Annotated in this window: 200 protein-coding genes, 24 pseudogenes and 2 riboswitches (2 of these 226 only partly in view); of the genes and pseudogenes, 99 read left to right on the forward strand and 125 right to left on the reverse strand. The window is 67.3% G+C overall.

The genetic code is table 11. The features are described from left to right. From L6444_RS30625 to L6444_RS13625, 4 genes are all read right to left on the reverse strand, one after another. Window positions 1–188 carry the 5' portion of an IS110 family transposase gene (locus tag L6444_RS30625; protein WP_373877335.1) on the reverse strand. It extends 127 nt beyond the left edge of the window, so 188 of the gene's 315 nt are visible here — the first part of the coding sequence; the start codon lies at window positions 186–188; its stop codon lies beyond the left edge, outside the window. A 51-nt stretch (window positions 189–239) separates the two neighbouring features. Then, on the reverse strand, window positions 240–620 hold the full coding sequence (locus tag L6444_RS13615) for a type II toxin-antitoxin system VapC family toxin (protein ID WP_236983335.1): 381 nt from the start codon (window positions 618–620) through the stop codon (window positions 240–242). After that, entirely contained in the window at window positions 617–874 is a 258-nt protein-coding gene (locus L6444_RS13620; protein ID WP_236983337.1) for a ribbon-helix-helix domain-containing protein, read from the reverse strand. The genes L6444_RS13615 and L6444_RS13620 overlap by 4 nt, the downstream gene beginning before the upstream one ends. Window positions 875–1,684: 810 nt before the next feature. Beyond that, window positions 1,685–2,218, reverse strand: a complete 534-nt coding sequence (locus L6444_RS13625; RefSeq protein WP_459551928.1) for an FHA domain-containing protein — start codon at window positions 2,216–2,218, stop codon at window positions 1,685–1,687. A gap of 68 nt (window positions 2,219–2,286) precedes the next feature. Here L6444_RS13625 and L6444_RS13630 point away from each other — a divergent pair, with 68 nt between their 5' ends. Then, window positions 2,287–2,625: a hypothetical protein gene (locus tag L6444_RS13630; RefSeq protein ID WP_236983339.1), complete on the forward strand. Its 339-nt coding sequence runs from the start codon at window positions 2,287–2,289 to the stop codon at window positions 2,623–2,625. Window positions 2,626–2,789: 164 nt separating this feature from the next. Here the strand turns inward: L6444_RS13630 and L6444_RS13635 are convergent, their stop codons facing one another. After that, window positions 2,790–3,413 carry a TetR/AcrR family transcriptional regulator gene (locus L6444_RS13635; protein WP_236983341.1) on the reverse strand — a complete coding sequence of 208 codons (624 nt, stop codon included), beginning with the start codon at window positions 3,411–3,413 and terminating at the stop codon, window positions 2,790–2,792. Between the two features lie 75 nt (window positions 3,414–3,488). Here L6444_RS13635 and L6444_RS13640 point away from each other — a divergent pair, with 75 nt between their 5' ends. Next, window positions 3,489–4,238 (forward strand): hypothetical protein, encoded by a 750-nt coding sequence (locus L6444_RS13640; protein ID WP_236983343.1) that lies wholly within the window; start codon window positions 3,489–3,491, stop codon window positions 4,236–4,238. A 137-nt stretch (window positions 4,239–4,375) separates the two neighbouring features. Then, window positions 4,376–4,666 (forward strand): hypothetical protein, encoded by a 291-nt coding sequence (locus L6444_RS13645; protein ID WP_236983345.1) that lies wholly within the window; start codon window positions 4,376–4,378, stop codon window positions 4,664–4,666. Window positions 4,667–4,786: 120 nt separating this feature from the next. On the opposite strand, the gene L6444_RS13650 is transcribed toward L6444_RS13645, so the two are convergent. Beyond that, window positions 4,787–5,455, reverse strand: a complete 669-nt coding sequence (locus L6444_RS13650) for a ZIP family metal transporter (protein ID WP_459551936.1) — start codon at window positions 5,453–5,455, stop codon at window positions 4,787–4,789. 255 nt (window positions 5,456–5,710) lie between these two features. On the opposite strand from L6444_RS13650, the gene L6444_RS13655 reads away from it, so the two are divergent. The 5 genes from L6444_RS13655 to L6444_RS13675 all read left to right on the forward strand — a co-directional run bounded on the left by L6444_RS13655 (window position 5,711) and on the right by L6444_RS13675 (window position 11,124). After that, window positions 5,711–7,186, forward strand: a complete 1,476-nt coding sequence (locus L6444_RS13655; protein WP_236984117.1) for a biotin carboxylase — start codon at window positions 5,711–5,713, stop codon at window positions 7,184–7,186. Between the two features lie 11 nt (window positions 7,187–7,197). After that, window positions 7,198–8,379, forward strand: a complete 1,182-nt coding sequence (locus tag L6444_RS13660; RefSeq protein ID WP_236983346.1) for a serine hydrolase domain-containing protein — start codon at window positions 7,198–7,200, stop codon at window positions 8,377–8,379. Between the two features lie 45 nt (window positions 8,380–8,424). Beyond that, window positions 8,425–8,985 (forward strand): FKBP-type peptidyl-prolyl cis-trans isomerase, encoded by a 561-nt coding sequence (locus L6444_RS13665; RefSeq protein ID WP_373877336.1) that lies wholly within the window; start codon window positions 8,425–8,427, stop codon window positions 8,983–8,985. A 118-nt stretch (window positions 8,986–9,103) separates the two neighbouring features. After that, window positions 9,104–10,006 carry an alpha/beta fold hydrolase gene (locus L6444_RS13670; protein ID WP_255731304.1) on the forward strand — a complete coding sequence of 301 codons (903 nt, stop codon included), beginning with the start codon at window positions 9,104–9,106 and terminating at the stop codon, window positions 10,004–10,006. Window positions 10,007–10,170: 164 nt separating this feature from the next. Beyond that, on the forward strand, window positions 10,171–11,124 hold the full coding sequence (locus L6444_RS13675) for a GGDEF domain-containing protein (protein WP_236983349.1): 954 nt from the start codon (window positions 10,171–10,173) through the stop codon (window positions 11,122–11,124). On the opposite strand, the gene L6444_RS13680 is transcribed toward L6444_RS13675, so the two are convergent. After that, window positions 11,121–11,351: a DUF167 domain-containing protein gene (locus L6444_RS13680; protein ID WP_236983351.1), complete on the reverse strand. Its 231-nt coding sequence runs from the start codon at window positions 11,349–11,351 to the stop codon at window positions 11,121–11,123. The two genes, L6444_RS13675 and L6444_RS13680, sit on opposite strands and share 4 nt — an antisense overlap. 79 nt (window positions 11,352–11,430) lie before the next feature. Between L6444_RS13680 and L6444_RS13685 the strand changes: the two genes are divergently transcribed. After that, complete coding sequence (locus tag L6444_RS13685; protein WP_236983353.1) at window positions 11,431–12,354, forward strand: class I SAM-dependent methyltransferase; 924 nt, start codon at window positions 11,431–11,433, stop codon at window positions 12,352–12,354. Window positions 12,355–12,408: 54 nt separating this feature from the next. After that, the gene (locus L6444_RS13690) at window positions 12,409–13,257 is read left to right on the forward strand and encodes an aldo/keto reductase (RefSeq protein ID WP_236983355.1); all 849 of its coding nucleotides are present in this window, start codon (window positions 12,409–12,411) and stop codon (window positions 13,255–13,257) included. A 19-nt stretch (window positions 13,258–13,276) separates the two neighbouring features. Here the strand turns inward: L6444_RS13690 and L6444_RS13695 are convergent, their stop codons facing one another. The 4 genes from L6444_RS13695 to L6444_RS13710 form a co-directional block, all read right to left on the reverse strand. Then, window positions 13,277–14,521 (reverse strand): osmoprotectant NAGGN system M42 family peptidase, encoded by a 1,245-nt coding sequence (locus L6444_RS13695; protein WP_236983357.1) that lies wholly within the window; start codon window positions 14,519–14,521, stop codon window positions 13,277–13,279. 82 nt (window positions 14,522–14,603) lie between these two features. Next, window positions 14,604–16,121 carry a glucose-6-phosphate dehydrogenase gene (gene zwf / locus L6444_RS13700; protein ID WP_236983366.1) on the reverse strand — a complete coding sequence of 506 codons (1,518 nt, stop codon included), beginning with the start codon at window positions 16,119–16,121 and terminating at the stop codon, window positions 14,604–14,606. Window positions 16,122–16,165: 44 nt separating this feature from the next. Next, window positions 16,166–20,065 carry an ATP-dependent RNA helicase HrpA gene (gene hrpA, locus L6444_RS13705; protein WP_236983368.1) on the reverse strand — a complete coding sequence of 1,300 codons (3,900 nt, stop codon included), beginning with the start codon at window positions 20,063–20,065 and terminating at the stop codon, window positions 16,166–16,168. Between the two features lie 32 nt (window positions 20,066–20,097). Beyond that, complete coding sequence (locus L6444_RS13710) at window positions 20,098–20,418, reverse strand: hypothetical protein (RefSeq protein WP_236983370.1); 321 nt, start codon at window positions 20,416–20,418, stop codon at window positions 20,098–20,100. A gap of 242 nt (window positions 20,419–20,660) precedes the next feature. On the opposite strand from L6444_RS13710, the gene L6444_RS13715 reads away from it, so the two are divergent. After that, a complete protein-coding gene (locus tag L6444_RS13715) occupies window positions 20,661–21,305 on the forward strand; it encodes a cutinase family protein (protein WP_236983371.1) in 645 nt (214 codons plus the stop codon). 55 nt (window positions 21,306–21,360) lie between these two features. Here the strand turns inward: L6444_RS13715 and L6444_RS13720 are convergent, their stop codons facing one another. From L6444_RS13720 to L6444_RS13730, 3 genes are all read right to left on the reverse strand, one after another. Further along, window positions 21,361–22,773 (reverse strand): PPE family protein, SVP subgroup, encoded by a 1,413-nt coding sequence (locus tag L6444_RS13720; RefSeq protein WP_236983372.1) that lies wholly within the window; start codon window positions 22,771–22,773, stop codon window positions 21,361–21,363. A gap of 287 nt (window positions 22,774–23,060) precedes the next feature. Next, window positions 23,061–23,495: a hypothetical protein gene (locus L6444_RS13725; protein ID WP_236983373.1), complete on the reverse strand. Its 435-nt coding sequence runs from the start codon at window positions 23,493–23,495 to the stop codon at window positions 23,061–23,063. Window position 23,496: 1 nt separating this feature from the next. Beyond that, window positions 23,497–24,306 carry a 1-acyl-sn-glycerol-3-phosphate acyltransferase gene (locus L6444_RS13730; RefSeq protein ID WP_236983374.1) on the reverse strand — a complete coding sequence of 270 codons (810 nt, stop codon included), beginning with the start codon at window positions 24,304–24,306 and terminating at the stop codon, window positions 23,497–23,499. A 397-nt stretch (window positions 24,307–24,703) separates the two neighbouring features. Here L6444_RS13730 and L6444_RS13735 point away from each other — a divergent pair, with 397 nt between their 5' ends. From L6444_RS13735 to L6444_RS13745, 3 genes and pseudogenes are all read left to right on the forward strand, one after another. Beyond that, on the forward strand, window positions 24,704–25,960 hold the full coding sequence (locus L6444_RS13735) for a glycosyltransferase family 4 protein (protein ID WP_236983375.1): 1,257 nt from the start codon (window positions 24,704–24,706) through the stop codon (window positions 25,958–25,960). Next, window positions 25,954–26,712, forward strand: coding sequence for a class I SAM-dependent methyltransferase (locus tag L6444_RS13740; RefSeq protein WP_236983376.1), 759 nt, complete (start codon window positions 25,954–25,956; stop codon window positions 26,710–26,712). Before L6444_RS13735 ends, L6444_RS13740 begins: the two co-directional genes overlap by 7 nt. Continuing rightward, window positions 26,699–27,777: pseudogene (locus tag L6444_RS13745) on the forward strand (prenyltransferase). Before L6444_RS13740 ends, L6444_RS13745 begins: the two are co-directional and overlap by 14 nt. A gap of 13 nt (window positions 27,778–27,790) precedes the next feature. On the opposite strand, the gene L6444_RS13750 reads toward L6444_RS13745, so the two are convergent. Together L6444_RS13750 and L6444_RS13755 are read right to left on the reverse strand one after the other, a co-directional pair. Further along, window positions 27,791–28,447 (reverse strand): class I SAM-dependent methyltransferase, encoded by a 657-nt coding sequence (locus tag L6444_RS13750; RefSeq protein WP_236983377.1) that lies wholly within the window; start codon window positions 28,445–28,447, stop codon window positions 27,791–27,793. A gap of 117 nt (window positions 28,448–28,564) precedes the next feature. Continuing rightward, window positions 28,565–28,843, reverse strand: coding sequence for a hypothetical protein (locus L6444_RS13755; protein ID WP_236983378.1), 279 nt, complete (start codon window positions 28,841–28,843; stop codon window positions 28,565–28,567). 287 nt (window positions 28,844–29,130) lie between these two features. On the opposite strand from L6444_RS13755, the gene L6444_RS13760 reads away from it, so the two are divergent. Continuing rightward, complete coding sequence (locus L6444_RS13760; RefSeq protein ID WP_236983379.1) at window positions 29,131–29,571, forward strand: Fur family transcriptional regulator; 441 nt, start codon at window positions 29,131–29,133, stop codon at window positions 29,569–29,571. Window positions 29,572–29,618: 47 nt separating this feature from the next. Further along, window positions 29,619–31,835: a catalase/peroxidase HPI gene (katG, locus tag L6444_RS13765; RefSeq protein WP_236983381.1), complete on the forward strand. Its 2,217-nt coding sequence runs from the start codon at window positions 29,619–29,621 to the stop codon at window positions 31,833–31,835. 117 nt (window positions 31,836–31,952) lie between these two features. On the opposite strand, the gene L6444_RS13770 is transcribed toward katG, so the two are convergent. Beyond that, window positions 31,953–32,753 (reverse strand): DUF1906 domain-containing protein, encoded by an 801-nt coding sequence (locus L6444_RS13770; protein ID WP_370652826.1) that lies wholly within the window; start codon window positions 32,751–32,753, stop codon window positions 31,953–31,955. Window positions 32,754–32,923: 170 nt separating this feature from the next. Between L6444_RS13770 and L6444_RS13775 the strand changes: the two genes are divergently transcribed. The 6 genes from L6444_RS13775 (at window position 32,924) to L6444_RS13805 (ending at window position 40,085) form a co-directional block, all read left to right on the forward strand. After that, on the forward strand, window positions 32,924–33,574 hold the full coding sequence (locus tag L6444_RS13775; RefSeq protein ID WP_236984121.1) for a cutinase family protein: 651 nt from the start codon (window positions 32,924–32,926) through the stop codon (window positions 33,572–33,574). A gap of 1,096 nt (window positions 33,575–34,670) precedes the next feature. After that, a complete protein-coding gene (locus L6444_RS13780) occupies window positions 34,671–34,970 on the forward strand; it encodes a PE family protein (RefSeq protein ID WP_236983383.1) in 300 nt (99 codons plus the stop codon). 42 nt (window positions 34,971–35,012) lie between these two features. Further along, a complete protein-coding gene (locus L6444_RS13785) occupies window positions 35,013–36,200 on the forward strand; it encodes a PPE family protein (protein WP_236983385.1) in 1,188 nt (395 codons plus the stop codon). 66 nt (window positions 36,201–36,266) lie between these two features. Further along, entirely contained in the window at window positions 36,267–37,466 is a 1,200-nt protein-coding gene (locus L6444_RS13790; RefSeq protein ID WP_236983386.1) for a PPE family protein, read from the forward strand. Window positions 37,467–37,529: 63 nt separating this feature from the next. Then, entirely contained in the window at window positions 37,530–38,348 is an 819-nt protein-coding gene (locus L6444_RS13795; protein ID WP_236983388.1) for a glycoside hydrolase family 16 protein, read from the forward strand. A 723-nt stretch (window positions 38,349–39,071) separates the two neighbouring features. Further along, window positions 39,072–40,085, forward strand: a complete 1,014-nt coding sequence (locus tag L6444_RS13805) for an NADP-dependent oxidoreductase (protein ID WP_236983390.1) — start codon at window positions 39,072–39,074, stop codon at window positions 40,083–40,085. On the opposite strand, the gene L6444_RS13810 is transcribed toward L6444_RS13805, so the two are convergent. Beyond that, a complete protein-coding gene (locus L6444_RS13810; protein WP_236983391.1) occupies window positions 40,082–40,681 on the reverse strand; it encodes a TetR/AcrR family transcriptional regulator in 600 nt (199 codons plus the stop codon). The genes L6444_RS13805 and L6444_RS13810 overlap by 4 nt on opposite strands. Before the next feature lie 86 nt (window positions 40,682–40,767). On the opposite strand from L6444_RS13810, the gene L6444_RS13815 reads away from it, so the two are divergent. Both L6444_RS13815 and L6444_RS13820 read left to right on the forward strand, forming a co-directional pair. Further along, on the forward strand, window positions 40,768–41,682 hold the full coding sequence (locus tag L6444_RS13815; protein ID WP_236983393.1) for a haloalkane dehalogenase: 915 nt from the start codon (window positions 40,768–40,770) through the stop codon (window positions 41,680–41,682). Between the two features lie 76 nt (window positions 41,683–41,758). Then, window positions 41,759–42,946: a sensor histidine kinase gene (locus L6444_RS13820; protein ID WP_236983394.1), complete on the forward strand. Its 1,188-nt coding sequence runs from the start codon at window positions 41,759–41,761 to the stop codon at window positions 42,944–42,946. A gap of 11 nt (window positions 42,947–42,957) precedes the next feature. On the opposite strand, the gene L6444_RS13825 is transcribed toward L6444_RS13820, so the two are convergent. Further along, a complete protein-coding gene (locus tag L6444_RS13825) occupies window positions 42,958–43,605 on the reverse strand; it encodes a response regulator transcription factor (protein WP_236983396.1) in 648 nt (215 codons plus the stop codon). A 243-nt stretch (window positions 43,606–43,848) separates the two neighbouring features. On the opposite strand from L6444_RS13825, the gene L6444_RS13830 reads away from it, so the two are divergent. Together L6444_RS13830 and L6444_RS13835 are read left to right on the forward strand one after the other, a co-directional pair. Then, on the forward strand, window positions 43,849–44,175 hold the full coding sequence (locus L6444_RS13830; protein WP_236983398.1) for a hypothetical protein: 327 nt from the start codon (window positions 43,849–43,851) through the stop codon (window positions 44,173–44,175). A gap of 47 nt (window positions 44,176–44,222) precedes the next feature. Further along, complete coding sequence (locus L6444_RS13835) at window positions 44,223–45,035, forward strand: hypothetical protein (protein ID WP_236983401.1); 813 nt, start codon at window positions 44,223–44,225, stop codon at window positions 45,033–45,035. 30 nt (window positions 45,036–45,065) lie between these two features. On the opposite strand, the gene L6444_RS13840 is transcribed toward L6444_RS13835, so the two are convergent. Both L6444_RS13840 and L6444_RS13845 read right to left on the reverse strand, forming a co-directional pair. Beyond that, window positions 45,066–45,971: an NAD-dependent epimerase/dehydratase family protein gene (locus L6444_RS13840; RefSeq protein ID WP_236983403.1), complete on the reverse strand. Its 906-nt coding sequence runs from the start codon at window positions 45,969–45,971 to the stop codon at window positions 45,066–45,068. Beyond that, a complete protein-coding gene (locus L6444_RS13845; RefSeq protein ID WP_236983405.1) occupies window positions 45,964–46,587 on the reverse strand; it encodes a TetR/AcrR family transcriptional regulator in 624 nt (207 codons plus the stop codon). The genes L6444_RS13840 and L6444_RS13845 overlap by 8 nt, the downstream gene beginning before the upstream one ends. A 107-nt stretch (window positions 46,588–46,694) precedes the next feature. Between L6444_RS13845 and L6444_RS13850 the strand changes: the two genes are divergently transcribed. From L6444_RS13850 to L6444_RS13875, 8 genes and pseudogenes are all read left to right on the forward strand, one after another. Then, window positions 46,695–47,177 carry a YybH family protein gene (locus tag L6444_RS13850; protein ID WP_236983414.1) on the forward strand — a complete coding sequence of 161 codons (483 nt, stop codon included), beginning with the start codon at window positions 46,695–46,697 and terminating at the stop codon, window positions 47,175–47,177. A 38-nt stretch (window positions 47,178–47,215) separates the two neighbouring features. Next, entirely contained in the window at window positions 47,216–47,680 is a 465-nt protein-coding gene (locus L6444_RS13855) for a DUF6790 family protein (RefSeq protein WP_236983417.1), read from the forward strand. A 249-nt stretch (window positions 47,681–47,929) separates the two neighbouring features. Further along, window positions 47,930–48,133 (forward strand): annotated as a pseudogene (locus tag L6444_RS13860) (PE domain-containing protein); the annotation flags it as partial. Between the two features lie 356 nt (window positions 48,134–48,489). Then, complete coding sequence (locus L6444_RS30125; RefSeq protein ID WP_255731215.1) at window positions 48,490–48,930, forward strand: LLM class oxidoreductase; 441 nt, start codon at window positions 48,490–48,492, stop codon at window positions 48,928–48,930. Further along, complete coding sequence (locus tag L6444_RS30130) at window positions 48,887–49,015, forward strand: LLM class oxidoreductase (protein ID WP_255731305.1); 129 nt, start codon at window positions 48,887–48,889, stop codon at window positions 49,013–49,015. The genes L6444_RS30125 and L6444_RS30130 overlap by 44 nt, the downstream gene beginning before the upstream one ends. Next, window positions 48,982–49,863 (forward strand): annotated as a pseudogene (locus L6444_RS30135) (NtaA/DmoA family FMN-dependent monooxygenase); the annotation flags it as partial. The gene L6444_RS30130 and the pseudogene L6444_RS30135, both read left to right, overlap by 34 nt. 21 nt (window positions 49,864–49,884) lie before the next feature. Further along, a complete protein-coding gene (locus L6444_RS13870; RefSeq protein WP_236983424.1) occupies window positions 49,885–50,265 on the forward strand; it encodes a type 2 periplasmic-binding domain-containing protein in 381 nt (126 codons plus the stop codon). Window positions 50,266–51,586: 1,321 nt separating this feature from the next. Then, window positions 51,587–52,153 (forward strand): acyl-CoA dehydrogenase family protein, encoded by a 567-nt coding sequence (locus L6444_RS13875; protein WP_236983426.1) that lies wholly within the window; start codon window positions 51,587–51,589, stop codon window positions 52,151–52,153. 67 nt (window positions 52,154–52,220) lie between these two features. On the opposite strand, the pseudogene L6444_RS31125 reads toward L6444_RS13875, so the two are convergent. Beyond that, window positions 52,221–53,547 (reverse strand): annotated as a pseudogene (locus L6444_RS31125) (IS256 family transposase). A gap of 114 nt (window positions 53,548–53,661) precedes the next feature. On the opposite strand from L6444_RS31125, the gene L6444_RS13885 reads away from it, so the two are divergent. The 4 genes from L6444_RS13885 to L6444_RS13900 are packed head-to-tail and all read left to right on the forward strand — an operon-like array spanning window position 53,662 to window position 55,735. Further along, entirely contained in the window at window positions 53,662–54,063 is a 402-nt protein-coding gene (locus L6444_RS13885) for a hypothetical protein (protein ID WP_236983429.1), read from the forward strand. Continuing rightward, window positions 54,060–54,320, forward strand: coding sequence for a hypothetical protein (locus L6444_RS13890; protein ID WP_236983431.1), 261 nt, complete (start codon window positions 54,060–54,062; stop codon window positions 54,318–54,320). The genes L6444_RS13885 and L6444_RS13890 overlap by 4 nt, the downstream gene beginning before the upstream one ends. 46 nt (window positions 54,321–54,366) lie before the next feature. Beyond that, window positions 54,367–54,780: an NYN domain-containing protein gene (locus tag L6444_RS13895; RefSeq protein ID WP_236983433.1), complete on the forward strand. Its 414-nt coding sequence runs from the start codon at window positions 54,367–54,369 to the stop codon at window positions 54,778–54,780. Then, complete coding sequence (locus L6444_RS13900) at window positions 54,773–55,735, forward strand: NAD(P)H-dependent flavin oxidoreductase (RefSeq protein ID WP_255731218.1); 963 nt, start codon at window positions 54,773–54,775, stop codon at window positions 55,733–55,735. The genes L6444_RS13895 and L6444_RS13900 overlap by 8 nt, the downstream gene beginning before the upstream one ends. A gap of 38 nt (window positions 55,736–55,773) precedes the next feature. Here L6444_RS13900 and tpx read toward each other — a convergent pair whose 3' ends face one another. Further along, entirely contained in the window at window positions 55,774–56,271 is a 498-nt protein-coding gene (tpx, locus tag L6444_RS13905; RefSeq protein ID WP_236983435.1) for a thiol peroxidase, read from the reverse strand. A 130-nt stretch (window positions 56,272–56,401) separates the two neighbouring features. On the opposite strand from tpx, the gene L6444_RS13910 reads away from it, so the two are divergent. Next, window positions 56,402–57,352: a GlxA family transcriptional regulator gene (locus L6444_RS13910; protein WP_236983437.1), complete on the forward strand. Its 951-nt coding sequence runs from the start codon at window positions 56,402–56,404 to the stop codon at window positions 57,350–57,352. Window positions 57,353–57,365: 13 nt separating this feature from the next. Continuing rightward, complete coding sequence (locus L6444_RS13915; RefSeq protein ID WP_236983439.1) at window positions 57,366–58,097, forward strand: DJ-1/PfpI family protein; 732 nt, start codon at window positions 57,366–57,368, stop codon at window positions 58,095–58,097. A gap of 47 nt (window positions 58,098–58,144) precedes the next feature. Here L6444_RS13915 and L6444_RS13920 read toward each other — a convergent pair whose 3' ends face one another. After that, complete coding sequence (locus L6444_RS13920) at window positions 58,145–58,621, reverse strand: nuclear transport factor 2 family protein (RefSeq protein ID WP_236983441.1); 477 nt, start codon at window positions 58,619–58,621, stop codon at window positions 58,145–58,147. 19 nt (window positions 58,622–58,640) lie between these two features. Here L6444_RS13920 and L6444_RS13925 point away from each other — a divergent pair, with 19 nt between their 5' ends. Further along, entirely contained in the window at window positions 58,641–59,408 is a 768-nt protein-coding gene (locus L6444_RS13925; protein WP_236983443.1) for an SDR family oxidoreductase, read from the forward strand. Here L6444_RS13925 and L6444_RS13930 read toward each other — a convergent pair. The 3 genes from L6444_RS13930 to lipD form a co-directional block, all read right to left on the reverse strand. Then, entirely contained in the window at window positions 59,393–60,169 is a 777-nt protein-coding gene (locus L6444_RS13930) for a YqjF family protein (RefSeq protein ID WP_236983445.1), read from the reverse strand. The genes L6444_RS13925 and L6444_RS13930 overlap by 16 nt on opposite strands. Next, complete coding sequence (locus tag L6444_RS13935) at window positions 60,169–61,995, reverse strand: fatty acyl-AMP ligase (protein ID WP_236983447.1); 1,827 nt, start codon at window positions 61,993–61,995, stop codon at window positions 60,169–60,171. Before L6444_RS13935 ends, L6444_RS13930 begins: the two co-directional genes overlap by 1 nt. Before the next feature lie 173 nt (window positions 61,996–62,168). After that, window positions 62,169–63,443: a lipase LipD gene (gene lipD / locus L6444_RS13940; protein ID WP_236983449.1), complete on the reverse strand. Its 1,275-nt coding sequence runs from the start codon at window positions 63,441–63,443 to the stop codon at window positions 62,169–62,171. Window positions 63,444–63,582: 139 nt separating this feature from the next. Here lipD and L6444_RS13945 point away from each other — a divergent pair, with 139 nt between their 5' ends. Next, window positions 63,583–64,047, forward strand: coding sequence for an SRPBCC family protein (locus L6444_RS13945; protein WP_236983450.1), 465 nt, complete (start codon window positions 63,583–63,585; stop codon window positions 64,045–64,047). Window positions 64,048–64,065: 18 nt separating this feature from the next. Here the strand turns inward: L6444_RS13945 and L6444_RS13950 are convergent, their stop codons facing one another. Continuing rightward, window positions 64,066–65,229, reverse strand: a complete 1,164-nt coding sequence (locus tag L6444_RS13950) for an LLM class flavin-dependent oxidoreductase (protein ID WP_236983452.1) — start codon at window positions 65,227–65,229, stop codon at window positions 64,066–64,068. Between the two features lie 109 nt (window positions 65,230–65,338). Further along, window positions 65,339–65,743: a hypothetical protein gene (locus L6444_RS13955; RefSeq protein ID WP_236983454.1), complete on the reverse strand. Its 405-nt coding sequence runs from the start codon at window positions 65,741–65,743 to the stop codon at window positions 65,339–65,341. Between the two features lie 740 nt (window positions 65,744–66,483). Between L6444_RS13955 and L6444_RS13960 the strand changes: the two genes are divergently transcribed. Continuing rightward, window positions 66,484–70,611, forward strand: coding sequence for a PPE family protein (locus L6444_RS13960; RefSeq protein ID WP_236983462.1), 4,128 nt, complete (start codon window positions 66,484–66,486; stop codon window positions 70,609–70,611). A 75-nt stretch (window positions 70,612–70,686) separates the two neighbouring features. On the opposite strand, the gene aceA is transcribed toward L6444_RS13960, so the two are convergent. From aceA to L6444_RS13975, 3 genes are all read right to left on the reverse strand, one after another. Further along, window positions 70,687–72,975 carry an isocitrate lyase ICL2 gene (gene aceA, locus L6444_RS13965; protein ID WP_236983464.1) on the reverse strand — a complete coding sequence of 763 codons (2,289 nt, stop codon included), beginning with the start codon at window positions 72,973–72,975 and terminating at the stop codon, window positions 70,687–70,689. A 204-nt stretch (window positions 72,976–73,179) separates the two neighbouring features. Continuing rightward, window positions 73,180–73,896 (reverse strand): MBL fold metallo-hydrolase, encoded by a 717-nt coding sequence (locus L6444_RS13970; protein WP_236983466.1) that lies wholly within the window; start codon window positions 73,894–73,896, stop codon window positions 73,180–73,182. A 3-nt stretch (window positions 73,897–73,899) separates the two neighbouring features. After that, window positions 73,900–75,201: a helix-turn-helix domain-containing protein gene (locus tag L6444_RS13975; protein ID WP_236983468.1), complete on the reverse strand. Its 1,302-nt coding sequence runs from the start codon at window positions 75,199–75,201 to the stop codon at window positions 73,900–73,902. A gap of 80 nt (window positions 75,202–75,281) precedes the next feature. Here L6444_RS13975 and L6444_RS13980 point away from each other — a divergent pair. Further along, a pseudogene (locus L6444_RS13980) lies at window positions 75,282–75,515 on the forward strand (zinc-binding dehydrogenase); the annotation flags it as partial. Window positions 75,516–75,546: 31 nt separating this feature from the next. Here L6444_RS13980 and L6444_RS13985 read toward each other — a convergent pair. After that, window positions 75,547–76,992: a class I adenylate-forming enzyme family protein gene (locus tag L6444_RS13985; RefSeq protein WP_236983470.1), complete on the reverse strand. Its 1,446-nt coding sequence runs from the start codon at window positions 76,990–76,992 to the stop codon at window positions 75,547–75,549. Between the two features lie 6 nt (window positions 76,993–76,998). Further along, window positions 76,999–77,670 carry a hypothetical protein gene (locus tag L6444_RS13990; RefSeq protein WP_236983472.1) on the reverse strand — a complete coding sequence of 224 codons (672 nt, stop codon included), beginning with the start codon at window positions 77,668–77,670 and terminating at the stop codon, window positions 76,999–77,001. A 447-nt stretch (window positions 77,671–78,117) separates the two neighbouring features. On the opposite strand from L6444_RS13990, the gene L6444_RS13995 reads away from it, so the two are divergent. The 3 genes from L6444_RS13995 (at window position 78,118) to L6444_RS14005 (ending at window position 79,993) form a co-directional block, all read left to right on the forward strand. After that, the gene (locus L6444_RS13995; RefSeq protein WP_236983474.1) at window positions 78,118–78,909 is read left to right on the forward strand and encodes a hypothetical protein; all 792 of its coding nucleotides are present in this window, start codon (window positions 78,118–78,120) and stop codon (window positions 78,907–78,909) included. Next, entirely contained in the window at window positions 78,906–79,310 is a 405-nt protein-coding gene (locus tag L6444_RS14000) for a hypothetical protein (protein ID WP_236983476.1), read from the forward strand. The genes L6444_RS13995 and L6444_RS14000 overlap by 4 nt, the downstream gene beginning before the upstream one ends. A 170-nt stretch (window positions 79,311–79,480) precedes the next feature. Continuing rightward, the gene (locus tag L6444_RS14005) at window positions 79,481–79,993 is read left to right on the forward strand and encodes a hypothetical protein (protein ID WP_236983478.1); all 513 of its coding nucleotides are present in this window, start codon (window positions 79,481–79,483) and stop codon (window positions 79,991–79,993) included. A 21-nt stretch (window positions 79,994–80,014) separates the two neighbouring features. Here the strand turns inward: L6444_RS14005 and L6444_RS14010 are convergent, their stop codons facing one another. The 3 genes from L6444_RS14010 to L6444_RS14020 all read right to left on the reverse strand — a co-directional run bounded on the left by L6444_RS14010 (window position 80,015) and on the right by L6444_RS14020 (window position 82,142). Continuing rightward, window positions 80,015–80,437 carry an anti-sigma factor antagonist gene (locus L6444_RS14010; RefSeq protein WP_236983480.1) on the reverse strand — a complete coding sequence of 141 codons (423 nt, stop codon included), beginning with the start codon at window positions 80,435–80,437 and terminating at the stop codon, window positions 80,015–80,017. A gap of 222 nt (window positions 80,438–80,659) precedes the next feature. After that, the gene (locus L6444_RS14015) at window positions 80,660–81,058 is read right to left on the reverse strand and encodes a phage holin family protein (RefSeq protein WP_236983482.1); all 399 of its coding nucleotides are present in this window, start codon (window positions 81,056–81,058) and stop codon (window positions 80,660–80,662) included. 16 nt (window positions 81,059–81,074) lie between these two features. After that, window positions 81,075–82,142, reverse strand: coding sequence for an amidohydrolase family protein (locus tag L6444_RS14020; RefSeq protein WP_236983484.1), 1,068 nt, complete (start codon window positions 82,140–82,142; stop codon window positions 81,075–81,077). A gap of 65 nt (window positions 82,143–82,207) precedes the next feature. Here L6444_RS14020 and L6444_RS14025 point away from each other — a divergent pair, with 65 nt between their 5' ends. Then, the gene (locus L6444_RS14025) at window positions 82,208–83,470 is read left to right on the forward strand and encodes an MFS transporter (protein WP_236983487.1); all 1,263 of its coding nucleotides are present in this window, start codon (window positions 82,208–82,210) and stop codon (window positions 83,468–83,470) included. Window position 83,471: 1 nt separating this feature from the next. Here the strand turns inward: L6444_RS14025 and L6444_RS14030 are convergent, their stop codons facing one another. Beyond that, window positions 83,472–84,758, reverse strand: coding sequence for a competence/damage-inducible protein A (locus tag L6444_RS14030; RefSeq protein ID WP_236983489.1), 1,287 nt, complete (start codon window positions 84,756–84,758; stop codon window positions 83,472–83,474). Window positions 84,759–84,925: 167 nt separating this feature from the next. Between L6444_RS14030 and L6444_RS14035 the strand changes: the two genes are divergently transcribed. Next, on the forward strand, window positions 84,926–85,192 hold the full coding sequence (locus L6444_RS14035) for a hypothetical protein (protein ID WP_236983491.1): 267 nt from the start codon (window positions 84,926–84,928) through the stop codon (window positions 85,190–85,192). 79 nt (window positions 85,193–85,271) lie between these two features. Here L6444_RS14035 and L6444_RS14040 read toward each other — a convergent pair whose 3' ends face one another. Continuing rightward, on the reverse strand, window positions 85,272–85,577 hold the full coding sequence (locus tag L6444_RS14040) for an MTH1187 family thiamine-binding protein (protein WP_236983493.1): 306 nt from the start codon (window positions 85,575–85,577) through the stop codon (window positions 85,272–85,274). 55 nt (window positions 85,578–85,632) lie between these two features. Between L6444_RS14040 and dtd the strand changes: the two genes are divergently transcribed. Then, window positions 85,633–86,064, forward strand: coding sequence for a D-aminoacyl-tRNA deacylase (gene dtd / locus L6444_RS14045; protein WP_236983495.1), 432 nt, complete (start codon window positions 85,633–85,635; stop codon window positions 86,062–86,064). A 17-nt stretch (window positions 86,065–86,081) separates the two neighbouring features. Continuing rightward, a pseudogene (locus L6444_RS14050) lies at window positions 86,082–86,987 on the forward strand (class I SAM-dependent methyltransferase); the annotation flags it as partial. Here the strand turns inward: L6444_RS14050 and L6444_RS14055 are convergent. From L6444_RS14055 to L6444_RS14065, 3 genes and pseudogenes are all read right to left on the reverse strand, one after another. After that, window positions 86,919–88,015, reverse strand: a pseudogene (locus L6444_RS14055) (alcohol dehydrogenase catalytic domain-containing protein). The pseudogenes L6444_RS14050 and L6444_RS14055 sit on opposite strands and share 69 nt — an antisense overlap. A 7-nt stretch (window positions 88,016–88,022) precedes the next feature. Continuing rightward, the gene (locus L6444_RS14060) at window positions 88,023–89,966 is read right to left on the reverse strand and encodes a flavin-containing monooxygenase (RefSeq protein ID WP_236983497.1); all 1,944 of its coding nucleotides are present in this window, start codon (window positions 89,964–89,966) and stop codon (window positions 88,023–88,025) included. A 105-nt stretch (window positions 89,967–90,071) separates the two neighbouring features. Then, entirely contained in the window at window positions 90,072–90,806 is a 735-nt protein-coding gene (locus L6444_RS14065; protein WP_236983499.1) for a glucose 1-dehydrogenase, read from the reverse strand. 143 nt (window positions 90,807–90,949) lie between these two features. On the opposite strand from L6444_RS14065, the gene L6444_RS14070 reads away from it, so the two are divergent. After that, window positions 90,950–92,080: a nitronate monooxygenase gene (locus tag L6444_RS14070; protein ID WP_236983501.1), complete on the forward strand. Its 1,131-nt coding sequence runs from the start codon at window positions 90,950–90,952 to the stop codon at window positions 92,078–92,080. A 42-nt stretch (window positions 92,081–92,122) separates the two neighbouring features. Here L6444_RS14070 and L6444_RS14075 read toward each other — a convergent pair whose 3' ends face one another. From L6444_RS14075 to L6444_RS14085, 3 genes and pseudogenes are all read right to left on the reverse strand, one after another. Beyond that, window positions 92,123–92,341, reverse strand: a complete 219-nt coding sequence (locus tag L6444_RS14075) for an Rv1893 family protein (RefSeq protein WP_236983503.1) — start codon at window positions 92,339–92,341, stop codon at window positions 92,123–92,125. A gap of 71 nt (window positions 92,342–92,412) precedes the next feature. Next, on the reverse strand, window positions 92,413–92,700 hold the full coding sequence (locus L6444_RS14080) for a hypothetical protein (RefSeq protein WP_236984123.1): 288 nt from the start codon (window positions 92,698–92,700) through the stop codon (window positions 92,413–92,415). 33 nt (window positions 92,701–92,733) lie between these two features. Next, window positions 92,734–93,129: pseudogene (locus L6444_RS14085) on the reverse strand (hypothetical protein); the annotation flags it as partial. A 363-nt stretch (window positions 93,130–93,492) separates the two neighbouring features. On the opposite strand from L6444_RS14085, the gene L6444_RS14090 reads away from it, so the two are divergent. Genes L6444_RS14090 through L6444_RS14100 form a run of 3 tightly spaced genes read left to right on the forward strand, consistent with a single transcriptional unit; the run spans window position 93,493 to window position 96,402 of the window. After that, window positions 93,493–94,785, forward strand: coding sequence for a cytochrome P450 (locus tag L6444_RS14090; RefSeq protein WP_236983505.1), 1,293 nt, complete (start codon window positions 93,493–93,495; stop codon window positions 94,783–94,785). Between the two features lie 17 nt (window positions 94,786–94,802). After that, window positions 94,803–95,816, forward strand: coding sequence for an alcohol dehydrogenase catalytic domain-containing protein (locus L6444_RS14095; protein ID WP_236983507.1), 1,014 nt, complete (start codon window positions 94,803–94,805; stop codon window positions 95,814–95,816). Between the two features lie 25 nt (window positions 95,817–95,841). After that, a complete protein-coding gene (locus L6444_RS14100; protein WP_236983509.1) occupies window positions 95,842–96,402 on the forward strand; it encodes a YceI family protein in 561 nt (186 codons plus the stop codon). A gap of 20 nt (window positions 96,403–96,422) precedes the next feature. Here L6444_RS14100 and L6444_RS14105 read toward each other — a convergent pair whose 3' ends face one another. Next, window positions 96,423–97,544, reverse strand: coding sequence for a DUF7159 family protein (locus tag L6444_RS14105; RefSeq protein WP_236983511.1), 1,122 nt, complete (start codon window positions 97,542–97,544; stop codon window positions 96,423–96,425). A gap of 581 nt (window positions 97,545–98,125) precedes the next feature. On the opposite strand from L6444_RS14105, the gene ag85B reads away from it, so the two are divergent. Next, entirely contained in the window at window positions 98,126–99,103 is a 978-nt protein-coding gene (gene ag85B, locus L6444_RS14110; RefSeq protein WP_236983513.1) for an esterase family protein, read from the forward strand. Between the two features lie 71 nt (window positions 99,104–99,174). Here the strand turns inward: ag85B and L6444_RS14115 are convergent, their stop codons facing one another. Further along, complete coding sequence (locus L6444_RS14115; RefSeq protein ID WP_236983515.1) at window positions 99,175–99,741, reverse strand: hypothetical protein; 567 nt, start codon at window positions 99,739–99,741, stop codon at window positions 99,175–99,177. Window positions 99,742–99,808: 67 nt separating this feature from the next. Here L6444_RS14115 and L6444_RS14120 point away from each other — a divergent pair, with 67 nt between their 5' ends. From L6444_RS14120 to L6444_RS14155, 8 genes are all read left to right on the forward strand, one after another. Continuing rightward, window positions 99,809–100,267, forward strand: coding sequence for a DUF2834 domain-containing protein (locus L6444_RS14120; RefSeq protein ID WP_255731221.1), 459 nt, complete (start codon window positions 99,809–99,811; stop codon window positions 100,265–100,267). Between the two features lie 4 nt (window positions 100,268–100,271). Then, window positions 100,272–100,838 carry a chorismate mutase gene (locus tag L6444_RS14125; protein WP_255731222.1) on the forward strand — a complete coding sequence of 189 codons (567 nt, stop codon included), beginning with the start codon at window positions 100,272–100,274 and terminating at the stop codon, window positions 100,836–100,838. Window positions 100,839–100,945: 107 nt separating this feature from the next. Next, a complete protein-coding gene (locus L6444_RS14130) occupies window positions 100,946–101,359 on the forward strand; it encodes a transglycosylase family protein (RefSeq protein ID WP_289624832.1) in 414 nt (137 codons plus the stop codon). A 54-nt stretch (window positions 101,360–101,413) separates the two neighbouring features. Then, window positions 101,414–101,869: an SRPBCC family protein gene (locus tag L6444_RS14135; protein WP_236983521.1), complete on the forward strand. Its 456-nt coding sequence runs from the start codon at window positions 101,414–101,416 to the stop codon at window positions 101,867–101,869. 21 nt (window positions 101,870–101,890) lie between these two features. Beyond that, window positions 101,891–102,745, forward strand: a complete 855-nt coding sequence (locus L6444_RS14140; RefSeq protein ID WP_236983523.1) for an SDR family oxidoreductase — start codon at window positions 101,891–101,893, stop codon at window positions 102,743–102,745. Between the two features lie 47 nt (window positions 102,746–102,792). Beyond that, complete coding sequence (locus L6444_RS14145) at window positions 102,793–103,215, forward strand: lipoprotein LpqH (protein ID WP_236983524.1); 423 nt, start codon at window positions 102,793–102,795, stop codon at window positions 103,213–103,215. A gap of 48 nt (window positions 103,216–103,263) precedes the next feature. Then, on the forward strand, window positions 103,264–104,580 hold the full coding sequence (locus L6444_RS14150) for a cytochrome P450 (protein ID WP_236983525.1): 1,317 nt from the start codon (window positions 103,264–103,266) through the stop codon (window positions 104,578–104,580). 100 nt (window positions 104,581–104,680) lie between these two features. Further along, a complete protein-coding gene (locus L6444_RS14155) occupies window positions 104,681–105,151 on the forward strand; it encodes a nuclear transport factor 2 family protein (RefSeq protein WP_236983526.1) in 471 nt (156 codons plus the stop codon). A gap of 36 nt (window positions 105,152–105,187) precedes the next feature. Here the strand turns inward: L6444_RS14155 and L6444_RS14160 are convergent, their stop codons facing one another. From L6444_RS14160 to bfr, 16 genes and pseudogenes are all read right to left on the reverse strand, one after another. Beyond that, complete coding sequence (locus L6444_RS14160) at window positions 105,188–105,655, reverse strand: type II toxin-antitoxin system prevent-host-death family antitoxin (protein WP_236983527.1); 468 nt, start codon at window positions 105,653–105,655, stop codon at window positions 105,188–105,190. 303 nt (window positions 105,656–105,958) lie between these two features. Next, window positions 105,959–107,511 (reverse strand): annotated as a pseudogene (locus tag L6444_RS14165) (MCE family protein). Then, entirely contained in the window at window positions 107,505–108,614 is a 1,110-nt protein-coding gene (locus L6444_RS14170) for a virulence factor Mce family protein (protein ID WP_236984125.1), read from the reverse strand. The pseudogene L6444_RS14165 and the gene L6444_RS14170 overlap by 7 nt, the downstream one beginning before the upstream one ends. 38 nt (window positions 108,615–108,652) lie before the next feature. Then, window positions 108,653–110,234 (reverse strand): annotated as a pseudogene (locus L6444_RS14175) (virulence factor Mce family protein). After that, a pseudogene (locus tag L6444_RS14180) lies at window positions 110,231–111,672 on the reverse strand (virulence factor Mce family protein). Before L6444_RS14180 ends, L6444_RS14175 begins: the two co-directional pseudogenes overlap by 4 nt. Next, a complete protein-coding gene (locus L6444_RS14185) occupies window positions 111,669–112,709 on the reverse strand; it encodes a virulence factor Mce family protein (protein WP_236983528.1) in 1,041 nt (346 codons plus the stop codon). The pseudogene L6444_RS14180 and the gene L6444_RS14185 overlap by 4 nt, the downstream one beginning before the upstream one ends. After that, on the reverse strand, window positions 112,706–114,013 hold the full coding sequence (locus L6444_RS14190) for an MCE family protein (RefSeq protein WP_236983529.1): 1,308 nt from the start codon (window positions 114,011–114,013) through the stop codon (window positions 112,706–112,708). The genes L6444_RS14185 and L6444_RS14190 overlap by 4 nt, the downstream gene beginning before the upstream one ends. 4 nt (window positions 114,014–114,017) lie before the next feature. Continuing rightward, complete coding sequence (locus L6444_RS14195) at window positions 114,018–114,890, reverse strand: ABC transporter permease (RefSeq protein ID WP_236983530.1); 873 nt, start codon at window positions 114,888–114,890, stop codon at window positions 114,018–114,020. Window position 114,891: 1 nt separating this feature from the next. Continuing rightward, window positions 114,892–115,605, reverse strand: a complete 714-nt coding sequence (locus tag L6444_RS14200) for an MlaE family ABC transporter permease (protein WP_370653177.1) — start codon at window positions 115,603–115,605, stop codon at window positions 114,892–114,894. Between the two features lie 624 nt (window positions 115,606–116,229). Next, entirely contained in the window at window positions 116,230–116,979 is a 750-nt protein-coding gene (locus tag L6444_RS14205) for a TetR/AcrR family transcriptional regulator (protein WP_236983532.1), read from the reverse strand. A gap of 248 nt (window positions 116,980–117,227) precedes the next feature. After that, complete coding sequence (locus L6444_RS14210) at window positions 117,228–117,545, reverse strand: hypothetical protein (RefSeq protein WP_236983533.1); 318 nt, start codon at window positions 117,543–117,545, stop codon at window positions 117,228–117,230. 106 nt (window positions 117,546–117,651) lie between these two features. After that, window positions 117,652–118,824: pseudogene (locus tag L6444_RS14215) on the reverse strand (amidohydrolase family protein). A 23-nt stretch (window positions 118,825–118,847) separates the two neighbouring features. Continuing rightward, the gene (locus L6444_RS14220) at window positions 118,848–120,200 is read right to left on the reverse strand and encodes a type I glutamate--ammonia ligase (RefSeq protein ID WP_236983534.1); all 1,353 of its coding nucleotides are present in this window, start codon (window positions 120,198–120,200) and stop codon (window positions 118,848–118,850) included. A 19-nt stretch (window positions 120,201–120,219) separates the two neighbouring features. Next, window positions 120,220–120,714: a carboxymuconolactone decarboxylase family protein gene (locus tag L6444_RS14225; RefSeq protein ID WP_236983536.1), complete on the reverse strand. Its 495-nt coding sequence runs from the start codon at window positions 120,712–120,714 to the stop codon at window positions 120,220–120,222. Between the two features lie 31 nt (window positions 120,715–120,745). Continuing rightward, entirely contained in the window at window positions 120,746–122,812 is a 2,067-nt protein-coding gene (locus L6444_RS14230) for an MDR family MFS transporter (RefSeq protein ID WP_236983538.1), read from the reverse strand. Between the two features lie 47 nt (window positions 122,813–122,859). After that, entirely contained in the window at window positions 122,860–123,339 is a 480-nt protein-coding gene (gene bfr, locus L6444_RS14235; RefSeq protein ID WP_236983540.1) for a bacterioferritin, read from the reverse strand. 317 nt (window positions 123,340–123,656) lie between these two features. Between bfr and L6444_RS14240 the strand changes: the two genes are divergently transcribed. Then, on the forward strand, window positions 123,657–123,845 hold the full coding sequence (locus L6444_RS14240; protein WP_236983542.1) for a (2Fe-2S)-binding protein: 189 nt from the start codon (window positions 123,657–123,659) through the stop codon (window positions 123,843–123,845). On the opposite strand, the gene L6444_RS14245 is transcribed toward L6444_RS14240, so the two are convergent. The 4 genes from L6444_RS14245 to L6444_RS14260 are packed head-to-tail and all read right to left on the reverse strand — an operon-like array spanning window position 123,842 to window position 126,729. Further along, window positions 123,842–124,600, reverse strand: a complete 759-nt coding sequence (locus L6444_RS14245; RefSeq protein WP_236983544.1) for an enoyl-CoA hydratase/isomerase family protein — start codon at window positions 124,598–124,600, stop codon at window positions 123,842–123,844. The genes L6444_RS14240 and L6444_RS14245 overlap by 4 nt on opposite strands. Window positions 124,601–124,610: 10 nt before the next feature. Further along, entirely contained in the window at window positions 124,611–125,051 is a 441-nt protein-coding gene (locus L6444_RS14250) for a TIGR03618 family F420-dependent PPOX class oxidoreductase (protein WP_236983546.1), read from the reverse strand. Beyond that, a complete protein-coding gene (locus tag L6444_RS14255) occupies window positions 125,048–125,761 on the reverse strand; it encodes an EthD domain-containing protein (protein ID WP_236983549.1) in 714 nt (237 codons plus the stop codon). The genes L6444_RS14250 and L6444_RS14255 overlap by 4 nt, the downstream gene beginning before the upstream one ends. Before the next feature lie 11 nt (window positions 125,762–125,772). Next, complete coding sequence (locus L6444_RS14260; RefSeq protein WP_236983551.1) at window positions 125,773–126,729, reverse strand: hydrogen peroxide-inducible genes activator; 957 nt, start codon at window positions 126,727–126,729, stop codon at window positions 125,773–125,775. 102 nt (window positions 126,730–126,831) lie between these two features. On the opposite strand from L6444_RS14260, the gene L6444_RS14265 reads away from it, so the two are divergent. The 3 genes from L6444_RS14265 to L6444_RS14275 are packed head-to-tail and all read left to right on the forward strand — an operon-like array spanning window position 126,832 to window position 129,234. After that, a complete protein-coding gene (locus L6444_RS14265) occupies window positions 126,832–127,419 on the forward strand; it encodes a peroxiredoxin (protein WP_236983554.1) in 588 nt (195 codons plus the stop codon). Continuing rightward, window positions 127,416–127,952 carry an alkyl hydroperoxide reductase gene (locus L6444_RS14270; protein WP_236983556.1) on the forward strand — a complete coding sequence of 179 codons (537 nt, stop codon included), beginning with the start codon at window positions 127,416–127,418 and terminating at the stop codon, window positions 127,950–127,952. Before L6444_RS14265 ends, L6444_RS14270 begins: the two co-directional genes overlap by 4 nt. A 16-nt stretch (window positions 127,953–127,968) precedes the next feature. Continuing rightward, window positions 127,969–129,234 (forward strand): alpha-amylase family glycosyl hydrolase, encoded by a 1,266-nt coding sequence (locus tag L6444_RS14275; RefSeq protein ID WP_236983558.1) that lies wholly within the window; start codon window positions 127,969–127,971, stop codon window positions 129,232–129,234. Here the strand turns inward: L6444_RS14275 and L6444_RS14280 are convergent. Beyond that, entirely contained in the window at window positions 129,227–129,652 is a 426-nt protein-coding gene (locus L6444_RS14280; protein ID WP_236983560.1) for a DUF1810 domain-containing protein, read from the reverse strand. The two genes, L6444_RS14275 and L6444_RS14280, sit on opposite strands and share 8 nt — an antisense overlap. Window positions 129,653–129,686: 34 nt before the next feature. On the opposite strand from L6444_RS14280, the gene L6444_RS14285 reads away from it, so the two are divergent. Then, entirely contained in the window at window positions 129,687–130,919 is a 1,233-nt protein-coding gene (locus L6444_RS14285; RefSeq protein WP_236983562.1) for an alpha-hydroxy acid oxidase, read from the forward strand. Here L6444_RS14285 and L6444_RS14290 read toward each other — a convergent pair. After that, window positions 130,916–131,143 carry a hypothetical protein gene (locus L6444_RS14290; RefSeq protein ID WP_236983564.1) on the reverse strand — a complete coding sequence of 76 codons (228 nt, stop codon included), beginning with the start codon at window positions 131,141–131,143 and terminating at the stop codon, window positions 130,916–130,918. The genes L6444_RS14285 and L6444_RS14290 overlap by 4 nt on opposite strands. Before the next feature lie 180 nt (window positions 131,144–131,323). Between L6444_RS14290 and lon the strand changes: the two genes are divergently transcribed. The 5 genes and pseudogenes from lon to L6444_RS14315 all read left to right on the forward strand — a co-directional run bounded on the left by lon (window position 131,324) and on the right by L6444_RS14315 (window position 135,822). Continuing rightward, entirely contained in the window at window positions 131,324–133,645 is a 2,322-nt protein-coding gene (lon, locus tag L6444_RS14295; protein WP_236983566.1) for an endopeptidase La, read from the forward strand. Window positions 133,646–133,688: 43 nt separating this feature from the next. Next, complete coding sequence (locus tag L6444_RS14300; RefSeq protein ID WP_236983568.1) at window positions 133,689–134,072, forward strand: nitroreductase family deazaflavin-dependent oxidoreductase; 384 nt, start codon at window positions 133,689–133,691, stop codon at window positions 134,070–134,072. A gap of 9 nt (window positions 134,073–134,081) precedes the next feature. Further along, window positions 134,082–134,414 carry a TfoX/Sxy family protein gene (locus L6444_RS14305; protein ID WP_236983571.1) on the forward strand — a complete coding sequence of 111 codons (333 nt, stop codon included), beginning with the start codon at window positions 134,082–134,084 and terminating at the stop codon, window positions 134,412–134,414. A 39-nt stretch (window positions 134,415–134,453) separates the two neighbouring features. Then, window positions 134,454–135,092 (forward strand): annotated as a pseudogene (locus L6444_RS14310) (endonuclease). 4 nt (window positions 135,093–135,096) lie between these two features. Then, a complete protein-coding gene (locus tag L6444_RS14315) occupies window positions 135,097–135,822 on the forward strand; it encodes a DUF72 domain-containing protein (protein WP_236983572.1) in 726 nt (241 codons plus the stop codon). Between the two features lie 3 nt (window positions 135,823–135,825). Here L6444_RS14315 and L6444_RS14320 read toward each other — a convergent pair whose 3' ends face one another. The 3 genes and pseudogenes from L6444_RS14320 to L6444_RS14330 form a co-directional block, all read right to left on the reverse strand. Next, a complete protein-coding gene (locus tag L6444_RS14320; RefSeq protein ID WP_236983573.1) occupies window positions 135,826–137,925 on the reverse strand; it encodes a Rossmann-fold NAD(P)-binding domain-containing protein in 2,100 nt (699 codons plus the stop codon). Between the two features lie 137 nt (window positions 137,926–138,062). Next, window positions 138,063–139,548: pseudogene (locus tag L6444_RS14325) on the reverse strand (acetyl-CoA acetyltransferase). Window positions 139,549–139,579: 31 nt separating this feature from the next. Then, window positions 139,580–140,020 (reverse strand): GNAT family N-acetyltransferase, encoded by a 441-nt coding sequence (locus L6444_RS14330; protein ID WP_236983574.1) that lies wholly within the window; start codon window positions 140,018–140,020, stop codon window positions 139,580–139,582. 32 nt (window positions 140,021–140,052) lie between these two features. Here L6444_RS14330 and L6444_RS14335 point away from each other — a divergent pair. Next, a pseudogene (locus tag L6444_RS14335) lies at window positions 140,053–140,969 on the forward strand (SDR family oxidoreductase). 35 nt (window positions 140,970–141,004) lie between these two features. Beyond that, window positions 141,005–143,401: a phosphoketolase family protein gene (locus tag L6444_RS14340; protein WP_236983575.1), complete on the forward strand. Its 2,397-nt coding sequence runs from the start codon at window positions 141,005–141,007 to the stop codon at window positions 143,399–143,401. 5 nt (window positions 143,402–143,406) lie between these two features. Here L6444_RS14340 and L6444_RS14345 read toward each other — a convergent pair whose 3' ends face one another. Then, window positions 143,407–144,933, reverse strand: coding sequence for an HNH endonuclease signature motif containing protein (locus L6444_RS14345; RefSeq protein ID WP_236983576.1), 1,527 nt, complete (start codon window positions 144,931–144,933; stop codon window positions 143,407–143,409). A gap of 83 nt (window positions 144,934–145,016) precedes the next feature. Between L6444_RS14345 and L6444_RS14350 the strand changes: the two genes are divergently transcribed. Both L6444_RS14350 and L6444_RS14355 read left to right on the forward strand, forming a co-directional pair. Then, complete coding sequence (locus L6444_RS14350) at window positions 145,017–145,688, forward strand: MOSC domain-containing protein (protein ID WP_236983577.1); 672 nt, start codon at window positions 145,017–145,019, stop codon at window positions 145,686–145,688. Window positions 145,689–145,724: 36 nt separating this feature from the next. Then, window positions 145,725–146,486 (forward strand): CPBP family intramembrane glutamic endopeptidase, encoded by a 762-nt coding sequence (locus tag L6444_RS14355; RefSeq protein ID WP_370652822.1) that lies wholly within the window; start codon window positions 145,725–145,727, stop codon window positions 146,484–146,486. 3 nt (window positions 146,487–146,489) lie between these two features. Here the strand turns inward: L6444_RS14355 and L6444_RS14360 are convergent, their stop codons facing one another. The 6 genes and pseudogenes from L6444_RS14360 to modA form a co-directional block, all read right to left on the reverse strand. Further along, entirely contained in the window at window positions 146,490–147,515 is a 1,026-nt protein-coding gene (locus L6444_RS14360) for a zinc-binding alcohol dehydrogenase family protein (protein WP_236983578.1), read from the reverse strand. Window positions 147,516–147,546: 31 nt separating this feature from the next. Beyond that, window positions 147,547–147,846, reverse strand: coding sequence for a GlsB/YeaQ/YmgE family stress response membrane protein (locus tag L6444_RS14365; protein ID WP_236983580.1), 300 nt, complete (start codon window positions 147,844–147,846; stop codon window positions 147,547–147,549). A gap of 119 nt (window positions 147,847–147,965) precedes the next feature. Beyond that, window positions 147,966–149,197 (reverse strand): annotated as a pseudogene (locus tag L6444_RS14370) (alanine and proline-rich secreted protein Apa). An 88-nt stretch (window positions 149,198–149,285) separates the two neighbouring features. After that, window positions 149,286–150,379: pseudogene (locus tag L6444_RS14375) on the reverse strand (sulfate/molybdate ABC transporter ATP-binding protein). A 6-nt stretch (window positions 150,380–150,385) separates the two neighbouring features. After that, a pseudogene (locus L6444_RS14380) lies at window positions 150,386–151,183 on the reverse strand (ABC transporter permease). 9 nt (window positions 151,184–151,192) lie between these two features. Continuing rightward, window positions 151,193–151,949 (reverse strand): annotated as a pseudogene (gene modA, locus L6444_RS14385) (molybdate ABC transporter substrate-binding protein). Between the two features lie 131 nt (window positions 151,950–152,080). Here modA and L6444_RS14390 point away from each other — a divergent pair. The 3 genes from L6444_RS14390 to L6444_RS14400 all read left to right on the forward strand — a co-directional run bounded on the left by L6444_RS14390 (window position 152,081) and on the right by L6444_RS14400 (window position 155,270). Then, window positions 152,081–152,758, forward strand: a complete 678-nt coding sequence (locus tag L6444_RS14390) for an SDR family oxidoreductase (protein WP_236983584.1) — start codon at window positions 152,081–152,083, stop codon at window positions 152,756–152,758. A gap of 41 nt (window positions 152,759–152,799) precedes the next feature. Further along, a complete protein-coding gene (locus tag L6444_RS14395) occupies window positions 152,800–153,720 on the forward strand; it encodes an LLM class F420-dependent oxidoreductase (protein ID WP_236983585.1) in 921 nt (306 codons plus the stop codon). A gap of 149 nt (window positions 153,721–153,869) precedes the next feature. Then, entirely contained in the window at window positions 153,870–155,270 is a 1,401-nt protein-coding gene (locus L6444_RS14400; protein ID WP_236983587.1) for an NAD(P)/FAD-dependent oxidoreductase, read from the forward strand. Between the two features lie 10 nt (window positions 155,271–155,280). Here the strand turns inward: L6444_RS14400 and L6444_RS14405 are convergent, their stop codons facing one another. Next, window positions 155,281–155,703, reverse strand: a complete 423-nt coding sequence (locus L6444_RS14405) for a PaaI family thioesterase (RefSeq protein ID WP_236983589.1) — start codon at window positions 155,701–155,703, stop codon at window positions 155,281–155,283. Window positions 155,704–156,080: 377 nt separating this feature from the next. Here L6444_RS14405 and L6444_RS14410 point away from each other — a divergent pair, with 377 nt between their 5' ends. From L6444_RS14410 to L6444_RS14445, 8 genes are all read left to right on the forward strand, one after another. Then, window positions 156,081–156,497, forward strand: a complete 417-nt coding sequence (locus L6444_RS14410) for a BlaI/MecI/CopY family transcriptional regulator (protein ID WP_236983591.1) — start codon at window positions 156,081–156,083, stop codon at window positions 156,495–156,497. A gap of 14 nt (window positions 156,498–156,511) precedes the next feature. After that, window positions 156,512–157,462 carry a M56 family metallopeptidase gene (locus tag L6444_RS14415; protein ID WP_236983593.1) on the forward strand — a complete coding sequence of 317 codons (951 nt, stop codon included), beginning with the start codon at window positions 156,512–156,514 and terminating at the stop codon, window positions 157,460–157,462. A 107-nt stretch (window positions 157,463–157,569) separates the two neighbouring features. Next, window positions 157,570–159,027 carry an NADP-dependent phosphogluconate dehydrogenase gene (gene gndA / locus L6444_RS14420; protein WP_236983596.1) on the forward strand — a complete coding sequence of 486 codons (1,458 nt, stop codon included), beginning with the start codon at window positions 157,570–157,572 and terminating at the stop codon, window positions 159,025–159,027. A 12-nt stretch (window positions 159,028–159,039) separates the two neighbouring features. Beyond that, window positions 159,040–160,476 (forward strand): GuaB1 family IMP dehydrogenase-related protein, encoded by a 1,437-nt coding sequence (locus L6444_RS14425; RefSeq protein WP_236983597.1) that lies wholly within the window; start codon window positions 159,040–159,042, stop codon window positions 160,474–160,476. Between the two features lie 19 nt (window positions 160,477–160,495). Next, window positions 160,496–161,851, forward strand: a complete 1,356-nt coding sequence (locus L6444_RS14430; RefSeq protein ID WP_236983599.1) for a hemolysin family protein — start codon at window positions 160,496–160,498, stop codon at window positions 161,849–161,851. Next, the gene (locus tag L6444_RS14435; RefSeq protein ID WP_236983602.1) at window positions 161,848–162,945 is read left to right on the forward strand and encodes a hemolysin family protein; all 1,098 of its coding nucleotides are present in this window, start codon (window positions 161,848–161,850) and stop codon (window positions 162,943–162,945) included. The genes L6444_RS14430 and L6444_RS14435 overlap by 4 nt, the downstream gene beginning before the upstream one ends. A 262-nt stretch (window positions 162,946–163,207) precedes the next feature. Next, a complete protein-coding gene (locus L6444_RS14440) occupies window positions 163,208–165,397 on the forward strand; it encodes a malate synthase G (RefSeq protein ID WP_236983603.1) in 2,190 nt (729 codons plus the stop codon). Window positions 165,398–165,457: 60 nt separating this feature from the next. Continuing rightward, complete coding sequence (locus L6444_RS14445; protein WP_236983605.1) at window positions 165,458–167,593, forward strand: substrate-binding domain-containing protein; 2,136 nt, start codon at window positions 165,458–165,460, stop codon at window positions 167,591–167,593. Here L6444_RS14445 and L6444_RS14450 read toward each other — a convergent pair. The 13 genes and pseudogenes from L6444_RS14450 to L6444_RS14510 form a co-directional block, all read right to left on the reverse strand. Then, window positions 167,590–168,429, reverse strand: a complete 840-nt coding sequence (locus L6444_RS14450; protein WP_236983607.1) for a DMT family transporter — start codon at window positions 168,427–168,429, stop codon at window positions 167,590–167,592. The genes L6444_RS14445 and L6444_RS14450 overlap by 4 nt on opposite strands. Window positions 168,430–168,489: 60 nt before the next feature. Next, window positions 168,490–171,315, reverse strand: coding sequence for an aminomethyl-transferring glycine dehydrogenase (gcvP, locus tag L6444_RS14455; RefSeq protein WP_236983609.1), 2,826 nt, complete (start codon window positions 171,313–171,315; stop codon window positions 168,490–168,492). A gap of 31 nt (window positions 171,316–171,346) precedes the next feature. After that, window positions 171,347–171,467, reverse strand: a riboswitch (glycine riboswitch). Then, a riboswitch (glycine riboswitch) is annotated at window positions 171,468–171,565 on the reverse strand. Between the two features lie 30 nt (window positions 171,566–171,595). Further along, window positions 171,596–172,228 (reverse strand): MerR family transcriptional regulator, encoded by a 633-nt coding sequence (locus tag L6444_RS14460; protein ID WP_236983611.1) that lies wholly within the window; start codon window positions 172,226–172,228, stop codon window positions 171,596–171,598. 267 nt (window positions 172,229–172,495) lie between these two features. After that, a complete protein-coding gene (locus tag L6444_RS14465; RefSeq protein WP_180913558.1) occupies window positions 172,496–172,990 on the reverse strand; it encodes a bifunctional nuclease family protein in 495 nt (164 codons plus the stop codon). Window positions 172,991–173,143: 153 nt separating this feature from the next. Then, the gene (gene ftsR / locus L6444_RS14470; protein WP_236983613.1) at window positions 173,144–173,890 is read right to left on the reverse strand and encodes a transcriptional regulator FtsR; all 747 of its coding nucleotides are present in this window, start codon (window positions 173,888–173,890) and stop codon (window positions 173,144–173,146) included. Further along, window positions 173,890–174,360 carry a glycogen accumulation regulator GarA gene (gene garA / locus L6444_RS14475; protein ID WP_370653176.1) on the reverse strand — a complete coding sequence of 157 codons (471 nt, stop codon included), beginning with the start codon at window positions 174,358–174,360 and terminating at the stop codon, window positions 173,890–173,892. Before garA ends, ftsR begins: the two co-directional genes overlap by 1 nt. A gap of 271 nt (window positions 174,361–174,631) precedes the next feature. Then, the gene (gene gcvH / locus L6444_RS14480) at window positions 174,632–175,036 is read right to left on the reverse strand and encodes a glycine cleavage system protein GcvH (RefSeq protein ID WP_236983615.1); all 405 of its coding nucleotides are present in this window, start codon (window positions 175,034–175,036) and stop codon (window positions 174,632–174,634) included. 28 nt (window positions 175,037–175,064) lie between these two features. Then, window positions 175,065–175,836 (reverse strand): annotated as a pseudogene (locus L6444_RS14485) (DUF881 domain-containing protein). Window positions 175,837–175,901: 65 nt separating this feature from the next. Next, the gene (locus tag L6444_RS14490; protein WP_036360283.1) at window positions 175,902–176,234 is read right to left on the reverse strand and encodes a small basic family protein; all 333 of its coding nucleotides are present in this window, start codon (window positions 176,232–176,234) and stop codon (window positions 175,902–175,904) included. 61 nt (window positions 176,235–176,295) lie between these two features. Further along, window positions 176,296–177,222: a DUF881 domain-containing protein gene (locus L6444_RS14495; RefSeq protein WP_236983616.1), complete on the reverse strand. Its 927-nt coding sequence runs from the start codon at window positions 177,220–177,222 to the stop codon at window positions 176,296–176,298. Next, window positions 177,215–177,838: a CDP-alcohol phosphatidyltransferase family protein gene (locus tag L6444_RS14500; RefSeq protein ID WP_236983617.1), complete on the reverse strand. Its 624-nt coding sequence runs from the start codon at window positions 177,836–177,838 to the stop codon at window positions 177,215–177,217. The genes L6444_RS14495 and L6444_RS14500 overlap by 8 nt, the downstream gene beginning before the upstream one ends. A gap of 88 nt (window positions 177,839–177,926) precedes the next feature. Continuing rightward, on the reverse strand, window positions 177,927–180,251 hold the full coding sequence (gene secA2 / locus L6444_RS14505) for an accessory Sec system translocase SecA2 (protein WP_236983618.1): 2,325 nt from the start codon (window positions 180,249–180,251) through the stop codon (window positions 177,927–177,929). 23 nt (window positions 180,252–180,274) lie between these two features. After that, window positions 180,275–181,918: an acetolactate synthase gene (locus L6444_RS14510; protein WP_236983620.1), complete on the reverse strand. Its 1,644-nt coding sequence runs from the start codon at window positions 181,916–181,918 to the stop codon at window positions 180,275–180,277. Between the two features lie 93 nt (window positions 181,919–182,011). Here L6444_RS14510 and L6444_RS14515 point away from each other — a divergent pair, with 93 nt between their 5' ends. Further along, on the forward strand, window positions 182,012–183,934 hold the full coding sequence (locus L6444_RS14515) for an ABC transporter ATP-binding protein/permease (RefSeq protein ID WP_236983622.1): 1,923 nt from the start codon (window positions 182,012–182,014) through the stop codon (window positions 183,932–183,934). A 97-nt stretch (window positions 183,935–184,031) separates the two neighbouring features. Here L6444_RS14515 and L6444_RS14520 read toward each other — a convergent pair whose 3' ends face one another. The 3 genes from L6444_RS14520 to L6444_RS14530 all read right to left on the reverse strand — a co-directional run bounded on the left by L6444_RS14520 (window position 184,032) and on the right by L6444_RS14530 (window position 186,866). Further along, on the reverse strand, window positions 184,032–185,525 hold the full coding sequence (locus L6444_RS14520; protein ID WP_236983624.1) for an FAD-binding protein: 1,494 nt from the start codon (window positions 185,523–185,525) through the stop codon (window positions 184,032–184,034). After that, window positions 185,522–186,076, reverse strand: a complete 555-nt coding sequence (locus tag L6444_RS14525) for a VOC family protein (protein WP_236983626.1) — start codon at window positions 186,074–186,076, stop codon at window positions 185,522–185,524. Before L6444_RS14525 ends, L6444_RS14520 begins: the two co-directional genes overlap by 4 nt. Before the next feature lie 100 nt (window positions 186,077–186,176). Then, window positions 186,177–186,866, reverse strand: coding sequence for a TetR/AcrR family transcriptional regulator (locus L6444_RS14530; RefSeq protein ID WP_236984129.1), 690 nt, complete (start codon window positions 186,864–186,866; stop codon window positions 186,177–186,179). A 107-nt stretch (window positions 186,867–186,973) separates the two neighbouring features. Here L6444_RS14530 and L6444_RS14535 point away from each other — a divergent pair, with 107 nt between their 5' ends. Then, window positions 186,974–187,414: a nitroreductase/quinone reductase family protein gene (locus L6444_RS14535; protein ID WP_236983628.1), complete on the forward strand. Its 441-nt coding sequence runs from the start codon at window positions 186,974–186,976 to the stop codon at window positions 187,412–187,414. 1 nt (window position 187,415) lies between these two features. Here the strand turns inward: L6444_RS14535 and L6444_RS14540 are convergent, their stop codons facing one another. Together L6444_RS14540 and L6444_RS14545 are read right to left on the reverse strand one after the other, a co-directional pair. Then, complete coding sequence (locus L6444_RS14540) at window positions 187,416–188,078, reverse strand: Rv1815 family serine proteinase (protein WP_370652820.1); 663 nt, start codon at window positions 188,076–188,078, stop codon at window positions 187,416–187,418. A 102-nt stretch (window positions 188,079–188,180) separates the two neighbouring features. Next, window positions 188,181–189,137 carry a sterol desaturase family protein gene (locus L6444_RS14545; RefSeq protein WP_236983631.1) on the reverse strand — a complete coding sequence of 319 codons (957 nt, stop codon included), beginning with the start codon at window positions 189,135–189,137 and terminating at the stop codon, window positions 188,181–188,183. Window positions 189,138–189,198: 61 nt separating this feature from the next. Here L6444_RS14545 and L6444_RS14550 point away from each other — a divergent pair, with 61 nt between their 5' ends. Next, complete coding sequence (locus tag L6444_RS14550) at window positions 189,199–190,137, forward strand: alpha/beta hydrolase fold domain-containing protein (protein ID WP_236983633.1); 939 nt, start codon at window positions 189,199–189,201, stop codon at window positions 190,135–190,137. A gap of 160 nt (window positions 190,138–190,297) precedes the next feature. Here L6444_RS14550 and L6444_RS14555 read toward each other — a convergent pair whose 3' ends face one another. From L6444_RS14555 to L6444_RS14645, 19 genes and pseudogenes are all read right to left on the reverse strand, one after another. Next, on the reverse strand, window positions 190,298–191,026 hold the full coding sequence (locus L6444_RS14555; protein WP_236984133.1) for an MgtC/SapB family protein: 729 nt from the start codon (window positions 191,024–191,026) through the stop codon (window positions 190,298–190,300). A gap of 104 nt (window positions 191,027–191,130) precedes the next feature. After that, window positions 191,131–191,487, reverse strand: coding sequence for a DUF732 domain-containing protein (locus tag L6444_RS14560; RefSeq protein WP_236983636.1), 357 nt, complete (start codon window positions 191,485–191,487; stop codon window positions 191,131–191,133). Between the two features lie 2 nt (window positions 191,488–191,489). Beyond that, window positions 191,490–192,887 (reverse strand): PPE family protein, encoded by a 1,398-nt coding sequence (locus L6444_RS14565; RefSeq protein WP_236983638.1) that lies wholly within the window; start codon window positions 192,885–192,887, stop codon window positions 191,490–191,492. A 16-nt stretch (window positions 192,888–192,903) separates the two neighbouring features. Continuing rightward, a complete protein-coding gene (locus tag L6444_RS14570; RefSeq protein ID WP_236983640.1) occupies window positions 192,904–194,154 on the reverse strand; it encodes a PPE family protein in 1,251 nt (416 codons plus the stop codon). Between the two features lie 459 nt (window positions 194,155–194,613). Next, window positions 194,614–194,955 carry a DUF732 domain-containing protein gene (locus L6444_RS14575; protein WP_236983642.1) on the reverse strand — a complete coding sequence of 114 codons (342 nt, stop codon included), beginning with the start codon at window positions 194,953–194,955 and terminating at the stop codon, window positions 194,614–194,616. A gap of 58 nt (window positions 194,956–195,013) precedes the next feature. Continuing rightward, window positions 195,014–196,411, reverse strand: a complete 1,398-nt coding sequence (locus tag L6444_RS14580; RefSeq protein ID WP_236983644.1) for a PPE family protein — start codon at window positions 196,409–196,411, stop codon at window positions 195,014–195,016. 35 nt (window positions 196,412–196,446) lie between these two features. After that, window positions 196,447–197,754 carry a PPE family protein gene (locus L6444_RS14585; protein ID WP_236984135.1) on the reverse strand — a complete coding sequence of 436 codons (1,308 nt, stop codon included), beginning with the start codon at window positions 197,752–197,754 and terminating at the stop codon, window positions 196,447–196,449. Between the two features lie 852 nt (window positions 197,755–198,606). Continuing rightward, window positions 198,607–199,837: pseudogene (locus L6444_RS14590) on the reverse strand (PPE family protein). Window positions 199,838–199,883: 46 nt separating this feature from the next. After that, the gene (locus tag L6444_RS31130) at window positions 199,884–200,114 is read right to left on the reverse strand and encodes a PE/PPE C-terminal domain-containing protein (protein ID WP_236983646.1); all 231 of its coding nucleotides are present in this window, start codon (window positions 200,112–200,114) and stop codon (window positions 199,884–199,886) included. Next, window positions 200,012–201,157 carry a PPE family protein gene (locus L6444_RS30635; RefSeq protein ID WP_459561282.1) on the reverse strand — a complete coding sequence of 382 codons (1,146 nt, stop codon included), beginning with the start codon at window positions 201,155–201,157 and terminating at the stop codon, window positions 200,012–200,014. The genes L6444_RS31130 and L6444_RS30635 overlap by 103 nt, the downstream gene beginning before the upstream one ends. A gap of 476 nt (window positions 201,158–201,633) precedes the next feature. Beyond that, window positions 201,634–203,466, reverse strand: a complete 1,833-nt coding sequence (gene eccA / locus L6444_RS14605) for a type VII secretion AAA-ATPase EccA (protein WP_236983648.1) — start codon at window positions 203,464–203,466, stop codon at window positions 201,634–201,636. After that, complete coding sequence (gene eccE, locus L6444_RS14610; RefSeq protein WP_236983650.1) at window positions 203,463–204,683, reverse strand: type VII secretion protein EccE; 1,221 nt, start codon at window positions 204,681–204,683, stop codon at window positions 203,463–203,465. The genes eccA and eccE overlap by 4 nt, the downstream gene beginning before the upstream one ends. Then, window positions 204,680–206,525: pseudogene (gene mycP / locus L6444_RS14615) on the reverse strand (type VII secretion-associated serine protease mycosin). The gene eccE and the pseudogene mycP overlap by 4 nt, the downstream one beginning before the upstream one ends. Next, entirely contained in the window at window positions 206,503–208,014 is a 1,512-nt protein-coding gene (gene eccD, locus L6444_RS14620; RefSeq protein ID WP_236983652.1) for a type VII secretion integral membrane protein EccD, read from the reverse strand. Before eccD ends, mycP begins: the two are co-directional and overlap by 23 nt. Before the next feature lie 251 nt (window positions 208,015–208,265). Beyond that, window positions 208,266–209,168 carry an ESX secretion-associated protein EspG gene (locus tag L6444_RS14625; protein ID WP_236983653.1) on the reverse strand — a complete coding sequence of 301 codons (903 nt, stop codon included), beginning with the start codon at window positions 209,166–209,168 and terminating at the stop codon, window positions 208,266–208,268. Between the two features lie 143 nt (window positions 209,169–209,311). Further along, window positions 209,312–209,596, reverse strand: a complete 285-nt coding sequence (locus L6444_RS14630) for a WXG100 family type VII secretion target (RefSeq protein ID WP_083111340.1) — start codon at window positions 209,594–209,596, stop codon at window positions 209,312–209,314. A 50-nt stretch (window positions 209,597–209,646) separates the two neighbouring features. After that, the gene (locus L6444_RS14635) at window positions 209,647–209,943 is read right to left on the reverse strand and encodes a WXG100 family type VII secretion target (protein WP_180913534.1); all 297 of its coding nucleotides are present in this window, start codon (window positions 209,941–209,943) and stop codon (window positions 209,647–209,649) included. Between the two features lie 316 nt (window positions 209,944–210,259). Beyond that, window positions 210,260–210,559, reverse strand: coding sequence for a PE family protein (locus tag L6444_RS14640; protein WP_236983655.1), 300 nt, complete (start codon window positions 210,557–210,559; stop codon window positions 210,260–210,262). A 302-nt stretch (window positions 210,560–210,861) separates the two neighbouring features. Then, window positions 210,862–211,158 carry a DUF732 domain-containing protein gene (locus L6444_RS14645; RefSeq protein WP_236983657.1) on the reverse strand — a complete coding sequence of 99 codons (297 nt, stop codon included), beginning with the start codon at window positions 211,156–211,158 and terminating at the stop codon, window positions 210,862–210,864. Between the two features lie 361 nt (window positions 211,159–211,519). On the opposite strand from L6444_RS14645, the gene pstS reads away from it, so the two are divergent. Both pstS and L6444_RS14655 read left to right on the forward strand, forming a co-directional pair. Next, complete coding sequence (gene pstS, locus L6444_RS14650; RefSeq protein ID WP_236983659.1) at window positions 211,520–212,629, forward strand: phosphate ABC transporter substrate-binding protein PstS; 1,110 nt, start codon at window positions 211,520–211,522, stop codon at window positions 212,627–212,629. Window positions 212,630–212,680: 51 nt separating this feature from the next. After that, window positions 212,681–213,724, forward strand: a complete 1,044-nt coding sequence (locus L6444_RS14655) for a class I SAM-dependent methyltransferase (RefSeq protein WP_236983661.1) — start codon at window positions 212,681–212,683, stop codon at window positions 213,722–213,724. On the opposite strand, the gene L6444_RS14660 is transcribed toward L6444_RS14655, so the two are convergent. The 4 genes and pseudogenes from L6444_RS14660 to L6444_RS14675 all read right to left on the reverse strand — a co-directional run bounded on the left by L6444_RS14660 (window position 213,721) and on the right by L6444_RS14675 (window position 216,869). Continuing rightward, on the reverse strand, window positions 213,721–214,041 hold the full coding sequence (locus L6444_RS14660; RefSeq protein ID WP_236983663.1) for a DUF732 domain-containing protein: 321 nt from the start codon (window positions 214,039–214,041) through the stop codon (window positions 213,721–213,723). The two genes, L6444_RS14655 and L6444_RS14660, sit on opposite strands and share 4 nt — an antisense overlap. Window positions 214,042–214,090: 49 nt before the next feature. Then, window positions 214,091–215,279: pseudogene (locus tag L6444_RS14665) on the reverse strand (PPE family protein). A 10-nt stretch (window positions 215,280–215,289) separates the two neighbouring features. Beyond that, window positions 215,290–215,589: a PE family protein gene (locus L6444_RS14670; protein WP_236983665.1), complete on the reverse strand. Its 300-nt coding sequence runs from the start codon at window positions 215,587–215,589 to the stop codon at window positions 215,290–215,292. Between the two features lie 50 nt (window positions 215,590–215,639). Continuing rightward, window positions 215,640–216,869: a PPE family protein gene (locus L6444_RS14675; protein WP_289624806.1), complete on the reverse strand. Its 1,230-nt coding sequence runs from the start codon at window positions 216,867–216,869 to the stop codon at window positions 215,640–215,642. A 544-nt stretch (window positions 216,870–217,413) separates the two neighbouring features. On the opposite strand from L6444_RS14675, the gene L6444_RS14680 reads away from it, so the two are divergent. Beyond that, complete coding sequence (locus L6444_RS14680) at window positions 217,414–218,589, forward strand: cytochrome P450 (RefSeq protein WP_236983667.1); 1,176 nt, start codon at window positions 217,414–217,416, stop codon at window positions 218,587–218,589. Between the two features lie 34 nt (window positions 218,590–218,623). Here L6444_RS14680 and eccCa read toward each other — a convergent pair. Then, window positions 218,624–222,795, reverse strand: a pseudogene (gene eccCa / locus L6444_RS14685) (type VII secretion protein EccCa). Continuing rightward, window positions 222,792–224,318 (reverse strand): type VII secretion protein EccB, encoded by a 1,527-nt coding sequence (gene eccB, locus L6444_RS14690; protein WP_236983669.1) that lies wholly within the window; start codon window positions 224,316–224,318, stop codon window positions 222,792–222,794. Before eccB ends, eccCa begins: the two are co-directional and overlap by 4 nt. 320 nt (window positions 224,319–224,638) lie before the next feature. Between eccB and malQ the strand changes: the two genes are divergently transcribed. From malQ to L6444_RS14705, 3 genes are all read left to right on the forward strand, one after another. Beyond that, window positions 224,639–226,786, forward strand: a complete 2,148-nt coding sequence (malQ, locus tag L6444_RS14695) for a 4-alpha-glucanotransferase (protein ID WP_236983671.1) — start codon at window positions 224,639–224,641, stop codon at window positions 226,784–226,786. After that, window positions 226,783–227,244 carry a nuclear transport factor 2 family protein gene (locus tag L6444_RS14700; RefSeq protein ID WP_236983673.1) on the forward strand — a complete coding sequence of 154 codons (462 nt, stop codon included), beginning with the start codon at window positions 226,783–226,785 and terminating at the stop codon, window positions 227,242–227,244. Before malQ ends, L6444_RS14700 begins: the two co-directional genes overlap by 4 nt. Before the next feature lie 135 nt (window positions 227,245–227,379). Next, a complete protein-coding gene (locus L6444_RS14705) occupies window positions 227,380–227,670 on the forward strand; it encodes a LapA family protein (protein ID WP_236983675.1) in 291 nt (96 codons plus the stop codon). On the opposite strand, the gene L6444_RS14710 is transcribed toward L6444_RS14705, so the two are convergent. Together L6444_RS14710 and L6444_RS14715 are read right to left on the reverse strand one after the other, a co-directional pair. After that, window positions 227,667–228,095, reverse strand: coding sequence for a type II toxin-antitoxin system Rv0910 family toxin (locus tag L6444_RS14710; RefSeq protein WP_236983677.1), 429 nt, complete (start codon window positions 228,093–228,095; stop codon window positions 227,667–227,669). The genes L6444_RS14705 and L6444_RS14710 overlap by 4 nt on opposite strands. Before the next feature lie 108 nt (window positions 228,096–228,203). Then, entirely contained in the window at window positions 228,204–228,767 is a 564-nt protein-coding gene (locus L6444_RS14715; RefSeq protein ID WP_236983679.1) for a hypothetical protein, read from the reverse strand. Between the two features lie 222 nt (window positions 228,768–228,989). Between L6444_RS14715 and L6444_RS14720 the strand changes: the two genes are divergently transcribed. Beyond that, window positions 228,990–230,686, forward strand: partial view of a DUF4407 domain-containing protein gene (locus L6444_RS14720; RefSeq protein ID WP_236983680.1) — the 5' portion only. It continues 190 nt past the right edge of the window; 1,697 of the gene's 1,887 nt are visible here — the first part of the coding sequence; its start codon is at window positions 228,990–228,992; the stop codon falls past the right edge of the window.

The raw sequence follows: 230,686 nt of genomic DNA on the forward strand, positions 1-230,686 counted from the left end.
GATTTCGGCACGTCAGCCCGATCAGAGGCCGCCGCTTGGGCTGCCACGTAGGCGTCGACGGAATCAGACTTGCCGTTGCCGCGCCGTGTTGCGCGGTCGGGACGGTTGACCTCAAGCGCCGCCAGTCCCGTGAACGTGTCGTGTCGCGTGCCCTGCCTCAATCTGGTTGCCGGTCTTGGCTGAAGCAACCTGGCGGTCGCGGAATCTCGCGCTTCGTCTCACTGTATTTGGCGGCCCATTCAGAGTCTGAATGGCGGCCGCAGGTTCTTGAACATCGGGAAATGCTTCACGTTCAGCGTCGCCGGCTCATAACCCTTGACGTCGGCGGCCGCAGCAACCAGATAGTCACCCAAACCGATACCGCTATGACTCCGTTGATACCGGCGCATGAAGTCACCGGCCCGCCGCGCGATGATCTCGGTGGTCGGTTCGGCACGAAACGACGCGAGCAGCTGCCATACCTCGCGCCGCTCCGCGCTGCGCATCCCGCCGACCAGTTCGCTAATCGACACCACGCTGATCGCTAACGGCCCCTCCCCCCGAGCATCACGGAGCCAATCACGCGCCGCGGCCCTGCCACGGAGGTGGGCGATGAGGATGTCTGAGTCGACCAGCATCATGAGGTGTGGCGCCACATCCGCTCGAGATGCTGCTCGCGGCTGCCGGGTCGACGATCGGGTGCCTCGATATCGCGCAGAACGCCGAACGAATCGTCAATCGCTTTGAGGTCGGCAGCAAGGTTGTCGTCTGCGTTGTTGAGAGCGCGATCCAACAGCTGGCGAATGAGCTCGGCGCGGGAAATGCCTTGTTGCTCGGCCAACTTGTCGAGGCTGATTGTCTGGGCCTCGTCGAGATAGATATTGGTGCGCTTCATACACCATAATATACACCGTGCCTGCGGAAGGGCCCCTCCGACGGGCGCTCATAGCGCTTCTTTTGAATTCTGAAATATGTTGTGCGGCAGCTAGTTTGATCGCTAAGGCACTCGCCGATCGAGGCGCGCGCCTAGGAATGTGAGGTCCAGGTCGCCGGCGGCGGTACGCAGGTCTAGCAGCTGCGTGCCGCGCAGGGACTCCTCGTGCGGAATTCTTATCCGCTGCTACCCGACGGTCAATATCGCGCCCGCGGCGACGCCCGATCACCGCCACCAGCGCCACCAAAATCACCGAGATCGCCGCGCGCACGATCTCTTCTTCCGTCAGTCGCCAGCGCGGCTTCGATTCGACAGGGCCGGTCTCCCCCCGGCAGCCGAATGCGTTCACCGTTGCTACCGCCAAGAGGACGTCGTCGTGCCCATAGGGGGCGTCTGTCTCGACTGGGTCGTGCGCGGCGATTGCGGTCGTCATATCAGCCCCCCTAGCTTGCGGACACCGAAAGGCGTTCCTGTGGAATGTCGAAAGCTTCTGCCTTCTCGTAGTTCAAAGATAAGAGTCCGGGATCACGATTGCGGTAACGATCCTTAACGGTCGCAGCACACCGTCGTGCTCCGCACTGACCGGCGAGCCGTGCGAGCCCCCGCCGAGCTGCCAACGGAAGAAAAGACCTCCCCCGCTCGGAGGGACGAACAAATCGAAACAAACGTGGAGCGTTGCCGCTCAAGTGCGCTGGTTCCCTTACACCCCAACCACTTTCATCCGACGCAAGTGGCCTCCGTGACCCGGAGCGCCCCCAAAAAAACCTGCGGTCATCTAGCCCGCAGGAACATGAGTCGGAACTGGCCGATCGTGATCTCGTCACCGTTATGGAGCTCGGCAGAGTGCACCAGTTCACGATTGAGATACGTACCGCCGCGACTGTCGGCGTCGATCAGTCGAAATTGACCGCCATCGCTACGGAATTCGGCGTGATGGCTGTCGACGGTCACATCGTCGAGCATGACGTCGCTGGCGGGATGGCTGCCGACGGACGTGGCAGGTCGGTCGAGCAGGAATCGCGACCCCACGTTGGGTCCACGTTTGACGATCAGCATCGCCGCTCCGCTCGGCAGGCCTGCCACGTTGCGCATATGCGCCATGCTGCGCCTTCTGGCAGCCACCCGCCAGCCATCGCCCGGCATCTCGCCGCCGACCGCCACGAAGACCGACCCGTCGACGAGAGCAATTGCCCAACCGGGCCCGCCGGCGCGGCGCCGAAAAATAGGGAAAACGCCTGATGGAACGACGCCGGCGACCGCCGCACACTGCTGGGTACCGACTTGAGTCGCACACCGCGCATCCATCCGGAGCCAGTGAAACGCAGGTCGCACGAATCCAAGAAAGGCGCAAGGCCATGCGGCATCGCTATCGAATGAGGACGCTTATCGTCCGCGCGCTGGTCTCAGGTGGCATCGCGGCGGCCGGCGTCGGTCTGAGCACAGGCCCTGCTCAGGCCGCACCGCTCGGTGGCGGGCCGTGGACGTGGTGCCCGGGAGATCCGCTGGACGGTGCCATTCACACAGCCACCGGGCGCGGCTCGCCTCCCCCGGGCACCGATTGGGATACGAGTCGCTGCCATACCTGGTGGAGCGTCTTGTGGGGGCACGGCAACGTCGGCCCCTCGGTGTGGGACGGGCCCGATCCCCCACCGGCCGAGGCGACGAACAAGCCACCGTGCGGGTTTCCCTTCATGTGCTCGGGAACTCCGTGACGGTTGGTACCTGGTGCGTGGCGCACTTGAACTCGGGCGTGCCACAACCTCCGGCGAGCGTCCTCGTATGTACGGTGAAAAGGCTGATTGACCGCGCATTTGGGGTCTTTCGCGATCGGACGACTGTCGGGCGTCCTCGTGTGTAAAGGCTTTGCTCTTCGGGCCTAATCGCCAGACGCCTGCTGCGCCAGCTGGCCCATGATGACGATGCCGCGCACGACCTGTGCCGCAAGGGCAGCGGCGTCGGTTTCGAGATGTTCGGACAGATTGGCAGTCAGCGCCAGGGTTGCAAAGCCGTGCGAGGCGGACCACCCCGCCAATACCAGCCCGCGCACATCCTCTTCGGTGACGGCACCCGGCCGGTACGCCTCGAGGCTGGCTCTGGCGGTGCCGTAGAGCACTTCGAATGCGGCGGTGCGCGCCGCCGCCAGAGCTTCGTCGTCGCCCCGGTAGAGCTTGGGCCGAAACATCACCTCGAAGTAGCCGCGGTGGGTGAGCGCGAACTCGATGTAGGTTTGTCCGCCGCGTACGAACCCGTCGGGGCCTGAGGCGACGGCCCCGATCTTCTCTGCCGCAATTCGGAATCCCTCGGCGGCCACCGCGGTGAAAATTCCCGCTTTGTCACCGAACTTGTAGGCCAGTGCGGCGTGTGAGACACCAGCCCGACGTGCGATGCGTCGCATGCTCACTGCCGCCACCCCGACGGTCTCCACTTCCTCCACCGCACCGTCGATGCCGGCCCGCTCGAGCTGTCCGTGGTGGTAGTTCCTCGGTGGGTCGGCCGGCATGACGACGGAGTCTATCGGACAATCTGACCATTGATAAGTTGCTTGATGTGGTGCAGTCTTACCATTGGAAGGAAATTGACCAGCGGTAAGACGTCGGACCGGGGGTTCCTGATGTGCAGCACAAACGGGGCGGGGCAAACGCAACTGGCGCGCTGGGCCGGGACGCTGCGGGTCGCCATACCGGCGGCCGCCATCCCCGTCTATCCGATCTGGTCATTTCCGCCGACGCACGCGTCAGGTGCCGACATCGCGCTCTGGGCGTCCGCACATCACGACCGATTGGTCATCGCGCAGGCGCTCTACACCGTGGGCGTCGGATGCTGGTTCGTCTTCGGCGCCGGTGTATGGAGTCGGCTGCGCAATCGACTTCCGGCTGGATCGCAACTGGCCGCGGCTTTCGGCACGGGATTCGTCGGGCTGGTCACACTCATCCTCGCCGGATTCGCCGCATTCGACATTCTGCTCTACCGACCGCGCAGCCCTGAGCTGTCGGCGCTGCTCTACGACCTCAGCTTCGGGCTGCTGGCGATGTCCGGCATCCCCACCGTGGTGGCGTTGGGTGCGTTCGCGATCGCGGTGTACCGCCACCGGGTACTGCGGCTTTCGACCGCTCACCTGGCGGTCATCGCCGCAGCCGGGCACATACTGCTTCTCGTCGCGTTCATCGCGCCGAGCGGACCGCTCTCGCTGGAGGGGGTTTCTCGTCGTCTGGGGGGATCCCAATTCTGCTGTTCGTCTGGATCGGCCACACCGCGCTGGCGATCAACGCGAAGGCCACCTCCTGACCCAGGCTATCTCTGTGTGCCGCAGGGATTTCCGAGGTGAGCTCGCCGGGCCCCCAGAGCAGACCAACGACACTCGACCGTGGGACTTTCGACCGTACCGGCCCGCCGCAGCGAGCACTAACGTCGTTGGTGTCCAAAGAAAATATCGACACAGAAGAACAGAGAAGAAGGCGAAAAATGACGCAGACACTAAAGCCCAAGACAGTCGAACGCCAAGAGACTGATCTGGTCGACGAGCTGCGCGAAACGGCCAAAGCCGGTCAGCATGCCGCAGGTGAGGCATTGCGTAAGTTCCGTCAGACAGTTGACGAGGTCATCCCCGAGGCCGTCCAACCGCTACGGACGAAGCTCGTCGACGCGGCGATCGAACTCGCCGACAAGCTCGTCACCGCGCAATACGACTTCCACCGCAGTCTCGTCCGCAGCGCGGACCGCGTGTTGAGCAAGTCGGACGACGAACACCAGTAGGCGTTCCTTGGTAGCCGGCCGGCGACATGCCGGCCCGGCTCATCAGCCAGTAACAATCGGAGCGCGACGCGAACCAAAGCCGTTGCACGGCAATAACTGCCGACACCAATTGCCGGCCACCTAGCTCGCCAGTCCGACGATCAACAGCATGAACAGGACACCCCCGATCGTGCACGCCAGCGTGACGCCGGCGCGACGCCCGGTCTGTGTCCTGGGCAGGATGTCCGCGCTGGCCAGGTACATCAGGAAACCCGCGAAGAACCCCAGGTAAGTGTCGAGCACACGATGCGGGATGGTCACCACAAGTGTCAGGGCCGCACCGATCACCGGTGCGGCGGCATCAGCCGCCAATAACGCCAACGCCTTTCGCCGGTCGTTCCCGTAGAGCCGCGTGACGGTGTAGGTGTTGAAGCCGTCCGCGAAATCATGGCCGATCACGGCTACGGCGACGACGGCGCCGATCCCGGTCCCCACCTGAAACGCCGCCCCGATGGCGAACCCGTCCATGACGCTGTGACCCACCAGACCCGACGCCGCCAACAGTCCGACGCTGGGAGCATCCGAAACCTCGGCACCGTTCTGGGATCGTCCGCGATGGATGCCTACTGTGCTCTCGACGACGTGCAGAACGAGAAACCCGAGGACGAAGGCCATGAGCGGCACCGGAATTCCGAACCGGCGCCATTCGGGATCGCTCATCGCCTCCGGAAGCAGGTCGAACGTGACCGCTCCGAGCATCAATCCGGCCGCAAGTCCGAGGACGAGTTGGCGATAGGAGCCAATCCGCATCGCGCCCCAGCCGCCCAACCAGGTGGTGATGAAAGACCCGAACGCGATGAGAATGACCACCGTAAAATCCCCTTCCTCGTCGGGTTGACCGACACACGAATTTGCGGTGTCCACTTCGACACGGTGACGGGCAGTGGCGCACACTTGTCGAATGCCGATAAGTCATCTCAACACTGCAGCGCTGATTGCAGCATGCCCGCCCAGGCCGCGCGCAGCGCGCCGGAATCCGCTGTCGACGTCACCGCTTGCAGCGTGATGGGTAGCGACACCGCGCCGGAGCCGCAGCGCCCGCTGAGTGGCCTTTCGGACGTACGCGCGTTCTTTCACACGAACAAGGTGCCGCTGTATTTCATCTCGCCGACCCCGTTCAACCTGCTCGGCGTGGATCGGTGGATACGAAACTTCTTTTACCTCACCTACTTTGACTCGTTTGAGGGCAATCACTCGCGCGTGTTCGTACCGCGGCGACGTGACCGGCGTGATTTCGACTCCATGGACGACGTGTGCAGCCACCTGCTGTCCGATCCCGAAACGCTTGAGTTCATCGCGGGCAAAGGTCCGGGTGGCAAAGCCTGCTTCGTCATGATGAACGAGGAAATTCAGGCCCTCGCGCGGCAGGCGGGGCTTGAGGTCATGCACCCGCCGATCGAGCTGCGCCAACGGCTGAGCTCCAAGATCGTCATGACGCGCCTGGCCAACGAGGCGGGCATTCCGAGCGTGCCCCACGCGATCGGTCGGGCCGGCTCCTACGACGAACTGCTGGCGCTCGCGCAAAACGCCGGACTAGGAGACGATCTCGTCATCTCCGTCGCTTACGGAAACGCCGGCAGCGGGACATTCTTCGTGCACGGTCAACACGACTGGGACCAGCACGCCGGTGACCTGACCGCGCAGCCAGAAGTCAAAGTCATGAAGCGCATCCGCAACGTCGAGGTGTGTCTCGAGGGCGCCGTGACCCGGCACGGCACCGTGATCGGGCCGGCCATGACGAGTCTCGTCGGTTATTCCGAGCTGACTCCGCACCGGGGCAGCTGGTGCGGCAACGACGTCTGGCGCGAGGTGCTGCCGCCCGCACAGACGCACACCGCACGCGAAATCGTCGGAAAGCTGGGCGACGTCATGCGCCGCGAGGGCTATCGCGGCTACTTCGAAGTGGACCTCCTGCACGACCTCGACTCCGATGAGCTATACCTCGGCGAGGTGAACCCGCGCCTCAGTGGCGCCAGCCCGATGACGAACCTGACCACCGAGGCCTACGCCGACATGCCGCTATTTCTCTTTCACCTGCTCGAGTACATGGACGTGGACTACGAGCTCGACATCGACGCCATCAACGCGCGCTGGGAGCGCGGCTACGGCGAGGACGAGGTCTGGGGCCAGGTGATCATCACCGAGACATCCCCGGAAATCGAGCTCTTCACCGCGACGCCACGCACCGGTGTATGGCGCATCGACGACGATGGCCGGGTCTCCTTCGCGCGCACCGCCAACGACTGGGCCACCCTGCTCGACGGGTCCGAGGCTTTCTACATGCGGGTCGCGGCTCCCGGCGACTTACGTTCCGAGGGCGCCCAACTCGGCGTGCTCGTCACCCGCGGACACCTGCAGACCGACGACTATCAGCTCAGCGAGCGCTGCCGGCGCTGGGTCAAAGGCATGAGGGCCAAGTTCGTCTCGACGCCCCTGACGCCGGCCGCACCGATCATCTCGCGGCTCGTCGCCCGAGCCTGAGCAGCCGCTCAATGAGTTCCATACCGGCTGGTATCTCCTTGGACAACTGGCTGTCGGGGCCCTATGCACGCTGGTCGTTGCAGCACGTCGAAGACTTTGTTCCGACCGCGGTGATCTCCCGCGGGACCGGGCCGGTCGCCACGCTGCCCACCGCCGGCGCGCCAGTGGCCGAGCTCGAGGTGACCAGCAGCCAGGGCGTGGCCACCACCGTCGGCGCAGTGATGGCCGCCACCGCCACCGACGGGTGGGCCGTGGCCCACCACGGATCGCTGATGGCCGAGGAGTACCTGCACGGGATGGGGAACCGGACACGGCACTTGCTGTTCTCGGTCAGCAAATCCCTGGTGGCAGCCGTCGTGGGCACGCTGCACGGCGCCGGTGGGATCGACCTGGACGCCCCGGTCACGGCGTTCGTTCCGGCGTTGGGCGGCTGCGGTTACGCCGGCGCGACGGTGCGACATCTGTTGGATATGAGGTCGGGCATCGCCTTCTCCGAGGATTACCGCGACCCCGCGGCGGAAATTCACCTGCTCGACCAGGCGATGGGCTGGGCGACCCGGCGCAGTCCGCACGCCCCCGCCACGCTGCGCGACTTCTTGTTGACCCTGCGGCGAAAAACCGCGCACGGCGGGCCGTTCGACTATCGGTCGTGCGAAACCGACGTGTTGGGCTGGGTCTGCGAGGCGGCCGCCGGCCAACCGATGCCTGAGCTGATGACCGAACTGCTGTGGAGCCGCCTCGGCGCGCAATGCGACGCCACCATCGGGCTCGACCCCGCGGGTACCGGATTCTTCGACGGTGGCATCAGCGCCTGCCTGACCGACATGATCCGCTTCGGGTCGTTGTTCTTGCGCGACGGGGTCTCGCTGACCGATCAGCAGGTGTTGCCCGAAGCCTGGATCGCCGACACCCTCGACGGCGGCCCCGACTCACGGCAGGCGTTCGCCGCCAGCCCCGACGACACCGGCATGCCCGGTGGCATGTACCGCAACCAGATGTGGTTCCCCTACCCGGGCAGCAACGTGGTGCTGTGCGTGGGCATGTGCGGTCAGCTGATCTACGTCAACCGGGCTGCCGACCTGGTCGCGGCCAAGGTCTCATCGCAGCCGCACTCCGAGGACCCGCGCCCGCTTGCGGACACGTTGTGCGCATTCAATGCGGTGGCACACGAGCTGGCCGGCATCAGCAGCTAACCGGTCCGCAGGGTTGCGGTAAGGGACGGCAGGCCTGGCTGTAGCGTGGCGGCCGTGAATCCCTTACGCGTGTATTCCGCCGTCGCGCTGGCAGCGACAGCGCTGCTCCTGCCGTTCGTCGGGCCGGGAACGGCGAATGCCGCCGCCACCTGCCCCACCGCCGCGCCGCCGAGCGGCGGAACGCCCGACTGGACCCTGGCCGGGACCACCGGCAGCGTCGCGGTCACCGGATCGACCGATACGGCCGCTCCGCGGGTGACCGTGACCGCACCGTTCAGCGTGAGCCAGACCCAGGTGCAGACGCTGCACGCCGGAGACGGACCCGTCGTCCCGGCTACGGCCAGGGTCAACGTCTGCTACATGGGCGTCAACGGACGCGACGGCTCGGTGTTCGACAGCAGCTATGAACGGGGCGCACCGGTCGCCTTCCCACTCAACGGGGTGGTGCCCGGCTTCCAGAAGGCCATCGCCGGACAGAAGGTCGGATCCACCGTGGGTGTCGCGATGACCTCCGCCGACGGCTACCCGAACGGTCAGCCCAGCGCCGGGATCCAGCCGGGCGACTCGCTCATCTTCGCGATCAAGATTCTCGACTCGTCCGGCTGAGCTGCGGCAACGAGTCGGCGCCGGACCCATGCTCCGGGTCGTCGCGCGCGCCGACCCGTGGCACGCACGGGTTGCGGCGGCCGGTTTCCGACAGCGGACCACGCGGGTCGGCGAGGTGATGTGGAGTTACGCCGAAGGCCCACCCAGCGGTCCTCCCCTGGTGCTACTGCATGCCCAGCACATGGACTGGTTCAGCTATAGCCGGGTGCTACCCGCGCTGGCCCCCAACTTCCATGTGTTCGCGGTCGACTACCCGGGACACGGTAAAACCGTTGTCCCCGAAGGCTATTCGATGAGCGCCAACCAGATCGGGGCCGATCTGAGCGCCTTCGTCGAAACCGTCGTGACGGCGCCCAGCTACCTCAGCGGTAATTCCTCGGGCGGCCTGCTCGCCGCCTGGCTGGCGGCGCACCGCCCCGAGTGGGTCCGTGCCGTCATACTCGAGGACCCGCCGCTGTTCTCGGCCGAATATCCGCGCATCCGGACGACGATCGCCGACCGATCCTTTGCCACCTGCGCCAATGCGGTCCGCGACGGCGTCGACGACTTCCTGCTGTACTGGATCCACGCCAACCGGTCCTTCTTCACCCGAAACGTCGCGCCCGGATCAGCCGTCCTGCTCACGCAGCTGGTCAAGCTCAACCGGCGAGCGCATCCTGGTCAACCGGTGGACATCGGGCTGCTGCCGAACGACACCGTGCGGCTATTCCTGCGCGGCATGGACCAATACGACCCCCGTTTCGGCGCCGCCTTCCACGATGGCAGCTGGAACGCCGGCTTCGACCATGCCGAGGCGCTCGCCCGGATCCGCTGCCCCGCCCTGCTGGTTCAGGCCGACTTCGCCGTCCTCGCCGACGGCACCCTCGACGGCGCAATGACCCGTGACGACGCGAACCGGGCCCTTTCCCTGCTCGCTGCCGGGGAATATCGCAAGGTCGACACTGGCCACGTGGTGCACCTGGCGGCTCCGAAGACCTACCTGGCAATGGCCGGCAACTTCTTCCGGCGTCTCACCGAATGAGGCCACCTCGGGTCGAGGACCGATACGTTCCCACCTCCTCCCGCCGTCGCAACCACAGCCTGAGAAGGGCATTGGCCGAAAACCGTACCAATCGGGCGCACAATGAAGCCGGCGAACTGCGCAGAACGAGTTCAGGGAGCCCCCGGCGACCTTATCCTTACCTCGTGTCCTGGCATGTGGACCCGCGGCCGTCTGCGCGGCAATGGCATCTGATCGGTTTGATCGGATACCTCAGCATGCTCGGTATCTACGCGCTGGGTGCAGCGCACTACGAGGTCGCCAAACACGACACCCGGCTGCATTGGTTGCTGGGGAGCGCGGCGGTCCTCGCCGTGCTCGGCGCGTCGATCGGGTGGCTACGCGGTTTCCAGGACCGCCGTGCCCTGCTCATCGTGTGGCCGTGGGTAGCGCTTGTCACCACGCTCGTCGTCGGATTGGTGCAGCCTTACGCCACCCGGGACTACCCCGGCACCATCACGATCAACTTCGCCTTCCTGGGCCTGACGCGGCCACGCTGGCGTTCCCTGGCCCTGCTGCCAATCGCCGTTCCGGCGTTGGTGATAGGCGGCGCCAGGCAACTACCCGGTGCATGGCCCAATGTGATCTTGACCGCGATCATGTGGGTTCTGGTCGCCGAAGTACCTGCCTGGCTCATTTCCCAGCTGGAACAGCAGAGCGCCCTGCTGCGCAAGGTCGCCCAGACCGATGCGCTCACCCAACTCCTGGACCGCAGCACGCTGGGGCCCCAGCTTTCGATGCATGCCGGCGAATCGACCGTGGTGCTGCTCGATCTCGACAACTTCAAGCGCTACAACGACCGTTACGGCCACGAGGCCGGCGACGAACTTCTGGTGGCGTTCGCCGACGCACTGCGCTGGTCGGTCCGCAAAGACGACGTGGTGTTCCGCATCGGCGGTGACGAGTTCCTGCTGATGCTCGTCAACGCCGATCGGGCGCAGGCCGAGCACGTCGTCGCACGGCTTCGCGATCATTGGGACGAAGTGAGTGGCAGCGTGGGCTTCAGTGCCGGGATCGCCGCGGGTGAGCGGGACCTGTTGCGGCTCGCCGACGAGCACATGTATGCGGCCAAGCGATCCCGCACGCTGAGTGCCGACTAGCGGCTGACCCGGAAGCGCTTCACCCGCGATGTCGTCCCCGACGCCAATTCGATTTGGCTCCTTGGCAATTGGAGGTGCGCGGCCAGCACCCTGAGCACCGCGTCGTTGGCCTTTCCGTCGATCGCCCGTTCGCGGACGTAGATGGTCAGCTCCCCGTCGGCATCGACCTCGACCAGCGGGCCCTTGCGGCTGCCGGGCTTGACCTTGACGACGACCGTGTCCGTCATACCGGAAGGCTAGCCGCCGCCCAGCGACCCGGGGCCCACGCGGTTAGGCTTGCGCTGTATCGAGGGACGGGAGCAGTCGGTGACATCTGCAGGTTCAGCGCGATCCGAGGGTGACAGTTGGGATCTCGCCTCCAGCGTCGGAGCGACCGCGACGATGGTGGCGGCATCTCGGGCGCTGGCGTCCAGCGAACCGGATCCCCTGCTCGACGATCCATTCGCCGACCCGCTGGTGCGTGCCGTGGGGCATCCGTTCTTCGTTCGCATGCTCGACGGCGAGATACCGCTCGAAGACTCCGAGATGCCTTTCACCTACCAGCAGCGACGTGAGCAGATCACCGTCCGCACCCGGTTCTTCGACGATTTCTTCCGCGCCGCGACCGATGCCGGCATCCGCCAGGCCGTCATCTTGGCCGCCGGGCTCGACGCCCGCGCGTACCGCCTGAACTGGCCCGCGGGCACGGTGGTGTTCGAGGTCGACCAGCCCGACGTCATCAACTTCAAGAGCGTCACGCTGGCCCAGATCGGTGCCGAACCGACCGCCGAGCGCCGTCCGGTCGGCGTCGACCTGCGCGATGACTGGCCGGAGGCGTTGCGGGACAACATGTTCGACGCATCCGAACCGACCGCCTGGATCGCCGAGGGGTTGCTGCCCTACCTGCCGCCGGAAGCCCAGGACCGGCTGCTCGACCACATCACCGCACTCAGCGCGCCGGGCAGCCGGATGGCAACGGAGAACATCACCGACATGAGTGTGTTCACCGACGAGCGGGCGCGCGCTATGCGCAGCGGCTGGCGCAAGCACGGACTGGACATAGACGTCGCCGAACTCGTGTGGCTCGGTCCCCGGCGGCCGGCCGGCGAGCACCTGGAGGCCAGCGGCTGGACGGTGACCCGCTACCCCACCGAGCAGGTCTACGACCGGTACGGCTTCGCGATGCCGGACAACGAGATCCTTGCCGCGTTCCGCAATGCGGTCGGTTACCTCAGCGCCGAATTGGGTTGATCGCGGGAAGTGGGTATCCCCGTCCACAGCCGTAACGGACGAGGAGGAATGAACATGAGTAATGTCCCGTCAATCACCCTGAACGACGGGAACGCCATCCCGCAGCTGGGCTTCGGCGTCTTCCAGATCAAACCGGCCGAGACGGCGGCCGCAGTGCGGTCCGCGCTCGAGGTGGGTTACCGGCACATCGACACCGCGCAGATGTACGGAAACGAAAAGGACGTCGGGCAAGGGATCCGCGACGCAGGCCTCGACCGCGCCGAGGTGTTCGTGACCAGCAAGCTCAACAACGGCTTCCACCGCCCCGACGATGCACGTCGCGCGTTCGAGGACACGCTGAGCGCGCTGGGTTCGGACTACGTCGACCTGTTCTTGATCCACTGGCCGCTGCCGACGCTCTACGACGGCGATTTCGTCTCCACCTGGATCACGCTGGAGGAATTCGCCAAGGAAGGACGCGCCCGCAGCATCGGCGTCTCGAACTTCCAGCCGGCACATCTGGACCAACTGGCCGCCCGATCGCAGACGGTCCCCGCCGTCAACCAGATCGAGGCGCACCCGTACTTCGCCAACGACGAGGTCCGCGCCTACGACATCGAACACGGCATCGCGACCGAAGCGTGGTCCCCGATCGCCCAAGGCAAGGTCCTCGACGATCAAGTGATCGCCGGCATCGCCAAGGCGACCGGCAAAACGGCAGCGCAGGTGGTGTTGCGCTGGCACATCCAGCGCGGCGACATCGTGTTCCCGAAATCGGTGAGCCCCGAACGCATGAGAGAGAATTTCGAGATCTTCGACTTCGAGCTGTCCGGGGACGACATGGCCGCCATCAGCGGCCTGGACCGCGGCGAGGACGGACGCAACGGGCCGCACCCGGACACGTTCGACTACATCCCCGACTGAGCCCGCGGGGTTCAGCGGCTTAGGCCTGCGGACCCGCCGGCGGCGTCGACGGCGGCCAGGTCGTCCCCGGCAGGGCATCCCCGGGATCGCCGTGTTCACCACGCGACAACGGCACCCACTGTTCGGAGGGCGCCGGCTGCTTCGACGACGGGAAGTCGCGCAGTTTGCCCGACGGCTTGGCGTCCCATTGGGCGAACGTCAGCGGAGTCTGCAGCCATGCGTGCAGCAGGTTGTACACGGCCTCCAGAGAATCCATGTGGGTGCGCTCCCAGCCGTGGCTGCCGTCGAGGCCGAAGCCGACCAGCGCAGCCCGGGTTTCCGCGCCGGCCTCGATGGCGGCGGCGGCGTCGGACCGGTAGTAGCGGAACACATCCCGGGCGAACGGGATACCACGTTCGGCGGCGAGCCGGCACAACTTGCGGGTCAGGTGGTAGTCGAACGGGCCGTGCATGTCGGCCATCGGAATGGTCACCCCGTCTTCCCGGGAGAGCTGGCCGGGAGCGCACACCGCGTTGTCCACCGAGACCAGCTCGGCGACGTCGTCGGGCAGCCCGTGACTGGCGCCGTGGCCAACCTCCTCGGTGATGGTGACCATGATGGTGGTCCGGTGCGGCAGCACCACCTTGTTCTCGGAGAAGTTCTTGGCCAGGGTCAGTGCGACCGCCACCCCCGCCTTCCCGTCCAGGTGGCGGGACACGATGAAGCCGTCCGCGGTGAGTTCGGGGCTGGTGATCAACGCGACGAAGTCGCCGACGTTCAGTCCCAGCCGGACCAGATCGTCCCGCGAGCTCACCCGCCGGTCCACCCGAACCTCGACGTGGTCCCAGTCGGTGGGCTGGGTGTCGATCTCGTCGCCGAACGCGTGCCCGCTGGCCTTGAGCGGCAGCACCGTGCCCGTGATGAACTCCTCGGGGTCGTCGATGAAGATCCGCACCCGGGCGCCGGCGGCGAACCGGGCCGAGAAGGTGCCCACCGGCACCAGTTCGAGGCGCCCGTTGTCCTTGAGCCGGCGCACCATGCAGCCGATGGTGTCCGCGTGCACCACCAGCGCACGATCCGTCGTCTTGGACTTCCCGGCCAGCTCGGCGGTCAACGCACCGCGGCGGGTCAGCGAGAAGGGCACGCCGAAGTCGTCCAGGGTGTCGCCGATCAGCTGCATCACCGCGTCGGTGCGCCCCGACGGGCTCGGTGTCTGCAGCAACGCGAGCAGCGTGTCGATCATCCACGCGCGATCGGCTTCGGCCATGGCCGCTTCTTGGCCCACAGAGCTCCCTTTCAACCCAATGTTCGAACGTGTTCCGGCCTCGCCCGGAATCGCGTTCAACCTACTCAGTCGCCCTGGACGGTTACTGTCGGCCCCGGTTGGAGTTGGGCGCCTGGCGCCACTCCCGCTCGAACGGCAACCGCCACGCATTGGGCGCGATCAACTGGTGGATGGCGTTGGGCCCCCAGGTTCCCGGCTGGTACATCTTGGCCGGCGGCGGGTCGTCGAGCAGGTCCTGCGAACGCTCCCATAGCGATTCGATGCCCTCGGCAGTGGTGAACAGTGTGTGGTCGCCGCGCATCGCATCCAGGATCAGCCGCTCATAGGCCTCCAGCACGTCGACGACGGTGTCCACTTCCTGCGAGGAGAACTGCATCGACAGTTTGTCCAGCTTCATCCCCGGCCCGGGCCGCTTGCCGTAGAACGACAGCGAGACCTTCGAGTTGTCGGCGAGGTCGAACGTGAGGTGGTCGGGGCCCTGCGTACCGACCCCCGATCCGGGCGGGAACATGGTGCGAGGCGCCTCTTTGAACGCGATCGAGATGATGCGGATACCTTCGGCCATTTTCTTGCCGGTGCGCAGATAGATCGGGACGCCGGCCCACCGCCAGTTGTCGATGCCGACCTTGAGCGCGATGAACGTTTCGGTGTCGGAGTCCTTGGCCACGCCCTTCTCCTTGCGGTAACCGGCGTACTGGCCGCGCACCACGTTGGACGTTTTCACCGGCAGCATCGAGCGGAACACCTTGTTCTTCTCTTCGCTGATGGCGTACGGCTCGAGCGCCGTCGGCGGTTCCATCACCACGAACGCCATCACCTGAAACAGGTGGGTCACCACCATGTCCTTGTAGGCGCCGGTGTTCTCGTAGAAGTTGGCCCGTTCGTCGAGCCCGAGGGTCTCCGGGATGTCGATCTGGATGTGGTCGATGAAGTTGCGGTTCCAGATGGGTTCGAACAAACCGTTGGCGAAACGGAACGCCAGGATGTTCTGCGCCGCCTCCTTGCCCAGGAAATGGTCGATGCGGAAGATCTGGGATTCCTCGAAGGTTTCGTGCACGAAATCGTTGAGCGCGACGGCGCTTTCCAAGTCGGTGCCGAACGGCTTTTCCATCACCACTCGCGAGCGTTCCACCAGATTGGCCTCGCGCAGCATGGTGATCACGTCACGCGCCGCCTTCGGCGGCACGGAAAGGTAATGCAGGCGGCGCACATTGGGTCCGAGGTTCTTTTCGGCCTGCGCAACCGCCTCGGCCAGTGCCTGCGACCCGGCGCCCTGCGGAACGTAATGGACGATTCTGGCGAAATCCTCCCACTGGTCGGCGTTGAGCTTGTGGGTGCCGAACGACTCGATCGCGTGCTTGGCGATCTTGCGGAACTCGTCGTCGGTGAGATCCTCCAGCGACGTCGCGATGATCTGGATATCGGGTGCGAGCTCGGACTGGTCCAGGTAAGCCAGCCCGGGAATCAGCTTGCGTTTCGCCAGATCCCCTGTCGCGCCGAACAACACGATGACGTGCGGGTCCAGTGCGGCGGTGTCGTGGCGGTGCGGGCGTGCGTCGGTCGCCGGGTAGGAGATTGTCTGGGGTTGTTTGGTGGCCACCCCGCGATACTTCCATCGCCGCGCGGTGTCCGCAGCCCTCCGGGTCAGATTCGCCCGTGCAGGGCGTCGATGGCCCGCATGACCCGCTGCTCGCTGACCGGTCGAGGAGTGCCGAGTTGCTGGGCCCACAAGCTCACCCGCAGCTCTTCGATCTGTCGGGCGATGTCCGTTACCTGGTCCGCACCGGCCCAGGCCGGCGGGAGCGCCTGCACCAGTCGGTCGTAGGCCTCCTGGACGGCGTGTACCCGCTGCATGCGGTCCCGGTCGGCCTGGATCGCCTGGGGCAGCCGGTCGAGGCGGCGGCTGATCGCGGTCAGATAGCGGGTGAGGTCGCCGAGGTGAGCACGCCCGGTGGCGGTGACGAATCCGGGCGGCAACAACCGGTGGAGCTGGGCGCGGATATCGGCGATCGCCTCCGCTTGGGCGGCGGTTGGTTCGGCGGGCAGTCGCAGTTCTACCTCCCGCGCGGCGGACAGCACCTTCTCGACGCGGACCACCATGTCGACGGTGGTGGCGGCCAGATCCTGCGCGACGCGGTCACGCAGCGACGCGAACTCGTCGCGGGTCCACACCGGCCGCGGGACCAGCGCGTCCGTCGCGGCGTCGGCGCAATCCTCGAGCAACGCGGCTACCGACCCGTCGCGGTTGCTGCCCAGCGTCAGCCGGGCACGTGGATCAAGTTGCCGCTCAACGGCTTTCACTGGCGACGGGATGCTGAGTCGCAGCAGCCGGCGCAGGCCGGGATGGATGGCGCCGCGTTGCTCGACCTCGGTGGCGAAAACGCGCACGTCGACCTCGTTGCCCGCGTCGACGAAGGCGGGAAACCCCCGCACCGAGCGGCCGGCGACGACGCGCTCGACGACGCGAGGCAACTCCGTCAAGTCGTCGGGCCACTGCCGCAACCCGGAGCGCTCCACGCCGGCAACCGCGTGGGCGACCGCCGCCCGTGCCGGCGCCGCGAGTTGCTCCTGCAGTGCCCGCAGGTTCTTGCCGCGGGCGACCTCGCTGCCGTCGGCGGACTCGACGGCGAACGTGACCCGCAGATGCGGCGGCAGCTTGTCCAATGCGAAAGCGTCGATCGGAACCAGAATGCCAGTGCGGCGGCGCAATTCGCGCTGCACCGACTCCAGCAGCGACGCGCCGGAAGGCTCGATTCCGGCCAGTACCGCGCGCGCCGTGTCGGGTGCGGGAACGAAGTTGCGCCGCAACTCTTTTGGCAGGGATCGGATCAGGGCGGTAATCAGTTCCTCACGCAGCGCCGGTACCTGCCAGGCGAATTCGTCGCCGCCGAGGCGGGCCAGCACATCGATCGGTACGTGGACGGTGACGCCGTCGTCGTCGGCACCGGGCTCGAAGCGGTAGGTCAGTGGCAGCGCGGCATCACCGGTGCGCCAGGTGTCGGGGCGATCGTCATCACCGGTATCGCTGCTGTGCAGCAGATCTTCGCGGGTGAAGGTCAACAGATCCGGGGTCCGGTGCCGCTGCTTCTTCCACCACCCGTCGAAGTGCCGGGCCGAGACGACTTCGGCGGGGATGCGGGCGTCGTAGAGCGCGTAGATGTCGTCGTCGCCGACGAGCAGGTCGCGGCGCCGCGCCCGCTCCTCCAGCTCCTCGAGTTCGGCTCGCAGCCGGGCGTTGTCGGCGAAGAAGTGGTGGCGAGTGTGCCAGTCGCCCTCGACCAGTGCATGGCGGATGAATAATTCGCGCGCGACCGCCGGCTCCACGCCCCCGTAACCCACCCGGCGACGCGCGATCAGCGGCAACCCGTACAACGTCACCCGCTCATAGGCCAGCACCTCGCCGCGCTTGGCATCCCAGTGCGGCTCGCTGTAGGTGCGCTGCACCAGATCGCCGGCGATCCGTTCGACCATCTCCGGTTGGATACGGGCCGCGGTGCGCCCGTATAGGCGGCTGGTCTCCACCAGCTCCGCTACCACCACCCAGCGCGGTGGCCGCTTGCCGAGCGCTGACCCGGGCGCAAGGACGAACCGGGCATTACGTGCGCCCAGATACTCGCGCGCATCCTCGCGGCGCAATCCCACGTGAGACAGCAATCCGGCCAGCAGCGCCGCGTGGATCTCGGCCTGGCCGGCCGGCTCGTCGGATTCGTGGATGCCGAGGTCGCGGGCGATCCCGCGCAGCTGCCCGACCAGGTCCTGCCACTCCCGGATACGCAGGTAGTGCAGGAAATCGTTGCGGCACATCCGTCGAAAAGCGCTGCCGGACAGCTCTTTACGTTGCTCGCGTAGGTGTTGCCAGAGATTGAGGTAGGCGACGAAGTCGGAGTGCTCGTCGGCGAACCGGGCGTGCTTCTGGCGGGCCGTCTCCTCCCGGTCGACCGGGCGCTCCCGCGGATCCGGGATGGTCAGGGCCGCGGCCAGCACCAGCACCTCGCGCACGCATCCCTCGGTCTGGGCCTGCAGGATCATCCGGCCCAACCGTGGGTCCACCGGCAGCCGCGCCAGGCGGCGGCCCAGATCGGTGATCGCGCCCTGCCGGTCGAAGGCGCCGAGTTCCTGCAGCAGCTGCACACCGTCGCGGACGCTGCGCCGGTCCGGGGGGTCCAGAAACGGGAAGTTCTCGATGTCGCCGAGTTGCAGCGCCGCCATCTGCAGCAGCACCGCGGCGAGGTTGGTGCGCAGGATCTCCGGTTCGGTGTAGCGCGCCCGGGTGCTGAAATCCTGCTCGGAGTAGAGCCGGATGCACACCCCGGGCGCCACCCGACCGCACCGGCCGGCCCGCTGCGCCGCGGATGCCTGCGAGATCGGTTCGATCGGCAACCGCTGCACCTTCAGCCTGCGGCTGTAGCGCGAGATGCGGGCGTTGCCGGGGTCGACGACGTAGCGGATCCCGGGCACCGTCAGCGACGTCTCGGCGACATTGGTGGCCAGCACCACCCGGCGCCCGGTATGGGACGCGAACACCTTCTGCTGGTCGGCGGTTGGCAACCGGGCGTAGAGCGGAAGCACTTCAGTGTTTTCCAGATCGGCCAAAGCCTCTGCGGTGTCCCGGATTTCGCGTTCTCCGGACAGGAACACCAATACGTCGCCGGGCGGTTCGGCCTGCAACTCGCCGATCGCGTCGACGATCGCCTCGATCTCGTCGCGGGTCTCGGTGCGCACGATCTCGTGGTCGGGGTCGTCGGGTTCATCCTCGAGTGGCCCGGTGTGGATCGGAACTTCCAACGGCCGGTAGCGAATCTCGACCGGGTACGTCCGCCCGGATACCTCGACGATCGGTGCGTTGCCGAAGTGCGCGGCGAAGCGCTGCGGCTCGATGGTCGCCGAGGTGACGATCAGCTTCAAGTCCGGCCGGCGCGGCAACAGCTCGCGCAGGTAGCCCAGCAGGAAGTCGATGTTCAGGCTGCGTTCGTGGGCCTCGTCGAGGATCAGGGTGTCGTAGCGCAGCAGCCGGCGGTCGCGCTGGATCTCGGCCAGCAGGATCCCGTCCGTCATCAGCTTGACCAGCGTGCGGTCGCTGACCTGGTCGGTGAAGCGAACGGTGTAGCCGACCACGTCGCCCAGCGGACTGCCCAGCTCGTCGGCGATGCGCTGCGCCACCGTGCGGGCGGCCAGCCGCCGCGGCTGAGTGTGCCCGATCACGCCGCGGACGCCCCGGCCGACCTCGAGGCAGATCTTGGGTAGCTGGGTCGTCTTGCCCGAACCGGTTTCCCCGGCCACGATCACCACCTGGTTACCCGCGATGGCCTCGGCGATGTCCTGTCGCCGCTCGCTGATCGGCAGGTCGGGATAGCCGATCACCGGGACCGCGGCCCGCCGCGCCGCCACCAGCGCCTCCGCGTCGGCAATCTGCTCGCCGAGCTGACGCAGCTTCTCCGGCCCGGCGCCGCGCACGTTGCGCAACCGCCGCCGCAGCCGGTCCGCATCGCGAACGGTCAGCTCGTCCAGGCGTCTGCGCAATTCCGCGACGGACGATTCGGGCACTCGCGACAGGATAGGCGTCCGGCGCGGTGCCGCTACTGCGGCGGGGGCACCAGCGGAGGCTGGCAGGTATTGGTCCCCGGGTCCCACCACCAGCCGTTATCGCAGGCCAGCGGCTGCGGGCCGACCCCCAGCGGGCGGCACACGTTCGCGGTGGGATCCCACCACTGGCCGTCTCCGCACGCCAGCGGTTGTGGCCCCACCCCCAGCGGTCGGCACACCTTGCCGGTCGGATCCCACCATTCACCGGCACCGCAATCCGCCGAGCTCACTGCCGGGTTCACCATCGTGACGACCGCCATCGGTGCCACCACCATCGCGGCCACGGTCAACAGCCGGCAAACCATCGACCACATTGCGCACCTCATCTCGTGATGTTCCAGTCTGTCATCGGTGATTCGATGACGAGCGTATTTGCCCGCTTTTCCCGCCGCGAGCGGTTGCCAAACTCAGCGGCCGTAGGAAGCCCGGACGGTTCGGCAAACCCCTCAGCCGCGACCCTCTCCCGCGGGATCGGCGGCTCCCGATTTGCGAGCGTTCTGGTGCAGCCGGCCGACCGCCGCCAGCACCCTGCGGGGCGGTATGCCAGGATCGGGGCATGACTGCCCGCAGCCTTGCCCCTATCCTCGGTGTCTTCGTTACGGCGACGTGGGCGCTGCTGAGCGTGCCCTTGGCCATCCCGTCCGCCGGTGCCGACCCTTGTGCGGATGTCTCGATAGTGTTCGCGCGCGGCACCCACCAGGAACCGGGACTCGGTAACATCGGCCAGGCGTTCGTCGACTCCCTGACCTCGCAGATCGCCGGCAAGTCCGTCGAGGTCTACGCGGTCAACTACCCGGCCAACGACGACTACCACAACAGCGCGTCGGCCGGCGCCGACGACGCCAGCGCACACGTCCAGGGCACCGTGGCCAGCTGCCCCAACACCAAGATCGTGCTGGGCGGCTACTCCCAGGGGGCCACCGTGATCAATCTGGCCAGCAACCAGATGCCGCCGGCGACCGCCAGCCACGTTGCCGCAGTCGCGTACTTCGGGGAGCCGTCCAGCGGCTTCTCCAGCGCGCTGTGGGGCGGCGGTCCGCTGCCGACGCTGAACCCGGCCTACGGCGGCAAGCTGATCAGCCAATGCGCCTCTGATGATCCGATCTGCACCGGCGGCGGCAACATCATCGCCCACGTCACCTACATCGAGAACGGCATGGTCGAGCAGGCCGCCACCTTCGCAGCCAACCGGCTCAAGTAGCTGCACTCCCGGAGCGGTGGGCAGCGCCGAATTTCGCGGAAGTTCGGCGGCAGGGTCAGCGCGGCAGCAGGCGCCGCTTCTGCTCGGTGAATTCTTCGTCGGTGAGGATGCCCGCATCGCGCAGCGACGCCAGCTCCCGTAGCTCGGCGGCAATGCTGGTGATCGGGCCGCCGAGGGGGGCCGCTGGGACGGCCTCGTCGGTGCCGTGCCCGCTCGCCTCGGTTTTCGCGTCGGCGTCTCCCTTGACGTCGCCCTTGCCCTCCGCCGGCCGCTTGGTCACGCCGCCGAGCCGCTCGCGGGTGCGCGTCCCGGCGCCACCGGATCCGGTGGTGCCGGCCATCGCACGACCAGCCATGCCGGCCAGCGCCATCTGGCTGAACACGCTCCCGGCGCCGGAGGCCTCGGCGGCCGCGGCAGCGCTGCTAGCCGGCAAGGCCATCGCGGCGAGCCGCACGTTCGGGGCCGCCGTCGTCCAGCCGGCGGGCACCGACAACGCGCCAACCGAACTGGCCTCCCCCAGTCCGGCCGAGACGCCGGGGTTGATGACCGGGAACGACGTCGGCGTGGCCGGTCCGGTCCCGGGCCACGTCTCGACACCTGCCCAGCCGCTGACGATGTCATCGGTGTGTTCACCGATGTAGTAGCCGTTGATGTCGTAGGGCAACGCGGTACCGGCCAGGATTCCGTCCAGGGTCAGTCCCGATGCACCGAGCTCCGGATCGAGGAAGATGCCGCTGAGGTCGCCCAACAAGTCCAGGATTTGCAGGAGCGACAGGCCGGACACGAGAGGGTCGGTCACCGCGGCCGGGGCGGCCATACTGGTCAAGGTGTCGGGGACCGCCGAGAACGCCTGAGTCGCCGTGGTGACGGCGCTCTGCACCTGTCCGGCAGAGGTGCCGCTCGCTTGTGCCACGGCGGCGGCCTGGGCCGGCAACCCGCCGGAATTGGTGGTGGACTCGGGCTCGGTGAACGGGGTCAGCGTGGTCGCCGCCGCCGACGCCGCGGCGTAGCTGAGCATGGCGGCCGAGTCCTGGGCCCACATCTCCGCGTACTGGGTTTCGGTCAGCGCGATCGCCGGAGTGTTCTGCCCGAAGAAGTTGGTGGCTACCAGCGTCGCCAGCAGGGAGCGGTTGGCCGCGACGACCGGAGGCGGCACCGTTTCGGCGAAAGCGGTCTCGTAAGCGACGGCCGCCGCTTTCGCCTGGCCGGCGGTCTGTTCGGCCTGCACGGCGGTGGCCTGCAGCCACGCCACGTAAGGGGCGGCGGCTGCGGACATCGACGCCGACGCCGGGCCCACCCAAGGGGCGGCGGTCAGCGTAGAGACCACCGACTGATATGCACTCGCCGTCGAGTACAAGTCGGCGGACAGCGCGTCCCACGCGGCGGCCGCACCCAGCATCGAGCCCGAGCCGGGACCCGCGTACATCAGCGCCGAGTTGATCTCCGGCGGCAGCATTCCGAAGTCCATGGCGTTCCCTCCGATCGATGTGGTCGGACGCGAGCCCGTACGCTCCCATGCCTGTGGCCGCCCGCCGACGGATGAATTTCCGTCGCGGGCCGGCCACCGTGGCACCCCCCTGTCGCTGCAGCGTCGAGCTGTAAGCACGTTGCTGTGTTACGGCAGGTTCGACTATATGTTGCCCGCCGTTCGCACAGCCTTCACCAATAAATCACACAATTGCCTCGCGGCTTAAATTTCGGCGCCGGGTAAAGGGCGTGCTCATGGTCACAAATCGAGCCGCGTTCGAGTTCCGTCTACCGCTCGAACTCCAGGTGATGGCGTATCTCTTCGGCCGCGGCTTCCAGATTGCGGGTGACCAACCCGCGCCCGAGCCATTCGCTGAGCCGGGCGACGCCGAGTCCGGTGGTGGTGAAAGTCAGCGTCAGAGTGAGCCGGCTGAACTCGCGGTGCGGTTCGGCCAGGGCTGAGAAGGAATGGCGGGTCCCCTGCACCGACCGCCACTTCAGCAGGCTGCCGGTGGGCGTCGCAATGAGCACCCGCCCGCCCAGTTGGATGGTGCCGCTGTCCAGATAGACGTCCCACAGCTCGCCGTCGTCGCGGGCCTGGATGAACTTGCACCGGCTGAAGATCGAGACCTGAGGGAACAGGCTGTGCGGGTCGGTGACGAACCGGCCGCTCTCGGGAAACGGACACTTGATATCGCGGGTGACGCTGACTGTCTGGGTCATGTCAGCGAACCAGCGGGACGATGGTCTTGCTGGCCAGCTTCGACAGCCCGACCTGCATGACGCTGGTGACGTAGGCCGCCGCGTGATCCCAATCCGGTTCGTCCCCGAACCGGGCCCGTACGTCGATGGGATCGAGCACCTGCATGCGGATTTTGGCCGGCAACGGAAAGTGCGGCAACGGCAGCGGCGACAGTCCCCAGGGGATGCTCAGGGTCATCGGCATGCTCTTGACGCGGGCCAGCTTGTCCAGCCGGAGCAATTGTGCGGTGCGCCGGCCGTCGTTGAGCACGATCAGGGTGTCGTGACCACCGGTGGCGACCACCGGCACGATCTTGACGTTGCACTCATGCGCCAGCCGCAGGTATCCCTTGCGGCCGGAGAACACGATCTTGTTCCGGTCGCGCCATGGCCGCAGTGCCTCGACGTCGCCGCCCGGGTACACCAGAGCCGAGCCGTCACATGCGAAGACGCGTTCGGCGAAGGAGTGCGCGGCGGGAACTACACCGAGCTTGCGGGTCAGCCCGCCGATGAACGGCGCGGCCGCGATGGTGTCGTGTGCCAGCGCGTAGAGCGGCCGGCCTTCGACGGTGAAATAGGTGTTGTAGGCGAGCAAGAAGATGAAAGTGTCCGGGGTGGCGCCCCCACCACTGTGGTTGCCCACGAACAGCACCGGCTCATCCGGCACCTTCTCGAAACCGTTGACCTCGGCCCGGAACCACACTGTCGAGGCCAGCCACAGGGGCGGCAGGATGGCGCGAATGAACTCTGGATCGCGGTGGCGGAGTTCCTTCGGGAGGCGTGGCCGGGTCATCACGATGAGACTAAACCGATTCGACGGGTTTTTAGCCCGATCGACCTCGGCACGGCGCGGCCAAGGTCTCCGCTCGCGCCGGCCGACGGGCCGTGTCGTAGCTTGGGACCAACGGGTTGGGGTGCTCCCCCGGCGAGCAACGTGGGGGAAGCGAACATGCGACAAGTCCGAGACAGTCTGCGAGACAGGCTTGGTGGTCGCCCAAGTGCGGCGCGAACGCCGCACGCGGGCGGCCCGCTTGGCGTGATCGTCTCGGGAATGCGTTTGCGCTGTTTAGCCGACCGAACTATCATCTGGACACATGTCCAGTTTGCTGCCGCACCGTTCTCGGGTTCGTTGACCGCAATGGGATTGGTGCCCTTCCCTCCATTCGGTCGTTGGCGGTAAAGGGTTGACTATGCGAATTGCTCTGCTGTCCTACCGGAGTAAGGATCACTGCGGCGGGCAGGGTGTCTATGTGCGTCATCTGAGCCGTGGTCTGGTAGATCTCGGCCACGACGTCGAGGTGTTCTCCGGTCAGCCATACCCCGAGTTGCTCGACCCTCGGGTGCGCCTGACCAAGGTGCCGAGCCTGGATCTGTACCGCGAACCGGACCCCTTCCGGGTGCCGCGGCCGAGCGAGATCCGTGACTCGATCGACCTGCTCGAACTCGCCACCATGTGGACCGCGGGGTTCCCGGAGCCGCGGACCTTCACCTTGCGGGTGGCCCGGATACTGGCCGAACGGGCCGCCGACTTCGACGTCGTCCACGACAACCAAAGCCTGGGCACCGGGCTGTTGACCATCGCCGACACCGGCATGCCGGTCGTGGCCACCGTGCACCACCCCATCACCCGGGACCGGGTGCTCGATCTCGCGGCCGCGAAGTGGTGGCGCAAACCGTTGGTGCACCGCTGGTATGGGTTCTCCAACATGCAAAAGCAGGTGGCCGCCCAGATTCCCGACCTGCTGACGGTGTCGTCGTCGTCCGCGCAGGACATCGTCACCGATTTCGGTGTGTCGCCGGACCAGCTGCACGTGGTGCCGCTGGGCGTGAATACCGATCTGTTCCAACCGGTTTCGCTGCCCCGGCAACCGGGCCGGGTGATGGCGATCGCGAGCGCCGACACGCCCCTGAAAGGCGTCAGTACGCTGCTGCACGCAATCGCCAAGTTACGGATGAACAGAGATCTGGAGCTGCGACTGGTCGCACGGGTGGAACCACACGGGCCCACCCACAAACTCATCGCCGAGCTCGGCATCTCCGACATCGTCCACATCGCCAGCGGGTTGTCCGATGCCGACCTTGCCGCATTGTTCGCCTCAGCGGAGGTTGCCTGCATTCCCTCTCTCTACGAAGGGTTTTCGCTGCCGGCCGTGGAGGCCATGGCGAGCGGAACCCCGATCGTGGCCAGCCGGGTGGGTGCGCTACCCGAAGTCCTGGGGACCGACGGCGCCTGCGCGGAATTGGTGGCCCCCGCCGACGTCGACGCGCTGACCAACGCCCTGGGCCGGCTGCTCGACTCGCCGGAGACGCGGCGCAGGATGGGCAAGGCGGGCCGAGAACGCGCGGTGAGCGTGTTCAGCTGGGAGGCGGTGGCCGCCCAGACTGTTCGGGTGTACGAGCGGGCCATCGCCCGCGTCGGCAACGCCGAAGGTGCGGCACCGTGCTGACGGTCGACTTTGATCGCCTGGCTGTCGGGCCGGCCACCACCGTTATCGACGTGGGTTGCGGGGCCGGTCGGCACGCGTTCGAAGCGTACCGGCGCGGCGCGGACGTGGTCGCGTTCGACCAGAACGAAGACGACCTACGTTCGGTGGACGCCATTCTGCGCGCGATGGCCAACAACGGCGAGGCGCCTGAGGGTGCTGCCGCGAAAGTCGTTCGCGGCGACGCACTCAACCTGCCGTACGCCGACGAGACATTCGATTGCGTGATCGCCTCGGAGATCCTGGAGCACATTCCCGAGGACGACGCCGCCATCGCCGAGTTGATCCGGGTCCTCAAAGTCGGTGGCAGGTTGGCGGTCAGCGTGCCGCGCTGGCTCCCCGAGCAGGTCTGTTGGCTGCTGTCCGAGGAGTACCACAGCAACGACGGTGGCCATGTGCGTATCTACCGGGCCAGTGCGCTGCGGGACAAGATCCTGGGCAGCGGACTGGAATTGACCCACACGCACCATGCGCACGCATTGCACTCTCCGTTCTGGTGGCTCAAATGTGCTGTGGGCGTGGGCAATACCGACCATCCCGCTGTCACCGCCTACCACAAACTGCTGGTGTGGGACCTGATGCAACGGCCCAAAGTCACCCAGCTGGCGGAGAAGGTGCTCAATCCGCTGGTGGGTAAGAGCGTGGCACTGTATTTCGCCAAGCCCCGGCCTACCGGAAGTCAAACGGAACAAGGGTATTCAGTTGCATCGGGATAACCCGCCGGCGGTGCCCGGTGTCCTCACGCCAGAGCAGTGCCGGCAAACTGCTGCATCCATTGCCGCGGCGCAGGAACCCTCGGGTGCGATCCCCCTGGTTCGCCGGTGGCCATACCGATCCCTGGGATCACGTGGAAAACGCGATGGCGCTCACCGCGGCCGGACTGCTGGAGCCGGCCCGCGCTGCGTTCGACTGGTGTCGTCGCACGCAGCGCGCAAGACGGTTCCTGGCCGCTGCAGATCCGTTCCGGTGTCGTCGAAGATGCCAACAGCGACAGCAACTTCTGCGCCTACATCGCCACCGGCGTCTGGCACCACGTATTGATCACCGGTGACGAGGACTTCGCCACCGAGATGTGGCCGGTGGTGCAGAAGGCCATCGACTTCGTCATCGATCTTCAGGTCGGTTACGGTGAGATCTGTTGGGCCAGAAGCGAAGCCGGGCCGGTGCCGGAGGCGCTGCTGACCGGCTGCTCGAGCATCTTCCACAGCATCCGGTGTGCCCTGGCGCTGGCCGCGTTCATCGGGGAACCACAGCCGGAATGGGAACTGGCGGTAGGACGTCTGGGTCATGCGCTGATTGCGCACCCCGAGGTGTTCACCGAGAAAGACCGTTACTCCATGGACTGGTACTACCCCATCCTGGGCAGCGCGCTGCGGGGTCCGCAGGCCGCAGCCCGCATCAAAGGGCGTTGGGACGAATTCGTGGTGGGCGGTCTGGGTATCCGGTGTGTGCTGGATCGGCCCTGGGTCACCGGTGCCGAAACCTGTGAGCTGGTGCTGGCTCTCGACGCGATCGGTCACCGGACCGCCGCGCATCGGCAGTTCGGCGCGATGCAACATCTGCGCGAAGCCGACGGCTCCTACTGGACGGGTCTGGTGTTCGCCGACGGGAAGCGGTGGCCCGAAGAGCGCACCACCTGGACCGGGGCGGCGATGATCCTGGCCGCCGATGCGCTGTCCGGCACCACGCCGGGCAGCGGAATCTTCCGCGGGGATGCGTTACCGCTGGGCCTGCAGACCGACTTCGACTGTGAGTGCGTGCCGGCCGGGCCCGGCCGCTAGCTGCTCGTTCAGCTCAGACCGGGGCGCCGACTTCGCCGCCGGTGCGTTCCAGCACCCGCAGTGAGCCCACCGCGCGGATCTCGGTGAACTGACCGGAATCCAGTGCGCGGCAATAGATTTGGTAGGGAGCCCGGCCGCCGTCGGCGGGGTCGGGGAACACATCGTGGATGACCAGCGCCCCGCCGACGGACACCCACTTCGCCCAGCCGTCGAAATCGCGGTCCGCCGCTGCCTCGGTGTGGCCTCCGTCGATGAACAGCAACTGCAGCGGCGCGCGCCACCCCCGCGCGACGACCGGGGATTTGCCGACCACCGCGACGACGTGTTCGTCGAGCCCGGCGGCGTCCAGTGCCCGGCGAAAGGAGGGCAGCGTGTCGAACAGTCCGGTGACCTCGTCGACCAGGGAGGCGTCGTGGTACTCCCAGCCCGCCTGGTGCTCTTCCGATCCGTGGTGATGGTCGATCGTGTAGAGCACACTGGCGGTCTGCATCGCCGCGGCGCCCAGCATCAGGGCGGACTTGCCGCAGTAGGTGCCGATCTCAACACCGACGCCGCCGTCGAGGTAGCGCAGCGCAGCTTCGTAGAGTGCGCGGCCCTCGTGTTCGGGCATGAAACCGGGCACCCGCTCGGCGAGGGCGAACAACCGCCGGCTCGCATCGTCATCGCTCATCAGCTGAACTTAACGGCCGCGCCGACGGCGCTGGTAACCCGGTGGCGTTCTGTCTCGAAACCTTGCTGGGTCTAGGCAGCGGCAACCGAACTGGACAGCCGTCCGGTCGCCTCGAGATCAGAGGTGCGGGGCTTCGGAGATTTTGCTGTCGGGCTTGCCCAGCGTCTGGCACCACGTCTGCGTCGACGCACGGGTCGCGGTGACCTTGATGGACTCGGGCTCGGCGCCGCTGGCGTCCTTGAGCATCTTGGTGACTTCTTCGGTCTGCTTCTTCTCGTCTTGCGTCACGAAATCCTTGCACTTGGTGTCGCCACCGGTGTTGATGACCTGGGAGGGCGAACAGCCGGTGAACATCAGCGTCGCGATGACGATCACGGCCGGTGCAATGCGCTTCATCGGTGGCCCTTCTGCAGTCGGGATAGTAGCTACCTAGTACACCCGGGTCGGGATTTCCAAACGCTGCCGGGTCCGGCGATGAGTATTAGCTCCGCGGCCGGTGGCATGCCGCCCTTCTCCGGCGGACTATCTCCGGCGCGTCGCCGGGGTCGATGGACCGGGCGGTCACCGGCTGATCGAGGCGTTGCGGCTCGCGGTTCCGTCGCCCGATGTCCGTGGACCACACGGCGAAATCCAGAGTTGGCAGACTCTTGACTGATTCCAGATGAGCGCGAAATATGGGCCGTGTGTCCTCAGCTCAGGATTACGCCGAGCAATTGCGATTGGCGGATCTGCGGGTGACGCGACCACGAATCGCGGTGCTGGAGGCGGTGCAGGTTCATCCGCACGCCGACACCGACACGATCTTCTCCGCAGTCCGACTCCGCCTGCCTGACGTCTCCCGGCAAGCGGTGTACGACGTCTTGGGCGCTTTGACGTCCGCGGGACTGGTCCGGCGGATTCAGCCGTCCGGGTTGGTGGCGCGCTACGAGTCGCGGGTGGGAGACAACCATCATCACGTGGTGTGCCGCTCGTGCGGAGTGATCGCCGATATCGATTGTGCGGTGGGCGATGCCCCGTGCCTGACGCCGTCGGACGACAACAACGTCTTGGATGGCTTCGTTCTCGACGAGGCCGAAGTCATCTATTGGGGCCTGTGCCCCGACTGTTCGAGTGTTGATTCCTGATCACAACCGTGATCGCAGCCCGTTTCACCTAACCCGGAAGGAATGTTGTGTCATCCGAGACAGCCGAGAACACGGCCAGCGCCAGTGAGAGTGAAAATCCGGCGATCCCGTCGCCCAAACCGAAGTCGCATGCGCCGCGGACCAATCGGGACTGGTGGCCGGACCAGATCGACGTGTCGAGGTTGCATCCGCACTCTCCGCAGGCCAACCCGTTGGGCGACGACTTCGACTACGCCGCGGAGTTCGCCAAGCTCGACGTCGAAGCGCTCAAAGCCGACCTGGTGTCGGTGATGACCACCTCGCAGGACTGGTGGCCCGCCGACTACGGGCACTATGGCGGCTTTTTCATCCGGATGAGCTGGCACGCCGCTGGTACCTACCGGATTTTCGACGGGCGTGGCGGCGGCGGCCAGGGCCTGCAACGGTTCGCCCCGCTCAACAGCTGGCCGGACAACGCCAGCCTGGACAAGGCACGCAGGCTGCTGTGGCCGGTCAAGAAGAAGCACGGCAACAAGATCTCCTGGGCCGACCTGCTGGTGTTCGCCGGCAACGTGGCCCTGGAGTCGATGGGTTTCAAGACCTTCGGTTTCGGCTTCGGCCGCGAAGACGTGTGGGAGCCCGAGGAGGTCCTGTTCGGCGAAGAGGACGAGTGGTTGGGCACCAACAAGCGCTACTCCGGTGAGCGCGACCTCGCGCAGCCCTATGGCGCGACCACCATGGGCTTGATCTATGTCAATCCCGAAGGGCCCGAAGGCAAGCCGGACCCGGTGGCGGCAGCGCACGACATCCGCGAGACGTTCGGCCGGATGGCCATGAACGACGAGGAGACCGCAGCGCTCATCGTCGGGGGCCACAGCTTCGGCAAGACCCATGGCGCCGGCGATGCCACCCTCGTCGGGCCCGAGCCCGAGGCTGCCCCGATCGAGCAGCAGGGGCTGGGGTGGAAGAGTTCCTACGGCACCGGCGTGGGCAAGGACGCCATCACCAGCGGCCTGGAAGTGGTGTGGACACCTACCCCGACCAAGTGGGACAACAGTTTCCTGGAGACCTTGTACGGCTACGAATGGGAGCTGACGAAGAGTCCCGCGGGAGCCTGGCAGTACACCGCCAAGGACGGTGCCGGCGCGGGCACCATCCCGGATCCGTTCGGTGGGCCGGGCCGTGCCCCGACGATGCTGGTCACCGACGTGTCGCTGCGTGAGGACCCGATCTACCGCGAGATCACCTCGCGGTGGTTGAAGAACCCCGACGAGCTGTCGGAGGCTTTCGCCAAGGCGTGGTACAAGCTGTTGCACCGCGACCTGGGTCCGATCACGCGCTATCTGGGCCCGTGGGTCGCCGAACCGCAGCTCTGGCAGGACCCGGTTCCGGCCGTCGACCACGAACTGGTCGACGAGAACGACGTCGCCGCGCTGAAGAGCAAGGTGCTCGACGCCGGCCTGTCGGTTCCGCAACTGGTGAAAACGGCTTGGTCGGCGGCGGGAAGCTACCGCAACACCGACAAGCGCGGCGGAGCCAACGGCGCCCGGATTCGGCTGGAACCGCAGCGCAGTTGGGAGGGCAACGAGCCGGCTGAGCTGGACAAGGTGCTGTCCGCTCTGGAGCAGATTCAGCAGGACTTCAACGCCTCCGCCGCCGGCGGCAAGAAGATCTCGCTGGCCGATCTGATCGTGCTGGCTGGCTCCGCCGCGGTGGAGAAGGCGGCCAAGGACGCGGGCCACGAGATCACCGTGCCGTTCACGCCGGGCCGGACCGATGCCACGCAGGAGAGCACCGACGTGGAATCCTTCGCCGTGCTCGAACCGCGCGCCGACGGCTTCCGCAACTATTTCCGTCCCGGAGAGAAGGCCGCACTCGAGCAGTTGCTGCTGGAGCGGGCCTACTTGTTGGGCGTCACCGGGCCGGAACTGACGGTGCTGCTGGGCGGCTTGCGGGTCCTGGGCGCCAATCACGGCGGCAGCAAGCATGGTGTGTTCACCGACCGCACCGGCGTGTTGAGCAACGACTTCTTCGTCAACTTGCTCGACATGGGCACGGAGTGGAAGCCGTCGGAGTCCGCGGAGAACGTCTACGAGGGACGCGACCGCAGCACCGGCGACCTCAAGTGGACCGCGACGGCGAATGACCTGGTGTTCGGCTCCAACTCGGTGCTGCGCGCCCTCGTCGAGGTGTACGCACAGGACGACAACCACGGCAAGTTCGTCGAGGACTTCGTCGCGGCCTGGGTCAAGGTGATGAACAGCGACCGGTTCGACATCAAGTAGCGATTGATTGCAGTGCGGCACCCCGCGAGCGAGGGCTCGCGGGGTGCCGTGCGTTCAGCGACACGCGCCCGTCGGCGTTGATCGTTGCAGCGATTGGCCGTGCCGGCGATCGACGATTCAGCGATTCAAGTCCCATTGCCCGTAGTCGGACGCCAGGATGTCGTCCACATCCACCCGGATGCCGCCCATGACCGGACCGTCCAGCACTCGTTGATACAGCACCGCGGCGGGTTCGCGCTGCCCGTGTGACCAGCCGATCGTCTGCCATGCCCAGCGGTGGCCCGGGGTGGACGAGTTGCCGATGACGCCGTCTCTGATCGCCCACCCGCACACCTGGTAGCTCCCGTAGATACCGGAGCGGCCGACCCCCAAAACCGAGTTGATGCCTCGAAACCACGGCAGCGCAACAGAATTCCAGGTATCGGCGTCAATGTCCTCGTCGACGCTGAAGAAGATGGGCGCGGACGGCGGCCCACCGGCGGCAGCGTGCAGACTTTGCGCGGTCTGCGCGTCGGCGACACCGCCGTCGTACCCGCGGGTGTAATCCGAGGGCGAGTCAGGCCAGCCCGGCTTGCCGTACTGGAAGTTACTGACGATGTGCAGACCGGCGGCCCGCAGTGAGTCGGCGTACGCGCGGGTAATGGGCTTCGCCTCGAAGTGTGCGCCCGGACGCTCAGTGGATACGTAATTCACCACGCCGTCATATCCGGCCGCTTTGATCTCCTCGGGCGGGACCCTGCGCTCTGCGAAATCGATCAGCTGGCCGTTGGCGGCCGACGCCTTCGGGGCGCCGCCCGTCGCCGCGAACGTCCCCAGGCCCAGCGCGACCGGAACGGCGGAATATCGCAGGGCGGATTTCAGGGCTGCCCGCCGGGTGATCGGGCGCATTTCGCGTTGACCTGGTGATTCAGCCGGCATCGCGCGATGGTAACAAAGCGGCCTCGGCGCCCGGCGTCTTCCTCGGCCGCGACCCCGGTGACCGCCGGCCAGGCCGCCGGATTATTCCGCGAGCCACAACGGGGCGGTGTCGTTACGATCGTGCTGTGCCCGCTCTGAACGTCCGCAAATCGGTTGATCTCGGCTTCGCGGTGATCGCTTCCGTGGTCGCGTCGTGGTGTGCCGCCGTGTTGCTACCCGCCGGAACGCCCGGTGCGCCGCCCCCGGCCGGCGCGGCGAACTGTCCGGATGTAGAGGTCGTCTTTGCCCGCGGTCGGCTGGAATCGCCGGGGACCGGGGTGCTGGGCAATGCGTTCATCAATTCATTGAGCTCGAAGGTCGGTGGCCGCAGCATGGGCACCTACGCCGTCAAGTACCCCGCCGACACCGAGATCGACGTCGGTGCCAACGACATGAGCCGTCACATCCAGTACATGGTCAATAGCTGCCCCAACACCCGTCTGGTCCTCGGCGGGTATTCGCTGGGCGCCGCGGTCACCGATGTGGTGCTCGCGGTGCCGATGAGCGCGTTCGGATTCGACAGTCCACTGCCCGAAGGCACCGACCAGCACATCGCCGCGGTCGCCTTGTTCGGTAACGGCAGTCAGTGGGTGGGGCCGATCACGAACTTCAACCCGATCTACAACGACCGGACCATCGAGTTGTGCCACGGTGCTGATCCGATCTGCAATCCCGCCGATCCCAACACCTGGAAAGAGAACTGGCCGCAACACTTGGCCAGCGCTTATGTGAAGGACGGAATGGCCAATCAGGCCGCCGACTTCGTCGCGGGCAAGCTGTAGCGGCAGGCAGTCTTAGCTGCGTCGCGCCGACCGGCGGGCGGCGCTGCGGCCTGCGAAGGCGGGTGGCGTCCGCCGGCCCGCGAGACCGCCCTGGATCCGCCGGGCAATCACCAGCACAGCCAGGCTGGCGGCGGCCCTGCCCACGGCTACTCGACTGGTGCGTCTGCGCCACGACGTCGGTCGGAGCCGGGGTGCCGACCGACTGCTTGCGTGTCGGCCGACTTGATAACCGGTGCCTAGAGCCGTCACCAGTGCGAACGCGACCAGAAGCGCCGTCATGAGGATCAAGCGTCCTTGGTCGGGGTTGCGGCACGGTCACACCGCAGCTACGCCTCGGCCACCGATGCCGCAACGCTCGTGCCCCGGGAGGTCGCCCAGCAAACCTTTCGTCGGCGTCGGCCGACCGGGAATAAAATCACCGCGAGAATAACGCGGCAGCCGTCGGGGCCGAAAAAGCAAAGCGAACGCAAAATAATCACGGTGAGTGAAATTATTGCTGGCGAGATAGATAATTTCACCATGCGGCGTTCTCTTCGCTGGAATGCCGACTGTGTGCTAAGGGCCGCTCCGGCGGCGGTGATTTCCTGACGTCGGACACGGCGCCGGGGCGGGTGATCGCGGAGTTGCGGCGGGAGCGTCGGGAGTCAACGTCGGCAGGCCATGTCGGGCGCGCAGTGCCGGCCTGCGTAACCCACTCCCCGGCCGGCCCGGAAAAGCAAAGCAGGAAACCGGAATTCACCGGTTATGCGCGTGTACTTCGAGGTCGCACGCCGTGCGGCGGCCGAGGCCGCGCGGCTGAGAATGCGTGGGGTGATCGGCCGCCGGCCGTGCCCCCGCCGCTACCCGCAGGCTGCCGTCCGCGGGCCGCGGCGAAACCAATTCATCATGCCATCGCATCCTGCGTTGAAACTGCGTGAAATCTATGAGGTTCATGTGACTAAAAATCAACGGGATTATTGCCAAAACATCAAGATCAGGGTGTTCTGGCCCCGCGGCGGCGTTGAGCCGATCGGTGCCGAGTCAATAGCGTGTCGAAATAACGGCGACACACAGACGTGCCGTGTCGAACTTTCCCAATCATCACTGGAGGAATTCCATGTCTTTCGTGCGGACTTATCCGGAACACTTGGCGGCCGCCGCCAGCAACCTGCAGTCGCTGGGCGCGGCACTGAACGTCGGGAGTGCTGCCGCGGCGGGTCCGATCACCGGCGTGGTGCCGGCCGCCGTCGACGAGGTGTCCATCCTGACCGCGGCGCAGTTCGCCACGCACGGTCAGCGGTTCCAGGAGTTGAGCGCCCAGGCCGCCAGGATCCAGGCGACGCTGGCCGCGACCCTGGCCACCAGTGGTGGTTCGTACGCCGCGACCGAGGCGGCCAACGCCGCCTCGGCGGGCTGAGTCCAGGCATTAGTCGAAATCAGCTAGGGAGTCGGTGCAGTGGTGGATTACGGGTTGTTGCCGCCTGAAGTGAACTCAGCGCGGATCTACGCCGGGCCGGGTGCGGCCTCGTTGGTGACGGCGGCCACGGCGTGGAGCAATTTGGCGGCCGATTTTCAGGCCGCGGCGACGGGGCATCGTTCGGTGATCGAGGCGTTGACGACGGGGCAGTGGCTGGGTCCGGCCTCAGCCCAGTTGGTCTCGGCGGTCTCGCCGTTTATCACCTGGTTGTCCAACAGTGCCGACCAGGCCGCGGAGGCGGCGAGTCAGGCGGGTGCGGCGGCCAGTGCGTACGAGCAGGCGTTCGCGGCCAGTGTGCCACCGGCGTTGATCGCGGCTAATCGGGCGGAGGTGGCTCAGCTCACCGCGGCCAACATCCTGGGGCAGTACAGTTCGGCGATCTCGGCGCTCGAGGCGCAGTACGCGGAGTTCTGGGCCCAGGATTCGCAGGCCATGTACACCTATGCGAGCAGTTCCGCGCAGGCGACGCGGGTCTCGGAGCTGTCGGCCCCCGCGGAGGTGGCCCAACCCGCCGGGTTGGTCGACCAGGCGCTGGCAGTGTTCAAGGCCGAGGGGCAGGCGGTACAGACCCAGCTCAACAACGCGGGCGCGCAGATCGTGCCGCGGTTCAGCGACGTCATCAAGACGCTGTCCGCGCCGCTCAACGGCCAGGGCACCGCGATCGACCAGTGGATCGTGGCCAATACGCCGTTCGACGACATCGTCCCGCTGTACAGCAAGTACCTGTCGCCTTACGTGAACTCGCTCGCGGCCATGTTGCAGGTGACGCAATCCTTCGGACAGAACAGCAGTGGTATATCCGCGCTCGCCAACCTGGCCAAGCCGGCCGCGTCGGCGGCAAAGGCGGCGGAGGGTGCGGCGTCGGCGGCCGGTGCGGCGGCATCCGGTGCCGGGCAGGCCGCTGCCGGTGCGGCGGCCAACCTCGGCGGTGTGGCGGCGGGTCTGGGCAAGGCCATTCCGATCGGCGGGTTGTCCGCCCCGGCTGGCTGGGTGCCGTGGCACGCCACCACCAGCCCGGGCGTGGCTTCGGCGATTCCGGCTGCGGCCGAAGCCAACAGTTTCCCGATGGCACCCCCGTTCGGGCAGTTCGTCAACGGCGGTTACGGCCGTAATCAGCCGACGTACGGATTCAAGCCCTCGGTCATGGCCAAGCCGCCGGCCGCCGGGTAACCGACCGAATCATCGCAGTGGTCGCGGATCCGACGCGACCCATCAGGCATGAGGGGATAGCGAGCGATGGTCGATTACGGCCTGCTGCCGCCCGAGGTCAATTCCGGGCGCATCTACACCGGTCCGGGGGCCGGTCCGTTGCTGGCCGCAGCAGCGGCGTGGAGTGGGCTGTCCGGCGATCTGCTTGCCGCGGCGGCCGGACATCGGTCGGTGATCACCGAGTTGACGGGGGGCCCCTGGCTCGGGCCGGCCTCCAAGGCGCTGGTCTCTGCGGTGACTCCGTTCATCGCCTGGCTGGAAAGCACCGGGAACGAGGCCGCTGCGGCCGCCAGTCAGTCCTACGCGGCCGCGGCCGCCTACGAGACGGCCTTTGCCAGCAGTGTGCCGCCACCGGTGATCGCGGCTAACCGGGCACTGCTGGCGGCGCTGGTCGCGACCAACTTCCTGGGGCAGAACACTCCCGCGATCGCCGCGACCGAGGCCCTCTATGCCGAATTCTGGGCCCAGGACGCGGCCGCCATGTACAACTACGCCGGCAGCGCGGCGGCCGCCACCCAACTCAACGAGTTGCCCGAACCGGCCGAGGTCACCAACCCCGCCGGAGTGCTGGACCAAGCCAACGCGACGGTGCAGAGCGCGGGTCAGGCGGTACAGGCGCAACTCAACAACGTGGGCTCGCAGGTGGTCCCCCGCATCGGCGAAATACTGCAGACGCTGTCCTCGCCGCTCAACGGTCAGGGCACCGCGATCGACCAGTGGATTGTGGCCAACACCCCGCTCGACGACATCGTCCCGCTCTACTCCAAATACATTTCCCCGTACATCAACTCGGTCGCCGCCTTCGAAACCGCGACGCTGGCCTTCTCCAATGACGCCGCCGGCATCCCGGCCATCATCAACGTCGTCGGCGGTATCATTCCGGCGGCAGAGGCGGCAAAGGGTGCGGCTCAGGCCGCGGGGGCGGCTGCGGCCGGCGCCGCGACCAAGGTCGGCAGCGTGGCAGCCGGCCTGGGCAGGGCCGTTCCACTCGGCGGACTGTCGGTGCCGGCGAGCTGGACCACCTTGTCCGGTGCGACCGGTCCCGCGGGAGTGGCGTCGGTATCCAACAGCACTGCGCTGCCGGCCGCCGTCGAAACCGTTGCCGCGACCGGCAACACCCCGGTCGCCCCACCGTTCGGCCGGTTCATCAACGCGGGTAATGGGCGCAAGACGCCGTCCTACGGTTTCCGGCTCACCTTTATGACGAGGCCGCCGGCGGCCGGCTGAGCGGTCAGGGTGGCGCTCGAAGATATGCACCGGCCCGGGCTCGGCTGCTAGGGTGCGTTGCTAATGCCCGAAATGGATCGCCGCCGCATGCTGCTGATGACGGGCCTTCTGACCGGCTCCGCAGCGCTGGCAGCCCTGCCCTCCCGCGAGGCTCCGGTGGCGCAGGCCGCGCCCAATGGGGCGTCGGGTTCCTACATCTTTCACGACGAGTTCGACGGCCCGGCCGGGTCCGCGCCGGACCCGGCGAAGTGGACCGTGTCGAAAGCCCGCGAAGCGATCAAGGATCCCACGTATTGGGAATTGCCGGAGCATGTCGGGCAATATCGCGACGATCGGCGAAATGTCTTCCTCGACGGCAACTCGAACCTGGTGATCAAAGCGGCCAAGGACGGCGACACCTACTACGGCGGCAAGGTCTTCAGTCCGTGGCAGGGCGGTATCGGCCACACCTGGGAAGCCCGCATCAAATTCGACTGCCTCACTCCGGGCGCCTGGCCGGCGTTCTGGCTGTCCAGCGACGCGCAAGGCGAGATCGACATCGTGGAGTGGTACGGCAACGGTAAGTGGCCGTCGGCGACCACTGTGCATGCCAAAGCCAACGGTTCGGAATGGCAGACTCACAACATCGCGCTGGACAGCGCCTGGCACACCTGGCGAGTTCAGTGGGATGACGCCGGAATGCGGTTCTGGCAGGACTACACCGACGGTGCCCAGCCGTATTTCACCGTCGCGGCCCACTCGCTGCCGGACTGGCCCTTCAACAACCCCGGTTATCAGGTGTTTCCGATCCTCAACCTCGCCGTCGCCGGTTCGGGCGGTGGCGATCCCGGACCGGGCACCTATCCGGCGCAGATGCTGGTCGACTACGTACGGGTCTGGTAGAGGTACCGAAAAATAGCGCAGGTCGCGGGAGTAGTTCGGGGCCGGCAATCACCCGCAATTTGCGGTTTCGCAATCCAGGCAGCGACGTACTTTCGGTAGCAAATCTGTGCGCGTCCGACTACTGGCGGCGGGGGCCGGCGACGAAGGAGTTGGTCGTCAGTCGGCCGGTGCCTGGTCGACTGCCTGCGCAGACATCAGGCAGGCGCGTCGGCAGTGCGGTAGACGCGGGCGCGGTGACCGCCGATAGAGGTTTGACCCGATGCGAGAGCACGCTGCCGGCCGATAAATGCCGGGTGGCGGCGCATCGCCTCGTCGAGTTTGCGTTCGCGGCGCTGAGCTGCAGTCCAAAGCGGGTGCGATTGGAGATCGATTACCTTCGCCCCAGATGCATTCGCCACGATTGTCAACTCCTTTCCGACTTGGATGCGGACCCCCATACCAGGTGGTTTAACCCCTCCGCTACGCAAGGATGCCCAGCAAAGCTGTGACCTAACCGTGTCTGAAGATGAGAATTTGCCGTGAAAACGAGATCGGCCAGTTATCTGCATCACAATTTCCGCGGGGCCAGCCGTTGCGGGCGGTCCGGGAACGAGGCAGACGACGGGCGACGATGTCGCCGCAGCTTGGACATAGGTGGGTTATAACACCGGGCTGCGACACGTCCCTCGGGTCGCATCCGAGGGAGTACCGCCTCCCTTTGAGGCAACGGAGTACGGTTCGCTCATGGCCGATCGGAACCGACGCTTCCTCCTCCACGAACGCCCCACCGGGCGGATCGGCCCGAATACCTTCAAGCTCAGTGAAGAACCGATTCCCGACATCGGTCCGGGCCAGGCGCTGGTCCGTGTCGACTGGATTTCGCTGGACCCGACGAATCGCATGTGGATCACCGACGTGCCGACCTACCTGCCCCCGGTGGGAATCGGTGAGGTCATGCGTGCCGGCGGTATCGGCGAGGTCATCGCCTCGAACAATCCGAACTACCCGGTGGGCAAGACCGTGCAGGGGCTGGTGGGCTGGCAAGAGTACGTCGTCGCCTCCGACGCGATGCCGTTGATGCCGGTCGACGTCGCCGATGGTGTGTCGCCGAGTGCCTACATGGGCGCGCTCGGAATGACCGGGCTTACGGCGTGGATCGGTATCCGTGACATCGGAAAGCCGAAGCCGGGCGAGACGGTGGTGGTATCGGCCGCTGCCGGAGCGGTCGGCTCGGTGGCCGGCCAGCTCGCCAAGGCCGACGGCGCCCGGGTGGTCGGGATCGCCGGTGGGCCGGATAAGTGCGCGCTGCTGACCGACCAGCTCGGATTCGACGCCGCCGTCGACCACAAGGCCGACGATTGGCACGCCCAACTGGTCGCGGCGACACCCAACGGCATCGACGTCGACTTCGAAAACGTCGGCGGCGTCATCATGGACGCCATCTTCGCGCGACTGAATATCGGAGCGCGGGTGGCGCTGTGCGGGCTGATCTCGGGGTACAACGAGGCCGACCCGCCACCGGGGCCGCGCGCCTTCGGCAACCTGCTCATCCAGCGCGCGACCGTACAGGGCTTCATCGTGTTGGACCACTTCGGCCGTACCCCCGAGGCGATCAGCGAGATCTCCGGATTGATCGCGGAGGGCAGACTTACCCCGTTGGAGACCGTCGTCGAAGGCTTCGATCAACTACCTACGGCGATCAACATGCTGTTCGACGGCAAGAACGTCGGCAAGCTGATGGTGAAGATCACCGACTAGCTTTGCGGGGCCAGGTGCCCGTCGAGGAACTCGTGCAGCGCGGGCGCCAGGTCGGCAACGGTTGAACCGTGCAACTTGGCGAGCAGGATCAGGCCCTGGTAGTGCGCGAGTAGTGCATGCGCCAGGCGATCGGGGTCGACGTCGTCGCGCAGCATGTCGGCTGCCGCGGCGTCGCGGCAAATCTGCGCCAGGCCGCGTTCCAGGTCGGCCAATCGCATGGCCAGATGCGAGCGCACTTCCTCGTCCGTAGTCGACAGTTCGGCAGCCAGGTTTCCGAACGGGCAGCCGACAAACCGGCCGAACTGCCCGCGCAGCGCCGACTGGATATCGCCGATCGCCTCGGGGACCCCCGACAGCCGCTGCGCCGGTGTCGCGCTCGGCGGGCCGGCCAGCCGTGTTTGGAAGACCTGCATATGTAGGTCGACGACCGCTTTCGCTACGTCGGACTTCGACGAAAAGTAGTGATAGAAGCTGCCTTTGCGGACATTGGCCGCGGCGCACAGTTCCTCGACGCCGACGTCGTGATAGCTGCGTTGCAGGAACAGCCGGGCCGCGGTCCGCACGATCCGATCGCGCGCATCCGAGGTTCGGGGCATCACCGCAGTCTATTAATAGTTGACTGGTCGGTCAACTATTCGCTAGGTTGTGCCTCGACCGGCCCCCATGAACGGAGATCACAGCAATGAGCCCTGCCGCCCCAGAGGTTTTCCGCACACCCGACACTCGCTTCGACAATCTGCCGGGGTACGACTTCGCGCCGAACTACCTCGACGTCGAAGGGTTGCGCATGCACTACCTCGACGAGGGACCTCGTGACGCGGCGCCCATCGTCTGCTTTCACGGCGAGCCGAGCTGGGCTTTTCTGTACCGCAAGATGCTGCCGCCGCTCGTCGCGGCCGGGCACCGGGTGATCGTCCCTGACCTCGTCGGGTTCGGGCGCTCGGACAAGCCGACCGACCGCCGTTGGTATTCGTTCGATCGGCACAGCGCGTACGTGGCCAAAGTTCTTGGCTCCCTTGGTCTGCAGCACGTGACAGTGGTGGTACAGGACTGGGGTGGTCCGATCGGGCTGCGCTGGGCGGTGGAAAATGCCGATCGCGTGGACGCGCTGATGGTGATGAACACCGGGCTGTTCACCGGCAGCGTCTCCAAAGGCTTCATGGCCTGGCGCGACTTCGCCGAAAAGACACCCGATCTGCCGGTGGGGTTCGTCGTGCAGAGCGGGACCGCCACCGAACTGTCAGACGATGTCGTCGCCGCCTACGACGCGCCTTTCCCCACCGCCGAATCCAAGGCGGGCGCCGCCCAATTCCCGCTGCTGGTCCCGATCACCGAGGATGCGCCCGGTGCCGCGCAGATGCAGGCCGTCACCGACGAACTGTCCCGGTGGAACAAGCCGGCGCTGGTTGCCTTCTCCGACAGCGATCCGGTGTTCCCGTATCCCAAGTCGGGACAATTGTTCTGCGATCTGATCCTCACCGCCGGCGAGCAGGTGCGGGTCGAGGGCGCGGCCCACTTCCTGCAAGAAGATCGAGGTGAGCAACTTGCCGACATCCTGCTCACGCGGCTCGCGGGAGTCCAATCCACCAATCCTTGATGGATAGCTGAAGCTCTGCGTAACAATAGCTCCGATCCGCCGCCGAGCACGCCGCATCGACCCGTTGTAGGAGCAAATGAGAAGCGCCGATGTCGAACAGGTACTCCGCAAACAGCGCCGGCATTCGCTGCAGGGCGGTTCGCTGCTGCGCGTCGGGGTGATAGTGATCATGGCCGGCGCGATGCTGCAGCAGACCCATCCACACCGGTGGCCGGTACAAGCGGCGCTGCTCAGCATCTACGCCGTGACCGCCGGTTGTGCGCTGGTGCTGGCATTCTCCAAACGCAGCAGCGTCTTCGGCAACGACGACGCGATCCTGGTTTTCGCGCTGGTCGACGTGGTGACCGTGTTCGGCTTCAAGTGGCTCTCCCCCGGCGGCTACATGGCGCTGCTGGTGATGGCCCTGCTGCCCCGGTTGATCGCCGTTCAATTGTCGTTGCCGCGCGCGGCTATGGTGCTGGGCGCGAGCGTCGTTTTCTTTACGGTGTCGGCCCTGCAGGATGAGGTGATCGCGCCGCGCCTCGGCGCCGTGGGAACGGTCCTGATCGTGCTGGTTTACACGTTTGTCTGTGCCACAGCACTAATGGTGGTGACATTCCGGCTGCGCAATATCGACGACATGATCCGACTCGCCTCTTCCCGGGAAGCATTGCTCGCCGAGACGATGACCGCGTCGGAAACCGAGCGCAGACACATCTCCGAAGCGATCCACGACGGCCCGCTGCAAGACGTCCTGGCAGCACGGCGTGATGTCTCCGACTATTTGAAAGCCGTACCGGAGGCGCCGTTGCAGCACGCGTTGGCCAGCCTGCACGATGCGTCCCGGCTGTTGCGGGAGGTCACTTTCGAGCTGCACCCGGCCGTTCTCGACCAGGTCGGCTTGGCTGCGGCCGTCGAAAAGCTGGCCGCCGTAACGCAAGCGCGGTCAGGAATAATTATCACGACCGATATCGACTATCCCGTCGCGCACGCCGTCGACCCGATCCTGTTCGGGGTGATCCGCGAGCTGTTGTCCAACGTGGTCCGGCACTCCGGCGCCGACAGCGCATCGGTGAGCCTGTCCGTCGCCGACGCTGTTGCCCGAATCGAAGTGGCGGACAACGGCGTCGGGGTGAGCGGTGACACGGTCGCAGACCGGCTCTCCGAGGGTCACATCGGACTGGCCTCACAACGCGCCCGCATCGAGGCCGCCGGTGGAACGCTGCGCATCATGGACGATCCCGCAGGCGCGCGACTGCGCGTCGAGGTGCCGCTGCGCGGCTGAACCCTCGGAGGTCAGTCCACCAACCGGCGGCGCATCGCCTCGGCGACGGCGGCACCCCGATCGGATACGCCGAGCTTCTCGTACAAGTTCTGCACGTGTGTCTTGACGGTGCTGGGCGACAGATGCAGCTGCGACGCGATCTGCGGAACCGACAGCCCGTCGGCCATCATCGCCACCACTTGACTTTCCCGCTCGGTCAGCAGCGTCGCGGACCCCTTGGCCCGGTGCTTGACCTCGTCGACCAGTCCCCCGGCCACTTCGCTGGGTAGGTAGGTGCCGCCGCCGGCGCACTTGATCACCGCGGAGACGATCTCGTCGCTGTCGGACTCCTTGGTCAGGTATCCCGAAGCGCCCTCGGCGAGCGCCTTGTACACGACCGAACTGTCGTCGAACGCGCTGAGCAGTACCACCCGGGTGGGTAGCCCGTCCCGGCTGATCGCGTGCGTCACCGCCAGCCCATCCAGCTTCGGCATCTTGTAGTCCAGCAGTGCCACCGACGGGTGCAGCTTCCGGATTGCGTCCAGGGCCGCGCGACCGTCGGCGACTTCGGCCACAACCTCGACCCGTCCGCTCGACTTCAGCGCGCGCACCACACCCTGGCGCGTCACGGGGTGGTCGTCGGCTACGACGACTCTGACGCGGTCGGTGGGGTTGACCATCGGCTACTCCAAAGGTTCGCGGCGACAAGGCAGCCCGCCGGCGGACGGGCGTTCCCATTGTCGCCCGCATCACGGACCGCGGCAACGAAGCGCGGCCGTTCGAGCGGCCCCGATCTCCCCCGATCGGTGGAGCGTAATTTCCTCCGCCGAATCAATCCATCGCAGGAAGGGTTCGACGGTTGGGACAAAGCACAGTGGGAGTGAGCAATTCGGCTCGGCACCGTATCTGCGAAAGGTATGAAGATGACCTGCGGGAGCACTGGCTGCACCAGCGAAAACCCGGCTCGGCGGCTGCGATTGAAGCGCTCGGCGGCGGCGGTCGCGGCGCTGGCGTTGGCCGCGTCAACCCTGGCGGTTGCGGTACCCGCACCGGCCCGGGCAGACGCCTGCGGCAGCGTCGACGGCGTGCACGTCTCGATCGAAGGTTGCAGCGACGTTGCCGGCACGGTCGAACAGTATGCTCCCGCAGCGGAATCCGTTGACCCGCCGCCGGGTCCGGCCGGCGATGTCACCGCGTGCGTCGACGTCGGTCGCCGTGTCAGCGTGAGCGGTTGCGTCGGAACTCCTTGACCATCGGGCGTGCTGGGCTGAGCCAGGGGTTCGGTTAGGCTCACGTGATGTGGCCTGGCCTGATCGCCCGCGTTGCCGCCCCGGTGGTCTTGGCTGCCGCTTCGACGCTCGTCGTCGGCGGCTGCGGCGGTGCGCACCAAGGCGCTCCGGGTGCGTCCTCGACTTCGAGTTCAATTGCCGCACAACCGAATCTGGTTGACTGCGCAAACGTCAAGATCGACCTCGGTCCGATGAAGGACCAGCAGGTGCGGTGTGTGCTCACGGTCAAGGGTATGACGCTCGAGGTGTCCAGCGACCCCGCTTGGTCGTTCAGTCTGCGCGACCACGGCGGGGCGGTTCAGCAGTTCAGCGAGCCCACCGAGGAGATCGGTGAAACCGGCGTCGTGCCGCTGTTGCAGGACATCGACAACAGCGGCACGCCGGTGTTGCTGGTGGTTACCGGCCGCGGTGGAACAGGTGGTGAGCCGATGGCCGCGTGGCGGCTCACCGGCTCACCGGCTCGGTTCGTGCGCGCCGGCGAACTGTTCGGTTTCCGCCGCTTCTTCGTCTCCGCGGAGGGATTCTTCGGCAACTATGCTCACTCCAGCGCGATCGCCGGGACCGTGACGCTCTACCGATGGGTGGACGACAAGCTGACCACCGTTGCGGTGCTCGACACCCAGGCCGCCCAGGCGGCACCCGATGATCCGCAGCGGCGATGGGTGCGCAACGGCGACGTGCTGTGCGCCCTCAGCGAGGACGATTACCCGGCCGGTGCCCGTGCCCAGCGCGATGCGGCGCTGCGCGCCGCCGGGATGGACCCGGCCACCGCGCAGGACCGGTTCTGCACCCAGCCGTGGGTTGCCTCCATCTACCGATGAACGACGGCCGCCGTGCTGCGGCCTTCCGGGCTACGCGTCCACCAGGTCCGGGTGAAATTTGGCGGCCATGCGCCGCAGGCCCTCCCGCCAATCCACGGTGCTGCCGCCGCCGATCAGTTCGTGTAGTCGGGTGACGTCCACGGGATTGCCGCGCAGCGCCTGCTCGCTTTCGACGAAGACCGGCTCGCGACCGACGAGCGTGCCCAGGAAGGTGCACCATTGCTGGATGCTGACGGTCTGGTCGCCGGCCCAGTTCACCGTCGTCGCCGGAACCGCCGCCACCGCAAGCAATTTCGGGATGGTCGCGATGATGTCGTCTTGGTGAATGGGGTTGTAGTGGGCCGGGCCGCCGGACGGAACCGGGATCGGGATTCCACCCAGGATCATCTCCATGTGGTAGAACGGCCATCCCCCGTTGTCCCCGTACGGCACGTTGAGCCGGGCGATGGTGGTGGGCACCCCGAGGATGCGCGCGGTCGTACGGGCGACAGCCTCACCGGCGATCTTGGAGATCGAGTAGGTGGGAAACAACGGTTTGTGGTTGTCGCCCAGGGCGGCACGCTCGGTACGCACCTCGTCGTCGGGCGGGTCGTATACCGCCGCTGATGAGCAGTGCAGAAACGCCTTTGCGGTGCGGCAGTGCGCCATCAGGAGTCCGACCGAGTCCGCGTTGGCGGCCAGATCCTTGTCCCACCTTCCGCTCTTGGCCACCGCGAGGTTGAGCACGTAGTCGAAGTCGGACGGGAGTCCGCTGAAATCCCCGGCCGCCAGATTGACCGTCTCGCACCGGACGCCGCCCTGTTCCAATTTGGTGCGGGCGGCGGCGTCGGTGAACCGGGCGATGCCCCAGACCTCGTTGTCGGGTGCCAGGGCCAGGGCGATTGGTGTGGCGACCTGACCGGTTACCCCGGTGACGAGGATCTTCGAATCACGCATGGGCTGATGGTAGGTGACGCGTCGCATCCGCAGGCAGCCCCGCCACGCGCCGCGCGAGTTGCTCGGTGAGGGCGACCCGATCCAGCGGCCCCAGCCGGCGAAGCTCGCGGCGGTCGGGCTTTTCCAGCGTCGCCATGCCGTGCATGCTCACCCACAAAAGAAATGCGTCGGAGTGTGGATCGGTGCTTGTCGACAGGCCCGCCGCTGCGCATGCCTGCAGTGCGTCCGCGATCCGGGCGAAGGTGGCGCCGGCGCCCGGCGCAAAGCCGGTGCCGCTGATCATGAATCGGTACCGCGACCGATGCTCCCAGCCGTACCGGACGTAGGCCAGGCAACCGGCCACCAGTCGCGCATCCGGGGCCGCCGGCCCGACCATCGCGGTGGCGACGATGTCGTCGAGGTCGGCAAAACTGCGCTCGAGAACGGCGTCGAGGATCGCCGCCAGATCGGCGAAATGCGGGTAGATCGACGGGGCGCTGATGCCGGCCCGGCGCGCGATCCCGCGCAGCGTCAGCGACGGCGGTTCGGTCGCATCGTCGATGAGAGATAGTGCAGCATCGATGATTTCGTCGCGCAACCGGTCGCCCTGCCCGCGTTGGTTGCGGCTGCGTGCCACTCCCGCCATGTTTCTTGGCTCCGCCTTTCGTACTATTGCGCCGTTATCCTAACAGATGTTAGCTTACCGATATAAGTTTACAATCGTTAGTTTAACGGGAGGTCCCCATGCACATCGATCGGCGGGACGGCATCGCGATTTCTGGAATCGAGCGGATGGACGAGGCGGACCGGCCCGAAATACTGGCGACACTCGACCGGCTGTTCCGCGGCTTCGTGCTGCGAGACGCCGATCTGCTGGACGGCGTCTACAGCACCGACGCGGACTGGATCAACGCTTTCGGCAGCGTGCAAAAGGGCGGTGCACAGATCGTCGAATACCTGCGCGGACTCTTCGCCGACCGCAACTTCAACGACGGGCAGCTGACCGCGGGTCCGGTGTGCTCACTGCGGCGCCTCGACGCCGACAACGCGGTTGTGCACGCCCACCTGCAGATCGCCGGCCAGTCTCTGGTCGGAGGTGGAGCGATAGCGCTGCGGGACAACCACTCGATCCGGGTCGTCGCCCGGCAGGCCGACGGCGCATGGCGGATCGTGTCGGAGATGTTCATGGATGTGCGCCAGGACCAGAGCTACGCCAACCATTCCTAGAAGTGGCCGAACAGGAAAGCAGCACAATGTATATCGTCGTGGTTCTACTGCAGACCGTGATCTTGCCGATGATCTCGGGCGCCCTGCAACTGGCCGTCTCCGGCGGTGACCCCGCGATCGTGCTCGGCGTCTGGTGGGCATTCTGGGGTGTGGGCACTCGGCTGTTCGTCGCGGGTGTCAGCCAGTTGGTGAACCCGGGACGCACCGCTCAGGGCATCCTCGGCATCGACGATTCCAGCGCCGAATTGGTGGTGCATGAACTCGGTTACGCCAACCTGAGCATGGGACTTGTCGCGATGCTCAGCGCCTTCGCCGGTAGCTGGGGGGTCCTCGGGTCGATCCCGGGCGCCGTCTTTCTTGGCCTCGCCGGCCTGCGCCACGTCGCCAGGCGGGGCAAGAACCGTGACGAGGTGGTGGCCACCTGGACAGACCTGCTGGTCTTCGTCGTCGTGTCGGCAGGCGCAGTGATGACTTTTGCGCATTCTGCTCACCTCGGGTGGTAGTGTCCCCGCGCCCCGACGTCGCCGACGACCGGATGAAATGTCATGAATTGTCTTTGTCCGCTCCTCTCGATACGGCCCCTCGAGGGCGGCCTCACAGACGTGTCGCCGTTGTGCCGATAGTCGGAATAGCGACGATTTCGCAGTATTGCGCGTTGCGCTCATAGCTTGCGAAAAGGTGCAACCGGGCGGTCACCGTCACCTTAGAATTGATGTGTTGTCCAAAAGACCCAGGAGCGGCACTCAATGGCAATGGATTCCATGTCCCACAACCCCGCCGCGGGAGACATCGGTTCGCAGCTGGTCGATATCGGCAGCCAGGGCATTAGCGCCGGTACCACCGCGGCTGCCTCGGTGCTGAGCGGGCTGATTCCCGCCGGCGGCGAGGAGGTCTCGGCGCAGGCGGTGTTGGCGTTTGCGCAAGAGGCAGCCACCATGCTGGCGGCCAACTCGGCCGGGTGATGTCCCAGGAGCGGTGTAAAAGGGGCGTCACGTAGGCTCCCTGTTTTGCGTTGGTGATTTTATGCGATCGCTGACGAATTGGATGCCGCCACGGCGATGGCGTCTTGGCCTTACTTAGATCGCCTCAATGCTCACTGACGCCGGTTTCGGATTGCCGGTCGAATCCGTTGCAGCAGTTGGAAGTCCCGTCGGTGGCAAGTCGACCGTTGTGTCCGACAGACCGTGCATCCGATCACCCCGGCGCGATGGAAAGGAATCACCGGAATCATCGAGGTTTTAACCCTGTGCTGCTGATGGCTCGTGAATAGATACTCGATCGGACCGCCCACTCCTCGAACGGGAGGACATCCTTGACCACGACCGTGCCCCAAGGCCGTCAACTGCACCTCGCTGGGTTTTTCTCGGCTGGCAACGTGACCCACGCCCACGGTGCGTGGCGTCACGTGGGCGCTACGAATGGCTTTCTCAGCGGTGAGTATTACAAGCGGATCGCTCGGACGTTGGAACGCGGGAAGTTCGATTTGTTGTTTTTGCCGGACGGTTTGGCGATCGAAGACAGTTACGGTGGGGATCTTCAGACCGGCGTCGGCCTGGGCGGTCAAGGCGCGATCGCCCTGGAACCGACCAGTGTTGTTGCAACAATGGCCGCGGCGACCGACAGATTGGGTTTGGGCGCGACGGTTTCCACAACGCACGACGTACTACCCGCCCTACCACGTCGCGCGGATCTTCGCGACGCTGGACCATCTGTCGGATGGCCGGGTGTCCTGGAATGTGGTGACGTCGCTTAACGACTCGGAGGCGCGCAATTTCGGGGTCGACAAGCACCTAGAACACGATATCCGCTACGTGCCGACGAGTTCCTTGAGGTCGTGAAGAAGCTGTGGAACTCCTGGGGCGACGATGCTCTGCTGTTGGACAAGGCGGGCGGGCGGTTTGCCGACCCGAAAAAGGTCCAATACGTTGGGCACCAGGGCAAATGGTTGTCGGTTCGCGGCCCGTTGCAGGTCCCCAGGTCACCGCAGGGCGAGCCGGTTATCCTGCAGGCGGGATTGTCACCGCGCGGTCGGCGCTTCGCCGGGCGGTGGGCCGAAGCGGTGTTTAGTATCTCGCCGAATCTCGACATCATGCGTGCGACCTATCAGGACCTCAAGGCGAATGTGGCCGCCGCTGGCCGCGATCCGGACCAGACGAAGGTTTTCACGGCGATCATGCCGGTCCTCGGAGAGACTGCGGCCATCGCCCGAGACCGGCTGGAATACATCAACTCGCTGGTGCATCCTGAGGTCGGTCTGTCGACCCTGTCGAGTCATAGCGGGATTGATCTCTCGGCGTATCCGTTGGACACCAAGTACGCCGATATCGTGGCCGACCTTGGTGACCGGCATGTGCCGACCATGTTGCAGATGTTTTCCGCGACCGCTGGCGGCAGCGACTTGTCGCTCGGGGAACTGGGACGGCGATACGGGACCAACGTCGGGTTCGTGCCGCAGTGGGCGGGAACAGCCGAGCACATCGCCGAGCAACTCGTCAGCCATTTCGAGGCTGGTGCCGCAGACGGGTTCATCATCTCTGCGGCCTATCTGCCCGGCGTCTACGACGAGTTCGTTGATCAGGTGGTGCCCTTGCTGCAGGAGCGCGGAGTGTTCCGCACCGAGTACGAGGGAACTACCTTGCGCGAGCATCTCGGGTTGAGCCGCCCCACCGGTAGGAGCGTGCAATGACCACGACTCCGGTCGAGCGTGATGTCCTGGCCTACAGTAACTGCCCGGTTCCTCAATGCGCTGCTGACCGCCTTGGAAGCGGGTTTGTTGGCGCAGGAGGGTATCGCCCTGGAGGTGTTGAGCGGCGCCCAGGGCGCTTTACACTTCACCTACGACCATCCCGCCTACACCAGGTTCGGTGGGGAGATCCCGCCGTTAGTCAAGCAGGGGCTGCGGGCACCGGGGCGTACCCGCCTGCTGGGCGTCACCCGCTTCGCCGGCCTCAGGGCTTTTACGTGTGCGCGGACAGTCCGGCGCGGTCGCCCGCCGAGCTGGCGCCGGGTCAGGGTCCCCGGCGGCGGCGATTCGTATCTTGCGCCGCGAGTTGCGACCGCCAGCTCGGCCCGTGGCGGCAGACATTGATCGCCCTGGGCACCTGGGAGGCTCCGTCCGCTGTCCACGCTGGAGCGCGGCGGTGTGAAACTGGGCGATGTCGACCTGGTCGCCATCGACCTGGCGTGGATCTGCCCGCGGACCGCTGGAGCGCCGCCACCAGCGGTCGAGCAGGTTGATCTGTTCCCCGCGGTGGGCCCACCACCGCCGGCGTCCAGACGCTGGCACAGTCGACGCGTTGTTCACCGTTGCCGTGGGCTGCCGAACTGGAAGATCTCTACGGCGTCGTGTACTGGCCGACCTCGCGGCGACCAACGCAACCCCATACGCCAGCGTCTGGACGGTCAGCGCCGTCGGGAGACCCACCCCGATCTGGTGCAGCGGCTCGTCGACGCCGCGGTGCGCTGGCCAGTGGTCCCGTCACCACCACGACGAGGTGGTGACAATCCATGCCGCCAACCCCGGCGGGCGCCCGGTATGAACGACCGAGGATTCGGCCCCGACTTCGCCGGGAGCACCCAGTGCCACGCCTGGACGAATCCGCCATCAACCTGCTGGACCAGACACAGCGGTTCCTTCCGACAACGACCTGATCGATCACCCGGTCGATCTTGGAGCAATGGGCCGCACCGGAGTTCTTGTAGCCGCAAGCCCGGGAACCGACGACACCAGGAAACGGATCATGACACTGACGACCAACACCGGGTGAAGCCCCCGGCCAGCCGACCTCGCCGACCCCGCCGCTGCAGCGCGATCTGGCCCGATGGCAGGACGGCCTCATCGAGCGCGACCGTGCCGGCGGATCGGCCACCACTGAACGCGAGGACCCACGCGCCAGCGGCCTACTCGTCGCTGGCAGTTCCGGCAACGTTCGGGGATGGGGTGCTGACTGGCCCACCATCTTCGAGGCGGATCCGCGATCGCCAAAGTAGACGGCTCCTTGGGTCATCTGTTCGGGTACCACACCGTGTGCATCGCGTTCATCGAGCTCTTGGGGTCGAGCGAACAGACGGAGCACGTCTACCGCCAGGTGGCGCAACACAACTGGTGGGCCGGCAACGCATCCAGCGAGAACAACAGCCACGTGCTGGACTGGAAGGTCCGTGCCACACCCCACGAAGACGGAAGCTACCGATTTGAAGGCACCAAGCACTTCACCAGCGGTGCCGTTGATTCACCTGCTGCTCGTCTTTGGAGTAGTTCAAGACGCGTCAGCGCAGCAGGGATCGATCATCACCGCGGTGATCCCGACCGACCGAGCCGGCGTCACAGTCAACGACGACTGGGACGCCCTGGGCATGCGTCGCACCGACAGTGGCACCGTGGAGTTTCACGATGGAGGCGCGCCGACATGCCCCGGGGCCCCAACGCCATCATCAATGACTTCTTCCAGTTCCAGCCCGCCAGCCTGTTCGGGCCACTGGTCCAGCTCAGCTTCGCCAACGTCTACCTTGGGATCGCGCAGGGGGCGCTCGACGCCGCGCGCGACTACACCCGAACCCAAGCCCGCCCGTGGACACCAGCCGGTGTCACCCAGGCGGTCGAGGATCCCTATGTCGTGCGCGCCTACGGCGAAATGGGCATTGCCTACCAAGGCGCGGACGCCGCCGCGCGAGACGCCGCGCGACTGTTGCAAACCGTCTGGGACAAAGGCCGACAACTGACCGCCGAGGATCGCGGTGAGCTCATGGTCCGCGTGTCCGGCGTTAAGGCGTTGACCTCACAGGTCGCCCTCGACATCACCAGCCGCATCTTCGAGGTCATCGGAGCCCGCGGCACACACCCCCGGTACGGATTCGACCGATTCCGGAGAAACATCCGCACCCATACCCTGCACGACCCGGTCTCCTACAAGATCGCCGAAGTCGGCAACTACATACTCAACGGCCGCTACCCGGTGCCCGGCTTCACGTCATAGCCACGTTCGGGTGGGGAGAAGGCTCGCTCCCCACCTGAAACGAATAGTCGGCCTGTGACAATCGATTCTATGCGGTGGCAGCTGAATCGGTTGGCGCCACGCCGGTTTCGGCGTGAACTCCCGAATTCCGTTGCGGGAGTTCGGAAAGTGGGTCATGCAGCGACCTGCGCAGGTTGGCCAGCAGCCGCAGCCCGGCCGGTGTCATGGTGAACCCTCGCCACCCGGCCGAGGCGCGATCGAGCACCGCCCACACCAGCTTCAGACAGGAAACCTCGCCGGGCAGCCGACCGATGACCTTGACCCGGCGGCGGGTCTCACCGAACGTCCGCTCGATGAAATTGGAGTGCCGAACCCGGGTCCAGTGCTCACGCGGGAACCGCAGGTAGGCCGTCAGCGAGTCACGGTCGCTGAGCAGACACCGCACCGCTGCCGGATAGGAGTCGCGCCAACGCCTTTCGAACACGTCGAGCCGCTTCTGCACATACCCGACCGCGTCGGGGCCGGGCTCGATCGTGTCGGGCACCTCGAAGATCGACCGTCGGCCTGACCTCCGCTTGGGCGCGTTCTTAAGCACCTTACCAACACGCTTTGGCGCGATGCACCAGACACCGCTGCCGCAGCGCCGCGGCCATGGTGCGCTCGACCGCGCCGATCAACCCGGCCGCACCGTCGCTGACCACCAGCAGCGGACACGCCAACCCACGCTCACCGAGCCCGGTCAAAAACCCCTCCCACGCGTCACCGGACTCGCTTGAAGCGGCCTCCAGCCCGACGAACACCGGGTTGCCGTCGGTGTCGATACCCCACGCGGCCAGCACCGGGTCGGCCGACGCGTTGGCGTGGTATTTGAAGTGGCTGCCGTCGAGGAACAGGTAATCCAGCTCGATGTCGTCGAGCCGGCGAGCGCTCCAGGCCTCGAACTGGTCGCGGATGTCTTCGCAGATGCGCGACACCGTCGATTTCGACACCGCGGCGGTCTCGCCGAGCGCCTCGGTCAAGGTGGCCTGCACATCGCGTGTCGACAGTCCGCGCACGAACCCGGCGATCACCAGCGACTCCAGCGCGTTGGTCTTGGTCACCCCCTTACCGAACAACTGGGAGGCGAAGCGCTCGGCGGTGCCGCGCACCTTCGGCCGCTCCAGCGTCACCGGGCCGGCGGTGGTTTTCACCGTGGTCGGGCAGTACCCGTTGCGCATCCCGGCGCGGGCGCCCGCACTGCCTGCGGCCCGCTCATAGCGGTCCCGGCCCAAAAACGCGGTCACCTCGGCCTCGATCGCGGCCTGCAACAGCAACCGGGCGCCGAGCACCGCGACCTGCTCGATCGCACCCGCCAGGTCCTCGCCGCCGGCGAACACCTCATCAATTTCTGCCTGCAACCGCTGCGCAGGCGATATCCGCCGACACGGGGACTAGTCTCCTTCCTTCAGACTTGTTATTCGAGGGAACCTACGTCCGAACTCCTTTACACCGCTGGAGGGACACAACCCTCGGCCGCGCAAGAAGAACTGATGCGAACCGGCAGCGCGTTGACCGACATCGCCCGGATGTACGGGGAATCCGACGACACCGCCGCGGGCGCCTTGGCGTTCAGCTCCACTCCGATGTCGCGGCTCTCAGCGGCGAGTGCGTTGGGTGGCGGCGCCGGATTGGCTAGCGCCGCAACGACACCGGGCCAGCTCGGCGCCGCGGCCGCCAGTCCGGTGCTGGGCGGTTTGGTGGAGGCTCCGTCGGCGTCGACGGTGTCGGCCGTCGCCGGTGCCGGGTCCACGGCGATGAGTAGTGCGCCGCTGGGAAGCGGTATGGGCGCCGGCACGCCGGCCGGCGGTACCACCAAGCCGGGACTGGCGTCGGCGACCACGCCCGCCGACGACGAAGAGGACAACCGGCAAGACGGCGGCGACGAGCTGTGACCGACGAACCTGACCTGGCCACCGTGCTGCGGAACATGAAGGTCCCCGAACGGATGGCCGGCAGTCAGGCGTTGCGCAACTTTCTGCTCGTCTACATCGACGACCAGGAGTCGCTGGAGAACAACCCGGAACGGCTCAAGCAGCTCAACGGGTTGATGATCCTGTCCCAACTGGAGGTCATCAACGCGCTGGGCACCCTCGAGGAGAAGGCCCGCGCTGAGGCCGAGAGGACGTCGCGTCGGCGCCGGTGGCTCTGAACCGTCTCCGAAAGCCGGGGTTTCGGGCAGGTCGTACCGTGAGGGTGTGCGCTGGATCGTCGATGGAATGAACGTGATCGGCAGTCGTCCCGACGGCTGGTGGAAGGATCGCCGGCGCGCCATGGCGGCACTCGTGGAAAGCCTGCAGCGGTGGGCCCCGGAAACCGACCGGGTGACGGTGGTGTTCGAGCGGCCGCCGGAGCCGCCCCTCCACTCGTCGGTGATCGAGGTGGCACATGCACCCCAGGCGGCCGCCAACTCGGCCGACGACGAGATTGTCCGGCTGGTGCAAGACCTGATCCTGGGGGATGTCGAACCCGGCGAAATCCGTGTCGTGACATCGGACAAGGCGCTGGCCGACCGGGTCGGTAGCCTCGGCGCATCGGTGCACCGCGCGGAACGGTTCCGCGACGTCATCGACCCGCGCTGCGCGAAACCCGAAAGGCGGCACGATGACTGAGCACACCTGGAACCCCGCAGCGAACCGGGTCTGCGCGCTCGCGCGAGTCGACATCCCGATCATCGGGGCGCCGATGACCTACATCGCCGGAGCTCAATTGGCCGCTGCGGTGTCCAACGCCGGCGCACTGGGCATTATCGAGACCACCTCGGAGCAGGGTCGGGCCGACCTGCGCCGGGTGCGCGACCTCACCGGCCGGCCGGTGGGGGCTAACATCGCGCTGCTGTTCAACCGCGACCCTGCGGTAGTAGACCTGTTGGTGGACAACGATATTCGCTTCGTGACCACGTCGGCCGGCGATCCGGCGCTGTTCACCGAGCGATTGCACGACGCGGGCATCACCGTCTTTCACGTGGTCGGCACCCTGGCCGCGGCCAAGAAAGCCGTCGACGCCGGCGTGGACGGCCTGGTGGTCGAGGGTGTCGAGGGCGGCGGATTCAAGAGCCGGTTCGGCGCCTCGACCATGGTGTTGCTGCCGTTAATCGCAGCCCACGTCGACGTGCCGATCGTGGCGGCGGGCGGGATCTGCGATGCCCGGTCCATGGCGGCGGCCCTGGTGCTTGGAGCCGAAGGTGTGCAGATGGGCACCCGACTGCTCGCCTCGGCGGATTCGCCGGTGCACGCCAACCTGAAGGAGGCTGTGGTGGCGGCCGACGAGACGGGCACCGTGCTGCTGCCCCTGGACAGCCGTCGCATGATGCGGGTGATTCGCACGCCCGCCGCTGAAAAGCTCGATGCCTCAGCGTCTTTCGAGGAAGGCGGTGCCGCGCTGCAGCGCGTGCAGCGGCTCTACTTCGACGGTGACATGGATGCCAGCGTCGCCAACACCGGCCAGGTGGCCGGTCGTATCTACGACTTGCCGACGGCATCCGACATCATCACCGGGATGTGGGCTGGATGCCGGGCGGTATTGGCGTCGACCTCCGATTGGCTGGGCCGAACTTCCCGGGCGTAATTGCGCGAAGAGTCCCCCGGGGCGCTAAGGCGCCGTGTCTATCCGCCCAACGCGGCCAGCGCCGCGTCGTAATCCGGCTCCTGGGCGATCTCGGGCACCAGCTCGGTGTAGGCGACCCTGCCGTCCGCGCCGATCACGACGACAGCGCGGGCCAGCAACCCGGCCATCGGGCCGTCGGTGATGGTGACGCCATAGTCCTCGCCGAAACTGTCCCGGAACGCCGATGCCACCGACACGTTCTCGACGCCCTCGGCGCCGCAGAACCGCTTCTGGGCGAACGGCAGATCCTTGGACACGCAGACTACCGATGCGCCGCCGGCGCCGGCGCGCTCGTTGAACTTGCGCACGCTGGACGCGCACACGGGGGTGTCGATGGACGGAAAGATGTTCAGCAACACCGGCTTACCATTGAACTGGTCGTTGGTCACGGGGCTCAGATCACCGCCCGTCAGGGTGAAAGCGGGGGCCGGAGACCCGACCGCGGGAAGCTCGCCGACTGTGTTGATCGCATTTCCACGCAACGTTATCTGTGCCATGCCCCCAGTCTGCCAACGTCGGTTTCCGGCTCGTCGGCCAGGTCCGGCAAAACCGCTTCCGGCCGGGTTGTCCTGATTTGTGGGATACCGGGCGTAGACGACGGACCAGTGTGGCGCCGAGACTGTCCCCATGGCGCGAAAAGTGGTGATTGCAGGCTTCCCCGGCGTGCAGGGGCTCGACGTGGTGGGCCCCTACGAGGTCTTCACCGGGGCGTCGCTGATGACCGAGGGCGGCTACGAGGTGCTGGTGGCCTCTCGCGGTGCGCAAGCCATCACCACACCGGGTGGTCTGGGTTTCGTCGCCGCCCCGTTGCCCGATCCGAGCCAACGGGTCGACACCGTCGTCCTGCCGGGCGGCATCGGGGTGAACGAGGCGCGATCCGACACGGTATTCCTGGACTGGATCAGGACGTGCGCACGCTCCGCGCGCCGCGTGGTCAGCGTCTGCACCGGCGCCTTTCTGGCCGCCGAGGCGGGGTTGCTGGACGGCTGTCGCGCCACCACCCACTGGGCCTTCGCCGACCGGTTGGCCACCGAGTTCCCCGCCATCGAGGTCGATCCGGACCCGATCTTCATCCGCAGTAGCGACCAGGTATGGACGGCCGCCGGTGTCACGTCCGGGATCGACCTGGCACTGGCGCTGGTCGAGGACGACCATGGCACCGAAGTGGCGCAGACGGTAGCCCGCTGGCTGGTGCTGTATCTGCGCCGGCCCGGCGGTCAAACCCAGTTCGCCGCGCCGGTGTGGATGCCGCGCGCCAAGCGAACCCCGATCCGCGACGTCCAGGACGCCATCGAGTCCGAGCCCGGCGGCGCACACCGCATCGACGACCTGGCCCGGCGCGCGGCCATGAGCCCGCGCCATTTCACCCGGGTGTTCACCGAGGAGGTCGGCGAGGCGCCCGGCCAGTACGTGGATCGGATCCGCACCGAGGCCGCGCGCCGGCAGCTGGAAGAGACCGACGACACCGTCGTCGCCATCGCGTCGCGCTGCGGCTTCGGCACCGCGGAAACCATGCGGCGCAACTTCATTCGCCGGGTCGGCGTCCCCCCGGACCAGTACCGCAAGGCATTCGCCTAGAGAGAGGATCGTGATGACGCAAATCGCGTTTGTGACCTACCCGGGTTTCACCGCCCTGGACATGATCGGCCCGTACGAAGTACTGCGGCAGCTGCCGGACGCCGACGTGCGGTTCGTCTGGCACGAGTCCGGGCCGATCACCGCGGACTCCGGGGTGCTGGTGCTCGGCGCGACGCATTCGCTGGCTGAAACACCCTCGCCCGACGTGATCCTGGTGCCGGGTGGCCCGGGCACACCGGTCCACGCCCGCGACGACAAGCTGCTCGACTGGCTGCGTCAGGCCCATCGGACGGCCAGTTGGACGGCATCGGTGTGCTCGGGTTCGGTGATCCTGGCCGCAGCCGGCCTGCTGCAGGACAAACGCGCCACGTCGCACTGGATCTGTCTGCAGGCGCTGAAGATGTTCGGCGCCACTCCCGTCGGCGACGAGCGAATTGTGCGCGAGGGCAACGTGATTACCAGCGCCGGTGTGTCTGCCGGTCTCGACCTGGCGCTGTGGCTGGCCGGTCAGATCGCGGGCGAGGGCCGTGCCAAAGCGATTCAGTTGGCCATCGAGTACGACCCGCAACCGCCGTTCGACGCCGGGCACCTGTCCAAGGCCTCGGCGGCCACGAAGGCTGCCGCCACCGCGTTGCTGTCGAGGGACAGCGTTACGCCGGCCGCCGTCAAATCCGCCACGTTGCTGGCCTGGGGGCGGGCCTTGGCCGCCGCACGATCGGGACGGCGCAGGCGGCAATTCGTGTAGTTTCGGCGCCGACCGCACGAAATGCGTTGAGGTGGCGGCGTGTCGAGCTAGTGGCCGGGCTGCGTGATGGTGTCGGTGGCGAGCTTGCCGCCGGCGCGCAGCCACTCACCTACTACCCGGGGCGCGTCCCGGTTGGGGTTGTAGATGTCTTCCTCGGCGCAGAACAGGCCGTCGCCGGCGTAGACGAGCCGAGTCCAGTTCGGGAACCAGAACGGGTCTTTGTCCGGGTCGGTCGGATGGTCCAGCTGGTTCCTGATCATGATGACGACGGCGTCGTTCTCCTCGTCGTAGGCGGTCCAGTCCGAGGGAAAACGCATGTGCGGGAAGGGCGCCATGACGTCGACGATCCACTCCCGTACCGCCTCACGGCCGTGGAAGATCCCGTAGTGGTGTTCGGTGTAGACAACGTCTTCGGTGAACAGGTCAGCGAAGGGCCGCCAGTCGCCCGAGGCGGAGCATTCCTCGACGACGGTGGTGTAGTGCTTGACGGCTTCGTCGATCTCAGCTTTGGAGAACTTGCCCATACCGGACACACTAGAGCCTATGAGTGTCCTGGAACTGTTCGACCTGCGCGGCAAGAAGGCCCTGGTGACCGGGGCGTCCAGCGGCATCGGCACGCAAGTCGCCCTGGCCTACGCCGAAGCGGGGGCCGAATTAGCGATTGCGGCAAGGAATTTGGACGCGCTGCAGGCGCTGGCCGAACAGATCGCCGCGGCCGGCGGCAGGGCGGTGCCGATCGCCTGCGACGTCACCGAGCCCGGCCAGGTGAACGCCATGGTCGAGCAGGTGACCGATCAATTGGGCGGCATCGACATCGCGGTCTGCAACGCCGGCATCGTTTCGGTCGCCCCGCTGCTGGAGATGTCGCCGGAGGAGTTCGAGCGTATCCAGAGCACCAATGTCACCGGCGTCTTCCTCACCGCGCAGGCGGCGGCCAGGGCAATGGTCGGGCAGGGCCGGGGCGGATCCATCATCACCACCGCGTCGATGTCCGGCCACATTATCAACGTCCCGCAGCAGGTGGGCCACTACTGCACGTCCAAGGCGGCGGTGATTCACCTGACCAAGGCCATGGCTGTCGAGTTCGCGCCGCACCACATCCGGGTCAACAGCATCAGCCCGGGCTACATCATGACCGAACTCGTCGAACCGCTCGCCGAGTACCACCGCCTCTGGGAGCCCAGGATCCCGCTGGGGCGCATCGGCCGGCCCGAAGAACTCACCGGCCTGTACCTGTACCTGGCCAGCGCGGCGTCGAGCTACATGACCGGCTCCGACCTGGTGATCGACGGGGGCTACTGCCTGCCGTGAACCAGACAGGGACGCCCGAAATTCGTTTGCACGCCCGGCGAATACAGCGCCCGTAGCCGCTCGCCGCAGGGTTGCACCCCGGCCGCGTCGACGAGTTCATCGTGCAGTTCGGTGATCTCGGCCGCCTGCAGCGGCCACTGCACGTGTTCGTTGGGAACCCACCAGGTCCGGCCCGCCTTACGGGTGTGCGCACCCCAGCGGGCGGTCAGCCACACCTCCAGCGGGGTGGCCGTGACGATGTCGCCGACGGTGACCGTCATCAGCGTGCGGAGTCCGCGCCGGGGCCAGCGGCGCACACTGTGGTAAGTGATCTGCTTGCCGGACTTGGACATTCGCATTTTGGCCCAGGTGTACGGGACGCCCAGGCCGATCCTGGTGACGGGCACCACCGCCAGCCGGGCGGTTTCCAGAGACCGGAACAGCACGCCGTGGCGCCCGGCGTCGTCGACCGAATACAGGCGCACGTTCGTCTCCAGGAACCGACCGAAATACGGAAGTGGCAGTGCCGCATTTAGTTTGGTGTAGGTCATGGCGAATGGGATCAAGCCGACGTAGGTGTTGCCGTCGGCGAAGACGTCGGGCCGGGTGCCCGGCGGATACAGGTGCGCGACGCTCTCCGGCCGTACCGGCCAGTGCGTGAAAGTGAGGTCGGTCCAGTGTTGGTCGAAGGTGACCGGCCGCGGCAGCATCGGCGCCGTGACGGGATAACCCGACAGCTCCGCAGCATCGCCGGGATCTGTGGCAGACGGGTCCCCGGTCATCAGTGCACACCCAGTGTCCCGTCGAGGTACGCGGCGCGGCAGGCGACCCGAGCGAGCTTGCCACTGGTGGTGCGCGGAATGGCGCCGGCCGGCAGGAACCGCACGTCGGCGACCGAAACCTTATGTCTGGCAAGCACTGCGGCTCGGATGGCAGCTTTGGCCGGCTCCGGATCTGCGCGACTGGTGCCCGTGGCGCGCTCGGCGATGACCACCAGGCCGTCCGGAGCCGCGAAAGCGGTGACGTATCCGCGGCGCACCATCGGCGAGGCCTCGGCGACGGTGGCTTCGATGTCTTGCGGGTAGTGGTTTCGACCGTCGATGGTGACCAGGTCGGCGATCCGGCCGGTGACATACAATTCGCCGTCGAGGTAGACGGCCAGATCGCCGGTACGCAGCCAGTCGCCGTCGACGTCGGCGCCGGCGGCGTGACTGCCGACACCGAGCGTTTGCCCCAGTTTGGCGCCGAACGTCAGCCGCGTCTCCTCGGGGCGCCCCCAGTAGCCGCGCCCAACGTTGTTGCCCTGTAACCACACTTCGCCGACCCGGCCGTCCGGCAGTTCGGCGCCGGTGCCGGGGTCCACCACGACGGCCCACAGGCTGCGGGCCACCTGACCGCACGACACCTGCGCCACGGCGGCCGGGTGATCAGCGCCGACCGGCACCGCGAATCCCGCGCCCAGTCGGTCGCGGTCGAAATAGACGACCGAAGTCTCGGCGGCGTGGTCGATGGTGGCGATCATCAACGTCGCCTCGGCGATGCCGTAGGACGGCTTGAACGCGGTGCGCGGCAATCCGAACGGCCCGAACGCTTTGTTGAACGAGGTCACCGCCGCGACGCTGACCGGTTCGGAACCGATGATCAGGATGACGTTGCCGAGATCGATCTCGTCGCCGGGTGCGGGGAGGCCGCGCTGTGCCGCCCACTCGTAGGCGAAATTCGGTGCGGCGGTAACCACTTGGCCGATTCGCGAACTCTCCGACAGTGCTTGGATCCAGCGCAGCGGCCGGCGCACGAACGCCGTCGGCGACATCAGCGTGGTGTACCCGCCGTATACGGTCGGGAAGCCGATCATCGACAGCCCCATGTCGTGATACAGCGGCAACCAGCTCACGCCGTGGGTGTTGCGGTTGAGCAGGTCGATCGACAGGATCATCTGGACCAGGTTGGTGGCGACCGCCCGGTGAGTGATCTCCACCCCGATCGGGGGCCGTGTCGCACCCGAGGTGTACTGCAGGTACGACACCGCGTCCATGTCGAGCTGGGCGGGGACGAACAAATCGGCCGCGGCGTCGGGAATTTCGTCGATGACCAAGACGTGCGGACGGTGCAACTGCGCAAGCGTGCTCAGAAAGCCCTCGATGGCAACTTTGGCGGCCGAGGTGGTGAGGACGACGGCCGGTTGCGAATCGCGCAGCGCCGTTTCGAGGCGCTCGGCGTGGCCGGGCAGTTCCGGGGCGAACAACGGCACCGCGATGCTGCCGGCCTTGATCGCGGCGTAGTAGCCGGCCACCCAGTCGATGCTCTGCGGCGCCAGGATCGCCACCCGGTCCCCCGGCCCGGCGAACTGCTGCACATGTGCGGCGATGGCGCGCAACCGGACGCCGAACCGGGCCCACGTCACCTCCTCGACGCGCCCCTCCCCGGCCCCGCTGTGGTGCAGAAATCGGTAGGCGACGGTGTCGCCGACGTATCTGATGTTGCGGTCGATCAGCGAGATCAGCGTGGTGTCCGGCGGCAAGACGATGTTGCCGCCGGCGTCCAGGCAATCCTCGATCTGCAGCAGGCCGTCGCGCACCGCGGGTTTCGAACCGGCGCCGCCATCCATACGCGCAGTCTATAAACCGGTACCCGCCGGACCGTGCAGGCGGCGGTGTGGTCCCGGCCACCGCTGAAGTGGCCGGCGCCGGCGTCGCGAGTGAAACCGGGCTGCGCTTTCCCGCCGGGAATTGCGTGCGTTATCGCGGCGCGGTTCCGCGTGTGCGCCCACCAGCGGTGCGCCTATTCGCCGGCGGCGGGCTCGTGCTCGCCGGTGTCGTGATAGGCCGCACCGAAGTGCGGCACCTGCACCGGGCCATCCTTGCGCGCAGCGGAGACAGCGCTGCGCAGCAACGGAGCCAGGCCGGCGAACGATCCGACGTCGAACAGCAGCAGCGTCAGCAGGCGGTTGTGCACGTAACCGAACGCACTGCCGGTCTCCGGGTCCGCCCACCCGACCGTGCCGCCCAGCCCAATGTGACCGTAACCTTCCAAAAAGCCTGGGACAGGCGAAGATTGATAACCCTGGTGATAGGTGAAAGGCAGACCCAGGTTCAGGTCCGGCCAGAACTCGGACTTTCCCTTCATCCCGGCCACCGCCTCCGAGGACAGCAACCGAGTGTCGTCGATGACGCCGTCGTTGGCCAGCACCGCGTAGGTCTTGGCCAGGGCGCGGGCGGTCACCACACCGTTGACAGCCGGCAGCTCACCGTCCAGGAACGGCATGTCGTCCTGCAGCATCGACATGATGCCGGGGAAGTAGATCGAGCCGAGCAACCCGGAGAACGACAGCCCCGCCACTTTCGGGGCGATGAAGTCCAGCAGCGGTGTCGGGATCTTGGCCTGCGGCAGTAAGGTTTGCGCCGCCGTCGTCGGGCAACCGGCCGGTGGCCGGCCCAGATGCAGGCCGTCGGTGTTCAGCGGCCGGGCCAGTTCCTCGCGGAACAGTTCGCGCATCCCCTTACCGGTCACCGCGCGGGCCAGGCCGGACAGCAGCCACCCGTAGGTGATCGCGTGGTAGGCCATCTTGCCGTGGCCGCGATCCACCGGGGCTGCCGCGAGGCGTTCCTCCATCAGCAGGTGATCCATGATGGTGTCCTTATCGACGCCCTTGAGGTGGGACAGGCCGGCGCGGTGCCGCAACACGTCGCTCACGGTGATCTCGGCCTTGCCGTTGCCGCCGAACTCCGGCCAATAGTCGGCGACGGGCGCGTCGTAGGACAGCAGGCCCCGGTCGACGAGAAGGTGAATGATGGTGGCTGCCAAGCCTTTTGTGGCCGAGAACACCATGGCGCCGGTGTCGGCGGTCCAGGGCACCTCGCCCTTGCGGTCCGAATACCCCGTCCACACGTCGACCACCTGGCGGCCCTCGACGTACACCGACAGCGCCCCGCCGCCGAATTTGCGTCCCGGGTACAGCCCGGCGAACGCGCGAATCACATTCAGGAAGTGCGGATCGCATGCCCCCTGAACGCCGGAGGGAAGGCCGTCGTCGGCGGTGAGAACGGATTGCGCCATAACGTGCATGATTACAGCCTGCGCAGGGCTCATCGCACCGGAATCAGAAATTTTGAACCGTCGCCCGGGCGTCCCGATGCTGCGCGGTAGGGTACCCGGCAGCAACAACTCGGGTAGTCGTCACAGTGGGGAGTCGGGCATGTCGGGACGGAAGTTCTCCTTCGAAGTCAACAAGACCACCAGCGCGCCGCCCGAGATCGTGTTCCGCCTGGTGGCCGACGGCGCCAACTGGAAGGACTGGGCCAAGCCGATCGTCGTGCAGTCCAGCTGGGCCCGCCAGGGCGACCCGGCCCCCGGCGGCGTCGGCGCCATCCGCAAAGTCGGCATGTTCCCCGTGTTCGTCCAGGAGGAGACGGTCGAGTACGAACAAGACCGCCGGCACGCCTACAAGCTGGTCGGTCCGCGCCAGCCCGTCAACGACTACCGTGCCGAGGTCGTGCTCACTCCGACTGCCTCGGGGGGCACCGACATCCGCTGGAGCGGCTCGTTCACCGAGAAGGCCCGCGGCACCGGCCCCGCGGCCAAGGCAGCGATGGGCGGTGCGGTCAAATTCTTCGCGGGAAAGCTGGTGCAGGCGGCCGAACGCGAGGCCGCCAAAGCCTGATCCCGTTGCCGCGCAACGCTATTTCGAGCCGACTTCGTCCTGGTACTTCTTGGTCATGTGCTCGATGGCCTCCAGTTGGGTCACCGCCAGGTCGTCGCGCATCTGACCGGCTCGCCGCGCAGCGTCCAAGGTCGGCTGGGCCTGCCCTTGGAAGTGCGGAATCACCTCCGCGGCGAACAGTTCCGCCGAGCGCCTGGTAGCGGCGGGATTTGCCCACTCGTGGCCCATCTGCAACATGCACCCGAAGCCGCCGGACTGGTCCCACAGCCGCTGCACCTGCTCGCGGGCGCGCTCGGGTGTACCGATGACTCCGGCACCGTTCTCGTTGATCATGTCGATCATCTCGTCGAGCCGGTCGCCGGGCATGGTCATCTGCGGGAACGCCGCAATCTTCTGGAAGTAGCGGAACCACGGCTCGATGCCGAATTTCACCTCGGCGCGGGCCTGTTCGTCGGTCTCTGCGATGTGCATCGGCCCGACCAGGCTCCAGTTGCTGCGGTCGACGGTGGTCCCGAATTTGGCGGCGCGCTCCTCGACGATGCCCCAGTGATAGGCCAGTGCGTCGAAGCCCTCGATCACCAGTGTGGCCCCGATGGACAACAGCCCGATGCCGTGTTTACCCGCCAGTCGCGCGCCGGTCGGGGAGGCGACGGCCGCGACCGCCAACGGAATCCCGCCATCCGAATACGGGGCGAGTTGTAGCTTGGCGTCGATGAGTTGATGGGTGGGGGTCTTGGCGCTCACCGTCTCCCCTGCCAGCAGGCGCACCACGATGTCGAGATTGGTCTCCAGCAGCTCACGGGTGTCGGTCGGCGTCAGCCCGATCATGGACGAGTCGGTGGGAAGTGAGCCGGGCCCCATCCCGCCGATGATGCGACCGTGGGTCAGGTGGTCGAGCAGCATCAGCCGGTCCGCGACCCAGAGCGGGTTGTGGTACGACAGCGATATGACGCCGGTGCCGAACCGAATTCGCTTGGCGCGCTGGGCCGCTGCGCCGATGAACACCTCCGGGGAGCTGATGATCTCGCTGCCCGCCGAATGATGTTCGCCGATCCACGCCTCGTCGTAGCCGAGTGCGTCGAGATGTTCGACGAACTCCAGGTCACGTTGCAGTGCCAGCGTCGGATTGGTGCCGGCGCGGTGGAATGGTGCGATGAAATACCCGAACCTGAGCTTGGCCATCGGGGCTCCCTTGCGATCGGACTATGCCCGACCTTAGCCCCGCGCCGAAAACAATCGAGGACCGGATGGGGGTCCGGTCCTCGACTGCAGTCTCAGTGATCGCGGCCGATCACGGGAACCCGCCGCACAGGTTGCCGACGCATCCACCGCCGCCGCCCGGTCCGCCGCCGCCACCGCCGACACCCGGTATCGAGCCGCTGCCGCCGCCGGGACCGCCACCGCCGGTGGGACCGCCCGGGATGCTGCCGCCGCCACCGTTGGGTCCGCCGCCGCCGGTCGGGCCACCCGGGACGCTGCCGCCACCGCCGCCCGGACCGCCGGTGCCGCTGGGGCCACCGGGCCCGGGCGACCCCGGGTTGTCCGAGGGCGCCGACGTCGATGTCACCGACGTAGAAGTCGTCGGGGTGGTGCTACTGCTGGGCGACTTGTTGTCGCTGTGACCGCAGGCAACGGCCATGATCAGCATGGCTCCCCCGCCGAAGACCGCGAACGCCGTCCTGGCTTCAGATCTCATCAAATTTCACCAAACTTCACTCTCGACGCAGTTGGGCGCGGTTCGCATACCCCCTGATCCGTCGGCGGAAACTTAACGGGTTTCACCCGTGCCGGGGTTTCGCGGGTTCGCATTCGCGCGCAATAACTTTGGCTCGGCTGGCGCGGCGTCCGATCTTGTGCGCCGGCTCATCCGGTGAACCACTCCGCAGCGCGGGGGATCGCGTCGGCCATTCGTTCACAGCGTGTCGGGTCCGGACAGCCCTTGTCCCCCAGCCGCGGCAGCCGGACTGTCCCAGCAACCGGAATCCTTGGTACATGTCGACGGCGCGCGAAACGAATGAGCTCGAGCATTTGACAGCCAGATAAACCTTTCTGCTGATTGTTTGCGAGCCATTTGAGCCCGATATGGTTCGCGCTCGACGCACTTTCGGATTTTTCTCGCCGCGGGGCGCACTGCCGCTGCGGTAGCCGAGTTTCGTTGGTGTGCAGAGCAGTCCATGCCCGGGAAGCTTCGTGGCTTTGACATGGAGCGTGGAACTTGCGCTCCAAATCGCGTTTGTAAAGTAAATGGGCAAATTGCAAGGCATGGAATAACGTTTTGATAACATTTAAATCGCGTTTTAATAAATACGATGCTTTTACCCGCCGTCTGCCCCGTAACTTGTCCGCAACGTCATCAGTTTGATGGCGACCGTGGGTCGGGGGCTTTCGGTTGCCGAGAGCTGAACCGGCGCACCACTCGAGAGAGGGCCTGAAGCGATGAACTATTCGGTGCTGCCCCCAGAGATCAACTCGGCGCTGATCTACGCCGGTGTGGGATCGGAGCCAATGCTGGCCGCGGCGGCCGCGTGGGACGCCCTTGCTGACGAATTAGCCACTGCAGCAGAGTCTTTCGCCTCGGTGACGGCCAATCTGGTCAACGAGTCCTGGCAGGGACCGGCCGCGACCGCGATGGCCGCCGCCGCGTCTCCGTACGCAGGATGGCTCAGTGGTGCGGCGGCACTGGCGGGGCGATCCGCGGCGCAGGCCGGTGCCATGGCCGCCGAGTTCGACGCGGTCCGAGCGGCGGTGGTGCACCCCGAGCTGGTGGCCGCCAACCGGCAGGCGTTCGTGTCGCTGGTGCTGTCGAACATCTTCGGGCAGAACGCGCCCGCCATTGCGTCTGCCGAGTTCTTCTACGAGGAAATGTGGGCGCTGGACGTGTCGGCGATGGCGGCCTACCACGTCGGCGCCTCGACCATCGTTTCCGCGCTGAAGCCCGTCGCGCAGTCCTTGCAAGGTCTTTCCAGCCTTCCCGGTCAGATTGCCGCGGGCATCCCCGCCGCGGCCGCGACGCCGGCCGTGACAGCGAACAGACTGCTCACCGTCAGCCTCGGATTGGCCAACATCGGTGGTGGCAATATCGGCAACGGCAACTTCGGCTACAACAACGTCGGTGGCGGCAATCTGGGCGCGGGGAACCTGGGCTGGGGCAACTCCGGCACGTCGAACTTCGGCCTGGCGAACCTCGGGGGCGGCAACTTCGGCCTGGCCAACCTCGGTAATGGGAACTTCGGTTTCGGCAACACCGGCGCCGGCAACATCGGGTTCGGGAATACCGGCACCAACAACATCGGGTTCGGACTGAATGGTGTCGGCCAGATCGGCGTCGGCGGGCTGAACTCCGGCACCGGCAACATCGGATTGTTCAACTCCGGCAACGGCAACATCGGGTTCTTCAACTCCGGCAACGGTAATTTCGGTATCGGAAACTCGGGCAGTTTCAACACCGGCCTGTGGAGTTCGGGGTCAGCCAACACCGGTGTGTTCAACGTCGGCTCGTTCAACACCGGCGCACTGAACGTCGGAGATGCCAACACGGGCAATTTCAACGTCGGCAACTTCAACATGGGGAACTTCAACCCGGCGTCGACGAACACCGGTTCGGCCAATACCGGTTCGGCCAACACCGGCTTCTTCAACTCCGGAAACGTCAACACCGGGCTGTTCAACCTCGGTGACATGAACAACGGCATTTTCAACACGGGCCAAGCAAACAACGGTGTCTTCTATCGCGGTGTGGGACAGGGCAGCCTGCAATTCGCGATCACCACTCCCGACTTGACGTTGCCACCGCTGGACGTACCTGGCATCTCGATTCCCGCATTCAACCTGCCGGCACTGAGCATTCCGCCGATCAACGTGCCGTCGATTTCGATTCCGGCCGGGACCGCGCTGGGTGCGTTCAACCTGCCGACGTTGAGCATCCCGCCGATCAGCGTGCCGTCGATTTCGATTCCGGCCGGCACCGTGCTGGGCTCGTTCAACCTGCCCACGTTGAGCATCCCGCCGATCAACGTGCCATCGATCTCGATTCCGGCCGGCACCGCGCTGGGCTCGTTCAACCTGCCCACGCTGAGCATCCCGCCGATCAGCGTGCCATCGATCTCGATTCCGGCCGGCACCGCGCTGGGTGCGTTCAACCTGCCCACGCTGAGCATTCCGCCGATCAGCGTGCCGTCGATCTCGATTCCGGCCGGCACCGCGCTGGGTTCCTTCAACCTGCCCACGCTGAGCATCCCGGCAATCAACGTCCCGTCAATCTCGATTCCGGCCGGCACCGCGCTGGGTTCCTTCAACCTGCCCACGCTGAGCATCCCGCCGATCAACGTGCCACCGATCTCGATTCCGGCCGGCACCGCGTTGGGTTCCTTCAACCTGCCGACGCTGAGCATCCCGCCGATCAACGTGCCGTCGTTCACGCTTCCGTCGGGAACGTTGATCGGCGCGTTCGACCTGCCAGCCCTAGGCATTCCGCCGATCAGCGTGCCATCGATTTCGATTCCGGCCGGGACCGCGTTGGGTTCCTTCAACCTGCCGACGCTGAGCATCCCGCCGATCAGCGTGCCGTCGATCTCGATTCCGGCCGGCACCGCGCTGGGCTCCTTCAACCTGCCCACGCTGAGCATCCCGCCGATCAACGTCCCGTCAATCTCGATTCCGGCCGGCACCGCGCTGGGCTCCTTCAACCTGCCCACGCTGAGCATCCCGCCGATCAGCGTGCCGTCGATTTCGATTCCGGCCGGCACCGCGCTGGGCTCCTTCAACCTGCCCACCCTGACCATTCCGTCGATTACGGTGCCACCAATCGCGATCCCAGCGGGGACGGCGATCGGCGGGTTCAAACTGCCGGCGATACAAACCCCGGGCATCTACGTGCCGAGTATCACCACCGGATCGTTCACCACCCCGACGATTTCCACCCCGTACATCACCGGGCCCCGACTCGACTTTCCCGGTATCAGCATTCCGATCCGTCTCTTCCTGCCGAACAACATCATCGCTCTGCAAACTGGTGTGTCGGGCCAATACCCGGCCATCGGATCGTTCTACGGACAACCCGGCGCCTTCATCGAAACCGGCTCGTTCTCGGTCGGCCCGGTGGGCCTCACCGGGTTCAGCATCTCGCCGATCACCATCGACGGGTTCTCCCTCCCCGCGCTCAACATCCCCGGCATCTACGTCCCTCCCATCGACGTCGCCGGCTTCGCATTGCCCGCCATATCAACTCCGCAATTCAATACGCCTGCGCTGACACTCAACCCGATCGGCGTGGGTTCGCTCAGCCTGCCGAACATCACCACCCCGGCGTTCTCCACACCGGCGCTGACGATCGACCCAATCGGGTTGAGCAGCTTCACATTGCCGGACATCACGACGCCGGCGTTCTCGACTCCGGCGCTGAGCCTCAACCCGATCGGCGTGGGGTCGTTCAGCCTGCCGAACATCACCACTCCGCCGTTCTCGACTCCGGCGCTGACGATCAACCCGATCGGACTGAGCAGCTTCACATTGCCGGACATCACGACGCCGGCGTTCTCGACTCCGGCGTTGACCATCGACCCCATCTCCGTCCAGGCGTTCACGCTGCCGGGAGTCACGACTCCGGCGTTCTCCACTCCGGCGTTGTCGCTCAACCCAATTGGGGTGGGTTCGTTCAGCCTGCCGAACATCACCACCCCGGCGTTCTCCACGCCGGCGTTGACGCTCAACCCGATCGGCCTGGGAGCGTTCACGCTGCCCGACATCACCACCCCGGCGTTCACCACGCCGGCGTTGACGCTCAACCCAATTGGGGTGGGTTCGTTCAGCCTGCCGAACATCACCACCCCGGCGTTCTCCACGCCGGCGTTGACGCTCAACCCGATCGGCCTGGGAGCGTTCACGCTGCCCGACATCACCACCCCGGCGTTCACCACGCCGGCGTTGACGCTCAACCCAATTGGGGTGGGTTCCTTCAGCCTGCCGAACATCACCACCCCGGCGTTCACCACGCCGGCGTTGACGCTCAACCCAATTGGGGTGGGTTCCTTCAGCCTGCCCGACATCACCACCGCGGCGTTCACCACGCCGGCGTTGACGATCAACCCGATCGGCCTGGGAGCGTTCACGCTGCCCGACATCACCACCGCGGCGTTCACCACGCCGGCTCTGAGCATCCCGCCGTTCGGACTTTCGGCGTTCACCACACCACCGATAACGGTCCCGAGCATCCATCTGCCGAGCGCGACCATCGCCACGTTCTCCGTCCCGCCGGCACCGGGCTACCTGAATGCGAGTGTCAATCCGTCCTCGGGCTTCTTCAACGCCGGCGCCGGCGGAAACTCCGGATTCGCCAACAACGGTTCCGGCCTGTCAGGTTGGTGGAATTCCACCGGGCCGGGCCTGCTCGGTGGATCGGGTTCACAGAACTACGGCGGGATGATCTCGGGCTTCAACAACGTGGGCGGCGGCATCTCCGGTTTCGCCAACACCGGCGTCCTGGGCGTAGCAGTGACCAACTTCGTCTCGGGCCTGGCCAACATCGGCAACAACCTGTCGGGACTGTTCTTCCAGGGCACGACATAACCGCCACCGCAACGCAATTCGCGCCCATCCTCAGAACGGGCGCGAATCGCGTTCGACAGGAGCAGGTTTCGGCAGTCAGTCCTGCTTGAGGATCAACCTGCGCAGTGCTTCGCGGTCAGGATTCAGCAGCTCCGCGATGCGGGGCTTGTTGACCTCGGCGACGATGATCTCGCCGACCTCTTGGTAAACCTCGCTGAAGATGCCGTGCGACTTCATCTTCTCGGTCTGATACTGGTTGTCCTCGGTCGGCGTCACGTAGTACACCGCGTCGGCCTTGAACCGGTGCACCAACCACAGGTGGATCAGCGTCATCAGCCGCTTCTGCCGCAGCTTCTCGGCGAAGGTGTTCTGGTCGCGGACTTGCAGAATGCTGCGGCCGTGTCGATCCTTGATAGGGTCGACGACCACGTTGGCCAACTGCTCCTCACCCTCGCCGTAGATGCCGAGTTCGAGCACGTCGCTGCCGGCGCGGCGGGGGCCCAAAGTGACACGGAGCTTCTCGCCCAACTGGTAATGGTCGCTCCACAGCGCCAGCCACTCCTCGAGCAGCTTCTTGGGCACCTCGGTCTGCACCAGATGCTGATGCTGCGTGGATCCCTTGCCCATCGACTTGGTGGTGGCGGTACGGCCCGACGAAGCGGCCAGCGCCGCGTCGCTGCGCGGTCCGCCGACCAGAGTCTGCGGGGTTCGGTACGGCGACTCGACCAGGCGCATTTTGCGCTGCAGCCGGGCCAGCGCCAGCATGCCGTCCTGCCTGAGGTTGGTGGCGAACTCCTCGGCGGCGACGCCGTCGATCTGGTGTCCGCCATAGGTGATGAAGTTGAAGACGAAGCCCATCTTGCCGAGCTCAGCCGGGAACTGCTTCATCTGCTCGTCGCTCATACCGGTGGTGTCCCAGTTGAACGACGGCGAGAGGTTGTAGGCCAGCATCTGGTCGGGGAACTTGGCGTGGATCGCGTCGGCGAACTGCTTGGCGTCGGCCAGATCCGCGGTCTTGGTCTCCATCCAGAGGATATCGGCGAACGGCGCCGCGGCCAGCGACTTGGCGATCGCATAGGGGATGCCACCGCGGATCTGATAGTAGCCCTCCGGCGTCTTGGTCAGTTCGCAATCCCAATTGGCGTCGGCACCAAGCTCTTTGGCCTTGGCCCGGGCCGAGTACAGCGATGCCGTAGCGGCGAACTCGCTCCACTCGTCGGGGCTCATGGAGCTCGGCTCACCTTCGCTCTCGCCGAACTGCAGCACTTCGGCCACGGCCTCGCCGTAGGTCATCACCCCGGCGTCCTCCTCCCAGGCCGCCACGAACTTCGACTCGACCTCGTCGAACAGATCGTCGACCGACTGCGCGCCCGCCGATTTCCACGTGTTGACCGCCTCGGAGATCAGGGCGTGAATACCGTTGCGATCCAGCCACGCGTCGGCCGCCGCGTACTCGCCGGCGCTGAGCGCATAGAGCAGGTGGCCGTTGATGTCCTCCAGGCCCAGGTCGTAGAAGCGCCGGACCATGGCCAGGAAGCACGCCTTGTAGGACGGGATGTTGAGGTTGGTGGCGCCGAGCAGGAACGGCTGGTCGCGTTCGTCGCCGCGGCTGTCGATCAGGTTCGCCGCTTCGGCATCGGTGCGGGCCACGATGATGCCGGGCACGTTCATGATGTCGAGCTGGAAGCGGGCGGCGTTGAGCCGCTTGATCTGCTCATCGGACGGCACCAGAACCTTGCCGCCCTGGTGGCCACATTTCTTGGTTCCCGGGCGCTGGTCCTCGATGTGGTATCCGGGCACACCGACCTCGACGAAGCGCCGAATCAGGTTGCGCACGTGCGGGTCTCCGCCGTGACCGGTGTCGGCGTCGGCGATGATGAACGGCCGGAAGTCGTACTTGGTGGCTGTGGCGCGCTGCTTCTCGTTCATCTGCAGCCGCAGATATTCCTGGTTGCGGTCCGCGGTGAGCAGAGCGCGCACCAGTACAGCGGCGTCGTCGGGCACCTGGCTGAGCGGATAGCTGGCAAGGTCGGGCCCGGGATCTTCGGTGACGGACCCCTTGGCCGAGGTGGCCCAACCGCCCAGGTAGATCGCCTCGATGCCCATACGCTTCATGCTCACGGCCTGCCCCGGCGAGTAGGGGCCAAAGGTGGTGATGCTCTTCTTCTGGGCGAAGAGTTCACGCAGGCGCGGGTAGAAGGCCGCCGCCGCCTCACGGGCCACGGTGTAGTCGACGGGAATGGTCCCGCGCTGCTCTACGACCTGCCGCGCCGTGTACAGGCGCGTGATTCCCTCGAATCGCGAGCTCGCAAAGTACCGCTCGGTGGCGGCGACCTCTTGCTCGAACGGTGATTGGACGGCATTGTCCGTTTCGGCGATCGCCATGGCTTTTCGCTCCTCCTCAGCCCCGATTCCCCTGACGCCAGTGAGTGTATGCCCCCGGATAGTGAGCTAGATCACCGGATGAGGCCACCTGCCACCGACCGACCTCGCCGCCACGATCCAGGCCGCCACGATTCAGTAACCGGAGCTAACGGTCTGGGGTTAGACCTCTCGTCGCAGCCTGTACGAAGGCCCGCTAAGTTCGGCTCAGCGCGACAGGTCCGCAGCGGCAGCCCGCAACCAATCCTGTTGGCGGCGAATGAACGCCGCGTCGACCACACTGCCGTGCCCCGGCACGTAGACGGCGTCGGGTCCCCCGATGGCCAGCAGCCGGTCGAGCGTTTCCGGCCACGCCGCCAGGTCGGAATCGGCGTCCAGTGCCGGGTCCCCGGATTCCTCGACGAGGTCGCCGGTGAAGACCACCGCGTTTTCGCCGTCGCGGGCGGGCACCAGCACCACCAGATCCGAGCGAGTGTGACCCGCCCCGAGGTAGGCGATGCTGATCGCGCGATCCCCGAGATCCACGGCGCTGTGCCGGATTCCGTACCGCGGCGCTCGCAATGCCAGGATGGCGCGGTCGATTTGCGTCACATCGGCGCCGTGGTCCACCGCGTCGGCACGCAACTGGGCGGTGCCCGTCGACAAATAGCGGATAACGCCTGGCGCGCAGTGTATTTCGGCGTCGGCGAACACCGGTGAGCCCAGGACGTGATCGAAATGGTGGTGCGTGAGCACGACATCGGTCACCGGCTGCCCGCCGAGCTCGCCGATGTCGGCATTGACCATCGTGGCCTCGTCGAGCGTGCTGCCGGTGTCGACGAGCAGGCTGCCGGTGTGCCCTCGCACCAAACCGACGGTGACGTCGCAGAACGGGAGCCGGCAGCGCTGGACCGTGCCGCTCAGTGCTTCCCACTCGTAGTGCATGAGTCAGGCCGGGCGCAGCGCAGCTGAGCCGTACCAATGGCAGGTGAACAGCGCCATCTCCACGTCGCGCCGGTCGTCGATCGGGCGACCGCGCCGCGCCACGGCCTGTTCCACGCGGCTTTTGAGCGCGGCGAAGGTGAGAGCGAGTTCGCCGGCCGCGGTCTCGTGCACCGAGCCGCTGTGCAGGAAGACGCGCAGTGTCTCGCGCAGCTCCGCGTCGTCGGCGGTGTCGGAGGCCAGCTCTCCCAGGACGTCTGCCACCCAGCCGCGGATCTCGTCGACGCCGGTACCCAGCAGCGCCGTGGCCACCATGTCGGGGTCGGTGGCCGCGGCGATCTTCGGACCCGGAAGCGTTGGCGCAGTGGGGCTTTCCCCACCTCGCGCCAGCACCGCCGCCCGCACCCGCTGGGCCTGACGGTGTGAGCGGCGGAACCCTTCGACCCCGGTCCCTACCGCGCCCAGCGCCAGGTTAGGTGATTCGGGCCGGGGCCGAGCGAACGCGCGGATGTCGGCGACGATGCGACTTGGTGCGGAACCGAACGGTAGCCAGATCCAGGCGCTGTTGCGGTCGGCGGCCGCGAAAAGGGGGTCGGAGGAGGTGTCCAGCGCCGCGGCCAGGCCTGCAATGAACCGTTGGATCCGGGACGGCTCGTCCCCCGCCGCCGCCGTGTCCGGGTACCACGCGATGAGCGCAAGATGTTGCCGCCCGAGCGGGTAACCGATTGTGGCAGAGGTGGTTTGGACGTCGACGTCGGTCCCGTCGGTCAGCACGTCCCGCACCCTCATGGCGCGGATGCTGTTCTGGTTCTGCAGCCAGTGCCGACGTTCATCCTCGAGTTCGGAGACCACGAGCGCAGACACGCGGTCGATGTATTCGAAGACCACCGTGGTGATCACCTCGATCACCGCCACCCTGACGCTTGCGTCGATATTCAGGGCACGCAGTTCGGCGAACACCAACTCGGTCACGTGCCGCTGGCCGAGTCGATAGCCCCGCACCAGCGCCGTGGACGGCAGACCGTGCTGTGCCGCGCGCCGGGCGTAGTCCAGCGCCGCCGCAGGCGCAGACAGTTCGTCCACCGGTGTGTCGCGCAGCAGCGCGTCGACGATCATCTGCAGGTTCGCCTGGACGCCCGCGGCCAGCATCTCACTCATCCGCGCATCGCGGCCCAACTCGGGGACCTGGTTCTCGATTGCGGTCCGGATCGTCACGCTGATCTGCTGGATCTGCTTTTCCAGCCGGGTCGCGATCACTGCGACGCAGTCGCGGACCTCGACGTCGTCGGGACCGGGCACATCAGTCACACACCGAACGTTAATCCCGGGCGTCAGCGATGGGTACTGGACCTCGGCGGCTGCTGTCGAACCGGTGCCACGGCGCGAGCTTCAACCTGATGGACCAGCTCTCCGAATCCAAGACGGCGATCGGCTTGAACATGCTGAAGCTGTGGGACGACCGCGGCACGCTGGAACCCTGGATCACCCCGCTGCGTCAAGCGCTCGACGACGGTATCGTCGCGCCGATCGTGCATGCGGCGGTGCCGTTTTCCCAAGCGCCCGAAGCGCATCGGATTCTCGCGGCCCGGGAGAACATCGGAAAGGTCGTGTTGGTGCCCTAGTGCGGGCAAGGTGAGGGATCTCGCCGAACGCTCAGCGATGTTCGGTGATCAGCGTGGCGATCCTGCCGCGATCCACCTTGCCTGTCGCGCTGTAGGGGATGTCGTCGACGATGGCCAGCCGCTCGGGCAGCTTGAAATAAGCGATGGACTCCCGGCAGTGCGACCGTAATTCGTCCAGTGTCACCGGCATTCGAGTCACGACCGCCGCCCCCACCCGCTGACCCAGTTCCTCGTCGGGTATCCCGGCCACCGCGACGTCGCGGACCGCCGGATGGGACCGCAGCGCCTCCTCCACCTCGATCGGCCCGAACTTCTCGCCGCCGCGGTTGATCGTGTCGCGCAGCCTGCCGCACGGATAGAGGTAACCGTCGGGGTCCTGTCGGCCGAGGTCACCGGTGCGCAACCAGCCGCCCGCGGTGTTGAGCGGGCTGTTGACCCACAGCTCGCCGACTTCGCCCGTCTCGACGTCGGCGCCGGTGGTGGGGTCGACCACGCGCACCTCGACCCCGGGCAGCGGCCGGCCCACCGAACCGGCGCGGGCCGGATCGTGGTGGTCCTCGGGCAACAGCTGCGCGTAGGTGCCCAGGGTTTCGGTCTGACCGAACACGTTGGTGAAACCCACGTGCGGCAGCGCGGCGACTGCCTTGCGCATCAACGTGATTGGTGCGGCGGCCGCCCCGTAGGTGATGGCGGCCAGTGAGGAGAGATCGGTGGCGGCGAAGTCGGGGTGCTCCAGGATTCGGTGCAGCATTGTCGGCACCAGGAACATGCCGGTCACCCGGTGTTCGGCGACCAGCCGTAACCATTCGCCGGCGTCGAACCGGCGCTGCACCACCAGGGTGTTGCCCGAGTACAGGCTGGCCAGCAACCCCAGGGCACCGCCCACGTGAAAGTAGGGGACGCACATCATCACCGCGGCGGGCGGCGTGTCCGGCGAGAACGGCTGCGATGTTCTGACCAGCCGCGCGGCGAGTTGGCGGCCGCCGATCGCGACCGTCTTGGGCAGCCCGGTGGTGCCGCTGGTGAACAGGACCATCGCGGGCTGGTCATCGAGACGGTCGGTGAGAAGCGGGATTTCGGGATGCAGCTCGCCGAGCAACTCGACATCGGTGAGCACGGTGGGCACCGTCGCTTCGCGCACCCGCTCCGCGTAGGCCTGCCCCGCCACCGCCGTGTCGGCGCATCCGGCGTTGGCGAGCAGGGCTTGCAGCTCGTGCGGGGTGAGGGCGGGATTCATCAGCGTGGCGGTGGCGCCGAGACGGGCCGCACCCAGCAGCGCGGCAATCGACAGCGGGCTGGCGGTGTCGATGACGGCGACCCGGTCACCGGCCACCACGCCGTGCGCGGCCAGGCCGGCGGCGCAAGCGCGGACGGCCTCGCCGAGCTCCCCGTAGCCGACGCGACGTTCGTCGATGATCAGGGCGGTCCGCTGCGGATCGCGTGCGGCGGCGTCGTCGATGAGCGTGCCGAGGTTCATGATCGTCTAGTAAAGCGGTGACCAGGTCGACGTCCGCAGCAGCCTGCTGGTCCATTGATCGCGCAGGTCCAACGCGTCGTGCAGCCAGGTACCTGGGGTGCGGTATTCGGCCGGGACGTGGGTGCGCAGCAGGTCGAGCAACGCTTCGGGCCGGCTGATCCGCTGCATCAGGATCACCTCCCGGCGCAGGTGGCTGCCGAGGGCGGGCTGGAACGAGGCGTGCATGGTCAGCATGGACGACGGCTGCTCGAGAGTGCGCGCGTACACCTCGCCGCACCGGACGATGTATTCCTCGAACTTGTCCTCGTAGGGCCACATGGTGTCTTCCATGTAGAGGCTGACGTCGTGTTCGCGCCCGTCGACGGGGATTTCGTCGAAGGACACGTCTTGCATCGGCGACCAGGCGAGCGGCACCATCAACTTGGCGTCCACGGTGTGGCGCAGTTCGTCGGTGTGATGCATCCAGTCGCGCAGATCGCCGTGCTGGACGCGTTTGGTCAGCCGCTCCCAGGCGGCTCCGTCGCGAACCGCGGTCACGGTGATGACGGTGTAGGCCGGGCCGCTGCCCTGCGCCTGATTGGTGTACCAGAGCAACCGGGCTTCGTCGCCGGCCGCCAGCGTGGGCATCCAGCCCTCCCGGAACGCGGCTTCGAACTCGTCCTCGGACCGCCCGCGCACCGTATGAACCTCGTGCATGAACAGCAACGCCACAACCTCCCACGGCGCGGCAGCCCGAACGCCTTATCTGCAAGTTTGTCTGGGACGTTAACCGGAGGGCTCCTAACTGTCCAAACCGCGGTCTGCGCCATCGGCTATCCGGCTGTCCACTCCCGCCACCCTGGGTCGGTGGCCTTCCCGCCGGAGGACCCGTGAATGGGTAAACGTGACCACCGGGCACGTTTTGTCGCAAATGCAGAGATCCGGCAGCCGAAATGCGATTCTGGAATGGTGCTACGGTAAGAAAGTTTTAGACCCAGTAAAATTCTAGCCATTTTACATTTTGGTTCTAGAACCACTTTCAGTGGAATAGTCGTCGACAATTTGTTATTTTCGCTGCGAGCTGCCGGCCGTCCGACATAGCGGCGAATAGGCGCAATTCAAATCAAAGAACGGCGAGGAATCGGCATGGCGACAATATCCTCCTTTCGCTCCAGGCCACGTCAGCGCGGAGGCCTTCCGCGAGCATCGGCGCCACGAATCACCGGTCACGAATTCTTCGAGTCGGATTCGCTGCCCGCAGCGCGGCTCTCCGAGATATTCGATTCCATTTATGAGGTCTACCGCGCCACGATGTACGGCCACACCCGCGAACAATTCGAACAGCACCTGCTGGCCGACGGCAACCTGCATCTCGCGCTCTACTACGGCTCCGGCGGCGAGATCGCCGGGTTCGCGTTCGTCGGAATTCAGTGCGTCGAACACGACGGCAAAACCGTCGCGGCGTTTTCCGGGGGCGGATTCTTTCGGCCGGGCTACCGGGACTGTGGCGTGCCTACCATGCGCTACTGCCTGCGCGAAGCGTTGCGATTCAAGCTGCGCCATCCCGGTGTGCCACTGGGCTACCTGGCCCGCACCTCGTCACCGGTCGCCTACCATCTGTTCGTCCGGACGCTGCCGCTGGTGTATCCCAGCCCCGCCCGGCCAACCCCGCCCGGTATCGACGCGTTGGTGCGCAAGTTGAGCGCAAGCCGCGGCTATAGCTTTATCGGCGACGACACGTGGATCGTGCGATCCGACGCCATCCCTCGCGACGCCTCCCGGATGCGCCGGCTCGAGGGCCATCCCAACGTGCGTTACTACTGCGCGCTGAACCCCAACTACTCCGTCGGTGAGGCGCTGCTGGTGTGGATGCCGCTGGGTGCCGCGACCATTGCGGGAGGCATATTTCGCCAACTGCGCCTGCTGGTGCGGCGATGAGCGTCGGCCGCGCGACCCTGGGCGGGCGGCCGCTGCTGGTGGCCATGGTTGCCGGGGCGTCGTATGGGAGCTGGGCGGCCGTGGTCAATCACGGCGCCGGGCTTGCGGCGGCACTGCGGGCTGCCGCGACGCAGATGTCGATGAGCGTGGTCGCGTCGTTCGCGCTGCAGCTGCTGCTCACCCGGCTGTTCTTCTGGGCGCGCACACCCGGTCGAGGTTTCTGGTTGTCCTCCATGGGCACGTCGACGCTGGCCGCGGCGGTGCTGACGGCCGGGCACGCGGTGAACGGGACACCGCACCTCGCAGCGACGCTCGCGCCGTCGTTGGTCATTGGAACCACGTTCTGCTTCGGCTATGCGCGCGCTCTGCTGGCTCGCGAGCGGGCGACGTCAGGGAACTGAACGCTGTTCGGTCCGCTGCGGGCGATACTGCGGTCTGGGCGGACCATCGCGGCCGTTAGCCGCGGCCGGCGGACTTCGATGACGGACGGAGCGGGCAGCCGGTACCCGGGATGCGCGCTCAGTGGCGATCCGGGTGAGCGGGATTGCGCGGGCAGGTACCCTTTTTAGTTATGGGTTCTAAGGAAAATGCGCGTACCGCTGTGCGCTTCGGCGCCGCGGCGCTGCTCGCCGCTGGTTGGGTCGCCTCGGCCGGTGTCGCCGCCGCCGATCCGGAGCCGTCACCGCCCCCCGCTCCGGCGGGACCTCCGGCGGGACCTGCGCCCGCGGGATCTCCCGCGCCGGCGGGTGCGCCCAAGACGACCATCGACCACGACGGCACCTACCTGGTCGGCAAGGACATCGTGCCGGGCGTGTACAGCACGGCGGGGCCCGTCGGCAACGGCACTTGCTACTGGAAGCGAACCGGCAACCCGGACGGCGCGCTGGTCGACAACGCAATGACCAAAAAGCCCCAGATCGTCCAGATTGAGCCCACCGACAAGGCATTCAAGACCAGCGGTTGCCAGCCGTGGCAGCCGTCGACCGAAGCGCCACCGCAGGAAGCCTCCCCCGCACAGGTGCAGGGAACTCTCGGCATCCTCAACGGATTGCTTGGCGGCGCCGGTCCACGCCCGTCCAACTAATCGCGGGCACTTCGGGGAAAGTCAGGCCGGCGGGGCCAGCGCGGACTCGACGGTGGTGTACATCGGCAGCAGGCGACGCAGTCCGCACGCGGCAATAGTGCGCGCCACAATCGGCTGACTGCTGACCAGTCGCAGATTCACGCCGCGACGCCGGCAGCGCACCGATTCTTGCGCCAACACCGCGTAGGCACAGGAGCCGAGGAATTCGAGCTCGCGGATGTCGATGACGAACGGGCCCGGCGCGATGGCGATGGCTGCGCTCTTGTTCATCAGACGCTGCCAGATGACCTCGTTGCTGGCGTCGATCTCACCGCCGACATGAACGACGACTGCCGAGCCGGTGCATTCGGTGACCGCCCGCAGCGTGCCGTTCGGATCGCTGATCTGCGAATCGAGTCGCGTGCTCGCGGAAGCGGGAGCAGATCCGATCGCGACAGTCTTCATCGTTCGCAGTGTCCCGTCGTCGTCTTGTTAGGGCCGCCGCCGGTCCGAGGCGGCTAAGTGTCGTCTGCCGAGTGACAGCGTAAATGTCTGCCGGTCCCGGCGAGGGGTTTCGTGATTACGGGCGTTAATCAGCATATGTCTAACAGCCGCGGCGGCCTAGGTGTGTGACCGGAATTTCCGGCGTGCCGGCCGCCCGGCTGCGACCGGACCGACCGGCCTGCCTTACCGCGTCGCGCGCTGGGCCCGCCGGGTCAGCAGCGACAGCAACCAGCTGACGATCGACAACAGGATCGCCGCCCAGATCGCGGTCCACCAGAAGTGGTCGATCTGCAGTCCCCAGTGGGTGGTGTGCTCGGTGATCCGGGCGGTGATCCACAACATGAACGCGTTGACGACGATGTGGAACAGGCCGAGGGTCAGGATGTACATCGGAATCGACAGGATCTGCACGATCGGCTTGACGATCGCATTGACGAACCCGAAGAGCACCGCGACGACGAAGATGATGGCGACCCGCTGCAGCGTCGTCTCACCACCGACGAAGCGCAGTCCGTGCACGAACAGGGTCACCACCCACAACGCGAGCCCGGTCAGCGCGGCACGCAACAGAAAAGCCGTCATGCGCAGATCCTGCCACCTAATCGAGTCCGTAGAAACGCATCGCGTTCAACGCGCCGATCTTTTCTCTCGAGCTTTCGTTCAGGTCGACTCGAGTCCGTAGCGGTCGGGTGCTTTCCGGCCATTCCCCGTCCCAGTGCGGGTAGTCGCTGGCGAACATGATGAAGTCGTCGCCGAGCACGTCGACCACCCCGGGCAGGATCGCCTCCTCCGGTTCGCAGGTCACCCAGATGTTGCCGGCGGTCAGATACTCATGCGGATCGCGTCGCCAGCCCCGCTCGATCCATCCGCCCCGCTTCTCGTAGTGCTCGTGCAGCCGATCCATGAAAAACGGAACCCAACCGGCGCCCGCCTCCAGGAAAGCGACCCGCAAGCCGGGATGACGCTCGAACACACCACCTGACACCAGCGCCGTCATCGCCGTCAGCTGGTCGAACGGGAAACTCACGCAGTGCACCTGGATGTAGTTGGTGAACCGGTCCACCCCGATCTTCGGCAGGTGCATCCCGGGGGCACCATGGATTCCCAGCGGCATGTCCAATTCGACGGCGGCGGCGTAGAACTCGTCGAGGTCGGGATGGTCGAGATTGCGGGTCCGCAGCGCCGGCGGCAGGTGTGTGGCGACCAATCCGAGATCTTTCGCCTCGGCCATGACGTCGATGGCGATGCTGCCGTGTTCGATCGGTGTCGCCGCCACGCCCCGCAGCCGGCCGCCGGTCGGTGCGCAGAAATCGGCGATCCACTGGTTGTAGAGCCGCGCGAAACCCGCCGCGAAGTCAGGGTCCTGCAGCGTGGGTACACACAGCCCGAGGCTGGGATAGAGCACCATCGTGTCGAGGTGGTCTCGGTCGGCGTCCTCGAGCATCCCCGCCGCCGTCGCGCACTGCAGGCCGGGCGCATCGGTGAGACCGTGCTCGACCGGGCAGCCGGCGCCGGGACCCCGGTCTTCGGGATAGTTGCGCCCTTCGATCACCAACCGCGGCCGGGCACCGGCGCTGAGTTGCACATGATCGGGCCAACGCCGCAGTGCTTCGGCCGCCAGCGTCGGGTTCTCGGCTACATGCCCGTCGGCGTCGACGATCCGCATAATCCGGAACATACTCGCGGTGCGTCAAACTCGCGGTAGCGCTGCGGGTCCGGCACGATTCACACGTGACACGACAGCGGCTGACCAGTGACCAGCGCAATTCGTTCATCGCGGCGTTTCTGGGCTGGACCATGGACGCCTTCGACTATTTCATCGTCGTGCTCGTCTATCAGGACATCGCCCAGACGTTCCACCGCAGCAAGACCGAGGTCGCATTCGTCACGACGGCCACCCTCGTGATGCGGCCGGTCGGCGCACTGCTGTTCGGATTGTGGGCAGACCGGGTCGGCCGGCGGCTGCCGTTGATGGTCGACGTCGCGTTCTACTCGATCGTCGGATTCCTGTGCGCGTTCGCGCCCAACTTCACCGTGCTGGTGATCCTGCGTCTGCTCTACGGCATCGGCATGGGTGGCGAGTGGGGGTTGGGTGCCGCGCTGGCCATGGAGAAGGTGCCCACCGAGCGGCGCGGCTTCTTCTCCGGACTGCTGCAGGAGGGCTACTCGTTCGGCTACCTGCTGGCCACCGTGGCGTCGCTGGTGGTGATGGACCTCTTCGGCCTGTCGTGGCGCTGGCTGTTCGCGCTGAGCATCATCCCGGCGCTGGTCAGCCTGATCATCCGCTACCGCGTCGAGGAATCCGAGGTGTGGGAGGCCGCCCAGGACCGGATGCGGCTGACCAAGACCAGGGTGCGCGACGTGCTACGCGACGCGAAGGTCATCCGGCGGTTCTTCTATCTGGTGCTGTTGATGACCGCGTTCAACTGGATGAGCCACGGCACCCAGGACGTCTACCCCACTTTCCTGAAAGCGACCACCGATGGCGGCGCGGCGTTGTCCAGCCCTACCGCCCGGTGGATCGTGGTGGGCTACAACGTCGGCGCCATCGTCGGCGGCCTCGTGTTCGGCACGCTGTCGCAGCGATTCGGGCGTCGCTACACCATCGTGTTCTGTGCGGTCCTGGCGCTGCCGATCGTGCCGGTGTTCGCCTATTCGCGGACCGCCGCGATGCTGTGCCTCGGCTCGTTCCTGATGCAGCTATTCGTGCAGGGCGCCTGGGGCGTAATCCCGGCGCACCTCACCGAGATGTCGCCGGATGCGATCCGCGGTCTGTATCCCGGAGTGACTTATCAGCTGGGAAACCTGTTGGCGGCGTTCAACTTACCGATCCAGGAACACCTGGCCGCGACCCACGGCTACCCGTTCGCGCTGGCGGCGACGATCGTGCCGGTGCTGACGATGGTGGCGTTGTTGACGTTCATCGGCAAAGACGCCACCGGGATCAAGTTCGGCAGCGCCGAAAGTTCTTTTCTGCCGGTGGAAGCGTCCTGAGCTAGGGCCCACTCAGCGCGCGCAGCAACATGTGCATGGCCACCGTGGTCGAACGCTCCCGAACGTCGGAGCGGTTTCCGGGCAGCCTGATGGTCCGCGTATCACCGCCGCCCTGCGCGGAGGCGACGGTGAAACACACTGTGCCCACCGGCTTTTCCGGGGTCCCACCGCCCGGCCCGGCGATTCCGGTGATAGCGACCGCGATGTCGGCGCCGAAGCGTTGCAGGGCGCCGGCCGCCATCGCCTCGGCGACCGGTTCGGAGACAGCGCCGTGCTGCTCGATAAGGGCCGGGTCGACGCCCAGCAGTTCCGCTTTGGCTTGGTTGGAGTAGCTGACTACGCCACCCATGACGTAGTCGGACGATCCGGCGCGTTCGGTGAGTCGTGCCGCCAGCAGCCCCGCGGTGCAGGACTCCGCGGTGGCGATCTTCCGCCCGGCCAGCAGCCGCGCGACCAGGTCGTCGACGGTGGAACCGTCTTCGGAGTAGAGCTGATGGCCGTGCTTGTCCCGCAGCAGCTGCGTGAGCTGCTGATACGCGCCCGCGGCGGCCGGCTCATAGCGTGTGACCATCTCGACCTCGCCGCCGCGCAGGCAGGTGGTGATCTCCAGCGCAGCGAAACCGGGGACGGTGGTCTCGGCTTCGCGCAGAGTCTCGGCCAGCCCTGATTCGGGCAGCCCGAACATCCGTAGCATCTCCTGCCGATAGATGGTGCGGCCGGCGATCGCCTGTTGCGCTGCCGGCGTTTCCAGGGCCGTGTGCCACATCGGTTGCAGTTCTCGCGGCGGGCCGGGCAGCACGATCACCGCGGGCGTGCCGGGTACCACCACGCCGGGTGCGGTACCCACCGGATCGAGCACCTGTGCCCCGGCGGGAACCATCGCCTGCTTGCGGTTGGCGGCCCGCACCGACTCGAAAGTCCCTGGATCCAAAGCGGATTGGAATGCAGGATTGCGCGACATCAGCTTCTTCAGGATGTTGGCGATCTTCTCCTCGACCACCTCGTCGAGGACCAGCTCGCGGTCGCAGAACCGGGCTACCACCTCCACGGTCATGTCGTCGGCCGTCGGGCCCAGCCCACCGCTGGTGACGATCAGGTCTACCCCCTGATCGGCCAGGAAGCGCAATTGCGCTTCGATGTCGGCGGGGCGGTCGCCGCAGATGGTGATGTGGGCCAGCTCGACGCCGAGGTCGAGAAGGCGGTCGGCGATCCACGGGCCGTTGCGGTCTTGGACCCGTCCGGTGAGAACCTCGGTGCCGGTTACCACGATGCCTGCGCGTGCGCTCACGACGTGAGCCTACGCAAGGTCGGCGCGAGCGCCTCGCGTGGATAGCGGGCGCTGCTCAGCTCAGCCGGGGCTACCCGGCTGACCGGGCTGCCCCGGCAGACCAGGTTGGCCTGGCTCGCCCGGTTGGCCTGGCTCGCCTGGTTGGCCCGGCTGGCCTGGCTCCCCGGTTGGCCTGGCCGGCCACCGGCGCCGCCCGGACCGCACCGCCCGGGTTGACCGCCGGGGCCGCCGGCCCCGCCGTCGCCACCGCGCCCGCCGTCACCGCCGCGGCCGCCGTCGCCACCGCGTCCACCGTCACCACCGCGGCCGCCGGCTCCGCCCGCTCCGCCGGCCCCACCTGCCCCGCCGCGTCCACCGGCACCGCCTTGCCCGCCAACGCCACCCAGGCCGGCGCTGCGTTCGTCCCCGGTCATTCGGTCGGTACCGGTCGGTGAGCGGTCATCAGAAGGCCTCCTTGTGCCTGGTGCGGGTCGACCCGTGTCACGCTACGCGCCGGCCTGACATCGATTGGCCCTAACCGTCGGCGAGGTACCGCTCGATCGACTCGACCTTGTGTGTCATCGCGTCGCTGACACCGGTGCGCCAATCCGCCTTGATGACCGTGCTGACCCGCGGTGCCCTGGCAGCGACGGCTTCCACCGCGCGCTGCACCACAGACATCACCTCGTCCCAGGTGTCGCCCTCGATCACGGTGAACATCGCATCGGTCTTGTTGGGCAGCCCGCAATCACGCACCACCCGAACGGCTTCGGCGACGATCTCGCCGACACCCTCCCCCACGCCCAGCGGGGTTACCGAAAACGCGACCAAGACAGACATCTGGCGAGGGTACCCAGCCCGCCACCCCGGAGCCCAGATGGCAGCATCGGAGCCCATGCGAGCTCTGGTGCAGCGAGTCACGTCGGCGGCGGTGTCGGTGGACGGCAAGGTCGTGGGCGCCATCCGGCCCACCGGGCAGGGCCTGCTTGCGCTGGTCGGTGTCACCCACGACGACGACGCCGACAAGGCGCGGCGGCTGGCCGAGAAGTTGTGGAACCTGCGCATCCTGTCAGAGGAGATGTCCGCGGCCGACGTCAACGCTCCAATCCTGGTGATCAGTCAATTCACTCTCTACGCCGACACTGCCAAGGGCCGGCGCCCGTCGTGGAACGCCGCCGCGCCCGGCGCGGTCGCCGAGCCGCTGGTCGCCGAGTTCACCGCGGCGCTGCGCGGACTGGGTGCCACGGTGGAAACCGGGGTGTTCGGCGCCCACATGCAGGTCGAGCTGGTCAACGACGGGCCGGTGACAGTGCTGCTCGAGCTGTGACGGGTACGTTCTGGGCTATGACGCCAACCAATTTCGGCTCGCTACGTTCCGACGACGACCAGTGGGACATCGTCAGCGGGGTCGGCTACACCGCGCTGCTGGTGGCGGGCTGGCGTGCACTGCATGCGCTGAGCCCCCGACCGCTGGTTGTCGACGACTTCGCCACCCTGTTCATCGAGGCCACCGCCGACCCTTATCTCACCGGTCTGCTGGACAACCCCGGGAGCTCGCAGGACGAGACGACCTTTCCCCGCCTCTACGGCGTGCAGACCCGATTCTTCGACGACTTCTTCACCGCCGCCGCCGACACCGGAATCCGGCAGGCGGTGATCGTCGCCGCCGGCCTGGACTCACGTGCCTACCGGCTTCAATGGCCGCCTGGCACAACGGTTTTCGAAGTAGATCTACCGAAAGTGCTTGAGTTCAAGGCGCGTGTGCTCTCCGAGCGGGCCGCGGTGCCGACCGCCGACCGCGTGGAGGTGGCCGCCGATCTGCGCACCGACTGGCCCGCCGCGTTGAGCATGGCCGGCTTCGATCCGGGACGGCCCAGTGCCTGGTCGGTGGAGGGTCTGCTGCCCTACCTGAACGGCGATGCGCAGCAAGCGCTGTTCAGTCGGATCGACGAACTGTGCGCCGCGGGCAGCCGGATCTCGACGGGCGCGCTGGGGTCCTGCCTGGACCGGGAGCGACTCGCGGAGTTGGAAGAGGACCACCCGGGCGTCAGCATGTCCGGCGAGGTCGACTTCTCCGCCCTCACCTACGCCGATTCCGTCGACCCGGCCGGATGGCTGGGCGCGCACGGCTGGGCCGTCGAACCGGTGCGCACCAACCCCGAGCTCCAGCGGCGCTACGGGCTAGTCCCGTCGGAAATCGACGTCAAACTCGACGCCTTCATGCACTCGCAGTACGTCACCGCGACCAAAAGCTAAGGGCGCAAAAGGATCTTCACGTCCTCACCGGAGCGTGACGCGGCCGTCGCGTAGGCCGTCGCCGCGTCGGCCAGCGGCAGCGTCGCAGTGAAGATGCCCTCGACGTCCAACCGGCCGGACTGCAGTAACGGGATGAGTTCCGGCCAGGTGCGCTGCACCGGCGCGGTGGTCCAGCGCACCGTGATGCTGCGGATCAGGCAGCCCAGCGCCGGGAACGGAAAGGGTTGCAGGTCATGCACCCCGACCACCGAGACGGTGCCGCCCGGCCGCACCGCGAACAGCGCGTCGGTGAGCGAGGCGTCGGTGGCGACGGCGTCGATGACCGCGTCGGCGCCGCGACCGCCGGTGGCAGCCGGGACCGCCTCGACCGCCGGCGGCTCGATCGGGGTGGCGCCCCAGCCGGCCGCCCGCTGTAGCCGGCCCGGCACCCGGTCTACCGCGAAAACCGTTGCCGCACCCTGGGCGAACGCACTGCGCAGCGCACACAGACCGACCGCACCCAACCCGATCACCACGACGGTGCCCCCGTACGGGATGTCGGCGCGTTGCGCGGCGGCCCAGCCGGTGGCCAGGTTGTCGGTGAGCAGCAGCGCCTGCTCGGTGCTGATGCCCTCGGGAATCTTGCGGGCCTGGAAGTCGGCTGCGTGCACGGCGAGCAGGTCCGTCTGGGCGCCTGGCAGCACGCCGCCGCCGAAGATGTTCAGACCGGAGTGACACATCACCGGGTCGTTGGTGGCGCACCCCGGGCACGATCCGCAACCGGCCACCGACGACACCATCACCTCGTCGCCGACCTTTAGGGTGCGTACGTCGGGTCCGGCTGCCACGACCGTGCCGACGGCTTCATGGCCCAGCGCGATCGGCTCGGCCAGCGGATAGTCACCCTCGTAGAAGTGCAGGTCGGACCCGCAGATCCCGGCGGCGCTCACCGCGACGATCACCCCGTCCGGGCCGGTCAGTGCCGGATCTTGCCGGGTGTCCACCCGGATGCTGGCCGGCCCGTCCACGACTACCGTACGCATTGGGTGCTCACTTTCCTTTTGTCACAACGAAATTGGACCAATCGGGTTCGCGTACCGCAGCCCAGTATTCGTTGAGGCGCCATGGGCTGACGGTGTGGATCTCGCCGTCGGCGTTCTTGAAATAGGAGTACTTGACCGCGGGGTGCGACCACACCATCTTCTTGATCTCGGTTTGGGTGCGTCGATGCCAGTCGGTGGCGGCCTCGGCGGTGGGCTCGATGGCGGTGATGTGCCGTTCGGCCATGTGCTGCAGGCACAGGTTGATGTAGCGCATCTGGAGTTCGGATTGGAAGATCAGGCTGCCGCCGTGGGCCAGGTGGGTACCCGGCCCGTAAATGAGGAACAGATTCGGAAAGCCCGGAACCGTGACGCCCAGGTAAGCGTACGGCCGGCTGCCCCACACCTGGCGTAGATCAATTCCGTTGCGGCCCTTGATCTTCAGCGGCCACAACACGTCGGTGTGGCGGAATCCGGTGGCGTAGACGATCACGTCCACCTGGTGGGTGACGCCGTCCTCGGTGACGATGCCGCGCGGGGTGATCCGCTGGATCGGCGTGCGCACCAGTTCGACGTTGTCGCGCTGCAGCGTCCGCAGCCAGCTGCCGTTGTCCTGCAGGGTGCGCTTGCCGGTGGCTGGATAGTCGGGCAGCACCTTGTCCACCAGGGGGTCGCCTTCGGGTATCTGACTGGTGATCCACTGGCTGAACATCACCCGGGCGGCGGCGTTGATGTCGCTGACCGCATAGTCCCCCCGGCCTTCCGGATCGACGTAGTCGGGGTCGCCTTGCGCGGCATCCAGACCTTTGTCGGCGCCCGGCCACAGCAGCAGGAACCGGTACCAGCGCCCGTAGCAAGGCAGGTGGTCCATCGCCCAGCGCACCCCGTCGGGAACCTCGTCGTGGTACATCGGATTGGGAAACATCCACTGTGCGGTGCGCTGGAACACCGTGAGCTGCTCGACCTGGTCGGAGATCGCCGGTGCGATCTGAAACCCGCTGGCACCGGCGCCGACCAGGGCGACGCGCTTGCCGGTCAGGTCGACGGAATGATCCCAGGCCGCGGAGTGGAACGACGGGCCCTCGAACGTGTCGGCGCCGTCGATGTCGGGCAGCGCCGGTCGGTTCAGCTGGCCGACCGCGGTGATCACCGCACGCGCCTGCACCGTGTCTTCGGTGCCGCCGGCGCAGCGCACCCGGACCGTCCAGCTGCCCGACTCGTCGTCCCATTCGGCTCCGAGAACCTCGGTGTTCCAGCGGGTGTGCGCCGTCAGGTCGTGCTTTTGCATGACCTTGGTGAAGTAGTCCCGCAGCTCGGGCTGCTCGGCGAAGAAGTGCGTCCAGTCGTTGTTGGGTTCAAAGCTGTAGCAGTAGAAGTGATTCGCCACGTCCACCCGGGCACCGGGATAGCTGTTCTCCCACCAGGTTCCACCCGGGCCGGCGTTCTTTTCGATGATGGTGAACGGAATGTTGGCTTGTTTCAACCGGATTCCGGCCAAGATGCCGGATTCGCCGCAGCCGATCACGATCACCGGAAAGTCGGCCATGTGCTCGGCCGGCAGGGCGACGGGGCGGCGCGGGTCGGCGCCCTCGAGGTCCATCTCCTCGCGGGCCAGCGGCAGGTAGTCGTCGGGAACGTGTTCGCATGCCGCCCAATCCATCATTTCCCGGATCAGGTCATCGCTGAGCGGCTCGGGTTCGGGACAGCCGCGGTCGCGGTAGTCGACGATCACCGGCAGCGCCTCGGCGCGGGCGCGGGCCTTGTCCTCTTCGGACATGAAGCCCTGGACCTCGTTGAGGAACACGCCCATCTGCTTGAAGTCGCGGATGAACCGTGCGTCGCCGGTGATGTGCACCAGCGACAGCAGCAGCGTCGGGATACTGACGTCCTCGAGCGCGGCGGCGATGTCCGCGGTGGAGGTGGTGAAGGGCTTCCCGGCGTAGCGACTGCGCATCGAGGCCGATCCTTTCGGTGGGATTCTCAATTACGCTACTCCACGTTTCGTAATTGCGGCATTACGCTACCCCGCGGCCGTGTAACGGATCAAGAGCACCCGCTACTACTTGTGCGACACGTCCTCCACCAGTCCCCCGTCGACCACGAATTCGGCCGCGGTGGCATACGACGACTCGTCGCTGGCCAGGAACAACACGAACGACGACACGTCCTGCGCCTCCCCCGCGCGGCCCAGTGGAATGTTGAGCGCGTCCTGGGGCAGCTTGGCCGTCATCTCGGTGCGAATGAAGCCGGGGTGAATCGAGTTGACCCGAATGTTGTTGGGCGCCAACTCCAATGCCGCGGATTTGGTCAGCCCGCGCACCGCCCATTTCGACGTCACGTAGCCGTGCACCCAGGCGGCGCCGCGCAGGCCCTCGATCGAGGAGATGTTGATGATGGATCCACCGCCCGCGGCGATCATCGGGTCGACGACGGCTTGCAGGCCCAACAGGGTGCCGGTGACGTTGACGTCGAGGACCCGTTGCCACTTGGCCAGGTCGAAGGTCTTCAGCGGCCCGTAGTTGATGATGCCGGCGTTGTTGACCAGTACGTTCAGCGTGCCGAACGTGTCGACGGCCGTCGCGGCCGCCGCCGCCCAGTCCGCCGGTTGCGTCACGTCGAGATGCACGAACCGGGTGGCATCACCCAGCTCGGCGGCCAGCGCCCGGCCTTCGGCATCGAGAATGTCCCCGATCACCACCTTGGCGCCCTCGGCCACCAGCAGCCGCGCGTGCGAGGCTCCCATCCCCCGAGCTGCGCCGCTGATCAGTGCAACTTTCCCGGCCACGCGTCCCATGACGGCCGACGCTACCGTAGGGCGGCGTGCTGAACGGCGTTAGTTGCCAGGTGCCGAACCTGACTGGTCTGGCTGTGCCCGTCCGTACTAAACTAGAACACGTTTCAATTCTTCCGCTTCGGTCAAGCTTCTTAGGAGCAGGCATGCATACCGCGATTTGCGACGAGCTCGGCATCGAGTTCCCGATCTTCGCCTTCACCCACTGCCGCGATGTCGTGGTGGCGGTCAGCAAGGCCGGTGGCTTCGGCGTGCTGGGAGCGGTCGGCTTCACGCCCGAGCAGCTCGAGATCGAACTCAACTGGATCGACGAGAACATCGGCGACCACCCCTACGGCGTCGACATCGTCATCCCGAACAAGTACGAGGGCATGGACTCACACCTGTCGGCCGAGGAGCTGGCCGAGACGCTGCGCAAGATGGTGCCCCAGGAGCACCTGGACTTCGGCAAGAAGATCCTGGCCGACCACGGTGTCCCGGTCGAGGACAGCGACGGCGACACCCTGCAGCTGCTCGGCTGGACCGAGGCGACCGCCACCCCGCAGGTCGAGGTCGCGCTGAAGCACCCGAAGGTGAAGATGATCGCCAACGCGCTCGGCACCCCGCCGGCCGACATGATCAAGCACATCCACGACGCGGGCCTCAAAGTGGCGGCGTTGTGCGGCTCCCCCTCGCAGGCACGCAAGCACGCCGACGCCGGCGTCGACATCATCATCGCCCAGGGCGGTGAGGCCGGTGGGCACTGCGGCGAGGTCGGCTCGATCGTGTTGTGGCCGCAGGTCGTCAAGGAAGTGGCGCCGCTGCCGGTGCTCGGCGCGGGCGGCATCGGCAGCGGACAGCAGATCGCCGCCGCGCTGGCGCTGGGTTGCCAGGGCGCCTGGACCGGCTCGCAGTGGCTGATGGTCGAAGAGTCCTCCAACACCCCGGTCCAGCAGGCGGCCTACGTCAAGGCGGGCAGCCGCGACACCGTGCGCAGCCGGTCGTTCACCGGGAAGCCGGCCCGAATGCTGCGCAACGACTGGACCGAGGCCTGGGAGCAGCCGGAGAACCCCAAGCCGCTCGGGATGCCGCTGCAGTACATGGTCTCCGGCATGGCCGTGCGCGCCACCAACCGGTATCCGAACGAGTCCGTCGACGTGGCATTCAACCCGGTCGGTCAGGTGGTCGGTCAGTTCACCAAGGTGGAGAAAACCGCGACGGTGATCGAGCGCTGGGTTCAGGAGTACCTGGAAGCGACCACCAAGCTCGACGAACTCAACGCCGCCGCCAGCGTCTGACGGCGGCGCGGTTGGTCAGCGCTGCACTGAGGTCACTCGAACTCAGTCGAGCTCCTCGTCCTTGCCGGTGAAGACCTCTTTCACCCGGTCGACGGCGTCGGTGGCGATGTCCACGGAGCTCTGGACGATGCCGCTGGCACCACCGGCGACGTCACCTTTGAGGATGGCGGTGACGTTCTCGACGATGTCTGCGGATTTTTCGACCGTGTTCACCGCGATGTCGCGCACCGCATCGACGGCATCCTTGGGGTCGAAAGCCATGAGAGTCTCCTATTCGTTGAAGGATGATCTGACTGTAGAGCCCGGGGAAGTCGACTGACGAGTGACGAACGTCAGTAGTTGACCAGAGTTCGCCAGTATTCCTCCGGAATCTCACCGCCGGACCGCAGGATTCGCGCCAGCCCGGCGGCCATCGCGATTCCGAGCAGACCGAGCCATAATCCTGCCAGCCCGATCAGCCACCACAGCACGCTGGTGACCGTCGGCCATGGCGACAGCACGGCCAGCACCGGCGCGAAGAAGAAACCGCACCCGATGTACCACGCGGAGCCCGCCCGGTCGGAAGCCAGGACGAACCGCAGCCATCGCGGGACGGGTTGCGGGTCAGGTGCGTCGCTCATTGTCGCCGGCCACGGATCGGTCAGGGCTCGGGCGGGGAAGAATCCTGCCCCGGTGAACCATCCCTCTTGCCAGCCCTGAGCGCCCAGACACAGCATCGGCAACCCGGCCGGCGACTGCGCCGCGACTTTCGGTCCAGGGCACGGCGCGCCGATCTGCTGGACGCCGCGCAGCGGGTAGGAGATCACCCAGTACCCGGTCTCGGCCGGCGGGAACTGATTGGGCGGCGGGAAATGGCAGGCCTCGGCCTGACCGCTGGGGCCGCGGCCGAAGATGAAGCGCTCGTAGTTGTCGCACGGCGCGCCCAGCGACGCGTCGTAGTTCATCCCCGGCACGTCGCCTTCCCAGCGTCCGTTGTCGGCACCGGCCACCGGCGCCAGTCCGATCGCCGTACCCGTGACCGCGGCGGCGGTGAGCAGTTCGCGAATCATCAAGTTCCCCTTCGTGGCACCGGTGTTCACCGATGAGCATAACGATTGCCGCCGACGCCACAAGGCCACATCGTGGATCACGACCGCCTTTGCCGAAGACGATGCAGTGGACGTCAGGTTGCCCGACGCGACGACCGGAGCGGATCGTTAAGTGCCCGCGCACCCGGCCAGGTCGAGTGCGCCGAGGTCGACGACGGGTGCCCGCTGCGCTGCGACACCGGATTGAATGACTTTGCTGTGTGCGCGGCAGCCGCGTGCGGGCGCCGATGCGCCCCGGCCCGTTTCCCGCCAATGCTTCCCAATGGCGGTGTAGCAATGGAGTATTGGCACCAGACAACCACCGGGACTACAAAGGAGTGGGCCTTGTCAACGACGCACCCAGCCGCCGAAGCGCACGTCACGCCGAACCTGCCGCCCGGATTCGACTTCACCGATCCCGATATCCACGCCGAGCGGCTGCCCGTCGAGGAGCTCGCCGAGCTGCGCCGTACCGCGCCGATCTGGTGGAACGAGCAGCCGTTCGGAGTCGGCGGTTTCGACGACGGCGGCTTCTGGGTGGTCACCAAACACAAGGACGTCAAAGAGATTTCCCGGCGCAGCGACGTCTTTTCCAGCCTGGCGAAGACCGCGCTGCCGCGATACAAGGACGGCACCGTCCAAGAGCAGGTCGACCGGGGTAAGTTCGTCCTGCTCAACCAGGACGCCCCGCACCACACCCGGTTGCGCAAGATCATCTCCCGCGGTTTCACCCCCCGCGCCGTGGAGAGGCTGCGCGACGACCTCAACGAGCGGGCCCGCCGGATCGTCGAGGTCGCGGCGGCCCGAGGCTCCGGCGACTTCGTCGAGCAGGTGTCCTGCGAGCTGCCGCTGCAGGCCATTGCCGGGCTGCTCGGCGTCCCCCAGGAAGATCGGATGAAGCTGTTCCACTGGTCGAATCAGATGGTCGGTGACCAGGACCCCGAGTTCGAAAACAACGACGCCATCACGGCTTCGATGGAACTGATCATGTACGCCATGCAGATGGCCGCCGACCGGGCTCAGAACCCCGGCGAGGACATCGTCACCAAGCTGGTCCAGGCCGACGTCGACGGCCACAAGCTCTCCGACGACGAGTTCGGTTTCTTCGTGATCCTGCTCGCGGTGGCCGGCAACGAGACCACCCGCAACTCGATCACTCAGGGCATGATGGCGTTCACCGACTTCCCCGACCAGTGGGAGCTGTACAAGCGGGAGCGCCCGGTGACCACGGCCGACGAGATCGTCCGGTGGGCTACCCCGGTCACCTCGTTCCAGCGCACCGCCCTGCAGGACTACGAACTGTCCGGTGTCCAGATCAAGAACGGTCAGCGGGTGGTGATGGTCTACCGGTCGGCGAACTTCGACGAGGAAGTGTTCGACGACCCGTTCAGCTTCAACATCCTGCGCGACCCCAACCCGCACGTCGGGTTCGGCGGCACCGGAGCGCACTACTGCATCGGGGCCAACCTGGCGCGGATGACGATCGATCTGATGTTCAACGCGATCGCCGACGCCATGCCCAACCTGGAATCGGTGGGCAAACCCGAGCGGTTGCGCTCGGGCTGGCTCAACGGCATCAAGCACTGGCAGGTCGACTACCATACCGATGGCAGTGCGAAATGCCCGGTGGCACACTGATATTCGCTGAGTAGCCAATGTCGACACACAAAGCAGTGCACGTCGCGGCGCCGGACGCATCCTTGGAACTGACCGACGTCGAAACCGTCACGCCCGGTCGTGGCGAGGTACGCATCGCCGTCTCCGCATGCGGAATATGCGGCACCGACCGCCATTTCGTGCACGGCGGCTTTCCCGACATGACTTGGCCGTTCACCCCGGGGCACGAAATCGCCGGAACCATCGCCGAACTCGGTCCCGGCGTCGACGAGTTCGCGGTCGGCGACCGCGTTGCGGTCGGCTGGTTCGGCGGCAACTGCAGCCACTGCGACCCTTGCCGCAAGGGCATTTTCATCCACTGCGCCAACATGAAAGTGCCCAGCTGGCAGTACCCCGGCGGCTATGCGGAGTCGGTGACGGTCCCGGCCTCTGCGCTGGCCCGGATTCCCGCCGGGCTCTCCGACGTCGAAGCCGCCCCGATGGGCTGCGCGGGCGTCACCACCTACAACGCGCTGCGGCACACCAAGGCGCTGCCCGGTGACCGGGTCGCCGTCCTCGGGGTCGGTGGGCTCGGCCACCTCGGTGTGCAATTCGCCCGGGCGATGGGCTTCGAGACCATTGCCATCGCGCGCGGTGCCGACAAAGCCGAAGACGCCAGAACCCTGGGTGCGCACCACTACATCGACTCCACCAGCTGCAACGTCGCCGAGGCGCTGCGCGGCCTGGGCGGGGCGGCGGTGGTGCTGGCCACCGCCGGCAACTCGGCGGCCATGGCCGACACGATCGGCGGGTTGCTGCCCCAGGGCGAATTGGTCGCCATCGGAGTGACGGCCGACCCACTGCCGATCAGCCCGATGCAGTTGATCACCCCCGGCCTGCGCGTCACCGGTCATCCGTCCGGAACCGCCAAAGATGTCGAGGAGACAATGCATTTCGCGGTCCTGTCGGGTGTGCGGGCGTGGGTCGAGCAGCTACCGCTGGCGCAAGCTGCCGAGGGCTTTGCGGCGCTGGAGCAGGGGCGCGCGCATTACCGCACCGTCCTGACCATGTGACACCGCGCGCGAGTACAGTTCTGCCGTGGCTGCTGATGAGTATGTGTCCTGGTCCATCGATGCTGCGGACGGTGAGTTGCTTCTGCACACCGGCGTCGCGGGGCGCGCGGCGCGGATGGGGCATCGGCTCACCATCGCGATGACGAGGTGGCGGGCGGAAGTGAACTGGGTCGGCGGCGAACCCGATACGGCTGAGCTGGTAGTCGAAGTCGATTCGTTCGAGGTGCTGCGCGGCGAGGGCGGCGTCAAAAGCCTGTCCGGGCCGGAGAAAACCATGGTGCGCGCGAACGCATTGAAATCGTTGTCCGCCAGTCGATTTCCCGAAATCCGGTTCGCCGCCGACTCGATCGAGTCGACCGACTCGGGATACCGATTGAGCGGAACGCTGCACATCTGTGGCAAATCCCGTGCGCACCAGGTTGAGCTACACACCGAGGATCTCGGCGACTCCTGGCGAATGTCCGCCGAATCCGTAGTGCGCCAAACCGATTACGGGGTCAAACCGTACTCGATGTTCATGGGGTCGTTGCAGGTCACCGACGAGGTCACGGTGTCCTTCACCGCTGTCCGGCACAAAGACCAGTGACCGCCGCACACTGACGGCTCCTACTCGGGCGGGCGACCGGGCTCGGCAACAGAGTCGGGCAGCGGCTCGACCGCACCGCTGAGCTGGTACGGGCCGTTAGCGGGTTCCGGGGCGGGCACCGCACGGTTCGGCTGACCGCCGGGCGCGGGTTCGTCGACCTGCGCACCACCGGTGAGGTGCACCGGAGCGGGCGGCCGCGGCGCCGGCGCAGCCGTCGCCGCGACGGCTTCGGCGACCTGCGGCTTGGGCTCGTGGCCGACGTGCCGGCCGGGGCCGGCGTCGCTGCCCGGCGACAACTGCAAACCCACGGCCGCGGACACGGACGCCACGAAGGTGACCGCGGCGGCGGCCAATGTGGTGGCGGCGCCCGCGTACTGGCGGCGCAAGCGGACGGGGGCGGCCGCGACCGGCTCGACTTCCTCATCTGCCAGCGCCACCAATTCGGCGTCGGTGAACTCGGTGCTCTGCGCGGCGGTCAGGGCAGCGCCCCGCGCCACCGTCACCTGTGCCATGGTCTGGGCGAAGACGGGCACCGGCAGCACTTTCTCCAACTGCCAGGAGAAGTCGCTGACGTCGTCCTCGGAACCCACCACGACCACCCCGGCCGGACGCCAGGTGTTGCGGTCGAACATGCCGGACAGCCACGACGACAAGCCGTCGAAACCGCCACGGACGTGCTTGACGGCCGTCTGCGTCTGTCCGTCGTGCGTATCCACCATGACGACGGTCGCCCACTCGTGCTCGAGAATGCAGACCGCGGTCTGCTGGTATCCGATGACCGGCGCGATGGCCTTGGCCAGGGTTTCCACCGCGTCGAGCTGCCGGACCGGCACCACGTTGTCGAAGCCGGCGTCGGCCAACGCCTCCTGCAGCAGTGCGGCTTGAGCCGCGGCCTCGTCGGTCCAGGTCACACCGACCACATGCAACCGGTGATCGCTGGCGGTCGCCATTTCCCGGGCCCGCACCACTTCGGCCGCCAGCTGTTCGGCCGTGTGGGCCGCACGCACGCTGTGACCCTCGTGCCGGCCATCCTGCAACGGCAGCTCGCAATGGCCCAGAATTGCGCCGTCGGCGTCGTGTCCTTCAGCAAGCACCCACCCGAAGGTGGTTGGAGTCACTGACAGCCCAAGTACCGTATCCAAAGTTTTCGCACCTCAATCTGCCCGGACCTTGCCGCAACTGGTTGCGATACCGCCGGCACCAAGGGGCGGGTGCGCAGCGCGTCAGCGACGAAATGGCCCGAGATAGCGTGTCCGCAGTCGGCTTGCTCGGAGCGAGCCTACGCGGTCGGTGCAAGTTCGGCTGCGCTGGTCCGGGAACGGCCGGAAATGGTTGCGGCGCCGCCGGCGACGCCACGAATGCCGCCGAGAATTGGGTGCGGACGGCCCAGTTATTCCGCGACTCGTTGCTGAGCCCGTCTCGACGTGCCGGCCCCAGCCCGGGGTGGAAACACATAGTCAATTGGTTCTCGCGTTGCGACTCGTCCCGATTTCAAGTGCATAACGCGTGGATAACGTGGCGGCGTGGGTCGCGTCCGGGCGTGTCGCAACCGAGCTATAACAAATGCGGTCAACCGGCGTAGAGCCGCCAGTAACACAGTTGCTGCATCCGCGACGGTAACCGATATGGAACTGAAATGTGTTTGCGTCCGAATCGACATGCGGCCTATTCACACGGTAAGTTCTGCCGGGAGCAAAAGACATAAGGACAAGGGGCACTGGTTATGACAGAGGTGAGCGGGAAGATACGGGCCTGGGGTCGCCGACTCCTGGTCGGTGCGGCTGCGGCCGCGACCCTGCCGGGCCTGATCGGACTCGCCGGCGGTGCGCCGAGCGCGGGAGCATTCTCGCGGCCGGGTCTGCCAGTCGAGTACCTGCAGGTGCCGTCGGCTTCGATGGGACGCAGCATCAAGGTGCAGTTCCAGAGTGGCGGCGACAACTCACCTGCGGTGTACCTGCTCGACGGCCTGCGTGCGCAGGACGACTACAACGGCTGGGACATCAACACCCCGGCTTTCGAGTGGTACTACCAGTCCGGCCTGTCGGTGGTCATGCCGGTGGGAGGTCAGTCCAGCTTCTACAGCGACTGGTACAACCCGGCCTGCGGTAAAGCCGGCTGCACCACCTACAAGTGGGAGACCTTCCTGACCAGCGAGCTGCCCTCCTACCTGCAGAGCCAGCGGTCGGTCAAGCCGACCGGCAGCGCCGCGGTCGGCATCTCGATGGCCGGCTCCTCGGCGATGATCCTGGCCGCCTACCACCCCGCGCAGTTCATCTACGCCGGCTCGCTGTCGGCGCTGCTGGACCCCTCACAGGGCATGGGTCCGTCGTTGATCGGCCTGGCGATGGGCGACGCGGGCGGCTACAAGGCCTCCGACATGTGGGGCCCGTCCAGCGACCCGGCGTGGGCGCGCAACGACCCGTCGCTGCAGATCCCGACGCTGGTCGGCAACAACACCCGGCTGTGGGTGTACTGCGGTAACGGCAAGCCTAACGAGCTGGGTGGTGCCAACATGCCGGCCGAGTTCCTGGAGAACTTCGTCCGCAGCAGCAACATCAAGTTCCAGGACGCCTACACCGCGGCCGGTGGCCACAACGCGGTGTTCAACTTCCAGAACGACGGCACGCACAGCTGGGAGTACTGGGGCCAGCAGCTGCAGACCATGAAGGGTGACCTGCAGGGGGCTCTGGGCGCACGCTGACAGCCGCGCAACTACCGCTACTGCGCTTGCCGGGGAAACCCGTCAAGCGCAGTAGCGCTTTTCCGGGGTAGTCAGCGGCCGAACTGGTCGGTGACGTCGATCCACGCCGTGGCGTCGCCGCGATGGTCGGTCATGTTGCGGCACTCTCCGTAGAGGCGCAGCACGCCCAGGCCCGGATCGTCGTCGTGGCGGTAGATGATCACGGTCACGGTGTTCTTGGTGAGGGTCCTGCCGAAGGCGTGATTGGCCGGCGGCAGCCCCTCGATCCAACCGTCGGAGGTCAGTTGAGCCGCGACGCCCGGCAGGTAGGTGTCGGCGCGGGTGTCAGCGGGCAGCGTGAAGGTCAGGTAGACAGCGCCTTGGTACGGCGCGCTGTCGCGGTCCCGGCAGGACATGAGTAGATAGCCGGCGCTCGTCGGGTGCAGGCGGGCGACGGCGACGATGTTCTTGGCGGCGTCGACGGCTTGGTCGCGGCTCTGTTGGTCGGTGGCGGGGTGGTCCGGTGCGTGGATCGCGTCGGCCGGAGTGGAGTGGAGTTGGTCCAGGGCCAGAAATGCCCCACCCAGGACCAGCGAGATCGCCAGCGAGGCCGCGATCAGCAGCCTGGTTTGGCGGGTGCGCAGCCAATCGGTCCGCATCACCCCATTCTTCGTCACTGCCCGCAACGCTATGTCAATCGCCGGTCGGCTTCGCATAGCGTGAGCTATGGCAACCACGGCTCACACGTCCTCCATTCCCGCTTCTCGCAAGGTCCGCTGCGGGGTCTACGGCGCTATCGCCGTCGCCGCGCTGGTGGCTACCTGGAGTCAAATGATCGACTATTTCGGCGAAACCGCTCGGCTGTCTGATTACTGGCCCGACCTCCAGGTCACTCCGGCCTCCCGAACGATGACGGCGGACGCCGTGATGCTCGCGCTGGCGGCAGTGGTGCTGATGGTGGTCGAGGCCCGAAGGCACGGTGTCAAATATGTCTGGCTCTACGTTGCGGGTGGGTTCGCCACCGCGATAAGTGTGGCGTTCCCGTTGTTTCTGATCGCACGGGAGCTGCGGATGGGTGCCTCTGATACCAGCGATACGCCCCGTCCCGGAATCGTCGACACGATCCTGTTGGCAGTCGTTGCCGGAGCGACGGCAATCTGGACCGTCTGGCTGGACCTGGGGTGAGCAAGTGAGAGTCCGTCTGGCGATGCTGGCCCTGACCGTCGCCGCCGTGTCGGCGCCGCCGGCGCGGGCCGAGCCTGGCGGGCCGCTGCTGTCGCTGGTCGATGCGGCCGCCGAGCGGCTACAGGTCGCCGAACCGGTGGCCTCCTACAAGTGGCGCACGCACGGTGCGGTCGAGGATCCGGCCCGCGTCCGGCAGGAACTCGCCACCCTGCGGGAGGACGCCGCAGCCGCGCAGATCGACCCGGATTACGTCGCCACCGTCTTCACCGACCAGATCGGCGCTACCGAGGCCATCGAGTACAGCCGGTTCGCCGAATGGAAACTCGATCCGGCGACGGTGCCACCGGCGCCGCCGGACCTGACCACTGCCCGGACTGTGATCGATGACCTGAACACTAAGATTTTGTCTCACATATCTCTCAACTGGAGTTTGCTGCACTCCCCTGCATGCACGGCCGAGCTGGCCGCCGCCAGCGCCGAGTCAATCCGTCGGCGCCGCTTCGACGACCTCTATCGACGTGCTCTGACCGCCGCCACCCGGTCCTACTGCCAGGTCGCTGCGCAAGCCTGATCAACCCACCCGGTCGACGTTTGCGCCAATCTCAATGTGATGGATAACTGATCTCATAATTTTCTCCGGCGGGTAACGGATTGAACACGCCCGGCGAAATGCCGGTCATGACGCACATCACGAAGCCCCCCCTCAAGGCGGTCCTTGCCGCGGGTTTCTGCGCGGCGTGGATGTCGCTGGGAACCGCGGTGGCCAACGCCGACTCCATGAACTGGGATGCCGTCGCGCAATGCGAGTCCGGTGGCAACTGGGCAGCCAACACCGGCAACGGCGCCTACGGCGGACTCCAATTCAAGCAAGCGACGTGGGAGGAATACGGAGGCGTGGGAAACCCGGCGCAGGCCTCTAAGCAGCAACAAATTGCGGTCGCCAACCGGGTCCTGGCCAGCCAGGGTCCGGGCGCCTGGCCGAAGTGCTCCCGCGCGAGCGGCGCAACGCCGGGCAATACGGGAGTACCCAACCCGGGGCTGCAGCTGCAGCAGACGCTGACTTCGATCATCGGGATTTTCACACCCAGATAATGAATATCGGGGGTTAGCCTCGTTTCGTTACATGCGACGTGATTGGATCCTGCTATGGAGGGTTCAGCAACGGTTCATATGTCCGCCCCGGCCGACAAGATCTGGGAATTAATTGCCGATATCAGAAATACCGGACGTTTCTCACCGGAGACCTTCGAAGCCGAGTGGTTGGACGGGGCGACCGGCCCCGAACTCGGCGCGCGGTTCCGTGGCCACGTCCGGCGCAACGAGATCGGCCCGGTCTACTGGACCACTTGCGAGGTGACGGCGTGCGAACCCGGCCGCGAGTTCGGGTTTGCTGTACTGGTCGGGAACCGAGCGGTGAACAACTGGCACTACCGACTGGTGCCAGCCGGAGACGGCACGGACGTGACCGAGTCATTTCGGCTCACGCCGTCCCCGCTCAACCGCGTCTACCTGGTGTTGGGTGGCTTCCTACGGAAACGTCGCAATATAAGAGACATGACGAAGACGCTGCAGCGCATCAAAGATGTAGTTGAAGCAGGCTGAGGGGCGGCGGAGACCAGCTCGATGAAAAGCGTATTCATCACCGGCGCGGGCAGTGGGATGGGCCGCGAAGGCGTGAAGCTGTTCCATGCCCGGGGCTGGCGCGTCGGCGCGGTGGACCGCAACGACGACGGCCTGGCCGCCCTGAGCCTCGAATTGGGGCCGGGACTGTGGACTCGGGTCGTCGACGTGACGGACAAATCCGCCCTCGATGCGGCGTTGGCCGATTTCTGCGCCGGGAACGCCGGCGGCGGACTCGACATGATGTGGAACAACGCGGGGATCGGCGAAGGCGGCTGGTTCGAGGACGTGCCCTACGAGGCTGCCATGCGCGTCGTCGACGTGAACTTCAAGGCAGTGCTGACGGGGGCCTACGGGGCACTCCCCTACCTGAAGAAGTCTCCGGGCAGCCTGATGTTCTCGACGTCGTCCTCGTCGGGGACCTACGGCCTGCCGCGCATCGCCGTCTACTCGGCGACCAAACACGCGGTCAAGGGGCTGACCGAGGCGCTGAGCGTGGAATGGCAGCGGCACGGCGTTCGAGTTGCCGACGTGCTGCCCGGGTTGATCGACACCGCGATTCTCACGTCCACGCCCCAGCATTCCGGCGGCGCCTCCGCAGACGAACCCGGCGACGCGCCGGCGCAACTGACCCGCGACGAGCTTCGTGCTACCGCGCCGAAGCGGGGTATGTTCCGGCTGATGCCTGCGTCCAGCGTCGCCGAGGTGGCCTGGCGGGCCTATCATCATCCGCGCCGGCTGCATTGGTATGTGCCGGGCAGCATCGTCTGGATCGACCGACTCAAGGGCATCAGCCCGGAACTGGTTCGAGGTCTGATCCGCAAAGCGCTGCCGCGGCTGGATCCGCAGCGGCAATAATGTCTTCTGCCGCGGTGCGGCGTTCAGTTCCGACGCGGAGGTGGCTGGTGCAGAACCGATTGGTCACGATGGCGGCACTCGCCGTGGCTGTTGCCGGCGCCGTCTCCGGCTGCGCCGACTCCCAGACGGTGCCCCGCAAGGCCGCACACGTGACCATCGACGGAAGCACCCACGCCGCGCGCCCGCCGGCGTGCAGCCAGATCCAGGGCTACCGGACCATCGACATCCGCGATCGCGATGGCCAGATCCAGGCGGTGGTGCTGATGAGCGGCGACCGGGTGATGCCCCAGTTCGTCAAGATCCGCAATGTCGACGGTTTCACCGGCAGCTACTACGAGGGCGGCGTCGGCGATGCGCACGTCGACCTCGCCAAGAACACCTACACCATTTCCGGCAGCGCGTCCGGGATCAACAGCGCCAACCCCGACAAGGTGGTGACGACCGATTTCAAGATCAGCGCCGAGTGCTGAAGTGCCGCCTAGGCTGGGCGGGAACACACTCGGATCATTGGAGCAACGGTGAAGGCCAGACTGCACTGGTTGGCAATGCACGGCGTGGTCCGCGGGGTCGCCATGTACGGCGCCCGGCGCGGCGACTTGCAGGCACGGTTGATCGCCGACCCGGCGGTGTTCGACGACCCGGTGCCCTACTACGACGAAATCCGCAGCCGCGGTCTGTTGCTGCGCACCCGCGCGGGCTACCTGACCGTCGACCATCGCCTCTGCCACGATCTGCTGCGATCGGACGACTTCCACGTCGTCTCGTTCGGGGACAGTCTGCCGCCACCGTTGCGCTGGCTTGAGAACCGCACCCGCGACCACCTTCTGCATCCGGTGCGGCCGCCGTCGCTGCTGGCCGTCGAACCGCCGGATCATACCCGCTACCGCAAGACGGTTTCGGCGGTGTTCACCTCCCGGGCGGTGGCCGCGTTGCGCGACGGGGTGGAGCGGACCGCGACGGGGCTGTTGGATCAGCTCGCCGACGCGTCCGGCGCCGTGGACGTCGTGGGGCGGTATTGCTCGCAGCTGCCCATCACCGTGATCAGCGACATCCTGGGCGTGCCGGAGTACGACCGCCGTCGCGTGCTGGAGTTCGGCGAATTGGCCGCGCCCAGTTTGGATATCGGCCTGCCCTGGCAGCAGTATCAGCGGGTGCAGCGCGGCATTGCCGGCTTCAACGCATGGTTGGTGCAGCACCTGGAGAAACTGCGGCATGCCCCCGGCGAAGACCTGATGAGTCAGTTGATCCGCACCGCCGAAAGCGGCAGCGCGGACACTCATCTCGACGAAACCGAGTTGCAGGCGGTGGCCGGGCTGGTGCTGGTGGCCGGTTTCGAGACCACGGTGAACTTGCTGGGCAACGGAATTCGGCTGCTGTTGGACCACCCGGAGCAGTTGGCGAGGCTGCGTGCGCGCCCGGAGTTGTGGCCCAACGCGGTCGAGGAGATCTTGCGGCTGGACTCACCGGTTCAGCTGACCGCGCGGGTGGCCCGCCGGGACATCGAGCTCGCGGGCCGGCAGGTTCAGCGCGGCGACGTGGTGCTGGTCTACCTGGCGGCCGCCAACCGCGACCCGTCGGTATTCGCCGATCCGCACCGCTTCGACATCGAACGCGCCAATGCGGGAAAGCATCTCGCGTTCTCCACCGGGCGCCATTTCTGTCTGGGAGCGGCACTTGCCCGCGCTGAGGGCGAGGTCGGGTTACGCACCTTCTTCGATCGCTTCCCCGACGCGACCGCGGCCGGGTCGGGGACCCGGCGCAGCACCCGGGTGTTGCGCGGCTGGTCGACGCTGCCGGTGACCCTGCGACCGGCGAACTCTTTGGTCTCGTCGTAGCTTCGGCGAACGCGTCCGCCCCGGTGTCGGCCGAGCCGCTCGACGGCGCGCCGCCCAGCTGTGGTTGACACTGGTCCGCTGGCCCGGTTTATTGACCCCCATGACAGAAGTCTCCGCGCCGACAGCGCCCCGTTCCGAAACAGACGTCGTCACCGGAATGTGGCAGGCACTGTCCCGACGCGACTGGGACGCGATCGAGACGTTCCTGTCCGACGACTGCCTTTACGTCGACATGCCGATACCCGCGGCGTCGGCCCGTGGCCCGCGGGACATCGTGACGCGGCTCAAGCTCGGCCTGGAAGACCTGGCGGGTTACCAGAACCACGACGGGGTGCTGGTGTCCAACGGCGAGGATGTCATCTACGAGCACTCCGAGACGTGGACTTTCCCGAGCGGTGAGCAAGGTGTGCTGCGTTTTGTCACCGTGCACAAGGTGGTCGACGGCAAAATCGCCGTCTGGAAGGACTACTGGGATATGAACAGCCTGGTCGCCTTCGCGCCGCCGCAGCACTTCGAGAAGCTGGCCGGTGGCGACAACTCGTGGATCTTCGACGCGTCCGACTTGGTCTGACCGGGGCGGATCCGGGTCGCCGCCGGCGCGGCCTGGCTACGCCACCGACACGATGCGGGCGACGACCTTGCCGCCGCGGCTGACCTCGATACTCTGGCCCGCGGCCACCTGGTCGAAGTAGCGTCCGGCGCGATTCCTGAGTTCGTGCAGCGCCACCCGTTGACCGGCAACCGCCGGGATCTCATGCTGCAGTGCGTCGCCGGCTGACACGATCTGCGCCAGGATCTTGCCGCCGCGAACGACGTACAGGGTCTCGCCGGAGGCCACGCGGTCGAAGCACTGCCCGGCCCGGGTCCGCAGTTCGTCCAGCCCGACCCAGCCGCCCCGGTCCGCTGCGGTGGCGGTTCGCGCCGGGATGGGAGCCACTCTGCGGTCGCCGACCGGGACGATCCGGGCCACCAGCTTGCCGCGGCGGATGACGTCGAACGTCTCGCCCGCCGTGACGCGCTCGAGGTAGGCGCACGCGTCACTGCGGAGTTGGCCCAGTCCGATCACTTCCGGCATTTTCGCTCCGATCCCGTGCGTCGATTGGACCTGCTCCGGGGGGCCCCGCCCTCCGGGCCATTATATGACTGTACGTGCGGTCAGTGTCAAAACCCGTCCGGGTGAAGTCCCGGCCGGATCAGCAATACGCCGCGACGACTTCGCCCATAGTGCAATCCCGTTATCGATCAACGTTTTTCGTCATCCGGGCGCAACCGGAGGTGCGAATCCATTTGGTGGACAGACTGACTCGACGACACACCGGTGGGAAACTATGCATATTCATCCCTCTGCAGTGAACCGGCTAGCAGTGCCATGGGCGGTTCAGGGCGGTGGTGCCAGCATGAACTTCCAACCGTCGTCGCCGATTCCGTTCGAATCGCCGACGGTGTACCGGACCCCGTCCGGGGCCGACCAACTCTCCGCTCTGCGGAGTGTAGACCGGAGGCGGGAAGCCCGCCAGGCGTATAGACACACGGGTTGGGTTGCTGTCCGTTGCACGTCACACTGCCCGAACCCGGCCTGGTCAACGGGTCACTGACCGGCGGAGGCGTGCCCGGCACCCGGTCGGCCGGCGCCGGGTTGAGGCCGTTGTTGACCGACGGCGCCGGTACCACCTGACCGGGTTTCACCGGCTGGTCGCACCGCGCCGCCGGTGCCGGGCAGGTCAGGATCTGGTTCGGATCGCCATACCAAGGATTGGTGCCCGCCGGCTCATAGGGCCTCGGGTCACGGCACTCGCGCGGGGTGGCGGCGCGTTTACCCGGGACGTCGACACACGGCAGGTTGCGCGCGCCGCGCACCGCGTTGGCCGGAGTGTCTTGCGGGATCTTGCAATAGATTCCGGACGGCATCGGCGCCAGGCTGGTATCGGCCGGAGACCGCCACTGGGAAGCCGGCAGGAAACCGGTCAGGCAGGGCGGGGGCTGGTTGATCGTCAGCGAAGTGCCCAGCGAGGCGTAGCCGGGAAACGCCGACGTGACCGTCTGCCCTTCGGCCGCGCCCTGCGGATAAGCGACCAGCAGCTGCTCGACGCCCTTGTGGTAGCGCTTGAGCATGTCCAGCACGATCTCGAGGTTGGCCAGCGTTCGCGGCAGCGACTCGCGGACGTCGTCGAACACCGCGTTGACCTGATCGGCGGTCGGCGCCGCCTGGGTCAGGATGCTCTGCACGTGCTGGTCGTTTTCCGCGCTCTGGGCCGCCAGGATGTCCAGGTTGTCGGCCCACCGGTCGATCGCGTCGCGGGAGGTGACCTGGCTGTCGATGATGGGCGCGGAGTTCTCGATGATGTCGTCGACGTCGGCGAGGTTGGCCTTGAAGTCGCCGGCGATGGCCTGAGTGGCGTCCACCAGACGCTGCAGCGCGGGGCCCAGCCCGCCGACGGCTCGCGCCGTCTCGTCGAGGAGCGCGGCGATCTTGTCCTTGGGCAGCACCGCCAGCCCGCGGTTGGCGGCATCCAGGGCGGGCCCGATCTCGGTGGGTACGGTGCCCTTGGTGATGGTCTGCCCCGGCGAGAAGTATTCGTGCACACCGGTTTCGGACACCAGGTCCAGATACTGCTCGCCGACCGCCGACACCGAATGCACGTTCGCCGACGCGTCGACCGGAATCTTGTAGCGGTCGGAAATGCTCATGGTCACCAACGCGCCCCGCTCGGTCGGCTCGACGGAGGTGACCCTGCCGATGGTCTCACCGCGATAGGTCACATTCGAGGTCCGGTACAGCCCGCCCGAGATGGGCAGGCTCGCCTTCAGGGTGTACTGGCCGATGCCGACCGCACTGGGAATCCGTAGGTAGTACCAGCCCAGCGCCACCGCGGTGACCGCGCTCAGGATGCCGAACGTGATCAACTGGCGCCAGATGAAGCGGGTCAGCATTGCATGTCCGCCCGCTCGACCAGCGGCCCGCCGGGGACGTCGTTGGGGTTCGGTGTGTATCGGACGTCGGGGATCATCGTTTCCGGGTCGCGACCCCACGACTGCTCGAGTGCGCGCAGCGCCCCGGAGAAGCCGGTCCCGGTCAACACCGCGTTGTCCACCGCGCTCATCGTCAAGTCCAGCGTCAACGACAAGTTGAAGTAGTCGCCGCGGAACGACTTGAACACGGCGTCGATGTCGAACGGCCGCACCAGCATCAACTTCAGGGCACGGATCAAAAACGGTGCGGCGCGGCCGAGTTCACGCAGCGGGCACTGCATCGACAGCAGATCCTGATGGAAGTCGCTCTGCGCGGCGGACAGGTGCTGGTTGGCGACCCGGCCCAGCCGGCCCGTGGCGTCGATCGCGTTGATCAACAGGTTCTGCTTATCGGCGAAATGTTTGAGCAGCGGCGGGAATTCGGTCAGGACGCGATCCACCACCTCCGCACGGCGACCCACGTATCCCAGCAGCCGATTGGTGGAATCGATTGCCCGGGTGATGTCTTCGCGCTGTTCGTCGACTCGGGCGGTGAAGGTGTCCAGTTTGCCCAGGAAGTCCCGGATCTGCCCGGCCCGGCCGTTCAGGATGTTGTAGACCTCGTTCTGCAACGCCTCGACATTCGGCACGCCGCCGCCGCGCAGGATCATCGCCAAACTCGCCAAGGTCTGCTCAGTGGTGGGGTACGTCGACGAATTCTTCAGCGGGATGGTGTCATTCGGCCGCAACGGCTCGGGAGAAGGGTCCGGCGGCGCCGCCAACTCCAGATGCTGAGAACCCAGCAAACTGGTCTGCCCGATCCTCGCGGTGGCGTTCTTGGGTAACTTCACTCCCCTGTCCAGCTGCAGGGTGAGCGTGGCGACCCAGTTCTTCAGGTCGATCGAGCGCACCGTGCCGACGAAGACGTCGGCCACCCGGACCCGGCTGTTCGTATTGAGCGCAAGTGTGTCGGCCATCTGCACGTAGACGGTGTAGGAGCCGGGCCCGCTGCCGGGGCCGCCGGGCATCGGCACGTTCGCGATGCCCTGCCAGTTCGCGCACGACGTCAGCGCCACCACCGCCATGCCGATCAACGCCAGCTTGCGCCACACCCGGACGCCCCTCACGAGCCCGGCCCCCGCGGTGCGGCCACCTCGGCGGCCAGCGGCGGCCCGATCGGCGCTGGGGTCGGTGCGACCGGTCCCGGCAGCACCCCCGGCGCCGGTGGCGGCTGTGGGATCGGGACGGGCGCCTGCAGCCCGATGGGAGGCAACACCGGGTACTCGTCGTACGCGTTGGGCGGCCCGGGCGGGGTCTGCACCCCGGACGCCGGGGGTGCGATGTCCGCCGCGCCCATCAGCTCGGCCAGCGATTCAGGGGTCAACAACCCCGCCGTAACCGGGCCGACCTGCACCCCCTGCATCCCCGGTGCGACCACCCAGCCGGGGTTGGTGTTGCGGTGGGACAGCGGACCATCGGGCACCCAGATGCCCGGCACCGTCGTGTCCTTGAAACCGGTCGGCGGCTGCAGGCGGGGTTCGGAGTAGGCGACCTGCTTGGGCAACACCTCAGCGGTGCTGAACAGGTTGAGTCCGAACGGAAGGTAGTTGAACTTGATGGCGTCGAGAATCGGCGCCAGATACTGCGCGCAGAGTTCGGCCGAGTCTTGATAGCCCAGCCTGCTGCCGGCCTGAATCATGCTGCACATGAACTGCATTGGGTTCGCAAAGTTCGGGATCGCCGGGATGGACATGACCGCGCCGTGCGACGGGGTGGTAGATCTGGCTGAGGTTGGTCTCCAACGTCGGCAGCACGTGCAGCGCGGTCTCCAGACCGTTGAGCGGCTCGGGCTGGACCAGGGTGGTGGTCAGGGTGTCGAGGTTGCCGATGTCGTGGGTCAGGACTTCGCGGTTCTTGGCCAGAAATGGGCGCAGCGTGGCGAGCAGGCCGTCGAATTGCTGGATGGCGTTTGCGAGGTCGCGGTCGGATCCGGTCAGTTTGTCGGTGAACCGAGCCAGGTTGGTGTTCAACGCGACGAACTGCTGGTCGTCCTTGTGCAGGGCGTTGACGAAACGCGCCAGGCTGCGCACCACGGCGAAGAAGTCGCCCCGGCCTTCGTTGAGCGCCGTCAGCGCCTGCGCCAGGCTGTTCAGTGTGGTGTTGATCTGTTCGCCCTTGCCGGCCAGCCCGTTGGAGAACGACTCGATGAGTTCACCGAATGGGCCGCGGGGCTGCTGGGGTGTGGGACCGAGTTTGTCGATGATGTTGGCGACGCTCTCGCGCAGCTGATCCCATTCGGTGGGCACCTGGGTGCGTGTCAGCGGGATCACCGCGTTATCGGCCATGACGGGCCCGCCTTTGTAGGGCGGCTCCAGCTGGATGCTGCGCGAGGCCACCAGGGTGGGGTTCACCACCACTGCGGTCGCGTTGGCGGGCACCTTGTACCTGTTGTTGTAGTGGAAGGTCACCTTCATCTTGTCGCCGTCTGGTTCGATGCTGTCGATCGAACCGACACGGACACCCATGATCTGGACCTTGTCGCCCGAGTAGAGCCCGATCGCGGCGGGCAGGTAGGCGACGACGGTGTTGTTGGTCAGCTTCTGGTAGGTATGCCAGCCGAAGAAACCGGCGACCAGGGCCAGCGCGACCACCAGCGTCGTGACGGCTCGGCGCAGCCACGGGTTGCGGAAACCGAAGGCGCTCAACTCTGGTCACCTCTCGTGGGCCCGACGGGTGGTGGAGCCTCGACCCGGGCTCCCGGCGGCGCGTTGGGCGGTAGCGGCACCGGGGTGCCCGGGACGTCGGGCGCCGGCTCGCCCGGTCGGCCCGCGATCGGGATCCCGGGTGTGGGCGGCAGGCCGTCGGGGACCGGTGGTGACGTCTGCACGTCCAGCGGCGCCGGGAAATTGCCGCCGAACGGGCCGAGGTCGGTACCCGCGCACGGCAGCGGGTTCCCCGGTCGCGGCAGGGCGTCCGCTGCCGGGGTGTAGGAACAGGGTGTCCCGGGTGGGACCGCCGGTCCCGGATGTTCCGGCGTGCCTTCGAGCACCGGGGGCGCGGGCGGCGGCGCGCCGTTGGGGAACCGGGTGCCGTTGGGGTCGGGGAAGCGGAACGCGGGCAGGCCGGCGTCACGCCAGAACTCTTCGGGGTCGACTCCGCGTTTCTTGAACGCGGCGTCGACGAACGGCTGCAGCATCCAGTACGGCAGCAGATTGGACAGGACGATCTTGAAGTACGGCCCCGACGCGACGGATTCCCCCAGCGATGCGGCGAATTGACTTACGTACGTGAGGGTTTGAGCCAAGTCGTCTTTGCGCGCCACCAACAGGTCGCTGAGGGTGTGCAACTGCTCCAGGACGGAATTCAGGTTCGGGTTGTCATTGATGAAGCCCTGCACCTGAGCCGAGAAAGCCGAAATGTTGTGCAGCAAACCGTCGATGGCCCGGCCGCGTTCGTTGAACGCCGCCAGCAGCGTCTTGGCGTTGACCAGCAGTCGGTCGACCTGTTGGCTGCGGTCACCGAGCACCGCGGCCACCTGGTTGGCCTGCGCCAGCAGGTGCTTGATCTGCTCGTCGCGCTTGCCGACCGTGTCGGAGAACCTGGCCACCCCCGTCCAGGGCGGCGCTGAGATGTGGATAGGTCTGATTGATGGTGTCCGACAAGACGTTCAGCGATCGCTTGACCGTGTCGATGTCCCAGCCGGTAGCCGCGTTGGTGACGTCGAAAGCCGCGTCGTAGAGCTGATAGGGGGGTGGTGGTCTGCCCCAGTGGCAGCACGCCGCCGGGCTGCAGTGTCCGGGTTCCCCGCGGCTCGATCTCGAGCACCTTCTTACCCAGGATGGTGTCGGTCTTGATGGTGAGCCGACTCTCGGTGCCGATGGTGTGGGCGCCGATCGAGAACTTGACCCGCACGTGGTCGCCGTCGATGTCGAGCCCTTGCACGGTGCCGACATTCACGCCGGTGATGCGTACCTTGTCGTTCTTGTTCAACTGCCCGGTGTCGGTGAACTGCCCGTAATAGGCGGGCGAGGCGAACATCATCGGGATACTGGTGAAGCTCTGGCCGACGGCGACCACCAGCACCAGCACGGCGATACCCATCAGGCCGACGCGATGGCGGTTGAACTCTTTGAGCGTTCTCATTGCGGCGTGCACCTGCCGGTGGGCTGCTTCCAGATCTTGACCGTGCGGACCGGGCCGCCGGCCTGCAGACCGTTCCACTTGATCTGCAGGTCGCAGACGTAGAAGTTCACCCAGTCGCCGTAGAGGCCGATGCTGCGGCCGATCAGGTTGAGCGCGGTGGGAGTCTTGTGGATCAGATCGTTGAGCTGTTCGCGTTGGTCGATCAGCGGTTGTTGCAGCGCCTGCAGGTAGCCGATCTCCTTGTGCAACAACGTGCGATTGTCCGACAGCAGATCGGCGACGGTTCCCGCGGCGTTGCTGAGCTCCGCCACCCCGGTGGCCAGCGGATCGGCGTGGTTGCTCAGCCCGGTGATCAACCGCTCGAAGTTGTCGATAACGCCGTCGAACTCCTGGCGATGCCGAACGGTGGTGTCCAGCACGATGTTCAGGTTCTTGACCACCTCGCCGATCGCCTCGTCGCGTTCGGCGATATGCGCGGTCAGGCGCGCGGTCTGGTCGAGGACGTCGTTGATGGTGCCACCCTGCCCCTGGAACACCGTGACGATCGCCGAGGCGATGGTGTTGACCTTGTTGGGTTCGAGCGCTCGGAACAGCGGCTTGAAACCGCCGATCAACGCGTCGAGGTCCAGGGCGGGGGCCGTCCGGGCCAGCGGGATGAACCCGCCGGGCGGCAGCACCCGGTCAGCGCCGTCCCCCTCGCCGCGTTTGAGCTCCACGAACCGGTTGCCGAGCAAATCGAGGTAACGGATCTGCGCGGTGGTGGACTGGTACAACGGCACCGAGCGGTTGACGTCGAAGTCCACCAGGACGCGCCGGCCGTCGTCGACCAGTCGGATGGCCTTGACTTTGCCGACCTCCACCCCCGAGGCGCGCACGAACTGGCCGTTGCGCAGACCGCTGCCGTTGCTGAACTCGGCGGTGTAGCTGTTGGTGCGGTTGAAGCGCATCTGGGCGAACACCACGACGATCGACGCGGTGATGAGGAACAGCACCAACGAGACGATGCCGAGCTTGATGGCGCTACCGGTGATCTTCATGGGTTGATCGTGTTGTCCCCGACTTGACGGCCCCACACGTATTCGATTGCGTACGGCGAGCCGGTGTCCAAGTGGTTGTACGGCGCGAGGCTGGCACCGGTGTCGACCACCAGGCTCGGTGCCGGCCACAGGTCGTGCGTGATGGGTTGCCAGCAGCCCGGCGCTCCGCCGGGGCCGCCGCGTGCGTTCACCCGCGGCAGATTGTCCGGGTAGACATAGGGATTGGGCGCGCCGCCCACCACCCCGGCGAGTCCCAGCAGACCCTGGCTGAGCACCGCTCCGGTCAGTCCGGGCAGCGTCAGGATGCCACCCAGCCCCGACGTCAGTTCGGTCATGGTCTTCAGTCCGTAACCGTTGCCGCCGCCGGTCGTCTCGTAGGCCGCGGGTTCGGCGTCGTGGTAATTGCGGATGGTGCAGAAGAATTCGGGGCTGTAGGTGTCGAGTAGTTGCGCGGTGGGCACCAGGTCGGCGAGTCCCCGCTGCAGATAGGGTCCGCCGCGGGTGAAGATGTCTTCGCCGGTGTTGCCCAACCCGGCCGCGGACAGCAATGCGGCATCCAGTTCGGCTTCCTGGCGGTGCAGCGTGCGTGCGGTGACCACCGCGTGGTCCAGGGCCTCGAGCAGATGCGGCGCGGCATCGGCATAGATGTCAGCCAGGGCCGCGAATTGCTGAATGTCGCGGCGGATCCGCGGCATTCGCGGGTTGACGTCGTCGAGGATGGCGTTGGCGTTGACGATCGACTGGCCGAACTTCTCCCCCAGCCCGGTCAGGGCCTGCGCGGCGGCGGACAACGTCAGGTTCAGCTTGACCGGGTCGACCTTCTCCGCAATCGAGGTGAGCGTCTCGAACAACGTGTTGAACTCGGTCGTCACCGATCGTGCGTCGATCACGTGCTCCGGCGTAATGCGCTGCGGCGTCGGGTCTTTCGGTGAGGTCAGCGATACATACTTGTTGCCGAAGACGGTGGTGGCCCTGATGTTGGCGTCCACGTTGGCCGGAATCAGCCGGAGGTAATCCGGGTTGACGTCCAGCACGAACTTGGCCACCGGCACGCCGTCGCGCTGCACTTCCGAGATATTGGCGACCCGGCCGATCTCCACCCCGTTGTAGGTGACCTTCGATCCCGGATCCATCACCAGCCCGGTCCGTGGAGCCAGGAGCGTCAGGGCGGTCTTGGGGGTGAACCGGCCGCGGAACTGGAAGTACACGAACGCCAGCACCGCCGCGAAGACCAACAGGAACACCACGGCCGCCGTCTTGTACGGCGGGATGCGCGGCGCGTTCTCCTTGAACGGGGTTGTCATTCGGCTATCCGGTCAGGTTGAAGTTCGGGTTCTTGCCGTAGACCGCCATCGCGGTCAGGACGACGACGACCACGATGGTGATCAGCGACAGCCGCATCGACCGGCCGACCGCCTCGCCGACGCCGACCGGCCCGCCGTGGGCGGTGTAGCCGTAGTAGGAGTGGGTGGTCATCACGACCACCGCGACCAGGATGACTTCGGCGAACGACCAGCCCACGTCGTTGAGGCGCAGGAAGGTGTGGAAGTAGTGGTTGTAGGTGCCGGCGGACTGGCCGTACAGAAAAACGGTGGTCAGCTGCGCGGACAGGAAGGCAAGGGTGATCGCCAACCCGTAGAGCGGGATGATGACGATCAGGCCCGCCACCACTCGGGTGGACGCCAGGTAGGCGATGGAGCGGATACTCATCACCTCCAGCGCGTCGATCTCCTCGCTGATGCGCATGGCGCCCAGTTCGGCGGTGGCCCCGGCGCCGACCGTGGCGGCCAATGCCTGCCCGGCGGCCACCGGCGCCACGAACCGCACGTTGACCATCGCGGCCAGGAAGCCGGTGAACGCCTCGACGCCGATGTTGCCCAGCGACGCGAATCCCTGGATGGCGACCAGCGATCCGGCGGACAGGGTGATGAAGCCGACGATGGCCGCGGTGCCGCCCGCCACGGCCATCGCGCCGGTGCCCATCCCCATCTGGGCGACCATGCGCACCAGCTCCCGGCGGTAGCGGTGCAGGGCGAATGGAATCTGGCCGACCGCGGTGACCGCGAACCAGATCAACTGCCCGATCTCGAGCAGCAGCCGGGCCGGGGCGTCGCCGTACCGTCCTAGGTTGGCCCGCAGGAAGCGGCCGCGTGAGATGGCGGCCACGGAATGCCCGGCCATCTCAGCGTCCCGTCCCGAACCGGACACCGATGGTGGTCAGCGCCGCGTTGACGGCGAACAGTGCGATGAAGCACAGCACCACGGTCTCGTTGACCGCGGTGCCCAGACCTTTGGACCCGCCCTTGACGATCAGTCCGCGGTAACAACCGACCAGGCCGGCGATGAGCCCAAAGGTGGCGGCCTTGATGTTGGCGATCACCACCTCGGGCAGGCCGGTGAGTGCGGTCAGTGTGGACAGGTAGGCACCGCTCGAAACGTTCTGCAGGTACACGCTGAACAGGTAGCCGCCGCCCAGCCCGACGGCGATCACCAGGCCGTTGAGCAGCACCGCGACCAGCGTGGAGGCGACCACACGGGGTACCACCAGCCGGTGGATCGGGTCGATGCCCAGCACCTCGAGCGCATCGATCTCTTCGCGGATGGTCCGGGCGCCCAGGTCGGCGCAGATCGCGGTTCCCCCGGCCCCGGCGACCACCAGCACGGTCACGATCGGGCCGAGTTGGGTGACCGCCCCGATGCCGGCGCCGGCGCCGGAGACGTCGGCGGCGCCGAACTCGGCGAGCAGGACGTTGAGCGTGAAGATGAGCAGCACGGTTTCCGGGATGGACACCGCGATGGTGGGCAGCAGCGACACCCGCATGAGAAACCAGCCGGTCCAGATGAACTCGCGCCATTCGAACGGCCGCCGCAGCGCCTTGGCGGTCAGCACAGACATTCGGAAGAATCCGCCGGCGACTTCGGTGCCCGGCCTGATCTTGTTGCTCAGTCGGCCGACGACGCTGCTCGATGCGGTCATCGACGCGGCCCCCGGCCCGATGATTTCTGACTACGCGAGAATTGTTGAGCCATCCAGCTTTTGGACGCCGCAGCGGAGGCAGACGAGTGCGGGTGCACCGGGTTGGCGCACCGTGAGCGGACCCGGTCGCAGTCGCAATCGGGGGTTGCCGTCCCCACCCGCCGGCTGCACGCCGCCCGTGTTTGCGCCACCGGGCAACTATTGCATCAGACCGTACGTGCAGTCAATTACAAACGTGGATTTCAAATAATGCACGGTCACCCGCACGCCGGTTTGAAGACCGGCCGATGCGCCGGCATGCCCGGCAATGCAACGGGCACTTAGGTTTTTGTCAGGCTTCCGGGCGGTCTGTCGCCCAGTTGAACACGTGCCGCGCAATGGCCCGGCTCCGCGGACGTCGGTTAGATACTGTACGTACAGTCAAGAGTTCTGGTGCGTGTGGAGGCGCAGCAAAGTTTCCGGGTGTGCGCACGGCAGCAGCGGCGCACCGGCTGCAAGCGGTCAGCTCAACGTACTCTGGCGCATGACATTTGGGCCTTGCGTTCAGGCCGGCGCGCCTATCGCCGCGGTGAGGCATTCGCGCACCACCGAGACGAGATCCGCCGCCGGGTCCGCCCACTTGCTCAAACCCAGGCGATCGAGCAGCAGCCCGCCGAGAAAAACGTCGACGAACGCCGCACCCACCTGTTCGGGCGCCCGAGCCTCGGCCGGGTTGAACCAGACCCACATCCACTCCAGCGAGCCCCACAGTTGCAATGCGGCTAGTTCGACGTCGACGCCGCGAAACACCCCGACCTGCACCCCGCTTCGGATTTCGTCCACGGTGAGCGCCTGCAACTGCTGACGCAACTTACGCACCTGCTCCATGGCGGGATCGTCGAACAATTGCACCACTTCCCGCTGGCTCGCCACGGTCGAGTGCCGGGCGATCACGTGCAACAGCGCCGAGGTGTAGATGATCGCGGCAATGCGTTCGTGCGGCGCGGCGAGTCGGTCCCACACCATCCGCAGCACGTCGAGCTGGCGGGCCAGGTGCGTTTCTTCCAGTTCGCGCAGCATCTGCGCCTTGGTCCCGAAATGATGGACGATGGTGCCTTTGGACATGCCGAGCTCATCTGCGATGTCGCCGATATTCGTTCTGTCGTAGCCACGTTCGGCCACACAGCGGACAAACGCGTCGAGGATCTCGCCACGTCGGCCGGGCGATCTAGGCATCTCAAAACCTTTGGAGTCAACTAACCGTACGAACGGTCTATCATAACTGCGCCTGGTGGGGAAGCCCGGAATCGACACCCCCCGGGAATCGCGCGTCTGAATCGCGCGCCGAGTACGCCGGCGTGCAGCCGCGCCCGCGGCTGCGCCCAGCGCCGACCCTAAAATGGTTGCAGCAAAAAGGATTACGTGTTGTTGACCGTACGACGACCTGCTCGCGAGACGCCGTTGCAAGATTCAGACTCCCGACGGCCGCTAACGCCCGGCTGCCCGAAGTCGCTGGCGAACGCGGGACGCTCAGGGCGACTATCCGCCCGGCGCCCCCCGGCTCACAGGGCCTTCAACGGCTTGCGGCAGGCGCGTCCTTCGGGCGCGGTGACGACATACATGTTCGCCCCGGGGGCCGACTTGATCTCGCCGGCGGTGTACATGGTCATCAGTTCTCTGCCGTCGGAGTCGACGACACACACGTAGGTGTCGGTCTCAGGGTCGTACTCGAAGTGGTCCCAGGCCAGGACGAACGCCAGGCAGTTTCCGTCCCGGTCGGCAACGACCAGTTTGTGGGTGCCTGACTCCTTCAACAATTGCGCATCCTGCTCGCGCTGTTGGGGAACTCCGTTGTTGCGAACCTTCACGCTCTCTAGCATCTGTGCACTCCCTTGGCGAGGTTGGCTCCGTCTGGCGGGCGGTCAACGATCCCGACTTGGCGGCAGTTTGGAGATTACCCCCGAAATTTGCCTACTGACCAGGGGATTAATACCCTTCCGGCGGGTGCCGAAAGTGCTCGGTCCCGCCCGCGGCGACCGGGCCGCGGGGGTCGCCACTGGCCAGCCGGTAGAGGCGTGCGGCGTTGAGGTGGCCGATGAGGTCAACCACCCGGATCGCCTCGGCCTCACTCCACTCGCCGGCGGCGACGAAGCCGGCCAACACTGCGTGAATCCCGTGGCGCCACAACGTGGCACCCAGGAAATGCAGCTCGGCCGGACCGTACCCGTCCGAGGAGTACAGGATCTTGCGGAACGGCGCCAGTTCCAGCAATCGGGCGATAAATGCCGACGCGCGGGCGCCCAGGTGGTTCACGCTCAGCCCGCCGTCGACGTAGACGTTGTTGAATGCCTGGGCCAGATACCCGGCCTCGCGTTCGTAGGGATAGCAGTGCAACAACACGATCGGGGTGGTGCCGGACGTGCGCAGGAAGTCCAGCAGCAGCAACGGGTTGGTCTTGTCCAGATCGCAGTCGCGGTCCCCGAGGCCGACATGCAACTGCAGCGGTTTGCCCAGCCGCAGTCCCTGATGCAACCCGAAACGCAGCAGGACCGGGTCGGTCAGTCGGGCGGCACCCTCGTCGCGCCACCGCTGCGCCGCCTCGGCGACCTGCGCCGCCGCCGGTTCGCTCAGGTCCCTATCGAATCCGCCCCGGTAGGCCAGCACCGACTTGGTGCCTACCGCGGTGGCCGCGCGCCGGTGCAGGATCGCCTCGAACTCCGACGCGTAGTCACCGGCCGCCCGGGCCGGGCCGCCTCGACCGCGACCTGTTCCAGTCTGACCACCTCGTAGGCGGGACGCCCGGAAAGCTGGCTCAATTGCGCGACGTCGGTGACCTCGTCGCCGAAACCGGTGTCCACCAGCCAGTTGCTCACCCCGGCCGCCGGCAGGAACAGCCGGGCCAATTCGACCTCGGTGAGCCGGCTGCGGGCTTCCCAATATTGTTGCGGGTCAACATGTTTAGGCATCCCAAGGATGGCCGCGCAGTGGCTGCGGACGGCAAAGCCCAGTTGGGTGTCGAACCCGGAGTCGAAGTCGGCCAGGGGTTCGGTGTTGGCTTCGTTCAGGGCGTTCTCGAACCGCCGCCGGTCCCCCCGCCGTCAGCCAGCACCCGTGCACGTGTTGGTCGATCAACGCCACGTGGCGGATATGTTGCGCCAGGGCCGATTCCGACGGGGTGGCGCTCACAGGCTCCACGCCATCCGGAACTTGTCCGCCAGCTGTTCGGCGGGCAGGCTCCCGTACCGGTCATGTTCCATGCGGCGGACCGCGAGCACCATATCCACCACCTGATCTCCCAGTATCCGTCGTAACAAGACCGAACTATCCAGGGCGGCAAGCGCTTCCAGCTGAGCTTCGGGCAGCAGCTGGGTGCCGGCACCGGCCCGGTCCGATTCGGACAGTTTCGCCGGGTCGATGGTGGTCTGCGGCGGCAACACCGCGTCGGTCTCGATGCCGTCGAGTGCCAGCCCCAGAATCGCCGCGGAGGCCAGATACGGATTTGCCGAGGGATCGACGATCTTCACCTCGACATTGCCGCCCTGCGGATTGCCGGAGCCGGCGACGACGAAACGCACCGCGGCTTCCCGGTTCTCGACGCCCCAGCATGCGTAGGCGCCGGCCCAGTTGCCGGGCCGCATCCGCAGGCCGGACACGATGGACCCGCACAGGATGCCCTGTGCCTCCGGCAGGCCGCGCAGCACGCCGGCCACCGCCGCCTGGCCGGTGGCCGTCATGCCGCCGGGACCGGTGCCACCGGAGAACACCGGTCCCTGCTGGTTGGTCAACGAAAAATGTTGGTGTGCGCCGGATCCCACGCCACCGGCGAACGGTGCGGGTGACAGGCTGACCCGCAACCCGTGCCGGCGCGCGGCGCGTCCGATGACGATGCGCAACAGCACCAACTGATCCGCGGCGGCCACCGGCGGTTGGGGTGCCAACGATATCTCGAACTGATTGGCTCCGTATTCAGGATGGAACTGCTCGATCGCCACACCGGCCAGGGTGGCCCCCGCGGTGACGTCGCGGACGAATGCTTCGTGCTCGAGAACACCGGCCAGACCGTACTGGGCCCATAGTGTGGCCGGCAGCCGGCCGCCGTCGGAATCGACCAGCAGGAACTCGATTTCGTGACCCACGGCGGCTTCCAGGCCCGCCTCAGCGAGCGCGGCTTCGATGCGCAGCAGGGTGCCGCGGCCGCACGCCGGGACGGGGGTGCCGTCCTGCTCGAAGAAACCGGCGGGCGCCCAGGCCAGGCCGTCGCCGATCAGGCGCAGCCCGGACAGGTCGATGCGCACCCGCTGATCTCCCACCACCCCGACGTCGTCGGTGAACGCGATACCGGTCTGATCGATGGCGAAGGCGTGCCACGACGGGCTGGCACCCAGTCCGGGATCGGCGAAAGTGTTGGTGCGCCGAATCGGAACGGCTTTGGCCTGCGTGAGGCCGGCCGGGTTCACCACGGTGCCGATCACGGTGTCGACGCCCTCGCCCTCGAGTTGGGCGATGGCCGCGGCGGCGAGCGGGGTAGCAGTCACGCCGGCCGCCCGATCGTGCTCAGGCCCGGCTGGGCAGCGTCAGCTTGCACGCCTGACCGATGTCCAGGGTCCGCAGCACCCGTCCCATGCCCACCCACAGTGCGCAGGAGATGGCCAGGTCGGCGAGCAGTTCCTCGGAGAAGTGCTCGCCGGCCCGATCCCAGAAGTCTTCGTCGTCGCGCAGCGCGGTGTGGTCGGTGGCGAACCGGTGCGCGAATTCGGCTGCCAGCCGCTCCTGCTCGCTGTAGCCGGGCCAGGTGCGCCATTCGGCGGCATGCTCGTAGAGGTCTTCATCCACGCCGGCGGCCGGACCGTCGGCATCGCGGGTGTTGACGCACACGATGCACTCGTTGTCGTTGGCGATCACCGCGCGTGCGATTTCGCGGGTGCGCAACGGCAGCCGGTTGCTGGTGTAGACCGCGCGGCTGAAATTCGCCATCGCGCTGCCGAGTTCGGGGGATTTGAGTACCCAGCCGGCCACGTCGTCGTCGGCGAAACTTCCGATTCGGCTCATGGCGAGATGGTACGCCCGCGCCTGCCCGTCGTTAGCTACCGGTATGGGCGCCGGCACCCGACATCGCCACCGTGGGTGTCTCGTCATTCCAATCACGTTGAGCGATAACCCGATACGCGACACGACCGAGCGCGGCCTGGACGGCCTCCCGGTCCGGCCGAGCGGCGAATCCGGCCGAGCGGGACAGCTTGTCGGTGAGCCAGGCGACCAGCAGCGAATACACGTAGTCGACCTGCGCGACCCCGGCGGGAGTGAGCCGGACGCGGTCGCCGTCGCGGATCAGGTAGCCGGCGGCGGCCAGCCGCGCGAAGGTCGGTTCGAGCAACTCGAAAGGGATGTTCAGATGTTCGCCCATGTCGGTGAGCCGGGCCACCCCGAAGAACTGCTGATAGCGGTTGACCCGCAACACCGCCCACAGTCCGGCCACGTCGAGTCGGCAGTCCGGCCGCATCGCGATGCTGCGCAACCGCATGCCGGGTTCCGCGCGCAGCACCCGGGCGATCGCATTCTCCAGCATCTGCTCGGGGGTTTCGGTGGTGGGCATCGCGAAGCCGTCGCCGAGGTCGACGGTGCTGGGATGGATGTCGCGCAGTGGGACTTCGCGCAGAAAGAGCGCCAGCACGAACCCGACCGCGGCCACCGGTGCCGCGCACAGGAAGACCTGGGACAGCGACTCGGCGTAGGCGTGCACGATCGGGGCGATCACGGCGGCAGGCTGGCGGTGCAGGGCGCCCGGTGAGCTGGCCGCCTCGGCCGAGACGCCGCTGGTCGCCAGTGCCGGACCGAGCCTGCGGTTGAGGAAGTTGACGAACAACGATCCGAACACGGCGGCCCCGAACGAGCTGCCGATGGTCCGAAAGAAGCTCACCCCGGAGGTAGCCACGCCGAGATCCCCGAAATTCGAGGTGTTCTGCACGATCAGCACCAGCACCTGCATGGACAGCCCGATCCCGGCGCCCAGCGTCAGCAGGTAGACCGACTGCAGCGCGGCAGGGGTCGAACCGTCCATCCGCGACATCAGCACGAACGCGATCGTCATCAGCGCGGTACCGGCGACCGGGAAGATCTTGTAGCGGCCGGTGCGGCCCACCAAGGTGCCGCTGCCGGTGGAGGTGACCAGCATGCCCACCACCATCGGCAGGGTGCGCAGGCCCGAGGTGGTCGCCGAGACACCGTTGACGTACTGCATGAACGTCGGCAGGAACGTCATCGCACCCAGCATCGCGAAACCGACCACGAACGACAGCACGCAGCAGACGGTGAACACCGGGTTGGCGAACAGCCGGATCGGCAGAATCGGTTGCGCGGCACGAATTTCCACCCACACGAACACCGCAAGTGCCAGCGTCGACGCGGCGAACAACCCGATGATGGTCGCCGACTGCCACGGGTAGACGGTGCCGCCCCAGCTGGTCGCCAGGGTCAGGCCCGCCGCGCCCAGGCCGATGAAGGCGATTCCCGCGTAGTCGACGACCGGCTTGGCCGTGCTGGTCAGGGCCGGGATCGCCGCGCTCGCAACGCAGATCACCACGATCGAGACCGGCAGGTTGATCCAGAACGCCCACCGCCAGGTCATGTAGTCGGTGAAGTAGCCCCCCAGCAATGGACCCACCACCGTCGTGACCCCGAAGACCGCGCCCAGGATCCCTTGGTAGCGGCCGCGATCCCGCAGCGGGACCACCTCGCCGATCAGCGCGCTGGCGGTGACGGTGATGGCGCCGCCTCCGATGCCCTGCAGGGCTCGCGAGCCCACCAGCATGGTCATCGACGTGGCCAGACCGCACAGCACCGATCCCGCTACGAAGAACAGCACGGCCACGACGAACACCCGCTTGCGGCCGAACAGGTCACCGAGCTTGCCGACCAGCGCGGTGACGATCGTGGAGGCCAGTAGGTAGCTGGTGACCACCCACGATTGCCGGCCCGCGTCGCCGAGGTCGGCGACGATGGTCGGCAACGCGGTCGCGACGATGGTCTGGTCCAAGGCGGCCAGCAGCATTCCCAGCATGACGGCGAGGAAGATGAAGTTGCGCCGCTGCGGGGTTATCTCTGGGGCGATCGGTGCGGAGATCGCAGTGCCGCCTGCGGTTGTCGTCATGATCGCCTTCCGATGCTAGCGGCTCGGAAGGCTACGACACGGGCGCGTCAGCTCGGCGGGCGGGAGACGCACTGCGCGGAGTACAGCTCCTCGCCGAGCTTCTCCATCAGCTCGAGTTGCGTCTCCAGGTAATCGATGTGCGATTCCTCGTCCGCGACGATCTTCTCCAGCAACGTGGCGCTGGTGCTGTCCTGCTTCTCGCGGCACATGATGATGCCGGGCTTGAGCCGGGCCAGCACCTCGTACTCGATGGCCAGGTCGGCCTCGAACTGTTCGCGCAGCGTCTGACCGATACGCAGCGAGAAGATGCGCTGGTAGTTCGGCAGGCCGTCCAGCAGCAGGATGCGGTCGGTGATCGCTTCGGCGTGCCGCATCTCGTCGAACGACTCCGCGCGAGTGTGCTCGGCGAGTTCGGTGAAGCCCCAGTTGTCCTGCATCTTCGAATGCAGGAAGTACTGGTTGATCGCGGTCAGCTCGCTGGTCAACTGCTCGTTGAGCAGCCGTAGTACGTCCGGATCACCTTGCATGATCACTCCTACGGTGAAGGGCTGTCAGGTCAGACCGCAGATGGGCTGGGCTGGAGCGCGTCTGCGGGATGTAGCAGCACTTTTGCGTGCCGCCTACGAATCTAGTGCAGTTCCGGCGAGTCAGGACAGCCTTCATCGCGCCGTCGGCGTGTCCGGCGGGCGCGGGATCGCGGATAGCGTATCAGCGAGTTAGGTTAGACTCCACTAATCGACTTAGGTTAGACTCTGCTAATTATGTGGCACATGGTTATGGCGTTGCCGCCGGCCTCCCCGACCTCGTGGGACGACCGGCGCGCCCGTCCGGCGGGTGTTTGCTGATGTACGTGTGCCTATGTGTGGGAGCCACCAATCAGACTGTGTGCGAGGCTGTCGCGCGGGGCGCGTCGACCTCGAAAGAGATTGCTGCCGCTTGCGGGGCGGGGGCCGACTGTGGCCGGTGCCGGCGGACGCTGCGCGCGATCATCGCCGCCGCCAACCAGCTCGACTCGGCCGCCGCGGTAGGTTAACTCCGCTTTCGTTCGCTGAAGTCCGCCAGCGCTGCGGCATTGGCCTGTGCGCCCATCAACTCGGCGAAGTGCGCGTTCTCCCGGGCCGTCGCCGCCGCGATCTGCGCGCGTAGCGGCTCCATCATGGTGTGCTTGACGGCCATCAGGCTCGGGATGGGGCGGCCGGCCAGGATCTCGGCGTGCCGCCGGGCGTCGGCCAGCAGGTCCTCCGGCTCGCACACCCGCCAGACCAGCCCCATCCGCAACGCCTCGGGCGCGTCGACCCACTCCGAGGACATCAGCAGCCAGGCGGCGTTCTGCCGGCCCAGCAACTGCGGCAGCAGATACGACGACGCGGCTTCAGGGGCCACTCCCAGGCTGGTGAACGGGCATTTCAGCCGCGCGGTCGACGACATGAAGGCCAGGTCGGCATAGCCCAGGATGGTGGTGCCGATGCCCAGCCCGACCCCGTTGACGGCGCAGATGAACGGCTTGGGAAATGCGGTGAGCGCCTCGATGAGCCCACGGAAGCCGAACTTGCCTTCCTGGAAGTCCGGGTCGGTGAACCGGGCCTGCATCTCGGCCAGGTCGGTGCCGGCGCTGAAACCCCGTCCCGCACCGGTCAGCAGCACGACCGCGACCTCCGGATCGGCGGCGGCATCCAAGAGGGCCTGTGCGGTGGCGTCGTAGAGGGCTTCGTTGAAGGCGTTCAACGCCTCGGGCCGGTTCAGGGTCAGGGTGCGTACGCGGTTTTCGTCGTCGATGAGCAGCGTCACGCGCACGAGACTAGCCGTTGCTGTAGACGCGGGTCGGTTCGATCAGCACCACCGCGCGGCGTTCCTTGGCCATGGTTGCGTCGTATTCGTCCCAGTTGTCGTGGGTACCGCCCGCGGCGGAGAACACATCGCGCAGCAGCAATCGCAGCTGATCGTCGGTCAGCCACGGCCGTGAGTCGTCGGGGCCGGCCAGTTCGGCGCGACCCTCGACCGTCGCCCACTGCCAGCCGTTGCGGAACGTGACGGCCAGTTGCGGGCGTACTCGCAGATTGGCCAGCTTCACCTTGCCGTAGGTGGTGAAGCCCAGTACGTGCGCTGCACTGACCGGGTGTCGCAGCAGCCCGACGTTGACCAGGGACGCCTGAACGGTGCCGTCGGCGCGGACGGTGGAGACCACTGCCAGGCCGTGTTCGGCGGCGGCCAGCGCCACCGCCTCGTCGAGTGTGGTCACCGGGACTCCGCTGCGCTGAACGGCGTCTTGATCACGTAACGGCTGGTGGGCACGGTGTCGATGTTCTGGTTGGCGCCGAATGCGCTGGTGCTGGCCACCATTCGGCCCACCCGGTGCTGCAGGTCGGCGTCGTCGGCGGCACCGAAGAATGCCTTGAGGTCGGTGACCGCCTCCACCGGGAACAACTCCTCGACGATGGCGTCGATGTGCGGCGCTTCGGGTGTGAGGGCGCGCACCACCCAGTTCTGGGTGTAGCCGAACGTCGACTGCGTCTCGATGGCCACCGGGGTGTGGTCGAGCTGCCAGCGATCCAGCCAACTCGCCCGGTCCAGGTCGGCGGGCCGGCGTAGCAGCGCGATATTTGCCAAACCTGTTGTGCGCGAGCCTGGTTCGGACACCGGGCCGGGCAGCGGCACCGATTCGGTGACCAGATAGGCGGCCAGCTGTTCGCACTCGGTGGCGAGCAGCCTGAGCGCCTCGGTGACCTGTTGGCCGTAGCACTGCTGCGTCCACAGGCTCACCACCGCGGCCACCGGCGGATCCAGCGTCGTCAGCGTCATCAGCGAGTCGCGTACCGCGCCGTCGCGCACGTTGACGGTCAGGCCGGGCAAGCCCAGCGCCGTCAACTGGTCGGCGACCGGTCCCCGTTGCCGGGCGCACCACTGGTCGTCGGGTTCGGCGCGCCGCAATACCGCAATCACCTTCTCCATAGCGCATGAACCTACAAGCGGCCGCGGGCCCGCTCGTCGACCAGGCGCACCCGGTGCTCGCCGGCGATCAGTGTGCCGATGATCCCGGCTAGCCGGCGGTAGGGCTCCTCGTGACCGCTGGTGGCGCGATAGACCAGACCGATCCGCCGGCCCGGGCGCGGCGCGGCGAAGTGGGCCAGGCCCAGCCGGGTGCGCGCCGTCTCCACCGCCACCGCGCTATGTGGAATCAGCGTCACGCCCAATCCCCCGGCCACGCATTGCACCGCGGTGGCCAGCGACGCGGCCCGGGTGTCGGCCGGCTGCGCCCGGCCCCCGGCCTGGCGGCAGACGTCCAGGGTCTGATCGCGCAGACAGTGCCCCTCGTCCAGCAGCAACAAAGGCAGCTCCGGCAGCGCGGCCGCAGGCACCCTGCGCTTGCCCGACAGCCGGTGTCCGGGCGGCAGCACCAGCACGAAATCTTCGTCGTAGATTGGGATCTCGGCGATGCCGGCGGTTTGCGCGGGCAGCGCGATCAGCGCCGCGTCCAACGCCGAGTCGCCCAGCATACGTAGCAACCGCTCGGTCTGGTCCTCGACCACCTGCAGGGTCAACTCCGGCAGCTCGCCGGCCAGGCCAGCCAGGATCGTGGGCAGTACGTACGGAGCGACCGTGGGGATCAACCCCAACCGCAGCCGGCCGCGCAGTGGATCGGAGGTGCCGGTGGCCGCCCCGGCGAACGCCTCGGCAGCGTCGACCACCGCCCGCGCGAACGGCAGCAGTTCGGCGCCCTCGGCCGTCACGGTTACGCGCCGGGTCGATCGCTCCACCAGCCGGATTCCCAGCCCGGTCTCCAACCCGGCCAGGGCCTGCGACAGGGTCGACTGGCTGACCCTGAGAAGCGTTGCCGCACTGCCGAAATGCTGGCGCTCGGCGACGGCGACAAAGGCTCGCAGGCCGGCCAGCGTAGGCTGAAAACTCTTATCGGGCATACCTATCAATATAGTGCTATATATCACCTTTACTTCAGGTCGCGCCTTGGGCAACATGAGTACAGCACCACATAATCTTGATTCAATCCAAAAAGGAGCGTCATGTCCCTGCTGACCATCGGCGACCAATTTCCGGCCTACCAGCTCACCGCGCTGATCGGCGGCGACCTGTCCAAGGTCGACGCGAAGCAACCCGGTGACTATTTCACCACCGTCACCAGCGACGACCACCCGGGCAAATGGCGCGTGATCTTCTTCTGGCCCAAGGACTTCACCTTCGTATGCCCCACCGAGATCGCGGCCTTCGGCAAGCTGAACGACGAGTTCGCCGACCGCGACGCCCAAGTGCTCGGGGTGTCGGTCGACAGCGAGTTCGTGCACTTCCAGTGGCGGGCGCAGCACGAAGACCTCAAGAAGCTGCCGTTCCCGATGCTCTCCGACATCAAGCGCGAGCTCGTCACCGCCACCGGTGCCCTCAACGCCGACGGTGTGGCGGACCGGGTGACCTTCATCGTCGACCCCAACAACGAGATCCAGTTCGTCTCGGTGACCGCCGGCTCGGTCGGACGCAACGTCGACGAGGTGCTGCGCGTACTCGACGCGCTGCAGTCCGACGAACTGTGCGCCTGCAACTGGCGCAAAGGTGACCCGACGCTGGACGCCGGTGAACTGCTCAAGGCCTCGGCATGAGCATCGAAAACCTCAAGGCGGCGCTACCGGAATACGCCAAGGACCTCAAACTGAACCTCGGCTCGATCGCGCGCAGCACGATTCTCGACGACGAGCGGCTCTGGGGCACCCTGCTGGCCAGCGCCGCGGCGACGCGAAATGCCCGGGTACTGGCCGAAATCGCCGCGGAGGCGGCCGACATCCTGTCGGCCGAGGCCTACCAGGCCGCCCTGGGCGCCGCCTCGATCATGGGCATGAACAACGTCTTCTACCGCGGACGCGGGTTCCTCGACGGGCAGTACGACGACCTGCGGCCGGGACTGCGGATGAACATCATCGGCAACCCCGGCGTGGCCAAGGCCAATTTCGAGCTGTGGTCGTTCGCGGTGTCCTCGATCAACGGCTGCTCGCACTGTGTGGTCGCCCACGAGCACACCCTGCGCGAGGTGGGAGTGAGCCGCGAAGAGGTGCTGGAGGCGCTCAAGGTGGCGGCGATCGTCGCCGGAGTGGCGCAGGCGATCGTGACCGCGGAGACCCTGGCGGCGGTGGGCTGACCGTAGTGTCGTAGGCATGCCGTCCTGGACCGAGCACGCGATCTGGTGGCAGGTCTATCCGCTGGGCTTCGTCGGCGCGTTTCCCGCCGAGCGGCCGCCGGGCCCGGAGGAACACCGGCTGCGGCGGCTGACCGGCTGGCTGGACCATGCCGTCGAACTCGGCGCCTCCGGGCTCGCGCTGGGTCCGGTATTCGCCTCGCGCACGCACGGTTACGACACCACCGACCACTACCGCATCGACCCGCGACTCGGGGATGACGCCGACTTCGACCATCTCGTCGACCAAGCGCACCGCCGGGGTCTGCGGGTGCTGCTCGACGGGGTGTTCAACCACGTCGGCGTCGACTTCCCCCGCTACCGGGATCCGGCGGCGCGGGACTGGTTCAGCGGCGACACCTTCGAGGGCCACGCCGGGTTGATCGGCCTGCACCACGGCAACCCCGAGGTCGCCGACTACGTCGTCGACGTGATGACGCACTGGCTGGACCGGGGCGCCGACGGATGGCGGCTGGATGCGGCCTACGCAGTGCCACAACGCTTCTGGGCCGACGTGCTGCCCCGGGTCCGGGCCAGGTTCGCTGACGCCTGGTTCGTCGGTGAACTCATCCACGGCGACTACGCGGCGGTGGTGACGGCATCCCGGTTCGACTCCGCCACCCAGTACGAATTGTGGAAGGCGATCTGGAGCAGCCTCAACGACGGCAACTTCTTCGAACTCGACCACGCGCTGCAGCGGCACAACACGTTCCTGCAGACGTTCGCGCCGCTGACGTTCGTCGGCAATCACGACGTCACCCGGATCGCGAGCCGGCTGCAGCGTCCCGAACACCTGGCGCACGCGCTGGTGATCCTGCTGACGGTGGGCGGCGTCCCCAGCATCTACGCCGGCGACGAGTTCGGCTTCCGCGGCGTCAAAGAGGAACGCTTCGGCGGCGACGACGCCGTGCGCCCCGAATTCGGCACTCCCCCAATACTATTGGATGCTGCCGGGAAGCAGGTGTGGGAGCTGCACCAGTATCTGATCGGACTGCGGCGCCGGCACGCCTGGCTGCACTCGGCGAGCACCAGTGCGGTCCAACTGGACAACCGGCACTACGTGTATCGCGTCCAGCACGATGCCGACTCGCTGTTGGTCGCGCTCAACATCGACGACGAGCCGCTGCGACTGCCGCTACCGGCGCCCGCCCGGCTGATCGCCGGATCGACGGCGCCCCCCGAGGAGGTCATCGACTCGGTTGTCGAGATCGAAGCCCACGGCTGGCGGATCCTGCGACCTAGCTGAGGTTCAGCCGCTGCAGCGTCAACGGGTCCTGCGCACCGCCGAAGTACTTGTCCAGCAACGCCAGAAAGCCCTCGTTTTCGTTGCCGGCCGCGTGCGCGAACAGGGTCATCGACGAGCGCAACTTGAGATCGTCGGGCCAGCCGAAGATCTGCCCCACCGAACGTCCTTGCACCGCGTTGACCAGCGCCACACACTCCCGCAGCCGGGGACCCAACACCGGGTGTGCCAGATAGGCGCGGGCTTCATCCAGCGAGGCGATGCCGAAGTGAACGGCGGTCGGGCTGCTGCCCAGCCCGCGCAACTGGGGGAACACGAACCACATCCAGTGGCTGCGTTTGCGTCCGGCGCGCAGTTCCTCGACCACGTCGTCATACACCCGCGCTTGCGCGTCCACGAAGCGTTGGAGATCGAAGGCCATAACCTCCACGTCTACACCCTGGTTAGATGACAAGATGGCGGTCAAGCGGCGGATTCCCAAGGTCCGCGATCTGGCGCCGCTGCTGCAATTCCGGCGACCACAGTTCAACCGCACCCAACGCCGCCTGGCCGCCGCACTGACCATCGAGGATCTGCGGCGGATCGCCAAAAGGCGCACCCCGAAGGCGGCCTTCGACTACACCGACGGCGCCGCCGAGGACGAGCTGTCCATCGAGCGCGCCCGGCAAGCCTTCCGCGACATCGAGTTTCATCCGACGATCCTGCGCAACGTCACCAACGTGACCGCCGGCTGGAACGTGCTGGGCCAGCCGGTGGTGTTGCCGTTCGGCATCGCGCCGACCGGCTTCACCCGCCTGATGCACACCGGTGGCGAGATCGCCGGTGCGCGGGCCGCGGCCGCCGCCGGCATCCCGTTCTCCATGTCCACCCTGGCCACCGCCGCAATCGAGGACGTGGTGAGCGCTGTCCCGCAGGGCCGCAAATGGTTCCAGCTGTACATGTGGAAGGACCGGGAGCGCTCGATGGAGTTGGTGCAGCGGGCCGCCGCTGCCGGGTTCGACACCATGCTCGTCACCGTCGACGTCCCGGTCTCCGGTGCGCGGTTGCGTGACGTGCGCAACGGCATGGCCATCCCGCCGGCGCTGACGCTGCGGACCGTGCTTGACGCCATCCCCCATCCACATTGGTGGTTCGACCTGCTGACCACCGAACCCCTGGCCTTCGCGTCCCTGGACCGCTGGCCGGGCACCGTCGGCGAATACCTGGACACCATGTTCGACCCCAGCGTCACCTTCGACGACCTGGCCTGGATCAAGCAGCAGTGGCCGGGCAAGCTGGTCGTCAAGGGCATTCAGACACTCGCGGATGCACGTGCCGTGGTCGACCGGGGTGTGGACGGGATCGTGTTGTCCAATCATGGTGGCCGCCAACTTGATCGGGCACCGGTGCCGTTCCACCTGCTGCCGACGGTGGCGCGGGAACTGGGCCGCGACACCGAGATTTTGCTGGACACCGGCATCATGGCCGGCGCCGACATCGTCGCGGCGGTGGCGCTGGGAGCGCGCTGCACGCTGGTTGGGCGTGCTTACCTGTACGGGCTGATGGCGGGCGGCGAAGCGGGAGTCACCCGCGCCATCGAAATTCTGGAAAGCGGCGTGTACCGCACCATGGCCTTGCTGGGCGTCACCTGCCTCGAGGAGCTGTCGCCCCAGCACGTGACGCAGTTGCGGCGACTGGCCCCGGTCTAGCTGCGCTGGCCGCTGTTGACTCGGCCGGCCAGACCTGAATCGATCCCGCGATCGAATTCGGTCGTCAGGCCGGGCCGCTTTGCGGTGGGGATTTTCGGGCAATCGCAGCCCAGACTGCCGAACGGGTTGGGATGGGTTTCCGCCGGGTCGGCCGACGCCGGTGCCACGCCCAGAGCGAACGAGGCGATTGCAGCGGCGACGGCGACGATCATCTTGCGGATCAAGAGCGGCGTCCCTTCGCTGGTCGAGCTCCGATGGCTGGGCTCAACCAGTCTACGTTCAACTTTCGTTCACCTAGCGTTTCCTAATGATTTTCATATGTGCGTCGTGGCGACCGGGGTCGTCGGGAACAAACCGACCGAACCCTGGGTTGAGTCGAGCAGACTTAACTTTGGGAGGAATTGATGGCTGAAGCCAAATCAGTGCCGGTGTTATTCGTGTCGGACCCGATCGTGCTGCCCGGGATGGTGGTGCCGATCACCCTCGACGACACCGCACGCACCGCCGTCGACGCCGCGCAAGGCAGCGAATCGCGCGAGCTGCTGATCGCCCCGCGGCTGGACGACCGCTACCCCAGCCACGGCGTGCTGGCAAAGATCCTGCAGGTAGGACGGATACCGGGCGGCGGTGGTACGGCCGCCGTGGTGCGCGGTGAGCGCCGGGCTCACATCGGCGCCGGCGTCACCGGATCCGGTGCCGCGTTATGGGTCGAGGTGACCGAAGTGCCGGACACCGAGGTGACCGACGAAATCAAGGCATTGGCTGCCGAGTACAAGAAACTGCTGCTGGCGATGCTGCAGCGGCGCGACGCCTGGCAGATCATCGACTACGTCAACAGCCTGACCGATCCGTCGGCGCTGGCCGACACGTCGGGCTACGCGTCCTATCTGTCCCAGGCGCAGAAGCGGCAGCTGCTGGAAACGGTGGATGTCGCGCAGCGGCTGCGCGTCCTGATCGACTGGACCGGCGCGCACCTGGCCGAGGTCGAGGTCAACGACAAGATCGCCGAGGACGTCCGCGACGGCATGGAGAAGACGCAGAAGGAGTTTCTGCTGCGTCAGCAACTGGCCGCCATCCGCAAGGAGCTGGGTGAGGGTGAGCCCGACGGTTCCGACGACTACCGCGCCCGCGTCGAGGCCGCCGAGCTGCCGGAGAAGGTGCGCGAAGCCGCGCTGCGCGAAGTCGGCAAGCTGGAACGCGCCAGCGACCAGAGCCCGGAGAGTGGCTGGATCCGCACCTGGCTGGACACCGTCCTGGACCTGCCGTGGAACGTGCGGACCGAGGACTCCACCGACCTGGCCGCGGCACGCGAAGTGTTGGACGCCGACCACCACGGCTTGGACGACGTCAAGGACCGCATCGTGGAATACCTGGCCGTGCGTACCCGCCGCGCCCAGCGCGGTCTGCAGGTGGTCGGCGGCCGCGGCTCTGGGGCGGTGATGGTGCTGGCCGGCCCGCCCGGCGTCGGCAAGACGTCGCTGGGCGAGAGCGTGGCCCGCGCGCTGGGTCGCAAGTTCGTGCGCGTCGCCCTGGGCGGCGTGCGCGACGAGGCCGAGATCCGCGGGCACCGTCGCACCTACGTAGGCGCCCTGCCGGGCCGCATCGTGCGTGCCATCGGTGACGCGGGAACGATGAATCCCGTTGTGCTACTTGACGAAATCGACAAGGTCGGTTCGGACTACCGCGGCGACCCCAGCGCGGCGCTGCTCGAGGTGCTCGACCCGGCGCAGAACCACACCTTCCGCGACCACTATCTGGATCTGGATCTGGACCTGTCCGATGTGGTGTTCCTGGCCACCGCGAACGTGGTCGAGAACATCCCGTCGGCGTTGCTGGACCGGATGGAGCTGGTGCAGATCGACGGTTACACCGAGGACGACAAGGTCGCCATCGCGCGGGATTACCTGCTGCCCCGGCAGCGGGAGCGCGCGGCGCTGACCGAGGACGAGGTGACCGTCACCGACGCCGCGCTGCGCAAGATCGCGGCCGACTACACCCGCGAGCCCGGCGTGCGGCAGTTCGAACGGCTGCTGGCCAAGGCGTTGCGCAAGGTGACGACGAAGCTGGCTGCGGACCCGGCGCCGATCACCGTCGACGAGCCCGACCTGGTCGGCTACCTGGGCCGCCCGCGCTTCACACCGGAATCGGCCGAACGCACCGCGGTGCCGGGTGTGGCCACCGGTTTGGCCGTCACCGGCCTGGGCGGCGACGTGCTCTACATCGAGGCCGGCGCCACCGACGGTGAGCCCGGGTTGCAGCTGACCGGCCAACTGGGCGAGGTGATGAAGGAATCGGCGCAGATCGCGTTGTCCTACGTCCGCTCGCACGCCGACGAACTCGGGGTCGATGCCAAGGCGCTGGACCGGCGCATCCACGTCCACGTGCCCGCCGGCGCGGTGCCCAAAGACGGCCCGTCCGCGGGAGTGACGATGGTGACCGCGCTGGTGTCGATGGCCACCGGACGGCAGGTCCGCTCCGACGTCGGCATGACCGGCGAGGTCACCCTGAACGGGCGTGTGCTGCCGATCGGTGGGGTCAAGCAGAAGCTGCTGGCCGCCCAACGTGCTGGTCTGTCAACGGTTTTCATTCCGGCCCGCAACGAGCCGGATCTCGACGACGTGCCCGCCGAGGTGCTCGAGTCGCTGACCGTGCTGCCGATGACCGACGTGGCCGAGATCGTCGCGCAAGCCCTTCAAGCTCAGCAGACCGCATCGGCAGCTGCCTGAGTCAAGCGGCGCGGCGTGGTCCGATCCTGGCAGAATCACCGACATGGCTCAGGATCTGAAGCGTCAGTTCGTGCATCGAGTCCAGCGTTTCGTGGTGAACCCGCTGGGCCGCAAACTACCGGTCACCATGCTGGAAACCACCGGGCGCAAATCGGGTCAGCCGCGGCGCACCGCGGTGGGCGGAGCGGTGGTGGACAACCAGTTCTGGATGGTCTCCGAACACGGGGAGCATTCGGACTACGTCTACAACATCAAGGCCAATCCCGCCGTCCGGGTGCGCATCGGCGGCCAGTGGCGAACCGGCACCGCGCACCTGCTGCCCGACGACGATCCGTGGCAACGGCTGCGAAAACTGCCCCGGCTCAACGGAGTCGGGGTGCGCACCATGGGCACTGACCTGCTGACCATCCGGGTGGATCTGGACTGACCGACCGTCATGGCCTACGACACCGACCTCGCCAACCGGATCCGCGAACTGCTGGCGCAACGACCCGGAGTGGACGAGAAGCAGATGTTCGGCGGTCTTGCGTTTCTGATCGGCGGACACCTGGCCGTCTGTGCCAGCGGACAGGGCGGGCTGATGGTGCGGGTGCCGCGGGAGGACACCGAGCGGCTCCTGGAACGCGCCCACGTCAGCCCGCTGGTGATGGCCGGTAGGCACACCCGGGGTTGGCTGCGGGTCACCGCTGACGGCGTGCGGACCAAACGGCAACTGCAGGGCTGGGTCGAGCGCGGCGCCGACTGCTCGGGCAGCCTGCCGCCCAAGTGATCGGGTTTGCCGGGCGGTCGGCCGGGTACGCCGCGCCGTATGGACACGCCCGAGCGCCGAGCGCGGCGCCTGCTCGACTTGGCCGTCACCACCTACGCCGCTGAGGCGGGCATCCGGATCGCCGACAAGCCGATGCCACTGTTCCAACTGCTGGTGCTGTGCATGCTGGCCAGCAAACCCATCGACGCCGGCATCGCCACGCAGGCCGCGCGCGAGTTGTTCAAGGCCGGCCTGCGCACCCCCCAAAGCTGTGCTCGCCGCCGATCGGCGCACCATGATCGAGGCGTTCGGACGCGCCCACTACGTACGGTACGACGAAAGCTCGGCCACCCGTCTCACCGACATGGCGACCCGGGTCCGGGACGAGTTCTCCGGCGACCTGCGGGAGGTGGCCCGCCGCGCCGACTCCGATACCGCGGCGGCGAAGCGAATCATCAAGGGCTGTAAAGGAATCGGCGACACCGGGGCGGACATCTTCCTGCGTGAGGTGCAGGACGTGTGGACCTGGGTGCGGCCCTATTTCGACGAGCGCGCCACAGCCGCGGCCAAGGAGCTGCAGCTGCCCACCGACCCGGCCGACCTCGCCGGCTTCGCGCCGCGCGCAGCTGCGCGCGACTGGCTGCGGCGCTGGTGCGGGCATCGCTGGACGACGACCTGCGCCGGCGCGTGCTGGACTGAGCCCGTGACAGTGCGGATCGGCACCTCCGGGTGGTCCTATGACCACTGGACCGGTGTGCTGTATCCGCCGGGACTGCCCAGTGCCCGGCGGCTGCGCCACTACGCCGAAGTGTTCGACACCGTCGAGTTGAACGCGAGTTTCTATCGGTGGCCCAAGGATTCGACGTTCGCCGGCTGGCGCGATCAACTGCCCAGCGGATTCGCCATGTCGGTCAAGGCGCATCGCGGTCTCACCCATTACCGCCGGCTGTCCTCCCCCGAAACCTGGATCGAGCGGTTCGAACGCTGCTGGCAGATCCTGGGCGATCGGCGCGGTGTGCTGCTGGTCCAGCTACATCCCGAGCAGCAGCGCGACGACGAACGGCTGGCCGGATTCCTCGCCGGGGTGCCGCCCGCGGTCCGGGTCGCCGTCGAGCTGCGCCACCCCAGCTGGAACGACCCGGCGGTGTTCGCGGTGCTCGAACAGCACCGGGCCGCCTACGTGGTGATGAGCGGTGCGGGGCTGCTGTGCCTGCCCCGGGCCACCACGGATCTGGTCTACATCCGGATGCACGGGCCCGAACCGGCCACCATGTACACCGGTTCGTACAGCGACGCCGAGCTGCGGGACTGGGCCGAACGGATCGCCGGATGGGACGAGCAGGGCCGCGACGTGTGGATCTACTTCAACAACGACATCGGCGGTCACGCGGTGCGAAATGCGTTGTCGCTGCGCGAGATTCTGAGCTGACCGCTAATCAGCGGGGTTCCAGGTGTGGTCGATCACCTCGGGTGGGTGGTGCGCCTGCAGGCGCTCCCGCTCGGCGCGGCGGCGCTTGACCCGCAACCGCGCGTCGGCCGGAACGGTGACCAGTTCGTCGCACAGCAGGTAACAGGCGTCGTCGACGGCGTCGATCAGGTCAGCCTCGACAAGGCGAGATCCCAGTTCCCGCAGCGTCAGCCGAAGTTCTTGGGTGAACCGGATGGTGGTGTCGTGCGCGAGTTCGCGGGAGCTGCGGGCACTGTCGGCCAATCGCTGGGACAACGAACCAGGCGGCTCCGGTGCCGCCTCGGCCTCGGCGATGTCGGCGGCAGCCGCCAGCAGCAGCCCCGGATCGTCAGCGAACGTCGGGCTGGCCAGCTCGGCTTCCGCGGGGCCCCGATGTCCCAGCTGGGACACGGCGGCCTCCAGTGCGGTCGCGGCGCGCGGCGACAGCGCGCGGATACTGCCGACATTGCCCTGCCGGGCCAGCGCGCACAGCGGCGGGTCGGCCCGCAGGATAGCGGCCAGATCGGCACACGCGGTCGCGATGTGGCCGCTCTCCATGATCACCCCGACGCCGTAGACGCTCGAACCCGCACGGGTGTGTCCCAGCGTGGCCGCGGTGACACCGGTGTCGATGACCCACAGCCCGGTCAGAACCCAGCCCTGCTGAATCCGGTCCCGCAGCAGTCGCAGTCGCACCCCCAGGGCCGCGACGCTCAGGGCCTCCAGTTCCGCGGTGTCCAGGTGCTCGGCGGTCGCGGCGGCGAGGTAGTCCTGGGTTTCGGGCCGCAGGTGGCGCAGCAGCGCCAGTGAGCGCGCGGTCACCACCACCTTGGCCACCGAGCCGCGCGGGCCGGAGGCCTGCTGGGGCGGGCCGAGCGGCAACAGGTCCCCGACCTGCGGCTGATTGCGCAGGGTGTGCTGGGTGATGGCGTCCTCGTCCCAACCGGGCAGCTGGGTGGCAGCGACGATGTTGGCCGACACACCGACATAGGGTCGGTGTCCGAACACCGCGATCGCCCGGCTCGCCCACTCCTCGGCGACCACGTCGCCCAACGCGAGCACCCGGCCCATCGCCTGGCCGGCGGCGCGCAGACCGCCGAGTTGCACGTCGAGAGTGATGGGAGTCAGCGGCCCCGGCAGCGCGGCGGACAGGCCGGATGCGCTGAACACCGGGAACCGCGGGTCGATCTGGTCGTCGAACTCGCCCTCCAGACCGTCGGGGGCGGCGCTGCGCAACGGCGCACCGTCGGCCGTACCCACCCGCGGCGGCGCCTCCACCGGCAGCGCGAACTGACCCGAGCCGGGGACGGCGCCGGCGGGTTCGATTCGGCGGCCCTTGAGCCCGCGCCCGGTGTCCACCACCGCGTCCAGCGCGCCCCAACCGTACTCGAAGCCCCAATCCTCTTGTGCGACAGCAATATCCAGTTCGGGGATCAGCTGGTCCCAACTGCGCACCCCGTGCAGCCGCAGGCGCGGCACGACGGCCCGGATCAACCGCCAGGCGGTGACTACGTTGATGGTGTCCGGGGTGGCCAGGTCCACCACGCCGGTGCGGTCGGTGCCGGCCGCCAGCACCAGAAAGCGGACCAGGTCGTCGAGGTGCAGCACCCGCATCGGCAGCGCCGAGACCTTGCTGCGCATCAGCGTGGCCACCGTGCGGCACGCCATCCAGTCCAGCTGGCGACCCACCGGCGGCGCGATCCGGATGATCAGGTTGGGTGCCCAACCCGTGGACACCAGCGTCTCGGCGGGTCGGTACAGCTCGGCGGACCCAGCGGCCTGGGAGACGAACAGCAGGCGGGCTCCCGCTCGGGCCGCCGCGTTCGCCACGTGCGCGACACCCGTCGAACCGGCGCCGCCCGGCGCGGTGACGTCGACGGCGGCCAGGTGAATCACCACGTCGGCGTTGGCGGCCAGATCCACCAGGATCGGATTGTGCAGCGCGGCACTGACGAACTCGACGTCGGGATCCAGGCACTCGTGCGGGCGCGGCCCGATGCCGCTGACCGTGTGCCCGGCGGCGATCAGCTGACGTGCGACCATCCGCCCGATGGTGCCTGCGGCGTCGGTACGCAACACGTGCACGTGGCCTCACCTCCCCCGACGTCTACCGGCCCCGACGTGTACTGACCCCGACGTCTACTGAAAACAATAGGCACGGCAGCCCTGGTTTTGCAGACTCGAGTCTCTAACGTGACCCTTGAGCTGCGGTTACGTTGTGGTTACCGCAGGGTCGCGGAGCCGTCGGCGGCGACGGCGACTTTGGCGCCGGCGATGTCCTCCGCGACGGTCGCGGCGGCCGCCGCGGCATCGGTGATCACGGCCAGGGCACGCGCTCCGTCCGGCGTACGCACCGCCAGGAACGCCTTCTCGGGCCGGCCGTCCCGGTCGAAGGGGGTGGTCCAGGCCTCCACGGTCCCGACACCCTCCCAGTCGACCAGGCCGGTCGTGGTGGGTTCGCGGTCCACCGCCGCCTGCACGTCCTCCCACGCGAACCCGGCCGGCGGGTCGGTGCCGTACACGCCGAAACTGTGCTTGGTCAAATAGCCGCCGTTGGCGGTGATCAGGCCGCGCCGGCCCGGATTCGCGGCCAGCAACTCGGCCATGGTCGCGATGGAATGCGTGACGTAGTTGTTCCAAGGGCCACCGGCAAACGTCAGCCCGCCGGTGACCGTCAGCGGGCGCTCCGGATCGTCGAGGGGCAAGCCGAGTTCGTTGGCCGCGACCTGGACCGCGGACGGGAAGCAGGAGTAGAGATCGACGTAGTCGACGTCGTCGATGCCCACACCGGCCAGCTCCAGGGCCCGCGCTCCGCCGATCCGGATCGCCGGCGAACGGTGCAGTTCGCCCCGCTCGGCGATCGCCGAGGTGTCGTGCGCGTCGGTGCCAGAGTAGGGGTAGACCCAGCGCTCAGCAGGCACCCCCAGCCGCCGGGCCTGTTCGACCGAGGTCAGGATCAGCGACGCGCCCTGGTCGACCATATTGTTGGAGTTCATCAGCTTGGTGTAGGGCCAGCTGATCATCCGGTTCTGCGGGCCCGGCCGGCGGATCTCCTCGGCGCTGACCGCCCGGCGGATCCAGGCGTTGGGGTTGTCGACGGCCACCGCGTTGAACCGCGCCCACAGTTCGCTGACGCGCCGGGCGTGGTCCTCGACGGATTCCCCGCCGGCGATGCGCAGCGCCTGCTCGAAGATCGGGTAGACGTACGCCGGCCGGTCCAGCTTGATCTTGATCTCGGCGTCGCCGGCCATCGGCACGTCCTCGCCGGCGATCCGGGGCATCGGCACCGAGGCGTCCTGCTCGGTCCACACCAGCCGGCGGCCCAGCTTCTTCAGACCGGTCCGGGTGCGCCAGGTTTCGGCGCCCGAGATCAGCACCACGTTCGCGCGGCCGGCCTGAATGTCCAGGCAGGCCTGGTTGACCAGCGACTGAGGGGGTGTTGCCGCCCACCGGGCTGTACAGGGCGGTGACGTCGGTGCGGCCCAGCCGCTCCCCGAGCAGCTGACCTGCGTTGCGGTAGTGCGCGGACAGGATCTGCACCACCCGGACGGAGTCGACGGCCTCGATCACCCGGGCATCGGCCGCCTGCCGGGTGGCCGAGACCATCAGGTCGACGGGCTCGATGCACGGCTGGTCGGGGTCGATGTCGTCGCGATGGTTGACCTGGCCGTAGCCGATCAGCACCGGCGTTCTGGGGTCCACGGGCATCCGTCGAACCTATCGCTACCGCCTCGGGCCACTAGACGGGTGTGCGGCGGTAGCGCACCTCCACCACCGGGCCGTCACCGTAGACCGCGGTGCGGCGCGCACCGTCGGGCGCCCAGCCGTCACGCTCATAGAACCGCCGGGCGAGGGTGTTCGCTTCCAGCACCCACAAGACCGCGCCGCTGACCCCGAGCCCGCGCAAGCGCTCGCGCGCGGCCTCGATCAGCAACCGGCCGACGCCGGTGCCCAACTGCGACGGGTCGACGTAGATCGCCATCACCTCACCCGTGGAGTCCTCGTCCCGACACAGCCCAAACGTGACAAAGCCGCTGATGGTTGCGTCGCGCACGGCGACCAGGGTGACCGGCATCCGGATGCCGGGCTGTCCGAAGGTGTAGCGGCGGGCCCGCGCCTCGGGGGTGAGGCCGTCGAGAAACGCCTGGTCGATCAGGCCGCGGTAGGCCGACTGCCACATGCACACGCGCCACCTCGTCGGCGTCCTGCGGTGTGGCCGGCCGCACCTCGGTCATCGGGGCCAGTATCCGGCGGCATAACGTATCCGACATGGCAGACACGGCATCGGTTGCCGCCAAAGTCGGCGGCAAGGTCATCGTCATCACCGGCGGCGCCCGCGGCATCGGGCTGGCGACGGCCACCGCGCTGCACAAACTGGGCGCCAAGGTCGCCATCGGCGACATCGACGAGACCACGGTCAAGGAGTCCGGCGCCGACCTCGGCCTCGAGGTGTACGGCAGGCTCGACGTCACCGACCCGGCCTCGTTCTCGGATTTCCTGGACCAGGTCGAGCGTCAACTCGGCCCGATCGACGTGCTGATCAACAACGCGGGCATCATGCCGGTCGGACGGATCATCGACGAGCCCGATGCCGTCACCCGCCGCATCCTGGACATCAACGTCTACGGCGTGATCCTGGGCAGCAAGCTCGCGGCCCAGCGCATGGTCCCCCGCAACCGCGGCCACGTCATCAACGTGGCGTCGCTGGCCCCGGGGAACTGCACATCGTCGGGTTGGCCACCTACGTTGCCAGCAAGCACGCCGTGCTGGCATTCACCGACTCGGCCCGGCTGGAGTACCGCCCGTACGGTGTGCACTTCTCGGCCGTGCTGCCGACCTTCGTCAACACCGAATTAGTCTCTGGCACACCGGGAATGAAGGGTTTCCGCAACGCCGAGCCGACCGAGATCGCCGACGCGATCGTCGGACTGGTGGCCCATCCCAAGCCGCGGGTGCGGGTCACCAAGGCGGCCGGCGCGATGGTGGTGTCGCAGAAATTCTGGCCGCGCCGACTCGCCGAGGGACTCAACCGGCTCTTGGGCGGCGAACACGTCTTCACCGAAGACGTCGACGTCGAAAAACGCCGCGCCTACGAGGCCCGCGCCCGCGGCGAGGAGCAGGACACGTAAAGCGGAGTTCACCGGCGTCGCGCACAATCGGGCTAATGAGCCCAGAAACCGCAACTGCTGCCACGCCCGCGATCCTCTCCGACGACGAACTGGCCCTCATCGACTCCTACTGGCGAGCCGCGAACTACTACCTCTCGGTCGGCCAGATCTACCTGCTGGACAATCCGATGCTGGCCGAACCCCTGGCCGCCGAACACGTCAAACCCCGCCTGCTGGGCCACTGGGGCACCACACCCGGACTCAACCTGCTCTACGTCCACCTCAACCGGATCATCCGCAACCGCGACGCCAACGTCATCTACATCACCGGACCCGGGCACGGCGGCCCCGGACTGGTGGCCAACGCCTACCTCGAAGGCACCTACAGCGAGGTCTACACCGGCGTCGAGGAAGACACCGAAGGCCTGCGCAAGCTGTTCCGGCAGTTCTCCTTCCCCGGCGGCATCCCCAGCCACGTCGCGGCCCAGACGCCGGGGTCGATCCATGAGGGCGGCGAACTCGGCTACGCGCTGGTACACGCCTTCGGCGCGGCCTTCGACAACCCCGACCTGGTGGTCGCCTGCGTCGTCGGTGACGGGGAGGCCGAGACCGGCCCGCTTGCCGCCGGCTGGCATTCCAACAAATTCCTCAACCCGGCCGTGGACGGCGCGGTGCTGCCCATCCTGCATCTCAACGGCTACAAGATCGCCAATCCGACGGTGCTGGCCCGCATCCCGGAAGCCGAACTCGAGGCGCTGATGCGCGGGTACGGCTACCGCCCGATCACGGTCGCCGGCGACGATCCCGCCGACGTGCACCAGCAGCTGGCCGCCGCCCTGGACGACGCGTTCGACTCGATCGGCGCGATTCAGGCCGCCGCGCGCTCCGGCGAGTCGACCGAGCGCCCGGTGTGGCCGATGATCGTGCTGCGCACCCCCAAGGGCTGGACCGGGCCCAAGGTCGTCGACGGCCAGCAGGTGGAGGGCACCTGGCGCTCCCACCAGGTGCCGCTGGCCGGCACACACGAGAACCCCGAGCACCGCGCGCAGCTGGAACAGTGGCTGCGCAGCTACCGGCCCGAGGAGCTGTTCGACGGCGACGGCGCGTTGCGGGCCGATTTGAAAGCCATTGCCCCGCAGGGCGATCGACGAATGAGCGCCAACCCGCACGCCAACGGCGGGCTGTTGCTGCACGACCTGGACCTGCCGGACTTCCGCGATTATGCGGTGCCCGTCGAGCGGCCCGCGACACAGACGCACGAGGCCACCCGGGTGCTGGGCACCTTCCTGCGCGACGTGATCACCCGCAACCTGGACCGGTTCCGGCTGATGGGCCCCGACGAGACCGCCTCCAACCGGCTGGGCGCGGTATTCGAGTCCACCGACAAGGTGTGGCTGTCGCGGACCGACCCCGACGAGGATGCGGGGACGCATCTCGCGCCGGACGGCCGGGTGATGGAAGTGCTGTCCGAGCACCTGTGCCAGGGCTGGCTGGAAGGCTATCTGTTGACCGGCCGGCACGGGTTGTTCAACTGCTACGAGGCGTTCGTGCACATCGTCGACTCGATGTTCAACCAGCACGCGAAGTGGTTGTCGACCAGCCGGGAGCTGCCCTGGCGGCGGCCGATCGCGTCGCTGAACTACCTGCTGAGTTCGCACGTGTGGCGCCAGGACCACAACGGCGCGTCGCACCAGGACCCGGGATTCATCGATCTGGTGGCCAACAAGCGCTCCGAGGTGGTGCGGGTGTACCTGCCGCCGGACGGCAACACGCTGCTCTCGGTGGCCGATCACTGCCTGCGCAGCCGCGACTACATCAACGTGATCGTGGCCGGCAAGCAGCCCGCGCTGTCCTATCTGTCGATGGACGAGGCGATCCTGCACTGCACACGGGGGCTGGGGATCTGGCAGTGGGCCAGCACGGCGGTCGGTGAGCCCGACGTGGTGTTGGCCTGCGCCGGCGACATTCCGACCTTGGAGACGCTGGCGGCCGCCGACATCCTGCGCCGCGAGCTGCCGCAGCTGCAGGTGCGGGTGGTCAACGTCGTGGACCTGATGCGCCTGCAGCCGGAGGCAGAACATCCACATGGCTTGTCGGACAAGGAATTCGACGCCCTGTTCACCCGCGACAAGCCCATCATCTTCGCCTATCACGGCTACCCCTGGCTGATCCACCGGCTCACCTACCGTCGGACCAACCACGGGGAGCTGCATGTACGCGGCTTCAAGGAGCGCGGCACCACGACGACACCGTTCGACATGGTGATGCTCAACGACCTGGACCGGTTCCACCTGGTGATCGATGTAATCGACCGGGTCGATGGGTTGGCGAGTCAGGCGGCCGAGTTGCGCCAGCGGATGGTGGACGCGCGGTTGTCGGCCCGCCGCTACACCCGCGAGCACGGCGAGGACGACCCGCAAATCAGCGGCTGGACCTGGGGTCCGACCGAATAACCACCCTAGAAGGGCGGGGGCTCCTCGGGTTCGGCGCCGCGTGGCACGTCGGCGCTGCAGCAGTCGGTGTAGCGACTCTCGCGGATCTGGCGATTGTGCGCGCGTTCGGTGGCGATGCGCTGCGCGCGGTCCTGGGCGCGGGTGCGGCGGCGGGTGGGCATCATCGCGGTGCGTTCACCGCAGTAGTCGACCGGTGGGGTGGTTGCCTCGGGGCTGGGCATGCCGCCGGTGGCGGTGCACAGGCCGGGGAACAGCAGGGCGCTGCCGGGGGTGGTGACGTGGGTGTCGCCGCCCGGGGAAGTGAAAATGATTGTGCCATCGGCTAATTGCTGTTCCCGCCAGCCCCAGAAGGTCTTCACGAGGTGGTGCGTGCGGCATTTGCAATGCAGGTTGGCCGCATGGGTGGGGCCGCCGTCGGCGTGCGGGATCGAATGATCGATGTCACAGCGGGTGGCCGGCACATCGCAGCCGGGCCACCGGCAGGTGAGGTCGCGTGCACGCACGAAATCGGCCAGTTCTTTGGATGGCCGGTATCCGGGCTCCGGAGCGCGGAAGCCCGGATGGACCAGCGGCAGCTGCCTGGCCGTGACGGCAAGCTCGGCGAGCAGTTCGGGCGTGATCAGTCCCTCGGCGCCGATCACCGACGCCGGGGTCGCGCCGGTGCCGTCCAAGGTGGCCTGCTCGGCGATCACGTGGATCACCACCGGCGCAGCCGGCTTTCGCTGCCCAGCGGCACAGTCCGGCCGCCCGCAACGGCAGCCGAGCCGGTCCGCGCCGGCGGCTAACGCGCCCAAGGCGTCGGCGCGGCGTTCGTCGCGGGTACGCGGGTCGTTGGGGCAGACGGTGGCCGCCATCGCCGTCAGGCGCTGATCCAGGGCGAGGGCGTCGGGGGTGGCCAGGCTGCCCTCGATCAGCGCGATCCCGTCCCCGTCCTCGCTGATCAGGATCTCGCGGCCGCGGTGGCGCTGTTGGCGGCGCCGCAGCGCATCGACGTCGGCGCCCACCACGATCTTGTCGACCTGGGCGGCAAGGCGATACTTGCTCAGTGAGGGCCACCGGGTCACATTGGCTGCGATCAACGCATCGACCCGGGCCAAAACCTCCGGATCTTCGATCGCATCGGTGCGAAACACGATGATCCCGAACGCGGCGGCATCAATGTCCCCGGCGCTGAACACCTGCGCGGTCTGGGGCAGCCGTTCACGCATCGCGCGGGCATAGCGGACCTTGCCCACCGCACGGGTCTGGCCGATCCGCAATGCCGCGGCCACCTCCGCCGCGACGGCTTCCATGGTGTCGATGGCCCACAACTCGTTGCCGGTGCACTGCCCCAGCCGGTACGCGAACAATTCGCCGATCGCCGTCAACTGCGCCGCTGCGGCCTGATTCTCCAGCCGGGTCACGTCCCGGATGCGCTGCAAAAAAGCTGCCGATTCCGGCGTCACCGGTCGTTGGGCAGAGCGCTCGTAGAAAACCTCAAAGGACTCCTGTAGCTGCGAGCCCGGGTCACCCAACACCAGCTGTTCGAACATACTTGCGAATGTACACCGACCCGCTGACAATGGCTGCACGATCAGGTCAACGCCGCACCCGCGACCGACGCTAACCTGTGCGGATGCCGAAGGTCCTGTCCGTCAACGTGGCCCGGGCCCGCCGCAATCCCGACCCCCGCGCGGCATCCCGGGTGACCGGCATCGACAAGCTGCCGGCCGCCGGTCCCGTCGAGGTCCGCGCCCCCGGCCCGATGCGGGGCGGCTCGGGCAGCGGCCTGGCCGGCGACACGATCGGCAACCGCAAACTGCACGGCGGTGACGACCAGGCCGTCTACGCCTACGCCCGCGAAGACCTCGACTTCTGGCAAGCGCAGCTGCAGCGCGAAATCACCGCCGGGATGTTCGGCGAAAACCTGACCACCCACGGCATCGAGGTGACCGATGCGCTTATCGGCGAACGCTGGCAGGTGGGCTCCGACGGCTTACTGCTGGAGGTCAGCGCACCCCGGACACCCTGCCGCACCTTCGCGGCCTTTCTGGAGCTCGACCGGTGGATCAAGACATTCACGCAGGCCGGCAAGCCGGGCGCCTATCTCAGGGTGATCCATCCAGGTACGGTCTGCGCCGGCGACTCGATCCGGATCGCCTACCGGCCCGATCACGACGTCACCGTGGCCCTGGCCTTTCGCGCCAAGATGACCGAGCCCGACTTGCTTCCCCGGCTACTGGCCGCCGATGCGCTGTCGGCCGAGCTGAAGATGCTCGCGCGCCGCCGTTCGCCACAAGCGAACTGAGCGGGTGCACAGCCACGCACGGGTAGAATCAGCCCGGTGCAGAATCAGGCTTGCGGACAGGGCGGTCAGAGCGATGCGTCAGTTGTTTCGCAACCAGAGCGCTTTCGCCTCTATTTCGACATCGCCGTCGTCGTCGCGGTGTTGGTGACCACCAACCTGGTCGCGCACTTCACCACCCCATGGGCCGGCATCGCGACCGTCCCCGCCGCCGCCGTCGGCCTGGTGGTCCTGGTCCGCTGGCGCGGTCTGGGCTGGGCTGAACTCGGTCTGGGCCGCGAACACTGGAAATCCGGCATGGGCTACGCCTTGGCCGCCGTGGGGCTGGTGCTGTCGGTGATCGCGGTCGGCGTGCTTCTTCCGGTGACCCGGCCGATGTTCCTGAACAATCACTACGCGACGGTCTCCGGCGCCCTGATCGCCTCGATGGTGATCATCCCGCTGCAGACCGTGATCCCCGAGGAGCTCGCCTTCCGCGGCGTGCTGCATGGCGCGTTGGACCGGGCCTGGGGATTCCGCGGTGTCGCGCTGGCCGGCTCGCTGCTGTTCGGGCTGTGGCACATCGCGACGTCGCTCGGATTGACCAGCAACAACGTGGGATTCACCCACCTGTTCGGGGGTGGCGTCTTCGGCATGATGGCGGGCGTGACGATGGCGGTGCTGGCAACTGGGGCGGCTGGCTTCGTGTTCAGCTGGCTACGACGGCGCAGCGGCAGCTTGATCGCGCCGATCGCGCTGCACTGGTCGCTCAACGGGATGGGTGCGCTGGCCGCCGCGCTGGTCTGGCACCTGTCGACCTGACGGTCACACCAGCAGCACCGCGGCACCGGCGATTCGGCCGGAACTGAGATCGCCAAGCGCCTGATCTGCCTGCCCGAGCGGATATTCCGGCGTCGTGACTTCGATGTGGTGATGCGCCGCGAAGTCCAGAAACGCGCGGGCGTCGGCCCGGGTGTTCGAGGTGACGGACCGCAGCTGCCGCTCCTGGAACAGGTGGCGCTGATAATTCAGCGTGGGGATGTCGCTCAGATGGATGCCGGCCACCGACAAGGTGCCACCGCGGTCTAGAGCCGCCAGCGCGGGCAGCACCAGTTCCCCCACCGGGGCGAACAGGATCGCGGCGTCCAGCGGCACCGGCGGCGGATCGGCGGCACCTTGCGCGGAGGCGGCGCCCAACGCCAATGCCAGCTCCCGCGCTTCGTCACCGCGGGTCATCACATGCACCTCGGCACCCTGCGCCAGCGCGACCTGCGCGGTGATGTGGGCGCTACCGCCGAACCCGTACAACCCCAACCGGCCACCGGGCGGCAACTCGGCGCGTAGCAGCGACCGATAACCGATGATCCCGGCGCACAACAGCGGCGCCAGCTCGGTGTCGCTGTAGCCGGCCGGTAGATGATGCGCGAAATCCGCTGGCACGGTGGTGAATTCGGCATAACCTCCGTCGGCGTCCCAGCCGGTGTAGCGGGAGTGCGGACACAAATTCTCGTCGCCGCGCCGGCAGTACTTGCATTCCCCGCAGGTGTGGCGCAGCCAGGCGATCCCGACCCGGTCCCCCGCCTTGAAGTCGGCGCCCGCCTCGGGACCGACTTCGACGACCTCGCCCACCACCTCGTGGCCGGGCGTGACCCGCGGGCGATGAACGGGCAGATCGCCCTCGGTGACGTGCAGGTCGGTGCGGCACACGCCGCAGGCCAGGACACGCACCAACAGATCAGCCGGCCCGGGCCGCGGAACCTCGACGCTGACTCGCTCCAGCGGCTTGGTGTCCATCGGCCCGGGCCGGCGCACCTGCCACGCGGTCATCATGGATGGCGTCTGTGCGGGCATCACCCAATCATGCCGCCTTTGGGTTATCCGGTCAGCGGCGCTGCACCAACCCGACAATCCACAGCAGGATCACCGATCCCAGGATCGCGGTGAAGAAGGTGAACCACCAGCCGCCCGAAGCGGTGTCGAACGCGAAACTCAGCAAGAAGCCGCCGATCAGCGCGCCGACGACACCGATCACGATGTTCATCAGAATGCCCGATCCGCCACCCTTGACGATCTTGCCGGCGATCCAGCCCGCGAGGGCGCCGATGATGATGTACCCGACGACTCCGACGCTGGTCAGGGTCGTTGAGCGAGCTAGATACTCGGTAGCTGCCAGAACGTCCATGAGGGGTCTCCTTGTAATCACTGGCCAGCCCAGCCCAGCGCCGGACCGTGATCCCCGGTATACCCCTTCTACGTAACGAATCGAGTGTCGTTTCGGCCGACACCCGAACTCGCTACGGTCTAGGCCGGTTGGCTGCGCTGCGGCGTCTCTGGCGAAGTCCCGGCCGCCGGGGCCTGAGCCGGGGCAGCGGGAGCGGCGGGTGCCGGGGCCGCTGGCGCCGGAGCGGCTGGCGCAGCCGGAGCGGGCACAGCCGGAGCAGCAGGTGCGGGCGCAGCCGGAGCAGCAGGTGCCGGGGCGGCCGGCGCGCCGGGTTCCGGCGCCACCGCGGGTGCCCCCCGGAGCGGGCGCCGGAGCACCCGGTGCCCCCCTCCGGCGCTGGGGCCGCCGGACCCGACCACGGCCGGATCGACTCGGCCAGCGCCTTGGCGGCATTCTTGTCGATCGGATTGTTCGAGGTGCCCAGCCAGACCACGAACCAGCGCTGCGGCGGACCCGTCGGCGGCGTGGCGCCCGCAGCCGTCCCGACCACCCCGGTCCAGATCTGTCCGACCGGCTTGTTGGCGTCGCTGAACTTCACCTCGTAGTACGACGCGCTGCCCGAGATGCCATTGGCGTTGAGCGGCACGGTCTCCTGGTTGATCCGCGTCCCCGGGTAGGGCATGAAGAATTCGCCCATGTCGGAGCCGAGCCGAACCGCCGCCTTGGGGTTGGTGGTTTCGGCGCTGGCGTACAGCTTCTGGTCCAGCCGTCCGAGCACAATCCGGGTGTCGTTGGCGATCGCGGGTGGCTGACCCGGCATCGGCGCGTCACCGGCGGTCTTGCTCAGCAGGGCCGAGCCGTAATCCAGATGGGACGCATCGGACTCCACCCAGCCCGGCGGAACGACGAAGCTGAACCCGCCGACGGCGTTGGTCACCCGCCCGGGTTCCGGCGCGTTCGGGTCGGGTGGCGGTGCGTTCGGGTCCGCCGGCGCCGGCGCCGCAGCGGGGTCGCCCGGCGGAGCGTTGGGAGCTGGGTTGGCAGGGTTCGCCGGTGCCGCCGGGTTCGCGGGGTTGGCCGGGTTCGCCGGCGACGCCGGGTTCGCGGGGTTGGCAGGGTTCGCCGGCGACGCCGGGTTCGCAGGGTTGGCCGGGTTCGCCGGCGCGGGAGCCGCGGGTGACGCGGGCGCCGGAGCGGCCGGAGCTGGTGCAGCGGGTGCGCCGGGCGCGGGTACCGGCGTCGGGGTCTCCGGGTCGGCGCTGGACGCTGCCGGCAATGCAATGGTCACGACGCTGGCGCTGGTCGCCGCGGCGATAGCCAGCGACGCCCACAATCCCTTGCGGCGGGTCGGGTATGGGTCTACCTGATGCATGGCGACGAACCTACCGTGTCAGCGCCCCGAAGCAAGGAAGGCCTGCCCATTCGAACAGGTATGTCTCGCCAGTTCATTCGCCGTTCGTTCACCGTCGGCGACAAGGGTGCAGCGCCACCTCGAGCGCCTTGACGCTGAACCACACCCTCCTACCGGTCGTGAGCTGCAATTCTGCCGCCGCCTCCGCGGTGATGCTGGCGGCCAGGCCGGGAGCGCCGTCGGGTTGGTCGGCCCCGCGGACCAGGACGGCGGCGCCGCGGGTCTCCAGCCCGGCGACCGTCACCTCGACGGTGTTACGCGGGCTGCCGTGCGGCGGTTCCGGGAACACCGACACCGTCGACGGCGCGAACACCGCTACCCCGCCCTGACCTGGGCTGACGCCGTTGTCGATACCGTGCCACACCTGCCCTCCCGGGGTGCGCAGGGCGCCGTCGGTTCCGAGCGTTCCGCTGACCAGGTTCACGCCCGCGATCCGGGCCCCGAAGTTGCTCCTGGGTGCCGCCAGCACCTCGGCGGCCGGACCGATCTCGCTGACCTTGCCGGCCTCCAGCACCAGCACCCGATCGGCGAGGGTGACCACGTCGAGCAAGTCGTGGGTGATCAAGATGACCGCGATGCCGCTGCGGACCACCACATCGCGCAACACCTCGCGGATTGCGGCGGCCGCCGTCACATCGAGGCCGGTCAACGGCTCGTCGAGCAGCAGAGCCTGTGGTTCGGCCGCCAACGCCCGCGCGATCGCGACGCGCTGGGCCTGGCCACCGGACAGCTGCCGGGGCTTGCGATCGGCCAGCGACTCGGCTCCCACCCGGGTCAGCCAGCGCAGTGCGGATTCCCGGGCGCCGCGCCCCCGGAGCGTGCCCGGTCGCGGCAACTCCGCGGGCCGAACGCGACGTTGCCGGACACGCTCAGGTGCGGGAAGAGCAGCGGATCCTGCAGCAGCAGCCCGACCCGGCGGTCGTGGGTGGGCACCGCCACCCCGGCCCGCGTGTCGGTGAGCACCCGGTCTCCCAACCGCACCAGCCCCGCATGGGGTCGGACCAATCCCGCGACGACGTGCAGGGCGGTGGACTTGCCGGCCCCGTTCGGGCCCAGCACCGCCAGCACCTCACCCGCGGCCACCGCGAAGTCCACGTCGACGCACCGGTCGGCCACCACAGCACGCAGCTGCAGATCGCTCATCGCCGGCTACCTCGAGTCCGTCCCGGCCAGACCGCGGGCACCCAGCCCCAGCACCACCACCGCCGCCACCCCCACCAGCACAAGCGACAGGGCCACAGCGGCTTGCGTGTCATTGACCCGCTGCAGGTAGATCTCGAGCGGCAAAGTGCGGGTGACTCCCTGCAACGAGCCGGCAAACGTCAACGTGGCGCCGAACTCGCCCAGCGAGCGGGCGAACGCCAGCACCGCCCCCGACGCCAGCCCCGGCATCAGCAGCGGCAACGTGACCCGCCACCAGATCCGGGTAGGCCGCGCCCCCAGCGTCGCCGCCACCACCTCGTAATCGGCGCCGGCCGTGCGCGCGGCGCCCTCCAGCGAGATCACCAGGAACGGCAGCGAAACGAACGTCTGCGCTATCACCACAGCCGTGGTGCTGAACGCGATGCTGATCCCGGCGCCTTCCAGGTAACGCCCGAGCAGGCCGAGCCGACCGAACGCGTACAGCAGCGCGATGCCCCCCCACCACCGGTGGCAGCACCAGCGGCAGCAGGATCAGCGGCCGCAGCAGGCGCACCGGTCGCAGCCCGCTGCGCGCCAGCACCAGCGCCATCGGCACCCCCACAACAGCACGCACAGAGCGGTGCTGGCGGCCGCCGTCTTCAAGCTCAGCAGCAGTGCCGTCGCAGACGAGTCGCTGCTGATCAGCGACCAGAAATGCGGCCAGTCAACCTTGACGGCGATCGCGAGCAGGGGCAACCCCACGAAAGCCGCTCCCACCGCGGCGGGCAAATATACCCAGCGCGGCAGTTCCGTCGGCGTGTGCACAAGAGTTGGTCAGGGTTTGACGAAGCCGGCTTCGCGCAGGATCTGCTGTCCGGCGTCGCCGGTGACGAGGGCCAGGAATTTTTGTGCCAGCGCGGCCTGCGGCGCCTTCTTCAGCGTCGCGATGGGATACACGTTCACCGCGCCGGCGGCCTCCGGGAACTTGACGGTCGTCACCTTCGCCCCCGCGTTCTGAGCGTCGGTGAGGTACACCAGGGCGGCATCGGCCTGTCCGCTGGTGACCTTGTTGAGCGCGTCGGTCACGCTGAGTTCCTCGCTGACCGGATGCAGGTGCGTTCCGGTGGCGTCTTCGACCCGGGCGGTGGCGGCTCCGCACGGCACCGGACGCTGGCAGACGACCACGTCGAGTCCCGGCGCGGCCAGGTCGCCGAACGAGGCGACGTGTTTCGTTGCCCGGGGCGGTGACGATGACCAACGTGTTGGTGGCGAACGCGACCGGGTCCGCGGCCAGCAGCCCGGCCTTGGCGACCTTGTCCATCTGCGCGGTGTCGGCCGAGGCGAAGACGTCGGCCGTCGCGCCCTGGGTCAACTGGGTGGCCAGGTCGGAGGATCCCGCGAAGTTGAACTTGACGTCCGTCCCGGGGTTGTCGGCCTTGAAACGCGTGCCGATCTGGGTGAACGCCTTGTTCAGCGAGGCGGCCGCGAACACCACGATCGACCGACCCGACGGTGAGCTGGAATGACACGCCGTCACCCCGCCGACGAGCAGTGACGTCACCAACCCGACGACGAACCCGATGCGGCGCACCGGTCCAACTTAGTGCCGACCGAGTGCGGCTGAATAGTTATCGAATTCACCAGCGCGTCGCAGTGCCGTCCGGTTTCGCGGAATAGCTACTGTCCAGTAACATGAACCGCGATTGCCAATACGAGGAGGTCATGGCAGTGGAGGTTGTGGTCACTGGCGCAGACACCGATCTTGGGCGCACGGTAGCGGAGCGTTTCCGCGAGGACGGACACAAGGTCACCCTGGTAGGAGCCCGCGGCGGCGACCTCGAGGTCGTGGCCAAGGAACTCGACGTCGACGCCATCGTCTGCGACACCACCGACCCCGCCAGCCTGCACGAGGCGCGGAGTTTGTTTCCGCACCACCTGGACACCATCGTCAACGTTCCGGCGCCCACCTGGGACGCCGGCGATCCCCGCACCTACTCGCTGTCCGACACCGCCGCCGCATGGCGCCGCACGCTTGACGCCACCGTGCTCTCGGTGGTGCTGACCGTGCAGTGCGTCAGTGAGCTGCTGCGCTCGGGCGGTCACATCATCACCGTGGTGCCCGAAAACCCGGCGACCGGCAGCGTCGACGCCGCGATCAAGGCCGCCCTGTCCAACTGGGTCAGCGGCCAGGCCGAGGTGTACGGCGTCCGCGGCATCACCGTCAACGCCGTCGCGTGCGGTCGCAGCGTGCAGGCCGGCTACGAGGGTCTGTCCCGCACCCCGGAGCCGGTGGCCGCGGAGATCGCCAGGTTGTCGCTGTTTCTGACCACGCCGGCGGCTCGCCACATCACCGGGCAGACGCTGCACGTCAGCCACGGCGCGCTGGCTCAATTCGCCTGAGGCCGCTCGACCCCTGACCCCGGTCGCCTACGGTGGGTTCCGTGGCTATTCGGCTTGGCTTTCAGATTCCCGACTTCTCCTACGGGACGGGCGTGGAAAACCTGTTCCCGACGGTCATCGCGCAAGCGCGCGAGGCTGAAGCGGCGGGCTACGACTCGCTGTTCGTGATGGACCACTTCTACCAATTGCCGATGATCGGCACACCCGACCAGCCCATGCTCGAGGCTTACACCGCACTGGGCGCGCTGGCCACCGCCACCGAACGGCTGCAACTGGGCACCCTGGTCACCGGAAACACCTACCGCAACCCCGCCTTGCTGGCCAAGGTGATCACCACGCTGGACGTGGTGAGCGCCGGCCGGGCGGTTCTCGGCATCGGTGCGGGTTGGTACGAGCTCGAACATCGCCAACTCGGATTCGAATTCGGCACGTTCACCGACCGGTTCAACCGCCTCGAGGAAGCGCTGCAGATCCTGCAGCCGATGATCAAAGGCGAGCGGCCCACCTTCTCCGGCGACTGGTACCGCACCGAGTCGGCGATGGCCGAACCGCGCTACCGCGACCGGGTCCCCGTCCTGATCGGCGGCAGCGGCGAAAAGAAAACCTTCCGACTCGCCGCCCAATACGCCGACCACCTCAACATCATCGCCGCGTTCGACGAACTGCCGCGCAAGATCGACGCGGTCAGGGCGCGCTGCGCGGAGGTGGGCCGCGACCCGGCGACGCTGGAAACCAGCCTGATGCTGACGGTACTGCTCGACGAGAACCTCAAGGCCGATCAGCTGCCGGAGAGCAGGCGCGCCCGGGTGGCCGCCGGAGGTCCCCAGGAGATTGCGGAGCAGGTCAAGACCAAGGTGCTCGACGCCGGGGTGGGCGGCGCGATCATCAACCTGCCCAACGGCCACGTCCCCGGGATGATCACCACCGTGGCCGAGGTGTTGCGACCGCTGTTCGGCGGGTAACCCATATCCGCACCAGGCGGATTTCGCTGACTGTGTCAAAGGGCACAGGCTCGCAGTTGGGTTTGTCGGAGTCGGTTGACTACGCTTGGAATGGTTGATGGCTAACTGCAGTCGCCCGCCCCAGGAGATCCCGTCAGGAGCAGCGCACAATGAGTTCTGAGCACAAAACCACAGTTGAGACTGCCGAAGCGCCCCGTCGCCACCAAGTGGTGATCATCGGGTCGGGGTTCGGCGGCCTCAACGCGGCAAAGAAGCTCAAGCGCGCCGACGTCGACATCAAACTGATTGCGCGGACCACACAGCACCTGTTCCAGCCGTTGCTGTACCAGGTTGCCACCGGGATCCTCTCCGAGGGCGAAATCGCCCCCGCCACCCGGGTGGTGCTGCGCCGGCAGCGCAACGTCGAGGTGCTGCTCGGCAACGTCACCCACATCGACCTGGCCGGCAAGAAGGTGATTTCGGAACTGCTCGGCCATACCTACGAGACGCCCTTCGACAGCTTGATCGTCGCTGCGGGGGCAGGGCAGTCGTATTTCGGCAACGATCATTTCGCCGAGTTCGCGCCCGGCATGAAGTCGATCGACGACGCGCTGGAACTGCGCGGCCGGATTCTGAGCGCTTTCGAGCAGGCCGAACGGTCCAGTGACCCGGAACGCCGCGCCAAGCTGCTGACCTTCACCGTCGTCGGCGCCGGTCCTACCGGCGTGGAGATGGCGGGGCAGATCGCCGAATTGGCCGGGCACACGTTGAAGGGCTCGTTCCGCCACATCGACTCGACGAAGGCCCGGGTGATCCTGCTCGACGCCGCGCCGGCGGTGCTGCCGTCGATGGGTGAGAAGCTGGGCAAGCGCGCCGCGGCCCGGCTGGAGAAGATGGGCGTCGAGATCCAACTGGGCGCGATGGTCACCTCCGTGGACCGCAACGGCATCACGGTCAAGGATTCTGACGGTACCGAGCGGCGCATCGAGTCGGCCTGCAAGGTGTGGTCCGCCGGCGTCCAGGCCAGCGGGTTGGGCCGCGACCTGGCCGAGCAGTCCGACGTCGAACTGGACCGGGCCGGTCGGGTGCAGGTGTTGCCCGACTTGTCGCTGCCCGGCCACCCGAACGTCTTTGTCATCGGCGACATGGCCGCCGTCGACGGGGTGCCCGGCGTGGCGCAGGGTGCGATCCAGGGTGCCAAGTATGTGGCCAGCAACATCAAGTCGGAGCTGGCCGGGGCCGACCCGAGTGAGCGCGAGCCGTTCCAGTACTTCGACAAGGGCTCGATGGCCACGGTGTCCCGGTTCTCGGCGCTGGCCAAGATTGGTCCGCTGGAGTTCAGCGGGTTCATCGCCTGGCTGGCCTGGCTGGTGCTGCACCTGGTCTACCTGGTCGGGTTCAAGACGAAGGTGAGCACGCTGCTGTCGTGGACGGTGACCTTCCTGAGCACTCACCGCGGCCAGCTCGCCATCACCGAACAGCAGGCGTTCGCGCGGACGCGCATCGAACAACTGGCCGAGCTCGCCGCCGAGGCGCACGGATCAGTGGCGGTCGAAAAGGTGGCCAGCTGACCCGTCGGGGTCAGGCTTCCAGATTCTGCAAGCGCACTTGGCCCCGGGCCACCACCCGGCCGCCGTCGTCGGTGAGGGTGACCTGCCACAGCTGCTGGCGGCGTCCGCGGTGTACCGGTTCGGCTTTGCCGTGGACGGTGCCCGAGCCAATGGAACGCAGGAAGTCGGTGTTGTTGTTGACCCCGACGACATTGCCGCCGCCGTGTTCAGCCAGCCAGGCGTAGGCGGCCACGCTGGCCATGCTCTCGACCATCGAGCAGTAGACGCCGCCGTGAACCAGGCCCATCGGCTGCAACAGCTTGGGCTGCACCTCGAGTTCGGCGCGGGCGCCGTCGGCGCTCACTTCGGTGTATCGCAGGCCGAGTTCGCTGTCGAACGGGGCTACGAAATCAGCTGGTAGGGCTGCAGAATCCGGGTCAGGCGCTGATGGCACGCCCTTGTGTTTACACCATCGGGTTTCTGGCCCCGAAGGGTCCCGAAAAATGCAGGCGAGCCCCGTGCACGTGGCACGGGGCTCGCCGATCGAGTAAGACCGGGGGGTCACTGCAGCCCTCAGGACTCCTTCGCGGTCATCTATTCGCTCGACCGGATTTAGCATAGGCAAGGCTGCCCTAATTTTGCAAGCATCGATTGGGTAGTGTTGCCGGTGTGTTCAGCCCCGTCGGCCGTCGTTTCGACCTGCTGTGACGACCGTCACAATGCCGATCGGCTTCCTGGACACGACTACCCGAATGGGACGACACCGGTTTCTTGTTACGACACTCGGTAGTAATCCGGAGTACGCTGATACCAACGCTCAGGAGATGAACTATGGCCAAGCTGACGCGGCTGGGGGACCTGGAACGTGCAGTGATGGACCACTTGTGGTCCGCGCCGGAACCCCAAACCGTTCGCCAGGTGCACGAAGCGTTGTCGGCGCGCCGCGATCTCGCCTACACAACGATCATGACCGTGCTGCAACGGTTGGCGAAGAAGAACCTGGTATCCCAGATTCGCGACGACCGGGCACACCGGTATGCCCCAGTCCACGGCCGTGACGAGCTCGTCGCCGGACTGATGGTCGACGCGCTCGCCCAGGCCGAGGACTCCGGTGGCCGGCAGGCCGCGCTGGTGCATTTCGTCGAAAAAGTCGGAGCCGACGAAGCCGCCGCGCTGCGGCGTGCACTGGCCGAATTGGAAGCCAATCACCGCAATTCGCCATCGGCTGGACCTCCAGCCGACGACTGAGGGAGACTATCGGCGTGTCTGCGCTGGCCTTCACCATTCTTGCGGTGCTGCTGGCTGGCCCGACACCGGCTGTACTGGCTCGCGCCTCCTGGCCGCTGCGTGCCCCGCGGGCCGCGATGGTGCTGTGGCAGGCCATCGCCCTGGCCGCCGTCCTCTCGACGTTCAGCGCCGGCATCGCGATTGCCAGCCGGCTGCTCATGCCCGGCCCGGACGGGCGGCCCACCGCCGGCATCCTCGACGCCGAGGGTCGCCTCGGCTGGCCGCTGTGGGCGGCCTACCTCGCCGTCTTCGCCCTGACCGTCCTGGTCGGCGTGCGACTGGTGGTGGCCGTGGTGCGAGTCGCGATCGCCACGCGACGCCGCCGCGCCCGGCACCGCATGGTCGTCGACCTGGTCGGAGTCGGACGCGACACCGCGCTGGCGCAACCCTGCACCAGGACGCGTGACCTGCGCGTCCTAGACGTCGAACAACCCCTGGCCTACTGCCTGCCCGGCGTGCGAAGCCGCGTGGTGGTCAGCGAAGGCGCGCTGAACACCTTGGCCGACACCGAGGTGACGGCGATTCTGACCCACGAGCGCGCCCACCTGCGGGCCCGGCACGATCTGGTGCTCGAGGCGTTCACCGCGGTGCACGCCGCGTTCCCGCGGCTGGTGCGCAGCGGCAACGCGCTGGGTGCGGTCCAATTGCTGGTGGAGCTACTGGCCGACGACGCCGCGGTGCGCGCCACCGGACGCACTCCCCTGGCCCGGGCGTTGGTGGCCTGCGCGTCCGGTCGGGCGCCGTCCGGCGCACTGGCCGCAGGTGGCCCCAGCACCGTGGTGCGGGTGCGCCGGCTCTCCGGGCGGGGCAACAGCCTGGTGCTGTCGGTGACGGCCTACCTGGCCGCCGCGGCCGTCCTCGTGGTGCCCACCGTCGCGCTGGCGGTGCCCTGGCTGACCGAATTGCACCGGTTGATCAACTTCTGATCCCCAACCGGACACCCGAGCCGCGAGTCCGTTGTGTCAGAGTGGGTTCGACAGCTTTCGGGCAAACCCACCAGGCCCGGTAGTTCACCAAACCTGAGAGGCAGGACATGAGTTCGTCGGACTCGCCCACCGCGACCGCCCAGATCGGAGTCACCGGTTTGGCGGTGATGGGCTCGAACCTGGCCCGCAACTTCGCCCGGCACGGATACACCGTGGCCCTGCACAACCGGTCGGTCGCCAAGACCGACGCGCTTCTGGAAGAACACGGCTCCGACGGCAACTTCGTGCGCAGTGAAACCATCCCCGAATTCCTTGCCGCACTGGAAAAGCCGCGCCGGGTCATCATCATGGTCAAGGCCGGTGACCCCACCGACGCCGTCATCAACGAACTCGCCGACGCCATGGAGGAAGGCGACATCATCATCGACGGCGGCAACGCGCTCTACACCGACACCATCCGTCGGGAGAAGGCGATCCGCGAGCGCGGCCTGCACTTCGTCGGCGCCGGCATCTCCGGTGGCGAGGAAGGCGCGCTCAACGGCCCGTCGATCATGCCGGGCGGCCCGGCCGAGTCGTATGAGTCGCTGGGCCCGCTGCTCGAGGAGATCTCCGCGCACGTCGACGGGGTGCCCTGCTGTACCCACATCGGCCCGGACGGCGCCGGGCACTTCGTCAAGATGGTGCACAACGGTATCGAGTACTCCGACATGCAGCTGATCGGCGAGGCCTATCAGTTGCTGCGCGATGCGCTGGGCAAGTCCGCCGGCGAGATCGCCGACGTGTTCGACGAATGGAACTCCGGCGACCTGGACAGTTTCCTGGTCGAGATCACCGCGCAGGTGTTGCGTCAGACCGACGCCAAGACCGGCAAGCCGCTGGTCGACGTGATCGTCGACGAAGCCGAGCAGAAGGGCACCGGCCGCTGGACGGTGAAGTCGGCGCTGGATCTGGGCGTGCCGGTCACCGGCATCGCCGAGGCGGTGTTCGCCCGCGCGCTGTCGGGTTCGGTGCCCCAGCGCAAGGCCACCACCGGCCTGGCCTCGGGTGACCTCGGCGCCAAGCCGGGCGACCCCGCGCAGTTCACCGAGGACATTCGACAGGCCCTCTACGCCTCGAAGATCATCGCCTACGCCCAGGGCTTCAACCAGATTCAGGCCGGCAGCGCCGAATACGACTGGGGCATCACCCCGGGCGATCTGGCCACCATCTGGCGCGGCGGCTGCATCATCCGGGCCAAGTTCCTCAACCGGATCAAAGACGCGTTCGACGACGACCCCGACCTGCCGACGCTGCTCGTAGCGCCCTACTTCCGCAGCGCCATCGAAGCCGCCATCGACAGCTGGCGCCGGGTCGTGGTAACCGCCACCCAGCTGGGTATCCCCATTCCGGGGTTCTCCTCGGCGCTGTCCTACTACGACGGCCTGCGCACCGAGCGACTGCCCGCCGCCCTGACCCAAGGGCTGCGCGACTTCTTCGGGGCGCACACTTACGGGCGCACCGATGCGGAGCCGGGCAAGAAGTTCCACACCCTGTGGAGCGGAGACCGAAGCGAAGTACCTGCTTAGCGAGCTATCTGAATGAGATTTCTGGACGGGCACCGCCCGGCGTTCGACCTCACCTACAACGACGTGTTCATCGTTCCGAACCGCTCGGAGGTGGCCTCGCGGTTCGACGTGGACCTGTCCACCGCGGACGGCTCCGGAACCACCATCCCGGTGGTGGTCGCCAACATGACCGCGGTGGCGGGACGGCGGATGGCCGAGACGGTGGCCCGCCGCGGCGGCATCGTCATCCTGCCGCAGGATCTGCCGATCCCGGCGGTGCAGCAGATGGTGCAGTTCGTCAAGAGCCGCGACCTGGTCCTGGACACCCCGGTGACGCTGGCGCCCGACGACTCGGTGTCCGACGCGATGGCGCTGATCCACAAGCGCGCCCACGGTGTCGCGGTGGTGGTCTTCGAAGGCCGACCGATCGGCGTGGTGCGCGAGGCGTCGTGCGTCGGCGTGGATCGGTTCACCCGGGTCCGCGACGTCGCGGCCACCGATTTCGTCACCGCGCCGGTGGGCACCGAGCCGCGCAAGATCTATGACCTGCTCGAGCACGCGCCCATCGACGTCGCGGTGGTGACCGCCGGAGACGGCGCGCTGGCCGGCGTACTGACCCGCACCGGGGCCATCCGCACCGGCATCTACAGCCCGGCGATCGACGGCGCCGACCGGCTGCGGATCGGTGCGGCGGTGGGCATCAACGGCGACGCGGCGAGCAAGGCCCAGGCGCTGGCCGAGGCCGGGGTGGACGTGCTGGTCATCGACACCGCCCACGGCCATCAGGTCAAGACACTCGAGGCGATCAGTGCGATCGCCGCGCTGGACCTGGGGGTGCCGTTGGTGGCCGGCAACGTGGTCTCGGCGCAGGGAACCCGGGACCTGATCGAGGCAGGCGCGGGCATCGTCAAGGTCGGGGTTGGCCCCGGCGCCATGTGCACCACCCGGATGATGACCGGAGTCGGCCGGCCACAGTTCTCCGCGGTAGTCGAATGTGCCTCCGCGGCAAGGCAATTGGGTGGCCACGTGTGGGCGGACGGCGGCATCCGGCACCCGCGGGACGTGGCGCTGGCGCTGGCCGCCGGCGCATCCAACGTGATGATCGGCTCGTGGTTCGCCGGCACCTACGAGTCCCCCGGCGACCTGATGCACGATCGCGACGACCAACCGTACAAAGAGAGCTACGGCATGGCATCCAAACGGGCGGTGGCCGCCCGCACCGGCGCCGACAGCCCCTTCGACCGCGCCCGCAAAGCGCTGTTCGAGGAGGGCATCTCGACGTCGCGGATGGGGCTGGACCCCGACCGCGGCGGCGTCGAAGACCTGATCGACCACATCACCTCCGGCGTCCGCAGCACCTGCACCTACGTGGGCGCGGCGAACCTGGAAGAGTTGCACGAGCGAGCGGTGGTCGGCATCCAGTCGGCGGCGGGATTCGCCGAGGGCCACCCCTTGCCCACCGGTTGGTGAAAGGCTCCCGAAACTAGAGATGAACCACTCCAGCACCGTGCTCAGCGTGCTGGCCATTCTGGCGCTCACGTTCGGTACCGCGGTGTTCGTCGCCGCCGAATTCTCCCTGACCGCGCTGGACCGCACCATCGTGGAGGCCAACGCACGCACCGGTTCGCGCCGGGACCGGTTCATCCGCCGAGCCCACCGGCGGCTGTCGTTTCAGCTGTCCGGCGCACAGCTGGGCATCTCCATCACCACCCTGGCCACCGGTTACCTGACCGACCCGCTGGTGGCCAACCTGCCGCATCCATGGTTCGACGCGATCGGAATGTCGGACAAGCTGGCAGACACCATCATGGCGATCCTGGCGCTGCTGGTGGTGACCTCGGTGTCGATGGTGTTCGGTGAGTTGGTCCCGAAGTACCTGGGGGTGGCGCGGCCGCTGCGCACCGCCCGCGCCGTGGTGCTGCCGCAGTGGCTGTTCTCGGTGCTGTTCACGCCGGCGATCCGGCTGACCAACGGAGCCGCCAACTGGATCGTGCGCCGATTCGGCATCGAGCCGGCCGAGGAACTGCGCTCGGCGCGCACGCCTCAGGAACTCGTGTCGCTGGTGCGGACCTCGGCGCGGCGGGGTTCGCTGGACGACGTCACCGCCTCCCTGATGCACCGGTCGCTGCAGTTCGGCACGCTGACGGCCGAGGAGCTGATGACGCCGCGGTCGAAAATCGTCGCCCTGCAGACCGACGACACGGTCGCCGACCTGGTCGCCGCCGTCGCCGACACCGGTTTCTCCCGATTCCCGGTCGTGCAGGGCGACCTCGACGAAACGATCGGCATCGTGCACGTCAAACAGGTCTTCGAGGTGGCGCCCGCCGACCGGGCCACCACCTTGCTGACGACGGTCGCCAAACCGGTCGCGGTGGTGCCGTCGACCCTCGACGGTGACGCGGTGATGGCCCAGATCCGGGCCAACGCCCTGCAGACGGCCATGGTCGTCGACGAGTACGGCGGCACGGCGGGGATGGTGACCGTAGAAGACCTGATCGAAGAGATCGTCGGCGACGTGCGCGACGAACACGACGACGCGACGCCGGACGTGGTGACCTCCGGCAGCGGCTGGCAGGTGTCGGGTCTGCTGCGCATCGACGAGGTGGAGACCGCCATCGGCTACCGGGCCCCGGAGGGACCCTACGAGACGATCGGCGGGCTGGTGCTGCGCGAACTCGGACACATCCCGGTGGCCGGCGAATCCGTCGACCTGCCCGCGCTGGACCGCGACGGGCTGCCCGAGCAGTCGGTGCGCTGGCGGGCCAAGGTGGTGCAACTGGACGGGCGGCGAATCGACCAGCTCGAACTGAGCGAACTGCCCCGCACGGACGGGGGCGAGCGATGAACCCGGTGCTGGCGGTGGCGTTGGCGCTGCTGCTGATCGCGCTCAACGCGTTCTTCGTGGGGGCCGAGTTCGCGCTGATCTCGGCGCGGCGGGACCGCCTGGAGGCGCTGGCCGAACAGGGCCGCGCCAGCGCGGTGACCGTGATCCGGGCCGGTGAACAACTACCCGCGATGCTGGCCGGCGCCCAGCTGGGCGTCACGGTGGCCTCGCTGTTGCTGGGCCGGATCGCCGAACCGGCGGTGGCCGAAGTGCTGCGCAACTGGTTCGGCATGGCCGGGCTGTATCCCGCGCTGGTGCACACCCTGGCGTTCGTGGTCGCGCTGGCTCTCGTGGTGACGCTGCACGTGCTGCTCGGCGAGATGGTGCCCAAGAACATCGCGTTGGCCGGTCCGGAGCGCACCGCGATGCTGCTGGTCCCGGCGTACCTGCCGTACGTGCGCGCCGCGCGGCCGATCATCGTGCTGTACAACAAGTGCGCGAACGCCATCCTGCGGCTGCTGGGGGTGGAGCCCAAGGACGAACTCGACATCACGGTGTCCACCGTGGAACTGTCCGACATGATCGCCGAGTCGCTGTCCGAAGGCCTGCTCGACGAGGAGGAACACGTCCGGCTGACGCTGGCGCTGCGGGTACGCACCCGGGTGGTCGGCGACGTCGCGGTCCCGCTGGCCAAGGTGCACGCGGTGCCGGTGGCCGCCGAAGGGACGGGACCCACCATCGGTGCGATCGAGCAGGCGCTGGCGCAGACCGGCTACTCACGGTTCCCGGTGGTGAACGGCGCCGGGGATTACATCGGATACCTGCACATCAAGGATGTGCTGGCGCTGGGAACCGACCCGGCGACGGTGATCGACCTGGCGCTGGTGCGCCCGCTGCCGCGGCTGCCGCAGTCGCTCGGCCTGCCCGAGGCGCTGTCCCGGATGCGTCGCAGTAACAGCCACCTGGCCCTGGTCACCACCGATGACGGCGACGACACCGCCAAGAGCACCACCCGTAGCCAGGTGGTGGCGATGGTGGCGCTGGAGGACCTGGTGGAAGATTTGCTCGGCCGCATGCGCGAGGGGGCGCCCGGGTCCGATCAGCGGCCCGTATGATCTTCAGCGGCCGCGGGTACCAGTGCCGAGGGGAACGAATTTCCCGGTGCCCGCCGTTGCCACAAAGCGATTCGCCCGCGGCGACGGCGTTGCTGCGGATGCCGCGTCAGCGCGCCACGACCCGGCGTCACAAGCGGGCCGGGCTAGGATCGTCGGGGCTCGTCAGGCTACCGGTGGGTAGGCTGACGGTAGCTGATCCTGGTCCGACGAGGGTGCGTGCGGGCTGGTGAAGGGCCATAACGGGCCGTTACGGAGGAGAACGATGACTGAGCGTGTTACCCAGGGCAACTTGCGGATTGCCCGGGTGCTGTACGACTTCGTGAACAACGAAGCCCTGCCCGGCACCGGTATCGACCCGGACAGCTTCTGGGCCGGCGTGGACAAGGTGGTGACCGATCTCACCCCGCGTAACCAGGAGCTGCTGGCGATCCGCGACGAGCTGCAGGCCCAGATCGACAAGTGGCACCGGCTGCGGGTGCTCGAGCCGCTCGACCCGGAGGCCTACCGGCAGTTCCTCACCGAGATCGGCTACCTGCTGCCGGAGCCGGACGACTTCACCATCACCACCTCCGGTGTCGACGACGAGATCACCACGACCGCCGGCCCGCAGCTGGTGGTGCCGGTGCTCAACGCGCGGTTCGCGCTCAACGCGGCCAACGCCCGCTGGGGTTCGCTGTACGACGCCCTGTACGGCACCGACGTCATTCCCGAGGACGACGGCGCCGAGAAGGGCTCGGGGTACAACAAGGTGCGCGGCGACAAGGTGATCGCCTACGCGCGTGATTTCCTGGACGGCGCGGTTCCGCTGGCGTCGGGATCCTGGGCGAACGCGGGTGGACTGAGCATCGTCGACGGCGCGCTACAGATCGAGGTCGGCGGTCAAACCACCGGGTTGGCCAGTCCGGAGAAGTTCGTCGGATACAGCGGCGAACTCGGCGCACCCGACTGGTCGGTGCTGTTGGTCAACAACGGCCTGCACATCGAGATCCTGGTCGACCCCGAGTCGCCGATCGGCAAGACCGACGCCGCCGGCATCAAGGACGTGGTGCTCGAATCGGCGATCACCACCATCATGGACTTCGAGGACTCGGTGGCCGCGGTCGACGCCGACGACAAGGTGCTCGGCTACCGCAATTGGCTCGGGCTCAACAAGGGTGACCTGGCCGAAGAGGTCAGCAAGGACGGCAAGTCGTTCACCCGCAAGCTCAACGCCGACCGCACCTACACCCGCCCCGGCGGCGACGGGGAACTGACCCTGCCCGGGCGCAGCCTGATGTTCGTGCGCAACGTCGGACATCTGATGACCAACGACGCGATCGTGGACGCCGACGGCAACGAGGTCCCCGAGGGCATCCAGGACGCCCTGTTCACCGGATTGACCGCCATCCATGGCTTGAAGAGCACCGATGACAACGGTCCGCTGATCAACAGCCGTACCGGCTCGGTGTACATCGTCAAGCCGAAGATGCACGGCCCCGAAGAGGTCGCGTTCACCTGCGAGCTGTTCAGCCGGGTGGAGGACGTCCTGGGGCTGCCGCAGTCCACCCTCAAGGTCGGCATCATGGACGAGGAGCGCCGCACCACGGTCAACCTCAAGGCGTGCATCAAGGCGGCGGCCGACCGCGTCGTATTCATCAACACCGGCTTCCTGGACCGCACCGGTGACGAGATCCACACCTCGATGGAGGCGGGTCCAATGATCCGCAAGGGTGCGATGAAGAACACCACCTGGATCAAGGCCTACGAGGACGCCAACGTCGACACCGGCCTGGCCGCCGGTTTCGCCGGCAAGGCCCAGATCGGCAAGGGCATGTGGGCGATGACCGAGCTGATGGCCGACATGGTGGAGCAGAAGATCGGCCAGCCCAAAGCCGGCGCCACCACCGCGTGGGTGCCGTCTCCGACGGCGGCGACGCTGCACGCCATGCACTACCACCAGGTCGACGTGTTCGCGGTGCAGAAGGAACTCGAAGGCAAGCGGCGCACCACCATCGAGGAACTGCTGACCGTCCCGCTGGCCAAAGAGCTGGCCTGGGCGCCGGAGGAGATCCGCGAGGAGGTCGACAACAACTGCCAGTCCATCCTCGGTTATGTGGTGCGCTGGATCGACCAGGGCGTGGGTTGTTCGAAAGTGCCCGACATCCACAATGTGGCCCTGATGGAGGACCGCGCGACGCTGCGCATCTCCAGCCAGCTGCTGGCCAACTGGCTGCGGCACGGCGTGATCACCGCCGAGGATGTGCGCGCCAGCCTGGAACGGATGGCGCCGCTGGTCGACAAGCAGAACGAGGGCGACGCGGCGTACCTTCCGATGGCGCCGAACTTCGACGACAGCATCGCCTTCCTGGCGGCGCAGGAGCTGATCCTGTCCGGCGGCCAGCAGCCCAACGGCTACACCGAGCCGATCCTGCACCGCCGTCGTCGGGAATTCAAAGCTCGCGCCGGCGTGTAGCCAGCCCGCCGACCGGCGGCAACCTGCACACGATTTCACGGAGAGGACGCACAGACCGGCATGGGTAGGCACAGCAAGCCCGACCCCGACGATTCCCTACCCGACGACGAGCCGTTCGACCGGGGCTCGGAGTATCAGGAGCGCGGCGAGCAGGCCGGCGCCGGGGAGTCCGTCGAGTCTGCCGCGTCTGACGAACCGTTCGGTTCCGGGTACCCGGAACCGGCCGAGAAAGAGTATCCGGTTCCCAGCGCGTACCCCGCGGACGACGTCTATGCGGCCGAGGACAGCTTTTCCGACCATCGGGAGGATTTCGGGCAATACCCGTTCGGTGGGGAGCACACCGCACCCGAAGCCGACGACTACCCCGACTTCGGCGCCCGCCCGGACAGTCCAGAGCCGCCGGCGGCTGCGGCTCCCGCTTCCCGGTTCAGCGCGGGTCATCGGGGGCTGCCCGGTTGGCAGGGCGGGCACCGCAGCACGAGCGGTCGCCGCGGCGTCAGCATCGGGGTGATCGTGGCACTGGTCACCGTCGTGGTGTTGGTCGCCGGGGTGATCCTGTGGCGCTTCTTCGGTGGCTCCCACGACTCGCAGTCCGCCGCCGCGCGCTGCCTGGCCGGTAAGGATTCGGTCGCCGTACTGGCCGATCCCACCATCGTCGACCAGGTCAAACAGCTGGCCGAGGCCTACAACGCGCAGGCCGGGCCGATCGGTGACCGGTGCGTGCCGGTGACGGTCAAACCGGCCGCGTCCGACGCGGTCATCAGCGGCTTCATCGGCAAGTGGCCGGCCGAACTCGGCAACCAACCGGGCTTGTGGATTCCCGGGAGTTCGATTTCGGCGGCGCGCCTGGCCGGAGCTGCCGGCCAGAAGACCATCAGCGACAGCCGGTCGCTGGTGAGTTCGCCGGTGCTGCTGGCGATCCGGCCCGAGTTCCAGTCGGTGCTGGCCAAACAGGACTGGGCGGCGCTGCCCGGCCTGCAGACCAACCCCACGTCGATGGCCGGGTTGAACCAGCCGTCGTGGGGTTCTTTGCGGCTGGCGATGCCGATCACCGGCAACGGCGACGCGGCCTACCTGGCAGGCGAGGCGATCGCGGCGGCGTCGGTGCCCGCCGGGGCCCCGCCGACCGGTGGTGCCGGCGCGGTGCGCTCGCTGATGAGCGCGCAACCCAAGCTGTCCGACGACTCGCTGAACGAGGCGTTCAACGCGCTGCTCAAGCCGGGCGCCAAAGCCGACGAGGTGGCCGCGGCGCCGGTACACGCGGTGGCCACCACCGAACAGCAGTTGTTCCAGCGCGGTCAGTCGACCCCCGACGCGAAGAGCAAGCTGACCTCCTGGCTGCCCTCCGGCCCGGTTCCGGTGGCCGACTACCCGACCGTGCTGCTCAGCGGCGCCTGGCTGTCGCAGGAGCAGACGACGGCGGCGAGCGCGTTCTCCCGGTTTATGCGCACCCCCGCGCAGCAGGCCAAGCTGGCCGAGGCCGGATTCCGGGTCAAAGACGTCAAGCCGCCGAGCAGCCCGGTGACCGGCTTCGCAGCGCTGCCCGCCACGCTGTCGGTCGGTGACGACGCCACCCGCGCCACGCTGGCCGACACCATGGCCACACCGTCCAGCGGGGTGGCCGCGACCATCATGCTCGACCAGTCGTTGCCGACCGACGACGGCGGCGGCAAGACCCGGCTGGCCAACGTGATCGCGGCGCTCAGCAACAGGATCCGGGCGCTGCCGCCCACCGCGGTGATCGGCCTGTGGACCTTCGACGGTCACGAAGGACGCTCCGAGGTGGCGGCCGGGCCGCTCGCCGACCAGGTCAACGGTCAGCCCCGCACGGCGGCACTGACCGCGGCGCTGGACCGGCAGTACTCGTCGGGCGGCGGTGCGGTGTCGTTCACCACCCTGCGCATGATCTACCAGGACATGAAGACCAATTACCGTGCCGGACAAGCGAATTCGATTCTGGTGATCACCGCCGGGCCGCACACCGACCAGTCCCTGGACGGGGCCGGGCTGCAGGAGTTCATCAGAACCGCCGCCGACCCGGCCAAACCCATCGCGGTCAACATCATCGACTTCGGCGGGGACCCCGACCGGGCCACCTGGGAAGCGGTCGCCAAGCTCAGTGGCGGCAGCTATCAGAACCTGCCGACCTCGGCCACCCCCGAGCTGGCATCCGCGGTCGAGACGTTCCTCGGCTAGGGTGCGGGCGCTTCGCCGAACCGGGCCAGGACCATCGTCGCTGACACGGCTACGGCGAAGCCCAGAACGACTACCCAGCCCAAGCCGTCGCGGGCCCGGTCACCGAGCCACACCGCCCCTACCAGAGCGGGCGCGATCGTCTCCCCCACGACCATCGCCGCCACGGTCGTGGTGACGGATCCGCGCTGCAGCCCGGAGGTGAGCAGCAGGAACCCGGCGGCCCCGCCACCCGCCGCCGCGTACAGGGCCGGGTTGGTGTAGAAGTCGGCCTTGGTCGGGTCGATGCGGTCCAAGAGCCGCACCCCCACCTCCACGACGCCGAAACCGGTCCCCGCGGCGAAGCCCAGCGCGAGCGCCCGGGCATGGTCTGCCAACCGTCCCGCGAGCGCTCCGGCGACGAATACCACGGCAACGACGCCGATCAGCGCCCAGCCCAGCCCGGCCGGGGCGCGGTGAAAGTGACCGGGGCCGGCGGCCAGTGCAAGCACCGCGAGACTGACGCAAACCACGCCGATGGCCGTCCACTCGGCCGGGGACAGGTGCGCCGACAACACCCATGCGGCCACCACGCCGGCGACCGCGATCGAGGCGGCCAGCGCGGCCGCCACCACATAGATCGGGACCAAGCGCAGCGCGGCGACCTGCAACAAGAAGCCCAGGCCGTCAAGACCGACGCCGACCAGATAGCGCCATTGACGGCCGGCGTGCAACAGCAGTCTGGCATCCACACCCGAGTTGCTGCCGGTCTGCACCGTTCGGGCTGCCGCGGCTTGCAGCACCGTCGCAGAGCCGTAACACAACGAACATCCCAGGGCGAGCACAAAGCCGATCAGCACGCACCGACAATACGGCGCACGGGACTCATCGGCTGCTCGGCGGCGAACCGGCGCGACCCGTCAGGCGAACGCCTCCACCGGCGGGCAGGAGCAGACCAGGTTGCGGTCACCGTAGGCGCCGTCGATGCGCCGCACCGGCGGCCACACCTTGGGCCGGAACGCCTTGCCCAGCGGGTAGGCGGCTTCCTCGCGGGTGTACGGGTGGTTCCAGTCGGTGGCGACCAGGCATTCGGCGGTGTGCGGGGCGCCGCGCAGCGGGTTGTCGTCCACCGGCCACTCCCCGTTGCCGACCCGGTCGATCTCGCGGCGGATGCCGATCATCGCTTCGCAGAACGCGTCCACCTCGGCCAGGCTCTCGCTCTCGGTGGGCTCCACCATCAGCGTGCCGGCCACCGGGAAGCTCATGGTTGGTGCGTGAAAACCGTAGTCCGCCAACCGCTTTGCGACGTCGTCGACGGTCACGCCGGTGGCCTTGGTGATGCCGCGCAGATCCAGGATGCATTCGTGGGCGACCATGCCGTTCTCGCCGGTGTACAACACCGGGAAGTACTCGTCGAGCCGGCGTGCGATGTAGTTGGCCGAGGCGATCGCGGTCAGCGAGGCCGCCCGCAGGCCGTCCCCGCCCATCATCCTGATGTAGGCCCAGCTGATCGGCAGGATCGAGGCCGACCCGTAGGGCGCCGCCGACACCGGATGCCCCGACGGCAGTTCCGGGGCGTACGGGTGCCCCGGCAGGAACGGGGCCAGGTGCGAACGCACCGCCACCGGCCCCACCCCTGGGCCGCCGCCGCCGTGCGGGATGCAGAACGTCTTGTGCAGGTTCAGGTGGCTGACGTCGCCGCCGAACTTGCCCGGCCGGGCCAGACCCACCAGCGCGTTGAGGTTGGCGCCGTCGACGTAGACCTGCCCGCCGGCGTCGTGCACGGCCGCGCAGATGTCGGCGATGTCGTGTTCGTAGACGCCGTGCGTGGACGGGTAGGTGATCATCAGCGCCGACAGGCGGTCGGCGTGCTCGCCGACCTTGGCACGCAGGTCGTCGAGGTCGACGTCGCCGTTGTCATGACAGCCCACCACGACCACCCGCATCCCGGCCAGCGCGGCCGAAGCGGCGTTGGTGCCGTGCGCGCTGGACGGGATCAGGCAGATGTCGCGGTGCGGTTCGCCGCGGCTGGCATGGTAGTCGTGAATGGCCAGCAGGCCCGCGTATTCGCCCTGCGACCCCGCGTTGGGCTGCAGGGAGACGTTGTCGTAGCCGGTGATGGCTATCAGCCAGTTCTCCAGGTCGGCGATGAGCCGACGTAGCCCGGCAGTGTCGGAGGCGGGGGCGAAGGGGTGCTGGCGCCCGAACTCCGGCCACGTGATGGACTCCATCTCGGCGGCGGCGTTGAGCTTCATCGTGCAGGATCCCAGCGGAATCATGCTGCGGTCCAAGGCGATGTCCTTGTCCGCCAGGGTGCGCAGGTAGCGCATCATCGAGGTCTCGGTGCGGTACAGATGAAACGCCGGATGGGTCAGGAAATCCGTTGTCCGCGTGTGGATATCACTGTGGGCAGCTTCGCCTGCCCCGACCCCGAAGGCCTGCACCACCGCCGCGACGTGCGCGTCGGTGGTGACCTCGTCACAGGCCACCGACACGTGGTCGGCGTCGACGCGCCACAGGTTGATGCCGCCGGCCTTGGCGGCGGCCAGCACTTCGTCGGCGCGACCGGGAACCCGAGCCAACACGGTGTCGAAGTATTTGTCGTGCACCAACGCCTCGCCGATCCCCGCGGCAATGGTTTCGGCATGGCCGTGTACCCGCCTGGCTATCGCCCGGAGCCCGTCGGCACCGTGGTAGCTGGCGTACATGGCTGCCATCACCGCCAGCAGTACCTGCGCGGTGCAGATGTTGCTGGTCGCCTTGTCGCGGCGGATGTGCTGCTCGCGGGTCTGCAACGCAAGCCGGTAGGCCGGCGTGCCGTCGCTGTCGACCGAAACCCCCACCAGCCGGCCCGGCAACTGGCGCGCGTGCTTGGCGTGCACGGCCAGGTAACCGGCGTGCGGGCCGCCGAATCCCATTGGCACACCGAATCTTTGGGTGGTGCCGAAGGCGACGTCGGCACCGATTTCACCCGGCGGGGTGATCAGCGTCAGCGCCAACAGGTCAGCGCCGACGGCCACCAGCGCTCCGCGGTCGTGGGCTTGCCGGATCAGCTCGCTCCAGTCGGTGATCCGGCCGCTGGCGCCGGGCAGCTGGGCGATGACGCCGAAGAACTCGCCCTCCGGCAGCCCGTCCCGCAGGTCGGCGGTAACGATCTCGATACCCAGCGGCTTGGCGCGGGTGGCAACGATCGCCGCGGTCTGGGCGAAGACGTCTGAGTCGACTGCCAACCGAAGGGACTTGCCGCGGAATGCGCGATGCATCAGCGTCATGGCCTCGGCGGCGGCGGTGCCCTCGTCGAGCATCGAGGCGTTGGCGATCTCGAGACCGGTGAGATCACTGACCATGGTCTGGAAATTGAGCAGTGCCTCCAGCCGGCCTTGACTGATCTCCGGCTGATAGGGCGTGTAGGCGGTGTACCAGGCGGGATTTTCCATGATGTTGCGCAGCAGCACCGGCGGGGTCAGCGTGTCGTAGTAGCCCTGCCCGATCATCGATACCGCGACGGTGTTGCGCTCGGCGAGCTCCCGCAGCTCGGCCAGTGCCTCGGCCTCGGTGGCCGCGGGCGGCAACCGGTCCAAACCCGGAGCGGCGCCCGAGGCGTCCAGCTTGTCCTGGATGCCGGTGGGGACCGCCCGGGCGGCCAGGTCGTCGAGCGAGTCGACGCCGATGACCTCGAGCATGGTGGCGATGGCGTCGCGGTCCAGGCCGATGTGCCGGTCGGCGAACTTCGAATGGTCGGACACGAATGGGCTCCTAGCGGCAGAGGACTAGCGGCCCTCCCCCTCTGTCTTCACTCGTGCACCGAGCGCCTGAGAGATTCGGCCGCCACTAGGCGCCTTTCCCCATCGGCGGGTGAGGGACCCGCCGGGTCCGACACCGCTTTCCAGAGGCATCGTTGTCCGGCGCGGTCCGGGTGCCTGAGAGGTTGACGGAGAGGTGTTGCTCCTTCGGCGTCTGTGGCTGGCGGCCACAGAACTCTCCCGCGCGAGAGCGATGCGCGGTCCAGTTTACGCTGCCGCGTGGTCAGCCGATCTTGCGGTCGCGGTGCTTGCGCCGGGAAGCCAGCTCGTCCTCGGGGGCGGCGATCGATTCGCCACCGTCGGCGCGCTCGCCGGGGAAATCGGCGATCACGCCGGTCAGCTCGCGCATCGCGCCGGACACCGCGATGCCGAACACCCCCTGGCCGCCCTGCAACAGGTCGACCACCTCTTCGGCCGAAGTGCACTCGTACACACTGGTGCCGTCGGAGAACAGGGTGATGTTGGCCAGGTCCTGGACGCCGCGCTGGCGCAGATGGTCGACCGCGACGCGGATGTTGTGCAGCGAGATCCCGGTGTCGAGCAGACGCTTGACGATCTTGAGCACCAGGATGTCTTTGAACGAGTAGAGCCGCTGGCTGCCCGAACCGGCCGCGCCGCGGATCGACGGCACCACCAGCGAGGTGCGGGCCCAGTAGTCCAGCTGGCGGTAGGTGATACCGGCAATCTGGCAGGCGCTCGGCCCGCGGTAACCCACCAGTTCGTCGGGCACCGAATCGTCCGGGAACAAGCCGGGCTGCACGGGTTCGGCCACCGGGCCGCTCGGGCCGCTCTGGGTGGTTGAAGTGGCCGTGCGGTCGGCAAGATCCAGCTGTTCTTGACGTGGCTGCTCGCTCACGGTGCGTCCTCTCGCCGATCGCGCTGTGGTCTAAAGCTGCGGCACTGGCTGCCCCAACAGCCACGCTATCTCAGGTCCGAGTGTTAGAAGAGCATACGCTGTTCGGTGGCTGCCGTGCTCTGGGTTGAATCATCAACTCGTCAAAGTATGGCGGGCACCCGGATGAGTGGGTGGTATCCCGCGGGCGTGTCGACAATCCGATGTGTGATATGAGACGCATCCGTGACCCGGATTGGGTACCGGGCCAGACTGCCGCGCTGCGGGTGGTCAGGTGGCCTTGAAATCGTCGGGCGAGACGCTGTCGAGGAACTCTTTGAACTTCTCCACCTCGTCCTCACGGACGGCGGTGCCGGCTTCCTCGTCGCCCTCGTCGGGAATCAGCAGACCGGCGGCGGCCAGCACCGACTCCTCGACATAGATCGGCACGTTGACCCGCAGCGCGATCGCCACCGAGTCCGAGGGCCGAGCGGACACCTTGATGTCCCGGTCGAAGATCAGGTCCGCGTAGAAGGTGCCCTCCTGCAGGTCCACGATGCGCACCTCCTTGAGCGAATGCCCAAGCGCGGCAATGAGATCCCTGATCAGGTCATGGGTCAGCGGGCGCGGCGGTTCCACGCCCTGCTGCTCCAGTGCGATCGCCGCAGCCTCCGACTGGCCGATCCAGATCGGCAGATAGCGGTCACCGTCGGTTTCGCGCAGCAGCAGAACCGGCTGGTTCTGCGGTTGCTCCACGCGAATGCCGACAACACGTACTTCACCCATCTGTGTCTGCCCTCCGCACGCCGCAATGTCCGCTTCAGCGCTCGGTGATCCGGCCGGGAAAAACGGCCGGAAAACGACGAGGTGCGCATGGCCTGACCCTGCGGTCAACCGACCATCCCGTCGAACACCAAGCTGTCGTCCGAAGTCTAGTCCTCACCGGTGCAGAACGTCGCGAACGGCGGACTTGATCAGCGAGGTGTGCAACGTGATCGCCAGCGCGGCCACCTCACGGGCCAAGTCGTCGGCACGGTCACGCGCACCGGCCTTGTCCGCTTTGACCAGCGGTCCGGCGATCTGGGCGATCAGGTCCGACTGCCGGTCGGCCGCGGACCGGAAAGCACGCAGATGCCGGGGCTCGACACCGTAATCGGCCAGCGCGCGGGCACATTGGAGGATCACGACCGCGTGCTCGTCGAAGAAGCCGCCCGGCCCGGTGGTGATCACCCCCGCCTTCAGCAGGGCGCTCAGCAGCGCGTCGTCGACTCCGGCGCGTTCCAGCAGGGCTTCCCGGCGCAGCCGCGCCCCAGCCGGCGACACGGCGCCGGACTCGACGCCCGCGGCCGGACCGGCATCGGAGTCGTTGACCGACACCAAACGCGGTATCCCGTAAGGAGATCCGATGGCGGGCAGTTCGCCGTCGGGCAGGGCGTCGAGCTGGGCCCGGATCACTTTCAGCGGCAGGTAATGATCCCGCTGGGCGGTCAGGATGAACCGCAGCCGCGCACAGTCGTACGCGGTGAACCGGCGATAGCCCGAAGCCGCCCGCTGCGGCGTCACCAACCCTTCGGCCTCCAGGAAGCGAATCTTGGAGATGGTGACATCGGGGAAGTCGGGTCGCAGCAGGTCCAGGACCGCCCCGATCGACATCCCGGTGAGTGCCGGGCTATCGGGCGCGCTCACTAGCCTCCCGATCCCCCGTCGTCGTCACCCTTGGGTCCGGTCAGAAAGACCAGCCGGAACTTGCCGATCTGAACTTCGTCGCCGTTGGCCAGCACCGCGGAATCCACCGGTTCGCGGTTCACGTACGTGCCGTTGAGGCTGCCGACGTCGACGACGTTGAACTCGCCGCCCTCCAAACGGAATTCGGCGTGCCGACGGCTCACCGTGACGTCGTCGAGGAAGATGTCGCTGTCGGGGTGGCGCCCGGCAGACGTGATGGCCTGATCCAGCAGGAAGCGCGAACCGGCGTTGGGTCCGCGTTTGACGACCAGCAACGCCGAGCCGGCCGGAAGTCCCTCGACCCCCGATACCGAACTCTCGGCGCCCGCCTGGGCGGGCGCGTCCAACTCGTTGAGGAAGTCGGCGCGGAAGACCGAGGTCGTCTCCACAGTGACTTCGTCGCCCTGGTCCTGCCCGCTTGCTGAGTCCATGTCCGTCACCCGCTGCTCCTCACTGGCCGCTGTGGCGTTGCCTGACCGGGCCGTGCGGCCCGCTTCCTACTCGGATCTACCGTCTGTACTGCCTTTTACTGCTCTAGCGCTTCAAGTACCGACCGTACCGCGCACGGGTTCGCGATGTGCCGACCACTGCAGGATCGTAAGCCCGACACCCCGGCTTCACCTAGATCCCACGGAGATCCCCCGGAACGATTCGCCGGGATCCTCGATCCGTCCCGCAACGCTTTCGGGACCTTAGCAATCGTCATTCGGCCAATGTGCCGCGGTAGGCCTGCGCATCGAGCAGGCCGCCGATAGCCGAGTCGAGTGCGGCGGTATCGTCCGCACCGACCTGGAGTTCGATCAACCAGCCTTCGCCGTAGGGATCGGAGTTGACCAGTTGTGGCGAGCCTTCCAGCTCGCCGTTGACCGCGGACACTTTGCCGGCGACGGGCGCATACAGGTCCGAGACCGACTTCGTGGACTCCACCTCGCCGAACGCGTCGCCGGCGCTGAACTCGGTCCCGACGTCGGGCAGTTGGACGAAGACCACGTCGCCGAGCGCCGATTGGGCGAAATCGGTGATCCCGACCCGGACGGTGTCATCCCCGCTGCGGCGAACCCACTCGTGTTCGGCGGTGTAATGCAGATCGGACGGGATATCGGTCACGGTGATCCTGTTCTGGTCGCGGGCTGGTTCATTTGACGGGCTGAGCGTATTGGCGTGTTTTCGGTTGTCGCAAGGTGGTCACCTCGACGCGGTCGGCCTGCTGCACCGACATCCGTCCGCCGACCCGTTTGACGCTGTCCTCCGCGCCGCCGGGAATGTTCATCGCGGCCGCCAGCGTCGGCGGATCGCCAATCGCCAGAAGCGAATACGGCGGCGCGAACGCCTTGCTGTCGATCGTCAGCGAGCCGGCGGCGCCGACCACCCAGGTGTCGACTCCGACCCGGATGGACTCGTGTGCGTCGTTGATCTGGATCGCCTCGGCGCCGGCGGCGCGCAGTTCGTTGATCACGTCGAGCATCACTTCCGGGGCCACCCCGGGGCCGGGATCCTCGATCTTCACCACCACGCCGGGTCCGGTGGCGCCCACCGCGCCGACCAGGATGGACAACGCGGCCAGGCGCGCCTGCGCGTTCTCGATCGCCGCCTGGTCGTTGTTGCCCGACGCCTGCAGGGCGTTCAGGGTGTTCTGCAGATCGGCCACTTCGGTGCTCAGCGTCGCCTCCCGCTGCCGCAACGAGTCCAACAGCACCAGCAGGTCGGCCGGACGGGCGGTTTCCAGGGGAGTCGCCGGACTCGTTCTGGCGGACCTGGGTGACGATCGCGACCCCCAGCACCAGGCACAGCAACACGGCCAGCGTCCCGAACACCAGCCGGGACCGCCCGCCGCGCAGCGGTGCTGCGAGTCCCCGCGCGCGCGGCGGCCGCGACGCCGCGGGCAGCTCGTGACGCCCGCGGCGCACCGCTGGTGTTGGCGCGCCGCGGTTTTTCGACGTCGCCCGGGTCGCCGGATTCGGGCGTCACCAGCTCACGCTCCGAACAGGCGACGTCGCAGCGCCGCCGCGTTGCCGAAGATCCGGATGCCCAACACCACGATGATCGCGGTGGACAGCTGGGTGCCGACGCCCAGTTGGTCGCCGACGTACACGATCAGCGCCGCCACCAGCACGTTGAAGACGAAGGAGACGACGAAGACCTTCGGGTCGAAGATGCGCTCGAGGTAGGCGCGCAGACCGCCGAACACCGCGTCGAGCGCGGCGACCACCGCGATCGGCAGATACGGCTGGATGACTTCGGGAACGCTGGGATGGAAGATCAGGCCCAGCACAATGCCGATGGCAAGGGCGGCGATACCGATCATGCGTGCGTGATTCCCGTCCCGAGTGTCTTTCCCATTGCACTGCGCACTTCCCCGAGCCCCCTTAAGGCCCGATCGGTGTGGCGAACTTGACGTCGCGGACGGCTCCGGCCGGCAGTGCCAGGCCGTCGCCGGTATTCACGTTGACGCCGACACCGTAGGAGGCCTCCAGCAGCCTAAGCCGACGCAATCCGGGGCTGTGGTCGAAGGTGTCCCGCATGGACTTCGGCGGGCCGATCGCCAGGATGGTGTACGGGCTGCTGGTGGGGTTGTTGTCGACCAGGATCGCGCCGCCGGCCTGCCGGATCGTCACGTTGGGCCCGATCCGGGCACCGTCGACGGAGATGGCTTCGGCTCCGCTGGCCCACAGTGAGTTCACGACGAGCTGTAGGTCGCGGTCGAGGATGATCTGCTGGCTGCCGGTCACCCGCTGCTTGGACGCGTCGGACAGGTTGGGCCCGGCACCGGGGTCGGTCACCGTGACCGTCAGACCCGGCCCGATCACCGCGGTGCTGGCGGCCGCCAGGCTCCGCGCGTCCAGGCTGTTGAGCAGTCGTTGGCCCTCGGCATCGTCGGCCAGCGCGAGTCGCTGCACCTGGTCGACCCTGGCCGCCAGCGCGCTGCGCTGCCGCGCCAGCTTGGTGGCGGCGGACTGGGTGGATCGCACGTTCGCGGCCAATAGCTGCTGTGCGGACCGCACCCCGGGGGCCACCGAGCGGGCCTGGGCCACCGCGGCGGCGAACACGGCCGCAACCAGCGTCGCCGCCAAGGCCTGCCACATCCAGCCGAACGCGCGTTCCCGCCCACTTTCGGGCTCGGCACGGGCCTTCCGCGCCGCGGCCGCTGCGGCGTATCCCGGGTCCAGATGCTCGGACAGCAGCGCGCGCAGCAGCGAGGGCACCGGGATTTTCTGGGCTCGGGCGGCGGCGGCGTGGGGGCTGTAACCGGCATTGGGGTCGTAACCGCCGAGCAGCCGGTCACGTTCAGCCATGCTCACCTGCCCGCGGGGTAGCCGGGCGATGGTGCCTGACATTGGGCATCCGGCGCATCACCAGGACCATCTGCGCCATGTACAGCACGAAAGCCCACAAATACATGTACAAGCCCCAAATCAGAAACGCCCACCCGCAAGCCCCCACGATACGACTCCACAGGGCATCCCACTGACCCAGCAGCACCAGCGGGAAGCCTGACATCAGGGCGAACGTCGCTGCCTTACCGACGTAGGAGACCGGCAGCGCCGACAGCCCGCGACTGCGCAGCAGCGGCAGCGTGGCGGCCAGCGCCGCGTCGCGGGCCACTAGGGTGACGACGAACCACCACGGCACGATTCCGCTCAGCGCCAGCACAATCGGCACGGTGACCATGTAGAGGCGGTCGACGGCGGGGTCCAGCAGCATGCCGAGCCGCGACGACTGGTCCAGCAGTCGCGCGATCTTGCCGTCGGCCCAGTCGGAGAATCCGCTGAACATCAAGATCGCCACCGCCCACCCGTTGCGGTGGGCGATGAGCATCAGATAGACGAAGACGGGGATCAGCGCCAGCCGGACGATGCTCAGCACGTTGGGCACCGTCAGCACTCGATCCCGCGCGAGCCCTGGCTCCATGAGCGGTGACCTTAACCCGGTTTCTTTCCACGAACGTAACCCCACTGCGAAATTCGGCACCGGAGTTCACCGTCCGGGCGCGCAGAACTCAGCGGAACACGCCGGGCAGGCTCAGCGTGGACAACGTGTCGTCGGACAACGGATTGTCGTTGACCATGTACGTCCACGTCGAGGTGGGGCGCGCCAGCTTGGACAGATCCAGTCCGGGTTCGTCCTCGAGGACGTTCGCCGTTTCGAAGGTCTGCTGCGCCGCCTCGATCGCGTCGGCGGCCAGTGACGCGAACGCGTCCACCGCCATCCGGTGAAACTCGTCGAGCGGGTTCTGCCGGCCCAGCGCGCGCAGGTGGATGCTTTCCCGGATGTCGGCCAGATAGGCCAGATGGTCGGCCCAGCCGCGGTCCAGGTGATACAGCATGATCAGTCGACAGATCTTCTCCAGCCGCTCCTCGGAGAGGTCCTCGGCCAGTTCCTTATACCGCTTGGGCGCCAGCTCCTCCAGCTCCTCGCGCGCGGTTGCGGTGCGCAACAAGGTATTTCGCCGGTCGACGATGATGGCCCGCTGTTGGGCGATCAACTGGTTGTAGCGCCAGGTGTTGGCGTGCACGTCGAGCATGCGGCCTTCGGCAACCCGCTGCGCGTGGTCGAGCAGCCCCGCCGCTTTGGGGCTGACGATGCGCCCATCCTCGTCGGTTTGCATCGGCAGTTTGTTGTGATCCAGGTTGGCCGCGACGACGTCGTCCTCCCAGCTGGAGAAGAACACCGACGACCCCGGGTCACCCTGGCGCCCCGCCCGGCCGCGCAGCTGGTTGTCCAGCCGCTCGGTGTGGTGCCGGCCGGTCCCGACGACATGCAGCCCGCCCAGTTCGGCCACCCGGTCGTGGTCGGACTCGTCGGATCCGCCCAGCCGGATGTCGGTGCCCCGGCCGGCCATCTGGGTCGAGACGGTGACCGCGCCGTACTTGCCCGCCTCGGCGATCACCGCCGCCTCCTCGGCGTCGTTCTTGGCGTTGAGCAGCACCGCGGGAATGCCGCGGCGCACCAGCCGCTCGTGCAGATCCTCGGATTCGGCGACGTCGCGGGTGCCCACCAGCACCGGCTGCCCGGTTTCGTGCACCTCGGCGATGTGTTCGACGATCGCGTCGTTCTTGGCCGCTGCGGTGATGTAGACCCGGTCGGACTCGTCCTCGCGGATGTTGGGGGTGTTCGGCGGGATCGGCGACACACCCAGTTTGTAGAACTGGCGCAACTGCTCACCGGCGGCCAGGGCGGTGCCGGTCATCCCGCACACCGTGGCGTAGCGGTTGATCAGCGCCTGCACCGTGATGGTGTCGAGCACCTCACCGGTTTCGGTGGTCTCGATGCCTTCCTTGGCCTCGACGGCGGCCTGCAGCCCGTCCGGCCAGCGCTGCAGCTGCGCGATCCGGCCGCGGGAGGAGTTGATCAGGTGCACGGCGTCGTCGCGGACGATGTAGTGCACGTCGCGCTGCAACAGCACGTGCGCGTGCAGTGCGACGTTGACCTCGGTCAGGGTGGTGCCGACATGTTCCTCCGAGTAGAGGTCGATGCCGCCGAGCGCCTTTTCCACCTTGCGGGCGCCCGCCTCGGTGAGATGGACGTTGCGGCTGTCGGAGTCGGTGTCGAAGTCGGTCTCCGGGTTCAGCCTGCCGACCAGCTTGATGATCTCCACTCGCGGGGTCTCCCGGTGGCTGGTGCCGGCCAGGACCAACGGCACCAGCGCCTCGTCGACCAGAACCGAGTCGGCCTCGTCGATCAGGGCGACGTCCGGATTCGGGGAAACCAGGTCCTCGACGTCGGTGACCAACTGGTCGCGCAGCACGTCGAACCCGATCTCGTTGACCGAGGCGTAGGTGACGTCGCAGCCGTAGGCGGCCTTGCGTTCCTCGCTCGTCGACTCCGCCGTGATCCAGCCGACCGTCAGGCCCATCGCCTCGATCAGCGGACCCATCCACTCCGCGTCGCGACGGGCCAGGTAGTCGTTGATGGTGACGACGTGGACGTGCCGGCCGGCCAGCGCGTAACCCGCCGCGGCGATCGCCCCGGCCAGCGTCTTGCCCTCGCCGGTGGCCATCTCGATCACGTCGCCGGCCAGCATGCGCAGGGCGCCCAGCAACTGCACATCGAACGGACGCAGCTCGGTGGTCCGCTCGGCCGCCTCCCGGGCGATCGCCAGGAACTGCGGAATGTCGGCGGAGTCGGCGAGGTCGTCGAGGTTGAGCAGCCCGGATGCCTTGCGCAGCTTCTCGTCGCTGAGGTCGGCGGCTTCTTTGTCGAACTCCTCGGAGGCGGTCACCACCGACATCGAGCGGCTGCGGTCCTTTTCGGTGCTGGCGCCGAGCAGCCGCCAAAAGCGGCTGGTCAACCGGCCAGGTTGCGAGCGGGTGGTCTTAGGCACAGCCCAACGGTACGCGGCCGCGATCAGGCCAGGTTCGAGCGGCGTGGGTAGGCGACGCTCGGGTCGGTGAGAACGTTGACGACGGCGGGCTGTCCGCTGGCGAACGCACGTTCCAGTGCCGGGCGCAGCTCGGCGGGCGCCGACACCAGCTCGCCGTGGGCGCCCAGCGCCCGCGCCACCTCGTCGTAGCGGGTGCCGGGACGCAACTCGGCCACTACCGAGTAGCCGTACAGCGCCTCCATCGGATGCTTCTCTAAGGCCCAGATGCCGTTGTTGCCCACCACCGACACCACCGGAACGTTGTGCCGCACCAGGGTGTCCCATTCCATGCCGCTGAACCCGAACGCGCCGTCGCCCTGCAGCAACACCACCTGTCGCTGCGGGTGCGCCAGTTTGGCGGCCAGCGCGTACCCCGGTCCCGAGCCCAGGCAGCCGAACGGCCCGCTGTCCAGCCAGCATCCGGGTTGGTAGCTGTCGATCACCCGGCCCGCGTAGGAGCCGAAGTCTCCGGCGTCGATCACGACGATGGCGTCACGGTCCAGCAACGGCGCCAGCTCCGCGTACACCCGCATCGGGTGCAGCGGGATCCGGTCCTCGGCCAATTCAACCTGTTCCTGGTCGCGCGCGGCCCGCTCGACGGTGCGCAGCTCGTCGATCCAGGTCTGGTGATCGGTCGTGCGGGCTGTGCCCAGCCCGGACAGGACCGCGGTGAGATCGCCGTACAGCTCAGCGGCGACGGGGCGGGGATGCGCCCGCTCGGGTCGGACGCGGTCGACGACGACCAACTGAGTCTCGACGCCGAAGACGCCCCCGAAACCAAGCCGGAAATCCATCGGCACCCCGATCACCAGCGCCACATCGGCTTCCTTCAGGGCTTTCGACCGTGCCCGGCTGAAGGCCAGCGGATGGTCGGCGGGTACCACTCCGCGAGCCATCCCGTTCATCAACACCGGTATCCGCAGTCGCTCGGCGAGTCGCAGCAACGCGGTCTCGGCGTGCCCCCACCACACATTGGTGCCGGCCATGATGACGGGCCGCTGCGCCGTGGACAACAGATCGACGGCCCGATCCAAGACGTCGGCGTCCACGTCCGGACCCTTCGCCGGCACGGTCAACGCCCCGGGTTCACCGCGGTCGTCGGCCATGGAGAACACGTGATCCATCGGGAAGTCGACGAATCCCACGCCGGACGGGGCGGCCACAGCCGCCTGCAGCGCCCGGTCGACCAGGCGGCCGGCATCGTCGGCCGACTGCGCGGTGGCGGCGAAGCGGGTCAGCGGCGCCACGAACGGCACGTGGTCGATCTCCTGCAGCGAGCCCATCCCCCAGCGCAGCGCGGGCGCCCGGCCGCCGAGCACCACCAACGGCGACTGGTTCTGCTGCGCCGCGGCCATCGCACTCATCCCATTGGTGATGCCCGGACCTGCCGTCAACGCGGCCACCCCCGGCACCCGGGTCACCTTGGACCAGCCCTCGGCGGCAAAGGTCGCGGTCTGCTCGTGGCGGGTGTCGATCAGCCGAAGACCCTCCTCGCGACAGCCGTCGTAAATGGAGAACAGATGACCACCGGACAGGGTGAAGACGGTGTCGATACCGCTGGCCTTGAGCCGGCGGGCGATGAGGCGGCCGGCGTGCACGGTTTGGGCGGGGACGGCTTCGGTGGTCATGACCGGAGCTTATCGACTCGTTCAGGTACGTTCGCCCAAGGATTTCCGTCGCGCAGTCGCCGGAACACCCTCGACTGTCAGGAGACGAAGACCTTGGGTCCGGAACCGTTCACTCCGAAAATCGACTGGTCTCACGCGCTGCAGGATTCGGTGCGCTGGTTGGCCATCGCGTGGGTGGTCAGCGCCGTATGTCTGTTCCTCGCGCTGGTCCTGATGCGGTTTCTGACCCCGTGGGGCCGCCAGTTCTGGCGGATCACCCGCGGCTACTTCGTCGGGCGCGAAAGTGTCCGGGTGTGGTTGATGCTGGGCGTGCTGCTGCTGTCGGTATTGATGTCGGTGCGCCTGGATGTGCTGTTCAGCTACTTCACCAACGACCTGTATTCCTCGGTTCAGACCTTCGTTCAGGGCGACGCCGCCCATCGGGACATCGTCAAGCAATCCGGTAAGCACGGGTTTTACGTCTCGATGGCCGTTTTCAGCATTCTGGCGGCCATCTTCATCGCCCGGTATCTGGCCGACATCTATCTGCTGCAGCGGTTCCTCATCTCGTGGCGGGTCTGGCTGACCGGCCATCTCACCGATGACTGGCTGGCCGGCCGGGCCTATTACCGAGACCTCTTCATCGACAACACCATCGACAACCCGGACCAGCGCATTCAGCAGGACATCGACATCTTTACCGCCGCGAACACCGCCGGCACCCCCAACATGCCGTCCAATGGCACCACGCAGACGTTGCTGTTCGGGGCCGTCAACGCCGTCGCCTCCGTGGTGTCCTTCGCCGCGATCCTGTGGAACCTGTCCGGGCCGCTGAATGTCTTCGGAGTGGTGTTCCCGCGCGCGATGTTCTTGGCGGTAGTGGTGTTCGTGTTGATCGCCTCGGCGGTCGCGTTCTGGCTGGGCCGCCCACTGATCGGACTGAGTTTTAACAACGAGAAGCTCAACGCACGATTCCGCTATGCACTGGTGCGGCTGCGCGACGCCGCGGAAGCCGTCGGGTTCTATCGCGGTGAACGTGTCGAGCGGGCGCAACTCTGGCGGCGCTTCACCCCGATCATCGACAACTACCGCCACTTCGTCCGGCGCTCGATCATCTTCCACGGCTGGAACTGGTCCATGTCGCAGATCATCGTCCCGCTGCCGTGGCTGATCCAGGCGCCCCGACTGTTCGCCGGCCAGATCAAATTCGGCGATGTGACGCAGACTGCGGCCGCGTTCGGACGCATTTCCGACTCCCTGTCGTTCTTCCGCAACCAGTACGACGCGTTCGCCTACCTGCGGGCGGCCATCATCCGTCTTCATGGGCTGGTGATGGCCAACGAGCAGGGCCGTGCGCTGCCGTCGGTGCTGAGCACACCGTCCCAAGACGGGTCGGTGGAGCTGCACAACGTGGAAGTGCGCAGGCCCGACGGTGACAGCCTGGTCGATCCGCTCGACGTTCGGCTGGAACCCGGCCACTCGCTGGTGATCACCGGCCAGTCGGGTTCCGGCAAAACGACGCTGCTGCGCGCATTGGCCGAATTGTGGCCGTACGCATCGGGTTCCCTGCACTGCCCCGGCGGCGCGAACGAGACGATGTTCCTATCGCAGTTGCCGTATGTGCCGCTAGGTGATCTGCGCAGCGTGGTGTGCTACCCCAACGCGGTCGACGCGGTGTCGGACGCCGAGTTGCACGAGGTGCTGACCAAGGTCGCGTTGGTGCCGCTGATCGCCCGCCTCGACGAGGAGCAGGACTGGGCAAAGGTGCTCTCGCCGGGTGAACAGCAGCGGGTCGCGTTCGCGCGCATCCTGCTCACCAAACCCAAGGCCGTGTTCATGGACGAGGCGACCTCGGCGCTGGACCCTGGACTGGAATACGCGCTCTACCAGCTGGTCCGCACCGAACTGCCGGACTGCATCGTGGTCAGCGTCAGCCACCACCCCGCGGTGGAGCAATATCACGAAAGCCAGCTCGAACTGCTCGGCGACGGGCACTGGCGGCTGGGGCCGGTCGAGAAGGAATTGGCGAAGGCCTAGCGCGCCTGCACCCCGCGCCCCCGCGCGGGCTCCGGCGCTGGGACGTTTTACCGCGCCTGCACCCGCGCTGCCGCGCGGGCTCCGGCGCTGGGACGTTTTACCGCGCCTGCACCCGCGCTGCCGCGCGGGCTCCGGCGCGGCGACCGAAGAACGACCCCTCCCCCAGTTGCGTCCCGCTGGCGTACCCCTTGCCGTCCTGGGCGATGTTGGACGCACACGCACCCGCGGCGAACAGCCCGGGGATGACGCTGCCGTCGTCGCGCTGCACCTCACCGTCCAGGGTGACCGCGAGCCCGCCGATGGTGAACCCGGAGTACATCGCCCGCCCCAGCGACAGGTCGAACACCGCCCACGGGCTCTTGTCTTGTGCCGCAACGTATTCCGGCTGCTTGTGAAAGTCGGGGTCCTCGCCCCGGGCGGCGTGTTCGTTGTAGCGCTGCAGCGTCGCGGCGAGATTGCCCGCCGGGATGCCCAGCGCTTCCTCCATCTCGGCGATCGTCTCGTAGCCGTCGAGGAACTTGATCAACGGCATCTCGGGCATCTGCATGTGCGCTTCGTCGACAATCAGGTAAGCGGTCTGCTCGGGCTGCTCGAGCACGAACGCCGAGGTCCGCGAATGGTAGGAATCCTCGGCGACGAACCGCTTGCCGTCCTTATTGACGATCACCCCGGTGAGCAGGATTTCCGGCGGATACGCCGCCGCGGTGATGAACAACTCGTCCATGTTCTTGGTGGCCGCACCGGCCGAGACGCCCAGCCGGATGCCCAGCCCGTCGTCGTTCGGGTTGCCCAGGATGTAGGGCGCCACCAGGCCGTGGTGTTTGGTGCGCCGCGGCTGACCCAGCGCGGGAGTGTGCTCGGCGACCATCTCGGGATTCATGGCGAAACCGCCGGCGGCGATGATCACCGCATTGGCCCGGGCCGCGCCGGTCTCGCCGAAGTGCTTCCAGGTCACCCCGACCACCGCGCCGCCGTCGTCGACGACCAGGTTGGTCGCGCCGGTCTCGTAGCGGATCAGCACCCCCAGTTCGTCGGCGCGCTTGACCAGCAGGTCGATCACCATGGCAGCCCCGCCCAACTCGCCGGGCACCGGCACCGAGTGCCCCCGCGGCGCCGGCACGGCTTGCTCGCAGAACGGCCACACCTTCTCGTTGCCGGTGTAGCTGAGTCCTTCGGTGCCCGGCGGCACCACGACCTTGCCCGGGTAGAAGCTGCGCTCGAACTGGAAGCCAAGGGCCTCAAGCCAATTGAAATGTTCGACGCTGCCGTCGCAGTAGGCGCGGATCTTGTCGAGTTCGGGTTCCCGCGACGCGGCGACCAGGTATTTGTACATCTCGTCGGGCGTATCGGGGTGACCGGTCGCCTCCTGGACTGCGGTACCGCCACCCAGGTAGAAGTGGCCGCCGGCCATCGAGGTGGTGCCGCCGGCCGCGGCGGCGCGCTCGAGCACCAGCACCCGCGCTCCCGCGGCCGCAGCGCTGACCGCCGCGCACCCGCCGGCGATGCCGAAGCCGAGCACCAACACGTCGACGTCGTCGGACCAGGACGCCACCGTGTCGGCCTTGACCGTGGCGGGGATCTCGGTGCTCATCGGCGCGCCTCCTGCTCGTCACTACGGTGTGCATCGTCGTTGCCGCGGCTCACTTGTTGCTCCTGCTTTATGTAGTCGTAGAACGCTTTAATCTCGGGCGACAGGTACGCGATCTCGACATACGGCACCCCGGCATTCGGGGCCGCTACGTAGGCGAACCGGATACCGCCGGCCATTACCCCCTGCTGCACTACCTCGGCGCCCTGCTCGGCGGCATCGACCAGAGCGGCGTCGAATTGCTCGCGGCTTTGGGCCTCCATGCAGATGTGGTGCAAGCCCGCGCCGTGGTCGCGCAGGAATTCACTATAGATATTCTCGCCGCGGACCGGTTCGATCAGCTCGAGCTGCATGTCGCCGAGGTAGCTCAGCGAGATGTGCGCGACGAAGTCGGCGGGCTCGCCGCGATAGCTGCAGGCGTCCGGAGCAAAGTGGACATCGGGGATACGCACCCATTTGCGGGCGCCTAAAAGGCCGGTGAGGGCCTTTTCTGTGGCAGCGAGGTCCGACGTGACCCACGCGATCTGGACGGGTGATTGAACGAGGAGGTTCATCGCTTCGGAGGATATCCCAGCCGGTCGCCCGTCAGAACTGCCGGGAAGCAATTTGCCGTCGCCGCCACCGGCGGCCGTGATGAGCTGGACTGAACATGTTCTAGTTCCGTCCGCCGAACATGTCCAGCAGCAGGTGCACCTGAGTGTCGAAGACCGCGCGGGCGTCGGTGAGGGTATCCGCGCCGTATTGGCCGAACACTTCGAGACTGATGGCGCCCACCAGCCCGGCGAACAGCAGGAAGCACTTGCCCATCACCCGGTCGTCGCCCGGGAACGAGTACTCGCTGCGCAGCCGCTCGAAGTCCGACGAGGTCGGTTGTGCCACGTGGTCGTTGGTCAACACGATGTCGCCGGTGGTGATCCCGGCCGCGACGGCGTCCAGCAACGCCGCGATGACCCGAGTCCCGGCCGGGACGGTGCGCTGTGCCGGTGCGTGGTACCCGGGAACCGGGCTGCCGTACAGCAACGCCCAGCGGGCGGGGTGCGCGACGGCCCATGCCCGCATGGCGTGTGCCATCGCGTTCACGTCGTCGCTCCACGAATCGCCGGTGGTGTCGTCGCGCGCCCGGTCGACTTTGTCGGCGAGATCGGTGTACGCGTCGACGAGCAACAGCGTCAGCAGTTCGTCGCGACTGGCGACGTAGCGGTACACCGCGGAGGACACCATGCCGAGGTCCCGGGCAATCGCGCGCAATGACAAACCAGCCGCGCCGTGGTCCACCAGATGTCGGCGGCCCAGCTCGACGATCTTGGCCTCGATCTGATCCCGCGACTCCTGGCGTTTGCCCACGGCCAAGTCTGACACAACCGAGATCACCGCTCTTGCTTTTTGCCGGCGGGCGTGGCACGGTAGCATCAACAGAGAGCACTGCTCTCTCAGTGCGCACGGAGGTCGGCATGTCGATGCATTACCAGCAACCAAGCCGGATCGAGCGCAGCGCGAACACGCTGATGCGCTGGCTTGCCGAACTGGGGATCGGCATTGCCGGAACGCGCGCCCTGCGGGTCCGCGGACGCAAGACCGGTACACCGCGTGGTGTGGTCGTCAACCTGCTGACCGTGGACGGCACGGATTACGTGATCTCACCGCGCGGCGACACCCAGTGGGCACGCAATGTTCGGGCCGCGGGCGTCGTCGAACTGGGCTCGCGCTGGCACAGGGAATCCCGCGCCATCAGCGAAGTCGCCGACGACGTCAAGCCCGCCATTCTGCGGCGCTATCTGGCTCGCTGGTATTGGCAGGTCAAGGCGTACGTGGGCGGGCTGACACCCGAATCGGACGACGCGGATTACCGTGCCGCCGCACCGCGGATCCCGGTATTCGCGCTAGCCAAATGAGCTAACTCGCCCCCGCGCCCATATCCTGGCGGGCCTGCTCGGAAGCGCTCTGCCAGGACACCGCTGCCGGGAAGTCGCCCCACATGCTGTTGAAGATCCCGATGAGCTGGCCGACGCCTCCCGACGACAGATACACCGGTCCACCCGAGTCACCCTGCTGGGTCTGCACGCCGTGGGACATGGTGAACCACCCGTTGTTGACGCTTTCCACCGTGCCGCAGGTTTCCCCGGTGGTCACTCCGAAGTGGCAGACCGCCTGTCCGGGCGCGGCGACCACGCCTGGGCTCGCCACCAGTCCCCGGCCCCCGGGCAGGATGTTGCTCATCGTGACGTTGCTGGCCAAGGCGATGGCCTCGTAGTCGTCGATGGGCTGGTCGGTGGCCACGGTGGAACCGGTGGGGGTGTTGTCGCGGGAGGCCACCACGCGGCCGATCGGGTTGTTGTCCCGGTCGTAGACCATTCCTCCGCGGCAGTGCCCGGCGCTGTACGCCGTGCGCCGCGGAATGTCGACAAAACCGAGAGTGCAGACGTGGTTGTCCTGATGAATCTCCATGCCCGGGAAAACCAACGTCGACTCGGCTGCGGCAGTGGCCGGCGACAGCCCGGCGGCCACCATCGAGACAGCCGCCGCGGCCGTGCATGCGCGCAAGGTCAGGCGATACAAAACCGACTCCGATCCGTTATGGCCGACGAAGCGCCGACCTGCACTTTCAGGTTACGTCGTAACCACCCCGACACTAAGTCTTCGCGCAGAACGCTGGCGGCGTTACCGAGTGCTCGCCACCGGGGCGACTTTGCCGTTGCGATCGGCGCCGCCGGGAGCCCAACCGGGCGGCCCGAAAACGTAGCCCAGCCGGTCGCGCAGCCGGCTCGCCGAGCGCCAATCCCGCGCGATCGCGACGTATTCGTAGGTCTGCAGTTTCCAGATGTTGAACGTGTCGACCTGCTTGGTCAGCCCGTAGTGCGGCCGGAACAACTCCTCTTGGAAGCTGCCGAAAATCCGGTCCCACAGGATGAAGATGCCGCCGTAATTCCGGTCCAGGTACACCTTGTCCATGCCGTGGTGTACCCGGTGGTGGGACGGCGTATTGAAGACGTACTCGAACCACCGGGGCAGCTTGCCGATCCGCTCGGTGTGCACCCAGAACTGGTAGATCAGGTTCAGCGACCAACTGAAGAACACCATCCACGGGGGCAATCCCAACAGCGGCAACGGCACCCACATCAGGATCTCGCCGCTGTTGTTCCACTTCTGTCGCAACGCGGTGGCCAGGTTGTAGTACTGGCTCGAATGATGAGCCTGGTGAGTGGCCCAGATCAGCCGGACCCGGTGTGCGGCGCGGTGATAGGCGTAGTAGAGCAGGTCGACTCCGAGCAACGCGACGACCCAGGTGTACCACTTGCTCGCCGACAGATGCCATGGCGCAACGTAGGCATAGAGGGCGGCGTACCCGAATAGGGCCAACGTCTTCCAGGCGGCGGTGGTGGCTATCGACACCAAACCCATCGAGATGCTCGTCATCGAATCCCGGGCGAGGTAGGCGCCCGAGGCGGGCCTGGAATCGGCGGGGTCCCCGGTGCCGGCCGCGGCGTCGAACTTCGCCAACTTGCGGGCGGCCGTCCACTCCAGCGTCAAAAGCAGCAGGAAGAACGGAATCGCGAACAGCACCGGGTCCCGCAGCTCGGCCGGCAGCGCCGAGAGAAATCCGGTCAGAGCATGCACAGCAAAACAGATTACTGATTGCGGGATCGCTGTGTGCCGGGTTGTGTCACGGTAGACGTTGATGGCGATCAACGAATTCAAGATCAGGGTGGCCCGCCCGATCCGCAAGCCGCACGTCACGCAGCGGCTGCTGCGCGCCTCCGGTGTTCGCAACCGGTTGTTCCCGGCGGCGAAGCTGGAACATTGGGCGGCCAACCCGCGCCCACCCTACTGCGGGCTGCCCTCCAAGCTGGTGCTCAAGAAGGTCGACGTGACGCGCACCGACCTCAACGGCCGCCCGGTCTACCAGGTCACGCCTCGGCACATCGGTCCCGACGAGCTGGGCGGGCACGTGCTGTACCTGCACGGCGGCGCGTACGTGCTGGACCTGCTACCCCACTTCCATTGGCCCGCCATTGCCCGGCTGGCCCTGACCCTGCGCCGATCCCTCACCGTGCCGATCTACCCGATCGCCCCCGAACACACCTACCGCCAGGTCTTCCCGTTCCTGTTGCAGGTCTACCGCCGGATGCTGGACACCTGGGAGCCGGATTCGATTGCCTTCATGGGTGATTCGGCCGGCGGTGGGATGGCGTTCGCGCTGTGTCACGCGGTGCGCGACGCCGGGCTGCCACAGCCCACTGACGCACTGCTGCTCTCGCCCTGGATGCACCTCGGCCTGCCCGCCCCCGAGGTGCTGACGGTGGCAAAGATCGATCCGTTCCTCAACCTCGATGACCTGCGGGCCGCGGGCCTCCGCTACGCGGGCGGTGACCCCTTGGACCACCCGCTGCTCAGTCCGAGCATGGGTCCCCTGGACGGCCTGCCCCGGCTGACGGTCTTCACCGGAACCCACGACGTGCTCAACCCCGATGCTCGCGCCTTCCGCAACCGTGCGATCGCCGAAGGACACGACATCGGGTGGCACGAACTCGAGGGCGGTATGCACACCTGGATGCTGCTGCCCGGGCAGAAGGCAAGGGTGACGCTCGGACAGATTCGGCAGGTGCTGTCCGGGTGAGCCGAGTGCTGGTGCTCGCCGCCGGCTTCGCCGGGCTGTGGGCGGCACGGGGGCGGCGCGCAGACTCGACGAACTAGCGGTCCAACCCCGGGGCGGTCGCTGCCGCGGTGGTGAGCCCGCGGCCGTTTCCCGACATCCGGGTCCGCAGCCGCGGCCCTGATCAGTCGGATTGCGGGGCGGGCAGTCCGGCGGCGCTGGTCTCACCGGCATACCAGTGCACGGCGTGGACGCCCGGCTGCAAGGACAATTCGGCCACCAGATTCTCCAGCCTGGCCGGCGAGTGACCGTCCAGCAGCACATGGGCGGTCAGCGTGATGTTGTCTTCTCCGCTCGCCCCGGTGTGGATGCCGCGCAGGATGATGTCGTTGCTGCGGGTGTGCTGCACGATCTGGGCACGGGCATACTTCGCCGACTTGGGCCGGCAGATCACCTGGACCTGATACGGCTCGAGACCCTCGTCGTCGTCGCCGGAGTTGTCATGGTCGATGAGACGGCCCAGCGGGCGGCCCAGCAGATGGATCAGGACGACGGTGCCGGTGGCGATCAGCGCGAACACCAGATGCCCGGATGCGGCCAGCACCCCCACCGCCGCCGAGCACCACAGCGTGGCAGCAGTGTTGAGACCGCGCACGTTGGCACCCTCGCGCAGAATCACCCCGCCGCCGAGGAACCCGATTCCCGACACCACATAGGAGGCCACCCGGGTGGCGCTGGTGTCCTCGGTGGCCACGGCGTACAGCACGAACAGTGTCGCGCCGGTGGCCACCAGCGCGTTGGTCCGCAGCCCCGCCATCCGGGCTCGCCATTGGCGTTCGAAGCCGATCAGCGCGCCGCATCCCAGCCCTACCGCCAGGCGGAGCGCGAACTCGGCGTTGGTCAGTGTGTGCACCGTGCCCGCCCCCCTCTCCCGATTGCGAAACGGCATCAGCAGGTAATCAGATTTGGGTTAACACCAGGTGGAGGGCAGGCAAACCAGGAGCTGAGGGCTGCCCGTCAGAAGTAGCCACCTTCGGGTTGCCCCAGGTGCTCGGGGCAATACGTGTTCGATGCGATGGCCGTGAACAGGGCGGCGCCGTCCAGGGTCAGTGCCGGGTTCTGGTTCTTCACGTCGGTCAGAACCTGCAGTCCGGTTTCGCCGTTGCGCATCAGGCCGCACACGGCTTGCGCGGACGTGATCGCCCTGGCCGGATCGGGAACGGCGATACCGGCATTTTTCAGGGCAGCGAGAAACGCCGCGTCACTGCCGCCGGGGTCGCCGGGGTCACCGTGCACGGCCGGCGCCAGACTCAGCAACGCGACGGCGCCCACAACCGCCGGCAGAAGTCTCGCGTGGATCACCAGAAACGCCACCTCTACTGCGCGTCGGGCAGCGTGACCCTGGGTTTGTCACCGCTGGACACGTGCACCGCGTGGATTCCGGGCTTTTTGGACAGTTTGTCGAGCAGCCCGTCCAGCCCCGCTTTGTCGACGTTCCAGTGCTGTACCGCCTCCGGTTCCTGCTGCAGCTTGGCGATCACGCTGTCCAGCTTGACCGGCTCCACCGGGCCCTTCTCACCGCCGGCACGGGCCCGAGCACCGCTTCCGCTGTAGACCTGCGCCCCTACGCTGCCCACCGCGCCGCCGGTCAGGCTCCCCAGGGCCATCTGGTTGACCAGGTCGGCCGGAATCCCCGCCGCGGGGGCGGCGGCCATGCTGGTGGCCGGCAACACGTTGGAGACCATCCGGATCGCGGGCGTGGCCGATGCCCAGCTGGGCGGCACCGACAGCTTTCCCACCACGTTGGCCTCCCCGGCACCTGCCGACACGGCACTGGTGAGTCCGCCGGTCGGCGCCATGCCCAGCCCGGCTCCCAGGGCAGATTTGGGGATGTTCTCGAGTGGCGGCTTCCAGAACAGCTTGAACTCGGTCATGCCCAGGTTGGGCGCACTCATGACGTCGTTGGCCACCGTGCTGAATCGGCCGATGTCGGCGACGATACCGAACATCAGCTCCCAGGTCGGACCGCCCACCGTGGTGCCGGTCAGGGTGTTGAGCAGTTCGGACATGCCTTGCATGTAGGCGGTACCGGCCTGACCGAGCGCCTGCAACGCCTGCAGGACGACGTCGAATGGGAAGGCGGGCGCCGCCGTGGGAGCGGCGGTCGCAGCCGCGGTGGCCGCGGCCGTTCCGGCGGCCAGCCCGCTGGCCTGCCCCACCGCCGCTTGCTGACCGGCGAGTCCGGAGGCGTCGGTGACCTGGGGTGGTTCGGCGTACGGCGTCAGCTTGGCCGCGGCGGCCGAGGCGTTGGCGTAACCGAACATCGCGGTGGTGTCCTGGGCCCACATCTCCCCGTACTGCGCCTCGAGGGCGGCAATCGCACCGGTGTTCTGCCCGAAGATGTTCGTGGCCACCAGCTGGGCCAGCTCACTGCGGTTGAGCGCGATCTCCGCCGGCGGCACCACCGCGGCGTAAGCCGTCTCGTAGGCGGACACCGCCGCCTTCGCCTGCTCGCCCGCCGCCTTGGCCTGTGTCGCGGTGGCGGACATCCAGCTCACGTAGGGCGCCACCGCGGCCGCCATCGCGCCCGACGACGGACCGGTCCATCCGTCGTTGACCAGGCCTTCGATGATCGCGCCGTAGGACGCGGCCGTGTCCTGCAGTTCGGCCGCCAACGCGTCCCACGCGGTGGCCGCCGCGATCATCGGCCCCGCACCCGGACCCGTGTACATCAGACCGGAGGTGATCTCCGGTGGTCGCGCCGCAAAACTCATCGGCCCCGCCTTCCGTTCAGTCCGCCGGTATCACGATGATGGTCGCCGTGCTGGCGACTTCTTCACCGGCTGCCGCGGCGCCGGTGGCGCCGGCAGCGCCGTTGCTGACGGTGCGCACGGTGGCGCCGGCCAGCGCGCGCCCGGCCAGGCTGGCCATGGCCATCTCCCCGAACAGCCCCCCTTCGGCCGCCGCGGGGACGGCGGCGAGAGCCTCCGGAGTCGCACCCGGCAGCACCGAGGCCATCGTCCGCAGCACCGGCGCGGCCGTCACCCAGCCTCGCGGCACCGACAGCGACCCGACCAGGGTGGATTGCCCCAGGGACGCGGTGGCCCCGCCCGGCGCGACGGACGCGACGTAGCCTCCGCGCAGCGGCGACAGGCCGGCGATCGGCTTCCCGCCGCTGTTCAGCAGGGTGGCCACCCCCGGCGCGTTCTGCGACAGGCCGAGGATCTGCAGGCTGAACAGCCACCAACCGCCACCCAGCACGAACGGAATGATCGGACTGTAGGCACCGGTTATGGCGGCAAAGAAGGGTCGGATAGCTGCGGCGAACGGGTAGATGCCTTCGACGACGTTGCCCACCGGCGTCGTCGCCGCCGGAGCGGCGGATGTCGTCGCCAGGCTCTGCAGCATGGACGGGAACAGGTTGACCAGCTGCGTCAGCTGCGACTGGACGTCGGTGGCGGCCGCGCTGCCGGCAGCCTGGCCGACGGCCGCCGCTTGATCGGCCGCCCCGCCCGGGGCGGTGGTTTCCGGCGGCGCGGTGAAGGGCGTCAATACGGTTGCAGCCGCCGAGGATGCCGCGTAGGCGTACATGGCCGCGGCGTCCTGCGCCCACATTTCCGCATACTGGGCTTCCGTGGCGGCGATCGCGGCCGTGTTCTGTCCCAGCAGATTGGTCGCAATCAACGTCATCAACAGCGCCCGGTTGGCTTCGATCACCGGCGGCGGCACCGTTGCGGCGAAGGCGGCCTCGTAGGCCCCGGCCGCGAGCTTGGCCTGGGCAGCGGTTTGCTCTGCTCCGGTTGCGGTCGCGGTCATCCAGGCCACATAGGGAATGGCGGCGGCGGCCATCGATGCCGCGGCCGGACCGTGCCAGGTTCCCACCGTCATACCGTCGATCGCCGCGCCGTAGGACGCCGCCGTGGCATGCAACTCCGCGGCCAGCGCGTCCCCGGCCGCGCCCGCGGCCAGCATCGGTCCGGATCCCGCCCCCGTATACATTCGTCCAGAATTGACTTCTGGCGGCAGCGCCCCGAAGTCCATCTAGAATCCCCTCCGCTCCTTCGGTGCCAGCCATCGTAATCACGGCTTTCCCGGTCGCGGGCCGAACTTGCGAGTCTCATATAAGACTCACCAAGTACCCCTATATCGCGCCGCGGGATTCCACGCGTGGCGTCGGCCGGTGCAATGGCTCGCGCCGAAGCTGGCGGACGTCTGCTGGTCAGGATTGCATTCCCCGGGTGCGCCCCCGGCTCGGGCGCTGTGATCCCGGGCGTCCGTCGTCGTTACCCGATGAGCTGCCGCCGGAGCCGGTTCACCTACCGCGCGCCGCCGACGTACTCGTGCCGCTGCACGGCGTTCGCCGGAAGTCGCAATTAATGCGGGCCAGAAATGACGGCAGCGCCGCGAGCAAAGCGTCACGCCTTCGATAGTTGATCTGGGCAACAATGTTTGGCAGAAATATCTGCACGCAGCGACATCTCTACCAGCGGTGGTAAAGGGTTACGCCTTGGACAGTTGATGTGGGCAATAGTATTTAGCAGAAATGACCGCAAATTCGGCCGCGGCGTCCAGGGTGAAGCCGGGGTTGCGCGTCTTCACATCGTGGATGAGTTCGAATCCCGATTCGCCGTTGTCCAAACAGGTGCACACCGCTTTGGCGGACGTGATTACTTGCGCGGGGCTGGAGTAACCGATATCGGCGGTGCGCAGGGCGGCAAGGAAACCGGCGTCATCGGTAGCCGGGGTGTCGTTGGTGATCGATTCGTCGCCCGGCTCGCCTTCCGCCGGTGCGGCAGAGCCGATCATGACGCAGGTGGCGATCACCGCCAGCAGCTTTCGCAAGAGTACCTCCCTGAAAAAGTCGCCGACGATTCGGCGGTTTCACGAAATAGGTTGCAAACTAACCGGATTGCGCATCTGCTGGCACGACTTTCGGCGTGCTCTTGGTGAGATGCACCGCGTGCACGCCCGGCCTCTTGGCCAGCTGCACGAGTAGAGCGTCCAGCCCTTCCTGGTCAACCGTGTGGTGCTGGACGCTCTCGGGCCGCTCGGAGATCTGGGCGACCATGCGCTTCAACATCTCTGGTGACTTGAGGTCTTTGAGGTCTTTGACCGGTGTGATCCGGCCCCGGGCGCCGGACACGGCCGAGGGAGCCCCGGCCCCGAAAGCACTTCCGGCCATGCCGGCCAACGACATTGAACTCAGCAGACCGCCCCGGCCCAGTTCGGCTGCCGGCACCGCCTCGGGCCCGGCGGCCGACAAGGCGGCGGCGACAGTGCGAATGGCCGGCGTGTTGGCTGTCCAGCTCGGCGGCACGGTCAACGATCCCACCAGGGTGCCCCGGCCGAAATTGGCAGTGGGACTTGGTGTTACCGCACTGGTCAGCCAGCCGCGTCCCCAGTGCGGGGTAAGGCCACCGCCCAATGCGTCCTTGGGTAGCTCACCGAAGCTGGATATCGACTTGGGGCCGAACTTGAGGAACTGCGATGCCGGAAAGTTGACCAGCAATCCGATGTCGTTGAACTGCGTGGTGAAGCCCAGCGGAACCTTCACCGCCGAATACAGCGTGGTGAACGTCGTTGCGCCACTGGAACCGAACAGGCCGTTGAGCAATCCGTTGATGGTTGCGGTGTAGTCGGTGCTCAGGTTCGCCCCCACCTGGAGTAGTTGCGTCAACGGGGTGCTCGCGGACAGGATCGACTGGGTCGCGGCGCCAACCGAGTTGCTCAGCGTCTGCCCAGCCGAAAGTGCCTGGTCGACCAGCCCCCCGACGTTGACGATCTGGGGCGGTTCGGTGAACGGCGTGATGTCGGTCGCGGCCGCCGAAGAGGCGGCGTAGCCGTCCATCGCCACCGCGTCCTGGGCCCACATCTCGCCGTACTGGGCCTCGGTCGCGGCGATCGCGGCGGTGTTCTGGCCGAACAGGTTCGTGGCCACCAGCGTCGCCAAGTAACTGCGGTTGGCGGCGATCTGCGACGGTGGCACGTGCCCGGCGAAGGCGGCCTCGTAAGCCGATGCCGCGGCAACGGCCTGCTCGGCCGCCTGCGCCGCCTGTGCTGCCGTGCTGCTCATCCAGGCGACGTAAGGCGTGGCGGCGGCGGCCATGGCGAGCGACGACGGCCCCACCCAGGGTCCACTGGTCAGGCCGGCGATCACCGACGAATAGGACATGGCGGTGGCCTGTAATTCGGCGGCCAGGCCGTTCCAGGCCGCCGCGGCGGCCAGCATCGGTCCGGATCCCGGTCCGCTGTAGATCCGGCCGGAATTGATCTCGGGCGGAAATGCTGCGTAGAACACTGTTACCCCCTAGCTGGGTTCGCGTGCGTCATGGGTCAGTCCTCCAGCGGTGGGAGCACGAAGATCATGGCGGCGGCCGGGTCGGCTTCGGCGACCACGCCCCCGAGTGACGTTGCGACGGCGGCGCTGCCGCTACTGCCGCCCACGGTGGCCCCGAGTGCGCGCCCGGCCAGTCCCGACAGCGCCATCTGCCCGAACATGCCGGCCTCGGCGCTCGACGCGGCCGCAGGAGCCGCGGCCAGGTTCGTCGACAGGGTCGCGGCGAGGGTGCGGAAGGCCGGGGCGGCCGTGGTCCAGCTCTGCGGCACCGATAGCCCACTCACCATGGCGGCGCGGCCCATCGACGCGGAGGCGACGCTGCCCACCGAACCGGCGGCGCTCACATGCGGCGTCAGGGGCTGAGCGATCGGCGCCAAAGCGCCGCTGATGGGCTGGACGGGGGTCAGGAAGGACTGCAGTCCCTGTCCGTTCTGGGCGTACGCGTAGACCTGTCCGAACGACAGGAACGGCCCTCCGGGAACAGAACTCAAGCCCTGCAGCGAGTAGGAGCCGGTGAGGACGCTGAGCATCGAGTTCCAGTTCGCCACGTCTGTCGCCAGGGCCGGCGGCAACGACACCGAGGTCAGCTGGGGTAGGGCGAGCCCGGACAGCAACGAAGTCGACCCGGTCGTGGGCGCCGCCTGAAGCGTTGTCGCCATGCCCTGCAACGCATGCGGGATCGAAGCGATCAATTGGGACAGCTCGTTGCCGACGGTCGCAGCGGACTGGCTGCCGCTGACCTGCGAGACCGCCGCCGCTTGCGCGGCCGTGCCCGTTTCGGCGGTGGTCTGCGGTGGATCGGTGAACGACGTCAAACGCGTTGCCACTGACGATGATCCGGCGTAGGCGTACATCGCCGCGGCATCCTGAGCCCACATCTCGGCGTAGTGGGCTTCGGTCGTGGCGATCGCCGGTGTGTTCTGGCCCAGGATATTGGTGGCGACGAGCATCAGCAGCAACGTCCGGTTGGCCGAGATCACCGGCGGCGGAACCGTTGCCACGAACGCGGTTTCGTATGCGGCTGCAGCCGCCTTGGCCTGCGCACCGGCCTCGTCGGCGCGGGCGGCGGTGGCCGAAAGCCACGACACGTAAGGGCCGGCCGCCGCGGCCATCGACATCGCGCTGGGTCCCTGCCACGTTACGGCCACCAGGCCTTCGACCGTGGACATGAAAGCGGCTGCGGTGGAATGCAATTCGCTGGCCAGATCGTCCCACGCCGCCGCGGCGGCCAACATCGGCCCCGCGCCCGGACCGGTGTACATGCGCCCGGAATTGATCTCCGGTGGTAGCGCCCCGTAATCCACGCCTATCATCCCCTCACCCCTGACGGTGGTCATCGAGCTCGCCTCGGTCCATTCATGCGCTCTGCGCACCGGAACGCTTCGTTCTTGCGTTCCGTTGCTTATGCGAATTCGACGACTTCGGTTTTCGGTTCTGCTGCAGCGTCGGTCCCGCGTGCATGAAAAACATGGGATTTCCCGGCTGCTGCGAGCTATCTTCGGAAGAAGATATTTTCGGCTGGTTCCCGCTGAGTAATGGGAATGTAAACAAGAGTTTTTGTGCAGTTGGTTTTCAGTTATCACGCCGGGAGGCACGCAGCTGAATATCGTCAGCGCTGGTCAACGGCATATTGCTCCTGGCGCAACCGGTCAAATCTGATTTGTCGCACACAAACGACATAATGGTGTGAATCACTGAATTAATTACAGCCTGAATTCTCATTCGGCGTCAAAGAAATAATTGGCCGAATGTGTGGACGGTGGAGTTCAGGAAAAACGCTGCGCGTGCGCCGTCTCAGGTGGAGCCGGCATCGTCGGACCTTCGTCGCTTGCCCAGGGTCACGCGTGCTGCCGCCCGCAGGCGGGGCTCTCGGCCCGGTTGGATGCAAGCCGGCACTCGGGTTGCCGGCCTCGGGATCGCCGCATCGAAATCGACACCGCCGTGTTCGCAGCTGCGTGCCATGACGTCCCTCCTTACGTTAGGGATAACGTACGCAATCTGCGCGGACGAGGTCGTCTCAGGAGCTGCCAGATGGCTGTCTCGTCTCTGAAAGTCGGCTGTGAGCCCTGACTGTGGCCGCTCAACGGGTGTCAGGGGCGCGCAAGTCGCCGTTGCACAGGCCGCGCGGATCCACAGGTCGCGTACCGGCCGCTCGATCAGCCCGCCGCGGGCGGGCGCGGCATGATCGTCAGCTTGAACCCGTAGCGGGGCCCGTTGCCATAGTGCCGCGGCGCACCGGCGGTCATGACGCCCGGCACGCCCGGAGTGCCCGGGGCGCCGGGTGCCGCCGCGGCAGGTGCCGCCCCGAGCTCTCCGCCGCCCACCAGCGGGGTGGCGTTGCTTTCGACCACCTCGACGGCCGAAGCCCAGCTCGGTGGCACCGACAGCCGGCCGACCAGGGTGGCCTGGTCGCCTGCCGCCACCGCGGTGCCCGTACCCGCTGGCGGGAAGGTCGCGCCGGTCCACGAGGCATCGCCGGGGCCGGCGGCGCTCAGCGGTATGGCCGCGCCCGCCTCCGGGCCGCCCGCAGCCAGCGAGTCGAAGTCGGACATCGCCCCGGTGATCGCGGGCATGATCTGTCCGGGAGCGGTGTAACCCGCCGAGACGAAGCCGTTCACCAAGGTGGAGTTGAGGAAGATGCCGTAGGGGTTTCCGTCGTTGCCGTCCAGGAAGTTCAGGATGTCGGCGAGCAGGCCCGACTGGGGAACCGCATCCAGCGGCGAAGCCGGCGCCGCCAGGCTGTGCACGGTCGCGGACACCGCCGACGTCAGCTGCGACCATTCGCTCTGGATGGGACTGCTCGCGCCCGTCCCCAGAGCCTGGGAGACAGCAGAAGACTGTTCGGCCAGCCCGGCCGAGTCGGTGGTCGGGGTGGGTTCGGCGAACGGGGTCAGCGCGACCGCGTCGGCGGCGCTCGCCGCGTAGGCGTACATCGCGGTGGCATCCTGCGCCCACATCTGGGCGTACTCGGCTTCGGTCGCCGCGATGGCGGGCGCGTTGATGCCGAGGAAGTTGGTGGCCACCAACGCGACCAGCCGGACGCGGTTCGCCGTCACCACCGCCGGGGGGCACGGTGGCAGCGAACGCGGCGTCGTAGGAGGCCGCCGCCGCCGCGGCGGCCTGACCAGCGGTCTGGGCGGCCAGCGCGGCGGTCAGATCCAACCAGGCCAGATACGGCGCGACCGCTGCCGTCATGGCCGTGGCGGCCGGGCCGCGCCAACCGTCGCTGACCAGCGTCGACGTCACCGACTCGTACGCTGCTGCCGCCGACTGCATCTCGTCGGCGACGGCAGCCCAGGCCTGCATGGCGGCCAGCATCGGCGCCGACCCGGGTCCGGTGTACATGCGCAGGGAATTCACTTCAGGTGGGAGTGCTCCGAAATCCAATACCGGCACCTCCTTCAACCAACCGTCGCGGTTGCCTCCCCCCTCCTCACCCGGCGGCCGGCGGGCGCCCCATGATCGTCGGGCGGAATCCGTACCGCGGCGGATTGCCGAAGCTCTGCCCGGACATGCCACCAAGCGGCATGCCGGGCAGCCCAGGCATGCCCGCCTCGGGAGCTACGGTGCTGGTCCAGCCGCCGCCGGGGGCGGCAGCGCCGGCATGGTTGGCCACCGAGGTCGCCGCCGTCCAGGTCTGCGGCACCGACAACCGCCCGACCATCGCGGCCTGATTCGTCCCCGCGGCCACCACCGCGGCCGGCGATGCGGCCGCCGTCGTCGCCCCAGGCTGGGCAGAGTCGCCGAACTGGCCGGCGTACCGGCCGGAATCCACGAGGCATTGCCCTCACCGGACCCCATCGGCGGCACCGCAGCGCCTTCCTGCGCGCCCAGCGCGACCGCGTTGATGTCGGCCATCGCGGCCCAGACGGCCGGGCCGACCACGGCCGGGCTGACGTATCCGGCCGAGACGAAGCCGTTGGACAGCGAGGAGTTCAGGAAAATGCCGTACGGGTTGCCGTCGTTGCCGTCCAGGAAATTCAGGATGCCCGCCAACAGCCCGCCCGGGTCCAGGCCGGCGGCGAGACTCGAGGGCGACAGCGCCGCGGCGGGTGAGGCAAGACCCTGCAGCGCGTCGGGTACCGACGACATCAGCTGCGGCAGCTCGGTCTGCACCAGCGTGCCGGCCGCATCGCCGGCCGCCTGGGTGACCGCCGCGGCCTGGTTGGCCTGCCCACTGGGATTGGTGGTCTGCGCCGGTTGGGTGAACTGTTGCAGCGTGGCTGCCGCCGCGGAGCTGACAGCGTAGCCGTACATCGCCGCCGCATCCTGGGCCCACATCTCGCCGTACGCGGCTTCGGTGGCCGCGATCGCCGGCGTGTTCTGACCGATCAGGTTGGTCGCCACCAGGACCGCCAGCTGCTCACGGTTGGCGGCGATTGCGGCCGGGGGCACGGTCATGGCGTAGGCCGCTTCGTAGGCGCCGGCGGCCGCGACGGCCTGAGACGCGGCCTGCTCGGCTTGCAGACCGGTCAGGGTCATCCACGTCATATACGGTGTGACCGCGTCCTCCATCGAAGCCGACGCCGGCCCTCGCCAGCCGTCGCTGGTCAGCACCGAAATCACGGTTTCGTACGCGGCTGCCGCCGAACGCAACTCGGCGCCCACGCGATCCCAGGCCGCCGCAGCTGCCAGCAGTGGCGCCGAGCCCGCACCGGTGTACATGCGCAGCGAGTTCAGCTCTGGCGGTAATGCCCCGAAATCCACTGCCTACACCCCCTCCACCGAGCGCGGTGCCAGCCGGACTGGGCGCGCATCGACCGCCATGACGAATTGCGTTGCCGCACAGCGGACTCCAAATTGACGATGGGCTACTGCTAGCGATTCCTGTTGTCGCACAACAAACATCGGGCTTCTCCTTTTCGGGATAGTCCGATCCGGCTACGGAATGCCGCTGTGCAGGTCTATGCGTGTGACTGGTTTCATGCAGGCGCCGCGACCGGATCGGGTGAATTGGCAACGATTTCCGCAGTCATCATCCGGCCAATGCGGCATCACCTCCCGTCGCCGTTCGGGGCACACGGGAGCGCCGCCGTGATCGCGCAATCGGGGTGAGGTCACCCGGCGGAATCTGCCGGACGCGGCCACCCCTCTTGTCCTAAAACGAGTTCACACAGCGTAACTGGCTGAGGCGATAACGGCAGGTCGTAAGGGGTGTCCGCTCGAAAGCGGCCCAGCTGCGGTCAGTTCGACTTTTTCTCCGCGACGGCGGCACTGAGGCCCTCGGCGAGGTCGTCGCGCGTCAATTCCCGGAACCGGCGCAGCTGCGATTCGCTGAATTCGGTGAGATCACTGTTCAGCACGGCGTCCAGGTCTTCGTCGTCGAGCCGGAAACTTCGGTGGTCGCGGGCTTTTTCCACCACGTTGCGCACGAAGCCGGCGTTGCCGAGCATGTCGATCCCGCGGATCAGGTCGCCGTCTTCGGAGTAGGTTTCGTCGAGATAGAACTTGGTGTACGACGGCAGCAGGATCGCGGCTTCCTCGTCGGTGATGACGTCCTCGTTCTCTTTGCCCATCAGCTGGGTAAGCGCGATCAACTCGTCCGGTGTGTAACTGAAGAACTCGATGACGGTCGAAAAGCGCCGCCGCAGACCCTGATTCACCTCGAGCATCTTTTCCATGGCCTTGGCGTAGCCGGCCCCGAACACCACCAGTTCGTCGCGATGGTTCTCCATGTACAGCAGCAGCGTGTTGATGATCGCGTTGCCATAGGGGTCGCCCTGCGAGTAACCCTTCTCGTGCAGGGTGTGCATCTCGTCGAAGAAGACCGCCCCGCCCAGTGCGCCTTCGAGCATCTCCTCGGTGTTCTTCTCGGCGTCGGCCATGTAGCGGCCCAACAGCTTGGTGCGGCTGGTCTCCACCACTACCGGCTTGCGCAGCACGGTCAAGCCGCACAACTGTTTGCTGAACGCGCGCGCCACCGAGGTCTTTCCGGTGCCGGGGGGTCCCAGCAACAATGTGTGACGCGAGGTGACCGGAACCGGGAGGCCCATTTTGGCCCGCGCCAGGTTCACCTTGGTCGTCGACTTGATGAGCTTGATTTCCTTTTTGGCCTGCTCCATTCCGAGCATCGCGTTGAGCTCGGCGTCGCCTTCGGCCAGGTACTTCGCGGCCTCCTCGGCGTGGCGGGCCGCCTCGGCCTGAGCCCGCGACGGGGCACTGTCCGGATCCCACGGGTCCGTGCGGGCCTCGATCGTCTCCGGGTCGGTCAGCACCAGGCGGAAGTTGGGGTTGTCCAGGGCCTCCCGCGCCGGGGTGAACTTCGCGTCGCGGGAGTAGACGCGCCGCAGCAGCTCGACCGCCTCGTCCTCCCTGCCGACGTGCCGCAGGCACATGCCCTGGGTGTAGAGGGCGATGTTGGCCGCGCCTGGCACCCGATCCCCCTCGATGGCGTCCTGACCGCGGCGGAAAGCCTCCTCGAAGACACCGAGCGACGCCAGCGCTGTGGTGGCCATCGCGGCCCCGGCGGCCTTCAACTCGGGGTGCCGCCACTGGGTGGACTCCGGGAATTGCGCCAGCACGTCCGGCCAGCGTTTGGTGCGGAAATAGAGCACTCCGCGCACGTAGCTGACCAACTCGGCGTCGAAGGGGTGCCGCGGTTCGGTGGCGTCGAGCAGGTCGGCCGCCTCCTCGTACCGCTTGTTCTCCGCCAGCACCGCCGCGTAAGCGCAGGCCAGGGAGTCCACGCTGGTCACAGCCAGTCGCAGGAACAGTCCGTCGGAGACCTCGGGGCGAAACTGCAGGTCGGTGACCCCGAGGCGCCGGGTCTCCCAGCCGAACGTCCTTACCGCCGCCCAGGCGCCGGCGAGTACCTCGATGCTTTGGTCGCCGGACAGGATCCGCGCCAGCCAGGCGTCGCACATCCCGGGATCCAGCGTGGTCGCGGTGCTGAACATCTGCGCCGCGACCTGCGGGTTATGGCTGGGTTGCAGCCCGTTGACCGAGATACCCGACGCCAGCAGGCCGGCGACCATGGCGTTTCTGGCATCTTCGGCAGCTGACTGCGCGCGGGTCATTGTGCTGCTGAGCTAGATACGCGCTCCGCCTCGTGGCCTACTGGCAGCTCCAGCTCGTCGTGGTCTCGCAGGTCGCGGCTCGGCACGACCAGATGTGGCTTGGCGGACGGCGCCGGCAGACTGGCCCGCACCGCCGCGAGCTGGCGCCCGGTGAGCCGGTTGAGTCCGGCGGTCAGGTCCCGGCTCAGCCGGCCCTCGCTGTGATAACGCACCCACGCCGACAGCTGAGGGCGGCCCGCCCGTGAATTCAGTCGCACGGTGACCACGGTAGCGCCAACTTCCGGCGCGTCCGAGAGCCAAAGGTCACGCAGTGTTTCGGTGCTGATATCCGATGGGGTCACCCAGAAGCTGGTCACGTACCCGTTGAAGTGCTTCAGGTGTCGCCAGCCCGGGCGGCTCCAGGTCGGTTCCAGATCGGCCAGCACCGCGCTGTCGACCTCGGCCAGCTCGTCGGCGGTCAAGGGCCGCGCCGCACAGCTCTGCCCGTCCAGGTCCTGCACCAGCCGCTCGGTTGCCGCCACCAGTGTCGCGGCCAGCGAGTCGCGGCAGACCACGGCGGCGACGTTGCGTTGCGGGTTCATCCGCAACACCAACCAGGTGCGGCGGCGGTCGGTGCCCGTTCGTTCGGTCGCACCGTCGTTGGCGCCCCACCCTTCCGGACCCCACTCCTCCAGCGAGGCCGAGGCGCGGGCGGCTTCCGCGCCGCCGCGTACCTCGACCGAGACGATGTCGATGGCGTCGAGTTGGATATCGAACTGCCGTAACCCGTCCGCGACCGCTGCCACCGGCAGGATCGGCGCCGAACCCGTCGGGCGGTGGCGATGCCGGCCGGGGTGCTCGCCGTCGCCGCCGTCCACCTCGACCACGGCCACCAGTTGGCCGCGATATTCGCGCACCCCGACCGTGTCGCGGCCGAATCGGCGTTTGAAGTCGTTAGCCGGGGTGCAGCCGGCGCCCAGCGCGGTGCCGGGGTCCGCCGACCAGTCCCACAACCAGGCCGTCAATCCCGAGGTCACGGTGATGCCGTGGTAGGTGACGATCGACAGCAGCGTCACCAGGACCGCAATTGCGACACCGATCCACCACGCCACCCGGTTCTCGCCCTGCCAGGACGCGGGGGCGTGGCTGGCGAGCACCAGGATCAGCACGTCGACCAGGAACACCGCGGTGAGGCGGGGCCAGGTCAAGGACAACCCGAATTTACGCTGAGCTTTCATCGTTGCTTCCGCGATCGCCGCATCAATGACGCTGTTCCGAACACTGCTCCGCCTATCAGTAATGCCGCGGCCAGGCCCCCCGGTCGCTACCCACACCGGCACCATGTTGCGCGGCGGGGGCGCCTTCGGCAGCTGCAGCGGTGCCGAGAGGACTTTGGGTGCCTGGGGCGGCCCCGCAGGGACATCCCATGTCAATGCCGCGACCGGGTCGACGACACCGTATCCGACCTGGTTGTCCACTCCTCCTCGAGCGGGCGGCCTGGCCGTATGGATCAGCCGCTGCATGACTTGGTAGGCCGACAGTTCGGGGAACTTGGCGCGCACCAATGCCGCCACCCCCGAGACGATGGCCGTGGCGAAACTGGTGCCGGCCGGCGTCAGCAGCGTGTTGTCGGGCCCGTCGATGGCATTGATCAGACCGTCGTCACGGTTGGAGAAACCCATCACGTCGGTTCCCGGCGCCGCGATCGACACCCACGGCCCGGCGATGCTCATCTGGGTCATCGGTTGCCCGTTGGGGTCGACGGCGCCGACGGTGAGGACGTCGTCGCTGAACCAGGACGGCGTCACCACAGTGGTCACGGCACTCCAGTTGCGCGGGTCCTTCGGCGACAACGGATCGAACGTCGGGTTCTGCTTGCAGTCCTTCTTGCTGCTGTCCCCGGCAGCAGCGACGATCAGCGCATTCTTCTCGACCGCGGCGTAGTGCACCGCGGCGCCCAGCACCCGCTGGTCAATCGGATTGCGGGCGCTGATACAGGTCACCTCGGAGATATTGATCACCGAAGCGCCCATGTTGGCAGCATGGACGATCGCGCGCGCCATCGTCTGGATGTTGTCGATTTTCGCCGCGGTCTGCGGGTCTTCCTCGCCGGTGTAGGCGTCCTTGAGGGTGAACGCCGAACTCGACTGACGGATGGAGATCAGGTCGACTCCGGGGGCGACTCCGCTGAATGCGTCCGCCGGCGCCGCAGCGGGGCCGGGCGGCGGGGCCGGTGCGGGGCTCGCCGACGACGGCGTCGGTGACGCACCAGACGTCGTAGTCGTCGTCGGGGTCGTCGTGGTGGTCGTCGTCGTGGTGGTGGTTGCCGGGTCCAGCGGAAGCGGACTGGTCCCGCCCATCCCGACACCGGCGATCCGTCGACCACCGGTGTAGCCGGGGATGGTGATGGTGCCGCCGCCGTGACTGGCCGCCGGGGCCTGGCCCGGTCCCGGTGCCGGGCCGGGCGGCGCCCCTTCGGAGGACGGGGGCGGCGCGGGGATCACGGTGATGGTGGGTCCCGGAACCGGTGAGAGCGTCACCGTCTGTGGCGGCGGCGGCTTCTCCTGAGTGGGAACGGGAATCGGTCGGCGTGGCGCGGCCGGCGGCGCCGCCGCACCGTTGGCGGGCGCACCACCGATCATGGATGCCACCAGGGTGCCGTGCGCGTCACAGTCCGACAGCCCGTCGCCGGCCATCACGTAGTCGCCACCCGGGGCGAGTCGCGGCAACCTGGGGTGCGGCGTCACGCCGGTGTCGATGACCGCGACCTTGATTCCCTCACCTCGGCCGAAGCGCCACGCCTCGCTGAGGCTCAGCATCTCCATGTACTTCGGCGGGATCTTGAAGTCCGTACCGGGCAGAACTCCTACCTCGGTGCAGTAGGAGTTCTGCTTCATCGGCGCGATCGGGCCGGGCGGGCCGTCCGGCGGTATCGCACCCGGATCGAACGGCGGCGGCGTGATGGCATACGCCGGTGGCAATCCCGCCAGCGCCCCACCGGCGAGCACGGTCGCGGCGATGGCCGCGCTGGCTGCGCGGCCCCGCCACGAACGGGCCCTACCGGTATCGGATGGCTGCATAGACGTTCATCAACCACAAGGCCAGCGGGAAGATCGGGATCAGGCAGAGGTACTCGATCCACTCCACGAACTTGCGGAACAGCGGACTGTAGATGGTGTTCGGCACCACCGCGGCGGCAGTCAGACCGGCGGTCGGCAGCGCGACCAGGACCGCGGCGGCGATCGACACCGACAGCGGCGACGACAGCACCAGCGCGTAGCGCACCGCGACGGCGGCGATGATGATCACCCCGGTCGCGGCCAGCGTGATGGCCTGCCAACGGTCGACGTAGGAGCGGCCGCGCAGCAGCAGGAAGCCGGCACTGAAACCCGCGAGGAGCAGCGGCAGCCAGCGCTCGTTGGTGTGCGGGTTGCACAGGGCGCTCAGGCACACGACCATCAGGACACCGAGCCCCACCAGCAGACCGCTCAGGAACGACCGCGCACGCTCCGCCTGCAGCAACACGTCGCGCACCGACGCCGGACCTTCCAGGGTCGGCGGACCGCCCTCGGTCCGCACCACCGTGGTGGGCAGGTCGGGCCGCGCCTCGAACACCCAGCGGCTGGTCGCGGACGGGAACACCGGCAACCGGATCCCGGCCAGGCGCCGGGCCAGCGCCGGAGCAGCGTGGTACAGCAGGACGCTGGCCAGCACCAGGCAGGACAGCAGGGTCACCGCGCTGGTGGCCGCCACCATCCGGGACAGGCTGGCCAGGGTGGCCAGCGCGGTGACGGTCACGATCGCGGTGTAGATCGCCAACCGCCGCCCGGTGAAGCGCAACGCCAGGGCCGCAGCGACGGCCAGGACGCCGAAGCCCAGCACGGCGTTGGGCGAACCGACCGGACCGGGGGGTGCGGCGGCGGCAGTGACGGTGAGCGGAACCAGCCCGCTCATCAGCAGGGTGTCACCGACACGACGGTCGGCGTCGGTCTTGGCGCGCACCAGCAGCAGCACCGAGACGGTGAGCACCAGTACGGCGACGATCGCGGCGAAGATCGTGGTCAGCCAGGAGTTGTGGTGCCAGCGCCACCAGCCCAGCACGCCGGACGCCAGGACCACCCCGGTCGCCACCATCGACGCGCCGACCTGCACGGCGACGACCGGGTCGATCGCGGCGAAGCGCTTGCTCAGGTTCGCCGACACCGCCGTCGAGATGTGCTCGATGACCTGGGACCGGTGCTCGGTGTCCGCGATGAACCGGATCCACAGCCGGTCACCGTCGTAGACGTCCTGCTCGGTCAACGACTGGGCGGCGCGCAGCGGGGTGCCGTCGACCATGCACAGGGCCCAACGGCCGCGCCCGGTGGCTTCCAGCGGCGTCTCCCCCAGTTCCCGGAGCCGGCTGTTGATCACCTTGAGCAGCGGGTCGGTCATCACCGAGACGGGGGCGTTGGCGTCCAGCAACACACCGATCTGGACACCCTCGCCGGCCATGATCCCGACGACGACGGCCCGGGGCGACGAGATGCCCTCTACGTCAGTCTGTGGCGCATCAGCTACTGCGGTCATCGTCCTGCACCCCCTGCCATGCCGGCCTGTGTCGGCACGATTGCCGGGGCTCCTGTCACGCCGCCGCCCCTAAGGAGCTTCGGCTGGACTGACTCCAATTTCATTTGCCTCGCCTCGCGCGTATGAGTTGTGGTTGACGTGTTGGTTTTTAGTTTTGCAACCCGTTGCTGAAAGCAGTATGCCGTGTCGGCATCCACCTCGCATTTTATGTTCAAAGTTGTTGTTGTACTGCGATTTTCGTAACGGCGCTGTTAAACCCTGCTGTGCGATTTCCATTCGCCGTACGGCAGGGTGTCCAAAACGGTCTTCACTCCCACCTGGACCAGTTGCGGCGTGGCCGGGCAGATAGCTAGCCACGCTTCACCCGATCCGGCCGTGCGCGCCTGCTGATACAACGCGATACGTCCGCCGGATCCGTCTTTCAGGGAGAGCACCGACGCGCTCGGCCCCTTGGCGTCGTCGCGGTACTGGCGCGCGTAGACGGCGACCTCGGCCGCGGGGTCGGACAAGGCCTGCCCCAGCGCGGCCACGGTGGAGGCACTGATGCCCATGCGGCGCAGGTCGCCGCCGGAGAAGACGTTGAATCCGGATTCCTGCCAGGACTTGGTGGCCTCGAGCATTTCCTCCAGCGGCACGTTGACCGCGTTGATCGCCGCCGGGTCGGCGTGGTGGATCGATTCGAGGCCGTCGAGCACCAGCGACGCGATCGAGGCGCTGTCGGAGACGACGACGTCGTCGACGGTGATGTCGTTGCCAACCCGGACCGCCGAGACCCAGTGCTGTGCCCGCCGGGCCAGCACCACCCGGAATTCGTTGTCGGGGATGTCGCGCGACCCGGGCGGCTGGTTCTCGTCTTCGACGATGCCGTACAGCAATTTGCCGCGGGACAACAGCGCGATCACCTCGAGGTCGGGCGCGGCGAGCACCTTCATGCGGGCGGCGACGTGTTCGTTGACCTCGTCGCCCACGACGATGCCCTGCTCACGCATCACGGCCATGCCCGGGTGCTCGTTGAGCCAGTCGTTGTTGTCGGTGGACACGTAGGGCCGGCACCGCAGCTCGGGCGCAACGTGCCGGATATCCAGCAGCGCCTGAAGCATCCAGAAGCCATCGACGTTGACGGTGATGTCAGTGCGGGTGCTCTGTTGATCCATCCCTACTCAGTGCCCCTTCTCGTTCCTCGGTGGTCTTATTGTGCGACCTCCGTTGTATTACCGGTGGTACTTCCAGTTGACTGCAGGACACGGCAGCACACCGTCTTGCTTGGTGTGCTGCCGCGCCCGCAGGTTTCGGTTATCTAGGCCCAGCTGGAGCCGACGGCGCTGTCGGTCTGCGCCATGTTGCTGCCGGCGGACTGAACCTTCTGGCCGTGAGCGTTGGCCTGCTCGTAGATCACCTGGAAGTTGCGACCCAACTGGGTGATGAACTCCTGGCAAGCCACCGAACCGGCGCCGCCCCAGAAGTCACCGGCAGCCAGCACATCGCGAACGATGGCCTGGTGCTCGGCCTCCAGGTTGGCGGCCTGCGCGCGGATGAGCGCACCGTGGGCGTCGACATCCCCGAACTGGTAATTGATGGTCATTCTGATGTTCTCCTAACGTTTGAAAGATTACGCAGCTAGGGCGTGAGTGGCTAGCTGCTGAGGATCTGCTGGGAGGCCTGCTCTTGCTGCTCGTAGTTGTTGGCGTCCCGGATCAGTCCGTCGCGAACGCCGTGCAGCATGTTGACGATGTTGCGGAAGGCCTGGTTCATCTGGGTCATGGTGTCCATCGAGGTGGCCTCGGCCAGACCACTCCAGCCGGCGCCGGAAATGTTCTGCGAGGACGCCATCATCCGGCGCGCCTCGTCCTCGACGGTCTGAGCGTGAGTCTCGAAACGGCCTGCCATCGCCCGCATCGAGTGCGGGTCGGTCATGAAGCGTGTAGCCACTTGCTGTCTCCTTGATTAATTCAGTGGTTTGTTGAATGTGTAACAACGCGATGGCCGATCAGCGCCACACGGATGTAACCGCCGACCGGGAAAACTACGGAGAACCCCCTTTTCCGTCAGCCGGCGGCCACCGGGCTGCGTCACGGCCGGAAAGGTGTCGAACCCGAACCCCGTTGTTCGCGTTGACGGCGTATGCAGGTGATCCGCAGTGAGGGCCTCCGACCAAGCCACTCGACTCCGGAATCACCGCCCAGCGAAACGACGCTGTCGGACCTGAGTCCGAAGCTGACCCGTTTCGCAACATCTGCCAGATCGGTCAGCCGGCTGCGGCTGCGTTGGCGGCTTCGGTAGCCGCGTACGAACCCGAACTGGTGGTCAGGGTGTTCACGAACATCTCGTGAATCGCAGCCGCCTGCGCACTGACGGCCTGGTACATCTGCGCGTGCGCCGCGAACTGCGCCGCGGTCAGCGCCGACACCTCGTCGGCGGCAGCGGGAACCACTCCGGTGGTGGGCGCCGCGGCGGCGGCGTTCTGGGCACTCATGGTGGTGCCGATGCCCTGCAAATTCCCGGCCGCAGCGGCCAGCGCCTCTGGCTGTGTGGACACGAACGACATGCTGTTTCCTCCCTCAAATCATCCCAGCACGCTCTCTCGCAAGAGAGTAGAGGACTGCGCGGCGCGAGGTCGCCCCCAACGCTGCATAGTCGGGATTTGTTCACTCGACGGCAATATGAAAACGTCCGTTGTAACGACACAGTAACAGCGCCCGACCAACTTCGGCATCGATCAACCGAGGCACGTTGCGCAATGCCCCGGACGGCGTCCCCGCAGCCTGCCAGATGGTGGGGTTGACGTGCACTTTTGCCTCTTGGAATCGAGCCGCCGGAAAAGAATCTCGCAGTTGGAAAGTCGCCTTTTTAGGACGAACCCAATTTCTCCTTGTGACGCGGGCAATACGCATCGATGGCGGCGCCGACGAAGTATCCGGAGTGATACGCGGGCATGCTGCTGCTGTTGAGCACATCGGTGGCCACGTCGTTGGGCGACATTCCGTTGTCGAGTTTCACGCACACGAAGTGGCCCGCTTCGATGGCGTGTGCGTTCGAGATGTGGTCGGTGATGCCTTCCGAGCGCAGCTGTGCCAGAAATCTGTCGTCGACGGAGTCAGCGTGCGCGACGGGGACCGTGTGAGCGCCGAGCAATGCCAGGAACATCACGACGACCCTAAGCGGGCGCAAAGACATTTCGGAGACTCCAGAGATAGACGACATGCTGACGACAGCCCAGCGGACCGCGTCCGTGTGAGTGAGCTGTCAACCACCGATTTTCTCCGGTAGTGAGCCGCAGTTCCAGCGGGACGGGCAGCTGCTGTACATGTGCTGTTTACCCACCGTCCACTTCGCGGCAGGTTGGCACCCTCGAATCCCTCAGATTCCATTCACCCTTGCGATTCCTGGATGTCATGGCTCGTTAATTCTCCGTGCACCACAGTTGAAATATGGTTCAACCGGGCTGACCGGCACCGAACTGCAGTGACGATATGGGCGGCCAGTCGACTGAATTCGAGGAACTGAATTGAACCTGAGAAGCTTTGGCGCCTGGGTGGCTGTGGCGTTGTCACCGCTGGTGATCTGCGGGTGCGGGAGTGACCACAAGGCGAGCGCGCCCAGCGCATCGAGTAATGCACCCGCGGTCGGCGTCGACTGCGGCGGGCGCAAGGCACTCAAAGCCAGCGGTTCCACGGCCCAGGTCAATGCGATGACTCGGTTCGTGAAGGCCTACGAACAGGCCTGCAGCGACAAGACGCTGGACTACACGGCCAACGGATCGGGCGCCGGCATCCGCGAGTTCATCGGCGGCCAAACCGATTTCGCCGGATCCGACTCGCCGCTGACCCCGGACGAATACAACTCCGCACGGCCACGCTGCGGCTCCGACGCGTGGAACCTGCCGGTGGTGTTCGGGCCGGTGGCCATCACCTACAACGTCAGCGGCCTCACCTCGTTGTCGCTGGACGGCCCGACGGCGGCCAAAATCTTCAACGGAACCATCAGCCAGTGGAACGATCCTGCTATCGCGGCGCTGAACCCGGGCGTGACGCTGCCCGCGCAGCGAATTCACGTGGTGTTCCGTAGCGACGAGTCGGGCACGTCGGACAACTTCCAGCGCTACCTCGACACGGCCTCGGACGGCGCCTGGGGCAAGGGCGCCGGCAAGACGTTCCTGGGTGGTGTCGGCGAGGGCGCCATGGGCAACGACGGCACCTCGGCCGCCGTCAAACGCACCGAAGGGGCGATCAGCTACAACGAATGGTCGTTCGCTCAGGCGTACCAGCTCGGCATGGCCAAGATCGTCACATCGGCCGGCCCGAACCCGGTGGCAATCAGCGCGGACTCGGTGGCCAAGACCATCGCCGCGGCCGGGATCGTCAACAAGAACAACGACCTGGTCCTGGACACGATCTCGTTCTACCGGCCCAGCCAGCCCGACTCCTACCCCATCGTGCTGGCGACCTACGAGGTGGTGTGCTCGAAGTATCCCGACCATGAGGTCGCCGCGGCGGTAAAAGCCTTCCTGCAGAGCACAATCGGCGTGGGCCAGAACGGTTTGGCCGACCACGGGTACGTTCCCATTCCGGACGCGTTCAAGCAGCGGCTGTCCACCGCGGTGAACGCCATCTCGTAATCCCGGACGGTAGAAGTGGTTTCGCCGCATCTGGTCGGGTAGAAGGGTCTCATGGAGGATCCGCCCGAGCGCTCGTTCGATCCGGCGGTGCTGCGCGCAGCCATGACGCGACGGTTGCATCGCCGGTCGGTCGCCGCCGGCCAGATCAGCGTGCCGGCAGTTCCAGCGTTGATCGACGAGTACGTGCAGATGTGCAACAACATCTTCGCGAGCGTGGGCGCGCAGCAGACGGAAGAAGAAGCCGCACAACTGCGGACCATGCTGCAGACCGAGCTGGACCGCGCCTTCAGCGCTTCGCAGCGGTCCAACATCGTCATCTCGTACCACGCCCCGTTCGGGATCGGTATGAACTATCGGGTGACGGCCGAATGGCTTACGGTCGCAGGCGATTACGACACCTGGGTCGGCTCACGCGAAGGTCCGCTGTTCGGGGCTGAAGCCGACGCGCGGGTATCGGAGCTGGCTCGGCGGGCAACCGATCCGGCGGCCTTCCCGGTGCTCGATGTGGGGGCGGGCACCGGCCGCAACTCGCTCGCCCTGGCCCGGCGCGGTCACCCGGTGGATGCGGTGGAGATGACCCCGAAGTTCGCCGAGATCATTCGCGCCGAAGCCGAGCGGGCTGCGCTGAACGTACACGTCATCGAGAGCGACGCTTTCGACACCATGGATGGCGTCCGCACCGACTATCAGCTGATCGTGGTCTCCGAGGTGGTGCCCGAGTTCCGGACCACCGATGAGCTTCGGGGCGTTCTCGAGCTGGCTGCCGATTGCCTGGCCCCCGGCGGGCATCTGGTGTTCAACGCGTTTCTGCCGCGCCCGGGTTACGTTCCCGACGACGCCGCTGTGCAGCTCGGACAGCAATGCAACACCATGATTTTCACTCGCGACGAGATGGCGAGCGCGGTTACCGGGCTGCCGCTGCAGCTGGTGTCCGACGACTCTGCCGCCGAGTACGAGAAAAACCATCTGCCCGCAGGCGCTTGGCCGCCCACCGGTTGGTTCGCGGGTTGGGCGAACGGCCTCGACCTCTTCGACGTCGCGCCGCAGGAGTCACCGATCGAGTTGCGTTGGCTCGTCTACCGCAAAGGCGGTTAGTTTTTGGCCTCTGGCGGGTCGAACTGCGGGCAATAAACCTCGATGGCGGCCCCCACGAAGTAGCCGGAGTGATAGGCCGGCATGGAGCTGCTGTTCAACACGTCGGCGGCCACCTCGGTCGGCGTCATCCCCTGCTCCAGTTTCGTGCAGACCATGTGGCCCGCCTCCACGGCGTGGCTGGGCGATATGTGATCGCTGATGCCCTCGTTCTGCAGCAACGTGAGGAACTTGTTGTCCAGTGAGTCGGCATGAGCGGTGGCAGCCGTGCTCAATGAACCGAGCAGGACGGCAGCCACGACGAGCATGCGGGCGGTCAATGTTGGCTCCTGGTTTGGCGGTCGCGTGCAGTGTTGATGTCGGGGACGCTCAGCCGGCCGACATGGGACGGGGCATGACCGTCGGTTTGAATCCGTACCGGGGACCGGCGCCGACGCCGCGTCCATTCCCGGCCCCGAAGACGGGCATGCCGCTGAGCACATTGCCGTTGCCGCCCGCGGACGCGCCCGTGACGATGGGTTCGCTGACCATCTGCACAGCCGGACGCACCGTCGGCGCCGCCGACGCCCCCGGCCACGAGGCCGGCACCGCCAGGTGACCGATGTGGGCGCCGTTGCCCAGGCCGGCCGCCAGGTGGCGTCGGGACGGCCGCCGCGGCCGGTGCCGCGCTGGTCAGCAGGCCTGCCGACTTGGCGATCTGCACACCGGAGTTGCCCATACCGACGCTGAAGTACGGCAGACCTTCGGTGTTGTAGAAGAAGCTGGCGTAGGGCTGGAGGCCGTTGAGGAAGTTGCCCAAGCTCGTCGGCAGAGTTGTCTGCCCGGTCAGCAGGAACCAGAGCTCGGTGAGGATCGGGTTGCTGGTTCCGATCGAGTTCACCAGCGAAGTCGTGCTGGCCGGGGTTCCGAGCGCTCCGAGCTGGGCGGTGACCTGGTTGAAGAAGCTTTGCAGACTCTCCTGGATCGACGCTGCCGGCGCAGCCTGAGCCGCGGCGACAGCCGTGGCCTGGCTGGCGGCCCCGCCCGGGTTCACGATCGTCGGGGCCTCGGTGAACGTCGTGAGCTTGCTCGCGGCCTGCGACGCCGTGGCGTAGTTGAGCATGGTCGCGGAGTTCTGCGCCCACATGTCCGCGTATTGGGCTTCGAGCTGAGCGATCACCCCGTTGTTCAGACCCAGCAGGTTGGTCTGCACAGCCTGGGCCAACGCGGCCCGATTGGCCGCGACGAGCGGCGGCGGCACGATCGAGGCGAATGCCGTCTCGAAGGCGGCCGCGACCGCCTGGGATTGGGCGGCGGCGCTCTCAGCTGAGGACGCGGTGGTGGTCAGCCAGGACACGTAGGGCAGCGCGGCCTGCACCATCGTCGACGAGGCCGGCCCCAGCCATTCTTCGCCGGCCAGCTGGTCGAGCACTGCCTCGTAACCCTGCGCGGTCGAGGTGAGCTCGGTGGCCAGCGCGTTCCACGCCGAGGCCGCTGCCACGAACGACGACGCACCCGGGCCGGAATACATCAGCGCCGAGGTGACCTCCGGCGGTAGCAAGCTGAAATCCGTTGCCATGTCTTGACTCCTAACCGGCCGCGGCCGCGTTGGCCGCCTCGGTCGCCGCGTAGGACCCCGAGCTGACGCCCAGGGTGTTGACGAACAATTCGTGTATTGCCTGAGCTTGGGCGCTGACGGCCTGATACATCTGGGCATGCGCGGCGAACTGCGCCGCGGTCAGTGCCGACACCTCGTCGGCGGCGGCCGGAACGACTCCTGTGGTGGGCGCGGCGGCCGCGGCGTTCTGTGAACTCATCGCGGCGCCGATCCCCTGCAGGGTACCGGCGGCGGCCGACAGCGCTTCCGGTTGCGTCGTCACATAGGACATCCGATTTCTCCTCAACTAGTTTCTGGCACTCGGGTTTCGGGTCGCGAGACTTAACCTGCGGACGGTGGCCGGGTGACCACGCTGTAGCGGAATCCGTAGCGTACGCCCATGTTTCCGGCTCGCTGGGCGTTGCGCGAGCCAAGCGGGATGCCGGCGCCGGAGTTCACCGCGCCGGCGGGGCCGGCCTCGGCCGGTGTGGCCGTGAAGTTGGCGCTGACCACCTTCGCGCCGGACCCTGCGGCGGTACCCGCATTGTTGGTCCAACTCACCGGCACCGACAGGCCACCGATCTTGCCCGAGGACGCGACGCTCGCCGACAGTCCGGCGCCCGGGTGGAAGTGCCAGCCGCCGGCGCCCAGGGCTGCGAACTGGGGTGTCGGATACCAGGCACCACTGGCACCGGCTGTGGTTCCCAGACCGTTGTACAACTGCTGCTCGATCTGCGTTCCGAACGCCGCCAGGCCCACCCCGAAATAGGCCTGCAGCGCTCTGACCACCGCGGTGTAGTTGGCGGGGGTCAGACCGGTGTAGTTGTTCAACGGCGTCGGAAGGCCATAAGTCAGGAAGTTCTGAATGGTGTTCCAGACGAAGTTCGGTTCGATGGCCGCAGCCGGTGACGCGGCGAGTTGCTGCAGCGCCTGCGGTACCGCGGCGGAGGACACCAGCTGCGTTGCGGTGGTCTGCACCGCGTCGGCGGCGGGCGTAGCGGTGGCCTGACTGACCGCAGCGGCTTGGCCGGGCACCGCGTCCGGCGTCGTCGTGTTGGGCGGTTCGACAAAACTCGCCAACTCGGTTGCGCTCGCCGACGACGCCGCGTACTCGTACATCGCGGCCGCATCCTGCGCCCACATCTCGATGTACTGCGCTTCGGTCGCGGCGATCGCCGGGGTGTTCTGCCCGAAGAAGTTGGTCGCGACCAGCGTCATCAGCAACACCCGGTTGGCCGCGATCACCGGCGGCGGCACCGTCATGGTGAACGCCGTGTCGTATGCGGCCGCGGCCGCGCGGGCCTGGTTTCCGGTCTCCTCGGCCTGCACCGCTGCCGCGCTGAGCCAGCCGACATACGGCACGACCGCCGAGATCATTGCCTGCGAAGCCGGCCCCAGCCACGGCGAGCTGGTCAGCTCCGTGATCACCGAGTTGTATCCGGAAGCGGCCGAGCTCAATTCGGCCGCGACCCCGTCCCAGGCCGAAGCCGCCGCGATCATCGGAGCAGACCCGGGACCGCTGTACATCCGTCCCGAATTTATCTCGGGCGGCAACGCGCCGAAGTCAAACACCAACCCCTCCTCAACCGCCACGCGTGTCGGTCTTGGCTGTTCTTATCTCGCGCTCGTATGCAGCCACGTTGCTGCGGGAAATCGTGGAGTGTTGCGCCGCCCCTGCCGCGTAGCAGATCGTCCGTCGCGCGTATTGGACGATCGTCGTCGGCCATTTATCACGGTTTCGTCCGTTGCTAACACGTCCGGCCTCGCACTCATACGAGACTCTAATCGGCGCACGGGGCTCTCGACGCCGACGATGCCAACTATTCATTCCCCGCAAACTTCTGTTAAGACGCCGTTAAATTCGATGTTCGGCGCGGGCGAATTCACCTGCAAAAACGCGGCCGCCCGGTCCGCGAGGTGGCGCAGGGTCGCTCTCGGTCGCCAACGGTGGCGAGGGCATAACCGGGACGAACCTTCGTGCGTGTCCCTGCGACCACCTCGACGCGGTTCGGATCTACCCGGCGAACCGTAGACTGACCGCGCCGGGACGCCGACTCCGGCGGCGATCGCGGACACCGACCCGAACGGGCAGTCGCAAAAGAAAGATTCCCACCGAATGACTAATCCGGGCTACGGCCAAACCAGCGGATTCTATTTGCCCCGGCTGGAGTATTCGGCGTTGCCGTTCACCGAGGACCGAGGCGTCGGATGGAAGACACTACGGGACGCCGGCCCAGTTGTTTTCATGAACGGTTACTACTATCTGACCCGGCGTGAGGATGTGCTTGCCGCACTGCGCAATCCGAAAGTCTTCTCGTCGACGGTATTGCAGCCCCCCGGTAACCCGATGCCGGTGCTCCCACTCGCCTTCGACCCACCGCAGCACACTCGATACCGGAAAATTCTGCAGCCGTATTTCAGCCCGTACGGGCTGAGCAAGTCCCGGCCGGTGCTGGTACGGCACGCGGTCGAGATGATCGACGAGATCGCCGCCCGGGGTGGCTGCGAAGTGATGGCCGAGTTCGCCCGGCTGTACCCCTTCCAAGTGTTTCTCGACCTGTACGGACTGCCGCTGCAGGATCGTGACCGCTTGATCGGCTGGAAAGACGTGATCATCGGCGACAAGCCCAACCTGACCCCGGCCGAACTCGCCGAGGGCCAGGTCGCGCTGTTCGAATACCTCCAGCAAGCGGTGCTGCAGCGCCGGCAGCACCCGGGTTCGGACCTGATGTCACGGGTGATGACCGGCCCCGACGCATTCTCCGACCTCGAGGTGCTCGGCATGACTCACCTGCTGATCCTGGCCGGCCTGGATACCGTGACGGCGATCATCGGCTTCTGCCTGTTCGAACTGGCCCGCCGCCCCGCGCTCCGAGCCCAGCTACGTGACGACCCCAGACAGATCAGGGTGTTCATCGAAGAAATCATCAGATTGGAACCGCCGGCGCCGGTGGCGCCCCGGATCGTCACCGAGTTCGTGAACGTGGGCGGCATGACCCTGCCGCCGGGATCTCAGGTGCGGTTGTGCATGGCCGCGGTCAACCGCGACGGCGCTGACGCGTGGTCGACCGACGAGCTGGTGATGGACGGAAAAGTGCACCGGCACTGGGGATTCGGTGGTGGACCGCACCGCTGCCTGGGGTCGCACCTGGCGCGGATGGAACTGACCGTGGTCATCGCCGAATGGCTGCACCGGATTCCCGACTTCGACCTGCCCTCGGGCTACACGCCCGAAATCAATTTCCCGTCGAAGTCTTTCGCGCTCAAGGCGTTGCCGCTGCGCTGGGCTTGATCGAGGAGCAAACCCGGCGCAGTCCGGCACCCGCCTACTTGCGCACCTCGGTGGCGGCGACCTGTACGAACACGCCGGTGTCCTCGGCCATCAGCAGACCACGGCCGCGGGGCAGCGGACCGCCCTTCATCTTGCCGCGGATGAAGCCCTCGTCGGGGTCCGCGTCCATCACCAGCAGCGGCGCATTCGCCTGGTGCAGGGCCCGCAGCATCGGGTCGCTGCCCGCCGACGACCAACCCCCGAAGCTTCGGGTGACGATCACGTGCAGACCGACGTCGGCGGCCCGGTTCACAAACGGAACCGCCTTGTGCAACGGCGAGTCGAAGCCCGGCGGCAACTGCTGGATGTCGTCGACGATCAGGAAGATCTCCGGACCGCTCCACCACGACCTGGACAGCAGCTCCTCCGCGGACAACCCCGGCGGTGGCTCGCGGCCCGCGAGCGTCGCCGCCAACTCCCCCATCATCGCCACGACGCCGTCGAGGTTGTAGGCGAACTTCTCCACGTAATCCGAGCCCAGCGTGGTCAGCAGCTGGCGACGCGGGTCGACCAGCCACACCTGCGCGGACCGCCGTCCGGCCGGCGGCGGTGGCGCACTGCTGGCACCGGGCGCGTACAGCCGCCCGATCTCGGACATGATGGTGGCCAGCGTCGTGGTACGCCCACACTCGCGGCGGCCGGTGATCATCAGGTGCGAGTTCTCGGCGAAGTTGAGGTAGACCGGCTGCAGGTCCAATTCCGAGATGGCCCAAGCGATTCCGCCCGCGCCGACGCCCTGACGGGTGTCCCGCGCGGCCAGTTCGCGCACCTGCTCCACACCGAACCGCGCCGGCAGCCTGCGCACCGGCGGGGCGGCCGCAGTGGTGAGCCGGCTGACCGCCGCGACAACGCTGTCACTCTCGAAGACGTTGTTCGCGGTGTTGGCCAGCGCGGGCCGCGCCACCAGGGTGTGCAGGCCCGCCTGTGGGTCGCTGTCCAACCGCACGTAGTTGACCGCCACCATGCCGCGGCCCGGTTTGACCGGGACGTCCTTGGCGAAGCGGGACCGCACCAGCTTGGCGTCCTCCACCGCGGCCAGCCGCAGCTCGACGCGGGAACCGAAACCGCTGCGCACCGGTGGCCGGAGCTCCGATTCGCGGTCGGCGGTGACCACCACGTGCACACCGAAGGACGGACCCTGGTTGATGATCATGTTGACCTGGTCGATCAACACCTCGTTCTCTTCGGCCAGGGCGCGGTAGTTGTCGATGACCAGGTAGACGTCGCCGAACCCGTCGTTGGGGACCGGGCCCGCCTCGCCGCCGAACTTGCGGCGCCGGAACATCTCCATCGAGGCGATGCCGTACTCGAGGAAGCTGCGCTTGCGCTCGCGCACCAGCGCCAGCAGCTCGGCCACCGTGCGGCGCACGCCGTACGGATCGGTGGGACCGGCCACCTCACCCACGTGCGGCAACTGCGCGATCGTGGTCAGGGCGGTGCTGCTGTAGGCCAGGCAGTAGAACTGCACCTGCTCGGGTGTGTGGGTCAACGCCGCCGAACAGATCAGCGTCTGCAACGCCGTCGTCTTGCCGGAACCGCCGGCACCCAGGATCAGCACGTTGGAGCCGGGGCCGGAGGTGTCGACCGTCCACGGCGGCTGGTCGTGCTTGAACGGACGGTCGATGATCCCGATCGGGAACACCAGGTTGCGGGCCGAACCGTAGTCCTTGTGCCAGGGATGACCGAGGAAGCGGTTGACCAGTTCGTCGATGGCGATCGGCTGGGTCAGCGGCGGCTGCCACAACCGGTAGGGCTCGAAGTTGATCTTGCGCAGCTGGTCGATGATCACCGTACCGACCTTGGGCGTGCGGATCGCCTCTTCTTCCTCGTCGGGCTCCTCGCCCACCGGTGCCAGCAGCTCGCCGTTGGTGAAACCGGCCGGCGGCTCCACGGTGGGACCGCCGACACTGACCTCCATGGGTGTGAACGAGTTGGTGAACAGCTGCGGGCGCACGTAGTCGATGTTGTGCACCAGCACCGGCGCTTCGTCGCCGTCGACGCTGGTCAGCCGGAAGTAGTCGCGCCACAGGAACTCGGCCTGGAATCGGATGATGTCCTCGAGGCTCTTGCGGAAGTAGCCCAGACCTGCCTGGGCGGGCAGGTTCACGGCGTTGGGCACACCGGCGGCCTGGGCGGCACCCGCGGTACGCGCCTTCAGCACCAGCCGGTAACCCATGTTCTCCATGAGCTTTTCCGCGCGACTCTCGATGGTCTGCGAGGCCATCATCAGGTGGATCCAGTAGGCACGTCCCTGCCGGCCGATCGAGTCGAGCACGTCGACCGCGGTCGGCATGATCCGGAACCACTCGTAGAACTCGTCGATGACCACCACGAGCATGGGCAGCGGCGCCATGTCCTGGCCGCGTGCCCGCATCCGGGCCCGCACCGAGTTGTATTCCTTGGCATCGTCGACACCGGCGCTGTCGCAGATCGCCTTGCGGCGCGCGATCTCGCCCCACAGCGCGCGTCCAGGAAGCGCTCCATCAACGCCTGGTCTTCTTCGAGGTCGGTGATGATGCGCGACACGTGCGGCACTCCGGCGAACGGCTTGACGGCCGATCCACCCTTGAGGTCGGCCAGCACGAACTGCAGCTCCTCGGGGGGGTGACCCAGCATCAGCGACTCGATCACGGTTCGCACCAGTGTCGACTTACCGGAACCGGTCGTTCCGGACATGACGCCGTGCGGGCCGTCGCCGCCCTCGTCCAGCGATTTCATGTCCAGGAACAACAGCTCGCCGTTGTCGGACCGATTGCCGAACGGCACCCGCAGCCGCGAACGGCCCATGGTGTCGGTGCGGCTGCCCCACAGGTCGTCGAAGTCGATCGACGCCGGATCGTCGATCCCGTAGTAGGACAAGATGTCTCGGGCGCCGATGTGGGCCACCCGCTGGCCGATCTCTTCGTACGCCTCGGCCAGCCGCCACTGGGCGAGCTTCTGCGCGAACTCTTCGGCTTCGGCGGCGCTCATCTGGTCGGTGAGCGCGAAGAACCAGGCCTTGTCGTCGATCACCATCCAGGTGTCGCGGTCGCGGGGCAGTGCCTCGATGACGCCGATCTCGTCGAACTGCAGCTTGCGCTCGGGCACTGCGGTCCACATCGACGAACCGGTGAGGTCGAAGAACGTGACGCCGTCGACCCCCTCCGCGCTGATCACGTATTCCCACTGCGGGTCGTCGACGTCGGCGATGATCACGTGGTGCGGGGTCGGGGTCTGCGCCGACGAGCTGGCGTGCCGCGGCGTGAAGGAGCCGCGCCCGGCGAACAGTTCGGCCTGCTCGGCGGCGAACTCGCGAACCGAGCTGTAAACCATGCGCGCATTGCCCGCGGCGTCGTGCCGGCGCGAGTCACCGAAGTGCGGCAGCCACTTGACCCAGTCCCACTCCTCCAGGTCGGAGCTGACGATGATGAACTGCATGTGGTCGGGGCCGTGCGAGAAGGTCAGCTGACAGATGATCGAGCGCATCAGCCCCAGCACCTGCTCGCGGTCCCCGACCAGCGCGTACCACGGTTCGACCAGTACCGAGATCATCTTGGGCAGGTTGTAGACGACGCTCTGGTAACGCCCGAACTCCTGCAGCGCCTTGCCGGTGACCGGCTCCAGCTCGATGTCGGTGGGCATGTTCTGTGGCTCACCCCAGGTCACCTCGGGGCGCGTCATGCCGACGCCGACCCGGACCACCCCGAAGTTGAGGTCTTTGCCGTCGGGCTTGCGTTCCCACATCCGGGACGATCCGACGGCCGCCGACAACGTGTTGGGCGCCGGGTGGTACCAGCGGTAGTTGGCGTCCATGCTGTCGGCGGACTCCTGCGCGGTCTCCCGCAGCATGTCCAGCATCAGCATGAACTGGGCGCGCATCGCGTCCAGCTTGGGTCGGCTCATCTGCTGCGCCCCGCCGCCGAACCGGCCGCCGAACATCATCATCATCATGCCGCCGACCATGAAGATCGGGAAGATCGAGCCGACACCGCCGAACACGTGCGAGCCGCTGGCGAACGTCATGGCGACCATGCCGCCGAGCAGGCCGATCACCACGACGCCGATGACGATCATGTACCACGGCTTGCCCTCCGGGGGCGGAATGCTCAGTGGTGTGGGTAGGACGATGTTCTCCGGCTTGATTACCGGCGGCTTTTCCGGCGTAGGCCGTGCAAAACCACGTTTCACTTGGGTACCACCAACTCTGCAGGGGTCATGTCCATCGGGAGTGTGTCGTGTTCGACCAGCGCGTCAGCCCGCGACAACGTCGGGCCCTGGGGCAGCAGCCGCAGCGCCACCCACGGCGCCAGGCTCGGTTGCGAGCTCAGTCCCAGCGCTTCTCGGACTTCCTTGGTGTCGTCGACGCCGAACCTGGCCCCCGCATTGGTCAGCCACCACAGTGATTCGGTGGTCTGAGCGCCGGGGTTGTTGCCGGTGACGGCCACGAAGTTCGCGTAGTTGGGGCCGAAGTAGATCTGGTCGGCCTGGTGACCGGTCGGGTCGGCCTTAACCAGGTTGACGACGTGGTTCATCTCGCTGGATTTGATCGGCAGGGTCGGCCCGGACACCACCTGGATGCGGGCGCGGCTCTCGCCGGCGGTCCGCTCCCACCACCAGCAGGTGGACGGGTTCTCGCGGATGTCCAGCACGTTCAGCGGGTCGTTCGGGTAGGCCGACAGGTCCAGCCGGTTGACCACCGGCATCTTGGCCAGGGCGGACGGCTCGACGGTCACCGGCTTGGTGTTGCCCGGTCGTCCGGCGTTCTGCAGGATCTGGGCCACCAACGGCGGCAGGGTCTGTACTCCGTCCACCAAAACCAGCGAATACTGTTGCGGCCCACTGATTTGCGGGGTGACCAGGATGGTGCCGACGGGGCCGGGCGCACCGGGGAAGGTGGCCGGGGCCCCGGCGTTGGGCACCTCGGGGACCAGCAGTTCGGGTCCGACCGGCAGGGCGTCGTACAGCGCGTGGCTCATCGGCTTCGCCTGACTGACCTGCTCGGGGGTCAGGCCCAGCGGCAACAGCACCGACCGGTCGGTGGCGTCGATCCTCGACCGGCGACCCTCGCGGATCACCCAGGCACTGCCGCCGTAGTTGAGCACCACGGCATCCGATCCGCTCAGGACGCGGCGATGACCGCTCATGTCGGGAGTTCCGTCGATGACGGTGACCGTCACGCCTCCCAGGGACGGCATGCCTGTCGCGGACGTGCCGCCGACGGTGTCACAGACCAGCCAGGATGACTCCGGCGGACTCTTGGGAGCGAATTCCGAGGGTGCGCCCGGGATCCCGACCAGCGGTCCGTGCGGCATCTTGGCGATCTGGCTGCCCCGGACCAGGTGCGGGTTGTCGGGGCGCCCGGTGATCAATCGCGCCGACGCCAGGTTCAGCGCCGGGTAGAGCCGGTCGCCCACCTTGACGTACAGCGCGCCCGAGTCGCGATCGGCGATGATCGGCGCGTCGTTGATCTGGCCGGCGGGGCTGATGAACGAGTACAGCAGGGCACCCAGGCAGATCACCAGCGCTGCCGAAACCGAAGCGACGACGGCCAGCGTCTGGCGCCGGCCCGGTTCGATCTCCATCCGGACCCGCCAACGGGTCAACGCCATCGCGGTGCGGCGCGCCAGGAATTGGTAACCCGTTACCTGGGTCCGCGTCGACAACCCGAGGCCGTAACCCGACCCCCGCTGTCCGCGGCTATGTTCAGCCACGTTCGATCACCTTCCGGTTGTGTCAAAACGCCTGGATTTGAAGCCCCTCCGGGTACATCGATAACCGTAGGGCACCCGCAGCGGCCTCGCCAGGCGTCAGCGCCCGCGCGGCATTCCCACGGTTCCATCGTGTCTTCCCTGGGCATGGTAACCGGCTACGACCGTCTCGGCGCGCTAAGTCACAGACTCCCTTGATCGACCACTTGAGCTGCGGTTAGCGCCTCTGCACCGGGGGTTGCACGGCCGGCGGACCGGATTGCGGCTGTTTTGTGAGACCCCGCGCTCTCCCAATCGGCACGGCTGCACGCAAGATTGGCGTCATGACTGAGCTCGCGCCTTCCCTCGTCGAACTCGCCCGGCGCTTCGGCATCGCCACCGGTTACCAGGATTGGACGGGCCGGCACGTGCTCGTTTCCGAGGCCACCCTGGTTGCGGTGCTCGGCGCGCTCGGCGTCGCAGCGGACACCGAGCAGCACCGCAATGCCGCGCTGGTCGCCGAGCGCCGCTCCTACTGGCAACGGCCCATGCCGCCGACCATCGTCGCGCGTGCGGGGGCGCAGACCCGGTTCTGGGTGCATGTGACGCACGGCGCTCCCGCCGAAGTGTGGCTGCAGTTCGAGGACGGCACCGAGCGCCGCGGCCCGGACAGCGGAATCGTCCAGGTCGACAACTTCACGCCGCCGTTCGATCTGGACGGGCGCTGGATCGGCGAGGCCAGCTTTGTGTTGCCCGCTGACCTGCCGCTGGGCTACCACCGGGTGCACCTGCGTTCGGACGACTACCAGACCAGCACCGCCCTGATCGTGACGCCGGATTGGCTGGGGCTGCCGGAGCGGCTCGGCGGCCGGCGCGCCTGGGGGCTGGCCACCCAGCTGTACAGCGTGCGGTCCAGGCAGTCCTGGGGTGTCGGTGACCTCACCGACCTGGCCGATCTCGCGCTGTGGTCGGCGTCGCGGCACGGTGCCGACTACGTGCTGGTCAACCCCATGCACGCGGCGGCGCCGACGGCGCCGATGGAACCGTCGCCGTACCTGCCGACCTCGCGGCGCTTCGTCAACCCGCTCTACCTGCGGGTGGAAGCCGTCACCGAACTCGCCGACCTGCCCAAGCGCGGCAGGGTGCGCCTGCTGCGGGCCCGGGTGCAGCACGGCGCCGAACGGATCGACAGCATCGACCGGGACAGTGCCTGGACCGCCAAACGGGAGGCACTGGAGCTGTTGCACCGGGTGCCACGCTCGGCGGGCCGCGAACTGTCCTACGCCGCATTCCGCGCCCGGGAGGGTCGCGACCTCGACGACTTCGCGACCTGGTGCGCGCTGGCCGAGAAGTACGGTGCCGACTGGCATCGCTGGCCGGAGTCGTTGCAGCATCCAACTGCCGCGGGGATCGCGAAGTTCGTCAAGAAGAACAGCGACTCGGTCGATTTCCACCGGTGGCTGCAGTGGCAACTGGACGAACAGCTCGCCGCGGCGCAGTCGCAGGCGGTGCGGGCCGGCATGGCGCTGGGGATCATGCACGACCTGGCGGTGGGTGTGCATCCCAACGGCGCCGACGCGTGGGCGTTACAGGACGTGCTGGCGCTGGGCGTCACCGCGGGTGCGCCCCCCGACGAGTTCAACCAGCTGGGTCAGGACTGGTCGCAGCCGCCGTGGCGGCCGGACCGCCTCGACGAGTCGGAGTACCGGCCGTTTCGGTCGTTGATCCGCGCGGTGCTCCGCCACGCCGGCGGGGTACGCATCGACCACATCATCGGGCTGTTCCGGCTGTGGTGGATCCCCGACGGCGCGCCGCCCACCGACGGCACCTACATCCGCTATGACCACGAGGCGATGATCGGCATCGTCGCGCTGGAAGCGCAGCGGGCCGGGGCGGTCGTCGTCGGTGAGGATCTGGGCACCGTCGAGCCATGGGTGCGTGACTACTTATTACTGCGCGGAGTGCTGGGCACGTCGATCCTGTGGTTCGAGCAGGACGACTCCGGCCAGGGCGGGCCGCTGCCCGCCGAACGGTGGCGGGAGTACTGCTTGTCCTCGGTCACCACCCATGACCTGCCGCCGACGGCCGGCTACCTGGCCGGCGAGCATGTGCGGCTGCGGGAATCCCTGGGCCTGCTGACCCGGCCGGTGGCGGCTGAGCTGGAGTTCGCCGCCGCCGAGCGGGCGGCGTGGCTGGCCGAGTTGCGCCGCACCGGGCTGCTCGCGGACGGTGAGGACCGGCCCGAGCAGGTGATACTGGCGCTGTACCGGTACCTGGGGCGCACCCCGTCGCGGTTGCTGGGGGTCGCGCTCACCGATGCGGTCGGTGATCGGCGAACCCAGAACCAGCCCGGCACCACCGACGAATACCCGAACTGGCGGGTACCGCTGAGCGGGCCGGATGGTCGGCCGATGCTGCTGGAGGACGTGTTCACCGACGAGCGGGCGGCAACTCTGCTGGACGCGGTCCGGGCGTCGGCGGGGCCGGCGTGACGGTACCTCGCGCCGACCTCAGCGACTTGGTGCATCGTTACGCGGCCTATCTCGATGATCGTCAATTCGATTCAGCGGCAACACTTTTCACTGTAGAAGCAACTTTGACGGTACCGGACCCGCCGGCTTCGCTGAAGCCGGTCCGGGCGCACCACGGACGGCAGGCGATCACGGCCGCCGTGGCGGCGGTGACCGAGGTGACCCGCACCGAGCACGCGATCGTCGGCGAGGTCTACGGCGCCGGCGCACGGGAGGGGTGCGCCGTGGGTCGCGTCACGTGCATCGCCCACCATTGGACTCAGCGCCCGGACGGGGTTTCCGATCTGGTCTGGCACCTGCGTTACGACGACCAGTACGAACTGGGCGAGGACGGTTGGCGAATCAGCGTGCGGGCCTTGACGATCAACGCCATCGAGACCCGGTCGGCCCGCCGGTTGCTGCCGCGCGAGCCCGGCTAGCGCGAGCGGTACCTTTTCGACGCGGCGCGGGATGCGGAAGTCGTTTATGCCTAACGGCGTTCGGGTAGGCAAAGAGGTAGCGGCCCCGCTACGGGCAGCAGGTCGACTCGCCCACTGCTGCAAAAAGGAGATGTCGTGGCTGATATCGCAAACACCCAGCGTGCTAGCCGATCGCACCAGCATGATTCGCCGCCTTCGCTCGAGGAAGCGCAACGGGCGCCGGGGATGCTGGTGATCGCGGGCGCGCTACTGGCCTTCGTGGTCTCGGTGGCGGCGTTCTCACTCGGCAAAGTGGGCGTCGGCATCGCCACCACCAGCGCCGGAATGTTGATCTTGAGCGCCGGGCTGTCCTGGCTGTCCATGGAGCGGCGGCGGGTACGAGACGCCGAGCGGGGCCTGCGGCGGCCCAATCGCCAAGTGCGCTAACGTAATTCCGCCAGATTCAGCACCGATTTGCGCACGTCGGAGCGCAACACGCGGGCGACCAGCCGGCCGACCGGCCCGCTCAGCACGCCGCCGGACAGGTCCGCGTTCAGATTGAAGGTCGATCCTTCGTCGTCGGGTGCGACGCTCATCGCAACCGCGAGTCGGACGCCGCCGCGGCCACGCCCTTGCAACTCAATGGAATTCGGCTCGTCATAGTGGGTCACTTCCCAGTGGATGACGTTGCGGAAACCTTTGACCTTGATCAGCGACGAGACGCAGGTGCCCTGCTCGACCGTGTCGGGAACTTCCCCGCGCCATCCGCCGAAAATGGTCATCCACTCGTCGAATCGCTTCAGATCGGATGCCAGTTTCCAGGCGGCTTCCGGCGATACTGCCGAGGTCGTCGAGACATCTACCGTCGCCAAAACCCGCCCCTTCCGGTGCTGCTGTTCGCTTTCGCGTTACCTACCCGGGGCGCAGCGCCGGAAAACCTGGTGGCGGCCGTCCCGGCGGGTGATGCGACGCATCTCACGTCAGATGCCGGTCCACGCCGTGTCGACCTGGGTGGCGACGTCGATCACCTGGGCGGCCTGCGACTTCGGCGAGTCGATCTCTTCCTTGACGTACTGGGCGATGAAACGCCGGATCTCGCCGTCCACCCCGGCCAGGATGCGCAGCACCTCGCCGCGGATCGACTTGGACGACACGTTGACGGTGATGTCGGACGGCCGCGGCTCGGAGACGTCGACGATGATCAGCAGCGGTTCGGCGGCCCGGGCGGTGGCTCGCAATGCGATATCGCCGGCGACGACGAAGCGCTGCTTGTCCAGGCGCAGGTCCAGCAGCAGGTCGATGGAGAGCGGGATGTGGATCACGAAGGTGATCAGGTCGCCGAGCTTGCGGGTGACTCGAGGCTCCTGAATTTTGACGTTCGCGCTGACCTTGGCGATACCACCGGGGCCCTGGGCGATCGGTTCCATGGCAAACTCACTGCCCGCGATTTCGGAGAACGCGGCGGCCACCCGGTCCGGCGTGACGGCGACCTCGAAGAACCTGCGGCCGAATTCTTCGTAGGTGAGCAGTTCGTGGTTTTCCATAAGCTCCTACCGTCTCATGTCAGCGGCCCGCTCAATCGCCGACCCGCTCGCGCCGCAGAAATTCGCGCAGCTCGCCGGCGTTGCCGGCGGCTGGCCGGTCGCCGCGGCGTGACCTGGATCACTTGTAGCGCGTTTGTGAACAACGCCACAAGCGTGCTGTTGGATTCGGTGTGTCGCGCGGCGGGCTGCCACCCTGGAAACCAATGGAGGTGTTGGATTCTCATGCGCGCGGACGAACTTCCTGACCAGCGCCCCTCGATCTCGCGTTTCGCGGGGCCGCTGACCTGGTTGGGCGGCGGACATTGGCGTGAACTCGGCGAGCGCCACGAGCGGTCCATGCACGCCGTCTCGGGCGCGGTCGTCGCGCTCGGGGCGGCGCTGGCCTGGGTGGTCGCGGCGCTGGCGCTGCACTCGGCGGTGCCCACGGTGCCGCTGTGGGCGGTGGTCGCGCTGACGCTGCTGTTCGGGCTTCTGGTGGGCGCGGTGACCCGCGCGATCGCGGGCGGCCCGGACCGCGGCCGAGGGGCCGTGGCGGGTCGGGCGGCGGTCGCCGTGGCGGTCGGCGTCGTCGTCGGCGAACTCGCGGCGATGGTGGTGTTCTCCGGGGCCATCGACCAGCGCCTGACCGAGCGGGCCGCACGCGCCGCGGACAGTGCCCCGGCGGTCACGCAGGCCTCGTCGTCGTTGCAACAAGCCCGCGCGGCCCGGTCCGCGCTCGACACCACGGTGGAGCAGGCGCGCGCACACCTCGACCAGGCTCTGGTTGTGGCGCGCTGCGAATACCACCCCACCCCGGGGTGCCCGCAGACCCGCATCACCGGCATTCCCGGTCAGGGCCCCGAAACCCGCTCGTCCAATGAGCTGCTCGCCGAGGCGCAGCGCGAACTGGACAGTGCGCTGGCGGCCCGCGACCGGCAGGCACCGGAGCTTGACGCCAGGGTGGCGCGGGACGAGCAGGCCGTCGGCCAGGCCCGGCGCGCGGTGCTCGCCGGCGCCGGTCAGGGCCTGGGGGCGCGCTGGGTGGCCATGAACGACCTGACGATGTCCGGCCCCGGCGCGTTGGCGTTGCGGCTGTTGACCGTCGCGTTCTGCGTCATGCTCTACCTGCTGCCGCTGATCCTGCGGTCGTGGCGGGGCGAGACCACCCACGATCGCCATGCGACGGCACGCGCCGAACGCGAACGTGCCGAGCTCGACGCCGACACCGCGATCGCGATCAAACGGGCCGAGGTGCGTCGCGCCGCCGAGATCATGTGGGCCGAGCACCAACTCACCCAGACCCGCCTCGCCATCGAGGCCCAGGCCGAAATCGACCGGGAGCAGCAGCGACGCCGCATCGTCGAGGCCCTGGAAGCCCCGGTGCACGCATCGTCGGAACGCACCCCGGAGCCGGCGTTGCGGACAGTGGAGGAAGACATCTACCTGCCGATCGAGGCCGAGGCGGAGGCCGCCAGCCGTGCGGTGGCCGAGCTGCCGCCCGGTCCGCCGCAGACCGAGGTCCACGACGCCGAGGTCACCGAGAACCTGCCGGTTCGCTCCGAAGCCGCCGAACAGGTCGTCGAGCACTACGACGAGCGGCACGTCAACGACGAGGAACGAGGGACCCCGTTGATTCCGTCCATTCCCGACGCCACCAAGGCCGCGGCACGGTGGATTCGCCCGCTGGTGCCGCCGTTCGTCGCGCGGGTGATCGACAACACCACGGCCCCGCTGCGCGGCGCCCGCCAAGTGTTCGAAGAGGTCGAGGAGATCGCTTTCTCGCTCAAGCGCACCCGCAAGGTGACGATCGACTCGCAGAGTTCCGGCGGCGAAAGCCCGCCGCAGGCGCCCCGGTCGGCTGCTCCCGAAAGCACCGAAGACGCCGCGACCGGGCGCAGCCGGGTCGAATCCTCGCGCGGCGAGGGACATCACACCACCGA

Origin of the sequence: Mycobacterium kiyosense, from assembly GCA_021654635.1 — a bacterium.
Taxonomy (GTDB): domain Bacteria; phylum Actinomycetota; class Actinomycetes; order Mycobacteriales; family Mycobacteriaceae; genus Mycobacterium; species Mycobacterium kiyosense.

What these genes read in the sequence shown, in the direction of transcription:
- L6444_RS13615 (WP_236983335.1), bottom strand. Translation starts at nt 620, where the DNA reads ATGATGCTGGTCGACTCAGACATCCTCATCGCCCACCTCCGTGGCAGG.
- L6444_RS13620 (WP_236983337.1), bottom strand. Translation starts at nt 874, where the DNA reads ATGAAGCGCACCAATATCTATCTCGACGAGGCCCAGACAATCAGCCTC.
- L6444_RS13625 (WP_459551928.1), bottom strand. Translation starts at nt 2,218, where the DNA reads ATGGATGCGCGGTGTGCGACTCAAGTCGGTACCCAGCAGTGTGCGGCG.
- L6444_RS13630 (WP_236983339.1), top strand. Translation starts at nt 2,287, where the DNA reads ATGAGGACGCTTATCGTCCGCGCGCTGGTCTCAGGTGGCATCGCGGCG.
- L6444_RS13635 (WP_236983341.1), bottom strand. Translation starts at nt 3,413, where the DNA reads ATGCCGGCCGACCCACCGAGGAACTACCACCACGGACAGCTCGAGCGG.
- L6444_RS13645 (WP_236983345.1), top strand. Translation starts at nt 4,376, where the DNA reads ATGACGCAGACACTAAAGCCCAAGACAGTCGAACGCCAAGAGACTGAT.
- L6444_RS13650 (WP_459551936.1), bottom strand. Translation starts at nt 5,455, where the DNA reads ATGCGGATTGGCTCCTATCGCCAACTCGTCCTCGGACTTGCGGCCGGA.
- L6444_RS13655 (WP_236984117.1), top strand. Translation starts at nt 5,711, where the DNA reads ATGGGTAGCGACACCGCGCCGGAGCCGCAGCGCCCGCTGAGTGGCCTT.
- L6444_RS13660 (WP_236983346.1), top strand. Translation starts at nt 7,198, where the DNA reads ATGAGTTCCATACCGGCTGGTATCTCCTTGGACAACTGGCTGTCGGGG.
- L6444_RS13670 (WP_255731304.1), top strand. Translation starts at nt 9,104, where the DNA reads ATGTGGAGTTACGCCGAAGGCCCACCCAGCGGTCCTCCCCTGGTGCTA.
- L6444_RS13680 (WP_236983351.1), bottom strand. Translation starts at nt 11,351, where the DNA reads ATGACGGACACGGTCGTCGTCAAGGTCAAGCCCGGCAGCCGCAAGGGC.
- L6444_RS13690 (WP_236983355.1), top strand. Translation starts at nt 12,409, where the DNA reads ATGAGTAATGTCCCGTCAATCACCCTGAACGACGGGAACGCCATCCCG.
- L6444_RS13710 (WP_236983370.1), bottom strand. Translation starts at nt 20,418, where the DNA reads ATGTGGTCGATGGTTTGCCGGCTGTTGACCGTGGCCGCGATGGTGGTG.
- L6444_RS13715 (WP_236983371.1), top strand. Translation starts at nt 20,661, where the DNA reads ATGACTGCCCGCAGCCTTGCCCCTATCCTCGGTGTCTTCGTTACGGCG.
- L6444_RS13720 (WP_236983372.1), bottom strand. Translation starts at nt 22,773, where the DNA reads ATGGACTTCGGAATGCTGCCGCCGGAGATCAACTCGGCGCTGATGTAC.
- L6444_RS13725 (WP_236983373.1), bottom strand. Translation starts at nt 23,495, where the DNA reads ATGACCCAGACAGTCAGCGTCACCCGCGATATCAAGTGTCCGTTTCCC.
- L6444_RS13730 (WP_236983374.1), bottom strand. Translation starts at nt 24,306, where the DNA reads ATGACCCGGCCACGCCTCCCGAAGGAACTCCGCCACCGCGATCCAGAG.
- L6444_RS13735 (WP_236983375.1), top strand. Translation starts at nt 24,704, where the DNA reads ATGCGAATTGCTCTGCTGTCCTACCGGAGTAAGGATCACTGCGGCGGG.
- L6444_RS13750 (WP_236983377.1), bottom strand. Translation starts at nt 28,447, where the DNA reads ATGAGCGATGACGATGCGAGCCGGCGGTTGTTCGCCCTCGCCGAGCGG.
- L6444_RS13755 (WP_236983378.1), bottom strand. Translation starts at nt 28,843, where the DNA reads ATGAAGCGCATTGCACCGGCCGTGATCGTCATCGCGACGCTGATGTTC.
- L6444_RS13770 (WP_370652826.1), bottom strand. Translation starts at nt 32,753, where the DNA reads ATGCCGGCTGAATCACCAGGTCAACGCGAAATGCGCCCGATCACCCGG.
- L6444_RS13780 (WP_236983383.1), top strand. Translation starts at nt 34,671, where the DNA reads ATGTCTTTCGTGCGGACTTATCCGGAACACTTGGCGGCCGCCGCCAGC.
- L6444_RS13790 (WP_236983386.1), top strand. Translation starts at nt 36,267, where the DNA reads ATGGTCGATTACGGCCTGCTGCCGCCCGAGGTCAATTCCGGGCGCATC.
- L6444_RS13795 (WP_236983388.1), top strand. Translation starts at nt 37,530, where the DNA reads ATGCCCGAAATGGATCGCCGCCGCATGCTGCTGATGACGGGCCTTCTG.
- L6444_RS13805 (WP_236983390.1), top strand. Translation starts at nt 39,072, where the DNA reads ATGGCCGATCGGAACCGACGCTTCCTCCTCCACGAACGCCCCACCGGG.
- L6444_RS13810 (WP_236983391.1), bottom strand. Translation starts at nt 40,681, where the DNA reads ATGCCCCGAACCTCGGATGCGCGCGATCGGATCGTGCGGACCGCGGCC.
- L6444_RS13815 (WP_236983393.1), top strand. Translation starts at nt 40,768, where the DNA reads ATGAGCCCTGCCGCCCCAGAGGTTTTCCGCACACCCGACACTCGCTTC.
- L6444_RS13820 (WP_236983394.1), top strand. Translation starts at nt 41,759, where the DNA reads ATGAGAAGCGCCGATGTCGAACAGGTACTCCGCAAACAGCGCCGGCAT.
- L6444_RS13825 (WP_236983396.1), bottom strand. Translation starts at nt 43,605, where the DNA reads ATGGTCAACCCCACCGACCGCGTCAGAGTCGTCGTAGCCGACGACCAC.
- L6444_RS13830 (WP_236983398.1), top strand. Translation starts at nt 43,849, where the DNA reads ATGACCTGCGGGAGCACTGGCTGCACCAGCGAAAACCCGGCTCGGCGG.
- L6444_RS13835 (WP_236983401.1), top strand. Translation starts at nt 44,223, where the DNA reads ATGTGGCCTGGCCTGATCGCCCGCGTTGCCGCCCCGGTGGTCTTGGCT.
- L6444_RS13840 (WP_236983403.1), bottom strand. Translation starts at nt 45,971, where the DNA reads ATGCGTGATTCGAAGATCCTCGTCACCGGGGTAACCGGTCAGGTCGCC.
- L6444_RS13850 (WP_236983414.1), top strand. Translation starts at nt 46,695, where the DNA reads ATGCACATCGATCGGCGGGACGGCATCGCGATTTCTGGAATCGAGCGG.
- L6444_RS13870 (WP_236983424.1), top strand. Translation starts at nt 49,885, where the DNA reads ATGTCCTGGCCTACAGTAACTGCCCGGTTCCTCAATGCGCTGCTGACC.
- L6444_RS13875 (WP_236983426.1), top strand. Translation starts at nt 51,587, where the DNA reads ATGCCCCGGGGCCCCAACGCCATCATCAATGACTTCTTCCAGTTCCAG.
- L6444_RS13885 (WP_236983429.1), top strand. Translation starts at nt 53,662, where the DNA reads ATGCGAACCGGCAGCGCGTTGACCGACATCGCCCGGATGTACGGGGAA.
- L6444_RS13900 (WP_255731218.1), top strand. Translation starts at nt 54,773, where the DNA reads ATGACTGAGCACACCTGGAACCCCGCAGCGAACCGGGTCTGCGCGCTC.
- tpx (WP_236983435.1), bottom strand. Translation starts at nt 56,271, where the DNA reads ATGGCACAGATAACGTTGCGTGGAAATGCGATCAACACAGTCGGCGAG.
- L6444_RS13910 (WP_236983437.1), top strand. Translation starts at nt 56,402, where the DNA reads ATGGCGCGAAAAGTGGTGATTGCAGGCTTCCCCGGCGTGCAGGGGCTC.
- L6444_RS13915 (WP_236983439.1), top strand. Translation starts at nt 57,366, where the DNA reads ATGACGCAAATCGCGTTTGTGACCTACCCGGGTTTCACCGCCCTGGAC.
- L6444_RS13920 (WP_236983441.1), bottom strand. Translation starts at nt 58,621, where the DNA reads ATGGGCAAGTTCTCCAAAGCTGAGATCGACGAAGCCGTCAAGCACTAC.
- L6444_RS13925 (WP_236983443.1), top strand. Translation starts at nt 58,641, where the DNA reads ATGAGTGTCCTGGAACTGTTCGACCTGCGCGGCAAGAAGGCCCTGGTG.
- L6444_RS13930 (WP_236983445.1), bottom strand. Translation starts at nt 60,169, where the DNA reads ATGACCGGGGACCCGTCTGCCACAGATCCCGGCGATGCTGCGGAGCTG.
- L6444_RS13935 (WP_236983447.1), bottom strand. Translation starts at nt 61,995, where the DNA reads ATGGATGGCGGCGCCGGTTCGAAACCCGCGGTGCGCGACGGCCTGCTG.
- lipD (WP_236983449.1), bottom strand. Translation starts at nt 63,443, where the DNA reads ATGGCGCAATCCGTTCTCACCGCCGACGACGGCCTTCCCTCCGGCGTT.
- L6444_RS13945 (WP_236983450.1), top strand. Translation starts at nt 63,583, where the DNA reads ATGTCGGGACGGAAGTTCTCCTTCGAAGTCAACAAGACCACCAGCGCG.
- L6444_RS13950 (WP_236983452.1), bottom strand. Translation starts at nt 65,229, where the DNA reads ATGGCCAAGCTCAGGTTCGGGTATTTCATCGCACCATTCCACCGCGCC.
- L6444_RS13955 (WP_236983454.1), bottom strand. Translation starts at nt 65,743, where the DNA reads ATGAGATCTGAAGCCAGGACGGCGTTCGCGGTCTTCGGCGGGGGAGCC.
- L6444_RS13960 (WP_236983462.1), top strand. Translation starts at nt 66,484, where the DNA reads ATGAACTATTCGGTGCTGCCCCCAGAGATCAACTCGGCGCTGATCTAC.
- aceA (WP_236983464.1), bottom strand. Translation starts at nt 72,975, where the DNA reads ATGGCGATCGCCGAAACGGACAATGCCGTCCAATCACCGTTCGAGCAA.
- L6444_RS13970 (WP_236983466.1), bottom strand. Translation starts at nt 73,896, where the DNA reads ATGCACTACGAGTGGGAAGCACTGAGCGGCACGGTCCAGCGCTGCCGG.
- L6444_RS13985 (WP_236983470.1), bottom strand. Translation starts at nt 76,992, where the DNA reads ATGAACCTCGGCACGCTCATCGACGACGCCGCCGCACGCGATCCGCAG.
- L6444_RS13995 (WP_236983474.1), top strand. Translation starts at nt 78,118, where the DNA reads ATGGCGACAATATCCTCCTTTCGCTCCAGGCCACGTCAGCGCGGAGGC.
- L6444_RS14000 (WP_236983476.1), top strand. Translation starts at nt 78,906, where the DNA reads ATGAGCGTCGGCCGCGCGACCCTGGGCGGGCGGCCGCTGCTGGTGGCC.
- L6444_RS14005 (WP_236983478.1), top strand. Translation starts at nt 79,481, where the DNA reads ATGGGTTCTAAGGAAAATGCGCGTACCGCTGTGCGCTTCGGCGCCGCG.
- L6444_RS14010 (WP_236983480.1), bottom strand. Translation starts at nt 80,437, where the DNA reads ATGAAGACTGTCGCGATCGGATCTGCTCCCGCTTCCGCGAGCACGCGA.
- L6444_RS14015 (WP_236983482.1), bottom strand. Translation starts at nt 81,058, where the DNA reads ATGACGGCTTTTCTGTTGCGTGCCGCGCTGACCGGGCTCGCGTTGTGG.
- L6444_RS14020 (WP_236983484.1), bottom strand. Translation starts at nt 82,142, where the DNA reads ATGCGGATCGTCGACGCCGACGGGCATGTAGCCGAGAACCCGACGCTG.
- L6444_RS14040 (WP_236983493.1), bottom strand. Translation starts at nt 85,577, where the DNA reads ATGTCTGTCTTGGTCGCGTTTTCGGTAACCCCGCTGGGCGTGGGGGAG.
- dtd (WP_236983495.1), top strand. Translation starts at nt 85,633, where the DNA reads ATGCGAGCTCTGGTGCAGCGAGTCACGTCGGCGGCGGTGTCGGTGGAC.
- L6444_RS14060 (WP_236983497.1), bottom strand. Translation starts at nt 89,966, where the DNA reads ATGCGCAGTCGCTACGCCGGGAAGCCCTTCACCACCTCCACCGCGGAC.
- L6444_RS14065 (WP_236983499.1), bottom strand. Translation starts at nt 90,806, where the DNA reads ATGGGACGCGTGGCCGGGAAAGTTGCACTGATCAGCGGCGCAGCTCGG.
- L6444_RS14070 (WP_236983501.1), top strand. Translation starts at nt 90,950, where the DNA reads ATGCATACCGCGATTTGCGACGAGCTCGGCATCGAGTTCCCGATCTTC.
- L6444_RS14075 (WP_236983503.1), bottom strand. Translation starts at nt 92,341, where the DNA reads ATGGCTTTCGACCCCAAGGATGCCGTCGATGCGGTGCGCGACATCGCG.
- L6444_RS14080 (WP_236984123.1), bottom strand. Translation starts at nt 92,700, where the DNA reads ATGAGCGACGCACCTGACCCGCAACCCGTCCCGCGATGGCTGCGGTTC.
- L6444_RS14095 (WP_236983507.1), top strand. Translation starts at nt 94,803, where the DNA reads ATGTCGACACACAAAGCAGTGCACGTCGCGGCGCCGGACGCATCCTTG.
- ag85B (WP_236983513.1), top strand. Translation starts at nt 98,126, where the DNA reads ATGACAGAGGTGAGCGGGAAGATACGGGCCTGGGGTCGCCGACTCCTG.
- L6444_RS14115 (WP_236983515.1), bottom strand. Translation starts at nt 99,741, where the DNA reads ATGCGGACCGATTGGCTGCGCACCCGCCAAACCAGGCTGCTGATCGCG.
- L6444_RS14120 (WP_255731221.1), top strand. Translation starts at nt 99,809, where the DNA reads ATGGCAACCACGGCTCACACGTCCTCCATTCCCGCTTCTCGCAAGGTC.
- L6444_RS14130 (WP_289624832.1), top strand. Translation starts at nt 100,946, where the DNA reads ATGACGCACATCACGAAGCCCCCCCTCAAGGCGGTCCTTGCCGCGGGT.
- L6444_RS14135 (WP_236983521.1), top strand. Translation starts at nt 101,414, where the DNA reads ATGGAGGGTTCAGCAACGGTTCATATGTCCGCCCCGGCCGACAAGATC.
- L6444_RS14140 (WP_236983523.1), top strand. Translation starts at nt 101,891, where the DNA reads ATGAAAAGCGTATTCATCACCGGCGCGGGCAGTGGGATGGGCCGCGAA.
- L6444_RS14155 (WP_236983526.1), top strand. Translation starts at nt 104,681, where the DNA reads ATGACAGAAGTCTCCGCGCCGACAGCGCCCCGTTCCGAAACAGACGTC.
- L6444_RS14160 (WP_236983527.1), bottom strand. Translation starts at nt 105,655, where the DNA reads ATGCCGGAAGTGATCGGACTGGGCCAACTCCGCAGTGACGCGTGCGCC.
- L6444_RS14170 (WP_236984125.1), bottom strand. Translation starts at nt 108,614, where the DNA reads ATGGCGGTGGTGGCGCTGACGTCGTGCGCGAACTGGCAGGGCATCGCG.
- L6444_RS14185 (WP_236983528.1), bottom strand. Translation starts at nt 112,709, where the DNA reads ATGAAGATCACCGGTAGCGCCATCAAGCTCGGCATCGTCTCGTTGGTG.
- L6444_RS14190 (WP_236983529.1), bottom strand. Translation starts at nt 114,013, where the DNA reads ATGACAACCCCGTTCAAGGAGAACGCGCCGCGCATCCCGCCGTACAAG.
- L6444_RS14195 (WP_236983530.1), bottom strand. Translation starts at nt 114,890, where the DNA reads ATGGCCGGGCATTCCGTGGCCGCCATCTCACGCGGCCGCTTCCTGCGG.
- L6444_RS14200 (WP_370653177.1), bottom strand. Translation starts at nt 115,605, where the DNA reads ATGTCTGTGCTGACCGCCAAGGCGCTGCGGCGGCCGTTCGAATGGCGC.
- L6444_RS14210 (WP_236983533.1), bottom strand. Translation starts at nt 117,545, where the DNA reads ATGCTAGAGAGCGTGAAGGTTCGCAACAACGGAGTTCCCCAACAGCGC.
- L6444_RS14225 (WP_236983536.1), bottom strand. Translation starts at nt 120,714, where the DNA reads ATGAGCCGAATCGGAAGTTTCGCCGACGACGACGTGGCCGGCTGGGTA.
- L6444_RS14230 (WP_236983538.1), bottom strand. Translation starts at nt 122,812, where the DNA reads ATGACGACAACCGCAGGCGGCACTGCGATCTCCGCACCGATCGCCCCA.
- bfr (WP_236983540.1), bottom strand. Translation starts at nt 123,339, where the DNA reads ATGCAAGGTGATCCGGACGTACTACGGCTGCTCAACGAGCAGTTGACC.
- L6444_RS14240 (WP_236983542.1), top strand. Translation starts at nt 123,657, where the DNA reads ATGTACGTGTGCCTATGTGTGGGAGCCACCAATCAGACTGTGTGCGAG.
- L6444_RS14255 (WP_236983549.1), bottom strand. Translation starts at nt 125,761, where the DNA reads ATGGAGAAGGTGATTGCGGTATTGCGGCGCGCCGAACCCGACGACCAG.
- L6444_RS14260 (WP_236983551.1), bottom strand. Translation starts at nt 126,729, where the DNA reads ATGCCCGATAAGAGTTTTCAGCCTACGCTGGCCGGCCTGCGAGCCTTT.
- L6444_RS14265 (WP_236983554.1), top strand. Translation starts at nt 126,832, where the DNA reads ATGTCCCTGCTGACCATCGGCGACCAATTTCCGGCCTACCAGCTCACC.
- L6444_RS14270 (WP_236983556.1), top strand. Translation starts at nt 127,416, where the DNA reads ATGAGCATCGAAAACCTCAAGGCGGCGCTACCGGAATACGCCAAGGAC.
- L6444_RS14275 (WP_236983558.1), top strand. Translation starts at nt 127,969, where the DNA reads ATGCCGTCCTGGACCGAGCACGCGATCTGGTGGCAGGTCTATCCGCTG.
- L6444_RS14280 (WP_236983560.1), bottom strand. Translation starts at nt 129,652, where the DNA reads ATGGCCTTCGATCTCCAACGCTTCGTGGACGCGCAAGCGCGGGTGTAT.
- L6444_RS14285 (WP_236983562.1), top strand. Translation starts at nt 129,687, where the DNA reads ATGGCGGTCAAGCGGCGGATTCCCAAGGTCCGCGATCTGGCGCCGCTG.
- lon (WP_236983566.1), top strand. Translation starts at nt 131,324, where the DNA reads ATGGCTGAAGCCAAATCAGTGCCGGTGTTATTCGTGTCGGACCCGATC.
- L6444_RS14300 (WP_236983568.1), top strand. Translation starts at nt 133,689, where the DNA reads ATGGCTCAGGATCTGAAGCGTCAGTTCGTGCATCGAGTCCAGCGTTTC.
- L6444_RS14305 (WP_236983571.1), top strand. Translation starts at nt 134,082, where the DNA reads ATGGCCTACGACACCGACCTCGCCAACCGGATCCGCGAACTGCTGGCG.
- L6444_RS14330 (WP_236983574.1), bottom strand. Translation starts at nt 140,020, where the DNA reads ATGTGGCAGTCGGCCTACCGCGGCCTGATCGACCAGGCGTTTCTCGAC.
- L6444_RS14340 (WP_236983575.1), top strand. Translation starts at nt 141,005, where the DNA reads ATGAGCCCAGAAACCGCAACTGCTGCCACGCCCGCGATCCTCTCCGAC.
- L6444_RS14345 (WP_236983576.1), bottom strand. Translation starts at nt 144,933, where the DNA reads ATGTTCGAACAGCTGGTGTTGGGTGACCCGGGCTCGCAGCTACAGGAG.
- L6444_RS14350 (WP_236983577.1), top strand. Translation starts at nt 145,017, where the DNA reads ATGCCGAAGGTCCTGTCCGTCAACGTGGCCCGGGCCCGCCGCAATCCC.
- L6444_RS14360 (WP_236983578.1), bottom strand. Translation starts at nt 147,515, where the DNA reads ATGCCCGCACAGACGCCATCCATGATGACCGCGTGGCAGGTGCGCCGG.
- L6444_RS14365 (WP_236983580.1), bottom strand. Translation starts at nt 147,846, where the DNA reads ATGGACGTTCTGGCAGCTACCGAGTATCTAGCTCGCTCAACGACCCTG.
- L6444_RS14390 (WP_236983584.1), top strand. Translation starts at nt 152,081, where the DNA reads ATGGCAGTGGAGGTTGTGGTCACTGGCGCAGACACCGATCTTGGGCGC.
- L6444_RS14400 (WP_236983587.1), top strand. Translation starts at nt 153,870, where the DNA reads ATGAGTTCTGAGCACAAAACCACAGTTGAGACTGCCGAAGCGCCCCGT.
- L6444_RS14410 (WP_236983591.1), top strand. Translation starts at nt 156,081, where the DNA reads ATGGCCAAGCTGACGCGGCTGGGGGACCTGGAACGTGCAGTGATGGAC.
- gndA (WP_236983596.1), top strand. Translation starts at nt 157,570, where the DNA reads ATGAGTTCGTCGGACTCGCCCACCGCGACCGCCCAGATCGGAGTCACC.
- L6444_RS14425 (WP_236983597.1), top strand. Translation starts at nt 159,040, where the DNA reads ATGAGATTTCTGGACGGGCACCGCCCGGCGTTCGACCTCACCTACAAC.
- L6444_RS14430 (WP_236983599.1), top strand. Translation starts at nt 160,496, where the DNA reads ATGAACCACTCCAGCACCGTGCTCAGCGTGCTGGCCATTCTGGCGCTC.
- L6444_RS14435 (WP_236983602.1), top strand. Translation starts at nt 161,848, where the DNA reads ATGAACCCGGTGCTGGCGGTGGCGTTGGCGCTGCTGCTGATCGCGCTC.
- L6444_RS14440 (WP_236983603.1), top strand. Translation starts at nt 163,208, where the DNA reads ATGACTGAGCGTGTTACCCAGGGCAACTTGCGGATTGCCCGGGTGCTG.
- L6444_RS14445 (WP_236983605.1), top strand. Translation starts at nt 165,458, where the DNA reads ATGGGTAGGCACAGCAAGCCCGACCCCGACGATTCCCTACCCGACGAC.
- L6444_RS14465 (WP_180913558.1), bottom strand. Translation starts at nt 172,990, where the DNA reads ATGGGTGAAGTACGTGTTGTCGGCATTCGCGTGGAGCAACCGCAGAAC.
- garA (WP_370653176.1), bottom strand. Translation starts at nt 174,360, where the DNA reads ATGGACTCAGCAAGCGGGCAGGACCAGGGCGACGAAGTCACTGTGGAG.
- L6444_RS14490 (WP_036360283.1), bottom strand. Translation starts at nt 176,234, where the DNA reads ATGATCGGTATCGCCGCCCTTGCCATCGGCATTGTGCTGGGCCTGATC.
- L6444_RS14495 (WP_236983616.1), bottom strand. Translation starts at nt 177,222, where the DNA reads ATGGCTGAACGTGACCGGCTGCTCGGCGGTTACGACCCCAATGCCGGT.
- L6444_RS14500 (WP_236983617.1), bottom strand. Translation starts at nt 177,838, where the DNA reads ATGGAGCCAGGGCTCGCGCGGGATCGAGTGCTGACGGTGCCCAACGTG.
- L6444_RS14510 (WP_236983620.1), bottom strand. Translation starts at nt 181,918, where the DNA reads ATGACCACCGAAGCCGTCCCCGCCCAAACCGTGCACGCCGGCCGCCTC.
- L6444_RS14520 (WP_236983624.1), bottom strand. Translation starts at nt 185,525, where the DNA reads ATGAGCACCGAGATCCCCGCCACGGTCAAGGCCGACACGGTGGCGTCC.
- L6444_RS14525 (WP_236983626.1), bottom strand. Translation starts at nt 186,076, where the DNA reads ATGAACCTCCTCGTTCAATCACCCGTCCAGATCGCGTGGGTCACGTCG.
- L6444_RS14535 (WP_236983628.1), top strand. Translation starts at nt 186,974, where the DNA reads ATGTCGATGCATTACCAGCAACCAAGCCGGATCGAGCGCAGCGCGAAC.
- L6444_RS14550 (WP_236983633.1), top strand. Translation starts at nt 189,199, where the DNA reads ATGGCGATCAACGAATTCAAGATCAGGGTGGCCCGCCCGATCCGCAAG.
- L6444_RS14565 (WP_236983638.1), bottom strand. Translation starts at nt 192,887, where the DNA reads ATGAGTTTTGCGGCGCGACCACCGGAGATCACCTCCGGTCTGATGTAC.
- L6444_RS14570 (WP_236983640.1), bottom strand. Translation starts at nt 194,154, where the DNA reads ATGGACTTCGGGGCGCTGCCGCCAGAAGTCAATTCTGGACGAATGTAT.
- L6444_RS31130 (WP_236983646.1), bottom strand. Translation starts at nt 200,114, where the DNA reads ATGGTCGGGCGGTTGTCGGTGCCGCAGACCTGGACGGCGGCGACCTCG.
- eccA (WP_236983648.1), bottom strand. Translation starts at nt 203,466, where the DNA reads ATGACCCGCGCGCAGTCAGCTGCCGAAGATGCCAGAAACGCCATGGTC.
- eccE (WP_236983650.1), bottom strand. Translation starts at nt 204,683, where the DNA reads ATGAAAGCTCAGCGTAAATTCGGGTTGTCCTTGACCTGGCCCCGCCTC.
- eccD (WP_236983652.1), bottom strand. Translation starts at nt 208,014, where the DNA reads ATGACCGCAGTAGCTGATGCGCCACAGACTGACGTAGAGGGCATCTCG.
- L6444_RS14625 (WP_236983653.1), bottom strand. Translation starts at nt 209,168, where the DNA reads ATGGATCAACAGAGCACCCGCACTGACATCACCGTCAACGTCGATGGC.
- L6444_RS14630 (WP_083111340.1), bottom strand. Translation starts at nt 209,596, where the DNA reads ATGACCATCAATTACCAGTTCGGGGATGTCGACGCCCACGGTGCGCTC.
- L6444_RS14640 (WP_236983655.1), bottom strand. Translation starts at nt 210,559, where the DNA reads ATGTCGTTCGTGTCCACACAGCCAGAGGCGCTGGCCGCTGCGGCCGGG.
- L6444_RS14645 (WP_236983657.1), bottom strand. Translation starts at nt 211,158, where the DNA reads ATGTTCCTGGCATTGCTCGGCGCTCACACGGTCCCCGTCGCGCACGCT.
- L6444_RS14655 (WP_236983661.1), top strand. Translation starts at nt 212,681, where the DNA reads ATGGAGGATCCGCCCGAGCGCTCGTTCGATCCGGCGGTGCTGCGCGCA.
- L6444_RS14670 (WP_236983665.1), bottom strand. Translation starts at nt 215,589, where the DNA reads ATGTCCTATGTGACGACGCAACCGGAAGCGCTGTCGGCCGCCGCCGGT.
- L6444_RS14680 (WP_236983667.1), top strand. Translation starts at nt 217,414, where the DNA reads ATGACTAATCCGGGCTACGGCCAAACCAGCGGATTCTATTTGCCCCGG.
- malQ (WP_236983671.1), top strand. Translation starts at nt 224,639, where the DNA reads ATGACTGAGCTCGCGCCTTCCCTCGTCGAACTCGCCCGGCGCTTCGGC.
- L6444_RS14715 (WP_236983679.1), bottom strand. Translation starts at nt 228,767, where the DNA reads ATGGAAAACCACGAACTGCTCACCTACGAAGAATTCGGCCGCAGGTTC.